Raw genomic sequence first — 165,239 nt, 5'->3', positions numbered from 1 at the left:
AAAGCCGCCTATCATATTCTCAGGGACAATACCCCTTATAAAGAACCTCAACTCAGGCAGGAGATCATTGATGAACGAAGAAAAGCGGAAATGGAGCGCCTAGAAAAAAGGCTCCAAAAACTTAAATCATTAGCGTCCAACTAGAAAAGGTCGTCTTTTTTTTGGTGGACTATACCCCGAGCATAAAACTGATATCAGACGCTAAGCACCCACAGCTGTTGCCTAAGAGCACGTAGAAAAAACTTTTCTCTAAAGAAAAAACTTAGCCAAAACTGATGTCCTGGAACAACTATGGGGTAAGCTAACCAGACTTTCAGAAAAAAAAACCGGACCTGTTGAGGCCCGGTTGGTTGTGCTAAGTAAAATCGTGGGAAGAGCTTCTACTGCCCGGTAGACTTCTTCTTCTCAAACAGCGGCCGAAGCGCTTCCAGAAGCGGCTTGGCAGCAGCGATCCCTACTTTGACGGCTTGCTTGAGTGTGTTGTAAAACGTCAGCGAGACCGTATAAGCTTCCGAACCGGCGGCGGTATAGGCGACCTTGACCCGGTTGGTGATTTGCTCCAACTCATAAAAGACAGGAGTCAGTGCACGATACGCGTCGAGATCTTTTCGCAGTTCGGGCACATCCATGAAGGGTGGGTTGAACTGGGTATTGGTCTCTGCAAAGTCCAGAGCTTTTCCTACAAAAGGCTCCCGACCATCAGCCATCTTGGGAAGTCCCTCCAGCGTGTCCTGAGAGATATCAGGCAAGTAGGGGTTGAGTTCCGCATTGATGGCTGCGATGTGCGCCCGGACGCTTGCTAGAACTGGTTCCGGGATTACGACTGAAATTAGATTACTCATAAAAATGTGGTTTAGATAAAACAGATATTTAAACAGTAAAAAACTGTAAGCAAAAGGTAGACAGTAATTTGTGAAAAAGCAATACTTAGTATTCGATTTTTAGTTTCCGTCTCGTTGGGGCAGATTTTTGCCCATCTCTTGACCGCTCTCAAGCTGACCTAGACTGACGAATACTTTTCTTCCTTGTTTTTCTCCTCGTGACAAACTATTTGTTTGGACCTGACTTTTGTCATCTTTTATAACGGATGAAATAGTGACTTTTCGTTCTGTATTCATCCATTTTTGAAGAAGGAATTACTTCAAATCGATTGAATTGATTAAGGAAGTTTTACGGAATTGTTAATCCACATCGAGTGACGCTATGATATTTTTACAGTTGGCGGTCGTACTAATCTGCATCTTCGTAGGGGCGCGAATGTCAGGCATCGGGCTGGGTGTGATGGGGATGATCGGCCTGTTGGTGATGATCTTTGCCTTTGACCTGGTGCCGTCTGACCCGCCTTTGGAAGTCATGCTGATCATCATGAGCGTGGTCACTGCGGCAGCGGCTTTGCAGGCTGCAGGCGGCATGGATTACCTGGTGAAGATTGCGGGTAACGTCCTTCGCAGCAATCCGCGGCAGATCACGATCTTGGGTCCGCTGATTACCTACGCCTTTGTGCTTTTTGCCGGTACGGCGCACATCTCCTATTCCATCATGCCGATCATCGCCGAGGTAGCGATCAAGAACCGAATCCGGCCGGAGCGCGCGATGAGCATGAGCGTGATCGGAGCCTACATGGCTATCACCGCAAGTCCCGTCTCTGCGGCGGCGGCGGCGATGCTGACGGTCTTGGCAGCGACGGGGCTGGGGCTTTTTGACATCCTGATGGTGGCCATTCCCGCGACGTTGATTGGGCTGTTTGCCGGGATTTTGTTTGTGTGGAAAAGGGGAAAAGAACTCAGCGAAGATCCCGAATTCCTGGAGCGGATGAAAGATCCCGCTTTTGTTAAAAATTTGGAAGGGAAAAAAGACGCGGCTGACGCGTTGGATGCGCCAGGAGCAGTCAAATCGGTGATTATCTTTTCGCTGGCGGTGCTTTCGGTCGTGATCTTCGGGTCATTTCCTGAGCTATTGCCGCAGTTTGCCGACAATCCCAACTTCAATCCGGGATTTGCGGTGAGTGAAGCCGGTCAGTTGCTGATGCCCTCGATGATCATGATCATCATGCTGGCAGCTACGGGCTTGATCGTCTTGTTTGCCGATACCACTGCCGGCAAAGTCACCAAGGCAAGCCTGTTCTCCTCGGCGGGGCAGGCCACCATCGCCGTGTTTGGCGTGGTGTGGATGAGCAGCACCTTTATGGATAATAATTTCGAAGCGATCCAAGGCACTTTGGGCGATCTCGTGGCGTCGTATCCCTGGTCTTTTGCGATCGCGCTGTTTGTGCTGAGCATGCTGCTCTATAGCCAGGCTTCGACTGCCAAAGCCCTGATGCCATTGGGACTTGCGCTGGGCCTGCCGCCAGCCTACCTCATCGGGATCTTCCCTGCCGTCAACGGTCACTTCTTTATCCCCGGCTATCCGACACTGTTGATGGCCATCGAGTTTGACCGGACGGGCACGACCCGGATCGGTAAATATGTACTCAACCACAGTTTTATGCTCCCAGGTCTGGTCACCACCATTGTCTCGGTGGTTGCCGGTCTACTTCTTCAGTCCTTTCTACTTTAATCCCAACCCACACTACAAAAAGCTTATTTAAAATCTGACACTTATGAAAAAGTTACTCTCAATTTTCACATTAACGGTCCTGGCTTTTCAGGTCTATGCCCAAGAACTACCTCGGGTCATCATCCTGGCAACGGGCGGAACAATCGCTGGCGCGGGCGCTTCTGCGGATCGGGCTGGGTACACGGCAGGAAAAATACCCATTGACGACCTGATTGGAGTCATTCCTTCGGTAAAAAAGATTGCCAACATCTCCGGCGAGCAGATTGCCTCTGTCGGCAGCCAGGATATGACCATCGAGATCTGGAAAAAACTCGCTATCCGAGCCAATGAGATCTTTGCCAACAACGAAGCAGACGCGATCGTGGTGACACACGGTACCGATACCCAAGAGGAGACTGCGTATTTCCTCGACTTGGTGATCCCTTCTGACAAACCGGTTGTATTGACCGGATCTATGCGTCCAGCGACAGCCATCAGTGCTGACGGACCAAAGAATCTCTACGATGCGATCACCGTGGCTATCAACCCTGAAACCAGAGGCCGGGGTGTATTGGTCAGCTTCAACGAAGGGATCTACGACGCCCGCGAAGTGATGAAGATGAGTACAACCAAGACCGATGCGTTTGGCTCTCCCAATACCGGTCCAGTCGGCGCGGCTTACGATGGCAGAGTGGAGTACTATTCTAACGCAGTGCGGGAAGTCAATCCTCCAAAGCCAATCCAATTGACGGCCGACACCAAATTGCCGCGGGTGGATATCGTCATGATGTATGCAGATGCACCCGCAGATCAGATTGACCTGCTGATCAGCAAAAAAGTGGACGGAATCGTGATCGCCGGTGTGGGCAATGGCAACTTCAACAAAGCCTACATGGATGCGGTGAAGCGGGCTGTTGCTGCCGGAATTATCGTTTGCCGTGCAAGCCGTGCGCCTTCTGGCCGCGTGGTACTTCATGACGAGATCAATGACGAGGAACTTGGAACCATCGTTTCCGATGACCTTACTCCTCAGAAAGCCCGGGTGTTGCTGATGCTGGCGCTGACTCGGTCAAAAGACAAGAAACTCCTTCAGGAGGCATTTTTCACTTATTAGTCACTGATCAAATGCCTGTTTTAAATGCGTCCAGATTCTTACTTGGGCGCATTTGATCCGGGTTTTTTTACCGCATTTCAATCCTTATCTCATGAAGATGAAAAGAATATTACCCATAAAAATATTGTCCCTGCTGATGCTGATCAGCTTCCAGTATGGACATGCCCAACAGACTCGAACAGAGCATGATCTCCTGGGAGAAAAGCAGATTCCTGCCGACGCCTACTACGGCGTACAGACGGCACGGGCTCTGGAAAACTTCCCCGTCAGCGGGATCAAAACCAGCTTTTACCCGGACTATGTCAGAGGTTATGCGATGGTAAAGTTGGCGGCGGCCCGCGCCAATGCGGTAGATGGCAGGCTGAGCAAGGAGAAGCTTGCCCTGATCGAAAAAGCCTGCCAGGCGATTATTGACGGGAAATACCACGAGCACTTCCTGGTCGACATGTATCAGGGCGGTGCCGGTACCTCAGCCAATATGAATGCAAACGAGGTCATCGCCAACATCGCTTTGGAGATGGGCGGCTATAAAAAAGGCCAATACGAGATCATCGAACCCCATGACGATCTCAACATGGGCCAGTCCACCAACGACGTCTATCCGACAGCGATCAAAGTCGGCTTGCTGCTTCACAATGACAAGTTGACGGCAGAGCTGGAGAAGCTTTCGAAGTCTTTCCATGCGAAAGGTGAGGAGTTCAAAGACGTCCTGAAGATGGGACGTACCGAAGGTCAGGATGCTGTTCCGATGACTTTGGGGCAGGAATTTCATGCCTTTGGAAATCAGCTGGACGCAGAGATCAAAGGACTCCGCGAGATGGAAAAGTACCTGTATGAGCAAAATATGGGGGCAACGGCTATTGGTACCGGGATCACCGCATCGCCGGGCTATGCGGAGCATTGCGCTACTGAATTGGCCAAGATCACCGGAAAGCCGATGTATCTCAGCAAAGACTTGATCGCCGCGACCAGCAGCCAGCAGGGATTTGTGATGTACTCTTCCGCTTTGAAAAGTACGGCCGTGACCTTGTCCAAGATCAGCAGTGACTTGATCTTCCTCGCCTCCGGCCCTCGCACGGGGATTTTTGAAATCAACCTTCCGGCCCTTCAGCCGGGTTCGTCGATTATGCCAGGCAAAGTCAATCCGGTGATGCCGGAGTTGATGAATCTGGTGACGTTCAAGGTGATGGGTAATGACCTGACCGTTACTTTGGCTGCCCACTCGGGCCTGCTTCAACTCAATGCTTACGAGCCTGTGGAGGCTGTGGCGATCATGGAGTCGCAGGGCTTGCTCTTTAAAACACTTCCACTTTTCAGAACCCAGTGTATCGACGGGATCACGGCCAATGAAGACGTGACCAAGCGATATATCGAGCGAAGTGTCGGGATCGTGACTGCTTTGAATCCGGTCCTCGGCTATGAGAAGACCACCGAGCTGGCAAAAGAAGCATTGGAATCCGGCAAAGGAATCATCGAGCTGATCCGGGAGAAGAAGCTGTTGACAGAGGACGAGATCAAGAAGCTCCTCGATCCGGCGACCTTGACAGGTCAAAAGTAGGAATGCGGTTAATCATCTGAGTTTTTCAAAAGACGGACCTTAAAATGATACTCCTATGAAATCAATAAAAATTACACAATGGATTCTTCTGTTGATGATGCTTCCTACGGCGGTATGGGCACAGAAAACAGAGCGGCAGATGGAAGACAGCACTGACTATAGGACGCTGATTCCGGAAGAAAAGCAGGGGATGCTCAAGAACATCAGCATGATTGCCAACATGAACTTTGCATTCCGCAATGAATTTGTGGACGGCGAGTACGTGCAATCGCGGTTTAGAAATGAGCAATTCCGATTGGAGATCCGTGGACAAGTTCACGAAAAAGTGTACTTCCGTTTTCGGGACCGGTACACCAGAGCTCAGACCTCTGAATCCGTGGACAACATCAGCCGATCGGTGGATTTGGCTTACATCCGGGTGGACCTCACCAACAAATGGAGCGTTTCACTTGGAAAGATGTGTGCAGACTGGGGCGCATGGGAATTTGACTGGAATCCGATCGATATCTATGAATATTCTGATATCGTGGAGTACGCGGACAACTTCCTCACCGGGGTAGGATTTACCTACACGCCAAGTACAAAGAACCAATGGACGTTTCAGGTACTGGATTCCAGAACCAAGACCTTTGAAGAGCTGTATGGCCAGCAACCCAATTTCACAGAATCCAAGGCGCCTTTGGCCTTTGTCGCAAACTGGAGAGGAAGTCTCTTAGACGGGAAGATCAAAACCATCTGGTCTTATTCCCTTTTCAACGAGGCTCAGGACATGACCGGCAATGGTGCCAACATGAACTACATCGCCTTGGGCAACGAGTTTAACTTCAACAAATTCAGGTTCATCTATGACTTCAAATGGAGCGACGAGGAGCTGGATCGGACAGGCGTCGTCAGCGAAACCATTCCAAACGACCTGTACGACTACTCTGTCGGCAACACGCTGTACATCGGTCATTGGGTAAATCTTCGCTACATGGTAAGTCCTAAAGTCCACCTGACTTTCGTCGGAATGCTGGACATCGCTAATTGGAAAAACAGCTTCAACGATCCTGAAAACGCAACAGGAGAGGAGCACATCCGCAATGCTTGGGGATTCATTCCTGCGGTAGAAGTGTATCCTTGGGATGACCTGAACCTGAAGTTTTTCGCAAACTGGGTGGGTCGAAGCTATGACTATTCTGACTATGCGCAGGAGCGGTTTGGCGCAAGCAATTATTCTACAGGAAGATTCACAGTTGGATTTATTTCACCGCTTGGCATCTTCTAAGCGCTGAACGGTCTTTTGCCCGGTGGATGAATTCCTCTTTTAATTTCCGATTAGCGTGAAACTGGTCAATCAAAGTACATTTGTAAACGTCATAAAGCCGTCAAGATCAATCCCCTTATTGGTCTTGGCGGCCTTTTTTTACTGCATTGGGACAGCCCAAGCTCAGGACACGACCACGGTCGTCATCCCGGATGGCACGATGGGAGAGTTTTTAGAGCCGATAGATACATTGGAGAAAGAGAAATTCCCCAAAAACATCAACATCTTCACCGGTCGCTGGTCGAGCTTTCGGATCGGGGTGGGATTTCTGTATGAGTATGCTGGATTTTCACAGGACGAAGACGCCCGACGCCAGATGGATTCGGCGGGAGTGGAGCTGAAGAATCAGTTCAAAGTCCGGGATTTCCGGATTTTTGCCAGCGGTCAACTGACCACTAAGCGAACCATCTCCTGGAAGGTTGGGCTGATGTATGACGGCGCCAACCGGGAATGGCTCATGCGGGAGACAGGGTTGACCATTGCTGTACCGGAGATATCAGGACATATTTTTATAGGGCGAACGAAAGAAGGCTTTTCTCAAAACAAAGTCATGAACGGATACGCAGGATGGACGCTTGAACGGCAGATGGGTTTGGACGTGATTCCGATCCTGGCAGACGGGATCAAGTGGATCGGGTTTTGGCCGGAAAAGAAGATCGTGTGGAATGTCGGGATTTACGACAATTTTTTCTCCAAAAACCAAGGCTTCTCCACCTATGATTGGCAAACGGCGGCCCGCGTGGCTTGGCTTCCAATCTTTGATCCAGAAGGGAAAAAACAATTGCATCTAGGGATGAGCTACCGCTATGGCCGTGTCCATGAAGGTGAGATGCGGGTCAGATCGCGACCTGAGGCCAATCCTGCGCCTTACTTTATAGATACGGATGTGTTCCAAAGTAAATTCTCCAACCATGTCGGTCTAGAGGTGTACTACACCAAAGGAAAGCTGATGCTCGGGTCTGAATACAACTGGCATAAGTTTGATGTGACTGCGGGCGGCAAGGCGCTTTTTCACGGCGGTGATGCCGTGATCAGCTACATCTTCACAGGAGCTTCCCGTCCTTACAGTACGGTGTCTGGAGTCTATTCTTTTGTCCCCGTGAAAAAATCTATCTTCCAAGGCGGATGGGGAGAGATTGAGGGTGTCCTTCGGGTTTCCAAACTTGATCTTGACGGCGGCGCGATCTACGGAGGCGAGTTTTGGAGACTTACCCCGATGGTCAACTGGTACCTGACCAAATATCTGAGACTTGAGGTTGCGTATGGATATGGTGTGCTGGACCGGTTTGATCTGAAAGGCGGGACGCAGTTTTTCCAAACCAGAATCCAGCTGGCCATCCTTTGAGCGCGGGGAATGCAGTGATTTGATTACGTATTTTGGATTCAAATTTGAAAAAGTGGTATTTAAACTATGGGTTGATTATGGCTTTAAAAGCGGATAGTTCGAAGATGTGGTTGGATTTGGGCTACGAATTGTTTTCCGAGGAAGGTCATGAAGGACTGCAGGTGGAGCGACTTTCCCGGATTTTGGGAAAGAACAAATCCGGCTTCTACCACTTTTTCAAGAGCAAAGAGATCTATCTGGAAAAACTGATGCAGATGCACGTTGAAAAAGAAGAAACCTTGATCCCCAAATTTACCGGGCTTCCAGAGATCAGCGGACGATTCTTGGATTTGTTGGTTGACAACAAACAGACGATCCTCTTTCAGACTCATCTCGTCAAAAACCGGGAGACGAAGCTCTTTCAAGACACTTATTTCCAAGTCAACCGAATGATCGAAATGGCTGTCCAGCCGATTTGGGTGAAGTATCTCGGGGTTTCCGATGAGGTGGCGATGAAGTACTGGAGGATCATCCGCGACACGTTTTATGCACGGGTGACTTCGAAGACCTTTAACCAGGTTTGGTTGTCGGAGTTTATGGCCGAAGCCAAATCGATCCTGAGGAATGCTCAAAACGATTCGGCTTCGGCTTAGTTGTGCTGGATCAATTCTCCAGTCCCAATCGGTTGATTTCGGAGAGCAGCTTGATCACACGCTGATCAAATTGCGTGTTGAGAGTGTTGAAGTCATCCTTTTTGATCAGTTTACCCTGCGAGGTAAAAAAGAAATTGATCTTTTGCTCGGTCGGGAAGATCAAGATCTTGGAGTTGTTGCCCAACTGAATCTGCAGGGCGTTGGCCGAAGGAGACTGTGAGGAAACGATCCGTCCGCTGAGCAGATTTTTCATGGTGCCGTTGCTAAGGTCTTCAATGCTGATGATCTCAGTCATGCCCAGAGTCAAAGGCGGCTTCTTTTTCAGACGGGCGATGATCTTCTTGAAAAACACTTTCTGGGAAGGCTCCTCGATGGAAACCGCCAGGTTTTTCTCGCGCTGAAAACCAAAGTCGTTATAGATAGTGATCAGGCTGTCAAAAAGCGTCTTGTTTTCCATCTTCGCTTTTTTGGCAGCTTGAACAAGGCGCGAAAGCAAGTAGCCCAAGCTATCGTTTTGTCCTTTGAGGATAATCTCCTGATTTTCTGAGATAAACAAGGTTTCGGAGGTGTCCGACTCCTGGAATGACTCCTGCTCCATCAAAGGAGACGGGAGGGTCGCAATCGTGGTGATCGGAGCTTCTTGTTTTGCAAAAAGCTTCTCCAAGAGATCGGTGATGAAGATGGACTTTTTGGCACTGAGTGATCCGTGGTTTTCCAGCAACAGCTTGGCAAGGATCAGGGAGGTATGATGGATGTTGAGCAGGATGAAGTTGCCGGTCATCAGTTTTCTGACACCCAGGGTAAACTTGTCCAATGTGGAGTCTACGGCTATCACGAGGTCAACGCCGGCTTTGTCAGCTTCGTCAAAGACGGGCTTGAGATGACGGAAAGTGAAGGTGTCTTCCAAGCCGCTGAGCGGTTGGGCGATTTTTTGCCAGATCACGTCCACTTCAAGGTTTGCAAGCTTGGCTTCCAGCTCGGCCCTAGGCTGATCTGAAGTGACTAATACTTTCAGTCTCTCGGTGTTGCTTGGGATTTGCTCTTGAATTTGTTCGTTCACGGCACTGCTAGTCATCTTTTGTTCGTTTTTGTTGTTTGGTAATTCAAGAATTAAACGCTCAATCGGGCATTTCTAATCCGATAGCCAATTGAGCTGGGCTTCCGGGCGTCGGCTACTTCCGCCTGGATGATTGGTACTGAAGTCCAATCTTTGGGTTCTGATTCTGGGTGAAAGTTAGGCAGATTCGATTCGTTATTCGAAGTGAAAATCTGACTTCACTGTTACTTACGGTTCAGGATTGGATCAGGTCAAAAAATCATTCAGATAAGAACCGGCTTCAGTGAATTTTGTTTCTGTCCAAAGGTAGTAAAAAAAGTCCAGACAGAATAATGTTCTGGAAAAATGCCTTAGAAGTACGTAATAGTTAGAATTGATGAGTGCATCTATTCGCTCCGCAATCGATAGCGTGGTCTTGCTAATTTTTCCAAAGCAGCCTCACAGCCCGACTTTTCGGCACCTTGTCAGTTCTTTTCCTTTTTCGCTTCTTTTCGCGCTTCCCTTTTCACTTCTTTTTTGAGGTGGTTAAACTCCCGACGGTTGTTTTTGGACATGATCATCGTCTCTTTCATGCCGTCGAGGGCTGATTTGATTATCAGATTGACGAAGCCTTTGTTCATGTCTCTTTCTGCAGTGAACGCTACCGTTCTTTCGGGAGCCGTCTCTGAAATAGGGTTTTTGGATATCAGGGCGGTGTTGGCTCCGAATGTCACGACCGAGCTTTTCCATTTGGCCTGCTCCTTGAGTTGGAGATCTATGGCGAGATCGTGGTAGAGAAATTTCATTGTCCCGGTCGCCGCGGTACGGGTAGCAATTCCTGTGAAGTTGATCTCATCGGCTACGCCGCTTTTGATTTCCGCAGGAGTATACGCCTTGATGATGGGGTTGAGGTGGGATAGCTCGAAGGGTGACAGCCGCCCATGAAAGGAAAACTGGGGTTTGCTGTAGCTGAATTTCAGGTTCAGGATCGTTTCGACTTTTCCTGCAAGATAGGCGGTGGCACTGAGCTCAAGCTCTTCCTCGGGAGCGAGATTGGTGATGTTTTTCACCTCCACTGTTCCGTTGTTGATGTGGACTTTTGCGGTCGTGCCGTCCGGCTTCCTTTCCTCGTTGATCAGGTTGACATGGGTCACTTTGACTGATTTGATGAGCAAGGGAGTTTCAATCTTGGCGACGGTCTGCCCAAGGTATTCCGGGAACTTGTTCATGTCCTTGGGCTTGGTGTTGTCCTTGTAGATGGACGCCGATACGCTGTCCAGCAATACCTCATCGATAAATATCTTTTCTCCATACATCAGGGAATCAAAATTCATCCCGAGGATGGAAAGTGAAGCGACAGTTCCCGAAAAATCGGCATGTTGATGCTGGTAATTTTTTTGAATCTCCGCGTTGGTTCGGAATGGTTTGAAACTCATGCCTTTCAGCAGGATGGACCGGTCTAAGTAGCCAAGCGTAAAGACGTCCATCTGCAGGTGAAACATGCTGTCCTTGGTATAGACGTCCAGCGAATCAATTCCCGTCTGCATGTCTCTGAACTTGAAGATCAGGGTGTCCAGGTTTTTATGGACATTGATTGAATCAAACATCAGCCTGAAATCCCGGAATTTCGCGTGCTTCATCGGTCCGTCGTTGAGATTGCCGGTGAATTTTTCCAGGGAAATATCGATGTTTTTGAGGGAGTAGATGTCCTTGCCTTCCTCTTGATCGATGAGTAGTCCGTGGAGTGAGACATTGAAATTTTCGATGGTGAAGTCTCGCTGTTTGATCGAGTTGACTACGTGAAACGACGCGTCTACCAGTTCAAATTCGTTGAGGAAATACGATTCGAGCGATCTCTTTTTGCCAGCTTCCTCCGAGGACTTAGAAGGTTTGAAGGGAAACAGGATCGGGTTGGAACCGTTGACGTCCAGTTCCAGGTTGGGCTTTTTGATCGAGATTTTGTCCAAAACGAGTTCATGAAACTCCAGCAGCCGTCGTATATCCACGTGTTCCAAGACGAGACTTTCGGTACGCATCCGGATAAAGCTGTTGATGTAGGGATAGTCTGAAGTTGCACGGGGTTCAAATGATACATTGTACACACTGATGCTGCCCTGAAGCGGATTTAGCCTCAGGTTCTCAAATTTCAATTCGTAGACCTCAGACATGAGACTCGATTCGAATGACTTGCTTAGCGCTGTGGAGAGAATTTTATTGAAATTGAAATAGATAAGCGTCCCTGCGACAACGATGATTATGCCTACGGCAGCCAGAATTTTCTTGGCAGTCGACCACTTCTTTTTCGGGGCACTCGAGGCTGAATTCATAGGTTGGTTCCCATGTTTGGGATTTCAGATCGCTGATTTTTTGTGGGGGCTATCTATCCTACGATAAATGCTGGATGGTCTTTTCCTGAGTCGAAATAGATTTACATGGATCTGCCAAATATCATGGTAATCTTTTGGGACTTACACCACTCCAAGTTAAGCTAATTATCGTGGGTAAATAGGAGTAAAATAGATTTGAAGAGTGATTTTGAAGGTGTTTTTTCAAAATTTTAGGCGACTTGTCAACTTCCGAAAAGACAGGTTTCAGCCGGAGACCTGAAGCACACGAACGGGGCCATGGCAGTTCGACCGATTTGGCTCCCCTGTAATTTGAGTCGAGTTGATTGTCCAGGCTGAGGATTCAGCTAACTTAGGACCTTACTTTGGTTTCAATCCCGATGAAAAAAATCTTACCGGCTTTCCTTGTTTTGTTTTTCCTGTCTTTCACTGCCCAAGCGCAGCTGCTGATTGTCGCGATTTTCGGAGATCAGCTTAACTCTGGAAAGATCGAATTTGGTCTTGACGGCGGTTACAACCGCACTTGGTATTTTGCCAGGGAAGACGCCAAGGGGCTGAACAATTTCAATCTGGGCTTTTTCTTTCATATCAAGATGACGGAAAACAGCACTGGATTTATCTCCACCGGAGTGCATGTCAAGTCCAATGTCGGAGCGAGCGGCATGCCTACCTATCCCATAGGTGATCCAGACTTTGACGATGTATATGCGGATGGAGAGCTGACTACCAAGGTGAATGTCTTCTACGTGCCGATCATGTGGCAGCAGCGGTTGGGAAAGATCTATGTCGAAGGGGGCATCCAGCCGGGTATGCGGGCCAAAGCCTTTGACTATTTCAAAGTGAATGACTACGGCGGGGAACTGGAATATAAGAGAGACGTCCGGGATGATTACACCAGGCTGGACTTTGGAATGGTTGGCGGCTTGGGATACAGGCTCAAAGACGCACCGGTCAGCGCCAGCATTGGAATGAACTTTTACCAAGGGGTAGTAGATGTCTACAAACCAGAGTCTTATGATTTGAAAAATTCCAGTCTTTATGTCTATGCCCGGATTCCCATCGGAGCTGGAGGCGGAGGCGACAAGTAATCGGTGCCCGAAAAGGATTTTGGATGGATTTCCCTAAAAAGAGCGTTTAAACATTCAGAGAAATGGATGCTAAAATCAGAGCGAGCCGCGCCGAGTATTGGCAAGAGATCCTTGAACTGTATCAAATGGCCGCTTCGATTCCCGGAGGACTTGCCAGGATGTCGGACGAGATCTCAAGTGGATACGTCCGAAATTTTTTGAAAAAATCCCACGAAGATGGACTCAGTCTGGTGGCCTTTGAAGGCATGAAAATAATCGGTGAAATTCATGCCTATCCCTTGGAGCCGAAAGTCTTTTCGCATGTTTTTTCAGAGTTGACCATCGTCGTCCACCCGGAGTATGTGGGCAAAGGAATCGGAAAGGCTCTTTTTTCAGCGTTTTTGGAAGAGGTCGAAACCAATCGTCCAGACATTCTTCGTGTAGAACTGATTGCCCGTGAAAGCAACCGAAAGGCCATTTCGCTCTATGAGTCGTTGGGATTTAAGCAGGAAGGAAGGCTTGAAAAGCGGATCCATTCCGGGGATGGAACCTTCGAAGCGGACATTCCGATGGGTTGGATCAATCCGAAATTTGCAAACCCGTCAAGATCCTGAATAGGAGTAGGTTTTAGGGTTGGGATCTTCAGCTTTTGATTAAAGAGGTAGGGGAGTTTTACCGCTTTTACTTTCTCTAATCCACATCAGACTAGCCTCAGTGTTATTTTTTTGTCTAAATCGATTGCGGAGAATTTGTAACAGCTTTTCAGGGTCCGGTCCGTTTTTATCCTTATTATTAAACCTATGATGGACAAGGACTTTTCAAGACGGGATTTTATCCAAAGAAGCATTGCAGCCGGATTTGGCTTGGCTGTGCTCCCTTTAATTCCCGCATTTGCCAACCCGCTGAAATCCGGGATGAAGCTGGGTTTGGTCACCTATGAGTGGGCCAAAGACTGGGATCTCGCGACACTGATCGCCAACTGTGAGAAAACCGGAGTGCTCGGGGTGGAGCTTCGCACCCAGCATGCACATGCCGTGGAGACCGATCTATCGGCTGCCCAACGTGCCGAAGTGAAGAAGCGTTTTGCCGACAGCAAGGTCACTTGCCTAGGTTATGGCAGCAACTACGAGTATCACAGCCCGGATCCCGCCAAACTCAAGGAAAACATCGACGGGACGAAAGAATACATCAAGCTCTGTCATGACATCGGAGCGACCGGGATCAAGGTCAAGCCCAATAACCTTCCAGAAGAGGTTCCCGCTGAGAAAACGATCGCTCAGATCGCTGCCTCTTTCAATGAGGTTGGGAAGTTTGCCCAAGACTACGGCCAGCTGATCCGGGTGGAAGTGCACGGACATCTGACGCAGAATATTCCCAACATGAAAGCAATCTTTGATCAAGTGACCGAGCCAAACGTCAAGGTCTGCTGGAACTCCAATCCGGAGGATCTACTTGCTCCGGGATTGGAGGAAAACTTTCACGCCCTAAGCAAATGGTTTGGAGATACGGTACACGTCAGGGAATTTAATGTGGGAGATTATCCCTATCCGGAGCTTTTTAAGCTGTTCAACGGGATCAATTACGATGGCTGGATCCTGATGGAAGCACGTACCAAACCGGATGACCGCGTGAAAGCCTTGAAGGAACAATTGGAAATTTTCAACAAGCTGGTAGCCCAATAATGCTCTTGAGTGAGTATTAAATAGTGGAATCAGCGAAGTTGGCAGCATAATCTATGCGGCCTTTTTAAAAACAGTAAACCCCGAAAACTATGAATTCAGATAACTCGAGAAGAGACTTTTTGAAAAAGTCAGCCCTCACCACGGCGGGTGTCGGTCTGGGTGCTTTGGCTTTCCCGGCCAGCAGCTACAGCAAGATCCTCGGTGCCAATGACCGTGTAAATGTCGGGATCGTCGGTTTTTCCAGCCGGGCAAAAAGTGCGTTGATTCCAGCGATGCTGAAGCATTCCAAGGAAATGAACTTTGAATTCACCGCAGTGTCCGACCTGTGGAGCAGAAGAAGAGAAGAAGCGGTAGCTTATGTCAAAGACAAAAGCGGATTGACCATTGCCACTGCCAGAAACAATGACGAACTCTACGACCGCAAAGATGTCGACGCGGTGATCGTCAGTACGGCGGATTTCCAGCACGCCTTGCATTGTAAGGAAGCGGTAGAAGCTGGCCGTGATGCTTATGTTGAGAAGCCTTTTGCCGAAACAATGGCGGACGCCCGAGCAGCCAAGGAAGCAGTACTTCGCACGGGAAAGATCGTACAAGTCGGCTCCCAGCGAAGAAGCGGAGCCAATTATCACGCGGCAAATCAATTTATCAAAGACGGTAAGTTTGGCGATATCGTCGCCGTGGAGATGACCTGGAACGTCAACCAACCCGGAAGATGGAGATTGCCAGAGTTGACCAAGCAGATCAGAAAAGAAGACACCGACTGGGATCGCTTCCAGATGAACCGCCCGAAGACAGAGTGGGATCCCCGTAAATATTTAGAGTTTCGATTGTTTTGGCCGTACTCATCCGGGATTCCCGGACAGTGGATGGCTCACCAGATCGATACGGTCCACTGGTTTACGGACATTCCTCACCCAAGAAGTGTGGCTGCCAACGGGGGAATTTACCTTTGGAAAGATGGCCGTCAGAATTTTGATACCATGACCGCAGTATTCGACTACGGGCCGTTGGATGACAAGTCCAAAGGCTTCCAGGTGATCTATTCTTCGAGATTCACCAACGGTGCCGGGGGCACCAAAGAAATCTACTATTCCAATGGAGGTGAGTTAAATCTCGACACCAACCGAATCACACCTAACGGCGGACTCAGCGAGCGAAATGCCCAATCTATGGGGATGAAAGCCAACTTGCTGCCGGACATGGCTTTGGGTGAAGTAGTCAAAACCGAAACCGGCGCCGACACGGGGGTGGACGATCTGACATCTGCCCACATGAGAAACTGGATGGATTGCATCCGTAGCCGCAAGAAGCCAAACGCCGACGTCATGGCCGGCTACAATCATTCGATTGCCAATATCATGACCACTGCCGCGCTGAGAACAGGCCAGTTTGTGACCTTCGACGAGGAGAAGCAAGAGGTCTTGGCTGGTGGTAAAGTTTTCCAATACTAAAATCAATTAATTATGATAAGTCAACTGAAGGCTGGGATTTTCGCCAGTCTATTGCTCATTCCCTTTTCTGATTGGTCAGAAGCGAATAAAATGTCAACTATCGAACCCCCAAAGAAAGCCGATGCTGTCACCTTCGTAAGAAAGGATGCCGAGAAAAAAGTGGAAGTCCATGTGAACGGGGAGCTTTTCACCGCATATCTCTATCCGACTACCATCGACAAGCCAGTCCTGTATCCGATCAAATCCGCAAAAGGGAATGACATCACCAGAGGCTATCCGCTGGCTCCCCGTCCGGGAGAGCGGGTCGATCACCCTCACCATATCGGACTTTGGTTTAACTACGGCGATGTCAATGGTCTGGACTTCTGGAACAATTCGGACGCAATCCCCGCTGATAAAAAGGATAAATACGGTTCCATTGTTCATACTGGCATTCTCAAGACCAAAGAAGGCAAAGACAAAGCTGAGCTGGAAGTTGGGATGGATTGGGTGACTTCCACAGGAGAAGTTTTGCTTAAGGAAAAGACCACCTTTGTATTCAGCGTAGAAGGAAATAAGCGGATCATTGACCGGATCACCACTCTAACAGCACAGTCAAAGGAGGTCGATATGACCGACAACAAAGAAGGCATGCTGGGTATCCGTGTCGCCCGCCAGTTGGAGCATCCGTCTGACAAGCCGGAGATCTTTACCGATGCGGCGGGAATCGCTACGGCTGTTCCGTCGCTGAACAACGAAGGCGTGACAGGAATGTACCGAAGCAGCGCGGGAATAGAGGGAGACGCAGTTTGGGGTACTAGAGGTAATTGGGTGGATCTTTCCGGAGAAATCAACGGAGAGAAGATCGACCTCGCAATCATTGACCATCCGGCAAATCCGGGATTTCCCACCTATTGGCATGCGAGAGGTTACGGCCTCTTTGCCGCAAATCCACTCGGGCAAAAAGCCTTAAGCAATGGCAAGGACGAGCTGAACTTCAAGATCGCGCCGGGCAAATCTGCTACATTCCGATACAGGATTGTCGTGGATTCTGACGGAGATGAAAGCGATGAGAAGCTGAATCAGGAATTTGAAGCCTTCAGCAAGATAAAATAAACATAAGCAGAATGGAAGGGAGGGAGTTTTTCCTCCCTTCTTTTTTGGAATCACTAAATGTTTCCCGAAGATTTTTTATGCTGTTTAACCAAATTATAGAACTCATATTGGCTGTAAGAATGGGAACTATGGCAAATAACTACACGCTCATAAAGAATGCAGATCAATACAAGGAATATTGTATTCAGCTGGACGACCTGTTTAATGGGAACATCACCGAGCAGGTGCAGGATGAAATTGACTTGCTTACCCTTTTGATTGAAAAGTATGACGAGGACCAAAATTCTGTTCAGGAAAGCGACCCTATTACCCTGCTTCGCTCTTTTATGGTTGACCACCAAATGAAAGCTCAGGATTTGACAGCAATCCTGGGTATCAGCAAAGGATATGTTTCCGATATCCTAAATTATAAAAAAGGGCTATCCAAAGACGTAATCAGGAAGCTCGCTGATTACTTCAAAGTAAGGCAGGAAGCATTTAACCGTCCGTATAATTTGCTGTAAAGATACTTGCAGTCGGTTCCTTTTCTACTCCCCATTTCCTAAATTTTTGAACCCAAAATCAATCCTTATGAAATTTTTGTCCAGCCTGATCATCATCGTCTTTTCGACCTTCTTTGTTGCAACATCCTATTCCCAAACCTATCAAGCCGATATCATCATCTACGGAGGAACTTCCGCTGCGATTACGGCAGCAGTTCAGGCGAAGAAGATGGGGAAATCGGTGTTGGTCGTCTCTCCAGATAAGCACCTCGGCGGGCTTTCGGCCGGTGGTTTGGGCTTTACCGATACCGGCAACAAGGCCGTGATTGGCGGTTTGGCTAGGGAGTTTTATCACCGATTGTATCTCCACTATCAGCAGGATTCGGCTTGGAAGTGGCAGAAGCGTGAAGAATACGGCAACAAAGGACAGGGTACACCTGCCATTGACGGTGAAAGCCGGACGATGTGGATATTCGAACCTCATGCGGCAGAGCGGGTTTTTGAGGATTTTGTGAAAGAGAATCAGTTGGAAATTCATCGAAACGAATGGCTAAACCGCGAGTCCGGAGTGAAGATGGAAAATGGAAAAATTACCTCCATCCAGACTCTTTCGGGCAAAGTCTATTCTGGAAAAATCTTCATCGACGCAACCTACGAAGGCGATCTTATGGCCGCCGCCGGGGTGGATTATCATGTTGGCAGGGAAGCAAACGCGGTATATGGTGAGAAATGGAACGGCGTGCAAGTGGGCGTCTATCAGCATGGGCACTACTTCCAGGACTCGATCTCTGCCTACAAGATACCCGGCGATCCGGCCAGCGGGCTTTTACCTGAGATTTCTCCAAATCCTCCCGGCAAAAACGGAGAAGGGGACAAGCTGCTTCAGGCTTACAATTTCCGCATGGCTTTGAGCAGAAATCCCGCTAACCGGGTTCCTTTTGCGAAGCCGGCTAACTACGATCCCGCACGCTACGAACTGTTGGCCCGGGTGTATGCAGCGGGTTGGACGGAGACTTTTGACAAATACGATCCGATTCCAAATCTCAAGACGGACACGAATAACCATGGGCCGTTTAGCACCGACTACATCGGAAAAAACTACGACTATCCGGAGGCAAACTACGCGCGCAGAAAGGAAATCATCAAGGAGCATGAAGACTACCAGAAGGGCCTCCTTTACTTCCTCGCCAATGATCCGCGGGTTCCTGAGGACGTGCGAGCTGAGATGGCCAATTACGGTCTGGCGAAGGATGAGTTCGTAGACAACGGCAACTGGCCGCATCAGATCTATGTGCGCGAGGCGAGAAGGTTGATCGGAGCCTATGTGATGACCGAGCATGATGTTTTGGGTGCCAAACAAGTTCCTCAACCAGTTGGAATGGGTTCCTACTCGTTGGATTCCCATAATACCCAGCGTTTTGTGACCCCGGGAGGTTTTGTCCAAAACGAGGGCGACATCGGGGTTCACCCCAAGCAGCCGTACTCGATTTCTTATGGAACCTTGATTCCCAAGAAGGAAGAATGTACCAACTTACTGGTGCCCGTCTGTGTGTCCAGCACCCATACCGCTTTTGGATCGATCCGGATGGAGCCGGTCTTTATGATCTTGGGACAGTCAGCGGCCGCAGCTGCTTCACTTTCGATTGATGGAAAGATCGCCGTACAGGATTTGGAGTATGAAAAGCTGAGGAAGGTTCTTTTGGAGGAAAAGCAGGTGTTGGAGAATCAATAAATCCTTTCACCCTTCCAGATACTCATTCGGAATATTGGGAGAAATGTAGTCGATCCCAAATCGATGTTTCAAGAGCTTGGAGACGACATCCGAGATAACCGCCTCTTTACGGTGCATCTGTGGCAGCAATCCCATCATGGCATAGCTGATCGGATTGACGGCCGGAATCAGCGTCTCCCAAGGATATCCTTTTCCCCAGATCAATCCCCGAACTGTAAGATCCAGATCAGCTCCATGATCCAGGCAGAACTCGAGCATCTCTCTTGACTGATTGGTGTTTTGGTTGACCGTGTGGAAGATGGGAGTTTGACCTCCAAAGCCGAACTCATCGACTCCGGCTTTGGCATTGATATCCAATCCGGCATGGATCAACACCTCAGCGCAAGCAACGTGGTTGAATTCTGCGCAAATGTGGAGCAGGGACACTTCAAAGAAAGGCGTGTAAGCGCATGGAAGTGAATGCTTGGTGTGAACGCTCTCTGGGTTTTCCAGGATCAATCTTCGTAGAAGATCGGCGTCATCCAAAAGCACTGCTTCCAGGATTGGATCTTCCAAGCCTTGGCCGTTTTCCAAGAATACCCTGATGCAATCTTTGAACCTCGGACTTCTCGTATACTCGCCGATCAAGGTCCAAATCAGTGGTTTCCCGGCCGGGTTTTGATCAACTTTTCTGGATTCTAAAATAGTCCTGATCCCAGCGATATCGTGGAGTTCAGTGGCGATATTTAGATCCGTGGTTTCCATTCTTAGTTCATCGTTTTGATGAGTGCTGCGGCATCGGCGATGCAAGTGACGGTATAGAACTGCTCGTGCTCCACTTCATGCTCGATCTGCTCATGAACCCAAGTGATATGAAATGGAATGTGGATGGCATGTCCGCCCAGCTCCAATACCGGTAAGATGTCGGACTTCAGGCTGTTTCCCATCATTAGAAACTCCGAAGGCTTCACGTCCAGATGTCTGATGAGCTTCTTAAAATCGGAAGTTCTCTTTTCGCTCATAATCTCGATGTGGTGAAAGTACTTCTCCAGCCCGGATTTTTTCAGCTTTCGTTCCTGATCCAGCAGATCCCCTTTGGTAGCGAGGACCATTCGATAGTCGCCATTGAGGGATTGGAGGACTTCTTCTACTCCAGGCAGGAGTTCGACGGGTTTTTCCAGCATTTCCCTGCCGATTTGGATCACCTTTTCTACCAAAGTCATTGGCATCTTGTGATCCGAAATCCGCATGGCCGTCTCAATCATGGAAAGCATAAAGCCTTTGATTCCATAGCCGTACAGCCCGATATTCTCGATCTCTGTCCGATACAATTCCTTCATGCTGGCATGCTGGGGCATGAAGTCCTCCAAAAGGCTGGCAAACTTTTCCTCCGCTTCCCTGAAAAAGGGTTCGTTTACCCAAAGGGTATCGTCTGCGTCGAAGGCAATTACTTTGAGGGGCATATTTTTTGGGTCAACGGTCTACGGTCAACTGACCACAGCCAGTATCGACACTTTATTTGAGTTGACTTCAAAGGTTTGGGTTTTTTAGTGAAAAAACCAGCAAGAATATGCCCTTTCTTTCCTTCGGTCAGAGAGGAAACACTATTTGGTTTACCCCCCCTGCTGTGGACTGTCGACCGTGGTCTGTTGACTAACTTACAAATCAGCCATCCATGCCAGCAGCACTTCTCTCCAGGTCTCCACAGCGCCTTTTCCCAAACCGAAAGCAAATCCATGTCCTCCGGAAGGGTAGATGTGGAGGGATGCCTTCACGCCGTTTTTGTGAAGCGCCGTGTAGTACAGCAGGGAATTCTCGATCGGAACGCCCTTGTCATCCTGTGCATGAACCAAGAAGGTTGGTGGAGTCTCTGCTGTTACATTCAACTCACCGGAAAAGTGGTCTTTCAGTTCGGCAGAAGCATCTTCACCGATCAGGTTTTTACGCGAGCCCCCATGAACTGCCCCATCCTGGAAGGTGATCACCGGATAAGCCAAGATAGAAAAGTCGGGTCGGGCCGAAAGCCCGTCAACTGCGTCTTTTGGACGCTCGACATCGTGATTGTATTGAGTACTGAGGGTTGAGGCGAGGTGCCCACCTGCGGAGAAGCCCATCACGCCGACCTTGGCAGGATCGATGTTCCACGCAGCAGCGTTTTGTCTGACGAGACGGATGGCCCGTTGCGCATCCAAAAGCGGTACTTCCTTGGGATCCGTGAGTGATTGTGAGACTGGGAGTCGGTATTTGACTACGATGCCTGCGATTCCCTGGGCGTTCAGCCATTTGGCGAAATCGGTTCCTTCCCAGTCATAGGCTAGGATGCCATAGCCTCCGCCCGGAAAGATAACCACTGCTTTACCTGTAGCGATCTGTTTGGCGGGGAGATAAACTTCGATGGTCGGAGTCTGCACGTTGGCGATGCGGATGATTCCTTCCTGCCGCACATCTTCTTTCAGATCCATCGTTTTCTGAAGCGGAGGAGTACCTTCCCAGAGCGGGAGTGTCTGGACTTGTGCATGAGCGAAGACCGCCATTAGTGCGAGGATTAAGGTTAGGATAGGTTTTTTCATGGTTTTTTGGGGAAAAATCTCAGACTTAGTCTGCTGTATATTCAAATATTTTTTCGGTCATCGCCCACCTCCAATTCGCGGGAGTGCCGGGAAGGTTGGTTTGGTATTGTCCCAAAAATGCTTCCCATTCCTGCACCTTCGGATTGGATTCGTCGAGTTTTGCCTTTTTCTCAAAGCTAAAATTCTCATCGCCAACGAGTATCATGGTCAGTCGGTTATGCCAGCGATGGATGCTCATCTGCACAATTCCGGCAATACGGATACTTTCTATAATTTCCGGTGAAACCGACTTGTGACATTCCACATAGGCCTGAATGGCTTCAGGTTCATCTTTGAGATCACAAATGAGTATAAAGGTCTGCATGGATAGAATTACAATTTTTGATTTACGATCTATGAAGTACGATTTACGAGCTCATGAGTAAGCTAGCGTACTTGACTCTAGCAAACCTTACTTTCCAACATTGCGCCTCAATTTTCCAATCTTTCAATTTTCCAATTTTTTAACTCTCACCGCAAACAAAAACACCATCAAAAAGCAAGAAAGCGGGAGAAAGAAAGAGAAATTCACCTCTGATACTCCCAATATAAGTGTGTCGGTATAGCCGGTGCCGCCCAAGTCCAGAATCATCCCCTGCAGGGTTGGCATGATGGCGCCGCCGACGATAGCCATCACCAGGAAAGCCGCTGCAAACTTCGAATCTTCTCCCAAGCCATCCAGCGCAATCCCGTAGATCGTCGGAAACATCAGCGACATGGCAAAACTGATTCCAACCAAGGAATACAATCCAGTCATTCCCTCGAGGAAGATTGCCCCCAGCGTGAAAGCCATCGCCAAGACGGCGAATGCTGCCAATAACTTGGTAGGAGCGAGGATTCGAAGCAAGAAAGTGCAAATCCATCTTCCCACCAGAAACACGCCGAGCGAAGCGTAGGCGTAGTTGACAGCGTTGTAGGTCGTGATCCCGATGGCCTCCGCGTACTGATAGATGTAGGTCCAAACCATGATCTGCGCACCTACATAGAACATCTGAGCAAAGGTTCCTTCGACAAAATTCCTGTTGGCCAAGAGGCGTTTCATGGTATTCTTAAAGTCAATTTTTCCGGCGCCTTCTTTACTTTCAGGCATCTTCATCATAGCGATCACCACAAAAATCCCAATCACCACCAGGCCGAGCATCACATAGGGATCGCGGATGACCATCAGGTCATTGGTACGGATGACAGCTTTGGCCGCTTCATCCAGACTGTCAAAGATGATCTTCCCATTCTCGTCGGTGTTGTTGGATTGGAGTGAGTTCAGGATAAATGTCTTTGCTACAAAAAGCCCTGCCAGCGCTCCCATCGGGTTGAAAGCCTGAGCCAGATTCAGACGCTGAGTGGCCGTAGCTTCTGGTCCCATGGAGAGGATGTAGGGATTGGCGGTTGTCTCCAGGAAGGCCAGACCAAACGTCAGGATATAGAGCGCAGCGAGAAAGAAGCCATAGCTTTCCCAAGCTGCTGCGGGGTAAAACAGGCAGGCTCCAAAGGCATACAGCCCAAGTCCCAATAGCACTCCGGTCTTGTAGGAGTACTTTTTGATAAAAAAAGCCGCTGGCAGAGCCATCGTGAAGTAGCCGCCATAGAATGCCAGTTGGACCCAAGAAGCCTGCGTATTGTTCAGCTCGAGTACACGTTTGAAAGCGGCCACCATCGGATTGGTAATATCATTGGCAAAGCCCCAAAGCGCAAACAGGGAGGTGATGAGAATGAAAGGAAGAACAAGGTTCTTCGGTACAAGGGCTGGTTTTTGGGTCATTAGTTTCGGGTCAAAGGGATCGGTCAAGATGGGTATAACCACCGTCGACATACAGATGCTGTCCGGTGATGTGGGAGGCTTTGTCAGAGAGTAGGAAGATGGCCATGGAGGCAATTTCCTCGGAGGTAGTCATTCTTTTGCCAAGGGGAATCCTGTTGCTGATCTCCGCCAGTTTTGCTTCGGGATTGGGAAAAGATTGGATCCAGTTGGCATACATCGGAGTGTACACTTCTGCCGGCAAGATGGCATTGACGCGGATCTGGTAGGGTAGGAGCTCCACCGCCCATTCGCGGGTCAGAGCCAGTTGCGCTCCCTTGGCGGAGATGTAGCCGGAAGTACCGCCCTGTCCAGTCACGGCAGTTTTGGAGGAAATATTTACGATGGCTCCCTGATGTTCTTTCAGTTGTGGAAGTGCGTAGTGGGCCAGATAGTAGTAATGAAAGAGATTTTTGGCGACCGAATCGGCATAGGCCTGCGGGCTGCCATTTTCCAGTCCAACTCCGTCATTTGCCCCGGCGTTGTTGACCACGCCGTCGATCCTCCCGAAGGTTTTGACTGCCAGATCGATGGCTTCTTTTGCCTGCTCTGGAGAAAAAAGCCGAACGGGAATCTGAAGCGCTTTGCCTTGAGCAAAGTCTAGGATTTCCCTTCCTTCTTTTTCCGAAGGGTCAATCATGACCGGAATGGCCCCTTCTTCGATCAGTCCACGGGAGATAGCCCCGCCGATTCCTTTGGCTCCTCCGGACACGAGGAAGACCTTATTGGTCAGGTTTAGGTTCATTGTCAGTTGGTGGTCTCAGTATTCAGTCAGCAGGGAGCCGAGAGTACTTTTGACCTTTTAGGTTTTATATCTTGTAAAATTCCACGGCAGTTTCGCCCATGATTTTCGCTTTTTCGGAGAGCGAAAGTGCGTCAGTAAATTGCTCAACGACCTCCCAATACTGCTCATATTCTCCCGCAAGCAGACAAACCGGCCAGTCGCTGCCGTACATCAGGCGATCGGGGCCGAAGAGTTCCAAGGCGATTTCCAGGTAGGGAAATAGTTGATCCGGGGTCCATTTTTTCCAGTCAGCTTCCGTGATCATCCCCGACAGCTTGCAGTGCATCAATTCCCGCTCTGCAATCGGCGTGAGCGCTTTTTTCCAATCCTTCCACTCTCCATCCTTGATATAGGGCTTGGCGAGGTGATCAATCACAAAGCGCTGATCTGGACATTTTTTCACCAGTTGCAGCGTGGCAGCCAAGTGATTTGGAAAGATTAGAATATCGTAAGGGTAGCCTCGTTTGCCGATTTTTTGGACTCCGCGAATAAACTCTTCCTGAAGCATATACTCCGGATCTTTGGCTTGGAGGACTTCTCGGAAGCCCACCAGCTTTTTGACATCGGAATACTGATCCAAGACTTCATCTAGCTGGTCGCTTTTCAAATCGGCCCAACCTACCACTCCGCGAATCCACTCGTTTTGGTGTGCCAAGTCAAGTAGAAAGTCGGTTTCCCGAAGGCTTTCCTCTGCTTGCACGGCAATGCATCCATCGATTTTTGCGTCCTGAAGCAGGGGACGAAGATCGCCCGGAAGAAAATTCCGGCGGATACGATTCATGTCCGGAGTGATCCAGTCCTGCCGCTTTGGGTCATATTCCCAAAAGTGCTGATGGGAATCCAGCCTCATGCCTCAGGGTCATTCATCGCGACCTGACGGGAAATACCCAGACCATCGATGCCCAATTCGACGATGTCGCCATTCTCCAGATACTTGGGCTCAGGCTTCAGGCCCATGCCGACACCGGCGGGCGTTCCTGTCGAGATCACGTCTCCCGGCAGCAGCGTCATGTACTGGCTGATGTGGGACACTAGCGTCGGGATATCAAAGACCAAGTCGGACGTATTGCTGTCCTGCAGGATTTTACCGTTCAGCTTCAGCCAAAGGCGGAGCTGGTGCGGATCTGGGATTTCTTCCTTGGTTGCCAAAAATGGTCCCAAAGGCGCAAAATGATCGGCACTTTTTCCTTTGACCCACTGACCACCGTGCCGAAGCTGGAAGTCCCGCTCGCTCACGTCGTTGTGGAGGCAATAGCCGGCGATGTATTCGTAGGCATTTTCGGCAGACACGTACTTGGCCCGCTTTCCGATCACGACGGCCAGTTCCACTTCCCAGTCGGTTTGTACGGAGTTTTTCGGGATAAAAATAGGGTCGTAAGGTCCGCAAAGCGAGGAAGTTGCCTTCATGAAGATGATTGGCACTTCCGGTACGGCCATCCCTGATTCCGCCGCGTGCATCCGGTAGTTGAGTCCCACACAGATGATCTTGGAAGGGCGTGTGATCGGGGAGCCGATTCTGGAGTTGACGGGAATTTCCGGAAGACTGGATTGATTGGTTTGCAGCCAGGACGAGAGTCTGCTCAGTCCATCGGTTCCCAAAAAGGATTCATTCCAGTCTTCTCCAAAAGTTGAACAGTCGAGATTTCTTCCGTTTATGTCCTGAATTCCCGGTTTTTCTTTTCCGGCTTCACCAAATCGAATGAGTTTCATGTTTATAAGTGTCTAGTAATGAGTATCGAGTATCTAGTAATTAGTAGAATAAAGAATAAAGAGCCAAGAATTTAGAATCAAGATTGTTGAGACGAAAGGTTTTAAAGAGTCAGGAACAGTTCCCTGGGAGTAATTTTACAATTTTTAAACATTTCAATCTTTCAATCCGAAAATCACATCTTCAGACCCATGAATCCGCCGTCGATGTTGAAATTGGAGCCTGTGATAAAGCTCCCGGCATCTGAACTGATGAAAAAGGCCATCTCGGCGATCTCTTCCGGAGTGCCCATCCTGCCGATTGGTTGGGAAGCTGCTAGCTTGGCAAACATTTCGGCTTCCTGTCCCGGGTAGCTTTTGGCCAGAAATCCATCAACAAATGGCGTGTGAACCCGGCCGGGCGAAAGACAATTGCATCGGATTCCGTCAGCGACATAATCCCTGGCCACACTCAAGGTCATCGACAACGCCGCTCCTTTGGTCATACTGTAGGCGAATCTGTCAGGAATGCCGATCGTGGCGGCCACGGAACACATGTTTAGGATTGACCCGCCGCCGTTTTCTTTGAGTTTGGGAAGACAGGCTTTGATGCAGTTAAACATCCCTTTGACATTCACTTGGAACAAGCGGTCAAAATCTTCTTCTGAGGTATTTTCAACTTTCCCGATATGAGAAACCCCGGCATTGTTGATCAGAGTGTCGATCTTTCCGGGGATGGAGTGGATCAGATTTTCCAACTGGGAATAGTCGGTAATACTACCCTCGAGAAAAGTGGCCTGAAGGCCTTTTTCGGAAATTTCAGCTTGGACCTTGGTTCCCTCGACGTGATTGGTGTCGATGAAGTAAACCTGGCAGCCTTCCGCGGCAAACTTTTTTACCATTGCCAGGCCGATGCCACTGGCGCCACCCGTGATCAAGACGGTCTTTGAATTCATTATTGATATGGGTCTAAGTTAATGTCAATACAAAAATCAAACTAAGGGAATTTGACAAATATAGAAAGGACTTTTGAAGCTAGTCGAGCATCTGGAAGATCTGATGGACATTTTCGAACGTGATAGGTTTTTCGAAAAAACCAGTGACAGCGGGGTGTTTTTTTGCTCTTTCTGAGTTAACCGAGCTGACGGAAGAAGTCATCAGAATGATCTTTGGACAAGCTTCTTTTGCGGTCTCCAGTTTATCTATAAACTCCCATGCGTTCATATCCCTTAGATTGATGTCGATCAGGATGGAGGCCGATTCTTTTGAACCGGGATTTTCTGAGAGATAGTCTAGGGCCTGTTTTCCTGAGATGAACGAGGAAATTTGGAGGTCTTTTCTGACGGTTCGGATCATCTTCTCAAGGACTATCAGGAGGATCTTGTCGTCATCTACTAGAATCAATTCAGTTGTCATTGTCGTCCAAATGTTCAATTATTTCTGATTTCTTGCTGATGTCTCTGATGATCTCATCCAGCTCAAACGCGGAGTCTTTGATGAAGCCCATCAAGGAGTTGATCTCTGGCTCCTTGTCGGGCATTTCGGATTCCAAAAGATTGACCAACCCGAGCAAACGAGCCAGGGGTGCCCTCACGACGTGTGACTGGATCCAGGCGATCTCGAGAAAAGTCTGATTTTGCTTTTCGACGGTCTCGATGTACTTATTTCGTTCCGTGACGTCGTTGACGAGCACAAGTACGGCCTCTTTCCCGTTGAAATTCAGTCTGTTGACCGTGGTCTCTACCGTAATCAGTTCACCTGATTTTTTCCGGTGGCGAAAGATTTTTTTAAGGTTCGATAAGTGCGCTTTTTTGGCGTCTTCAATAGATTTCTTCAGCTCGCCTATTTCTTCCGACGGACGGATGTCGGTGAGATCCATGGAAAGGAATTCTTTTTCCGAATAGCCGTAGTGATTGACGGCTGCCCGGTTGACGCTCAGAAATCGCAAGGTATCCAACTCGAAGACCCACATGGGGAGCGGACTCAACTGGAAAAGGTCGCTGTAGCGCTTTTCGGATCTTTGAATCTGCTCTGTGAACTTCTTCCGCTGAATGGAGTAGATGATGGTCTTGTAGAGGATGGTCGGTGTAAGCTCATCTTTGAGCAGGTAGTCGGACACGCCCAGCGCCATGGATTTCATGCTGAACTCCAGATCGGAAAAACCCGTGAGCGCTACGACAGGAGTACCGCCTGCAAGCTCCAATACCTCGACGATCAGCTGCTCCCCTGACAGATCCGGAAGCGAGAGGTCGAGAAATATGATGTCGAATTTAGCGGGGGAATCTGCTATGGTTTTTTTTGCGGCCTGGAATGTCTCCGTCCGCTGGAGTTGGGGAGCAAGGATGTTTTCAGCCAGATACTCCTCGATCAGGAAATAGTCTCCCAGATTATCCTCGATGATCAGAATGCTATATGGTTTCTCGTCCTTCCGCATCGGGTTCAATTTTTAGGCAGCCTGACGAGATTTAGCCAAAATTCTTCAATTTTGGCAGTGATGTTGAGAAATTCACTGACCTCCAGAGGTTTGGTAATGTAGCAGTTGGCATGCTCCTGATAGGCGCGCAGGATATCAGTTTCTGACGAAGAGGTGGTGAGGATGATGATTGGGATATGCTTCAGCTCGGGGTGGTTTTTGACGCTTTCCAATACCTCGTGCCCATTCTTTTTGGGAAGATTGATATCCAGCAAAATGAGATCCGGAAGGTCTTTGGCGCGTTGTTTTACGACGGTCATCAAAAAATACAGTGCCTCGCTTCCGTCTCTGAGGACTTGGAGCTGATTGGGGATTTTACATTCCTGCAAGGCTTCGGTAGTCAGCAAAATATCTCCTTCGTTGTCTTCGACCAGCAGGATTTTGACAGGGTTCTCACTCATGTTTCTTGATTGTAAATAAAAATTTGCTGCCTACGCCAACTGTGGATTCCGCCCATATTTTGCCTCCGTGCTGAGTCACTATTTTTCGACAAGTAGCAAGCCCCAGACCCGTGCCAGGATATTTTTCTTTGGGATGGAGTCGCTTTAATACGCCAAATATCGGCTCAAGATAATCAGCTTCGATACCTATTCCATTGTCCTCGATAGAAAATTCCCAAAATTTTTCAGACTCTCTTCCGGAGATTTCTATCCGGGGTCTGAGCTCCGGATGCCGATATTTAAGGGCGTTGCCGATCAGGTTTTGAAACAACAGTCGGATGGGCGTCGGCACGCCCTGGATGTCCGGAAGTTCAACGACGATTATCGCCGCATCAGATTCTCTGATTAGGTTGGATGTCAGCTTCAGGACCTCGCCAACCAATTCTCCCGTGTTGATTTTTTCAATAGCAGACTGTTCAAATCCGACCTTGGAGTATTCCAAAAGATCGTGGATCAGGGTGGTCAGACGCTTAGCACCGTCTATCGCGAAAGAGATATATTGGTTGGCCTTCTCGTCCAGCGTGCTTCCGTATTTTTTCTCCAGCAGGGACAGGAACGAGCTGATCATTCTCAGTGGTTCCCTCAGGTCGTGGGAAGCGAGAGCCGCAAATACCTGGAGTTCTTCGTTTGCGCTGCTCAATCTCTCATTTACCCGTAAAAGCTCCAGTTCTGCCGTTTTTTGGGCTGAGATATCCTGAAATGAGCCGATCATGCGGATGGCCTTGCCGTTCTCGTCGCGGATGATGTAGCCTTGGTCGATGATGTAGGCATAGGAATTGTCTTTTCTTTTGACTCGAAACTCCTGATTCCAGTACTGATCGTTGCCACGCAGAGTATCGTCCAGCTGTTTTTTTGCCCGTTCCCGCTCCTCGGGGTGGATAATTGACAGCCAAAAATCATTGTTGCCGGTAGTTTCGTCTTTGTCATAGCCCAGTATTTCAAAAAAGTGCTCCGAACGATACGTCTGGTTGGATAGGAGATCCCAGTCCCAAATCACGCCTGAGGTAGCCTTTACTGCAAGTTCAAACCGTTCGTTGGCATCTAGGATTTCCTTGGATTGCTCAGCGACTTTCTTCTCCAACAGGACAGGCTGCCGGGCAAAACTCCATACCAAAAATGCAAATAGCGTCGAGCCAACCAGACTTAACAGCGTCTTCCATATCAATCCGGATACTGCTGTACTTTTCTTGAGCTGAACGGAGAGATTCCAGTTGCCGGCGTCTATCAGGACACTGGATCGATGGCCGGTGTAGACTTCGTCCGGATTTTCGGAAAGGAATTTTTCGAGTACGTTCGAGTTCGGATTGAGTTTGGAAAACTGGACTGCGAAGGGGCTCTTTTCTGATTCTTGTAGCTTTGCAGCCTGAAGTAGATCTTCAAATTTGATTATGACCGCTGCGAGACCGGTCAATCGTCCACCGTCAAACAGCGGGTATCTTCCGACGATGGCGATGCCGCCTTGTTTCAGCGTAATCGGGCCCGAAAAGTAAACTTCCCTGCGTCGGATGGCTTCCTCGACTTCATTCTTGGTCTTGGGATCGCTGAGGACGTCGTAGCCAATCACTGATTCATTGCCCTGCATCGGATACACGGCGACTATTGTGCCTTCGTCCAGTAGCTGAATTGCGTCCACGAGTGGGTTGCTATCGAGGAGCTGCTGACCGATGCTTTGGAAATTTTGCACCACGTCACGCTGATTTTGCGCGATGAACCCCAAGGTCTTGCTAGCTGAGATCCCGTCGTGGAGGGCATTGATCAGGAGGTTTTCAAATTCATTGAGCTTGTCATTGACCAGTTCACGCTCAGTGGAGAGCTTGAGCTGATATCCGGCCAAGCAGAGAAACAGCGAAAGGGACAAGGAAATAAGGAATACCGCTGAACCCACAAATTTGGGATTAGAGTAAACTTGCCTAAAGATCCAGTCCTTTATCCTTTTCAAAGCCATCCGTTTATTTGGTGATGGTAAAGTGGAATGTGCTGCCTTGACCGGGATTGGACTCTACCCAGATTTTCCCTCCATGGAATTCGATGATTTTCTTACAGATCGCCAAACCGATGCCTGATCCGGAGTACTGATCTTTTTGATGAAGGCGTTGGAAGATGATGAAGATTTTCTGCCTGAATTCAGGATCTATCCCGATGCCGTTGTCCCGTACCGAAAACTGCCAATGGTGCTCCAGTTCCTTTGCCTCGATCCATATTTCCGGTCTATTTCCAGGTGCTTGGTACTTCAGGCCGTTCGAAATGAGATTTTGAAACAGCTGGATGATGGCACTGCCCTGACACAGGATGACTGGCAGCGGGCCAATGTGTATAGTCGCGTTTTTTTCCGTGATCGATTTCTTGCTGAGCAGCAGTACTTCTTCTAGGAGACTGGCAGTATTGGTGGTTTTTTTGGATTCGGAGGTGTTTCCTACCCTTGAGAACTCGAGCAAATCAAGGATGATTGTCTTCATCCGTTTTGCTCCATCGATCGCAAAATTGATATACTGGAGTCCCCGTTCATCGAGCTGCCCGGCGTAACGTTTCTCGATCAGTCCCAAGAAACTGGTGATCATCCGCAGCGGCTCCTGCAGATCGTGCGAAGCCACGTAGGCAAACTGTTCCAATTCTTTATTGGATATGGCCAGTTCACGATTCGAGGCGGCAAGGTCTGAGTTTAGTTTTTTCAGTGAGTCCTCGTACAGCTTCGTATGGGTGACGTCCCGAATAGCGCCCACCGTCCGCACGGCGAGTCCCTGCGAATCTCTCAATATCACTGTATTTTCGGCGACGAAGGCATAGCTGCCGTCGGTTTTCAAAAAGCGATATTCGGCTGTCCATCCCAGCGCTTCCTTGTTGTTTTGTGAATCGGAGACGGATTTGCGGATGCGCGGCAGATCGTCCGGGTGAACCTTTGTTTCCCAAAATCCCGGAGAAACCTGGTTCATCTCCTCTGGATAGCCAAACAGCGTGTGGTAGCCTTTGCCCCAAAAGACAAAGTTCTTGTTGATGTCCCAGTCCCAGATGGCGTCTGAGGTAGCTTGGGTCGCGAGATGAAATCGGTCGTTGCTGGTGCGCAGCGCTTGCTCAGCCCAATAGCGATCTGTATCGTCTACTACGGTTGATATCAGCAGATCCAGCTCCGGGTGAGGGATATTTTTGCCGGAGACGATCCGCTCTTCGCCGGTTTGAGTGGTGATCGCAATGTTCTTCCAATTTAGCCTGCTTGGGTCGCCGCTTTGGATACCGGCCCTGATCTGCTGCATGATCTCATTTCTAACCTCTGGATCGGGGAAGACATTATTGTAAAAATCATCCACATGCCCGAATGACGCGGGAGCCCAGCCATAGACTTGCCAAAAGGCAGGATTGATATAGGTGGCCTCACCGGTACTGATCTTGGTCACGGCAATCCCGAGTGGCAGGTTTTTGAGTGTTGACTCGATAAACAGATTCCGTTCCCGAAGTTCTTTTTCCGCCAGTTTCTCTTTGGTGACGTCCTGGACTGTTCCCTGAAACCTTTTGGCTCCCGTGCGGAGATTGACTTCAAATCTTCCCTGTTCATGGACAAACTTCACCTCTCCTGACGGTAGCAAGATTCGATGAACGGCGTCGAGTGGAGCGATTCCTGCGACGGAGTTGTTGTGATGAATCAGAAATTCAGCCTGGTCTTCTGGATGGATCGTGCCAAAGAACAGCTCGAAATTGGGCCTGAATTTCGTCTGGTCAATTCCCCAGATATTGTACACCTCGTCAGACCAAAAGATCTCTTCGGTTTGGACGTCAAATTCCCAGTAGCCGAGCTTACCGATCTTTTGGGCGACGCTTAGCCGGTGGATGAGTTCCCGGAATCGGCCTTCCTCTTCTTTCTGAAAAGTAATATCTCTCGCTACCGCAAAAACAATATTGGAAGTCTTGTCCAAGGTCGCCGACCAATTGAGATAGACGATTGATCCGTTCTTTTTGAAATAGCGATTTTGGAAGTCGGCAGAGGGAATCCCCGCCATGATTTGCTTTCTGTTGTCGACCGTGGGCTCAAAGTCCTCCGGATGGATAAGATCCCTGAACGACTTGCCGATCAGCTCGCGCTGGCTATAGCCAAGTATTTTTTCGCAGGATTTGGAGACTTTAAGGAAGTAGCCGTCTTCGTCGGCCAAAAAAATCAAATCCTGGGTGGTGTTCAGGATATTTTCGAGCTGAAGATCGGTTTTTCTGAGGATCGCTTCTTTTTGCTTTTCGTCAGAGATATCCTTGGTCACACCAAATATCCTCAACGGCTGGCCATCGGCACTGTAATTCACTACGGCTTCAGAATTGAGGTGTCGAATCTCACCGCTCGGTCGAATGATCCGATTCTCAATTTGGAAGGAAGCTCCGGATCTTTTGAATCTACGGAACATTTCGATCGCGCTTGGCCGATCTTCTGGATGTATCGCAGCCACGGCCGTCTCATATCCCGGAGTAATGTCTCCGGCGTCCAAACCCAAAATCCGATATAGGTGATCCGACCAGGTGTTTTTGCCCGTCGTCAGATCGACTTCCCAATGCCCGATATTCCCAAAAGCCTCGATTTTTCGGATCCGGCTCACCGTATCTGTCAGCAAATCGGACCTTGTGGATGCGCTCGTGTTGCTGGTAGGTTTGGGAAAATCACCCATATTAACAATTGATTAAAGGTCAAAATATAGCCGATTTGGGCCGGTGGACCTATAAAGTGCATAGTTCTGTAAACCTACAACCTCACCACTTCGCCGGTTTTGACGGATTCGTCGCAGGCGAAGGCGATCTTGAGGCTGTTGAGCGCGTCAGCCAGGTGATCGCTCAGGTCGGTATTTTCCTGGATTGCTTTTAGGAAATAGGCTTGCTCCCGGCTGCATAGTTCTTGATGATCGGGTTCGTCGGTCATGTCAATCCATTCGTCCTTTTTGGTGAATCGGTTCATATCGTCGATGTCGGCATGGTGGATGCGGATGGATTCTGTCTTGGTGTGACTGTCCACGTGATCGGATTTTCCGGCGTGGCCGGCATCCTTTGCCACGATCGAGACGGAGCCTTTTGGACCGAATACGTCTTTTACAAAAAAAGCGGTCTCGCTGATCATCGGCCCCCATCCTGCCTCGTACCAGCCGACCGATCCGTCCTCAAAGCGGATCTGGAGTTGCCCGTAGTTGTAATTGTCGGGGGCAATGTCTTCAGTCAGTCTCGCTCCGATGGCTGATACCCAAAATGGCTTGGACCGGGTCATCTGGCACATCACATCGATGTAATGCACCCCGCAATCCACGATTGGACTCAGGGATTTCATGAGGCTTCTATGCACATCCCACATGTATCCCTGACTTTGCTGGTTGAGGTTCATGCGCATCACGAGCGGCTTGCCCATTTTTTGGGATTCTTCGATGAATCTGATCCAAGAGGGATGGTGTCTCAAGATGTATCCGACGACGACTTTTTTGTCTACTTGGAGTGCTTTCTCGATGATTTTTTCACAGCCTGATATGGTGTCTGCCAAGGGTTTTTCGATGAAAATATGGCATCCAGCAACGAGTGCTTTCAGCGCAAATTCCTCGTGCGTATCAGGATAGGTGGAGATGCAGACCGCGTCCGGCTTCGTCTCATCAAGCGCTTTTTCAAAATTCTCGAACAGGGGATACGAAGCGTTGAGCACTTGATTCACGCGGACTTTGCTGTCGCCACGGGCTACCAATCCACAGATGGTAAACTCGGGCATGTGATGGTATGCGGCCGCGTGCGAAGCGCCCATATTGCCGCAACCGACGATAAGAATGCGGATAGGTTTAGTCATTTTGGGTCTTGGAGTTGGGTTCTTGAGTAGTGACTTCCACGTCAAATTCTGCCTCTAAATTATCTTCCTTGGTGGATTTGCCTACCTTCATTTCAAAGTTTTCTGCGTTTCCCGTGACTTTCACAGGAATCCCGAAGATCCCCAATGGAGGCAATCCGAGACGTATTCCGATGTTCAGATCTCCGTCCAAGCTGACCTGACCTTCGAGCCGTGGTCTAAATCCCGCGATCTTCATCTTGGTTCGGGGGATGGTGATCAGGTTGTTTTCGATGGAGCTGCTGATCTCGATGTCGTTCAGTTCCGGGTCGTTGAGCTCTGCGTTTTCGGTCTTTTCAGCCATGGTATTCATCAACTTAAATCCCTTAAGCTTGACTGATTTTAACCCGAGCGTCCCGCCGCCTTTGATGGACGGGAGTACGGGGTACATATTGGCATCCAATCTGCCGCTGAGCTTGTAGTCAAGGGAAGCTTTTCCCTCTGCGAATTCTGCAAACGACACCATCTCCTTGAAGATCGGAATTTCCTCATAGGCTCGGAGGATGTCGAAATCGCGCGCGCTGACCTGGTAGTCAAAATTGGCCGAAAAAGGAGTGGGGGCGCGATAGCTTCCGCTCGTCTCCACCTGGGCACCGACGAGCTGAAACCGCGTTTGGATGAGTTGGATCTCCCGCGGCGCTGTGCTCACTTCTCCCTTGAATTCACTGATGCGGTATTCGCCATAACGAATCGAATCAACACTGGCGGCAATCTTCAAATCCAGCTGCGATGGCGGGACAATGACGCCGGTCACTACCCCCAAGGTGTCAACTTTGACGGGATCTTCTTCGCCGAAAAACATGAAATCGTCCAAATTGATGAAATGGGAGCTAAGCGTCACGCTACCGTGGAGGATTTGGTTTTCGTCAGCGAGGTATCCCAGATAGTTGGTCAACTGGCCGGACGCAATGACTTCATTGGCCAGGTAGCTAAAATGAAAGTCAACGAACTCCACCTTGTCCTGATTGAAAGTCAAGATGCCGGCGTCGAGGTTCACGGGCTCTGGAAAGAGATCGGAGCGAACCTTGATCTTCTCCATGGTGAGGGTGCCGCTGTTGTTCAGTTGTTGGACCCTCCCAGCTGTGGCATCGCTTTGACGGCCTTTTAGGCTAAGATCTGTGAGTATTTGTCCCTCGATATCCATCCCTTCCACTCCGAAAACTTGGTATAGTTTCCCCAAATCCAGTGTTCCCTCAGATTGCAGGTCGTATTGGATGTCGTCCAGATTCGCCAAGTTGGCTTTGAGTAGGAAGGGGTTGCCTGCGAATTTGAACGAGACGGGCTGGAGGTCTAACTTGAAATCGGCAAAAGAGCTGGTCGTATTTGCCACCGACAACAGGAAGGAAATGTCCTGAATTGCTTCCGGATAATGCGGAGTCAGGACGTAGCCCTCGCTCAGTGTGAGGTTTGCATTGATGATCGGGGTGATCTTGTTCTCAGGCAGGTAATTCCCGTTTGCCAGCAAGTCCAGATGGAGTTTGCCGCTCAGTTGATAGCCGGAGTCGAGCGGATAAAACTTCGGAATGTCAGCCAGGCTGAAATCGCTCTGGAGATTGGCGTCAACCCGATGATTTTCTCTTCCCCAGTACTTGAAAAAGCCGTCTGTGACCTGATCCAATACCTGGAAATGAAGAGTTTTCAACTCAAAATTGATGTGCTGCAGTAGGCTGTCTGGCGTATCGGCGGTGAGGGAAAGCTGGATGTCTTTGATGGGCTCGGGCAGACCGGCCCACTGCACGAAGCCGTCTTTTAGATTTGCTGAAAATGAAAATGCCGGAATAGCCTGGATGATAGGTGCAGACTCCCGGAGTTCATTGGGATCTGGCATGAAGCGGTAATTTCCCTCCGAACGGAATGCCAGCTCCAACATTCCGCGGTAGTCAAGACCTGTCATGCCCAGCGCTGCATGAAGTTGCCCAAGGTCAATCTTGGCCTCCAACTCGGAATCAAGGCGCATGGGATTGAGATTTTCCAGATGAAGAGCACCTCTGAGAAATCCATCTCCAAGATTAAATCCAAGGCTGTCGATCTCCAAGCTTACCTGATTGGGGTCCAGTTCGGGAACCCGGAAATTGATCCTCGCGGTCAGATGCTCGACCCCGGGACTTGTGTCCGAATGTGCAATCATCCCGTCTTTTAAACTCAGGTTTAGGACAAGGCCGGGAAACTGGTCTTCATCAGGAAGATAAAATCCCTGAAAGGAACCTACGATGTCGCCCTTTCCCCCAAATTTGGTCTGCTCAAAGCCGGGCATAAACTCTGGCGGAACGAGCGAAAGTATGTCTTTGAGGTTGGCGTCGAACGATTCCAAGATGAAGTTCATATCGTACCCGCCTGGAATAAACTCAAATGCTCCGACGAAATTCAACGGAAGATCATTGATTTTTAGGGCGTTTCTTTCGAAAGTCAATGCGGTGGTTTCCGTGTTGATCCGCGTCAGCAGATCCGCTGAGAGTCGGTTTCTATTGAAGATCGGGAGCTCATCGTAGACCAGCTGAAACTCACCGATCTGGATGTTGCTTTGAAGGTTGAACTGCCCGTCCACCAAGTTTCCGCTGCCGCGATAGTCCACCCCATTGGCCTCGCAGATCATATCCAGCGAGGTGTCTTTGTACACAAACCTGCTTTTCTGAAAGAAAAAGCTCTCAATCTCCAGTTCAAATGAGCTGGAGTCGACAGTAACTGTGTCGGAGTCGGCCGTGGGGAAAACATCAAAATTGGAGTTGCCACGTACGTCCCGGAGGATTTTCACAGTGGCCTGATCGAGGTAGATCTCGTTGATTTTGATCCGGTCTGAAAAAAGCGAAGAGATGCCAACGCCGAACGCCATTTCCTTGGCGTAGAGTAGGGTGTCGTTTTCAAACGGCAGAGATCCTCCGAGGTACAGCTTGTCAAGCGAGAGCGTCAGAGCGGGGAAATGCCGAAAAAAGCTCAGATTGACTTTATCGAATCTCAGATCGCCCTGGACCTGTTGCTGAAGCACTTTCTCGAGTTCGACTTTTAGCTTTTCTTGGAAAAAGACCGGAAACACGGCGAGAAACAGCAGAATAAAAACAAGGATACCCAGACCGATCTTAAAATAGGTTGATCTCAAAAATGATTTCATTTCACGAGGTGAATTAGGCCTAGTCTGTTACTGAGCTCCTTTCAGAGCGGCTATTTCCTCTGCCGAGAGGTAGATAATATTGATATCCAGCGTGATCGGGGTCTCAGGTTCGTCTCTGGCATCGCGCTTCACGGCTACGATCTGGTCGACGAGCTCCATCCCCTTGATCACGTGTCCAAAGATCGTGTAGTCTCCATCTAGTCGCGGGATTCCCTGGGGATTTTGGACAATGTAAAACTGGCATCGAGCCGAAAGTTTGCCTGGATTGTCATCCCGTCCGGCGCCCACAGCGCCATAGACGTGCTTAAGTTCGGTATTAAATTCAGGCTCAAGGAGATACTCCGGATCGGTAAATCCTGCTGGAGTATCAGGACATCCACCTTGTGCTACAAAGTTGGGAATCACCCGGTTAAAAGTCAGTGAATCCCAGTAGCCGGCGTTTGCAAGCTCGATGAAACTATCCCGATGCTGCGGCGTGCGTGGATCCAGAGAGATCAGGATTTCTCCCTGTGGAGTGATGATTTGCCCGACGGGGAGTTTTTCCCGGGCGTAAAATGAACTCACTAAAAGTTGAAAGATCAGGATAAAATTCATGACAAGGTTGGGGTTAGGGAAGGGCAAGCTGGCACTTAATATACATATTTCAGGAGGTTATTTAAATTGTCATGCGCTCTTGGGCCGAATGCAAAAGGTTCTTTAATTTGGACAATCATCCAACCTCCAAAGAGCCAAATGTCAGGAGAAAACCGAACCGACAACCAACTAAGTGGCCTAGCTTTTCCCGTTCCTGAGAATGAAATGGAACGTCTGTTGGCATTGAATGAACTGGAACTTGACTATGCTGATCTGGATCAATCCTTTGCTGAGTTGACAAAACTGGCTGCAAAAATAGCAGGAACTTCGATCTCAATGGTTAATCTTATCGACACATTCACAGTATGGAGTGTGGCGCCTTTTGGGATGGAGGTGAGCCAGACCCCGCGGGAGGATTCCGTCTGTCAGTACACGATTGTCGATCAAAGCTCCGCTGGGATGGAGGTGATGGATCTTTCAGTCGATGACAGGTTTAAGGACAGAGCATATGTGACCCAAGCTCCCTATCTGAAGTACTATTTTGGGATTCCGCTCAACATTGGGGATAATTTACCCATAGGATCACTGTGCGTCATTCACGACGACTACAAAGATGTGAGCGTGGAAAAAAAGGAAATGCTGGCGATCGTCGCCGGGGAAATCGTGAACAGAATCAAGGTCTGGCATGCAATACACAAGCTGACGAACCGGATTCAGGAATGCACGACGGTCAAAAACAATCTGGCCCACGATATCCGGGGACCTCTCGGCGGGATCGTCGGACTGGCGGAGATCATCCAGATGCAGGGAAGCGAAAACAATCTCGAGGAAGTGCTCAGCTACATCTCCATGATTCAAAAAAGCGGCAGCTCTGTGCTTGATTTGACAGACGAAATATTGTCCTCCTACAAAGCGTCAAATACCCCCAAGGATCACGAATTCACCCTCGCGACTCTTGAAGATAGACTGGAGGCTTTGTTTGGTCCTCAGGCGATGTACAAGGGTGTGAGGCTGCTATTTAAGACCACAGACCAAACTGCACATCGTCCATTTCCAAAAACCAACATCCTCCAGATTTTGGGCAACCTGATTTCCAATTCGATCAAGTTCACTCCGGAGGGAGGCCAAGTGCAGGTCTTGCTGGATATGGAATTGGATGACAGACAGCGAATCCTTCACCTCAAAGTGAAGGATAGTGGTGTGGGGATGTCGCATGAAAAAATCGAACAGATATTGAAAGGGAATGCTGCTTCATCCGGAGGCACTTCCGGCGAAAAAGGATACGGGTTCGGCCTCAATCTCGTGCATCAACTGGTGGCCAAACTTAACGGTCGGATGCTGCTAAAATCTGAGCCCGGGCAGGGGGTAGAATTTGAATTGATCCTTCCGGTAGCCTAGGCTCAGGCGGAAGGATTTTGTTCGGCAGCTTTGAGACTGTTGTCTACGGGAGAGGCATACATCGACAGAAAACTTTTCACCAGAAAGGGGTTGCTGGTATCGACCTTTCCATGCAGTCTTTTTTCGAAGCTTTGCTTTTCTTCCAGGGTATAGTACTCTGCAAACCTCAAATCGCCGTTCAGCAGGTCATGTGCGATGTAGTTGCTGGGCCAAAGCCGATATCCACCCCAGATTTTCAGATCAATCACGGATGCCAGCTGAGCGAGCTTTTCGGTTTGCGAAACCTCTGTCTTTGAAATCGCCCGGATCTCCTGCTCCAAGATACCGTTGACTTGGATATGGATGCGTTTCTTGGTGCCCATGATCCCCCTGAGGAGGTTTACAAAGTCTTCATTTTCGCTCTTGACGTACTTTTCATCCTTGGATTTGGCCAGGAGTTCGGGCATTTTCAGGATGTCGGTGGGGTCGTATTCATAGGAAATAGAGATCGGCACCACATTGATTTTCTCAAAGAAGCCAAAGGGATTTTCGCCATGTTCGGCCAAGGTCAGCATCTTCAGCACGCCCCTGTGCGTAGAGTCGTTGCCGTCTTTGGTTCTCCCTTCGCGCTGTGCGGTCCACACGGAGCGATTTTCGCGAAGCAGGGACTTGCTGATAAACTCAGAAACCATCTCGGAGCTTTCGAACAGCGCCCTTCCTGTCAGGCCCCGCCGGATTGCAAAGTTGCGGTTGAGGCGCGATAGAGTATAGAGAAACGGTTTCTTGATGAGATTGTCGCCAATTGCCGAGGTAGTCATCGCCAGTCCTTTTTCATACAGACAGGCATTCAGCAGGGAGGTGTCCAGGATGATATCCCGGTGATTGGAGATGAAGAGGTAGGCGGAGTTTGGCTCCAAAACCTCAAATCCCCCTGTCGTAAGTCCGTCGGAGCTTTTCTCCAGCACTTTCATCAGTCCGGGATAGATGAAATTGACCTGAAAATCCCGCAGCGAATGGGTGTGGCGCATGAGGTCTTTCCAATGCGACGGATTGTCATTTGGAAACGTGAAATTCATCATGGCTTCCAGCATCGGATCGTCGATTATTTTACTGATCGCCGCATTGGCTTCGGAGTCGTAAAATGGTCTTATCGAATCAAATTTGGACATAGAGGGGTGAAATTGCTTATGCAAAAAGCAAAAATTAGCTGAATAATCTAAGTTAAATTACCTAATTGGACCGAAGGGTGTCTGCAATTACTCGCGCTTCAGGTACTTATCGAAGAATAGCAAATGCACCGGAAGAGCTTCTGTCCAGTAAGGCCAGGTGTGGGCACCCGGACGCTCAATGTACTCGTGTGGCGTGCCGTTTTCCAGGAGCAATGCGTGCATCTGCCGGTTGGTATCAATGAGGAAATCTTCCACCCCGCAGTCCAGGATCAGCGCCAGTCCGTTGGTCTTCATCTTGTCAATCCAACCTACCGCTGTGAACGGGCTGAAGGTCGGCGCATCGTAGTTGAGGTCGGCACCCAGCATCGCTTTCTGACCTTCCTGACGGAGTTTACTGAAATCCTCGGGTACTTTCCACATGCGGGTATCAATATTCATCACGCCGCTCATGCTTCCAGCAGCGACGAATAGTTCGGGATGCTTGGCCGAAAGGAAGATCGCTCCGTGGCCACCCATAGACAGGCCGGTGATTGCCCGGGATTCCTTCTGTGCCAAAGTACGGTAGCTGAGATCGATATGTGGAATGAGCTCTGCTGTGATGTAAGTTTCATACCGCACCGAGTCGAGCATGGGGCTGTCAAAGTAATAGCTGGCAGGGCCGACTCCCGGCGTCACGATGATCAGATCGTATTGCTCTGCCATCCGGCTCACCAGACCAGGTTCCGTGACTTTTTGGTGCCAATCACTGAACGAACCACTTCCGCCGTGCAGCAGATAGAGCACGGGATAGTGTTGATCCCCGCTCTGGTAGGAGCTGGGTGTCGTGACGGCGGCGTTGAGATTTTTGTTCATCGCCGGACTGAATACCTGAATGGTGTCAGTCTTTGCCTGGCCAAATGCCAACAATGGGAAAAAGACAAATAGGAAGATAAAGCGGGACATAGCCGGGATGATTTTGGTTTTTGATTTTTGAAAAATAGCTAAAGTTGGCTAACAACCAATCCCTGATTACGATGAGTCACTCCAGCAGATCTTATTTTGTATATTCTCGCCCATATCAAGCGAAGCGCTATGAATCGACTGCAGCCGGTGGCCAATTTCCTGATCGTACTTGTCCTCGGAGCCGTGGTGCTAAAAGAAGGGGCTTTTATCCTCGTCCCGTTGGTCTGGGGGATTTTTTTCGCTTTTGCACTGTACCCGATTTCCTCTTGGCTTGAAAAGCGCAGGATTCCAAGAGGCCTGGCGATCTCGCTCAGTATCCTGATGGTCAGCTTAGTGGCTTTAGGGATATTGTACCTACTTCTCAATCAGATGATCGGTTTGATCAAAGAAGTGCCTGAGATTGGCGAAAACCTGGAAAACAAGCTGAGTCGATACCTGGAAGAGCTGAGCTCCTTGATGGGGAATGACCTGATCGATCCGGAAAGCGGCTGGGATATCTATTCGTTGCTACCAAGCGGAAACCTCAATGAAACTCTTTTTACAACCGGGAAATCTTTGATCTTGGTCGGTATTATCCCGCTGTACACCTTTCTGTTGATGTACTACAAAGACTTTTTCGTCGAGTTCCTGATTCGCCTGTCTTCCAAAAATCAGGGGATTGTGATCAACTGGGCTCAGGAGTCGGGACGGATCATCCAGTCTTATCTGGCGGGAATGATCCGTGTCACCGGGATCGTGGCGGTCTTAGCCGGAATATTCTTCTACCTGATCGGGGTCAAATACTTTGTGCTTTTTGCGGCCTTCATAGCCATCATGAACTTAATCCCATACGTTGGGGTGTTTATTTCTTCGATTTTCGCGATCCTATATGTGTTCTTAACTACCGTTTCACTCTTCTATCCCATTGTCACATTTGGGGTGCTCTGGGGGATTCAGCTTTTGGAAAACAATATCATCACTCCGCTCGTGGTGGGTTCCAAAGTCAAGGTCAATGCCCTGGCGGTGATTATAGCCATCTTGCTGGGAGGCTGGCTTTGGGGAATCTCAGGGATGGTTCTCTTTATTCCTCTCACTGGGATTCTGAAGATCACCCTCGAACGTAGCGCCGGCCTGAAGCCTTTTGCTTACCTGCTCGGGGATGAGGTTCCGGTCAGCGAGGAGTCAGAGAATTTCTGGAAGCTGGCGACCAGGAAGTACTTCAAAAAAGAAAAACCCGGTTGAGGAATGCGCTGGAGTTGCTTCGCAAAGGGTTGCTGAAGTAGCTCCTGTCCAACAAATTGTCCAACACACAAAGAAAAACCCTCTCAGAATATCCTGAGAGGGTTTTTTGTGCGGATGAAAAGATTCGAACTTTCACACCCAAGGGCGCTGCCACCTGAAAGCAGTGCGTCTACCAATTTCGCCACATCCGCATCGTTGAATCGATTTGCAAATAAAGCAAAACTTCAGCTTCGAAACCAAGCCGCTTTTCAAGAAAATCGAATTTTCCCGAATGGCTTTAGAGATCGGTCTGAATGCCAATTACTTCCAAAGATCGGTATTTTCTATTCCGGCATCTTTCGCGATAAAAACCGGATCTTTTCCCGCCTTTCGTTGCTTTTTGTAATCTTCCCAAGCTCGGAAGGCCGGTTTTCTAAGCAATAGAATCGCAATAATATTCAGCCAGGCCATCAACCCAACGCCAATGTCGCCGAGTGTCCAGGCCATTTCCGCTGTTTTAACTGAGCCATAAAATGTCGCGCCCAAGATGGCAAGCTGCAGTCCGCGAACTGCCCATTTTGAAGATTTGTTTCTGGTCAGGTAGCTAAGGTTGGTCTCCGCGATGAAATAGTAAGCCATGATCGTAGTGAAGGCAAAAAACAGCAGCGCGATGGCGACGAATCCTTTCCCGATAGCGGGAAAGTGAGTCCCAATTGCATACTGAGTGTATTCCGGACCAAAAGGCACGCCAGGCAGATTCTCTACTATAAAGCCGCCTTCAGGATTTACCACATTGAATTGTCCTGTAAAAAGAATCATCAATGCGGTAGCTGTGCACACAAACAAGGTGTCTACATAAACGGAAAATGCCTGAACCAATCCTTGCTGGGCAGGATGAGCAACTTCAGCAGCGGCAGCGGCATGGGGTGCTGTGCCTTGGCCTGCTTCATTGGAATAGATGCCTCTCTTTACTCCCCAAGCGATTGCCATCCCAAACACTCCGCTAAAAGCAGACTCGAGATTGAAGGCCGATTTGAAGATCAGGGCAAAGACTGCAGGTACTTCCGTGATGTTCATGACGATGATAATCACAGCCATCAGGATATAGGCCAAAGCCATAAATGGAACCACCACTTCGGCCACTTTGCTGATCCGCTTCACGCCACCGATGATGATCAGTCCGAGGAAGACCGTGACAGCAATACCGGTGTAGTGGACTGGGATACCAAAGGCGTTGTTTGCACTCAGTGCAATGCTGTTGCTTTGAACCCCCGGAAGGAAGATCACCGTGCTGAGTATGGTAGCGAAAGCAAAGATCATGGCGTACCATTTCATCCCGAGGCCTTTTTCGATGTAATAGGAGGGACCGCCCCGATAGTGGCCGTCGTTTACTTCTTTGTAAATCTGTCCCAAAGTCGACTCAATAAAGGCAGAGGAGGCTCCCAAAAAGGCGATTGCCCACATCCAGAAGATAGCTCCGGGACCTCCCATGGCAATCGCAGTGGCGACACCGGCTATATTTCCCGTGCCTACCCTACCCGAAATAGCAATTGCAAAAGCCTGGAAAGAGGAAACCCCTTGGTCAGATGCCTGTCCTACGAAGAGCAACTTGAGCATTTCCTTGACATAGGTCACTTGGAGAAATTTCAAGGCAAAAGAAAAATACACTCCTGCAGCCAGGCACAGAAAAATCAATGCATTACTCCATATGATGCCATATATCGTGTCGATTATCTCTTTCATTTAAGGGGTTTTGGTTGGTGGTTGAACTTCAATTTTTAGAATTCGAGCATCGAATTAAGGAGTAAGTAGCGGAAAAATTATCAGAAACTTGATGAATGGGTGCGAAAATCATCCAATACGGACACAAGTCTGTTCAAAAAATCAAACTGTGGGGGTGAGAAAGCGAGATCGAGACCGGGCAACCGGTTTTTTTGCCGTGTGGAGATAGGCGGACACACGACAGAAGCCCGTCCTCATCCCTCCCTTTGGCTGGGATCTCTTTTTTCATACCAGCCCTGGGGGCCTATGAAAATTGATCTTTGCTCCGCAGTTTCCTTCTCCAATCGGAGCAGCCAAGCCCATCGTCGGGGAGTTTCGTCATAGGACAAAAAGGGCGGAGTAAAGCGAAATCCGCCGTACTCCTGCCGTATTTCGTCCAAAGCCTTCGATGGAACGGCTTCAAAAAATGTCGTGGTCATCAATTGGATTTCATCGGTCACGTTTGGAGTCAACACCCCATGGGACACGAGACGGCCGGTAAGGTCAAGGATGGCCAAGCCGCGCACCCGATCACTCAACAAAAACGGGATTAACCAATATTGGTGTCTTTGCTGAGCGTCGAATAGCGGGACAGGATTTCCTGGAGTTGTTTTGGAGAGCATTGGAAAGGAGTCATGTAGTCCCTGCCTAATCTCTTGTTGTACAAGCTGGAGAATATCCTCTGCTGAGTGCATCTTTTGTCGTCAAATCGTTTAATAATCAAGTTTCGTGTAGACGAAATTGGTGTGGGTGATGGAATCCCAGTCTTCCCAGTACACATCGCCTCCTGCCTTAAGGTCTGCATTCCATGGCCAGGGATCGTACACAAACAGTTTTCGGTCACTGTCGTCAGCCCCCAGTATAGAAAACATATTCCTCGAATAGCCCGCAATGGCACGCGCATGTCCGGGCACGCCTGATTTCATCGGCTGCAATTTGTTAATCTGATTGCAGGCCTCAGTCCACGATGGCGTCGTGTCATAGGTTGCGTTGAGATGATTGTTGCTCAACGACTCATACCCTGCGGAGACGTCTGCCGGGCAGCCGTTTCCTGAGGTGTATCCCAGTGAGGGCGCGATGTCGTTTTGACCGTAATAATATCGGTAATAACACAGTATCATCTGGCATGTAGCAACCGAACAGTAGTCGCTGAGCTGCTGGGCATGCAGGATGAAGCAATGGTGCGAGCCATCCTCGTCATGAGTGTAATGGGTGCAGAATTGTAGTTTCTTCTCTGCGCGGGTTTTTAAAACCAACTTTGAAAAGTCCCTCACAGCCGCGATCTCGCTGATTCTATAGATAGACTCTCCGCCATATTCTCCTTCAAAGACTCTTTTGGTCAGACTGGCGGCCTGTTCGTAGTTTTTTCTATTCGTCTCTGCCGTACGCGGGTCAAGGGAATCCAGGAAAGACCAGCTATAAACTCCTTCGGAATTTTCTCTCTCGGGTCTGGTAGGAATGAGCGAGAAATCGGAGATATCAAAGACCAGCTGAAGCCGCTCGGTATCATTTCTCAGACCGACCATAAGCCCAACTTTCGGGTAGCTATAGCAGACCAGCGTCGTGCCCACGACCTTGAACTGTGAAAACCTTCCCTGTAAAATTTCGCCGATCCTTCTTTTGGAGGCTTCCAAATCCCATTTTTGGGCGCCTAAACGAATAGAGACGACAGGCTTGCCGACGGCCCGACTTGCGGCAGCACGCACGGTCGCCACTTGGATTCGGCCCGATTGCAAGGCAAAGTCATAAAACAGGAGGTGCCCGTTGATGTCGAATAGCTCGATCGCATTGGGGTCGAGTGCAAGTGACCGGGTCTTAAGTGCCTCTGAGCTTGAGCTCAATGAGAATTTTGCTGCTTCAAGAAGCGCACTCGCATATGCTTCCTCTCTTGATACGAAATCATTGTTTGTTGTACGTCGTACTGCCATGGTAAAAAGTGTTTATGATGGATAAAACTGAAGAAACTATCGATTAAAAAACTGTCAGAAAATACTTTCCAATGAAAAATACCCACTTGGAGTTTGTCAGTTGGACGAGCGAAGGATTACAGGTTTCAGAAGGTGGTTTTCTTCTTCCCGCAACTTTTCCCAGGACAATTGTCGGAATTTACCGAATTTATATCTTCCCCGGAATGGGTTTGCAATAAATTCTTTTACGCCAGTGGCGGAATCAAACCCGGATCCACTCTCCGGTCTTCTGGCTTGATAGGGCTTGTCTAGTGCCCAGTTTTTACCGCTTGCGTGGATTCCCGAATCACTAATCTGGTGGCTAGGGTTTTTACCTCCAATACGGTTTCCGGGTTGCTTATTTTGTTCAACAGATACTTGGCTCCGGCAACTCCCATTTCAAAGGGTTGCTGATTGACGCTACTCAAAGTAGGGTTGATGTAGGTGGAAATGGGCTCGTCTGCATAGCCTATCACCGAAAGTCGCCCAGGAATCTGGATTTTCAGTTCGCTTGCGACTTTGTAGATCTCAAAAGCCAGGTAATCACTATAGGCAAATGCGCCATCCACAGGAAGATTCGAGAGACAGAACCTGATTTTTTCTACCAGATTGGTATCGCTGCTTTCCAGAATCAACTCCTCGTTGAAGGCTATTCCATGCTTTCGAAGCGCCTCCTTGTACCCCATAAATCTATTGAAGGTCGTGGATAGATTTGCCGGTCCTTTGATATGAAGGATGTGTTTGCAGCCGTTTTGACACAGGTAATCTACTGCAGAGAATGCCCCATTGAAGTCGTCTGAGATGACGTAGGGAGTCTCTATTTCCTCGGAAAACCTATCCACCAGCACCAAAGGAGTTCCGCTGTCCATCACCTCCTGCAGATGCTCAAATTTGTCATTCATCTTGGAGATCGTCGCGAGAATTCCGTCGACTCGTGCGTCTAAGAGCGTTTGCGTGGACTTGATTTCCTGTTTTTGCTTTTCGTTGGAAGTACAGATCAGCAATTGGTACCCGGCCTTGGAAGTGACGCTTTCGATCCCGGCAAGCATGCGGCTGTAGAAATGGTGGGTGAATTCCGGGATGATCAACCCGATCGTGTGAGTTCGGTTTTCCACCAAACTCTTCGCAATCGGGTTAGGCCTGTACCCCAGTTTTTTAGCCAAGGAAAGAATCTCCAGTCGCTTCTTCTCACTGACTTTTCCACCTCCATTTAGGGCTCTGGAGACCGTGGATGGCGTGACGTGGAGCGCAGTGGCGATGTCGGTGATGCTGATTCTCTTCTTTCTCATCTTGGGTATATGCGCAATCTAAAATAAACGGACGAAAGCTCAGGGGTTTATAGATAGGAGTTTGGATCGAGAGGTCAAACGTTTGACCAATATACTTTTAGTCAGATTGATGATATTGGTTTTTTGTTTTGGGAAACTGGGTTTATACCAGATAGAATTCCCTTGCCACAATTGCTTGAAGCATCTTCATATATGGAATTAGGAAAAACCGGCATATCAGTACCAGCTATGATTATTGGGACGAGTTCGCTCGGTAATCTATACGAGGCCAGGCCCTATGGGCACAAGCTCGAGTTGGTATTGGCGGCGCTGGAATGTTTTCCTGAAGGGGCAGTCTTTGACTCGGCAGGAAAGTACGGAGCCGGAATGGCCCTGGAGGTTTTGGGGCAGGCGCTTTTTGACTTGAAAGTACCAAAAAGTAAGGTGCTCATCAGTAACAAGCTGGGATGGAAGCGGGCGTCCTTGAGCGGATCCGAACCTACTTTTGAGCGTGATGTGTGGAAAGATTTGACTCATGACGCAGTTCAGGACATCAGTTATCAGGGGATCTTAGCCTGTTTCGAAGAGGGAAATGCACTGTTGAAAGGCTATGAAAGCCAGCTGGTTTCCATTCATGATCCCGACGAGTATTTGGATCTGGCGACTTCATCGGAAGATTACGAAAGGCGATTTGAAGATATCCTGGAAGGCTACGCGGCTCTGGACGAACTGAAGCAAGCCGGCAAAGTAAAAGCGATCGGTGTTGGATCGAAAGACTGGAAGGTGATCCGGAAGATTTATCAGCATTTTCCGCTCGACTGGGTGATGATAGCCAATAGCATGACGATCTACGATCATCCTGTGGAGCTGTTTGAATTTATGAGATTACTGGAAAAGGAAGGCGTGGGCATTGTCAATTCAGCGGTTTTCCATTCGGGATTCTTGGTGGGTGGGGATTACTTTGATTATCAGAAAATGAACTCAAATGACCCCGTCTTCAATGAACGGTTCCTCTGGAGAAGGAAGTTTTTTGCTCTTTGCGAAGGGCACGCCATAGATCCCGCTCATGCCTGCATCCAGTTTGCCCTTCTGCTTCCCGGAGTTAATTCCTTGGCTCTGAACTCCACCTCAATGCATAGAATCCGGGCTAACGCGGAGTTTTGCACGACGCCAATTCCCGATTCATTTTGGGACGCGTGCAAAGAGCAGGGCTTGATCGCCAAGTATTTATCAGAATTTAATTTGAACCAAACTAGATGAAAATTTTAAGCTGCACCTCGCCAGGGCAATTTGCATATCAGGACGGGGAATTGCCACAGCTTTCCGAAGGAAGGGCCATTGTCAAGATCAAGAGAATCGGTATCTGCGGCACTGACTTGCATGCGTTTGAAGGGACGCAACCCTTCTTTTCCTATCCCAGAACGCTGGGACACGAGTTGGCTGGCGAAGTGGTGGAAATCGGAGATAGCGAACTGATTTCCAAGGGTGACATGGTGACTGTGATTCCCTATTTCAGCTGTGGAATCTGCGTGGCCTGTAGAAATGGAAAGCCGAATTGCTGTCAGAAAATAAGCGTTTTTGGCGTCCATGAGGATGGCGGGATGCAGGAGTTTGTCTCCTTGCCGGTTTCTTCTTTGGTGAAAAAGGAAGGATTAAACCTGGAGCAACTTGCCTTGGCTGAGCCATTTGCGATAGGCGCCCATGGAGTCCGCAGGGCAGGAGTGAAGCCGGGGCAGTTTGTGCTGGTCATCGGTGCCGGACCGATCGGACTGGGCGTCATGGAATTTGCACGTATCGCTGGTGGTACTGTGATCGCGATGGATATAAATGAGAAGCGACTGGAGTTTTGTAAGGATGTCTGGAACATTCCTCACGTGGTGAAAGCTGGAGCAACTGCTCGAGAGGTCATCCAGGAGATCACCAAAGGAGATTTTTGCGATGCTGTGATTGATGCGACCGGAAGTTTGGCGGCAATCAATCAGGGATTTCAATACATAGCCCACGGAGGTTCTTATGTCTTGGTAGGCTTGCAAAAAGGAGAGATTGCCTTCTCGCACCCCGAGTTTCATAAGCGGGAAGCAACCTTAATGAGTAGCAGAAATGCCACCAGAGAGGACTTTGATCAGGTGCTGGATGCGATGGCCTCCGGACAATTGTCAGTGGAAAAGTACATCACGCACAAAGTGAAATTTGATCAGGTGAAGGATGATTTTCAGTCGTGGCTAAATCCGGAAACCGGAGTGATCAAGGCGTTGGTTGAGATGTAAGCGCCAATTGAATTGAAATGAAAAATATTAATATACCCAAGATGCTTAATAGTCAGTATTCTTTAAGAAGCTTATTTGTAGTGCTTTTTGTGGCTTTTTCCCTTCAGGTAAAAGCTCAGGAAAGCTCGCCCTTGACACTTTGGTACAAGCAGCCAGCTGCAGATGTATGGACGGACGCCTTGCCGATCGGCAACGGTCGGCTGGGTGCAATGATCTATGGCAACGTAGAAAATGAGCTGATTCAGCTTAACGAGCATACCGTTTGGTCCGGGGGGCCCAATCGGAATGATAACCCGGATGCCTTGGCAGCCCTGCCCGAAATCCGACGCTTGATCTTCGAAGGAAAACAAAAAGAAGCGGAGGAATTGGCAGCCAAAACTATTCAAAGCAAGAAGTCTCATGGGCAGAAGTTTCAGCCTGTGGGTGATCTGAATATCGCCTTTGAGGGACATGGTACATTTACAGATTATCGTAGAGAATTGGATATAGCAAAGGCAATTTCCAAAGTCAGCTATACTGTAGCTGGCGTGACATATACCCGGGAAGCCATCGCTTCATTTGCTGATAATGTGATCGCAGTTCACTTGACAGCCAGCAAGCCCGGCATGATCTCATTCACAGCATCTATGGCAACTCCTCAGCCGAATGCTACGATTGGCCTCAATTCAGAAAAGGAACTGACAATCTCCGGCACTACGACAGATCATGAAGGAGTGAAAGGTCAAGTAGAATTCAAAAGCATCGCTAAAGTCAAAAATCAGGGAGGAACGCTTACTTCTTCCGATTCTTCCATCACGGTAAAAAATGCCGACGAAGCGACGGTTTACATTGCCATCGCTACCAATTTCAACAACTACCTGGATCTCTCCGGAGATGAAAACGCCGGAGCAGCCGCATTTATGGCAAAAGCTGCTGCTAAATCTTTCGATGCTTTGCTCCAGACCAATGTCTCGGACTATCAAAATTATTTTAATCGGGTCAGCCTCGACTTGGGCGAGACGGAAGCTTCCAAGCTCCCGACAGATGAGCGCCTAAAGAACTTTAAGACAGGGGATGACCCTGCTTTGGCTACCCTCTATTATCAGTACGGTAGATATCTGTTGATCTCATCTTCCCAGCCCGGTGGTCAACCGGCAAACTTGCAGGGGATTTGGAACAAGGGAATGTCTCCGCCATGGGACAGCAAATACACCATCAACATCAACGCGCAGATGAACTACTGGCCGGCAGAGAAAACCAATCTTGCCGAGCTTCATGAGCCTTTCCTGAAAATGGTCTCTGAAATGGCCGAAGCTGGTGAGGAAACTGCCAGGGTGATGTATGGTGCGCGGGGTTGGATGGCGCACCACAATACGGACATCTGGAGAATCACCGGTCCAGTGGATGCGATATTCTGGGGGATCTGGAGTGGCGGCGGAGCTTGGACTAGCCAGCACCTTTGGGATCATTTCCAATACAGTGGTGACATGGAATATCTGAAGTCTATCTATCCTATACTAAAAGGGGCAGCAATGTTCTATGTGGACTTTTTGGTCAAACATCCGGATAAACCCTGGTTGGTAGTCAATCCCGGAACATCACCTGAAAATGCCCCTGCGGCACATGATGGATCTTCTTTGGATGCCGGAACTACCATGGACAATCAATTGGTTTTTGATGCTTTCAGTGCGGTGATCCAGGCTTCGGAGATGCTGGATAAGGATCAATCTTTCGCCGATTCGCTGAGAACCATGCGGGATCAACTGCCTCCGATGCATGTCGGGAAGCACGGCCAACTCCAGGAATGGCTGGACGATATTGACGATCCCAATGATCATCACCGTCATATCTCCCATTTGTACGGACTTTTCCCGTCTAACCAGATCTCTCCTTTGCGTACTCCAGAGTTGTATTCTGCTTCCAAAAATACACTGATCCAACGTGGAGATGTATCCACTGGCTGGAGCATGGGTTGGAAGGTCAACTGGTGGGCAAGGATGCTGGATGGCAACCATGCCTATAAACTCATCCAAAACCAGCTTTCTCCGGTAGGTCCCAACCGGGAAGGCGGAGGTTCTTACAACAACCTTTTTGATGCACATCCACCATTCCAAATTGACGGTAACTTCGGCTGTACTTCTGGGATCACCGAGATGCTGGTTCAAAGTGCCAACGGGGAAATTCATTTGCTTCCGGCTTTACCAGACGTCTGGCAAGACGGCAGCATTACAGGAATTAGAGCCAAAGGAGGTTTTGAAGTAGTGGAACTGAAATGGAAAGATGGGAAGATTGAAAAGGCCGTGATCAAATCTACAATCGGCGGAAATCTGCGAGTGAGGGTGCCCAATGCTTTGAGCTTAGAAGAAGGAAATGGACTTACCCAAGCAAGAGGTGATAACCCGAATCCTTTCTACCAAGTGCCAGTTACAGCCGACCCGATCGTGTCGCCAGCTGCTACGATTATTCCCGTGGATTTGAGCGATATGAAGCTGTACGATATCAAGACCTCTGAGGGAGAGGTGATTACTTTGGTAGCAGGGAAATGAGTTTTGCCAAATGCAGAAGCACTGACAGGTAATAGATTTTAAGCATGGATTGAGTAAGCAGAGAACCATAATTACTGATCGCTAATGGACCTTAAGAAAGATTTTTATTCATCAAGACTTTGGTTGAGAAGGTTCTCTCTGCTGATCGCATGCGGCTTGTGTTTCACCTTGAGCGGAAATCTTGCTGCCCAAACCAAGCCCGTTCACACGGTCTTAATCGTGGATGGATTCAGTAATCATGACTGGAAGCAAACCACTGAAGTGATCAAATGGATATTGGAAAGCAGCGGCAGGTTTAAAGTTGATGTCACTACGGTACCTCTCGACAGTATGCAGAAGCAGGGATGGAATCCGGATTTTGAATCTTATGCGGTAGTCATTCAAAACACCAATAACATCCATGATCTAACGCTAAGCTGGCCCGAACCTGCGCAGAAGAGTCTTGAAGACTACGTGCAGAATGGTGGAGGCTTGTATATCCTTCATTCCGCGAATAATGCGTTTCCAAACTGGAAGGAGTACGATAAGATGATCGGTCTGGGTTGGCGCTCAGTAGATTCAGGAATCGCGTTGGAAGTAAATGATCAAAGGCAACTCGTCAAGCATCCCAAAGGAGAAGGGAAGGGCACGAATCATGGAGACCGGTTTGACGCGCTCATACAGATACTGAATCCTCACCCCATTAACGAAGGCTATCCTGCATCCTGGAAGACTGTGAATACGGAAGTTTACAGCTACCCCCGGGGTACCGCAGAGGATTTGACTGTGCTGTCCTATGCATATGACAGTACAGGTACCAAAAAGATGTGGCCCGTGGAGTGGGTCGTAGAGTACGGGAAGGGAAATGTCTATAACTCCAGTATGGGTCATCTCTGGAGAGGAGAAACTTACCCTCCGGCTTACAGGTGTGTTGGATTTCAAACTACCGTGATCAGGGCTGCGGAATGGTTGGCGAGCGGCAAGGTGACTTATCCTGTGCCGGATGACTTTCCTACCAGTGAAAAATCCAGTCTGCGTCCAAAAGAGATGTCAGGCATTGTTGAAAATGAATAAATACGCTTTAGATCAAATGCTATGATAAACCCCATATCTACCAAAAGATCCAATCCTTGGATAAAAAGGGCATTTAACCTGCTTTCTATAGGTTTTCTAATTTGTTTCTGCACGGCAACGAGCTTCGCCCAAGATCCTAATTTTTACATTTTCCTCAGCTTTGGCCAGTCCAATATGGAAGGGAGCGCAAAGTATGAGCCTCAGGATACTGTCGCAAACGATCGGTTTCAGGTGCTTCAGGCGGTGGATTGTCCTGAGTTAAACAGAGAAATGGGACATTGGTATCCGGCTGTGCCTCCGCTCAGTCGCTGCAATACCGGACTTACTCCCGGAGATTATTTTGGAAAAACTTTGGCAGCAACGCTTCCTGACAGCATCAAAATCGGAATTATCAATGTGTCTGTGGGAGGTTGTAAGATCGAGCTGTTCGAGAAAGATAGCTATGAATCCTATGTGGAAACTGCCCCCGGGTGGATGAAAGGCATGATTGCCCAATATGACGGCAACCCTTACGGAAGATTACTTGATCTGGCAAAGATTGCGCAGAAAGACGGTGTAATCAAAGGCATCTTGCTACATCAAGGAGAGTCAAATACCGGAGACCAATCTTGGCCAAAGAAAGTGAAAGGAGTCTATGACAATCTGCTTAGTGACCTTGGTTTGACACCGGATTCTGTCCCGCTCTTGGCAGGCGAATTGGTGAGTGCGGATCAGGGAGGGAAGTGCGCAAGTATGAACCCAATCATCGCAACGCTTCCTGATGTAATTCCGAATTCCCATGTGATCTCCTCGGCTGATTGCGAGGCTATTGCCGACGGCCTTCATTTCTCTGCTGCCGGTTATCGCTTACTCGGATCCCGCTATGGTGAGCAAATGGCCCAGCTCCTGATGAACCCATAAACCCAATGTTTTTGCCAAATCACTACAACCCAAAAAAATAACCTACAAACCTATGAACCGCTCAAAAAACCTATTAATCCTATTGTTTCTATTTGTTGGGCATCTCCATGCCCAGCAGATAGAAAAGGAAGCCCCGTCGGGGTTTGACCAAGCGAGAGAGGGGATTTCCCACGGAAAGATTGATACCATCACCTATCACTCAACAACCGTGGGGAATGACCGCCGCGCCTTGGTTTATACTCCTCCGGGCTTTTCTCAAGATGAGAAATATCCAGTCCTCTACCTGCTTCACGGGATTGGAGGGGATGAAAAGGAATGGCTAAACGGAGGACATCCGGAGGTCATTCTCGATAACCTCTACGCAGACGGGAAGCTGGAACCCATGATCGTGGTCATGCCAAACGGCAGAGCAATGACGGATGACAGCGCAGGAGGGAATGTCATGGCTCCGGACAAGGTTCAGGCCTTTGCGACATTCGAACAGGACTTGCTGAAAGACCTGATTCCGTTTATCGAAAAGGAATATCCCGCAATGACCGATAGAGAGCACAGAGCCATCGCCGGACTGTCTATGGGTGGAGGCCAGTCGCTCAACTTTGGCTTGGGCAATCTGGACAAGTTTGCCTGGGTGGGTGGTTTTTCCTCGGCCCCAAACACCAAGGAACCGCAAGTCCTGGTGCCAGACCCAGACAAGGCAAGGGAAATGCTGAAGCTGCTTTGGATCTCCTGCGGGGATGCGGATCGATTGCTGAGCTTTTCTTCCCGTACCCATGAGTATTTGGTAGAAAATGAGGTGCCGCACATCTACTATCTGGAGACTGGAGGTCATGATTTCAAGGTTTGGAAAAACGGACTTTACATGTTCTCCCAACTGCTTTTCAAGCCGGTGGATCAATCCAAGTTTGACCTGTACAGCCCACTGGATATTTCATCGGGGATATAAAAAAATCTTCTATTTAAAGTTGCTAAGTAGCAGTATGTCAGTTGGATAAATAATATTTCCCAAACAATAGCAATTAACAAAACCCAATACTATCATGAACCTATTTAAACACTCGATCCTGGCGTCCTGCCTGTTGATCGCCTCCTCCGCCATGGCCCAGGATGGCACTATTTATCCCCTGGAAAGACCAGCTGAACCCAATGCTATCTTGCTCAATACAGGCGGAGTGGAAAATCAACCTGCTACCGAAACTTGGTTTAAGCAATGGGGTGATCCGATGGCGAGAAATATCACCACCGCGACAATTACTCCATTTTTACCTGAACCGGGCAAAGCCAATGGTGCAGCGGTAATTGTGGCTCCGGGTGGAGGTTTCAGATGGCTTTCTCTTGGAAATGAAGGTTGGGAGGTAGCGCAGGCACTTGCCGATCAGGGAACAGCAGCCTTTGTCCTCAAGTACCGCTTGCGCCCAACTCCCGAGTCCATGGATGGTTTTAAAGAATCTATGAACCAGACCTTATCACCACGACCCGCTGTCCAGGGAGAAGCCCCTCCGAGACCGGCATCCTTTGATCTTTCGGATCAATTGGAAGATGCCGAGGCTGCCTATGCCATGATTGTGGAGCGTGCAGAGGAATGGGGAGTGGATGTGGATAGACTGGGAATGATCGGTTTTTCGGCTGGTGCGGGATTGACCATGCACAGCACCTTGAACTCCAAGACGATGAAATTGGCCTTTATTGGCCCGATCTATGGCGGGATGGGACCTGTGGAAGTTCCCAAAGACGCCCCGCCCATGTTTAATGTAATCGCTACAGACGATTTTCTTTTTAAAGGCCAGTTCGGTGTGGTCGATTCCTGGTACAAAGCTGGCATCCCTGTCGAGTTTCATCTTTACCAAAACGGTGGACACGGTTTTGGGCTGGGTAATCCGGGCCGAACCAGCAACCGCTGGTTTGATGCTTTTATCCATTGGCTGGATGTAAATGGTTTTTTAGCCTCTAATTAATTCTCCAGCAGAAAGCTACCTGTCATTCTTTGGCTAAGAAAAATTGATCTGACCAACCTCTTTAGACTGAGGGTTTTTTATGCGGAATATTATTCTGCATAGCTATGCTTTTGTCCAATTATATGGATGTGCGTGAGCTTCAATGGAGCTTTTTTGAGATATAAATGAAAATAATTTAAAATCTTGAGGTTGTTCGACCTCGCAAACTCCTCTTTATAAGTGAAGAGTGGAGATACCTTCCTGTTCGAATGAAAAAGACCCAAAATAAATCTATCGAAACCTCTGAAGCCTCTGCTATGCTGTACATGCAGCATAGTAAAGTGCTGGTTGTATATACCGAAAAATCAGACCGGGAGGTCTGGGCTTCCTTTAAGGCTGGTGATGAAGCCGCCTTCAACTACATCTACCGCAAGCACGTCGCAGATCTATACAACTACGGCATGCAGGTCTGTCAGCGAGACGACATGGTCAGGGATTGTCTGCAAAAGATGTTTATTGACCTTCGCAAAAATCAAAGCCGACTCGGCGACGTACAGCGGATCAAGGGCTATCTGTTTACCGTGTTTCACCGGGAACTTTTTAAGCAGATCAAAAAAGAAAACAAGCACAGTAAAGTCCTGACTTCCTTTGGCTCTGCCGAAAATGACTTTCTCGTCGAAACATCCCATGAGTCCAAGCTGATCATGCAGGAGTTTGCCAGCGAGACCAAAGCCGAGATCACTAAGGCACTCAATCAACTCTCGCCAAGGCAGCGACAGGCCATCGTGATGCTATATCAGGAGGAACTATCCTATCAGGAGATCGCGGAGATCATGGATTTTAATGAAGTAAAGACAGCTAGAACACTGGTCTATCGGGCCATGGAAAAGCTAAAAGAAATATTTGAAGTTTCGCGGGTTTGACCGCGGTACCTATTCCGACCATGGATGAAAAAATGAAATATGCGGACTTCGAAGTAGTCGATTTTTTAAACGACGAATTCTTCATCCAATGGGTTAAAAATCCGGGTGAAGAAACCGATCACTTTTGGCTGAAATGGATCGAAAACAACCCCGACAGGAGGGTGACCGTCCAGAAGGCCCGCGAAATTATAGGCTTGGTGCAGTATAAGACCAGATATGAACTCTCTGATCAAGCTTATATGGATCTCTATGAAAACATCGTGGAGAAAAGTCATCAAACAAGGCCCGACGGCAGACATTTTCAGTGGAGCGGCTGGCACAAAGTAGCGGCGATCCTGCTCATGGTGTTTTCCGCCGTGTATAGCATTGACTTTTTTGGCGGTCAAAAAGACAATCCCGTGGAGAGCTCCCCCAAGAGGACATTACTCAGTGTACACAATCCCGCCGGCCAAAAGTACAAGTTCAAACTCCCGGACGGCACAGTCGTCCATCTCAACGCCGAAAGCAGCATCGAATACCCCGAGACCTTCGCTGCGGATCAGAGAGAGGTCCACATGACGGGAGAGGCCTACTTTGAGGTAACCAAGAATACAGATCGGCCTTTCGTCATCCATACGGAACGAAATCAAGTGAGGGTATTGGGTACCTCTTTTAATCTCAAGGAAGGCGAAAATTTTGAACTGGCTCTGGTTGAAGGCAAAGTGGAAGTCGAAGATCCTGATGGCGAAGTGATCACGCTCTTACCCAACCAAATGCTGATCAAAGACAAGAACGGAGCAGTATCCATGAGTGCGTTTGACCCAATGGTGGTTTTCGGCTGGAAAGATCAAAACCTGGTATTCAAAGACAATACCTATTCCGAGGTTCTCGCAAAGTTGGAGTCATGGTATGGTGTCACCATCCAAAGCAACCTGACGATAAGTGAGGACTGGTCCTACTCAGGACGCTATCGCAACAAACCCCTCGATCAAGTGCTGGACGGCATAAGCATCTCCTCTGAATTCAAATATGAAATAGTCGATAAAACAGTAATAATCTCAAACCCATAGACCAAAATAACCATGAACACCCGTCGAAAAAACACAAGCTGAAAAATGAAAATAGGCAGGAAAGCGATGCTCTCCTGCCTATAGCCCTTGGTCCAATCGTCAAATTAATCAAAGGCTAAATCTCAAGTTTTACACACTTAAAATCATAAACAAAAGTATGGAAAAATCAATACTTAGGAAAATCATTATGCTTTCCAAATATTTTGTGTGTGCGTTCGTCTTTCAGCTGTTTTGCACAGTAGTTCTACTGGCAAATACCAGCAATGCCCAATTAAAAGGACTTGAAGATGTCACTGTCACAGTCAATTGCAAAGGAAGCACACTACACAAGGTTATCGCCGAGCTTGAGACCCAAAGCGGTTTTCAGTTCACCTACAACAAGGCGAAAGTACCCGTCGACCGATTGAGAGTCGATCTGGCAAAGATCAAGGCACCGCTCTCGGAGGTGCTGTTGGAACTAGCCACTCAGGCAAATCTGAAGTTTGTTCAGCTGGATGAAAACATCCATATCACCACCGGACCCAAGAGAGAGCAACCCGCCCCGGAGATCACGCCGAGAGAAATTGAAATCAGGGGACAAGTCTTGGATCACACCGGATTGGCACTGCCGGGAGTGACGGTTCGGATCAAAAATACCAACCGCGGTACGACCACTGATCTCAACGGCGAATACATCATCGATGTTAATGAAGGCGACATCCTCGTCTTTAGTTTTATCGGTTTTGTAGAGAAAGAAATGCTGGTAACCAATGCCGCGTTTATCAATGTGATGCTGGAGGAAGATCTACAATCGCTTGAGGAAGTGATTGTGATCGGATATGCCGAGCAGAAAAAAGAAACCATCGTCGGAGCCGTGGCTCAGACCAGTGGTGAAGTCCTCAAGCGAACCGGGGGCGTATCCAACGTCGGCTCAGCACTCACCGGTAACCTACCAGGAGTGATCACGACCGCAAGCACCGGGGTTCCCGGTGGAGAAAGTCCCCAGATCGTCATTCGGGGCCAAAATAGCTGGAATGGAAACGCACCATTGATCCTTGTGGACGGTGTCGAGCGTCCTGAGTTTTTCAACACGATGGATATCGGTTCCGTGCAGAGCATCTCTGTCTTGAAAGATGCCTCAGCAACCGCGGTATTCGGTTCCCGAGGTGCCAATGGAGTAATCATTGTGACCACCAAACGGGGCCGAGAAGGGAAGGCCCAGATCACCGCCAACGTCAGCTCTACAGTCAAGTTAGTCTCTAAACTTCCTGGAAAATACGACGCTTTCAGCGCGATCGGGGTGCGAAACAGAGCGATCGAAAACGAACTCACTGCCAATCCATCCGGATGGTCCGATTACATCCCTTTTTCTATCCAAAACAAATATCTAAACCCTGCCAATCTTGAGGAGTCTGAGCGCTACCCAAACATTGACTGGCAAGAAACCCTCTTCAAAGACTACGCAATGGCCTACAATGCCAACGTGGGAATCCAGGGAGGAACCAAGTTTACCCAGTACTTTGCAAGCATCGATTTTCAAAACGAGGGTGACCTTTTTAGAGATTTTGATAACAACCGCGGATATGACCCCGGATACAACTACAACCGCCTCAACTTCCGGAGCAATCTGGATTTTCAACTGACTCCAACCACCAAGCTTCAGGTGAATCTCGGCGGATCTTATGGCACGAGAAAGACCCCCTGGGGAGGGGGTGATTCTAACAGTTTCTGGAGTGCCGCTTACGGCAACCCGCCGGATGCATTCTTACCAGTCTATGCGGATGGCGCATGGGGAGTGTATACCCCGGATGACGTAGCAGCGGAAAACTCCGTCAGAATCCTCGCCGTCAGCGGGGTGCAATACCTGACTACGACACAACTGTCCACAAACTTTGTCCTGAACCAAGACCTCGGAATGATCTTGAAAGGTCTGGATTTCCGCGGGACCTTGGCAGTGGACAATTCCTTTACCGAAAGAAACAGAGGAGTAAATGACCTGTACAACACGCCGTTTCAAAAGTGGATCGATCCTACGACGGGCGTACATCTATATGACGACGTGGTCGATGCCAACAGCCGATTTGACTTCAGGGAAGCGGTGACCTGGGGCACGTCCGCCGGAACCGTCGACGGAGCACAACGAAGGCTGTATTACCAGCTTCAGCTCAACTATGCAGGCAGTATCGCGGATCGGCACAACTATTCGGTGATGGGCTTGATGAGCCGTCAAGAAGACGCAACCGGTAACATGATCCCTTCCTACCGGGAAGACTGGGTTTTCAGGGCAACATACGATTACAAAAACAAGTACCTGCTAGACTACAGCGGAGCATACAACGGCTCTGAAAAATTCTCGCCTGAGTACCGCTTCGCCTTCTTCTCTTCCGGAGGGATCGGCTGGGTTATTTCGGAAGAAGGATTCATGAAATCACTTTCTGTGATCGACTTCCTGAAAGTGCGCGCCAGTTACGGAGAAGTCGGGGACGACAACATCGGGGGTCGTTTCCTGTTTATGGATCAGTGGAGCTATGGCAACAGTTCGCAGCTGGGTATAATCGGTGAAGGCGGCGAATACAGCCCTTACACTTGGTATAGTCAGTCCTCGGTCGGCAATCCGCAAGTTCACTGGGAGACGGTGTACAAAACCAACATTGGTCTCGAAGTCGAACTGTTCAACGGACTCATCAACGGCAACTTTGAATACTTCGAAGACGACCGCAAAGACATCCTGATGTCCGGCGACCGCTCCATCCCCAGCTACTACGGTACTACGGCTCCCGCAGCCAACCTCGGGCGAGTGAAGACGAAGGGTTTTGAACTGACAATTGGCTCCAGTTACACCTTCGAAAACCAAATCCGTGTCTGGGGCGATTTCTCCATGACACATGCTGAAAACGTCGTAATCGAACGCGACGATCCTGAACTGCAATTAGCGTATCAGAAAGACCAGGGCTATCAGCTCGGACAATACCGCAATCATATCAGCAATGGCTACTACAGCTCATGGGATGAACTCTACGCCAGTACGCCTCACAACTCAAATGACCAGATGAAACTCCCCGGCGGGATGCAAATCTTGGACTTTAACGGAGATGGAGTGATCGACTCCTTTGACTCCGCTCCCTATGGATACTCCGGTGTGCCGGAAAACACCTTCAGCACGAATCTCGGTGCGGAGTGGAAGGGTCTCAGCATCTACGTACAATTCTATGGTGTCAACAACGTCACCCGGGATGTTCCCCTGGCCAGTCTCAACAACCGTCTGAATCGAGTCTATGAAGAAGGAACCTACTGGTCTGAAGAGAACGTGGACCCGGATTCTCCGATGCCGAGATGGGGAGCACTGATGCCTGGCTACAGCAATGGACAGCGCTATCTCTACGATGGCTCTTACCTCAGACTGAAGAATGCCGAGATCGCCTACGCATTCAACCAGGAGTGGGTGAGAAATATGGGAGTAGAAACTTTCAGACTCTATCTCAATGGTAACAACCTCCTGTTATGGACGGACATGCCTGATGATCGGGAGTCCAACTTCTCTTCCGCTGGCTACGCAGGTGCATATCCTACTGTCAAAAGAATCAATCTAGGGCTAAACGTCACATTCTAAACCAGTATTCCATATGAACAACTATCTAAAGAATATCATAAAGGGAAGTTTTCTGGTAGGCCTTTTTCTATCTGTCACTTCTTGCGAAGATTACCTCGAACGGTCTCCGGAATCAATTATCTCCGAGGAGACCGCTTTTCAGAATTTTACCAACTTTCAGGGTTTTACAGAGGAGCTGTATCACTGCATCCCCAACTTCACCCTGTCCTATTGGGTTAGTGCCTGGAACTTTGGCGAAGATGAGATCGAGTCCACAGCGGGTACCTTCACCGTCTCCTACAACTTTGATCGAGGTAACTTCTGGGCCTGGCAGGCAGAGCAAGGGGGTGGTGTAGGATGGTTTGATAAAGGCAACGCTTCCACCATCAACGGACACCATGCAAAAGCCTTGTGGCCGCTAGCTTGGCGGGGCATCCGAAAAGCAAATTTGGGACTCGAAAATCTCAACCGGCTCACAGATGCTACCGCTGAAGAAAGAGATCTCATCGAAAGCCAGCTGCTTTTTTTCAGGGGGTGGTTTCATTTTCAACTGATCCAGTATTTCGGCGGCCTGCCTTACATCGACTATGTGTTGCCCAGCGACGAAAAACTTCGGCTTCCCCGGCTCACTTACAGAGAAAGCGCAGATCGAGTCGCAGAGGATCTTCGCCGGGCAGCGGACCTTCTGCCCCTCAACTGGGACAATACCTCGGCGGGCAAAAACACCATTGGCAAAAATACCATGCGTATCAACAAAGCAATGGCTTTGGGCTACCTCGGCAAAAACCTCCTATGGGCAGCCAGTCCGCTGATGAATTTCACCGATACCGGCAGCGAGTCCTACGACACCGAGTACGCCAAGAAGGCTGCAGAGGTGTTTGGCGAGCTGCTTCAATTGATCGAAAGCGGTCAGACCTTGTACTCGCTGATGCCTTTTGCACAGAAGTCCAATCTGTTCTATACCACGGGGCAAAACTGGGCAATGCCCGGAGGAACGGAGGCGATGTTTCGTGCTCCTACGACCGGTGCCAATGGGAGTAACTATCAGATTTCGAAGCAGTTCATGCCTTTGCTGATCAGTCAGGGCGATGCGACAATGTTTATGCCTACAGCCAACTATGTGCATGACAACTATGGCATGGCCAATGGATTGCCACTTCCCGAAGACATCTCTAAGCCCGACCCTGAGTCCGGCTATGATCCACATTACCCTTGGAAGGGTCGGGACCCGAGATTCTACAGCGACATCACGTTTGACGGAGTCAAAGTAATCCAGGGATCAATTCCGGACCAAAGTCAAGAAGTCAACCGGCACGCCAACCTTTTTACAGGCGGCAGCTACAGAAACCAGAGCAACGGAAGCCGCACCGGCTACATGAGCAAAAAGTTTGTTCCCCTCAAAGCCAATAAGTATGACAACGCGTACGACTGGGGGACTTCTCTTCACATCAACGTGCCTTACATGAGAGTGGCGGACATCTATCTGATGTACGCCGAAGCGGCACTGATGGGCTACAACTCACCGAATACCCCGAGTGCTACATTTGCCAAGTCCGCTGTGGATGCCGTGAACGTCATCCGAAATCGGGCGGGAATGGCTCCCGTCCACAGCAAATTCGTCGGATCAGTGGAGGTGTTTTTACCGGAGTTGAGAAGAGAGCGCGCTGTAGAGCTGGCGTTCGAGAGACATCGCTTCACCGACCTTCGTCGTTGGATGCTGTTGATCGACGAGCCCTATACTGTGAAGACCTCACTGGAAATGGATCGCGTCGGCGAATTCAACTACGATGACCCCACCCAGAATCGCGTGGCAAACATCCGGGAGGAAGTGATCCTGAAGCGTCCGTTTACGGAAAGGCACTACTGGCTGCCCCTGAAAGTATCTGATGTGTCGCTATATCCGGAGATGACGCAGAATCCCGGCTGGTAAGCAGGCGATGTTAATCTTTTCATCATCTAAATGAACTTTCGTAATGAGATATATAAAAATAGTCATGGTATGGTGTGTCCTGGCGGTAGTGTTTCCCTACCAGCTGATGGCACAAAACGGCCAAAAATTAATCCTCAATCCGGTGGTCAAGTCCAGTCTCGGTAAAACGATCCCGGGCGCTATAATCACCAGCGAAGAAGATGACTTCACGGCTGTCTCCGACAGTCTCGGAGTTGCAAGATTGGAAGTTTCCTCCAACGCTTACCTGTCCGTCGAGGCTCCCGGCTACGAGACCCGTCTGATCCAGGTCAGTCCCAATCTGGAGGGGATCACTTTGTTTGCTTTTCTGGAAGGCCAGGGAGTGAACGTGGCGTTTCAAACCAAAAATAAGGCGGATCTGATCGGGGGCGTTTCCTATGTCAACATGCCCGATGTCCTCGAGAATAACTACATCACCAATCCTCTGGACGGAATGGAAGCCTATGTCGGCGGCTATAACGGCAACCTGTGGGGTAATGCAAGTTTGCTGGTGTTGGTAGACGGGATTCCCCGTGACATACAAAGTGTGCACCCGACCGAAATCGCCCAGATTACATTTCTCAAAGGAGTCAGTGCGGTAGCACTATACGGCAGCAAAGCGGCCAAAGGGGTGATAATGGTCTCTACCAAAAGAGGTGTAGCCAATGCCCAAAACATCACCCTTCGTACCAACGCCGGGGTCAACACACCCAAAGCTTATCCGGAATATCTGGGTTCCGGCGAGTACATGTCATTGTATAACGAAGCCAGAGCCAATGATGGCCTTTCTTCCCTGTATTCTCAAAATGACATCTACAACTATTCCTCAGGAAGCAACCCCTATCGGTATCCCAATGTTGACTACTACTCGCCAGAATATCTGAGAGAGGCCCATTCCAGATACGACGGCAACCTGGAAATCTCCGGTGGCAACGAGACTGCCCGCTACTACACCAATGTCGGCTTTATGACCGAGGGCACGATCCTCAACTTTGGACAGGCAGCAGAGAGTGCCAATGAGCGCTTCAATGTCCGCGGAAACATTGACCTCAATCTAAATGACTTCATCTCTGCCAAAGTCGACGCTGCCGCTATCTTCAATAACCAAAACGGCGTCAACACCGGTGCGTATTTTCAGGGTGCGTCTATCCTGAGACCCAATCGGTTTACCCCGCTCATTCCCTTGGAATACATCGAAGAGGACGACGACGCTTCCTGGAAGATGGTCGAGACAAGTGATCATGTCATCGACGGCAAATATCTGCTGGGGGGTACGCAACTGGATCAGACTAATCCGATCGCGGATATCTTTGCCGGGGGCTCCGAAAAATTCACCAGCCGCCAGTTTCAGTTTAACGCTGGTATAGATGCGGATCTGAGAAACTTGACCGAAGGCCTGTCCTTCAGCTCCTTGTTTGGACTCAACTACGCTACTTCTTACACGCTGTCATTTGACAACCAGTATGCGGTCTACGAACCCACCTGGACCAACTACAACGGCATGGATCAGATCGAAAAGCTCACAAAGTACGGACAGGATGCGAGCTCCCGCACCCAAAATATCAATGGCAACTGGTTCCGTCAGACTGTGGCCTTGTCTGCGCAGATGAACTATAACAGGACGTTCGATCAAAAACACAACGTCTCCGCAATCTTACTTGCCAATGGCTACCAAATCGCCGAATCTGCGATTTATCACAAAGTAAGCAATGCGAATTTAGGCCTGTATTTCGGCTACAACTACGAGCAGAAATACTACGCGGAATTCTCCGGAGCACTGGTTCATACCGCCAAACTGGCCGAGGGAAACCGCAACGCGTTCTCTCCAACGGTGTCACTTGGATGGAGGGTGACCGGAGAGGAGTTCCTTGCTTCGTCCTCTGTACTGGATGATCTGAAGATCTCAGTGTCAGCGGGTATTCTCAACACAGATCTCGACATCGATAACTTCTACTTATACGAAGCAATCTACACCGACGAAGGATCATGGTATGAGTGGAAAGACGGGTTAAACAATACCGGCACAGACGTTCGCCGGGGAGAAAACCTGGACTTGACTTTCCCGAAAAGAGAAGAAATCAGCCTACAGCTGGACGCCTCACTCTTCAATAATCTCCTGTCGGTCAATGGCTCAGTCTTCACCAGCAAGATGACGGGTTTGTTTGTACAGAACAGCATCCTGTACCCAAGTCACTTCGTCACCGGATGGCCGCAGTCCTCCTGGATCCCTTTTGTCAACTATAACAACGACATCAGAAACGGAGCTGACTTCCAATTGAATCTCAATAAGCGAACCGGCCTCGTCGACTGGACGATGGGCGTATCGGGAATCTACTACAATACCAAGGCGTCCAAAAGATCAGAGAACTTTGAAGATAGCTACCAAAACAGACAAGGAATGCCCCTGGATGCGATCTGGGGATTGGAAAGCCTGGGGTTGTTTAGCGGAATCGAAGAAATTGAAAACTCTCCAACGCAGGCATTCGGCGAGGTCAAGCCGGGCGATATCAAGTACAAAGATCAAAACAGCGACGGTATCGTCAATGCGCAGGATGAAGTCTACCTCGGTAGGGGTGGCTGGTCAGGAGCACCGCTGACGATGGGTTTCAACCTCTCTGCCAAGGTCAAAAATCTCACCTTTTTCGTATTGGGAACCATGAGAAGCGGTGCCTATGCCATGAAAAACAACAGCTATTTCTGGGTTAATGCCGATGATAAATACTCAGCTGTGGTGAGGGATCGATGGACAGAAGAAACACAAGACACTGCGACCTTTCCAAGATTGACCACACTGAGCGGCGACAATAACTTCAGGAACTCAGACTATTGGCTCTACAGCACCAATCGCTTCGATCTGGCGAAAGTTCAGGTCTCTTACACGTTCCCTAAAAGCATCATCGGTGACGGCTTCGTCAAAGAATTGGGTACCTACATCAGCGGATCAAACCTGCTTACGGTAGGTCCGAATCAGGATATTCTGGAGATGAACATCGGCTTCGGCCCCCAGATGCGGTTCTACAACTTCGGTATCAGAGCCATGTTTTAACAAGACCCAAAAAACTGAAAACCATGAATAACAAAATATCAATCTTCTTTTGTGTCCTCTTAATGCTGTCCGGCTGCCAGGACTTCATAGACCCGGCCATCGAAAACATCCAAGGCCGGGAAGACATGCTCGAGAGACCCCGACTCGCTCAGGGACTTCTCATCAATGCCTACCTGAGAATCCCCACCAACGGATGGACCTTTAGCGAGATGGCAACCGACGATGCGGTAAGCAACGAGCCCTCCAACGCATTTCTCAATATGGCAACCGGCCAATGGGCATCCAACAACAATCCGGTAAATCAATGGACTGGCGCGCAATCCGCGATCCAATACCTGAATGTAATGCTGGAAGATGTGGACAGCGTTGACTTTGCAACGGACGAGATAGTCAATCGAATGTTTGTCGACCGACTGAAGGGTGAGTCCTATGGACTCAGAGCGCTGTTTATGTATTATCTGCTGCAGGCTCACGGCGGCATGTCCGACGGTCAGCTTCTGGGCGTTCCGATTCTCACCGAATCTCAAAACGTCTCCTCCGACTTTAATCTGCCGCGAAACACCTTCGAAGAGTGCATGACGCAACTTCGCTCTGATGCGGAGAGAGCACTCGAGCTGCTGCCGCTGGATCTTGGCAATATTGGTGACCCTTCGCTGATTCCGGCCAAATATGCCGGGGCCGAGACAGGCCAATATAACCGGGTGTTCGGCGACGATGCTTTGCAGCTGGTTTCCGGTAGAATCGTCCGCGCAATCATCGCGCAGGCATCACTCCTGGCCGCCAGCCCGGCGTTCAACCCTAGCGGGGATGTGGCAAAATGGCAAGAGGCCGCTGAAGATGCAGCCTTCATTCTCAACACCATCGGTGGAGTAAGCGGACTGGCCCCGAACGGAGTCACCTGGTTTAAAAACGCTTCTGAACTCAATGCAATCGGAGGGGGGATTAACCCTGCCGAAGTCCTGTGGCGCACCTCTATAGGATCGAGCAATAACCTAGAGCAAGACAACTATCCTCCGACACTGTATGGAAACGGCCTTGTCAATCCCACGCAAAACTTCGTGGATGCCTTTCCGATGGCTAACGGATTTCCGATCGACGCACAGGGAAGTGGATACAATCCCCAAAGTCCCTATGCTGGCCGAGACCCACGATTGGGCCACTTTGTGGTCGTCAACGGCAGCACAGCCGGACCCAGCAATACAACGATCACGACCGCTGCGGACGGTACGACCAACGATGGGTTGAACAAAGTGGAGACCTCTACCCGCACGGGCTATTACCTGAAAAAACTACTTCGTCAGGACGTCAACCTGAACCCCAACTCGACCAACTCGCAGGTTCACATGAAGCCGAGGATCAGGTATACCGAGATCTTCTTGATATACGCCGAAGCGGCCAATGAAGCCTACGGGCCTATGGGAAACGGCGGAGCCGGATATTCTGCCTATGACGTGATCAAAGCGATCCGCCAGCGTGCCGGTATCGGATCCAGCAATGGAGATGCCTACCTGGAATCGGTCAAAAACGACCAGACAGCCATGCGCCAACTCATTCGCAATGAACGAAGACTGGAACTGAGCTTCGAAGGATTCAGATTTTGGGACCTGAGAAGGTGGGATGCAAACCTTACCGAAACTACCCAAGGGATTATTATCCAAAACGGCAATCACGAGATCATGAATGTAGAAAACAGGGTCTACAGTGATCACATGATTTATGGGCCGGTGCCATACAGCGAAGTCCTAAAGTTTTCACAGCTAAAACAAAATACTGGATGGTAGTGTGTGCTTTTACCCAAGCTCAAGTGAACCCTATTGATTCTAAAATCACAGAAAGATGAAAAATACAGCCTATATAATGCTTGCGCTTTCTCTGGTCTTCACTTCCTGTGAAAACCAGGATTGGGATTTCCCTGACTTTGACTATCAGACGGTGTATTTCGCGTTTCAATATCCCGTCAGGACCATCACGTTAGGCGACGATATCTTTGATACCTCTCTGGACAATGAAGGGAAGTTTCGCATCCTCGCCACCACGGGCGGTGTGTACTCCTCACCGCAGGATGTCCTGGTCAACGTAACCGTGGACGACAGTATGGTGGAAGGCCTGTTGTTTGGTATTGACGGAGACGAGATTGAAGTGCTGCCATCGGAATACTACCAGCTGTCGGCCCAATCGATGGTAATCCCAAAAGGTGAAGTCACCGGTGGGATCGAAATCCAGCTCAATAGCGGTTTTTTCAACGATCCAAAGGCAATCAAGAAAAGCTATGTTCTGCCCCTCAGAATCACCGAAATAGCCAATGCCGATTCCGTACTGTCAGGCGTGGGCTTGGTAGACAATCCGAGTAGAACCAATCCCTCAGATTGGTCCGTGGCTCCAAAGGATTTTGTGCTGTATGCCTTGAAATACGTCAATCCATGGCATGGCAACTACCTGCGAAGAGGCAAAGATGTCATCAAAGGGACCGTCGGAAACACCGCCGTCGACCGAACAGTGGTCAGACATGCTGACTTTGTAGTGAATGATCAAATAAACGCGTTACACACCCGGTCACTGAATGAAGTGGAATTCCCCTTGGCATTTCCGGGAGAGGACGGTACCAATGTCACCGCAGATCTGCTGTTGACCTTTGACGACGACGGAAACTGCACCGTCTCTGCCCTCGGAGATGGCTATAGTGCTACCGGCACAGGTAAATTTGTCTCCAAAGGAGAGGTGAAGAGCTGGGGAGACAAAGACCGTGACGCGCTCTATCTACAGTATGAAATAAGCCTGCCAAAGATGCAGATTACTGCAACGGACACCCTGGTGGCACGGGATCGCGGGGTAGGAATGGAGACATTCACTCCCGTACTGAAGCTCAACGACTAAATAGCCCTAAACATGAAGAAACTATATATCAAGTGTCTTAGCCTGCTGGCGCTCGCTGTCGGTACGGGCTCCTGTGTCGACTACGTCGCTACTGACGACTATCAGGTAGAGAAGCCACTCAACGTTGCGGAACAAGAGGTTCTCAACAGCTATGACGTACTGAAGAATTACATTGACACTGTCGCTTATCCTGATTTCAAACTCGGTGGGGCTGTCACGATGTCTGAATATGCGAGCAGGGGCGTGATGTACCGATTGATCAACAGCAACTTTAATGAGATCACCACTGGCTACGGGATGAAGCACGGTGCCATCGTCAGAGCGGATGGTACAATGGATTTTAGCAGTGTAAACGCTACTCTGGAAGCCGCCTCCGCCGCGGGAACTTCGGTGTTTGGCCATACACTGGTGTGGCATGCCAATCAAAATGCAGAGTATCTGAATAGTTTGTTGCAACCTCTGGTAGTGAATTCCCCGGCGTTTACCAATGAGCTGAACTTGTCAGCGCCTCTGCAAGGCAATCTGACCGGCTGGGCCAATACAGGGGATGTCTCGATCAGCGAAGGAGAGGGGATGGGCGAGGGTACCGCTGCCTTTTCACTCAAATCCGGCTCCGGCACCGATCCCGAAAGTGTACGGCTGACTACTCCGGAGATCTCCGTCTTGCCGGGCAAAGAATACGAGGTGATCGCCTACATCAAATCTGACCAGGCAGGACAGGGTAGCATCACCTTTGAAGGCCTTTCTAACAACACTCCGGAGAAAGACTGGATGGATACCGGTGCAGCAAGCGCCTCTTTTCAAACCAGCATCTCTTGGCAGGAGATCCGTTTCAGAATCAGTGATTTTGAAGGAGAGTCTTTCAAGATAAATTTCAACATGGGCCACCTCCCTAACGTCTCCTACTTGATAGACATCAGCAATGTATACGTCTACGATCCAGCAGGCCCTCCCTTGATCAATAATCTGATCCCTGATGGCGACTTCGAAAATGGAAATGGCTGGGGAGGATGGGGCAATGGTTCTTCCCGTGGTGTCACCGCAGCAGGGATGGGTTTCGGTGGCGCAGGCAAAGCCTTTTTCGTTACCAACCCCTCAAAGACCGGTGGGTTCTGGGAAGTTCAGACGGCTTTTGAGCTTCCCAAAGCATTAAAAAACGGCGAAGAATACAAGTTGACGTTTTGGGTAAAAGGAGATGCGGAAGGCATCATCAGACCTGAGCTGCAAAGCCCCGACTATTCCTCCAACGGTTTTGGACAAATAGGTGTAACCAAGGAATGGAAGCAAATACAGTTGACGACGACTGCAACAGCGGATGACCGTCAGCGGTTTGTCATCAGCTATGGTGAGTTTGCCGGAACAGTGTACTTGGATGACGTCGTGCTGAGCAGCGCTTCGCTATCGGGTGGCAGTACCACGCTGGTGAATAAGACTGCCGACGAAAAAGTGTCGATTGTCTCCGTTGAGTTTGAGAAGTGGATAGCCGCAATGATGACTAATTCCAAAGCTCATATCAAAGCCTGGGACGTTGTAAACGAACCAATGGATGACGCCAAACCTGCCGAGTTGAAGACCGGAATCGGCAATCCCGACGTTGCTGCTGACCACTTCTACTGGCAGGACTATTTGGGCAAAGATTATGCTGTAAAAGCCTTCCAGCTCGCTGAGCAATACGGCAACACCGATGATCTGCTCTTTATCAACGACTACAATCTGGAGTACAGCCTCGAAAAATCCCAAGGCCTCATCGACTATGTCAAATACATCGAAACCAAAGGCGTGACGGTAGACGGGATTGGCACTCAGATGCACATCAGCATCGATTCTGACAAGGAAAAGATCGTCTCGATGTTTAAAATGCTTGCCGCTACAGGCAAACTGATTAAAGTGTCTGAGCTCGATGTCAGAGTCAATACCACTAATCCGACCCCTGAAATGCTGCAACTGCAGCGCGAAATGTACAAATATGTGGCAGAGATGTATATTGAGCATGTGCCAGCGCCTCAGCGGTATGGCATCACCATCTGGGGTGTGAAAGACAGCGCCGACAATGCCACATGGCTTCCGGGAGAAAAACAAGGGCTCTGGAACCTCAACCTGAACCGTAAGCCCGCTTACGCTGGATTTGCGGAGGGATTGGAAAGAATGTAATCCCACATTCTATCCAACACGCAGCTAACAAAGAAACCGATGAGTACAATTTTCAATAATCCCAATCCTATAAAATCATGAGAAATTTTTCATTGAGTCTAATCTTCCTCTGGATCTTCAGTAGTTCCATTGGCTATGCCCAGACGGGAAGCTCTGAAATCAAAGAGGATTTCAAACCTTCCTCCAAGAATCAACCCGGCAAAGAATATCCTCAGGTTAATTCGCAGGGGTATGCCAGATTTCGGGTAGAAGCTCCGCAAGCAGACAGCGTGAGGGTAAGCCTTGGCCTTGGCGGCAGAGGAGGTACAAAACTCACCAAAAACGAAGAGGGAGTCTGGACTGGCACTACGGAAGGGCCGATGGACGAGGGATTTCACTATTATCACCTCACCATCGACGGAGGTGTCTTCAATGATCCCGGCGCAATGAACTACTATGGCTCCACCCGGTGGGAAAGTGGGATTGAAATCCCCGCACACGACCAGGATTTTTATGCTTTGAAGCAAGTGCCTCACGGCAATGTCCAGCAGATCCTCTTCCCTTCACCGAGCACCAACACATCCAGAAGAGCCTTTGTCTACACACCGCCGGGGTACAGCAAAGAGTCATCCGAGCGCTACCCGGTACTGTATCTGCAGCATGGATGGGGAGAAGACGAGACAGCTTGGAGTAATCAGGGACATGCCAACCTCATCATGGACAACTTGATTGCGGAAGGAAAAATAGAGCCATTTCTCATCGTCATGACTTACGGAATGACCAATGAAATCAAATTCGGAGGATTACGGGACTTTAAAGTAGATGCTTTTCAGACTGTGTTGGTAGACGAGCTGGTGCCGTATGTGGATGCCAATTTCAGAACTAAGGCGGATCGGGAGCACCGGGCGATGGCTGGACTGTCCATGGGAGGTATGGAAACTCACTCCATCACGCTCAATAAGCCAGACGTCTTTTCGAGATATGCACTCCTGAGTGGAGGAATCTACACTCCAGAGGAGTTGAAGGCATCGTCCAAACCAGAGTTGATCTTCATCAGTGCAGGAAGCAAGGAAAATCCTGATCGGGTGAAAAATGCCGTTTCCGCATTGAAGGAAGCAGGGTTTAATGCAGTTTCTTACGTGTCTGAAGGGACCGCGCATGAATTCCAGACCTGGAGAAGAAGCCTGTATACACTTGCTCCAATCTTGTTTTCGGATAAATAGGCTGAAAACAAATTCATAAAAATTACCTTCAACCACTTGCTGGAAAGGGAAAATGCTCCTTACACGGGAACCAACCTATTAACTATCACGCCCATGATACTCAAGAAAGTCTTAACATTTGCCTCCCTAACCCTGCTGTTTTCTGCCCAAAGCCCGGACAGCGAGCGACTCAAGGATATCTTTGCAGACAGTTTTTACATTGGAGTCGCTGTGAACGCCCGGCAAGTCAACAGCTCTGATGAGAAGGTGACCTCCCTGATTGCAAACCAGTTCAACAGTCTGAGTCCCGAAAACGGTCTCAAGTGGGAGCGTGTACATCCCGAACTCGATCGGTATGATTTCAAATTTGGCGATGAGTATGTAGCGCTGGGACAGAAAATCGGCGCATTTACCATAGGTCATTGCCTGGTCTGGCATCAGCAGACTCCAAGGTGGGTTTTTCAGGATCAAAACAATGAACCCTTGGGCAAAGACGCCTTGATCTCCAGGATGGAGGACCACATCGAGTCCGTCGCTGGCAGATACAAAGGGAAGATCCACGGTTGGGATGTGGTCAATGAAGCTTTCAACGAAGACGGGACTTTTCGGGAGTCAAACTGGTACAAGATCGCCGGAAAGGACTTTATGAAAGCAGCATTCCGCAAGGCAAGTGAGGTTGACCCGGGGGCTGAGTTGTATTACAACGACTACAATGTATGGAGAGCTTCCAAGCGCAAGGGAATTCTTGATTTTGCCAAAGAAATGAAAGCTGAGGGAATCCGGGTGGACGCGATAGGTATGCAGGGCCACTACCAGCTGGATTCACCTACGCTGGAGGAGATCGAGCAGGGGATTATCGACATTCATGAAGCTGGATTCAAGGTGATGATCACTGAGCTGGACGTGGATGTTTTGCCAAGACCCAGGAGAGCAGAAGGTGCCGATCTCAACATGAATTTCGCCAATTCGGATGAGTATAATCCCTACAGGGACGGGATCACGCCGGAGGCCGAGGCCAAGCTAGCTGCACGCTACGCGGAGATCTTTGCGCTATACGAGAAACACAAAGACAAGATCACCCGGGTCACGTTCTGGGGCTTGGGTGATGGCGTGAGTTGGTTGAACAACTTTCCGGTGAGAGGCAGAACGAACTATCCCTTGCTTTTTGATAGAAACCTGGAACCCAAAACAGAGATAATAGACAAGATTGCCAGTGTGGTGAAATAACAAAAAGGTCAATCCATGTTTCGGGTTACAAGCTTATCCAGCTCTGACCTGAATGACTTCCCAATAGGCACTTTGTATTTATCAATGATTATCTCGTTTCCTTCGATGCTTTTGATGTGCTTTTTCGCGACCATAAACGAGCGATGTACCTGAACAAAGCCAGCTGTCGGCATGTGTTCCGCCAATGAAGACAACACCCCACGCAAGGTGATGACTTCTTCTTTCAGCACCACCTGAACATAGTTGCCCGAAGCCTCGACAAACAGGATGTCATCCAGTGCGACTTGGATGTGCTTGTTGGCCGTGCGCAGGAAAATCCGTTCCGACTTGCTCTCGTCCGTATCACTTTTGGCGATGGAGGGAGTCTCGGAATGGGTGGTAATTGCCTTGTTGACCGCTTTCAAAAAGCGCTCAAATGAAAAAGGCTTTAACAGGTAATCTGAGATGTTCAGTTCATAGCCTTCCAAGGCGTGTTCTTTGTACGCAGTGGTTACGATCACCTTGGGTTGGTTGGGCAAGGTTTTTAGAAACTCAAACCCATGCAATTTGGGCATGTTCAGATCGAGAAAGATCAGATCAACCGTGTTGCGGTTCAGGTATTCAATGGCTTCGATCGCATCATAGCAGTCCTGCATCAACTTCATGTTTGGCAACAGGGAGCAATACTTTTTGATGATGTCGTGGGCGATGGACTCGTCATCCACGATGATGTATCGGACGCTCATAGTGTAAGTCTTAATCGAATCTTGTAAACGTCTCCATGGGCTGGGAGTATTTCAAGTTCATGCCTTTTCAAATAAACCAAATCCAAGCGCTTTTTTAGGTTGTTCAGGCCAATCCCTCCTTTTTCGCTCATCTCCTCCGCATCAAAATTGTTTTCAATCTCAAAATCCACCTGCTGCTGGGTAGCTTTTAAGCAGATGTGCACGAAGGCATCCTTTCGCAGTTTTTCCACCCCATGCTTGAAGGCATTTTCCACCATAATGATAAACAGCAAGGGCATGATCTTCACACTCCTGTCTTCAGCGTCTATCTCAAAACGGATCGCAATCTCCTTATGGTAACGCATCCGATGCAGTTCCATGTAGTTCTCCAGATAGGTGATCTCTTCGTCTAGCGTCACCCAGTCATTTTGCCCTTCATAGATACTGTATCGCATCATGTCGGACAGTTTGAGGATCAGCTGCTGGGCCTTAGCCGGATCATTCTCTACCAATCCGTACAGGTTATTCAGGGTGTTGAAGAAGAAGTGCGGATTTACCTGGCTTTTTAGATGCATCAGTTCGGCTTGTTTCTTTTCCTTTTTCAGTCGGAGAATGGCTTTGATCTGAAGGATTATCCATCGGATCATCCAGATGGTCAAAGCGGTAAAAAACAGCAGGCTGAAAACTACGAAGCCGTCATCATCTCCAAAAACATCATTTAAAACGAAGATTAGGATGGTTGTGCCTATGAAAAAGTAAGGCACAGCCTTCAGGAGAAGCCGCTTGGTAAAGATGTTCTGAAACGCCATTGTGCGAAGTTACCCAAAATCCAGAATGCCTAAACCGCGTGTGGCAGAAGCATGTCCCGCGGTGACGAATGGATGCCTTTGTGGGATGAAGCGATTTTTCAGCACAAATGAGCAGTCCATACCGGGTGAACGGCTGTCTGTCCCACATTTTTTTCCGATGAGTTCCTGCCTGATAGTATTGCATTCAAATGAACTGACCATGGACGATCTAATCATCACCAACCTTTCCAAGACCTATCACAACGGCGTAAAAGCCCTCCAGAATGTCTCTTTGCAAATACCAAAAGGCATGTATGGCCTGCTGGGGCCCAATGGAGCCGGCAAATCAACGCTCATGCGCACCATCGCAACGCTACAGGAAGTGGATGAGGGCAGCATTCATCTCGGAAGCCTCAATATTCGGGAACAACCCAATGAGTTGAAAAAAGTACTGGGCTATCTGCCCCAGCAATTTGGGGTATATCCAATGCTCTCTTCCGAGATGCTGTTGAACCACCTCGCTGTGATGAAGGGCATTGTGGACGGTAGGGAGCGCAGAGAGATCATAGCGGCACTTCTGCACCGGGTAAATCTCTACGAAGTGCGGAAGCAAAGACTGGGGGAATTTTCCGGCGGGATGAAGCAGCGCTTTGGCATTGCACAGGCACTGCTCAACAACCCCAAACTATTGATCGTGGATGAACCTACCGCGGGACTTGATCCTGTCGAGCGGAACCGCTTTTACAACCTGCTCAGCGAGGTGGGGGAGCAGACCATCGTGATACTATCTACACACGTCGTCGACGATGTGAAGGAATTGTGCACCCGGATGGCCATCATCAACAAGGGCAAAGTGGTTGTCCAGGGAAATCCCATCGAAATCATGGAGGACCTCCAGGGGAAACTGTATGAGAAGGTGATACACAAGAGCGAACTGGATCACCACAAGATGGAATACCACGTAATCAGCGATCGGCTGTATCTGGGAAAGCAAATCATCCATGTATTGAGTGAGACCCACCCAGGGTCGGATTTCAAACCCATAGATGCAAATCTGGAAGATGTCTACATGTCCCAAATCCTTAACACCCAGCTATCCTGATTATGCTATACGAATTTTTCATATTCGAACTGAAATACCGCCTGAAGCGGCCGGAAACCTATTTTTTCTTTCTGCTGCTGTTCTTGTTCTCGATAGTGGGTGTGGAATTCATCTTTCAGGGAGTCGATATCGGCTTAGTCAAGAAGAACTCTCCCTATGTGATCGCCAAAACCATGGGAGCCATTACGGGATTGTCGATGGTCATTGCCTCGATGATCATGGGCGTGCCCGTTTTGCGCGACTTTCAATACGATGTCACCTCGCTGATCTATGTCAATCCGATCTCAAAAAGGGATTATCTATTGGGACGCTTCCTGGGATCTTTCCTCGTGTTGCTCTTGATCTTCAGCAGTTTGCTCTGGGGGATGGTGCTGGGAGAATTTATGCCTTGGAATGATGCAAAGGAATTCTTGCCGTTTCAGTTTACCCACTACCTGCAGCCATTTCTCTGGGTGGTATTGCCCACCTTGTTTTTTGGTGCCTCGGTATTTTTTGTGACGGGCGCGCTTACCAAAAAACTCATGGTCGTCTACACGCAAGGCATAGTCATCTTTGTCTTGTTCATGATCACCAAGGGAATTACCAACGAGACGGCTCAGGCGCTGCTGGATCCCTTTTCGCTCACCACCCTGACGCAGGCAAGCAAGGGCTGGACAGTAGCCGACAGAAATCTCCAACTGATCCCACTCTCGGGTATCATGCTGATGAACAAATTGTTCTGGATGTTTCTCGGACTTTCCGCGCTGGTCATCGGGTATGTACGGTTTCAGTTGGCTGTAGTCACAGAGAAGGCGGCTAGCAAACAGAAAGCACGAAAAATCACTGCCGTAGCGAATCATGTTCCTACCGATCTGCCGGCTGTCAATCCCACTTTTGGCTTCCGGTCAAAGGCTGCTCAGCTGTTTCTCAATGCATGGTTTCATAGCTTATCGATACTCAAGCTTCCCTCATTTTGGGCGATCATCGTTTGTTGTTTTATCGTCATGCTCGTCAACTCAGTGAGTCTGGGTACCTCCTATGGTGTCGACAGCTATCCCACCACCTACCTGATGATAGAGGAGTTGATGGAGATGTCCGGCTACTTCTTCATGATCATCCTGGTTTTTTATTCCGGCGAGATTGTGTGGAAGGAGAAAGACGTCAAGTTTGACCTCATCTATGATGCCACGCCCCTGAGTAGATTGGTGAATGTAGCCAGCAGATTTCTGGGATTGCTGCTCATCTATAGCATCGTCATGCTCTCACTCATTGCTGCCGGCGTTCTGTTTCAGATAGCGCACGGCTACTATCGCTACGAATTGCCCGTCTATTTCATGGGATTCTTTTTGGATTTATTGCCCTTTCTGGCTTTGTACACCTTCGTTGCCTTGTTCTTTCAGGCACTCACGGGGAATAAGTTCATGGGCATGCTCGCCATCATCGCGTTTGCTGTCATCAATGTCGCTGTAAACACGTTCGGTTTGGATCATGCTTTACTCAACTTTGGTGGACATAAGCTGCCCTCGTATTCGGATATGAACGGATATGGGCACTTCCTGAGGCCTTACTTTTGGGTGAAGCTCTACTGGGCCTTGTTTGGTGTGTTGCTCTTGATTTTTGCGGGCGTTCTCATGGGGAGAGGTACCGAAACAGGATTGAGGAAGCGATGGAAAAGCGGGAGAAAGCAGATCAAAGGAGCTTTGGGTGTGTTGACCTTGGGATGCTCGGCGCTCTTTGTCGGTGTCGGCAGCTACATTTTTTACAATACCAATGTGCTGAATGAATATTGGACAGAGGACGCCCAAGCGAGTTTCAGAGCGGATTATGAAAAAGCACTGAAACACCTGGAATATATTCCCCAACCGAAGATAATCGAGATCAATCTCCAACTTGATCTGTCTCCGTCACAACGGGCCTATACCGTCACAGGCTACTATCTGGTCACCAACACTTCGCAGGAGCCTATTCGTGAGATTCACCTGCAAAAGCTGATAGCCTCTCATGTGGAAGTCACCGACGTAGCCTTTGATCGCAGCGTGAGGACTGACAATAAGTATGAAAAATATTACTACACCATCTACGAGTTGGATCGGCCCTTGTCGCCAGGTGACACACTGAAGATGACCTTCACCCAGACATTGCGTCCGGAGGGTTTTGAGGTGGATCCTTCCGATACGCAGGTGGTCTATAACGGGACGTTCTTTGACAATGACGTCCTGCCTGGCTTTGGCTATCAGGACGACTATGAACTGCAGGATGAGGATAATCGGGAAGATTTTGGTCTGACGCCACTTTTGGCGAAAGCCAGCCGGGATGATGCGCGGGAGCTGCTGAATCCACGCGGCGGAAGTGACTCGGAGGGTGTCACCTTAGACCTGGTCATCAGTACTGAAGCTCCGCAAACAGCCCTGACCTCGGGCGATTTGGTGGCAGAATGGAATAGGGACGGGCGCAATTATTTTCACTACAAAACCAACCAGCCGATTATCCACTTTTTCCCGATTGTATCTGCACAGTACCAGGTGGTCAGAGACAGTGTCTTTCCGGCAGGAAATAACACGGGAGAACCTGTAGACTTGGAAATCTACTATCAGGATGGGCATGAGTACAATCTGGATCGCATGATGGAATCCATGAAGATGTCCCTGGACTACTACAGCACCCATTTCAGTCCCTATCCCTACAGGCAGCTTCGCATCGTGGAGTTTCCCAGGTATCGCAGCTTTGCCCAATCGCTGCCGGGAATCATTCCGTTCTCAGAGGCGCTAGGTTTCATTATGGATATTGATGATGAAGAAGACGTGGACATGGCATTCTACATTACCGCTCACGAAGTGGCCCATCAGTGGTGGGGGAATCAACTGGAAGCAGCCAATGTACAGGGGCAGAAGATGATCCTGGAGACGCTGGCCCAGTACTCCGCGATGATGGTGTTCAAAGAAAGATACAGCGAGGAAAAAATTCAGCAATTCCTGACATTCCAATTGGAGGAATACAGGGAAGCCAAACTCAAATCAACGAAGGAAGAGTTGCCCTTAGCCATGGTGGAGAACGAACAACACCTCTACTATAACAAAGGCGCGCTGACCATGTACGAACTGCAAAAGCGGATCGGCGAAGAGAATGTCAATCTTGCTTTGAAGAATTTCCTGAATGACCGGGGTACTTTCAACAATCCCCAAAAGCCAAAGCGCTATTCGACCACGGCGGATTTAATCCACTACCTTCGGGAAGCAGCACCTGATTCGGCGCAAAGCACCATTACGGATTTATTGGAGCGGGTAAACAGCATTGAGTAAAACAAACAGTTGGACAGGGGTGAAGCAGTGATAAACCCTGAGCCAAACTCACTAAATCAAAACACCATGCAAGAAATCAAGCCAATCAACGTCCTGGAGAAGTTTTCCTTATTCGATAAGCTTTGGACGCCACACATCATCGGGGAACTCAACGGGCAATATGTGAAGCTGTGCAAGCTGAAGGATGACTTTGTCTGGCATAGCCACGAAAACGAAGACGAGCTTTTTATGGTGTTTAAGGGGACTTTGCTGATGGACTTTCGGGATGGACGAACCGTTGAAGTCAAAGAAGGGGAAATTCTAATCGTCCCCAAAGGAGTCGAACACAGACCGCATACTAGCGGAGAGATTGTCTTTAACCTGCTCTTTGAACCGAAAGCAACCCTACACACCGGCAATGTGGAGAGTGAGTTGACGGTAAAGGAATTGGGGTGGATTTGAGCTTTGTTCTAACAGGGTACCGAACACGGGGTAATCCAGGTGCTTTTACGAAACTTCATTTAGGACTGTGGGTTTGTCAGCCCTGTTTTTTCTCAACCGGATTGTTGAAAATTGAACGGTCGACTTTTTTAATAGTCGGGGAAAACAGAGTAATATTACCCATTGGAGTACTTGGGATTTGGTTAAAAGCCATTTTGGGCAAAAACTGGGACCTCGCATTCTTAATTTACAATGGGATTGAAAATGAATATAAAAGTACTTTTCCTGGGGCTTGTTTTTACCTTGGGTTCCGGGATGGCAATAGGCCAGCAAAAAGATAAATCCGTCGAGCATCGGGTGGTCTTCCAGGAAGATGGAAAATACGCGGGATGGCCCGCAAACCATGGCATATGGGCTTGGGGAGATGAGATCTTAGTGGGATTTGTAGAAGCAAGCTTCAAAGAAGCGCAGCCGGGACTACATACCTATGACCCGAAAACAGCCGAAAACCAATACGCAAGAAGTCTGGACGGAGGGGAGACTTGGACCATTCAGGATGCTTATTCCCTGGGGCAAACTGCCTCGGGCAATGACAACAACATCGCCCCCGATCGCGCCGACGTGCCCACGGTGCTCAGTGAGCCGATGCCGGATTTCACGTCTGAGGATTTTCTCCTGACCTTTTTGAGACAGAACAACCACAATGGCCCGAGCCTTTTTTACTACTCCGAGGATAAAGGAGCGCATTGGAAAGGTCCGTACGTATTCCGAAACATGGGCACGCCGGGGATTGCAAACCGGACGGATTACCATGTGGAGGGTAAGCAGGCGCTGAGCGCGTTCGTCACCTCCGCAAAGACCAATTCGAAAGAAGGAAAGGTGGGTTTTGTGAGAACGACCGACGGCGGACTCACTTGGAGCCTTGTCTCTTGGGTCACCTCCGAGCACGGAGGCTTTGATATCATGCCTTCCTCTATCCGGTTGGATGAAAACACCTGGCTGACGACGATCCGAACCCGCTTGGAAAATGGAGAAAATCTGATCTCCAGCTACCTCTCAAAAGACAACGGAAGTACCTGGAGCAGACTAAGAGACCCCGCTCCTGACACGGGCAGAGGCGGATCACCTCCAGCTTTGGTCAAGCTAAAAGATGGCCGGTTAGCACTGGGCTACATTCACAGGAGTGATTTTGGATCCAGGGTTCATGTCCGTTTTAGCTCGGATGATGGCCTGTCGTGGAGCGATGAGATCCTCTTGCGCAGCGGCGACGGGGCCAACAGGGACGCGGGATATCCCCGGATGATCCAGCGAGCCGACGGGAAACTGGTGATGATCTACTACTGGAACCATGTTAATGACAAGGACGCCAAGCCCTATCGATACATCGCGGCGACCATCTTTGATCCCGGGCAGTGGAAGTAATCGCGGTCGAAAACGCCCTCCGGTTTGCATGTGTTTGACGGGGATCAGATCGAGATCGATACCCGGACTTGTCCCCAACCATAGAAGCCTTCGCCTTTTACCACGTCCCTTTTGAGCACACGTTCATACTGAATATAGATAGACCGATAGTTTAATGTGATCCCCTGAGTCAGATTGCTGTAGTCTTTGTCCAATTCATTGTTGATCAGCGTGTACGGACTTGGTCCAAAGGGGATCAGACTCCCGCTTTTGGTACCGTCATAGAACATGTAGCCCAGATTCAAGTCGGCGTAGACATAGACTTCAAAATCCCTGTTGATATAAGTCGTCCTGCGCCTCGCTTTTTCGGGATGTACCCTCTTCTTCTTTTCCCGCCACCGGACATCATCTAGGATGTAGGTGCCCTTCTTTGACCGTCGGCTGTAGAGACCGTCAAACTGATAATAGGAATTGTTGAACCACCCAAACTTGGTCGTTAACCCCACCTGAGCAAAGTTGTAGATAGTTCCGACGTGTGCTACTGCGTTCATATTTACCTCCCAGTGCCGGGCTTTGATCGGCAGCATCCTTTGCTGCCTGATCTCGTAGTCGATCATCAACCCGTTGGCGATCTGATTGCTCCAGCCCTGTGGATGTTCGCTGTCGGTCTGCTCGTGGATCCAGTTTTGGAGCGATTCACCGCCTGAGATAGGCCCCTGAACTCCCAGGAATAGCTTGCTGACTACCTTCCTTGCGACGCGAAGATTATTGGAATGACGCGTATAGGTTGCATACAGGAGTCCACAGTAGGGTCTGTCCGTGGAATCGACTTCAGCCAAATCAAGATTGGCAGGGGTAAAGATGTCCTGTCCGACAGCTAGGGAAAATCCGCTTTTGTAATCGCCCTTGTTGTTAAATAATACAGCCCGCGCCACTTTATTGTCAAAGATCGGATGGGCAACCACGATCTGCGCACCATTGGTGAAGTATTTGTCAGCGCTGAAAGAATACTGATAGAGGTCATTTTGGGAGTAGAGACCGACGAATCTCGCCTGACCGGTTTTTTGTAACTCTTCCAAAGAGATCGATTGACCTGAGAGCGCCTGACAAATAAGACAGGTGCAGGCCAGAAAAAGTAATCGCATCATACAACAAATAGATTAAAATCTTCAGTTTTTCGTAGTTCAAAGCAGGCGATAGAGTATGCAGTTGAAACGTAATCAAGAGCGGAAAAAGATGATGATGGATGTTTTTTTTGATTACAACCGCCGGAAAGTGGTTTTTTCCCGAGGAGATAATCGTTTCAAGGGGGTATTGTTGTGGCTTTTTCGGTGTTTTTGGAGCGTCTTAAGCAGCAAACTCATTATTTTCTTGACAAATGATATCCATATCCCACCAGCCAATTCGATAATTAGCGAAATATCACCAGTTATTTACTGAATGAATAGCTATAAATAACAGATAATCAGTATTTTAAAACAATGGCACCAAGCTTGGATAACAGGAAGAGAATCTTACTCTCCTTGTCATGGAAACACTTTTCAGCACCGATTTTTCTCCGAAAAACCACTTTTCAATTTTCCCCCACAGGAAGCCCATCGCAGTGCATCCTCTTGGATCTGCCTACCTTGATGTGGATGTCGGATTCAACCAGCCCAAAAGACTCCAGTGCTACGAACTCTACTGGATCAGGCGTGGGTCCGCGCCGATCAACATCGACACCGTAACCCTTGGACTGAGAGACGGATCAGTCTATTGTCTGTCTCCCGGTCAAGTGAGGCAGTTGGAGTGGGATGGAGGTCTCGAGGGATTCTATATTTCGATCTGCCCCGATTTCTTCAATCTGCTTCAAAACCGGTTTGAGGTCGCTTCGGTTTTTGACTTTGCGGGAGAGATGAGGGAGATAGAGATCAAAGAAGGGTTGGAAGGCGAACTTGAGCAGATCATCGACAAGATCAGCAGGGAGATCAGCGCTTGCTCCGCGATGCAATCTGACCTTCTGCGGGCCTGGCTTAATATCTTTATGCTGTACTTGACCCAATGTATGTCGGTCAGCCGCGCGGATTCGTCGCCCACTGGCGACCGGGATCTCCTGAAGCGCTTCCTGAACTTGCTGCCAAGCCATCATTCCCAAAAGAAGATGGTGTCTGAATACGCCGAGATTCTCTGTGTCACTCCCAATTACCTCAATTCGGTCGTCAAGAAGATCACCGGATTTCCCGCCAGCCACCACATCCAGCAGTACCTGGTGATGGAGGCAAAGCGCTATGCGATGTACTCCCAGCTACGGATGAAGGAGATCGCAAACCGCTTGGGATTTGTCGATTACGCGCATTTCAGCAAGTATTTTAAGAATTATGCAGGGGTCAATTTTTCCAATTACCTCAAAGAGATCAACACGACACTCGCTTGAAATCCTCAGCCTCCGCCGTTGAGAAAAAGGAGCTTCAAATAAGGCTTCTGATTTTCTAGAAAGTCATCACCGGTTTTTTCAGAGACCTAATTAGAATTGTAAACCGCACCACTAAAAGAAATCTAAAATTGCCGAAAGCAGTAAGGAGCTATTAGACCTCGTTAGAGCTGGAATCCAACAACCAGCCCCCTAGTTTTTCTTTTAAAACTGTCACCTGGGTGTCTTCCATGGGCTTTTCCCAAAAATCAATCACAACTCCGAATTCTTTTGATCGTTCCCGTTCAGTCCTGCTCAGCGAAGAGGTGACCATCACAACCTTGATGTCGGCATGTCTGACTTGGCTGGATAACTGAATTAAAAATTCCCATCCGTCCATCTTGGGCATGTTGATGTCCAAAAAAATCAAAATCCGGCTGTCGGGCGTATCCAATGGAAGAATAGCTTCCAAAGCCTCACCTGCATCGGGAAAAGTCATTGGCTTACTGCCAAGATTTCCTTCCTTGACTATGATCTTATGAAGAAACAGTACTCCGGGATCATCGTCAATTATCAATATCTTAGGATTGCTGTCAGTCATTACTCAAATTTTCGGATTTGGCGTGAGTCTCCTTTACTATTTCATCGAGTTGTTTCAAGGTATCCAAAAGTTCTATCTCCAGTTGCTCTTTGCTTTTTTCCACAGCGCTGTACTTTGGATATTTGATCAGCAATTGGTTGATGCCCATCGCTTTGGTCAAAGGAGCTCTGACCAGATGTGACTGCCGCCAGGTGATTTCTTTCAAGACCGTATTTTGATCCGCGATCTCCCGGACAGCATCCTTCAGCTGCTCGTTTGCGTGGCTTAGTTCCGAGGTCCTTTGGTTTACCAGAGATTCCAGGTTGTTCTTCAGTCTTGTGTTGAAATAATATTTGACAATGAAGTATATCAAAAGACAAAAAGCAACAGCTACAAGAATCTTAAAGGCCAATGTTTGTACCAAGGATGCTGAAACCACGATCGGCAAAGTCTGAATCTGTTCCAACTTCCCATGCCTGAGGACTTTCACCTCCAGGTGGTAGCTACCGGGCTTCAGACCGTTGAAGATGAGCTGTCTTTGGTCTTTGATGGGGTGCCATACGTCTGTCTTGGCATCAATTCGATAAAAGAGGGAATATTGGGAAGGGTTTTCAAAATCAACCAGACTAAACGAAATCCCGAACATCCTCACACCCTCCGGGATTTCGATTTCATCTTCAATGGGGATTTTTTGATCTCCCAGCTGAAGCTCGTCCCAGATAAAGGCGGATCGTCCATTTGCATCTTTTGAAACGGGAAAGGGGTAAATCACGCCTACACCCTCCACGGTCGGTATCCAGATATTTCCCGAAAAATCCCGGAGTGAAGCGGGGAAGATCAACCCGTTCGCTTCAGAATTTGGCATTCCATGACGGCTGTTATACAAGGTCGTTGCAATGAAAAAATCGTCATCTGTGGTCTCTTTGAATCGTTCGAGTTCCGATTTTGCGAAATATTGGACTCCAAAATTGTTGCTGATCCAGACGCCCTCCAGCCCGTCATCGGTGATGCTGTACACGCTTCGGGATTTTAAGCCGTTTCGTTTTTTCAGGATTTTGAACTTGCCATCCTTTAAGAGCACCACGCCACCGTGCGTACCAAACCAGAGGTCGGCGCTTTCGTCTTCGTAGATACAATAGATGATATCCTCTCCAGGTGTGAGGGGCAAGGTTTGGTTTTCGACAAATTCGCCATCCTCAATCCTGAATATCCCCTGATTCATCGAGCCGAGGACAATCTGCCCGTTTTTCAGTTCCAGAATACTTATAAAATTGGTGTTGGAGTAAGCCTCTGGGAGCTCGACCTTGTGAAGAACTCCGTCTTCATCAAAATAATGGACTCCTCCATACCTTGTCAGCACCCAAAGCCAATCCCTGGAGTCTTTGTATACCGCATTGACATAGTTGCTTTTGAGGCCATCCTCCTGGGTGATCTTGTCGATGACTTTGCCTGATAGGATGTCAATCACGGTAATTCCCGATGTGGTCCCGGCGTAGATTCGACCGGATGACGAGCCGATGGTCGTTACTCCGTTTTGTATCAGGCCTTCGTTTGTGGTCAGGCTGCTGATTTTTCCGTCGTTGATGCGGAAGAGTCCATCTGATTTGGTCCCAATCCAAATACTGCTGTCACTGCCTTGGAAGATCGGCTTGATGTTTTTCTCTTTCAGAGCCTCAAAATTAAGCTGATTGACTTTTGCCGGTTTTACCAAGGCAAGCCCTCTGCCCAGAGTCCCCAAGTACAGGTTTTCATCTTCCTTGATTATCTTCCGGACTGTATAGTTTTTTAATTCAGGATAGGTAAATCGGGTGATGGTCCCGTCCTCGATCAGTATCAAACCTTTCTCAAGAGATCCTGCCCAGATTCTGTCTTCTGAATCAACGGTAAGACTACTGGGATTGATGCCTTTGGCCTGCTCGTACGTGATGATCTGTTCCCTTTCATAGTTTTCCTTAAGCCGAAAAATTCCCGAGTCAGGAGAATAGACATAGATTGAACCGACAGTTCCAAAGACCTTTTGAACGGAGAAATCTTCCGGCGAAACCAGACGCGCCTGCCGGGATCTTTGGTCCAGTTCATACAGCCCCCGATTGGTCCCCACCAACAGTCTTGAATCTTCAAGCGGGAAAAAACCAAGGATCTCAAGCTGTATGTTGGGAGTCCAAAAATCAAGGAGGGTAAACGTGTTGTCCTCCCAGGAATAGATTTCTCCCTTTTGCGTACCAATCAGCAGGCCCCCGTTTCCATTTTCGGCAATGGCCCTGATCCAGGTATTTTCAGCGATCTGTCTGCAGTCGATGACTTTTTTGATGTTTTTCTCCAACAGGGCGATGCTGCGGTCACCCGTTGCCCAAATGCCTCCCGGAGTTTTGAAAAACGTGTAATACGTCTGCTCAAGCATTTCGGGATAAGAATCCTCGTCGAAGATCTTCGGAGATCCTCCGTCAAACCTGACCAGCCCTTCTTCTGTCGCAATCCACAGATACCCCGAATTGTCTTTTTCAAGTGCAAACACGGAGTTTTGCGGAAAGCCATTGGAGTTGTCCCAAATCTCCATCACATAATCCCCAGAAACCCCGGTTGAATCACGAAAGAAATTCCCTGATTGGGCTATTCCTTCCCGCACACCTGAAGACAGTACGGCAAGTTGAAATAATAGAAAAAAAGATAGTTTGAAAAAAGCCTGAGTGCGCAATGGTCCTGATTGACAGGATTGTTGTATTCTGTTCCAACAGACACTGAGCAACATTCTGTTTGGCATTGCAGTTTTTTTAACCGGAAATCACGTTGAAGCAATAAGACCTCTTGGTAATATAACTTTATTTCTATCCAGATATAGTCAATAAACTACAATCAATTTAAAAAATTTAGGGCTTCTATAGTTTGGTTTTAAACCCCGTCAAAGGACGGAAAATGCTTTCCACTTCTACCTCCCAGACAATCAGGGAGGTAATCGGTTAAATCCAAGTCAGGGGTAGTCCGCATCAGTTAATCCATCTAAACTTTGGTCACCTAGATCGGGCAAGGCTCACTATGAAGTCGCCCGTAAGCCCTCATTTCGGGGTATCGCTGCTCCTCACGGCGGCAGTGATCCAGGGACCTTCAAAATTGACAGCGCCCATAGGGAGTCAGGCCGTTTGCTGCCGATATACCCTGCGCCAGGGAACAATCCTCGGGTTCTCCCGTTAGGAAAGGGATTAAGTTTTATTGGACGGTTCAAGTCCTTCACAAAGTAAACCCCTTAGCGTATGAAATGCCCTGCATGTAACGAAACACTTTTAATGAGCGATAAAAAAGGTGTGGAGATCGATTATTGTCCCAATTGCCGTGGGATATGGTTGGACCGGGGAGAACTCGAAAAAATCATCGAGCGGTCTGCAGAACATTATTCCAACGAAGGCAATTATGGTTCTAGCCAGAAAGGCTATGACCAAACTCATCATGACAAAGACCGCTATGGTAGACATCCGCATAAGAAAAAGGAATCATTCCTAAGCGATCTGTTTGATTTTTAAGCGGAAAGGGTGCCGACAGGAAGCTGTGCAGCAATCCAAGCATTAAGAAACAGTCCGCCACGGCGGACTGTTTTAGGTTTGAGCCAGACCGTTTTCCAGTACAATGGGACTCGAGACATTCAGAGGCGAGAGGTTTTATAATTGGGGGAATTGAACAGTCTCACCCTGCAAACTTTTTAAACTCTTCATTTGAGACTGTTCAATTAACTGTGTCATGATTTAATGTTTTAAATTTTAAACTCTAATCTTCCAACCCGACAACAGGTTCGCGGACAACGTGACAACCCGACAACACCGCTGGAACTCCCCCCATTTTAAACTCTTCATTTTAAATTTTAAACTCTAATCTTCCAACTTCCAGCCCCCAGACCTCCATACTTCCCGACTTCCTACCTCCAACTTTTCAACCTGCCTACCGGAACCCGGTCATAAATTCAATTTTTTGAGGATTCGCGGAACAATTACCGGCGAAAAGCCCTTTATTTCTATGTGCTACGTTTCGTTTAGACCTGCCCGTACAGGTTCGGCACCCTGGCCACTTTCCCCCGCCAACAACGGTATGCATGGAAAGTGCCTCCAATCAAGCCTCAAATCGGCTTTTTTATCTGGCTTGGCCCTTGCGCCACCAGCAGTTTTCTTTGGCCACTAAACCTATTTAAACTCATGGAAACACTATTGGAACAAGAATACTTTGGAAACAGTCTCCAGTCCTACCTGATCGTCTTGGGCGTTATCTTGATCGGTCTGCTGCTGGTCGCAGCTTTCAAAAGGTTTATCCTCAAGCGCGTCCATGCCTGGGTCGCGTCCACGGACAATGCCTATGACGACTTTGCAGTGGAGGCGGTCAGCAAGTACCTCGTGCCCATGGTGGACTATGTCATCGTCTACGCCGCGCTGAAAACTCTCGTCTGGCCCGAGCGCTTTGCCAATATCCTGGAAGTGGTCTTTGTAGTCGTTCTGACATACTACGCGATCCGGCTGGTGTCCAGCGTGATCCTGATGCTGCTGCGCACCTACATCAGCCGACAGGAAGGCGGAGAGGAGAAAATCAAGCAGATGGGAGGGGTCATATTGATCGTTAATATCGTCATCTGGATCACGGGAATTGTCTTTCTCTTTGGTAACCTCGGCTACGATGTCACGGCCATCATCGCCGGGATGGGGATAGGGGGTATCGCCATCGCCCTGGCTGCGCAAAACATCATAGGTGACTTGTTCAATTACTTCGTGATCTTCTTTGACCGACCATTTGAGGTAGGGGATTTTTTGGTCGTGGGGGACAAAAACGGCATCGTCGAGAAGATCGGCATCAAGACCACCCGGATCGCCACCCTCTCAGGGGAGCAGCTGGTCTTTTCCAACAGTGACCTGACCGGTTCCCGCATCCACAACTACAAGAAGATGCAGCGGCGTAGGATCGTCTTTGGGGTGGGGGTCACCTACGAGACTTCCCCCGAGGATCTCAGAGCCATCCCTTCACTCCTGCGGGAGATCGTGTCGTCCCAACCGGATGTCACCTTTGATCGGGCCCACTTCAAGGCTTTTGGAGACTCCAGCCTGGACTTCGAGATCGTATATTTCGTGGAAAATGCCGAATTCAATACCTATATGGACGTCCAGCAAGAGATCAACCTGCAGATATACGAGCAGCTGGGCAATCGGGGTATCTCCATAGCTTTCCCTACGCGCACGCTTTACATCCGCAACGAAAACGGGATGAAATTTAACGTCAACCGGAGCGAGGCAACTGTCACGGAAAACGGCTCAAGCCAAAACTGAAACCTGCCCACTGAAACCTGCCTACTGAGACTGACTCGCTTTCTTTTCTGCCAATATCAAAACGGACGGAATGTCTGAAAGCCAGACACTTTTACTTTCCACGAGCTTTTTCCAGCTTTTGAAGGAAATGACCATCAAATCCTGCGTTTTCAAAAAGTCCTTGCTGAGGTAGTTTTCATGCCGCAACTGGATATGGTGCGGCGCCACGTGCTCGATGGCCCGGATCGCTTCCTTGATTTCGGGCCTGCTTTTCACCTGTCCGGCGGCATCGATCAGCGTTACCTGTGCTCCGGAATTGTTGATCCATTTTTGTGCAAACTGCACCAGAAAATCGTCCTTTTGGGAGAAGATTGGGATAAAGATCCGATCCGCCTGCTTGAATCCCTTGTCTATCCAGACGCCAACCGGGACTTGACTGGCTCGGATGATGCTTCTGGTCCGTTCGTCAAATGGGAGGTTTTCAAACAGGTTTTCCTTTCCGGTGACTTGATTGAGGATACGGTCAGGACTGATTATCTTGGTGGTGAAGCCCAGGACTTTTCCCAAAAAACTCCCCTCAAATATCGACTGCCCGACACCCATCAGGAGCAGGTCATAGTTCCCCTTGTTGGCCACTTCGATGATGTCTCCTTCGATGTCGGATGAAGCTTTGAAGAGCGTAGTCACCTTTTGCTGCAGTTGCTGGGCTTCGTGAATTACCGGGCCAAAGCTTTCGCGCTCATAGGCAGTCTGATTGAAATAGTTCAGCTCATCCACCGGACTGAGGTGCATGGCAGTGATGGACGCGTTCCCGTTCAGCTTTTGAATCATGCTGTGTGCCAGTCTCACCAGCGACCTTCCCCGCTCAGGATGTCCAAAGGAGACCAAAATCCGGTAGTTACTCTGTTGAATGATTTCCTGGGGAATCAGGGAAGGCTTGGAGCGGAAGGACCAGTTGATCAGGTCAAGTGCCGGACCGGTCATAAACGTGGTCACCAAGGCCATAATGACCATCATCGCAAAGATCTCCGGAGTCAACACGCCTAGGTCGTAGCCGATGTTGAGGACTACCAGCTCCATCAGCCCGCGGGTGTTCATCAGTGCTCCGATGGTCAGGCTGTCTTTCCAACTCTGGCCGACGAACCGGGCAGCGATGGCGCTTCCGACAAACTTGCCCACGACGGCGACCACGATGATCATCCCGGTCACTTTCCAGAGGTAAGGGTCATTCAACAGCCCAATCTCGGTCCTCAAACCGGTGTAGACAAAGAAAAGGGGAAGCAGCAACACCAGCGAGACGTCTTCCACCTTTTCGATGAAAATGTTCCGAAACTTCGTGTTTTCCGGCATGATGGCTCCGGCCATAAAAGCGCCGAAAAGTGCATGGATTCCAATCACTTCAGTGGCATAAGCTGAGATGATCAGGGTAAGGAAAAAGATGGCCACGATGGGCTTGCTGAGATTCTCACGTGAGGTGTGGAGGTCGCCAATCCGCTTGAGAAAGGGACGGATCACCTTGATCATCACAAAAACATAGCCCATTGCCAATGCGATCACATAGAGCGAACTGACAAACGAACCGGCCTTAACAATGGCAATCACAGCTGCCAAAAGACACCAGGCCGTAATATCATCCGCGGCGGCGCAGGTGATGACCACTGTCCCGAGCCGGGTTTTTTGCAGGCCCCTTTCCTGGACAATCCGCGCCAAAACCGGAAAGGCAGTGATGCTCATCGCAATGCCCAAAAACAGGCCGAAGGATAAAAACTCAACACCCTCGGGTGCAAATGAGGTGTAGATGAAATAGGCCAGTCCAATCCCAAGTGCAAACGGAATCACGATACTCGCATGGCTGATTACCACGGCATCGTTGGCTTTGTTTCGCAATACCTTCAGATCCAGCTCCATACCGATCACAAACATGAACAGGATCAGGCCGATCTGACTGAGAAACTGGAGGTTGCCAAGTGACTCTACAGGAAAAAGAGCCAGCGAGAAATCAGGGAAGATCCATCCCAACAGAGAGGGACCCAGCACGATTCCGGCGATGATCTCTCCGATCACGGTGGGTTGCCCCACTTTTTTGCTGATCCATCCAAAGATCCTCGCAACCAGGATGATGGTCACGATCTGAGCTAAAAGTATGGCAAGTGGGTGGGTAAGGTTATGGCCCATCGACTCCACAAATTCTGTCCATTGGCTGGAGTTTGATTCGGAAGGTTGAACATTCCGGCCCGCCTCAAGGCTTTGTCCTTTGACACTGATATAATACATCAGGGCAGAAAATATCCCGATCGTCGAAAGATAAAAAATAGTGTTTCGGTGCTTTCTCATTGGCCTTGTTTAATGAATTTGGTCCGGGCGATGCAGGTATCCTTTCTTATTCAAACGTATTTTCTTATCTGAACAGAAAAGATACCTGGCCTGGCTTGGATCAGGCGTTCATCCCCGGGTGTAAATGACAAGACTGCCATTCCAAATCCATACTAAGTTGGGATAAATCCATTTGAGAATCCCGTGGCTTGTCTCCATTCCCCCGTCAAATGGTGCAAGCGGGGAATTTTTTGTAACAAGTTCAGGAGTTCACCTTTCGAAGAAACTCTTCCCTGAACCGCTCGCTGAGGGTAAGGGTCAGAGCTTTGCCGGATTCCAGATTCAAGACTGTGGTGATCTGATCATGGGAAAAGAACCGGACAATGTCCAGATTGATCATCTCCTGCTTGTTGATCCGGACGAATGTGCCTTTCGGAAGGGAAAGCTGAAGCGTCTCAAAGGAGATGTTCTTGAGCAAAAGCAAGGTGCCGTCCTTCAGGTGAGCGGTCTTGTCCCTGCTCTCCATGGGAGATGTCCCGATCCATGCCAGCTGATCCACCGGGATCAGCGCCTTCCCTTTATCCGTATTACAGGAGAAAAAGCGTGATGTCTCCTGCTGGGCATCGATCTGGATCCTGGCTTTGTCGATGGCACGCTTTAGCCGGTCGAGGGAAACGGGCTTTCGGAGGTAATCCACCGCATTGAGATCAAAAGCCTCCGCGGCATATTCTTTATAGGCTGTCGCAAAGATCACAGCTTTGCCCTGAAGGAGATTTGCCACTTTCAACCCGTCAAATTGCGGCATCTCAATGTCAAGGATACAGAGATCAAACTCCAAAGCCGGAAATTCTTCCAAAAAACGGGAGGGATCATTGAAGGACTTGACGACAGTCAGTCCCGGAATCTGCTCACATAGCATCTTGAGATAAGTCAGCCCCGGCAATTCATCATCCAGAAGCAGGCATTTAAGTTCCTTTTCCATTCAGATCGATCTTGAGTTGAGCCAGGTAAACTTCCCCCTCCTTAAATCGCTCCAGGGTGTAGCGTCCCTTGTAGAGAATATCCAAGCGTTGGGTCAGTGATTCCGTACCAAGCCCGCTGTTGGCCTTAAAAAGGGAAGATTTCGAGGATGCTTTGTTGGAAACCAACATGGAAAACAATCCGTCCTTCAGTTCGATGATGATCCGGATAAAGGAATCCCCGCTCTGGAGATCCGCATGCTTGAAGGCATTTTCGATGAGATCGATGGAAATCATCGGTGCCAGGATTTTTGAAAGATACAATGGACTGTTTTCCTCGATTCTGGTTTTCACGCTCAACTCAAACAGCGGGCTGAGCTTGATCTTGTTGATCTCTATCAGATTCAGGGCAAAGTCGATCTCCTCCTTGGGGCTTACAAACTTTTGGCGGCTTTCGTAGAGGATGTAATCCAGGACATTGGCCAGTTTGTCCAGCGCAAAGTAAGTCTGATAGGCATGGGACTGGATCGAGTTCAGGATATTCTTGAAGAGGTGGGGGCTAAGTTTGGACTCCAGGGTTTCAAGCCTCAGGGAGCCTGTCTTTTGCTCCATTTGGCTCAGTAGCTCAGCAGACTTCCGGCTTTCCCGGGAGACTTGTTGCAGCTTTCTGAAAAGGAAAAAAAGCAGCACCGCCGCTCCTGTCAGGAGTGAAAGCAAGACAGCGATGAGGAGTTGTTCTGGAGTCACCTGGTGGGTTTCGGTGGGTTAAGATTCGGAAAAATAGTCAAAAGGCCTTAGATATCCGGAATTCAGCAAGAGGGGATTCGTAGCCCATGGGACTGTCCCCGAGCTTAGTGAACCTTCTGTGGCTGTCTCCCTGGGAAAAAGACTCAGGATACACCGTCTCTTTTGATCCTGCGAAACTGTCTGATCAATGGGATGGAGGTGACCACAATCAGCAACACGACGATCCATTCCAGATAGTGGATCAGGTCCGGAAAGATGATCTTTAGGAAATACCCCGCCAACACCAGACTGGAGGTCCAAACCACCGCGCCAAGGAGGTTATACACCATGAAAACCCGAAAATCGGACCTGATCAACCCCAGACAAAGCGGCAGAAAAGTCCGGATGACTGGAATAAACCGACCGATGACGATTGCCCCGTGCTGCCGCTTTTCAAAATAGGACGAAGCCATATTGAGATAGCTGGCTTTGAAGAAAAATGAATCCGGCCGGGAAAGCAGCCATCTGCCAAGTTTCAACCCGACATAGTACGATACAGCATACCCTAAGAAAGCGGCTATCGCAAGAAGGAGTACCAGCAAATGGATGCTTACGTCCAAGATCGGCAATCCACAAAGCACCCCGGCCAAAAACAACAGCGAATCTCCCGGCAGGAAGAAGCCGAAGAATACCCCGTTTTCGGTAAATATCACCGCCAGCAGCAGGAGGAGCCCACCCCGGCGGATAATCAGCTCCGGACTCAGCAACTCTAAGATGGACTGAATAAATTCGATCATGGGGATGTTGTAGCTAGGAGCAGTTGAACTTGCCGCGGAGTCTGACCGAAGGGCCGGGACAGAAAGACCGGGACAGCCCTCACAGCTCGTTGATTAATTCAGGTTCAGTGACAGGCTGAGCTATAGGATCACTGGCCTCCAGACCAAATTCCCCTTCCCATTTGGCAATAACCACTGTTGCCAGGCAGTTGCCAATCACATTGACCGAAGTCCTCGCCATATCCATCAGTTCATCGATCGCCAGGATCAGGAATATCGGAGCCATCGGCAGGTTAAAACTGGCCGCAGTTCCCATCAGGATAATCAGGGAGGCTCTTGGGATGCCTGCCACTCCTTTGCTGGTCAGCATGAGTGTCAGCACCATCAAAATCTGATCTTCTATCCCCATCTGGATCCCCGCAGCCTGGGCTACAAAGATCGACGCCAAGGCAAGGTAGAGCGTGGTGCCGTCCAAGTTGAAGCTGTAGCCGGTGGGCATCACAAAGGCCACGATCTTTCGCGGAACCCCAAACTTCTCCATCGCTTCCATCGCCTTGGGAAGCGCTGCCTCCGAACTGGTCGTCGCAAATGCAATGGAAACAGGCTCAGAGATGGCCTTCAAAAACTTGATTACCGGAATCTTGAGCAGGTAGGCGATGGGGAGCAACACCAGCACCAAGAAGCCCAACAGGGCCACATACAAGGTTGCCAACAGGTGAAACAGGTTGACCAATATCCCAAGTCCCATCTCACCCACCGTGTAGGCGATGGCCGCCCCGACACCAAACGGGGCAAAATACATGATCACGCGGGTGAAGTTAAACATGACCTCCGAGAGGCTCTCGGTGAAGGAAAGCATCACCCGCTTCTTTTCCCCGTCTTTCACCAGCGCCAGGCCGATTCCAAAGAGGATGCTGAAAAGGACAATCTGCAAGATCTCTCCCTCGTAGATGGACTTGGCAATGTTCTCCGGGAAGATATGGAGGATCACTTCCTGCCAACCCCGTGCAGTTCCCTGGAGCGGTACGTCACCTTCAGGCAGTTCGATACCGACTCCGGCTTGGGAGATGTTGATGGCCACCAGGCCGATGATCAAAGCCAGTGTGGTCACCAGCTCAAAATACAGCAGCGACTTCCAGCCCATCCTGCCAACCTGCTTCAGATTCGAATGACCCGCAATCCCCACCACCAGGGTGCCGAAGAGCAAGGGGGCAATCACGGTTTTGATCAGTTTGAGAAACACCTGGCTGACTACTTTCAGGTTCATTGCCAGCTCGGGAAAGTCAACGCCAATAACGATCCCAATAAGCATGCTCCCGAATATCCAGGTAGTGAGCGATGCCTTTTTCAGACAGTATCCGATCACGGCCAACAAGCCCAGCCACCTGCTGGCCATTAGAACGGCGTCGGAGAGGAGCTCCGGCCATAGCAGATGCAAGACACCGGTGAGCGCAGCTTGGGTGGCCAATGCCGCCGATAGATAAATGATCGTGTTTGATTTTTTAAGTGACATGGTAAGGAGGATGCGATACAGATTGATTTCAGGACCGGAGATCGGAGGTTTTTTGGGGTGTTCGAAAGAGGTCGATACGCGGGGCTTAATCGTGCATGCCGGTTTGGTTTTCATTGCCCGAACCGACCAGGGAACTGGGTTGAAGCACAGGGATGGATGGGTAGCGGTACCCTTTTCAGGGAAACACCCGGACTATCGGAGTCACGCCCCTACAGGATGAGTCACACACGGGAAAGCCCGCCGTTTTCTAAGGCAGCGTTGGATCCGGTTGGATCGCTTGCCAGGGACGGTCTAGCTGAGACGTGCCGAGGGTCGGGTTCAATCCCGGACGGTGCGTTCCCGCTCCACCAAATGGGCTTTCCAGTTGACTTGGGCGACTACTCAGAAGAACTGTTGGGCTTTCTGGGGACTAAGTGAAACAGTGGTGGGGATTCACTGTCAAAAAATCAGGCCGGCTGGAAGAGATCGCAGCTGGCAATATTTTGGTCTTGCTTCCTTTCAGAACACAGAAAGCCGAGAGTCCGGAATAGGGATTGAGGATGGATTGAGGCTCAAAAAAACACTGGAGTGTCCGGACTACCGGCCTTTGGGGAACATACCCAAATGGCAGTCCATCGCCTACTTCCAGGCTTATACTTTGCTGAAGGGAGTGGGAGGGATAGGATAGTTCCGCCGAGGTAGGCGCGTCAGGGTAGGAGGTCACGGGAATATTCCCGGACAAAATGCTCACCGCACCTATCAGATTGAGAAATAAGAACAGGATCCCAAAAATCCTCATAGGAAATATTTGCAGGTAAAGCTAGCTGAAAAAAAAGACTTGATTTTCAAAGAAGGTGTCAAATAGTTTCGGGTGATGTCAAATTCCCAACCCGGAATTCCAAACTAAGTAAAGTGTTGTCTCACTTCGATCAATATAAACCATAAAGCCTATGTAAGCCATTTTTTTCCTCTCATTCATCCCTCCCAAGAAAGAGGCTATGGATGGGGGTGGTTTGAGCGGTTCCACGTACGAGAGCGTGATCGGGGAAACTGGTGTGAGTAATGGTTTGCGTGGTGCTTGCTTGAATGCAAGCTGCCTTCAACTTGCTCACCGTTATCTCCTAGTCGGGACATCGTCCTCAAAGATTCGTATGGTTCCGATATTTGCCATTTGACCTGCGGGATCCCCCTGTTTCGAAAGCAGGATCATGCATTTTCGGATATTGGTCAAGCCATAGAGTTCTCCGTCATCGAACTCTCCGACTGCAGAAACTATCCACAATGCCCGGTAGCTGACATCGTCGTATTTGCCATTGTCTATCTTGATAAAGAGTGTAAAAGCCCCGTTATCGCCGGACGCAATCCCAGATCCCCATCCAGTATCCAGTCCGCTGGCATATTCGGGGTTTTTTTCGTTGGGGTTGGCAACGGAATAGTAGCCAAGTGAAGATTTGTAGGTATCGAATTGGTCTCTGGCGATAAAGATAGAGTCCAGATATCCTCCAAATGACGAGTCTGCGTAGGAGGGATAGTATTTGTCATAGAGACAAGAATGATCTACTGAGTAAATTTGAGGACAGGGGCCAGACTGGCAATAATCGAAGATCTCTGGAGGGTTGTCGCCTTCGTGGATGGTCATACCCTTACTTTTTATTTCATCGAGAAACGGTTCCAAACTCCCCGTTATTGCAAGAACTTCATCTGTAAAAATCTCCGAAACTACTTCTTGAGGCAGATCATACTTTCCCAGTTCGGGCGAGGGGATCCCGTCATTCAGATCACAGGCGAATAGAAAAAAGATACCCGCGAAAGGAGCGATCCTTAAGTTCAAAAATTCTAATACGGTTTCCATAGCCTCTGAATTTAAATGGATAATATGCATCCTGGGGAATCAATTCATTCAAGGTCAGCCCGGATACTTGTCTAAATTTCCTCTATTAATCTTTTTGTGGATTTTCCATATTTGGTCATCAGGATTTCTATCAGGACGGAGACCAACGCCACAAACAAGATGACCACCAAACAATAAGAAGTGATTAATTTCATCCATACCTTATTGATAGAGTCCTGAGTCCATACCTTATCCTTTTCATCCGGGGAGCCAAAACCTTCCCTCATCAGATCCTCATCAGATTGGATATAGGGGTTTTCCTTTTTAAAGTCTTTGGCTATAGGAGTGTAATCCGTCCCCTTGATGTAATAGCTCACCTGTCCTTCAAAATTCTTGTAGGGAAATGTCCCCTCCAGGAAATACCTGGTGTGCGTGTATAAGATTAGGATCAGTCCCGCAAAGAGAAAGAGGCAAACAGCCTTCAGCGAGTATTTTGTATGGGTGTTCCATTTGCCTTTTAGCAAAAAAGAAACCATCAGATTAACTACCAGCGCAATGATCGAGGCCAATGCGGTATAGTAGAAAGTCAGTTCCTCGATTTTTAGAAGGTGGGAAATAGCTCCACCAAACAGGCCAAATATCACTGCTATCAACGCTGCCCTATACTTGAGTAATGAAATCATTGGTTGATTCTCAAGGGGACTACAATCACTTTATCTTCATTATAAAATTGGGGTTTGGAAAATTCCTCCCTAAAATCAATGGTTGGATATTGGACATTCATCCGGTTCCCATTCAAATCCTCTACAACGAAATACATCTTGGCGGGTGGAAATGCAGCAACCGCATAGGTAGCCGGTGTTCTTATCGTGTGATATGCATTTTCAAAATCCTTCAAGGCAGGCGCCACATACCTGACAATAAACCTTCCCTGTACTTTCGGCCCTTCGGTGATTAATTCCCCTTCTTTTGAATACATGTAAACAGCAAATGCGAAGTTCATGGTATTGGCCATTGCCATAGTTTCAACAGGAAAGGCAGGTGGAAGACCCGAGCTGAGATCCTTTGAATCCGGAGTTGGGCCAAGGTAAGCGCTAAGGATTGGTTTCAGTTCTTGATTTGTCAAGGCCAACATCTTATCCCGTTCCTTTCCCGAAGTCAGAGTTTTTGCGGCAAGTAGTTCTGTTAGGTTGTCGGCAATCCCCTGCATCAGACCAACTTGTGCCGGATCCGCTTTTCCGACCGAGATAATTTCCTGTAGGGTCCGGTTAAAGGCAAAAACGAGATCACTGATCAACAGGCCCGTAACAGGATTTGTAATTTCATTTGGCATTCCAATGGAATTCAAATCCGTTTCAACCTCCTGAATTATAGTACGTATTTTTGCCATATTCGAATCACCGGCAAGATTTGTTTTTTGGGAATTCATTTGCTCAAAACTAGCTTTCGAACTCTCAAATTGATTCATTTGGGCTCGTAGGTCGGTAGGCAAATCCGACGCATCTTCTATCAAAAGATCCCCAGCTTGATCCTGATCAAATTCCGGGAAGCTAGGCAGGTTCAATTTTTTGTTAGTTCGTATCTCTTCGATATTGTTCAGGGATGGGTTTATTGCATACATCAATTCAAGGGCATCCGGATTGGGCATGATTTGATTGGATCGTAGATAATCCGTCAAATGGTTGGCAACTGGAATTTTTGGGCTACGGGACTTGAATAAAAGATAGGATGCAGCACCTATTACTACCCCTCCGACTATGAATACGGCAGGATTTATACTCTCATCCTCTTCTGCAATCGGCGCCGCTCCGCCGGTTGGCGGGCGCTGTGCAAAAGCCTGAAAATTTTGGCAGAGATAAAAATTCATCGCCAGGTAAATAAACAGCCATCTATTCACAAGTGGAAACATAGGTTTTTCAACAAATTGTGACTAAAAAATCTTCCTAAAAATATTAAGTAGTAAGCTGCTTCAGACGACCTGTTCTTTAGCCTATAAACCCAAAATCTCACCTATTATAAACAATAAACACCTCAAATCCAATTATTTGTGAATGTTTTGTGTGGCCTATGTTGCGATTTTAAAGAAATTATGCTTGTGAAATTAAATGGTGCCTTGCCGCATATTTTGACGATCCATGCTGTTATTTAACAGTCTTTATAGTTGGTCGTGCATCCCAATTCCGAATTGTTTTCACCCTTTTTCTCACAGTGATTTCGACATTTCCGGGAGCTATTCCCGATTGCTATTAGGGCGCAGGACTGGGTATCCAATTCCAGCATTTCGGACTTCAGTTCCGCAAAGAGAAATTTCATACAAATAACCGGTATAGTGAAGTGAAATTAACGGTGGTTCCTCTGGGAAATGGCTGGGCTGTCAAGAAAGAAGGCAGCAGCAGATTGACCATAGTTACCGACAATCAACGGGATGCAGTAAGAGTTGCCAGAGAGATTGCCAAAAGCCACAAATCAGAACTTATCGTTCACAGAAAAGATGGAAAGATAAGGGAGAAAAACAGCCAAAGCAGTAAAGATGTACAACCAAGATAAGCCTCACCAATGTTGGGGAGGCTTAACGCATGATTACTTTGAACGAAACCATATTCTAACCAACACAAATTCCAAAACGGTCAACTGTATTTAGGACAGTACAAGTTACTAACCGCCCACAGAAAACTGCCTACTTATCCCAGTCTGCAAAAAATAAAAGGATCAGACTAAAAAAGACCAATACACTGTACTTTGGATCATGGAAACAGCATATCTTGGGTGAAAATTTTATTGGGGGAAACCATACAGAGAGAAAAAATGGCAACCGCAAAAAGAAAAGTCAATCCCCAGTCCGAAATACGGTTTAGAATCGCCGAAAGTCAAAAACGACGAAATCTCACGGTTGCGTCATTTATACAGTTTTAGTGCTACCCGGAGGGCTCCACACCAATGGCTCTCTTTTTTTACGGATGGTATTTAAATGCTTCACATGAACTTCAAGCCCTTAACAACATTGCAACTTGAGATTGACATCAGAGAAATAGCTTTAATGAAGGTCGGCCACGTATTGGCTTTCATCTCACACAAGAGATAAGTAACATAGATACTCGTACCGTATTGGATATTTTTCGTAATGCCAGAACACAAAGACATGCACTATCACCTTTTACTCGCTGATGACGATTTGGACGATTGCACCTTTTTTGAAGATGCATTGGAAGAATTGCCGATCTCTGCAACCCTTTTAACCGTAAATGACGGAGTTCAGTTGATGAATTTTTTATCAGCGAAGTTCGACAGTCTTCCTGACGCTCTTTTTCTTGATTTAAACATGCCCCGTAAAAGTGGATTTGAATGCTTGTCGGAAATAAAATTGACTGATAATTTGAAAGATCTTCCCGTAATTATATTCTCAACGTCCCTTGATATGGAAGTTGTGAATTTGCTTTACCAACAAGGAGCCCATTATTATGTTCGTAAACCCGGGGAATACAATAAGTTGAAAAAAGTTATTTTAGAAGCAGTAACCCTCACTTCAAAAAATAAATTAACCCAACCGACAAGAGATCAATTTATACTTCATTCCTAAGATACTAAATATGAGCGTTAAGAATTTGCACCATTATTTTCTCCGGGGCGGCGGAGAAATGGGGGGAATGATAAGAGCAAAGGACTGGAGCAATACGTCTTTGGGTGATCCTGGAGAATGGCCGCAAAGTTTGCGCACCACACTCGGTATCCTTCTAAAGACCAAATTCCCAATGTTCTTATGGTGGGGGGATGAACTGATCTGTTTTTACAACGATGCCTATCGTCCGAGTTTGGGTAAGGATGGCAAGCATCCCGCTATCCTTGGAATGCCTGCAAAAGAAGCATGGCCGGAGATATGGGATATCATAAAACCACTGATAGATAAGGTGGTGAATGAGGAAGATTCAATTTGGTTTGAGGACATGCTGGTGCCTATCTACCGGAATGGTAAGATAGAAGACGTATACTGGACTTTTAGCTATAGCCCGGTTCCAGATGAAGATGGCAGGGTCGCGGGTGTCCTAGTGACCTGCACTGAAACGACTGAAAAAGTTAATGCGCTCCTAAAACTTGAAGAAAGCAATGCAAGATATGTTAACAACATCCAGCAGGCTCCGCTTGCCATGTGTATCTTCCGTGGAGACAATTATGTGGTTGAAATCGCAAACAAACAAATGCTTGCCATATGGGGTAAGCAGCCAGAGCAGGTTTTAAATAAACCCATCTTTGAGGGCTTGCCGGAAGCAAAAGATCAGGGTTTGGAGGTTTTGCTCAAGAACGTCTACACTACCGGCGAAAAGTTTGTAGCGAATGAGCGGCAAGTTAATCTTCCACGCAATGGCAAACTGGAAACCACTTACGTAAACTTTGTTTATGAGGCCCTAAAAGAGCCCGATGGAACTATTTCAGGCATCGTCGCAATAGCGATAGAAGTTACCTCACAGGTAGAAGCACGGTCAAAAGTAGAGGAGAGTGAACAGAAAGTTCGGGCGATTGTCGAGAATGCTCCTTTCCCTATCGCTGTGTATGTTGGAAAAGAAATGATTGTTGAGTTGGCCAACCAATCTATTATTAATATATGGGGGAAAGGCAATGATGTGATTGGTAAATCCTTTAAAGAGGTGCTGCCTGAATTGGATAATCAATTGGTGTTTCAACAGATAGAGAAAGTTTTTACTACAGGTGTATCATTTCATACAAAAAACACCCCGCTTGATCTTATCGTTGACGGCAAATCGAAAACCTATTATTTTAATTATAGCCTTACTCCGCTCTATGATCTGGCAGGTAATATTTATGCTGTGATGAACACGGGGGTCGATCTCACTGACCTGAATATTGCGAAGAAGCGAATCGAAGAGAGCAAACGACTCTACGAGGCCATCACGCAAAATACCCCAGATCTGATTTATGTATTTGATCTGAACTATCGGTTCACCTACGCAAACGAAGCATTGCTACACATGTGGGGGCGCACATGGGATAATGCTATTGGAAAAGGTATGCTGGAACTTGGGTATGAGCCGTGGCACGCTGAGAAGCATGAGATGGAGATAGATCAAATTATTGCAACGAAGACTACGGTCCGGGGCGAAGTGTCCTTCCCTCATTCCATCCTTGGCAAGCGAATCTATGACTATATTCTAGTTCCTGTCATTGACCAGGATGGCAAGGTGGAAGCCATTGCAGGTACCACCCGTGATATTACCGAGCGGGTTAAAGCCAGAAAGCAGATTGAAGAAAGCGAACAGAATATTCGCAGCATGGTCTTGCAGTCGCCAATCGGCATTTGTGTAATGGATGCTGACACGTTGGTGAGCGAGATTGTGAACGATAGTTTTGTTGAAATCGCCGGTAAGCCTTACGAAGAAATTGCCGGAAAACACTACTGGGATACCTTTGCGGAGGCAAGACCCTATTATGAATCCGCCCTTAACGAGGTTATTGAAAAAGGTGAATCTTTTTTTGCCAATGAGGTAGAAATGATGCTGATACGTCATGGCAAAGAAGAATTAGTATATGTCACATTTGTGTATGCTCCTCTGAAAAACATAGAAGGCACGGTAAAAAAAGTGGCCGTTTGGGTACTTGACAACACCTCCCAGGTAATTGCGAGGCGTAAAATTGAAGAAGCGGATAAACGATTCCGAAACACAGTGAAACAGGCTCCTGTTGGTATCACCATCTTACGCGGACCCCAATACGTTGTAGAGATGGCAAATGAGGCCTACCTGCAATTGGTGGCTAGAAAAGAAGAGGAATTTGTCGGCCTGCCATTATTTGATTCATTGCCCGAAGTGGCAGAATCCGTTCATTCGTTACTGGACGGCGTGCTCAATACAGGAGTGCCTTACCACGGATATGAAGTGCCTGTTCCGATTAACCGATATGGACAGGTAGAAACAAACTACTTCGATTTTCTCTATCACCCACTGAAAGAGGAAGATGGACAGATTACAGGTGTGATAGTGACTGTAACCGAAGTAAGCGAAAAAGTGGAAGCGAGGAGAAATATCGAGCAAAACGAAGCGCGGCTTAGCATTGTCTTGGAAGCAAGCGAACTGGGCACGTGGGAATTGGATCTCAAAACAAAGACTCCACTCTATTCCAAGCGTTATCTTCAAATTATAGGAGGGTATCAAGAGGCGGTGAATTTAACTCACGAACAGTTACTTCATCACCTGCATCCCGATGATATGCATACCCGGAATGAAGCTTTCAATGAGGCGATGGCTACAGGAAAATTGCAATACGAAGCCCGGGTGATATGGATGGATAATTCCATACACTGGATGGAGGGTAGTGGGAAAGTTTTCTATGACGCAGAACATCTGCCCGAAAAAATGATCGGTACAGTAAGGGATATCACGGCAGAGAAACAACATCAGCGGGAATTGGAAGAAAGAGAGAAACGGTTTCGTCTGATGGCCGAAAGTTTACCTCAATTAGTTTGGGAAACGGATGAAAAAGGCAATGCATTGTTTGCTTCGGGCAGATGGGAAGAGTATACAGGAATAGCTCCCGAAGGTGAAGCAGAATGGAAAGCAATCATTCATCCGGATGACCTCGAAGGAAACACCAGGGCATGGATGAACAGTTTGGCAACAGGTGAACTATACAGATGTGATGTACGCATTAAAAGTAAAGCTGGCGACTACAGGTGGCATACGGCAATCGGCGAACCTGTCTTCGGCCAGGAAGGTAAAATTGTAAAATGGGTAGGCGCATTTACAGATATTCAAACAGAAAAAACTTTTACCCAGGAACTGGAAAAACAAGTAGCGGAGCGCACCAAAGAACTTGCAGATACCAACATCGAGCTTGGAAAGATGAATAAAGAGCTGCAAACCTTTGCTTATATATCAAGCCATGATTTACAGGAGCCATTAAGAAAAATTCAGACATTCTCTACACAGATAATGGAGAAAGAAATTCAGAATTTGTCTGAGAATGGGATAGAAAAATTCCGGAGAATGCACAATGCCGCCAAGAGAATGCAGACACTCATTGATGATCTTCTCACTTACTCCCGAACCAATACAGAGGAGAGGAAATTTGCAAAAGTAAATCTTAATACAATTATTGAAGAAGTAAAAGAAGACCTAAAAGAGGAGTTTCAACATAAACATGCAACTATAGAGGTTCATGAAATGTCCGAAGTCAATATCATTCCCTTTCAGTTCAGGCAACTGCTGTTTAACCTGATAAGTAATTCGCTTAAATTTTCTAATCCCGACGAGGCTCCGCATATCAAGATTGAGAGCGAAATAGCCGAGGGGATAGTATTCGGAAATCCAAAACTCACTGCTGATATAAAATATTGCCATCTGATAGTTTCAGATAACGGTATTGGATTCGAACAGCAATACAGCGACCGGATATTTGAAGTATTTCAGCGTCTCCACGGTAAAAACGAATACAACGGAACAGGCATTGGACTCTCCATAGTTAAAAGGATTGTGGAAAACCACGGTGGAGTGATCACCGCAAACGGAGAATTAAATAAGGGGGCTACGTTTGATATTTATATTCCTGCTACCGATAACCAGCAAGGTAAATCGGTCAACGTTTTTTAGGCATTGACATCTGCCTACTGCAAACTAACCACTGCAAACTGCCCTCTCCTAAGGTTGATAGGGCCCGATCACAACCAGCTTGTCACCGGATAGATCAACCTCAAACAGATGCGGAACCCGATGGTATCTCCCATTCAGGGCCTGATGGCTGTGAATACTCATCAGCATCTTATCATCAAATGTTTTGAACAACATGCCATGACCAAAATTGGGAGGGGTGATCGGTTCTTTTTCATGAATCCATGGACCGTCCAGCGTGCCGCTTTCAGAATAGGCCACCCCTTGCACGTACTGATCATAGATCCAACTGGTCCACAACATCCCCAGGCGGCCGGTGCCCGTGCGGAACAAAAAAGGTCCATCCGTCACCTTGTTGGGAACATCATTTCCATTCTCATCTTTTTCCCTGCTCCAGGGAGAGTCACTGGCTTTGAAGAGTAACCTTCCTTCGCCCACCGAACCGCTTAGATCAGGTTTCAACTCAATCTTTTCCATGGTGCCGTCGAGGTTTTGTAGCCATTCATGACAGTAGACCATGTAGGGCTTTCCATCCACATCGATCCAGAAGGTGCCGTCTAGGGTAGGTTTGTCCGCGGGCAGATAGGTGGGATCCTCCATCGGTACGTAGGGCCCATCCGGCTTATCGCTGACCAGTACGTGACTGGCACGACGATCTATAATGTTTTCACCTACCGTATCAATCTTCACTTGGGTATTGGTGAAAGTCGCGAAGTAATAGTACTTGCCTTGGTATTCATGAAGCTCTGCAGCCCAGATCATAGGTTTCGGCCCCATCCAGGACGCAGAGTCGGTCTTTGTTACCCGATACGGTCCTTCCCACCGGTTCAGATCCTTACTTTTCCAGAGCATGCCCCCCGTGCCCGTCATATAATAAAGCTGTGTCTCCTGATCGGCTAGAATATATGGATCACTCAGACGGATAGAGTCCAGCGGGATATTTTTCCTGACCGTAAGACCTTGCTGTCCATTACAGAGCTTGGTGAAAAATATGCTTAAAATGGCAATAGCTACTGTTTTGTGAAAAGTGGAAAAATCTGATCTCATGATGTTGTTAAATTGGGATGTCGCACGGGAAAATTTAGAAGCATTACGATAGCTAGTATAGCCAAAACTCCCCTCAACTCCGAGTTTGCCGCAAAAATCCACCAGCCATATCTCTTTCGACTGTCAGCCTTCTTCCCATGGCAAGATGGCGGACACTCGTGTGATAGATTTAGTCTTTTTTCTGATATATCGGAAACCCCAATGTGTTTTAGTTGAAATATTTTACCAATCTTTCGGAAAATTAACTCCTGATGAAACCACTACTCGGATGCCTGGCTTTGGGCATTTTGTTTTTTTCCTGTGTGGAAGATGAAACTCCTGACAATCCAGTCCAACTGGACGGAAAGCTCAACATCACCGTTGCGCCAGGTTACCCTAGCGGGGCCATCGTCTACTGGGTAGTGGTGCACGACTTGGAGGGCAATCCGGTAGGTCATGGGCAAATGGAGCCGGGCGAGACGATGACTTTGGAGCTGGACGACTCCAAGCGCTATCACCTCACCACCTACAGGCGTGGTGAATACAACGGTTTTCAAATGGATCTCCTCGAGACCTACAGCGATCTGGCTGTAGCTGAAGACATGACCTTGGGCTTATTTCCATCTCTAATCCCAGATCCCGCTTTCTCCGGTACGTTCCAAGTAGACGTTCTAGAGAGCGAACAGCCCTATGCAGCTTACTTGACGAGCAGTGTAGGCGGCCAAAATTTCAGTGCCAATCAATTCGAAAACCGCCTGGAGATGACCATGAACAGGTTTGAAGGAATAGATGACTATCTGTTGGTTGTCAGAAAGCAAACAGGAGAGACTCGCTATAAGATGCTGAAGGTCACCGGGCCGGACACCAAGCTGTCCTATAGGTTTTCCGACTTGAGCGCCTTTGACAAAGTATTCAAGTTTAAGAAAAGCGACTTCAGCCAGTTCTATTTTACGTCTGTAGCGGTTCGGCAAGTTAATGGGGTGTTCAAGTCTGGTTACATCGTCAATAGCAATCGTATCGGAAATGGTTTTGATCCGCTGTTGGACCACGAACTGGGTTTTTTAAACGGTATTGAATACTACGATATTACCATCAGCGGCAAGCGTTCACTTAATTCCAAAACCAATTTTAGTTACCGACGATTCGGTCCTGTTCCGGCTTCCATCACTCTGCCTGTCGAACACACAGTTCAAGTCCAAAGCCAGACGCTGTCAGATTTCCGCTTTACAAAGCCGGCGGGCATCACCAACTGGACAGCGGTATGGGATCAGTCAGATCCGGTGACGGGCGAGCCGTTCAAATCCCTTCGCTGGGTAGTCATTGGCACTGAGGGTTCACTGAAGCTTGGTCTGCCAGATGAGTTGATAGCCCTCAACCCCAAATTGCAGGATCTGGGCAAGTTTAAGCTGCAAACCATTCATACTATCACCCACAGCCATTCCTATGATGAGCAAATGAGGGGTAAATTCGTCGAAATCCCCAAAACACAAGCCATAGAGTCTGCCACGATTACTCAAAGCTTTCTGTAGTAAGGTCAATTGAAAGTGCTAGGACAGTTTTAGGCTCTTCACCCACTGCGGAGGGATTGTCACCTTTGGGGCAAAAGAATTATCCACCGACCCGGATTTATCGTTCTTTTCTTTTTGACCAAACGGAAACAAAATTTTGATAGTCACGCCATGCCCGAAAGTTGTGAAACATTGGTGCAAAGGGTAGCGCAGTGCAGGGTTTGCGAAAAGAAGCTCCCCTTAGGGCCAAGGCCCGTATTTTCTATACATCAGGAAAGTAGAATCCTCATCGTGGGCCAAGCACCCGGCACCAAAGTCCACGCGACTGGCGTTCCCTGGAATGACCCGAGCGGGGATGAACTCAGACGCTGGTTGGGAGTGGATAAAGAGACCTTCTACAATCCCCGGATCTTTGGAATCATGCCTATGGGTTTTTGCTATCCAGGCAGGGGAAAGGGAGGAGACCTTCCGCCAATGCCGGAATGTGCACCCACCTGGCACGAGCCCTTGATGCAGCACATGCCGAATCTTCAACTTACCCTGTTGATTGGAAGCTATGCACAGGCCTATTATTTGAGACTTGGTCGTCGGGTCACCCTCACTGAGACGGTTAAGAACTATCAGGATTACTTACCCAAGTTTTTTCCCCTAGTTCATCCCTCTCCGCGAAATAGACTGTGGATGAGGAGAAATCCCTGGTTTGAAGAGACGGTGGTGCCCAGCCTGAGACGTGTCGTTTGGGATTTGATCAGAGAGTAATAAGATTAGGACGGTCGCCAACTCCATCTTGAATTGTGCCGTAACAGACTCCCGACCAAAAAGTCCCTTCGGGGCGTGCGTTCCTTGTAAAAATTCCGGCTATTGCCTTCCCGGTAAACATACCTTCCTCTTTACCCGATAGTATGTTTAAAGTCAAGTTCTGACCTATTCTATAGCAAGAAGCTGGGTTAATAAAACTTATATTAGTAAGGGTTCTGATCACACGCCTTTTTTAAAATATGAAGAGACTAATCCTAGTATCTGCACTTATCTATCTTGGTTTGGGATGTACCCCAGCCAAAGAGGAAACCAAGGTAGACCTCGACGGCATTTTTGAAAATTTTGCGCAGGAAAATTATGCCTTGAATCCACTTTTGGCCACCCAAAACAATATCCATCAATACAACGATCAACTCCCGGTGGATATCGGCAAAGATCACATCCTGAAAGTGATTGACTTGAATAATCGCTACCTCGATACCCTCAAAACGGTAAATCTGGAACTGCTCACCGATTCGGAAAGACTGAGCGTAGATCTGCTCACGTATCAGTTGAAAATAAGAAATGAGCAGCTTACCAATCAATATGGCTTCTATACTCCCGTAGATCAATTTGTATTTAGTTTCCCTCAACGATTTGCCGTTTTGGCCTCAGGGGCAGGTTCTGTTCCTTTCAAGGATGAAAAAGATTATAGAAACTTTATCAGCCGAATGGAAGCATTTCCCCAGTGGATTGATCAGGCGATTAGCAATATGCAAAGCGGACTGGAATTAAAGTTTACCAATCCCAGGGCAAGTATGGAAAAGGTACCCGCCCAACTAAGTCCCTTAGCAGAAGAAGCCGTCGAAAACCATATTTTCTACAAGCCATTGAACCAATTGCCGGAAGATATGGACAGTATAGCCAAAGCCCAGCTTATTTCGGATTATACCCAGGCAATAGAAACTCAGATTAAACCCGCCTATAAAAAGCTAAATGAATTTATAACAGACACGTATATCCCAAACACCCGGAATACCTCCGGTTTGCTGGACAGAACCAATGGAGCCGTGGAATATGCTTTTTGGTTAAGGTATTATACCACGGTGGAAATTTCAGGAAATGGAATCTTTGACCTGGGCCTTAGGGAAGTTGCCCGGATTCGTCAAGAAATGGATTCCATCAGAGTAGCTACTGGTTTTAAGGGGGACTTGGCGGCATTCTTTTCCCATATCAAAACAGATCCCAAATTTTTCCCATTTAAAACAGAGGAAGAGGTTTTAAATAAATTCAGGAGCTATGAGTCTCTGATGGAGCCACAGCTAAACCGCCTGTTTAATCTGCGTCCCAAAGCTTCCTTTGAAGTGCGGGCGACAGAAAAATTCAGGGAAGCGGGGGCCAATGCCCAATACATGGCACCATCCCGCGATGGGAAGCGGCCGGGTATCTTTTATGAAGTGATCCGCGATCCATTGACTTACAATTATTTTTCGATGGAAGGCCTATATATCCATGAGGCCATCCCAGGCCATCATTACCAGGTTGCCATCCAACAGGAGGCTGATATCCCTGAGTTTAGAAAAGGATATTTTTTGAGTGCATTTGGTGAGGGGTGGGCTTTGTATGCCGAAAGCCTGGGAACTGAGCTGGGGATGTACACAGATCCCTATCAATACATGGGAAGGCTAAATAACGAAATCGAGCGTGCCGTTCGCTTGGTGGTAGATGCGGGGATTCACCACAAAGGCTGGACTCGCGAAGAGGCGATTGCCTATGTGTTGGAGAATCAGCCGGTTTCGGAGGAAGAAGCTATTCAGCGGATAGAGCGATACATGGTCACCCCCGGACAGGCCGTAAGCTATAAGATGGGCGAATTGAAAATTATTGCACTACGGGAGAAAGCCAAACAGGAACTGGGAGAAAAATTTGATATTCGGGATTTTCACGATCAGGTGTTAAAGAATGGCTCCATGCCCATTTTTCTATTAGAAAGCCAAATAGACCAATGGATTGCAAGCAAGAAGCTCTAAGTCTTGGTAGTTCTAGATCAATTGAAGGATTGCTTTGCTGTCCATAGCCTACGGTTTAAACCGTGGTTTATGGTAGTGAAACTTATCTCAAAAAACCATTTCAATGGTTTTTCCGAGTTGTCAAACCTACAGGACGGATGACCTGCCTCAGCGTTCACAAACCACCCACGTCATAACGCTTCTAGCAGCCAAAACCAAAACAAAAAAATAAAAGTTGAGGCCTCAATCCAGCCGTGGAAGTCGTATAAAAAGCTCCATTTAATGCACTACGCGTCCGGCTAGAGTAGGGCCCTTCAGGATTTACAGTTTTTGGGTCTGCGGAAAACCGTAAAAAAACAGGTTAGCTCGCGAGTGCGGACAAACCGTTAATAAACAGCCCGGTGGGCTGTTTTAGGTTTGGGCCAGGTTGCAGGGAGGCGAGATCCACCTGTTTAACCCGTATTTTGCATTAGGTTTCGTAGTGAGGGCAGTAATTGCAATAAAATCAGGCTGTTTGGAGACTTCATCATAGCACCGCTATGATGAAGTCGAAAATAGCAACGTAGTGACTGATTTTGAAGCAATTACTGGCCGTAATAGAATTGCTAATGCATAATGCGGGTTTAGGGTTTGGAGCAGGACCAAAAATCCAATCGAAACGGAATAAAGGATGGATCAGATAACACCACCGATTGGAAGTAAAGACTGGGGCCCGAAGGGGGACCGAGCGTTAAGAAACAGTCCGGTGGACTGTTTTAGCAAGGGGCCAGCCTGCGGCGTGGAAATGAATAGGGAAATGCTCTTTCAGGGTTACTTTTTGCCCCACAAAAAGTGACAAAAAAATTGCCTTTGAGGTTCCTAAGGCCTCAATCTCGCCATGGTTCTTAATTTTGTCACTTATGCAAACCTCATTATACGATCACCAATTCCTCGCTTCTGACCAGCCTCAAACATGCCCCTCCTGTGGCTTGAGGACAGATATTCTTGCAGACTTTAGTCATACCAACAGTAGAACACAGATACATCAATGTCCCAATGAACGGTGCGGACGTCAATTCGGGGTTTCTATTGAAGAAGAACAGGAACTTTATTTCACGGAAGAACCTGATTAAGCACCCACGTCATAACGCTTCTAGCAGCCAAACCACAGCAGTGAAAATTTATCTCAAATAATTAAGATCAAGGTATCCCACCTTCCTCAGGTGCTCACTTGCCGCCAATCCATTGGGATTGCAGCCCGGCTGTCCTTCCGGGACTTCCATGCCAAGCTTTCTATAAAATTCAGCCCAATAGGTGTCGGTCTGGCCTGTCTTGGGATCTTTGAAAGTCATCGGCTCCAACTTGAAAAGCGCAGCATCCCGAAATGCCCGCTCCACAAAATCCGAGCAATAAAGCGAAGAATCATTCAGCACATAAGTCCAATTGTACGGCTTGCCCAGCAGGGTCCCGGCGGTGCGGATTGCTTCAGGAATGGAGGCTTGGGCCTCCCCGGTGAGCCGATAGACGGCGAGCTGCTTGTCTTTGGCCGTCGCCCGGTTCACGAGGCTATCCAGCGGCTCACGGACCGATCCCTTCTCAGGGCTTGCATGGAGGAGATAGATTCCGGACTCAGACACCTCCAGGATCCCAACATGGTCAAACGACGCATCCTCCTCACGCTGGGTCACCCGGTTGATCGCCCCGGAGAGCTGGTCTGCTTTGGCTCCGACAAACAATAGGTCGCCGGTCTGAAGCACAAGATGGTGATAAGACAATTTCTCCTGGGCACGTGCAGGCAAAGAGAAAAAGAAGCCGATGCAAAGGATAATCGGGACTAGTCGGAGAAGGTATTTCATAGAAAACAGTACTGACCGACAAAGGTACCAAAGATGGCACGCTTTGTTGTGGTCCCTAAGCCATATCAGACCTATAGCCAATAAAAAAAAGTACCAGGCACATTCGGCGAAAGTAGGGCCCTTCAGTATTTACGGTTTTTGGGTCTGCGGAAAACCGTAAAAAAACAGGTTAGCTCCTGAGGTTACGAAGGAGATCCACCTGTTTTTAGGTTTGGAGCAGGACCAAAAATCCAATCGAAACGGAATAAAGGATGGATCAGAAAACACCACCGATTGGAAGTAAAGACTGGGGCCCGAAGTTTTTGGTTACTTTTTGCGTCAAAAAGTGACGAAGAAAATGACCTTGGAATTTCCTAAGGCCTCACTCAAGCCTTGACCTGCTTCAAAGCTGGATAGGTATCTTCAACCCGCCTTCTCCGTTCCTCGGCATCAAGTGGCTCGTCGGAATTTGCAATTCCGAGATCCTATCATAGGATTTTTAATCCGAATAAAATACAACTCCTCCTCGGCATTGACCTCCCATTCCTCAAGATATCCCTGCGCCGAGGCGGGTCGCGGACACCTGCATTTACCTAGGGTTAAAACCCCAGGCTACAAAAATTCCGCACCTACGGCGCTTTTTCCGCACCCGACAACGCGAAGTAGGCAACATGACAACAGCTTCAGCAGACAACCCGACAACTGGAATAAGATCACTTCGTCGCAGGCTTTTTTTCGTAAAAATGATAGATGCCGTATTGCTCCTCGTGATGACGTCTCCGACAACCTGACAACGCGAAGTAGACAACGTGACAACAAACACATCGGTCATCCAGCATCGATCATCCCACATTTTAATTCTTCCCTTTAAACTCTTGTGTTGAGCGGAGTCGAAACATTACTCTCCCACGACTAGCTATTTTTTTATTGCGGAGAGGATTGTAGGTGATTCGGATGTTTTGTTGTAACTTAAAATGCTATTGAAACAAACCTTTCTGAATCTTGGGCTACATTTTTCATTTTTTGAATCTTCTTCAGGGACAGACTCAAGTCCTCGCAGCAACAAGTCCGGAACAGTCCATGGACAGCCAGATTCGAACCGCCGTACTCTTTGCCCTTTTGCCCGTCGTCTTGGCTTTCTCCTTTATCGTCTTTGTGATCTACCGGTCAAAACGCGAGACAGCTTTCAAGCAGCGGGAAACCCAGTTGAAGCTCAGTGTCGTCCAGGGGGAACTCAAAGCCCTGAAAGCTCAGATCAACCCGCACTTTATCTTCAACTGCCTCAACTCCATCCATCACTACATCCAAACCCAAGACTCTTACCTCGCCGGAACCTACCTGATTAAATTTTCCCAACTCGTCCGCTACGTCCTCGAAAGCTCCTCGAGAAAGATGGTCGACCTGCAGGAGGAGATGGAGAACTGCAAGATCTACCTGGAACTCGAGCGGATGCGGGTGAACGGCGCATTTGATTTCCACTTCACGCTGGAGGACAGCCTTTTGGGAAAGGAGATCCAAATTCCACCAATGTTTATCCAGCCCTTTTTGGAAAACGCCGTCTGGCACGGACTCGCCGAAGGAGGCCAGCTGTCCATCTCATTTGCCATCCATGACCCGGATCATCTGTGCTGTCTGATCACAGACGATGGCAAAGAAAAGACCGAGAAATCCAGCTTTGACCTGGCCCACAAGGTGAAAAAGACATCCATGGGCATCCAGCTGATGAAAGAGCGGTTTGACTTCTACAATGAACTGAATAAAACCAAAGCCGAATTTTCCATCCATAAGAACCCTGCGAATGACAGGGGAAGCGAAGTTCGCCTACTCATACCCTTTGAAGATTAATAAGATGGGATACAAGACTGTTTTGATTGAGGACGAAAAGCATGCACAGGAAAACATGATCCGGCTGCTGAATGAATATCCTGAATTCGAACTCGCGGGAATAGCAGCCTCTGCACAGGAGGCGGAGCTACTGATCGACAGTGTCAAGCCGGACTTGGCGCTCTGTGATGTCATGCTCCAGAGCGGAACCTCCTTTGAGTGGCTCGCCTCCCGAACCCGCATAGACTTCGAACTGATCTTTACCACCTCCTATGAAGAGTATGCCGTGAGGGCCTTTCGGATGGCGGCGGTGGATTACCTGGTCAAGCCCATTGATCCCGTGGAGTTTGCGGCGGCTTTGGAGCGGTTCAAATCAAAGAAAAGCACCGGATTCGCCCATCTCCAACACCTGCTGGAAAACCTGAACAAGCCCCCCGAAAAAGCAAAAGTCGCCCTTCCCAGTTTTACTGGATACATCTTCGTCGATGTGCATGACATTGTACGCTGTGAATCTGACAACACCTACACCACATTTTTCCTCAAAGACAAGCGGCAGGTCATCGTCTCACGCACGCTCAAGGATTGTGAGGAAATGCTGGAAGGCTATCGGTTTTACCGCATCCACAATTCGCATTTTATCAATCTGGATTACCTGTCCGAATACATCAAAGGCGAGGGAGGTCAGGTGAAGTTGACCGATGGGTCTTTCCTGGATGTTTCCAGAAGGAGAAAGGAGGGGTTTTTAAAGTCGATGCATTAAAGAAATGTGGAGTACTGCCAAAATCTAACCGGAGGACGCCGGATTCTTAGGGACGATAGGAATGCGGGCAGCTTGAGCCGAGTTTAGATCATGATTTTGAGCGATGATTAAGTTAGTGACATCCACATTTGCTATGAAAGGGGAGATATGGCTTTTCTTAGATGAGACCCTGATTTCCACCGGAAGTTCTGCAAAAGAACTTGACCTGAGCGAAGGTGAATGCTACTTGCTGCACTGGGTGATCAAAGGTACACCGGGCAGTGCGTACTCGATCAGCGTCTCCTCCCCCCGCGAGGCCCAGTATCTACTGACCAGCGTAATCGGGGACGGGGGGAAAGAATTTGGTGGATTTAAATTTTCAACTTAAACAATAGAGAAATAATGATAGACGAAACTCAATCAATTCTGGAAGATACCTACAAGATTTCCTTGAATGATGCAGCTAATCTTATTTTGGCGTTTCTGAAAGAGCCGGCATTAAAGGAATTGGCAATCTCTGAAGCAATTGGAGGCACTGTTTCAAGAAGTGCAATAGAAAAACATTATCTTTTATTTAAAGGATGCATGGGTTGGTACTGCCGCAATCTTACGGGAGATACGGCCTTTCCTAAGTTATTTATGGCCTTTGAGGATGGTGAATACGAAGTGGCAAAAGTGCCCAGTTCACCAAAGACGGAAAAGTTGACTTGTCCGGAAAATACGTTTGTTTATAGACGTAATCATGACTTAGAATCTATAAAAGAAATGTTGTTAGTGGATGTTCACAATCCAGTTGTAGATAAGGAAATAACTCGAAGCCAAGTGAATCAATTCACGAATCTGTTGCCTCTAGATAATGCAAAGAAGAAGTACAATGTTTTTCCCTGTAGCTTTTTTGAAAACAGGGTTAATCAAGATATGGATGCTTTTTTTGCCAACAGAAATGTCCACGGGGTGAGATATTATTTTGGGTATGACAATAGCGCGACTCACCAAGAGTCGAATAGAATTCGAGTTATATTCGTTGGTGTGGACCAAGCTGGTAGGAATATCCTATCTGCCGATGAACCTGACACAAAGAGGGCTCAGCTTTTACAAAACTCTTGGCCGCCGCCGCCGCCGCCGTATACCGAACAGATTGCTTAACAACTTTGAATATTATAGGGTGAGTATACAAGAGATTTCATCTTTTTCGATACTGGTTCCATTGGCTATTGCCGGAACAAAACTCCGAACAGGCGATTTAAAACTTCGTCTGTTTTTTCTGTTTCTTCTATTTGGAGCGGTGGTAGACGGAATCGGTTTTGCTTCCTATAAGGCAAATGAGATTTGGAAAATACACGGGTACTTGTTGGCCTTTTATCTTGTCTACGAGGCATTTTTTTTTCTTTGGATCGCCAGTTTCAATTTTGAACTTGGAATTCGAACCCGTATTAGAAATAGCATAGGAGTTGTTTTTATACTTCTCTTTCTAACCAAATTCTATTTTGATTTTTTTGAAGGGAACATCCTTTATTCTTCTATCATCCAAATGTTTATTCTCATTGTGATCTCATTCATCCTGGGGTTCTCGCTCTTGCGTATGGCGGAACAGCGCGATGATATACTGTCCTATCCCTGGTTTTGGATATTGGCTGGAATATTTCTGTACTCCTTCGGCACCTTTTTCATCGATGCGCTCCTCTATTCTCAGATTATTGACAGGATCTGGTATACGAGAAACATAATTAATATCATCCAATACGGATTTTTTGTGGTTGGATTGCTATTGTTACCGCGATCCCCGCGCGCCTAGGTCAGCCGAATTTTTAATCAATCCCCCAAAAACCTGCTGATTTCCGCCAGCTTCTGCCTGAGCCTCACCGTCTCCTTGTTTCGTCTGGTTTTCAGCGTGTTGAGTTGATAGATTTCTGATAGATAAGGCGCAGTTCCTGTTTGTTTCAAAACTCCTAAAACAACAAATTCTTATCGCCGAGAAAAAAAATTAATTCTGCATCGAGATGAAAAACGTAAGCCTATCTTCAATTGCCAAAATACTACTGCTTTTCTTTCTATCTCTTCAATATTTTGACGCTACAGCGCAAAATGAATCAGTGATATTTAATCTCACAGAGGGAAAATTCAATATTGAAAAAATACCCTATGTCCACGCCATAACGATCACAGGTATACCGACGAAGGACGGAGAAAATGTCGATGCAATACGTTTGGTGGTAAATAAGGTCACCTCTGACGAGGAGAAGGACTTGCTTGTAAAAAAAGAACAAGCGCGCAAATTGAGTGAAGATCTTGTTGCAATTAAAGCTCAGCTGGATTTTCTGAGCAATGAAGTCCTACCAAAAATCGCTGCGAACAACATCACTATCCTGAAGGATGGACTTACAAAAAACAAACTGAGCGATTTGGCAATGAAATTTGAACAGGCTGGTACTATTCCAAGTGATCTGGAACTAGATGAACTTAGAAAAGCCACAAATGATGAAATTGAAAAGCAAAATGCGTCACACGAGGAAATAGAAAACAAAAATATCTTGTTGAAGGCCGAAATCGTTGAGCTCGAGAAAACTGTAAGCGCTCTGCCATTTTTTGACGGCATGTGGATTCGTACCTCAGATGCTGATGTTGATTTCAGCTTTACACTTCCAGCGAAACTTAAAATGGGGGAAAGCTATCAGTTCGCTTTTTCTATTTACAAGCAGAATAAATTAGCTGCTCCCATCGACGAACTGCTAAACCCATTGATTAGCGAGTTTAATCAAAGGTTGGACAGTTTGGGCTATTATGAAGTCGACGAAATTGATCAACGTGTTGCAGAGACGATAAAGAAGATCGAAACCGATTTTTTTGCCAATGTTTATAGTTTGGATCCGACCAACAAAAGCCTTGCTCCAAAAAAAGGTTTTGGACTTGATGAGCAAACGATCATGATATTATCTTCCCTTATTCGGAAATATTATATTGAGAAATCAAACTTGGAAGAAAATGCTACAACGGCTAAAGCCCGACGAAATGATATCGCTGAAATAGTTGATTCAAGAAGTATTACTGACGCACACTACAATGAAATCCTTCGTCTTATCGAACTACCAGAGAAAAGCTTAGAACTGAGAAACGCCCTCATTCAGGCAGGCTACACTACTGCTGAGAATGATCTTATTGTTACGCATTACAAAACTCTAACGAGTGTTAAGGGTAGGGACATTACCATTACAACCACGAATATAAAAACATATGAAGATATCGAAGAGATATTTACCAAAATTAAAAATCTTTACACTCAGGTCGGAAATGTAACTTATAAAGTCAGTACCGGAGATACTGACATAGATGGGATTATGGTCAGTACCACCTATGGCATCGGCATAGTTCATTTGGATAAAAACACGATTGAATGGGTTCGTTTTTTTGGTATCAACATCCGTTTCGACGGGTTTGATAATCGTCTTCCCAATAAGGAAGCATACCATTCCTATTGGTCACGAATCTCTCTCATGGTTGGTATCTCGACAACATCCGACATGCAATATAAAGGCAATCAGCTTGAAAATACTCGGTTGGGACTAAAGCCCGTGATCGGTCTGAACTGGGAACCGTTCAAACATATCAACATCGGGGCTGGCATGATATCGTTTATTCAGGAGTCGACTGCCGATAGTCAAAAGGATCCTAAGATACGGCCCTACGTTTCGTTAAGTTTTGATTTTAATCTTTTCAATTATCTTATCCAAAAACAATAGCTATATGCCTCTTATTGATTTTCACATCGATCCCAATCAAGCCAGAACTAGTGAGATTCTGGTATTAAAATCGAACTTTACGGAAGACGATGGTACTGTCGTTTATGAAATTGCAGAAAGTTCCCGCATTAGGTTTGCGAAAGGTTTACGGAAAATAGAAAGTACTGTTATTGACAAGGAAAACTCTACATCAACGACTCTTGAAGGTAAAAAAGGTTTAGTTATGATAAAGGCCTACTATAAAACCAGCCCTGGGATAACCGGAACTCGCCGAGTTGAACTTTTATAAACCACACTATTTTCATGAAAAATCAAATCATATTTATCGTAGTTTTCCTTTTTTTTGGATGCGAGGTAACTGAGCTGAGGGATCCAACTTTGGTGGTTCCATCAAAGGACATGATTAGCTTATTTGCCGTTGACGCAAATTTTAATACGCTATCTGGAAAACAAACATTACTTGCTGATAGCAATTCTATATGCTTAATCAAGGTATTGCTTGAATCCAAATCTGATGGTACGGAAGAAATTGTTTTTTCAACCACATCAGGCGTTTTCACCACGGTTGGTCAAGCATTTTCCACCACATCCCAGAATACAATTACCCTGACACCAGATGATCGCGAATTAATAATCCAGCTTAACACATTAGATATCCCAAATAAAAACGTTTTGGTTTCGGCGACATCTGGGAAAATCTCAAGTGTTCTGGAGTTTACATTTGGAACTGCGTATCCGACCAATTTCCAGATAAGTCCTCAAAATACTTCTGTACTAAAAACAGAGGAAGTGGAATTCACCGTCAATGCCTTTGCCGGTGAGGGGACAATGTCGGAAAATCAATACATGGAAATCTCCACAACCTCTGACGACGGGATTCTGTTGGACCATCCACAGTTTGTGAAAATAGTCAATCAGAAAGCAACGTTTAAGGTGCTTAATAGAACACAAATTCCCGGCAAAGTAAAAGTTACAGTAGATGTGCCAATCTCCGCTGATAGTACCTTAAAAAAGGATGTATCTATTATTTATAATTAGTTTGTTAGAAATGAGTTCAGAAGTTTTTCAATAACTGTAATAAACCCAGTTATTCTGATGACGGGCTTCTGTTGCGTTAATATCGGAAATATCGCCATCAAAGCTACGAGATGTAATTAAGAGGATATTTCCAACTGGTATAATAACAGTTCAATAGTATTTGCGACAGTTCGTTTTTAAAATACTTGTCATTTTAAATATCTTGTTTATGAGATACTATGGTTTAAAAAATGATTTCGACGCGAACAAAAGGAAGGTAGTTGCCAAACAACTCATCGATCTTAAGAAGGATTTGTCAAGTAAAGTTCCTGAAAAGCAAACTAATGGTAACCTTCTTATCGCAACATGGAATATCCGAGATTTTAATTCGAATAAATATGGGCATGGCTATCGTCTCCAAGAATCATTCTACTATATAGCCGAAATAATTTCTTCATTTGACCTTGTTGCAGTGCAAGAAGTAAATAAGGATATGTCGGGTCTTAGTAAACTTATGTATATACTAGGCCAAGACTGGGACTACATATGTACTGACGTTACGGAGGGACACGGTGGAAATATGGAACGCATGGCCTTCATATATGATGTACGAAGGGTTACTTTTAAAAAAGTTGCGGGCGAAATTGTCTTGCCTCAGAATAATTCTATATTAAAGGGTACTCAGTTTGCAAGAACACCATTTATGGTTTCGTTCCAATCCGGGTGGTCAAAGTTCAGTTTGTGTACAGCCCATATTTTTTTTGGCAGTAATAGTGGTCAAGCATTAAACCGAAGAATTGATGAGATAAATAGTCTTTCCGCCTTCTTGAGAAAACGTGCCGACAATGACCTTGAAAATGTTATATTACTTGGCGACTTTAATATTATAAACAAGGAGCACGAAACTATGGAGGTCTTACTGAAAAATGGCTTCACGATTCCAAAGACTATTTACGAGATGGCTAAGGGCACGAATATGTTCCGAGATAAGTTTTATGATCAAATCGCAGTGTATTCTAAATTAAGTCAATTCTTTAAGCTTGTAGAATCAGAAAAAAGCGCAGGATGTTACGATTATTTTAAGCAAGTTTTCAGAAATGATGATTTTGATTTTTTTAAGCCTAGCCTTATAAGAACTCTTGAAAGACGAGAGATGGATGCAGAGCTTGATCTCAAAAATGAAGAGTTAAAAACTGAGAAAAACTTCGATCTTATTAAAAAACTGAAAAATACAATCTTGAGTATTCAGAATAAATTGAAAAATGATCAAACGTTAAATGATTACTATAATTGTGAATGGAAGACATTTCAAATGTCTGATCATCTTCCGCTGTGGGCCGAACTTGTCACAGACCACAGCGAATCTTACCTGTTAAGGATTATGGAAACTCAAAACTTTGAAATTTAATCATAAAATCATGGAAACTAATAAAAGAGATAACTTAGCACATGCCTTAATTGGTTTTTCAATTTCAGGAATTATTTTGATTTCTATAATTTATATTTACCTTTCTCCTAATAGAGATGAAACCGGTGAAAGGTTATTTAGTGCACTGCTCCCGCTTTTTAGTACCTGGGTCGGAACAGTTTTGGTGTTCTACTTTGGTCGGGAGAGTTTTGAATCAGCGTCAAAAAAATATGAACAGATTATAAACAAACTTTCTCCTGAAGTGTTGGCGGACCTCCCAGCCCGACAAATTATGATTGATAAATATACTATGGTAAGTCTACCCGAAACCGATCCTAGAATCGCCAAGGCTGACTGTAAGCAACTGTTGCAGTTCTTAGATACAATTAATAAGTCTAGACTTCCAATTCTCAAAGGAACCAAGGTTCAATATGTAGTGCATAAAAGTATCTTAACAGAGGAGCTGGCAAAAAACCCTACTACACCACTGACTGATTTCGCGGCATTCTTAAAGAAGTATCCGACAATAGCACAGTTTGGAACAATTTCGGAGAATGATTCCGTGGACACCGCAAGAAAGCTCATGAAAACTAATGGTTATAAGGATGTTTTTGTTGTTGGCTTAAATAGTGATCTAGTTGGATGGCTAACTGATTTCCAGATTATTCGATACATGGATGTAAAGAGCTAAAGATATAATTCAAAAGTGTTTTGACTTACTCCGTCAGATAGACCTCTAAACGTCTTTACACGTTTTTTAGGTTTGGTCAGAAGGCTTTGAGTTCCCTGCCTTTTTTTGACAAGACGACGGATGACTTACTCACTTTCACCCCAAAAAATCCCTTTTTTAGTCCCTGCCAACTTCTCTGCCACCGCTTTGCGACCCGTCTATCCACTCGATGATCCTTGCATTCCGGTTTCTTCTGATTTCTGTTCTTTTACTTGCTTCCGCTTCGGTGCAGTTGGAGAGTAAGGTTTTCGTCAACAAGACGGAGCCAAACACCACCGTATTGCCTGCTGATATGATCAGACGGGGCCTTAGTTAGAGATAAGAGGAACTGGACCGTGAAGGGGAGTAGAGAATCATCGAAATGGAAAAACCGGACTCGAATAATCAAAATAGTAATCGCCGTGAAACTCCAAGACTTATGGCGATTAGTGATCTAAAAGCGAATAGTAAACACTAGAAAATGGGTTTTGATTGACAGGTTGACTTCCATTTTATTTAAACTTCTTATTTATGAAAAAGAAATTAATCTTTAGAATGTCCTTAGCTCTAAGCTTATTAATTGTAGCTATTCATAGTTTTGGACAAAATAATCCACCACCACCATCAGAAGGAAATGGAGTTTCACAAATCCTTCCCATGAGCAGTTATGAGTTTTATTTATCGCTACTTGTTTTAGGATTTGGTATATTGGTTATTCTTTTTGAGTTCTTTTTAATTAAAATTAAAAAGATAAATGCAAGCGATACCATAAAGTTTATTATTATAACCCTTATAATAATAAGTACTTTGTTCCTAATAACGGCGGGGTATAGTAACGACCAGATTGCCCCTGCGGTAGGTTTACTAGGTACTATAGCAGGGTATCTACTAGGTCGCATACAGTCTAACGGAAATGCGCCTGCAAAAGTAAATGGACACCCACTTGAGAATTTTGATAGCCAAGTCAATAAAAATAAGCCAGCTGATGAAGAAAATAATTAAAATTGCCGTCCTTTCATTGCTATTAGTTTCATGTGCTACAGGCGAACGAATAATTGCAAATCGTGTCGGCATTTATAATAGTTCATCCAGTGTAATAAACATAGAATTAGGTGAAACTGGGAGGCCGCTGGAAAAAATTACAATTCCTAAAGGTGAAACTTGGCTAAGCCCTAACTTTCATGCAAATCCAGTTATAAAGGTTAAAACTGGAAACCAAACCGTCATTTATACTTTAAGTAAAAGTAATTATTACATGATTTATTGGAATGAATCGGACAGACGTTGGGATGTGCAAAAGACGACCGACCGTTGATATAAAAACGGCAGCTAACAACTAAGTTTTCGTTGCGTGCGTAGCAGGAACAATGAAAGCTAGGTTCCACGAAACCGGGAGAGTTCTTATGGGTATTAAGCCGGGGAATAGTAGTAGTAAAGAATGGGTAGTCCAGAAAGTACGAGTCGGATGCTCCTTCCGTTTGTTAGAAGTTATTTTTGGATCAACTTTCAGCCCTTCCAGACTTGTTTTGGAAGGGCTTTTTTGTGGCTGGCGCAGCTTCCCTGGACCTATCAAAATCAGAAATCAAAATGGGATTGGGATATATGAAAAACTTCCAACCCTTCCACTGTCCCTTCCAAAAACTCCAAAAACTCTCCAATCTCCCGACCCTCCGTAGCCGGATCATCAGTCAACTCAAACTCCTCAAAATCATGCCACTCATGATCCACGGCCGGATCATAGGGCCTGGTATGGAGTCGTGAGGGGTGAGCGTGAAGAAACAGCCCGGTGGGCTGTTTTAGCGAGCAGCCAGCCTGCAGGGTGGGACTGAAATGGAACCGATCTCTTTTTCATTGACCCGAACGGGACTCCTCCGAGATCAGCTTTCCCCGGAGTAGGGCAGTGGCCGTTTCGACGGACATTCCGGTAGGATTGGCAAACACCACACTCCCAAATTCCTTATAATTATGCGCATCCCGGTAGCGGTAGTTGAGGCGGAGGTTCTTTGTCTGATAAACCTTTTCCAAAAACTATCCAGATCAGCTTTACCCGTTGCTTCCTAAGCCTCCATCTCTTTTAATTTCTTGGCCGTTATTACCAATCCGCAACCAGACAAAGTTGTTAAAACCTCGGCTCTGGATTGAGGGGGATTTTTCAACCTCAAAACCATTTTTTCGAAACTCTGATATACCGCTTTGGGATTCTCTGCAATCAGCCGATCTATGAAATCATCTGGATGGATTACCTCAAATCTTCCAGTAGGCACCACAAAGCCCATAAAATCTTTGAGGTTTATCGTAATAATATAGTTTGCGTTTGCCTGGATGGCTATAGCCACCACGTGTCTATCATCTGGATCTTTTAGGGAAATCGCATCTATCCATTTTTGATAGTCTTCAACCATAGCATCAGGAAAAGCCTGATTCATTAATAGCGTTGTCCGTTCAAGTTTCTCCGGTTTGATGTCATGCCGCTTAATCAATAAATTTCTTTTCCACTCTTCTTGAATGGTTGCACTCCAAAGTGGCTTGAAAAAATCGTCGTCCGCTAAGGACAGTAGAAGGTCGCGAATGGGAGCAGGATAAAGAACATTGGCATCAAGTACAGCTGATATCATAGACAAAACTCAATACCCCATTCCTAGTTCTTGGGCTTCATTTGCCAGCTCTTCGAGAATTTTACTCCTGTTTTCCCTAAGGTCAAAGTCATACTTCTGCACGTCCCTCAAGGCTACTTTGCGATGCGTCCCCACTTTCTTAAAAGGGATTTTCCCAGTTTCCAGCAGCTTAATCAGGTGGGGCCGGGACACATTTAACAGATCAGCGGCTTGCTGGGTGGTTAATTCTGACTCTATCGAAGTAACTTCAACACTGTTCCCAAGAGCCATTTCTTCAAGAACCCGCTCCAGAATCAATGCCGCTTTTCGAGGCACCTCAAACGATTCCCCCTTCACCTGAAAAGTTACAATGCCCTCCGAAGTCGAAACAGCCATAAGTTGTTTTAAACTCGAAACAGATTGTTGGGCTGTTTTTTGTTCGTTAACCGTTGGTTTCTTGAGGATTGAGATCATGATGTTGGAAATGTTTGTTGATTCTGTTAAGATATCAAACGAAATAAACGAAACAAAGTTCCTTGTAAAAATTCCGGCTATGGGCCTTTAATTTAGGGAAAATAACAACTGGAGCATAGGTCCAAAAAGCAAAAGACACGCCCTGGGACGCTGTTCATGTGGGTAGCGTGGCGTGTACTGTTGATACAAAAGTAAGTGATTTACTTACAAACCGCAATTTCTTTTCTGCGATGTAAATGTGAGTTAATTGAACAGTCTCAGAGAAATACACAGTCAGGGTCCCCAAGGCCTCAATCAAATGTTTTCAAACTTCTCAGAACGCTGGAATCGACCTTTGACGACAGTTTCTTAAACCTATCCATTCAAAGCAACCCCCTCAACCTCCCATACTCCTCAGCGGATAAAACACAATAATCTCCCCAAGCTTAGAACGTGTTGAGAAACTCGGCCGGATTGGTTTCCGGATTGACTTCAAACAAAGCGAATTCAATGTCCATTTCATCCTCCAGGCTCGGTCTGATAGCGGGTGCTCTTTCCTCAATTTTTTTCAGAAGCCTTGCCGGATCTCTTGGATTTCTTCACAAGGATTATTAGTTTGTTTTGAACAAATCCTAAATTTCTCTGACATGGAATCTAAATTAGAAATACTCGTTGCAGATGATCTTGAAAGTTACCTTCAACTGAACTCAGTCTTTGAAACCGTTTTTGGAACGAATAGGAAGAAAAAACCAAATCTGGGACATGCTAGGTTTATTTTACTTGGTGAAAATTTCATTGTCATTGTTGCCAAAGTGGATGGGATGATTGTAGGGGGCTTGACCATCTTTATGATTGATCAGTATGTGATCAATCATCCATCGGCTTTTGTACATGATATTGCCATTTTGGAGGAATATCAAGGAAAAGGGATCGGCAAGAAACTCATGGAATTTACAGTCAAATACTGTCGCAAGTTTAAATTCAAGGATGTATTTGTTTTGGCAAATAAAGAGGATCAGCATTCGATTGAATTTTACCGATCCATATCGCCAAGCACGGAGGAAAAGGTGATTCAGTTTACTTACAATTGCTGAGGAGAAGTGGTTTAAAGAAAGTCTGTATCATTAAGGACAGGAAACATGGAAAAAAAGACTGGTAGCAACGTCATTGTAGTTAAAAGCAGCGTTAAAGCTAAAAAAGAGCTGCAAAACATCGGAGCATCCCTGAAAGGGAAGGAGCTTTTCAAGCAAAAAGTGGACAGAGCCAAAGAAATATTGGCAAATATAAAATCATTGCCCGTTTGACTGGATTCAGCGGAAATAAACTGTAACCAAAAGGAGCCTTGTGCTCTTTTTTTGTTTTAGGATAGGACAGCATTCTGCCAACTGGCACCTGGCTAGGCAAAATGCTGCCACATTTCGATAAATATAACCCATCTGGCGGATGACCTGCCTCAGCGTCCACAAACCACCCACTGCACAACACATCTCAGTGCCAAAGCCACAACAAAAATAAAAGCCTCTGGACCGACAGCGACCCAGTTATGTCCGGCGCGGTCGGAGACAAACCGTTAGGAAACAATCCGCCGCGGCGGACTTTTTTAGGTTTGGGACAGCTTGCAGGGCAGGCAAATCCCACCCAGTTCCAATCATAATTTGAATTCCCCCAGGTGGACTTGTTCACGATTATTTAATTTTCGAAACGAACCTTCTGTAGCGGTCTTATTGAAAAATTCGTCATAGATAAGTATCTTCCAACTTTAACTAACATCTCTATGAAAAAGCAATTTTTACTATTGAGTTTACTGGCTATGGCGCTTTTTTCCTGTGAAGGCGATGACGCACAGGATTTCGCGCTCGTGCTCGACGGCACTTATGAAGCGGTACTTCAGAGTGAGGGCCGATCCGCTGGTACCAAGATGACGTTCAAAGGAGATGGGTCTCTCTTGGTAGAGCGATTCGTGATCCTAGGCGATTCAGGAGTACGCTGTCATCAAAATTATCAACTTGGTACCTACAGTTTGGTAAATGAAGACTTTGTTTTTACCATAAATGAGTCTTATGGGCCAGATCCCTTAATAAATTATAGCATTTGTCCAAGTAAAGAGGATCTAGTCCCACAGCTGGGTTCGGAACCTTTGCCAGTAGCCGGTACCCTCGTCCTGTCGAACGCTAAGAAGAACTTCAATCTTTCTTACGAATGTCCGGAGCTACTTCCGTACATGTGTCTTGGATCAAATGAGTTTGAACTGACTACTCCATAAGCATTACTTAGCGTGCCCGAATTTCCCCAGAGTCCAATCTCCCTAAGAGGTTGGACTTTGTCTTGTCCGGGTGGCTCAGACTTTAGGGTGGGCTGCGTGGGTGAGGTAATTGAAAAATACCCAGTACAGGAGGACTGAGCGTTGAGGATTAATCCTGTTGACTAATCTAGCGAAGAGCCGGGTTTCAGGGTGGGATTTAGCGACGGGCCAGCTTGCAGGGCAAGGTTCCATCTTAATCTTTTGGTCCTTTTGGATCAACGCCTGTCCCGATTATTTCGGGTCAAGAGCTCGAAGAGAAAGTAACTTTTGAAGTCCCAAAAGACCCCTCTCAACGGTTTCTCAACTCCACTTTGTGAGTTCTTGACTTGTCAAGAGATTTTAATAAATAAAAAATAGTTTTAAATTGTTGTTTGACAAGGGCTTAGCGCCAATTGAAAGCTATGTAAAACTTATTAAAATCAACCATGGGAAAAGATAAAGAAAGAGAAGGTTGGGAGGTAAATCGGATTATTGATGAACTCACCAATTTTAAAAAGTATGGATTCAAAACCAAAAATGGGTTTCTTACTGCAGCTATACTTTCCATGCAGGAAAAACAGGATTTTCAAGCAAAAAAGGTTGGTGAAATATTAGACCAGATTGTCAACCTGATTTATGTGCTTGAGGCAGAAAGAGATGTAGTTGTCAATTATGTAATGTCTAAGGATAAAGCCGACTTGCATTTTAAACTTTTAAAAGCTGCTTCAATCCTTGCAAACACCAACATTGTTAAAAACAACCCTGCAAATTGGGTGGAACAGAACGAGGAAGTTTTAATGTCCGGAGAAGAAAAAGCCCATTCTAAAGATTTTAAACGTGGGAAAAAGTATAAATATGGATGGGCACAATTTCCCTAAATCCACATTAGCTCTTTAAGATCTCGAAACCTCCCTTTTCCTTCAATTTTTCGATTTCACCCCAAAAAATGCCTTTACAGTAGACCGAGCGTGAAATGATTCGCCGCGGCGAACCATTTTTAGCGAGAGCCTGTCCCGAGGTTATAATCCCGAATGTTAGAGCATCGGGAAGACCAGTGCATCGGTAGGCCAGCATGTGGAGTGGCACGCCTGACCAGCCTCAGCGTCGATAAACCACCCACGTCATAACGCATCTAAAAGCCAAAACCACAACAAAAAGTAAAAACCGATGGATTGGCAAAAGCCTTGTTGTGTCCGGCGCGGTGGCCGACGCAAAAGCGGGCCGGCGTCCGGCCTTGCGGGGGGAAGCTTTTTTGCGTCTTGATCTTTTGGTCCTTTTGGATCAAGCCAAAAGGACATAAAGGAAGAGAGCGAGGGATGCTGTCCACTACCATTGAGATGCTTTTAGACCTCATATCCCTTCACCACCCCTTCCAAAAATCCCTCAATCTCCCGTCCATCCGTAGCCGCCTCATCAGTCAATTCAAACTCCTCAAACTCATGCCACTCATGATCCACAGCCGGATCATAGGGCCGGGTATGGAGTCTAGGCAATCCCCAGTCCTGGGGAACAAAAAACTCCTCGGATATCAACTTTCCCCGGAGTAGAGCAGTGGCTTCCTCGACGGACATTCCGGTAGGATTGGCAAATACTACACTCCCAAATTCCTTGTAATTATGCGCATCCCGGTAGCGGTAGTTGAGGCGGAGGTTTTTCATCTTGCTTCTCCCTTAACTCTGAAATCTTTCAAAAAAGCATCCAAATCCTCTTCTGTGGTAAAGGAATACTCAGGTTCATTGCCTGATTCAAAAAACTGAAGAATTGAAATTAAGGAATCAAAAAACCGAAGATGGATTCCTTCGAAATTGTAGACATAGACCAAGCGCGAAGATCTTGAATTGACCAGGTTTATCAGTTCAATAGTTCTTGAGGGGGTGATGTATTCTGTGGACAGCAGGATGATTTGGTTCATGTTCAAAATTAGGAATCCTATCAGCCCAAGGGTGGGTCACCTAATCTCAAACTGTCAAATTCCGTCAGAGAATGAAACTTCTTAGCCAGCTGAAAGCTTAGCAGATGCTTGATAAAGAAAGGGCGGAATAGGTTCGTTTAGCTCCCAGTTGATGCTCATAGGCTTCGAACCGTAGTGATCCTGGATATTCCCTTCTCCGATAAACACATAACCCATCGTATTCTTATACTGGTTTTGTTTTTCCTCACGGACGAAGAGCAGGATTCGTTTCCCAGTCGTTTTATGGTTGACATAGCTTAACCCTTTCCCAGTGTCCGGTCGGGCCGCGTTCTGCGACTGCCAATGGAATAAGGTCTCATTCAAAGCATAATCCTCATACATGGTCGTAGGGGAGTAGTGCTCATCTGATTTGTTGAGGTCAATAAATAGAAGTTCCGTATTCAGATCACTTCTTTCCGCAACTCCCTCCCGATTTGATGACTTGGATTCAAATGTGCTGAATCCAAAAGCTGCCAATATCTGGTCTCTCGTATAGCGGCTATGCACCTTCAGCGGCTGAGTATAGGGTAGGTCGATCTCCAATTCCATAAAGCCAATCTGATCCATTCGTATTTCCAGCACCTGGATCATTTCCTTCACCAGTTCCTTATTTCTTCCAATAGCTCGGATGCTTGCCTCCAAGGAATCAAAACCACCCGCATTCTGCCAAAAATCATAGTGGAGCATCAGACACATGGCTTTTTCATTTTCTGTCAGGAAAGCAATCTCAACCTGAAAACTGCTTCTAGCTAGGCCAAGGACAAAACTGAAATAAGAATAAGACTCAGTGGACAGCCATTTCTTTCCCACACAGCTTTGCCATTCTCTTTCATTTGTTAGATCGGGCTCCGGTCCTACACCCGCTTCAAAAGTCAGTCGGCCCCAAGTGCCACGCTTGTAGATAATCTCCAATGGGAACTGGTACAGCGTGATGAAATTTTTCAGCGTCAGCGGCAACTCACTTTGATGCTGGAAGTTTTTGATCTTCTGGATAAGCTGTATTCTATTCGGACTGATCGAGGCCTTGATGTTTTTCAAGATCGTCTCCCTGGCCTGCTTTTCCAGGATAATGGAACACCCTAAGGGGACATGCTGGAAATTATGCTCCAGTTCACTGGCAATGGAGGTATTCGTCTTTCCAATCATCGCTCGAAACTTCCCCTCAAAGTCATACTCCGAGCGCGCATTTCCGACAAAGTCCAACACCGTCAGGCAGTCCTTTCCGTCAGCCAGTCGTAGCCCACGACCTAGCTGCTGCAAAAACACCGTCAAGCTCTCTGTAGGTCTTAGAAAGAGCACTGTGTCAATCTCAGGGATATCCACCCCCTCGTTGAAGATGTCCACGACAAACAGGTAATTGATCTCTTTTTTCCTCAGTCGTTTCCTGATTTCTTTCCGATTCTCATTTCTGCCACTGACCAAGTAGTCTGCCTTTAAGTTCGCCAACTGGAACTTCTCGGCCATAAACTGGGCGTGTTCTTGGGTCACACAAAATCCCAAAGCCCGGACTTCTTGAACATCTGTCACATATTTGTCCAGCGAACTGATAATATTTCTTACACGCTGATCATTGCTCGTATAGAGATTACTTAGTTCGGAAGGAATATACCGTCCTCGAGACCAAGCAACCTGCGAAAGATCTACCGTATCAGAGATTCCAAAATAGTTGAATGGGCACAGCAACTTCTGATTCAATGCTTCAGGAAGTCGGATCTCAGCAGCGATATGATCACAGAAATCGGCCAGAATATCCGCGCCATCCATTCGTTCTGGTGTCGCGGTAAGCCCCAGCAAAATCTTTGGGGTAAATCGATGGAGTATCGGGCGGTAGCTTGCTGCGGCGATGTGATGCACCTCATCTACTATGATGAAGTCAAAATAGCCCGGCGACAACTTCAAGCTTTCCAGTCGGTTATTCAGCGTCTGCACAGAGGCAAAAAGCTGACTGTACTGGCTGGGCTCCTCGCCATCTACCCAGAGCTCCCCAAAATTATGATCCTTCAATACCCCCCGGAAGGTCCCCATGGCCTGCTGAAGAATCTCCTTTCGATGGGCCACAAAGAGCAACCTTGCCGCTGGATTTTTTTGGTAAAAGCGGCGAAAATCAAAAGCAGAGATCACCGTCTTACCAGTTCCCGTGGCAGCGACAAGTAGGTTTCTAAATCGCCCGTGTATAGATCGTTCCACTTCCAGTTTCTCCAGTATCTCTTCCTGAAAGGTATAGGGCTTGAGATCAAAATATCCCAGGTTGAGTTCATTCCCTTCTCCACCACCAAATCGACCCTCTTTTAAGGCGATCCTCAGCTTTTCCGAATGATTTAGAGGATCGTAGGTTTCAAAATCCTTGCTGTTCCAATAGGTATCGAAGGTATGCTGCGCTGTCTCTAATACATGCGGGATCTCGGTATTGTTCAGCTTCACATTCCACTCCAGACCTTTGGTCAGCGCAGATTTGGATAGGTTGGACGAACCGATATATGCGGTATTAAAACCCGTATCACGATAGAATAGATACGCTTTCACATGCACCCGTTCGTTCTTGGTATTGTAGGATACCTTCACCTCGGTATTTGGCAGTTGAGAGAGGAATTCCACGCTTTTTGCATCCGTAGCTCCCACATAGGTGGTGGTGATCAGGCGCAGTCTTCCACCTCTTTTGGTAAACTCCTCAAGCTGTTGCATCAGAAGGCGGAGTCCTTCCCATTTGATAAAGGATACCAGGAAATCAATCCGGTCCGCAGAACTGATCTCCTTTTGGAGTTCCCCGTCCATCTGGAGCTTCTTCGGTCCGCCACCACCGGTGATCAGGGAACTGAAGATCAATCGGGATTCAGGCGTGATCCTTTTTAGAAAGGACTGAAAGTCCGAAACTCCTAAATCGATCTTGGAAAAAATGGCAGTCAGAAAATTAGTATTAAGCGCCAATAGATCTTGCTCAAAATCTTCCTCATCCAACTCATCTTTGATTAGGAAGATCAATTTATTGACCAGTTCTATTTGCTTCAGTAGGGCATCCTCGCCTGAGAAATAGGAGAGGGCTCTTTTGAGTACCAGGGAGAAATACTGAGAAAGCACATCCTTTGCCTCAGCCTTGTCAATGGGTTTTTGATCAATGAAAAATATGGCTTGATCCAGATCATCAAGCTTGGACTGAACAAGTTTGGATATCAGAGATTCGTAAATTCCTTCCTGCATGCGTTAATGATAATTGAAACGACTCTTTGGATAGCTTGAAATAGACTAATTCTTTCTATTTAAACAAATTGCTTTGCTTTCAATCATTCTTTAGCAACAAGGTCCTTAAGGAATAATCACAAATTCTCCTTAGTTTGCCCTTAAGGTTTTAATCGAAATGGATCTAGATAGCTTTCTAAAAGGACTCACCCAACTCAGGAGAGGCGTTACCCCCTATGGTCCAGCACCTCACAAGCCGATCTTGATCCTCACACTCCTTGACCTCATCGAGTCGGGTCACATTAGCGACGACAGGTTTTACATCAATGCAGAGCTGGTTTCCGCGTTCCATGAAAACTGGGACTTGCTCGCTCCGACGGGATTCAAAGAAGACTTCACACTGCCGTTTTATCATCTACAGAATGATAAGCTGGAGGGGTTTGCATTTTGGAACATCCAGACATTACCGGGTGCCCTCCTGGACAAGCATATCAAAAGCATCCATACCCTGGCAGAGATAGTCGAATTCGCCAGTCTGACTTTGCCGGTCTTTCATTTGCTGACCCAGCAGAAAAACAGGGACGCCGTAAGACTGTCCCTCATCCACACATACTTTCCCTTTTCGAAAGAACGATACTTTGAAGGAAGGGGAAATCGCGGGTCCTATCTCCATGCGGTCGAGGATTACGTCCTCAACGAAATCCCCAAAGTAATGCGTCTGCAGGTAGCTGAGGAAGAATGGGTCTATGTGAGAAATTGGACCTTCAAAAAGATGGTGCCCGAAATCTATCAAAACACCTGTGCAATATCCGGCATGAAGGTGAGCTCATCCCAGGGAAAGTACCTGATCGATGCATGCCATATCGTTCCTTTCAGCCGGGACCAGGATGATCAGGTGACCAATGGAATCGCGCTTTGCCCTAACCTCCATCGGGCATTCGATGCCGGACTTATCACCATTGATTCGGAGTATAGAGTAATGGTCTCCAGATCGGTGACGGAAGATAAATCCCATCCGTATGCATTAACCGCTCTGGATGGTAAGAATATCCTCCTTCCTCGGGAAAGGTACCAATGGCCAAGTCAAGAAAATTTGGAGACACATCGAACATCAAAGTTTAAGTGCTAACAAAAATGGAAAACCTCGAAGCTCACAAGCTCATAAAATCCCGGTTCCAGGAACTCGAGACGGTGGATAGCTTGGAGAAACTAGATAAATCCATCAATGACAAGGGGCTCAAAGAAAGAATCAGTTCCTTTTACGAGAAATACCCAAATTTCGACTTTAACCTCACACGAGAGGATATCGACCAACTGAAAAAATCCGAATTAATTACTGCGGACCACAAACTAGATCCTGAGAAATTTTCTAAAGATCCCCTGACCAAACTTCTCGCCGCAGTCCTTTGGAAAAACGGAGACATCCACAAGGTACAGCACCTGATCGACGGCATCACAGGCAGGGAAGGGGATAGGACATCCTATTCCTTGGTATTTAAACAATACGGGGCAAGCCTCGCAGATCACCAACAGCCCATAGTCGATCAGCACGTACTTCGGGCCTTTGAGCTTTTTAAGCTTCAAGAGTTTTCGGAAGCGGCGGTAGCCAAACTCAGAAAGAAAGAGCTCTACAAAAGCGCAGACAAAAAAGTATTGGATTCCTATCGGACATGGTTTCAAAACATGATCAAGCGAGTACCTCCTCACGAACAAACGGAATTCAGGGAAAAGCTGGATAAGGTGCTCTTTATCTTTGGGAAGGATGTCAAATTAAAAGTTTGACCGAACGCCCCATGCCCAGAATAGAGTTAAAAAACAGTGACCACTTGCACGTCTATAGTCAGGAGCGAAGTCTTTTCGCGGAACAGACGCTGACCCTTTGGCAGCCACGAGCAGTGCAGTTTAAGTACAAGATCCACCGCAGGCCGTAAAGCGATATTCGGCAGGATTTTCCGCCCATTGTCCTTTCAGCTCGTCTGGTGAAAATGCCGAACACGATTAGTCGGTCTCAGATGTTCCAAAAAAAACTGTTTTTTATCCTCAAATTTTCGACGTTTTTCTCCAAATACCCAGTACTGGGTATTTTTTCTCTCTTAATTTTTTCTTTTCTTAGCCATACCAACACTGCCACCGCATTGCCATCCTTTAACCAAATAAAATGAACCGTTATCTTCTAGACTTGAAATTCCCGGAGCTAAAAACAGCATTGTTAGGGATGTTTTTTCAAGTATACCACTGATTCAGCCGCCTCTCCTAGAGGCGAAACCCTTGTATTAGCTTTGAGTGAAGCTTGAAATCTTCATTGAGTAATTAATTGGAGTCAACCTTCTTTGCGGTTTTTAATCAATGAAGACCAGTTTCTTACACAGAAAAACAGACAAAAGTCAGTCAAGTTTTTGCGGAGATGGTAGACAAAAAGGAAACTTGTTATTCATTAGGGAATTTTCTCTTCATTTGTTCAAAAAAGGGTACTTATCGTGTAAGAGATGTTTTAATGATAATTAGATAAAATGTATTTTATATAAATGAAAAGCGGAAAACCTATTTCACTTAGGTCGGTAATTTTAGGAGAGACTGTTTCGTTCTTGGAAGCTGAAGGAATGGAATGCCTGATTACACAAAATGGCATAGTTTCTTTGGTTAATCAGCTTGTAAATTATAGAGAAGAAGGGAAAGATTTGTTTCCAAAAGTATATATAGTTGACGATATGAATTTGATTATTAAGTCACTACCCATGTCTCAGCACTGTTATATTGGCCAGGGCGATAAGACAAAAGAGACAATGTTAAGAGCGCTAAAAAAATGCGCTCCTCTGACGGAAGCAGATTGGGCTATATATATTCAAAGAAATGAAGATAATTTTAGTTTTGGAGTTTTTAGAGCCGGCACATCGTTATTGTCTGTCTCCATTGAAGACTTTTTAATAAACAACGGAACAGACGAACTTAAAGTTATTCTTCTTCATCAAATATCTGATAAATTAATAGAAATAAAGGGCGTTAAGAACGAGCCTTTAATGATAAGTTTTGGGGGAAGAGAAGAAACCAGTAGGTCACCAATTGAGAGCCAATCTGAATTTATTAAGACGATTGTGAGACACGTTGACGCTAGCATTAGAGAGCAAACTTCAAATTTTTTCAAAAAGGTGTTTAATGAGATTTTGAAAATTGGCCATGGCACTTTGGCATGTACTATCAGTGGTAGCAAAAGTTTGGTTCCTAAAAGATTGGAAGATGGTATAATTTTAAGAGAGAGGATTGATATTCCTGAAATTATAAAGGAGCTTTTAGAAAAAGATGATTTGCAGGCAAACTCAAAATTGAATGGATTTTTCACAATAATCGTTGGTATGATGGAAAGTGATGGCATAACAGTCTTCACGGATAGAGGTGAGGTTGCCGCTTATAATGTATTTGTAAAACATCCTGAATCTATTGCAAAAACGAATACATCAGGTGGTGCAAGGAGTAGAACCTTTTTAACACTTTGTAAGTTGATTGGCAAGGGTATTGAATCAGTGTACATTCAGTCTCAAGACGGAAAAATAGAAATAGAAGAAAATGAGTAGCAAAGAACTTGTTCTTTGGCAAAATGTTGATTTGCCAGCCATTCCTAAAAGCGTCTCTAAAATAGAAGACTTAGTTGACTATGGGGTTCAGCTTCACAATAAAGACAAAAAGCAAATTATTACCGCATTTAATAACGAGGCATATGATATGGTCTCCACCTATACGTGGACAAAAGCAGTAATATACCTGAAGAGCCAATTGAGTAAAATGGGAATTTCATTTATCGCAGAGATGTTAGATAGACCCGACATTAATGAACATACGAATATTCAACAAGCAATCTCTGATTTTGAAGCAATTCGTCTTGCTGAGGAATTTGGTGTTATTAGTGGAACATCTGCTTTCAGGCTAAAAAGGGCAATGGAGACTGTTACTCATTTTAACCAACCCGAACTTGATGAAGATGAAGAGAATGAAATAACGCAAGACGAGGCTATAACAATAGTTAGGACTTGTATTCAAGGTATACTGCGTTATAGTAAAATTGAAGCTCCAATAGATTTTAAAAATTTTCGACTTGAATTGGAGGGAAATATACTTGAGGATGAGAATCCTTATATCCTAAAACTAGTTCAAAGTCCATATTTTTTTCACAGGGCAGTTGTTCGTATTTTAATTTCACTGATTAAAACTTCGAATGGTGCTCAGCTTGAAAATTCCCTGGCTAACTCAAATCTTATTATACCAATGTTATGGGGCAATTTACAGCATGCTGAAAAATGGCAAATTGGGAGAACCTATTCTGAACTATTCACAAACGGTCAAACCAAAGCCGCTAGTGGACTAAAACGTGCTTTGCTAAAAGTTAGAGGATTTGATTTTGTGCCAGAAGATTTCCGATCCGCATCATTTATAAAAGTTGCAAACGAGATTTTAGCGGCACACGACGGAATGAACAATTTTTATAACGAGCCAAAACCTGTTAGTACTTTATATAGTATGGGAAGTGTCATTCCGATACCCGCTTTTCCGATTTGTGTAACAGCAATTCTTTCTGTAAAACTAGGCAATGCTTACGGAGTTTCTAATGCAGCTCAAGAGGTGGTTGACGAGATTTTAAAGGGTATATCAAAAGATAGATGGATTCATTTTTTTAAGGAATGCTTAAAGTACAATGATAGGTTATTATACAAGCTAATGGAGTTCCGTCCAGTAAATAGGTGGTTTAGCTTGTTTTCAGCTTCTCTACTCGATAAAGCTATTTTGGAAGTTCAAGATCGGGATTTAGTCCAATTGTTGAAATATACAAGGGAAAATGACCGAGATAAGCTAATGGGGATTGCAGGTCGAATGTATAAGAAAATAGGATACTCAAACTGACGAGTTCCAGTTTTTTATTGGTTTCTTGATTATGGTATGTGAATTAAACTTAATTTCTAGAATCCGATCTACATGAACAATCAGATCATCTAAAGCGGAAATATTCCTCCGGGATGATAGGTACTAAGAAAATTGCTAATTTGCGTAATCTCTAAATTAATTGAATGGAATCGCGAATTAATCGACTTAAGGCCGTTTTGGCGGAAAAAGGAAAGTCAAATAAATGGCTTGCGGAGAGTCTAGGGAAAAACATTTCTACCATCTCTACTTGGTGCACCAATAAAAGACAGCCATCTCTCGAAATGCTCTTTGAAGTAGCAGAGGTGTTAGAGGTTGATGCTAAGGATCTTATCGTTTCAAATATTAGAAAAACACAATGATCGAGAACGATTTGAAAGAAGCCTTGGAGAGTATCACCAGCCAAGAACTTAATGGTAAGAATTACAAAAGAAGTGATTTCGCCAGAAGTATTTTGAATTACCCTGCTATGATGGTTCCAGCTGTCCAGGAGCCGATTATTCATTGTCTATCCAAGCATTTGGACGAGAAAATTTCCCTAATTGATCCGTTTATGGGTGCTTCTAACACTTTGGTTACAGGAATGAAACAAGGTTGTGAGGTATTTGGTCAGGATATTAATCCCCTCTCACTTCTAGTTAGTCAAGTAAAGACCTCCTATTACTTGTCGACGGAGCTAGAAGAAGCTCGAAGGGTATTGATGTCCAAAATTAATTCCGATACGTCAGTTCGGATTGAGGTTGACTTTAAAAATATCGATAAGTGGTTTAAAGCCGAGGTGCAATTGGAGCTTTCTAAGTTACGCAGGGGAATTTTGTCGGAAGATAATTTGCTGATCAGAAAGTTTTTTTGGGTGGCGCTTGCTGAGGTGATTCGCCTTGTGAGTAATGACAGAACATCGACGTTTAAGTTACATGTCAGAACGTCAGATGACATTCAGAATCGAAGGTTATCTCCAATTGAGTTATTTACTAGCCTAGTAAAAAGAAGCACAAGGGATATCATCGAGTTTTGTCGTATTTTAGAGGAAGGGGATCATATTGAAAATGGCCAATATAAAAATAATGTAGATGTGGTTTGGGGGAATTCTCTTGGCGGACTGAACACAAAAAAGCAATTTAATCTATTGGTGACTTCACCTCCTTACGGTGACAATCAAACAACCGTAACCTACGGGCAATTTTCATATCTGCCACTTCAGTGGATTCCTATGGAAGATATTGATCCTAATATTTATATTGATTACCTTAAATCCACGATGGAAATCGACAGTAATAGTTTAGGAGGTAAAATGATTCAAAACTTTTCTGAGGTTGAGGAGAAGCTTTTTGAAAAATCAAGCGAGCTAAAAGGACTGTTTGAAAAGTTTGATTTCGAGAAAAAGAAGAAAGCAAAGAAAGTCTTGAACTTCTTTCATGATATGGATCTTTCTATTGATAATATGGTAACTAAGCTAAAACCTGGCGCCTTTATGGTTTGGACTATAGGAAATAGGAATGTTAATAAAACAGAGATTAAAAATGATAAAATCCTTTCCGAGATTCTTCAGTCCAAGGATATTGAGTTGGTAACTGATCTTGAGAGAGATATTTTAAGCAAAAGAATGCCCGGAAGAAATAATTTTTCAGATTTAATGAAAAAGGAAAAGATTTTAATTTTTAAGAACAAGTATTAAATGGCTAAACAAAAATATCATTTTGATATAACACCTCATATAGTTAAACAATTGGGGGAACAGCTGGTGCCTGATGAAGTTACAGCACTTCTAGAGTTAATTAAAAACTCTTATGATGCCGATGCATCTTATGTCTCTATTGAAATTAATACAAGTGGAGAATATACAAGAGAGAAGGTTTTTTATCCTGAACAAAGGGGATTTATTGTGGTAGAAGATGATGGTTTTGGAATGGATGAAAAGACTATTATGAAGTCTTGGTTATTGATTTCATATTCTAGTAAAAGAAACCAAAATGGTCCAAAGGAAAAAACACCAGACGGGCGAACTCCTCTTGGAGAAAAAGGTTTAGGAAGGTTGAGTACGCAACGACTTGCCAACATTTGCGAAATTTTTACAACTAAATTAAACGAGCAAGGAATTCACATTGCGTTTAACTGGAAAGATTTTGAGAAAGAAGAAGCTTTAAGTGATGTGAATGTAAAATACGACTCATTTGATAGCAAAAAGAAGAACGGTACAACACTTTTGTTAACCGACCTCAACAATTCAGAGGTTTGGCAAGGAAAAAATCTAGAGAAATTTAAGGGGCAAATTCTACAAGTAATATCCCCATACAAGGAGAACAGACCTTTTGAGGTATATCTTAAAGTAAATGGCCAATCAATTGAATTGGATAAGTTCAATGAAGGACTATCCGATTTGGCGATTTCCAATTTTACTTTCAAAATAAAAAAAAACATTCTGACTATTTCGGGAAAATCAAGGCTAGCAAAATTCTTGGGAAATGATATAGATTCGAAGGAAGCCTACCACAATTTTGTTGAAGTTGATAATGGAAAAAAGCTGTATGAATATTTGCAAAGTAAAATAAGTGATTTAAAGAAGTCTGAAAGTCCTTATTTTATAGAATTTAAAAGAGATTTTGATATAGATAAAGATGTTAAATTGGAAATATCAAACGGAGGAAAAGCAAATCCTGGCGAATTTTCTGGTAAAATAAATGAGTTCTCATATAAAGAAGAGCAATTGAAAAATGAAAATACTATAAGAGGTATTTTTGGGAAATTCGAAAGCTATAGAGATTTTGCCCAAGCCCAAATCGGAATTAAGATTTATAGAAATGGATTTGCCGTATTGCCTTATGGTATTGATGACAACAATAAAGATTGGTTAGGGCTGTCAAGTTCACAAACAAAGACTTCGTTTTATGATTTACGACCTGATAACGTAATTGGGTATGTTTCTATTGATGAAGGACGAAATTATGAATTGAAAGATAAGACAGATAGATCTGGTTTAATATCAAATCCTTATTCTAGGAATTTTTTTTCATTAATACATTTTATTAAGGAGCAAATCAATTTATATCAGAGGTCTATTAGAAGAAATTATAATGACTTTATAAGTACTTATAAAGTTGAAAATAGTGGTATAAAAACAGCTAGTCAGGCTTTTAAAGAACTTAAAGAAACTAAATCAAAAACGGAAGAGGTAAAAGATGATTTTATAAAATCTAAGGCCCTTGTTAGCAACTCAATAAGAGCTCTTGATAATACAAGTAAAATTGTAAAGAATGACCCACTTTTTACAACAGAATTAGAAAAAGAAGCTGCTCATAGAATAGATTCACTTACAGAAGAGTTAAAAGCAATTGAAAATACCCTTGAAAGGCTTGAAACTGTCATCGCTAGAACAGAGAGACTTAATGAGGTTATTGATATACTAGAACCCAAGATTCAAATTTTGGAGGAACAATTAACTAATTTTTCTGAGTTGGCAAGCTTAGGTTTGACGGCCGAATCGGTAAGCCATGAGTTTGCTTCAATAGCAGATAGATTAGCAGAAAAAGCTTCTTTTTATGCTACAAAATTGCAATCTAGAAAGTTAACTGATTCAGATGTATATGTTTTTATTGAGTACATTAATACAACTGTAAATGGTTTAAAAATTCAGTTAAAACATCTTGATCCTGCTTTAAAATATAATAGAGATAAAAAGTCATCCTTTAAGATATCCGATTTTTTTGAAAATGAAAGGGATTATTATGATAATAGATTTGAGAAGCAACTAATTGAGTTTAGTGTTATAAACGATATTGATTTTTCTGTTACAGTGAATAGAGGGAAACTTGTTCAAATTATTGATAATCTTTTAATCAATTCCGAATATTGGCTCAATGAGAGGAGCAAGAATGAACCAAAATTTGGCCCTTCCATTATCATAAAAATAGAAGCGCCGTGGATTTATATTTCAGATAATGGATATGGCGTGACACCAGCAATAGAGAATCAAATATTTGAACCATTTGTAACTACCAAACCTAAAGGAGAAGGAAGAGGCTTAGGCTTATTTATCATTCAACAATTATTAGATTCATCAGGATGTACAATCGCATTGGAACCTAACAGAAACGAACACAATAGAAAATATATTTTTGCTATTAACCTTTCCAATATTATTGTAAGCTAATGGAGAATAATGTATCAGCTAGTATTCAAGGGGAAGTCTTTGCTATCCTACTAGATCAAGATTTGCGAAATAAAGCAATACAAACAACAGTTAATTTATTAGATACAGAGAACATAGCCCACATCATATATGTAGATGATAAATTTGACATTGAAGGTCAGAGAGAAGTGTATAAAGCTCGTTTAATTGAGCTAAAAAATAATACGAATTATATTAGGAGTAATACATTCAATGGCATAGATTGGACAGGGCCTTTACCGAGATTTGAAAGTTTAATCTTGGGGCTTTGGGATGCTTCAGAAAATAAATCGGGACTATTGTATGAGGTGGTTACATATATTAGAGATGATGACAGCGCTAATATTATACCTGCGTTGGAAATTAAGAATTGTTATCAAGAAAGAATTAAATTAATGACTCCAGATGAATGGATTACAAACAAATATCAAGTTATTAGAGATCTCGAAGTAGGGAAGAGAGCATTGTGCTTGTTTGATTTTGAGTTTCAAAGTGGTAACAAACTTATACCAGGTCGAAATGGTGCTGAGCTTGCTAAATTACTTATAGATGAACGAGATTGTACAGAGCGGGTTGTATGTGGTATTTTTTCTCATAAGTTTACGGAGGAAGAAGAGGACGAGTATCGAGATAGATATTCGGTCGATTACAGTATTGAAGAAGGCCGATTTTATACTATCTCGAAACGTAGGTTTGCTTTTGACCCTCAAATAATAGGATTTGCAGAAGGAATCAAGAATCTATTGCTTTTGCCACATGTAGAGCAATTAAAGACAGAGTCTTTAGTTGTTTTTGAAAAATCCAACAAAAGAGCTGGAGAACGTATAAAGAAAATGACTCCGAAAACCTTTAATCAGATTATTCAAAAATCATCATTAAAAGAAGGTGTTTGGGAGATTAGTACTCTTTTTAGACTGTACGGTATACTATCTAAGGAGGAAAATTATAATATGATTTCGGATCCAGAAGTAAGAAAAAAGTTTAACAGCTCGATTAAGCAGATTAGGGAAATAGATTTAAAAGAAACAGGATATACATCAATAGTCCCTAATCAACAGTTGATAGAGCTTAGAACTAGCGAATTATATTTGTCTGGTGATGTTGTTAATAAATTACATTTGCCGTTAACAAATGGAGATGTTTTTAAGATTAAAGATAAAGAGTATATATTATTAGTTCAGCCCTGCAATTTGGCTCTAAGAGCAAAAGACGAACACTGTGGTAAGCGAGATTATAGCTATGATGCAGGAATGCTTATTCCTTTGAAGCATATTTTAAAGGATAAATTAAATATCACAACAGAAGAAGTTAAGGTTGCGGAAAGTTCAGATAGGTTTTATGTAGCGTACTTTCCCGGCTTTCAGATTGTATCGCTGGATATTTTGGATTTATCAGTTTTTAATGAGGAAGGCAAGGCCTCTTTAAATTTTAGTGTTGCTAACCTAGTTAACGAGCTTATTCACTTCCCTTGGTTAAAAAGGTACGAATATATTTATAAATCTTTGTTGCCTTTTGAAAAGAGACTTGTCGATTTTAGCGCAGTCAAGAAGACCGTCGAGACAAGTATAATGGCTAAGCAACAGACTTTGAAAGAAACTCAAGAGCCTCAGAAAGCTGCGATTAAAGAAGAAATTAGGATATTAAAAGAGCATTTAAGCAATACGGAGAAGATCATATCAAGTATAGAAGATTTGCGTAGGTTTAAGATTGACTGTACTAAAATTTATGATCCTAAATCGAGAGTTTTAGATACTTCCATTAAACGAGTGAGGCATTACAAATCTCCATATTCTGATGATTTGTTACAAAAATTCATGTTGTATCTGTCTAGAAATGCTTTTGAACACGATTTCACGGGTTTTTAAGGTTGTATGATTGAAGTTTTTGTTTGATTTTCTAAATATTATTCTTTAAAACAGAATATTATCCTTCTGATACTAATTAATCTATTTGTTTCGTTCTATTTTTGTTTTTAACTCATCATTTTCAATCATCAATTTTTCCACTAACTCTTTAAATCCATAGTTGTTATTATAAGTTGTAATCGGGCCACTATGCGAATTTGGCCCATGATTGTAATTTGTAACTGACAATCCTTTTAAGAAGAAAAGTGCAGGATCAACATTATAAAAAGAAGCAAGTTTTCCGGCTTGTTCAGTTGTTACCAATTGCTCACCGTTTTCCATTTTTAAATACTCCTCAACAGAGATGTCCAATTCAGCAGCAACGTGTTCCGGTGCATAGTTGTGGCTAATTCGAAAAGATCCTATAACTGTTAAGCTCATTTTGATTTTGTTAATTCTTGAATTATTGAGGTCAATTTTTCTATTTGAATTTCAAGATTTGATATGGTCTGATTTTTCTCCTGAAGCATTTTTTCATAAACAGATTTCACAAATTCTAGCTGTCCAATATTGTTGTTATAGGTTTCGAAGTTTCCGCCGTGACTATTTGGTCCTGTGTTGTAATTGATCACTGGCAATTCTTCCGACAGAAAATAATCCGGTTTCACATGGTAAAGATCTGCTAGTTGATGAATCCGTTCGACAGTCAGCTTTGATTTCCCGGACTCAAGGTTTGAGTAGGTCTTTTGCGTGATGTCAAGAACATTAGCCACATATTCCTGAGAGTAATCGTTTGATTCTCTCAGTATCCTCATGATTTTCTGTGGACGCTCCATAGGAATTGATTTTTACTGAATTAGAACTTGAAATACTAGCCTAGAACCCTTTTTACTGGTTTTGAATCAATTTAAATCCCAAAATTTGCTCGTAAGGATTCTTAGTTCAATATAGCCAAGATTCGATAAAATCGAAATATTTGATTCAAATATCCCAAGAAAAGTTCATTAGAAAATGTCCAGAAACCTCCAAGTATTGAAACTGAAGCGGTATCCAAGATTTGGATGCGCTCCGTCCAATGCTGGATTTGAATCAGATATGTGTTGTTTTCAGCCTATTAAAATCGAGTTTACGGAATTGGGGATGACGGGGGTAGACCGCCTCTTTCCCCTGAAGCCAAAGAACCCGATTTGATTTATTACTTAACACACTTTTTCTCCCGGATTGCTCCCGCACGGACTTTGTACACTCTGGCGGGACTATCACTACTAATCGGGGAGTGACGTACGTTGCGGTGGACTGTTGACTGTCGACCGTTGACCAATGATAAGCCTTCCGCTGCAGAGGAATTCGCGCTTATCCATTTCACACATTTCTTAACCTGAAGCTGGCCATTTGTAGGTCGGGTGGGAGGACTACGTCTTTGCTGTACCGTTGACCCAAGGATGAGATTTCTCCTCCTGCGTCGTCGAAATGACGTCTCCGGCATTGGGAATCGTACTCGGCTGTCGACCGCGGTCCGTGGACTGTTGACCCAGGTATGAGACTGCCGCGTCGCCCTCACGGGCTCCTCGCAGTGACGTCTCCGCGACATCGGTCATCCCGCATCCAACACCCAGCTTCCAACACTAAAAGCATATGGAAAAATTCCTACAAACATGCTTCCTGGCACTCCTATGCCTTGCCGGAAGCTCCTCATCAGCCCAGAGCAGAGTTGCTGATTCACCCACGGAGGCGCCACTTTATCCCTCGGCCCTCCACGTCTCCCCACATTCAGGAGACACCCATCGGGGAGGGGAAACCCTTCCCGATACTTTCCTCAAGTACCATTATGGGCCCAAGGAGGAGACTGCCGCGTCGCTCTTAGGAGCTCCTCGCAGTGACGTGTCCCCACTTCCGTCTCTGATTGATGAGACTGCTTCGCTCCGTGCCTCCGCTCGCAGTGACGTGTCCGGTCATCCCGCACCCAGCATCCCACATCCAACAACAAAGGGATTTAGTTTAGTTGATGACTCTACTTCCCAAGGGCAGGAGGGAGGAATCCCTTCTGCCCAAGTGGGGGAAAAACCCCTCAACCTCCGGATCGAGATAGAATCTCCTCCCGGACCTAAGCCTCAAGACTTGGGGATTACGGTAAGCTCCCAAGAGTTGGACTTCCGGTATGACTACATCCTCCAGGTTCAGGATTCGCTGTCTCTCACTCCAGGCGAAATGCTGGAAGGAACCATGGGGCTGTGGGAAGGGGAACTCCAAATCCCTATGCAGGACGGGTTTGGCAGACTTCAAGTCAGTCAGGACAGCCGAATCCTTATTCAGGATATCTGGGTTCAGCCACAGGACTCTCTCAGGCTAAGTATCGACCACAGCACCGGGAAGGTGATATTTTTGGGACCCCAACAGGATAAGTTTCGCCTCCAGCTCCAGCTTCAGGACCTGGCGGCTGCATGGATCAAATCCATCAACCCCGTCATGCTCACTTCGGGCAAAGAGCGGGTCTTGGACAGCCCCCAGAAAGTAGCCGACTACCAAAAAATAGCCGAAAATCATTCCTTCGGCTGGAACAGAAAGATGGAACTATTGATCCAAGATTCCGAACGGCTCGGTCGCGCCGAGTTTCTTCTGAACAGTGCCGGGCAGGATCATCCCGTATTCCAGGAGCTGAAGCGCTATCAGGACCAACTCGATCCTGCATTGTACGACTGGCTTTGGCTCTACTGGAGAGGGAAGCTCCGGATGCAGGCGCTGGACTTTATGGTTCTCACCAGAGCCACCTCACCCGAATGGGGACAATTGCTTCTGGAAAACCCGCTGGAGGAAGCGGAACTGGATCGTATCCGATCGATCAAGGAGTTTCCTTTGGAGTTTGTAGAGTCCCTGTATGTTGAAAACTACCTGCTGGAACTCTACTCGGGAGTTTCCTTCACCCATCTGACCGAAGCCTTACCCGTAGATCTTCAAAACCAGGTCAATGCTTTTTTTCTGGTCCGGCAGTACAAGGATCTGGCAGCCGCCGATCAGTTGATCTCCGACCTGATGGAGAAGCTTGAGTCGCCTTGGATAGCAAGTTACCTCCAGCGGATCCTGATGGCCAACCTGCAAGGCAGGGAGATTATAAACCAGCCTTTTTGGGATGAAGAAGGGCAGCCGGTCTATCCCGAATCCTGGAAGGGTAAGCTGGTCTTCCTTGACTTCTGGTTGAGCGGTTGCGGTTCCTGTCTGGCATTTGCCAGACACAAATTCCTTCCGTTGGTAGAAGAGTTTAGCCAACACCCGGACATCCTCTTTGTGACCATCACAGGCGACAGGGACCGGGAATTATGGAAATCTACCCTCGCCACAAACCAATTAACCACCGTCAATACGCTGGATCTCTATGCAGGCGGAGTCAGCCATCCGGCTTTGAAGCAATACCACATCCAGGCTTTCCCCGAGCAATTACTCTTGGATAAAGAAGGCAAAATCCTCCAGACAGGCGGATTCCCAGCCACCCTTGAGGGATGGAGACAACTTCTTCAGGCCTATTTGAACGGGGAAAACACAGCGCTCAATTCTCTAACCCACTCTCAACCCAACTGATATGGTAAAATACTGTTTATCCCAATTAGGGTGCATGGCGGTGCTGCTCATCCTTTTAGGCCGGTTGACACCGGTCAGTGCAATGCAAAGCAGTTCGGGAATCTCCGGAACTGTGCTCGAAGAGAAATCGGGAACTCCCGTCCCGGGAGCCCTGATCCTGGTAGCCGATCCCAAGATGTCGGCGATTACAGACGAGGCCGGGAGATTTTCACTTGATCTTCCAGCCGGAGAATATGAGTTGAGCATCAGTTTTATCGGATTTAAAACGATCCGTCAGACGGTAGAAATTCAATCAGGCATTCTCAGGTTGGATATTTCGCTGCAGACCGAAGAGATCGGACTGGAACAGGTCGTGGTCCTCTCGACCGGTTACCAGGAGATCCCCAAAGAAAGGGCCACGGGCTCCTTCGCATTTCTCGATCAGGAGTTGGTCGACAGACGGGTTTCCACCAGTGTATTGGACCGCTTGGAAGATGTGACCTCCGGCGTGATCTTCAACCGGGCGGGGGCTATTGACGATCAGATCAGCATCCGTGGGAGGAGCTCCCTGTTTGCCAATACCCAGCCCCTGATTGTGATCGATAATCTCCCCTATGAGGGGCCCATCGAAAACATCAATCCCAATGACGTGGCCAGTGTCACCGTATTGAAGGACGCAGCAGCGGCCTCTATCTGGGGAGCCCAGGCAGGCAATGGAGTGATTGTGATCACGACCAAGTCGGGAAGATTTCGGCAGCCGGTTCAGGTTTCGCTCCAGTCAAACGTCACCGTAGGAGAGGAGCCGGATCTGTTCTATCAGCCGCTGATGGACCTATCCGACTTTGTGGGCCAGGAGCAAAGGCTCTTTGAAGCAGGCTACTACAACGCCAGAATTACCAACGTGTCTCAGTTGCCAGTATCACCAGTGGTAGAAACCCTGCTTGCCGCCAGAGAAGGAAGGATTACTGCCCAAGAGGCAGAGAGCAGACTGCAACAGTATTCCGCCCAAGACTCCAGAAGCGAATTGAGGCAATACTATTACCGGCCAAGTATCCGCCTGCAAAACGCGGTGCAGGTCAGCGGCGGCGGGGATGATTACCGGTTTAATTTCTCTGCAGGCTACGATGCCAATCAGGAGGAGGTGGTGACCAATTCCAACGGCAGACTGACACTGAATGCCAAACAGGACTGGAAGCTGCTCAAAGACCGGCTGGATCTATCCACCGGACTGTATCTTACCCGATACAGCCGGAATGCCCGTACTGAGGTCCCCAACCTGTACCCCTATGAGGCCTTGACAGACTCTCAGGGAAATCCGATGCCTGTCGTGGCTTCGCTGAACACCAGGTTTGTGGAGAGTACGCTGGATTCCGATCTTCTGGACTGGAGGTTCATCCCGCTCAATGAACTGGGTGCAGGGGACAACCAGACCCAGGCAACAGACTGGAGGGCAAATCTTGGGATCTCGTATCAACTGGCCCGCGGGTTAAAGGCGCAGGTTCTCTATCAATATTGGAGTAACGCTACCGAACTGCGGGACATCGAGTCCATGGATCTTTTCTCGGTAAGGCACCAGATCAACAGCTTCACCCAGATCAGGGAGGACGGAGGTCTGCAATTGCCCATCCCGGCGGGAAGCCGATTCACCAATCGAACAGCACAGTCATCCAGTCACAACCTCAGGGCAAACCTGACCTACAACCTTTCAAAAAAGGACCATGAGTTGAATGCCTTAGCGGGTTGGGAGCTCAGGGACATCCAGTCCGTTTCGGATCAAATGGGCTACTATGGCTATGATGACCAGAAGGGGCTGAGCACACCGGTGGACTTCATCACCCAGTTTCGCCAGTACCAAAATCCAGGCAATCTACAGACCATCCCATATCAGGGCTCCCACACGGGAAATGTGGATCGCTTTGTTTCCTATTTCGGCAATGCCGCTTACACCTACAGGGGAAGATACACGGTGTCGGCAAGTGCGAGGAAGGACATGTCCAATCTTTTTGGAGTGGAGACCAATCAGCGGGGAGTTCCGCTTTGGAGCTCCGGTATCGGTTGGACCATCAGCGAGGAAAATTTCTATTCCTGGGAGCGGATGCCTTACCTCAAAGCAAGGCTGAGCTATGGATACAACGGGAATGTGGACAAGACCACCACGGCTTTTACTACCCTCTTGTATCAAAATTATCATCCCTACGTGTCAGGTCTGCGCAGTGCATACATCACCAATCCGCCCAATCCTTTACTCAGATGGGAGAAGATTCGGATTTTCAATGTCGGGTTGGATTTTGAAAACAGGAGTGGAAGGTTGGGAGGGACCCTAGAGTATTACTCCAAGCGGGGAAAAGACCTGATCGGAGAGTCTGAGGTTCCTGACTCCAATGGCATCTACGTCGTCCGGGGGAATTTTTCGGAAACACAGACCAGGGGATTTGACCTGATACTGAATTCGGTCAACATTCTCCAGCCGATCCGTTGGAGCAGTCAGCTCTTGCTGAGCGGGCTCAAGAATGAGGTGATCCGGTTTGAAGGAGCCAGGACCGCCAGCCAGTACATGGGAGCGGCAGGAAATGTGGTTCCCCTGGAAGGCCGACCCCTGTTTGCGGTGTATTCCTACCCTTGGGGTGGTTTGGACCCTGATACCGGGAATCCCCTTGGGTTTTTGGACGGGGAGTTGTCAGAGGATTATGCGGGGATCATCTCTGCTGCCACTCCAAACACCATCCAGTTTCATGGATCAGCAAGGCCTACGGTCTTCGGATCGCTGAGAAATACCCTGGAGTGGAAAGGATGGAATCTGTCGATGAATATTTCTTTCAGGCTGGGATATTATTACCGCCGGAGATCAGTGGATTATACCGCGCTTTCCAGAGGGGAGATCTCACATGCGGATTATGGGGATCGTTGGCTGAGCCCCGGCGACGAGCAGATAACCCAGATCCCGTCACAGCCTGCAGCATTGAATACCCTCAGGCACAACTTTTACCAATCGTCATCCCTGCTGGTAGAAAAAGGCGATCATATCCGGTTTCAGGATATCCGGTTGGGATACACCTGGAGCAAGGACAACAGCCCCAGGCTGCCCTTTCAGCGGATGGAGGTGTTTTCTTACCTGAATAATCTGGGGATTCTCTGGAAAGCCACAGGCGATACCCAAGATCCGGATTACCCCGGTATGAGACCCTTACGGACCGCCGCTTTCGGTATCCGCGTCAATTTCTAATCCTAAATCTCGAAGAAATGAAACAATACCTCATTGTGAGCATAATCGTCATTGCGCTGGCAGGCTGTGAGTCTTACTTGGATGTCAAGCCGAATAAAGCGATCGATACGCCGGAATCTTTGGAATCTGTTGAAGCTTTGCTGGACAATTCCGAAAGCTTAAATTATTTCCCAACGCTCTCTGTAGTGCAGGGTGACGATTTTTTTGCCGATGAAACAGCGATCTCATCCATGGAGCTGTTGCACCAAAACTTCTATCTGTGGAGTCCAAATCCACTCCAACCCGATGATTTGGTCTTTGACTGGAGGGACTGCTACAACCAGGTTCAGATCGCAAATATCGCCTTGGAGGGCTTGGAGTCGATCGGGGATGTAGGTTCCAAATCAAAAGAGCTGGAGGGCACGGCCCTGTTTTATCGGGCGCATGCCTATTTCAATCTCAGCACCCTGTTTCTGGAAGGCCCCAATCTGGAGGAAAGCGGACTGAATATTAGGATTCCAGTCAGAAATTCGACGGCCATGGTCCTCAAGCCGGAGCTGGCGGACCGGGAGGAAATCAGGGATCTGATCAGGAATGATCTGATCCAGGCTGCTGAATTGCTGCCTGAGCGTCCGGCTTATCTTTCGAGGCCTTCCAAGCAGGCTGCATTTGCCTTGATGGCCAGGGTGTACTTGGATTGGGAGGAATATGGACCGGCTAAAGAAGCGGCTGAGGAGACGATTCGTCTGGGAGGGGAATTAATGAATTTCAAAGAATTGAAGCCTTCCGCCACTTATCCGATTCCTTCCTTCAATTCGGAGATTATATGGCTCGCAAGAATTGGCGGAACGAGTTACTTTAGTTCTCAGTCTGCATTTCAGATGGCAGCAGAATTGTTGGATCTGTATTCAGAGGATGACCTTAGAAAGGCCCTGTTCTTTGTGACCAGACCCAGTGGCTTTGTGAATTTCAGGGGCAGCTACCTGAGTGGAAGGCCCTTATTCGGCGGATTGTCAATAAATGAGGCCTATTTGATCTATGCTGAGGCATCCGTTCGGTCGGGGCAGCTGGAGGAAGGGAGCGAAGCGATCAACTTTCTGCTTAGAAATAGAATGAAAAGTGGTTGGGAGGGAATCGACTTTGCCGATGAATTCCAGGCTTTGCAGCTCATCTTGGAAGAGCGCAGGAAGGAACTTCCCTTTAGAGGCCTCAGGTGGTCGGACTTGAGAAGGTTGAACAAAGACGAGCGGTTTCAAGTCACTTTGTCCCGTGAATTTGATGGGAACAGGTACGACTTGACCCCCGACTCCGAAAAGTATGTGCTACCGATTCCGGCGAGAGAATTATCCTTTTATTGAAAAAATGAGGGGTAAGGGAGATCCTTACCCCAAATTGCAGTCTTACAGGACTACAAACTTCCTATTGGTCGGACCGATCGGATGCTCCATGGAAGGCTGACTGTAGGTACAGGCCTCATTTCCGGGCACACAATCATAGTCCTCCTCGATCACCAAATCATCCGCTTCCACCCAGGTTATTCCGCCATTGGGTGTAGCGTAGGTAGTCGAGAAGTTTTGAGGCTGGGTAAACGCAAATGCGGCTACCGCAGCCAAGGCAAATACACCTCCGCGAAGGAGGTTTAATACTGACTTTTGCATAATTTTAATTGGTTAAATGTAACATTTGATCTCCGGTCGCTTTGGCCTGCACGCCTTCCGAGAGGGGCGGCCGGATTTAACCCGGGTTGCGCGTCCCAGGTTAGTTCCCCCTGCTGTTGTCCGGCAACCACCTGGTGGCTTCACGGACCGTGTTGTCTTTTTTTTCCGAATAAGATTACCTGCTCCCAGCACCTTGCTGGCGATGACGTTTGCAATACATTATTTTTTCTGTTGTCCTGCTTCTCCACCGATACGTATCGGTGCTGGACTCACTTCTGACAAATTTTCAACACCTCCTCGGCATCAATCGTCAGCTACCCACGATATCCCTGCGCCGAGGTTGGGATGTCTTATCCATTTTACCTGGGGTTAAAACCCCAGGCTACCCATCTGGCGTACCTACGGCACGTTCCGTCAATCAATTCATTCCGCCGCAACTCCCCCTTGAATACTCATATCCGGAAGGAACATGAATGTTTATCAAAGGGGGTGGGGGAGGACCGAGCGTTAAGAAACAGTCCGGTGGACTGTTTTAGCGAGGGGCCAGGCTGCAGGGGAGGTTTGCAGCAACCACCATCTCAGTCCCTCGGCATCAACTGCCAACTACCCACTATATCCCTTGAGCTTTTTTGTCAACCACCCGCCGGGTATTCATTTTAACTTATCATTTCCATTGCGCTGGCAATTGGCACCATTTTCTAACCGAACATTCTGGGCCATCGCTGGGAAATAGCCAGCTTTTCAAATCCCAAGGTTAAAAACCCCAGGCTATGATATCGGCCGTGCCTATGGCACTTTTCGTTGCTCTTCTACCTCACCTATAGCTATCAATGTTCGGCCCTACCCACTGCTATTCACAGTTGGACTCTCCCGAAATCACTCTGTTCATCGGGACTGTCGCTTCAGAGTCCGTTCTTCAATAGTTGTGAAGTGCTCCGACAGCACCGCGGACAACGCGACAACTTGGGAACAGCGCTGGAACTCCTCCTTTTTAAACTCTTCATTTTAAACTTTAAACTTTAATCTCCCGCACCCGTCACCGGTCATCCAGCATTCGCTCTTTCCTCTCCATCCATACCCCCACAATCGAAATTCCCAAAAACACCAGATTGAAAATCAGGTGCTGTCCCCAAGTCAGGGAAGAAATTATTCCCCCACAGGAGCAGGGTGTCCGTCCTGCCAAGCCTAGCCATACCCAAGCCACATAGGCCGTAAATGATCCCATAAGAATCACGCTGATGACAAAACCCATCCTCCGAAACCTGGGCACCAAGAGCAAGACCGCCAGCAGCAGCTCCATCACCGGAATTCCATAAAGCAACAGCTCCTGCGACCAATCCGGGATCACCTGGTTGTACATCGCCAGCCTCGTTTCCTGCCAATCGTATAGCTTGACAATCCCCGTGTAGGCAAATAGAAATGCGAGAAGTAAAGCGCACACCTCTGTGATCCCGCTTGCGACCGACTTTTTGAGTGGGGTTTCAAGGTGCTGTTCCATGTGTTTGGGAGTTAACATGTTGAAATGTAGCACAGTAGAATAAAAAGCATCCCCTCATTTAGGGGCATTTCCAGGGCGAACCGTCTTTTGCGGGATTTTCAATTCAAAAAATTCCATCGAACCGCCAATTGTCTTCTTTGCAGCTGCGAAGGAGCCCAACCATTCATGACCCTGTACGAAGTGCAGGTAGCCGTTGAATATCCTTCCTTTGAGCCCTGAAAGGGTGAAACTCCAACCTATCGCCCCTTCGTGGATCCCATTTATACTGCGATGACTTTACCCCGGCTCTACCGGGGGGTATGAATTGTTTTGACCCTTCGGATCTAAGGCCTTGACCTACCTTCCCCTAAAATAAACCAGCGGATCCCGGGCAGCTTGTCCGCTTGGAAAGTCGAGGTGAACTACCATACAATTTGGCTACCGGTAAGAAACCTGACAGACGGATTTCATGCACCGAAGCACTGCACTGTCACCCTATCAGCCCGGTAGCTAAAACATTGATTAACACGCCATTTTTTATAGTTGCATTTTTTCCTGCGGGAGAAGTTTTTCGTCCTCTTCGTTAACTAAAGACGCTTAAAAACACCTTCAAATGAAGGTTTTTTCCTAATGTCTTGGAAAATACCTACTTGAGTTTTTGTTTTTTTAAAAAACTCAAATAATTTAACATTGGGTGTTTAGTTGAACTACCCGCTATTCGATCCATAGATTCCTACTTTTTCGAGTCATTTTAATTGGAACCTATTCAAATTTTACCCTATGGAAAAACTGTACCAGAAAAAATTAATGGAGGACTACAACACCATTAAGAGAATCCCGGAAGAGGATTATCTCCCGGTTTTTCGGAAACTGATCTTTCGAAAACTACCCCGAAATCACATCTTAAAGCAGCGCGATAAGATAGACGACCGAAGCAGGTACATCTGTGAGGGATTTGTCGGTTTGTATGAGGTGGAGGATACCCGCGACAAGTTGCATCTGATCTTCGGGCCAACGGACACGGCATTTGATCCCGAGTCATTTAAGAAAGAACAGGCAAGTGGGGCAATCATCAAAACCCTATCGCCCACCTACCTCTTTGAATTCACGGAGGAATCAGAGCAACTGCTATTGACGCAAAGTCCAGGATTCATCGAGTTGGCACATGAGGTAAACATAAGGATCAGAGAGCGCCACATCCATCAGTTGAAGATTAAGAATCTAAAGTTCACCGAAGGCTATCCGAAGCTGATCGAAATATTCCCGAGAATTCAGCAGCACATCAAAAATCAGGAACTGGCTGATTTTTTCAGCATCAGTCTCAGTTCTGTAGAACGGCACAAAAGTCAAATCTTTAAAAACTTGAGTGATGAATAATCAGTTTCCTTCCGCCTTTAACCCCCATTGCCTTGCCCTCGAACCAGAGATCTTGCGCTGGGCATGGAATGCCGGGCTCTTTGAAGAAGTGGCCGAACTGGAGCGGTGCAGACTGCAGCGGATCAACAGCTTTCCCGGATTTCTTTTCCCCAGCCTTCCATCTGACAAGCTGGCACCGGTCATGAAGTTTTTTCTCTGCCTCTTCTTATTGGACGACCTGCTGGATGTAGAGCTGGACGTTGATAAGATCTCCTATCTGGAGAAACTATCCTGTCCTACAGACGCTGAGTTTGGAGAACTCACCCGGACAGAGCGGCTTGGGAAGCAGCTGTCTTCCCTTCATCAGGATATTGGAAATCGGATCATTGATACACTCGATGAATCTGAGTGGGAGGAGGCTTGGGAGGTCTATATCAGCGGATTGCAGTGGGAAGTGAAGAACAAGTCGGAAGGCAAGATTCCCAGTCTTTCGGAATACCGGATTTCCAGGCCCTATTCATCTGGCGTCTATCTGGCAATACAGTTATTGCGTCCGGCTCAGTTTGATGAATCCTGCATGACCCTCTATCTGGAGATGGATATTGCGCGGTTTATCTGCCTGTCCAATGATCTGGACTCCCTGGAAAAGGAACATGATCTGAATGACTTTCACAATGAGGTGCGCCTTCTACAGCTTACTACGGAGAAGGATGTCTTGCCCTGGGTAGCCGAAGAGCTCAATTCGCTCCGGCTTAAAATCTTTGAGTTGGCGGCGATGCTTTCCCAAAACTCGGAGAGCTGTGGCAAGTGGGTATCCAGTCTCCTTCATCTGGTTGGGGGATGCATGGCCTGGGCCTCCGGCAACCTGAGATATCAGAACAAGGTCAATGGTAAATCCAGGCTGATTCAATAGAAGGAGGGACACCATGCTCAGAAAACGATGCGTCATCTACCCCAAGGACATTCAGGTCATCACCGGAAGAAGCGAACGGTATTGTCATTCGCTGATCAAGAAAATCAGAGAATTCTACGGCAAGGCAGACCATCAGTTCATTACACAGGAGGAATTCTCGCATTTCTCGGGTATTCCGGTAGAGCAAGTTTTGCAGTATATCTACTGAGCTTCCCACCCGAATTTGAGTAGAATCAACCAGTACTTCAGCAACTATCTAATCAATTGAATCAAGTGTCGGTAAGAGTTTCTTCAGCCAGATAAGCTAGTTCTTCTCCGTATCATCTTCGACTCATCTTCGACTCAACTTCGACTCATCTTCGGGTTTTGCCGAGAGAACACACCTAGATGAGACAGCATTCAGTCGGAGTATACCTTGAATTCAAAACCTAAACCCTAAACCAATGGCTATTTCAAAAGGAAGTATCATAGACAAAGTATCAGGAAAGTTGGGCAATTTGATTGTCTATGAGCGCAATGGAAAGGTATGTGTTCGATCCAAACCTGAAAAAATTTCCGTTCCCCCTTCGGAGCGGCAAATTTATCAGCGGAAAGCCTTTGCTCAGGCCAGCTCATTTCTGGTTCCCATCAGGTCCGAACTGGAATTTGGATTTTCCGGCATTTTAGCGGAGAATTCTAAACGTTTTGGCAAGGCCCTGTCGCTGGCAGTTAAGACAGCCACCATTTCTGAAAATGGAGTTCCGATCATCTATCCTGAGCGGATCAGGACCTCAACGGGTGATCTTTTAGGTGTGGTAGATGCTACCTTGGATTGGCAGAGTCCGAGTAGTCTGCGGTTGACCTGGCGACCCAATCAGTTTGAGGGGAATGGAAAAGAAAGCGACAGGTTGTTTTATCTCGCCTTTGATCCAGTCACTAAACAAAAGTGGAGTGTCAGAGAGGGAGAATATCGAAAAAACGGATCGATGACTATTGAGTTTCCATGGTCAGGTCCGTTGGAAGGCAGATTTTATCATTTTATATCCTTTTATTCCAAGAGGAAAAAAGGGATGGAGTTTTCGGATTCGGTTTGTTTGGGGAAGGTTTAGAGCATTATTGGCTTCCACTGGTGGCGGCCATTCGACCTGTATGCCATCAGACAGGCTTTGCTTGCCAGAATGCAATGAAAAAAGATGAAAATTATTTTCTTGTTTATAATATAAAGGTTATAATTGGCAACTTAGTTTTAGGCGATGTCCTCTAAATTTCAACTTTAAATCCCGCTATTTTCAAAACACCATTAATGAAAAACTGTCATCTTTTCTTCTTTTCGATTGCTGCATTTGGACTTGCCTCATGTAATGATGAACCACCCGTGATAGTTGATCTATCGACTCCAGTGATTTCAAATTTAGAAAGCACCTCTCAAATCGAACCCTATAATGGGCAGGCAATTCCTTCGGATTGGAATAGCGTTCGGTTTTCTTTTAACACGGGTGATCCTGAAGGAATTCAAGAGGTCGAAATTAACGTGAAGCCTGTATTTGAAAACCAGCTTCAAAGTCAATATGCAGATCAATTTGAGCTGTTAAATGCCAATGAAATATTTAATGAGGATCGTGTCGACCCAAAAATAAATTTAACCTTTGGGAGAGAAGAATTGAATTTTGTCGCCTATTCAATTGAATGGACAGGTATTTACTCAGTTGCAGAATTGCCGATTTTAGCTGGGCCGTATGAAGTACAGGTCAATGCTAAGGATGTAAACGGGAATAAAACGAGCGCACTGGATAGCACCGGCTATCAAACGACCATCTTTGTTGAAAGATGGTATGCACCGTTGATTTACCGGCCAGATGGTCTTCCTTCAGTTGTTTCCGGTACATCCGGAGAGATACTTGCTCTAGAAGGAGGTATTTTAAAAACTGACGATGCGTTTTCTTCGCCATTAAAATTTGTGTGGATTAAGCTAGTAGACAAAGATGTAATTGATGACTACAAGGAAGATGTTGATCAGACTGTATTTGAAGAAAGGGTTTGGGGTGAATCCATCACGTTCGAAAAATCAGGTGAACAATTGACTTCGGAGGCAGAGCTGTCATTTAATGAGCTATTGGAATCTGATCCGATTCTACTTCCTGAAAGCCAAAACAATCTGATATTGGTAGTTTGGGCTGAAGATGAAGCCGGAAACATTTCCAGAAAAACATTTCCAATAGAAGTAAACTGATTGAATACCACATTCAAAGATCACCTGGAAATAGGTGGTCTTTTTTTTATGATAATCTGTGGCCGTGAATGTGTCCTCACAGACTGCGATGGCCTGCCTTTTCGGTGATTTGCAGGGCTGGATTTTGGAGGCAAATTTCCAAAGCATCCTGCGGCAACTCCCCCTTGTATTGCAATTCTCAAAAGGACACCAAAATCTTGTCAAAGGGGGCAGGGGGAGGACCAAGCGTTAAAAATCTTTCCTGTGGAAAGATTTAGCGAAGGGGCCAGGCTGCAGGGCCGGACTGAAATAGGAACAGATAACCGCGAGTGTTATTCTGTTGACTGCTTTTCCATTGCGCTGGCAATTGACCTTAATTTCCAAATCAATGTATCAGGCCATCGCCGGTTTTTTTTTGACGTTTTTTCCCCGGGTTGCGTCGTGCCTCCTTACCCGGGGTTATTGAAAAGTTTGACCCTTTCAGGGTCCTTTCTGTGGCCGTGGTCTGTGTCACAGTTTGCGATGGCTTGCCTTTTCGGTGATTTGCAGGGCTGGGCTTTTGCCTCCTCGACGCTTTCATTGTCTGCAATAGTACTTGCAACCCGACATCCACATTCCACTCCTTCACTTCTCTAGTATGAGGTTGAAAATTTGAAAAATAGAATGATAATTTAAGGTACAGGCATCGGTTTTTAGGTAAGGTTTTAGATATTTGAAGATGAAAAAAACCCTTTCCCTGTTAATCTTCGCGCTCATCTCTCATTTGGGATATTCCCAGACTAAAAATGGAGAAGGGTATTTCAGGTTTTTTGATCACGCCAATAATGCCAAACTATTCGAAATGGTGGCATCCTCCGCTTCATACCTGGATTATTTCCTGGAGGAAAAAAAGAATTTTAATGGCAATGACTACCATGTCAGAATAAGAAACTATGACTACCTAAATAAATTGGATACAGCCTATTTTAGAGAGGATGATTCCAATTACTACCATTTTGACCCGAGAAATAATTCAGAATCTATTGTACTTCCCAAGCAGTTGGAAATGGGACAGATTTGGTATGAATCTGACAGAAGTTGGTCCTACGAGGTTATCGGCATTGATGAAGTCCTGGATACACCTGCCAAGAAATACAAAGGTCTTATAGTAATTGATTGTGTTCAGTTGAACAATCGCGACAAAAATAAAAGCAACAATTACCAGATGTACTACGCAAAAGACTTGGGTTTGGTAGGTGGATCAGTTAATGGTATTTTGAGCAGCTACCTATCTCAGGTTGTAACCAATGCTAAAGAAGGGGAGAAGGTCACAACCAAAAAAGAAGAGAATTTGTAAGTTGGAATTTATTAATCCCTCTGCAGATCCGTTGTTTCCCTTAGCCCTGCTTCTCTCCAAACTATCGGGTCTGGACTCTATTCCCACATACCACCTTCTCCGTACCGCGGCATCGACCACTTTTTTCCAATCCTTATTCCTGCGCCGAGGTCGACGGCATTTTTCCTTTTTTGCCGTGGGTTACAGCCTTCGTGCCTCAGGCCTCACCCACGGCTATTGAAAAGTTTGACCCATTCTGGGTCGTGACTTCAAACCCCAGGCTACCCATCTGCCGTACCTACGGCACGCGTTCCGTCGCCTAGCTGGGGAATTACAATGGTGATAGAAAGCATTTTTCCGCCAGCCGCTTCACAGCATTTGAAGGTGCAAAATCGACCGCCCTCTATACAACCTGTGTTTTGCCTAAAGCCTGAAAGGATAGGCGCGTGGGCCGACGCAAAAGCGGGCCGGCGTCCGGCGTCGTGCGGCTGAAGCTTTTTTGCGTCTTGATTTTTTCGTTCTTTTTTATCAAGAAAAAAGAACATAAGGAAATCAACGATGGAGGTTCTGGAAGCCTCACCAAGCCTTGTCTTGCTTCAATACTGAACGTTTTACATCTTCACAACCACCTTCTCCGTACCTCGGCATCCACATTCATTTCCTCACCAGATTTCTGCGCCGAGGTCGACGGCATTTTTCCTTTTTTACCATGGGTTACAGCCTTCGTGCCTCAGGTCTCACCCACGGCTATTGAAAAGTTTGACCCATTCTGGGTCGCTGCTTCAAACCTATCACAAGAGTGCTTACAACACTTGGATTCGGCTAAGCAACTCCTTTCGATAAATTGGTGAATAAGCAAACTTTTGAATGCCGTTAATTCTGGCGAGCTAACATGATTTAATCCCCTTCCAAATAAGTGATGATCTCAGTATTTGGGAGCAATGCTCTTACTTTTTCAACTTCGCTAGGGGGATAATTATTTCCATTGATGGCTAGAAATTTTAGCGTATTGGCAAGATTGGCCATGGAGTCAGGAAATTTTGTAATTCTATTTCGGCCTAATACTAAGGTGTGCAATTGGGTTAGGTTGCCGATAGAGGCAGGGATTTCAGTGAGGTGATTATACACCATCATGATTTCTTTCAGTTTGCTGAGTTGGCCAATACTTTCAGGGAGTTCTTTTAGTTTACATCCGTTTGCACCGAAGCCTTCCAGATTTTTAAGGCCTCCGAAGCTTTGGGGTAAGTAATGAATTTCTCCGGACAAGATGAAGAACTTTAAGTTACTGAGGTTTCCGAAGCTTTCGGGAAGTGTGGTGAGCTTTACGGTCAAATTGAGTCTTTCGAGCTGTTTAAGGTTCCCGAAATTTTGAGGGACCTCCCTTAACCCAGAAGTATTTCCCACCGAAAAATCTTTTAAATTACTGAGGTTAGAAAAGCTCTCCGGGAGTCTCTGATAGTCTCCGGTGAGCCAGAGAGTGTGGAGTTGGGTGAGTTTGCCGAAATCCTCCGGTAAAATTGCATTAGGGCCGTTGACCCTGAAAAAGCAAAATTCCAAAGCTGACAAATCGGAAAAAGAATTGGGTATGCTTTTAGACAGGTAAGGTCCTCTGAAGGTTCTGAGATTCTTAAGATTTCCAATGTTCTCAGGAAGCTTTTCAATAGTGTTGAGATTCAAGTCAACGTAATCCAAACTGGTTAATTCACTGAAACTTTCAGGTAAATGAGTTATGCCTGCATCGACTAAATCCAAATACTTCAACTTCTTCAAGTTTCCAAAGCTTTCAGGTATTTTCCCTAGATTCGGAACAGTATTGATGACAAGCGTATCCAGTTCTTTTAGATTTCCAATGTCATCAGGAAGGTTTTGAATTTTGTTGTGTGACAAATTCAGATAGGTGAGTTTGTGATAACTTTTGGTGATTACTTCAGGAAATTTGTATAAGGGATTGCCGGGAAGAATGAGCCTTTTAAGATGCTTTAGAGCCTGTAATTCGGGAAACCTCTCTAAATCCTCAAATATCCAAGCTCTTCCAACACCTAACATAGTTATCTCTATCACGTCTCCATTTTCATTTTCCTTGTAATAATAGTGATCATCCAAAATCCCCAGTGATTCCAGTGCCTCTCGTTGTTGGTATTCTCCACTGGTAAATTCGAGCGTGTCAGATGCAGATTTGCTTCCGTACCAAGTAGTCCAAATGATTTTGATGGTGGCATTTTCTAATCCGTAAACTTTGATATTGGGATATTCGTCCTCAGGCTTGTAGGTTCCTGTACTCATTCCGACCAGATTTTTGTAATCACCCAGAATGGTCCACTTTCCCCGATCATATTCTTTCCCGTGGAGTTCAATTCTTGTTTGGTGAAAATCAGCTTTGGATTCGGTGATTTCAGTTTCTAAAGGAGTAAATGAAACTTTGACCGTATCCTCAATTTTCTTGCTGTTTTTCCAAAGTTCCCAAAGTAATAGGTACTCTTCTCCAGGCATGCCGTGGAAAAAGGTTTTTGGATCACTTTCATCAGAAAAGTAAACTTTATCTTCTATCAGTCCGCTTAATATGGTCCATTTTCCCTGCTCATTCGGTTTAAGAGAGTCCGCGGTAAGCCTTACACTAAAGTCTTCCACATCCAAGACATCTTTCCCTCCATGGCTGGGAGGTGGCAATTTGATGTCATTTGGTTTTTCTTCTATCTCCTGACATGAATAGAGTGATGCAATAAAGAGGAAGAAGATTGGTAATAGGAACGTCCTTTTCATGAGGTGGGAAAGTGAATTGTCTTGAAAGGAAATGGTTAATTCTGACTGGGAACTTCAAAAAATCCTAAAGGATCAGTTTTAATAAAGAGCAGCTTTTCGTCACAGTCGAAAAAATTCATGTTTTCTCTGCTGCCTGCAATTCGAAATCCATGATCACTATCCACCAGAATGTCTTTGGCAGACACATTCGTCATGGTTTCTCCATAGGATTTTCTCCACTGTACAGACCTGTCAGCGCCAAATTTGACAATTCCTATATGACTCTGATAAGAATAGGCATCTTCCATTCCAATTGCAACTAAACCATGCTCATGAGTCTCTTTGACTGAATGGAAAAAATGGTAAGAATCTATATGGTCCCAAAGTTTTTCACCGGTTGAACGAACTTCAAAAATTCGGGCACTGTACGATTGGGAATTACCGACACTGACTCCTCCAAAAACAATATTTCCGTTTTCAAGCTCGATAAGCGTTTCTGGAATATCGAAGTTAGAATCACCGTATGTTTTTTCCCATTTGACCTCTCCTGAAAATGAAAGTCTCAAAAGCCAAAAATCATATTGATCACAATAGCCTATATTAGATCCCTGTTGGGGACATCCAGTGGTGTCTTTTCTTCCAAGAATTACCAAATCATTTTCGCGGGAAATCACTATTCTCTTAAAGGTACTTCGCGGGTATTGGTCAAAGAATTTTTCCCATAGAATTTCTCCTTCAGGACTTAATTTCATCAATACTCCCCGATTAAGATCACCAATAAGGAAGATTTCTTCATTCTGATCTTCTACGATATCTTGAATTTCGACTCCGCCTATACCCCGATTAAACAGTTCAATAGCTTTTACCCAAATCTCATTTCCGTCGGCGTCTAGCTTGATTACATGGTGATTACTCATGATCAAAAGGCCTGTTTTAGTTAAGGTAGCCTGGATTTCCCAATAATCTCCATTCTCATAGGGATAGGATTTCATCCAAATGGGATTCCCCAATGGATCTATTTTGGCAACAAAGTTGAAATAGTTGGAGCCGTTCTCAGACGACTTTCCTATTGCCAGGTAATTTCCATCCGGTGCCTTAAAAAGTTTTTGGATGAAGCCGGAAATACACTCCTGATTCATGCTGAAATTCAGATATTTCAGGAAAGTTTGGTAATCTCTTTTTGTGGTAAACTCAAAGTCCACCGAGTACGCATTCCCCTGAGGATCTTTGGCCACCACTTTACCTTTGTAATCTGTCAATCCCTTGAGTCCATTTATGACCAGGTTTGTTTCAGCGTGGTTTTCTGCTAATGTACTATCTCCCAAAAGGATAGTATATTTATTTTTAAAGCCCTCAGGGTCTTTGGACTTTTCCCAACTTAAAAAAGCTTTGTCGTAGGAGACGCTATCCACAGAAACGGTAAATTTCTCAGGAGGCAGATTTTTTTCACTTCCATCATCTGGCAAATCCGGATTTTGACCATCTTCAGAAAGTCCTTCACAGGAAAACAAAAGTGCCAAAATGGCCAATAGTAAAAAGTTAAGCTTCATAGTTAATATCCTTTTCTTAAACCCAAAAATGAATTATTTTTATAATAATAATTTATCAGTTGATTGTTTTTAAGGGTCCTTTTGCAAAGGATTGATATCCAATTGAATTAATTTTTTTGCCCAATTATTTTTGGGGATTTGTAATCCCAAACACCAACCAGTTTCCATTGCGCTGGCATCAGATTTTCGTTTCCAAACGATGATTTCGGGCCATCGCTGGGTTTTTTTGACATTTTTTCCCCGGGTTGCGTCGTGCCTCCTTACCCGGGGTTATTGAAAAGTTTGACCCTTTAAGGGTCATTTATCCATTGTCCCGCTTCTCCACCGATACCTATCGGTGCTGGACAATTATTCAGATAGCAACCCATTCATCCCATTCCTGCTGAAAACTTCGGATCGAGTATTTTTTGAGAAAAACCGGCAATTCTCAACCAATTGGCGAAAACCGCACAGACCGCACATTCAATTGATAGTCAATTCACTAGCCTGCACCTTAGCTCCATGTTTAACCTAAACCCCATATACATATGGCAAAACAGACAGGAGTGATCACACTCAAAGGGCCGGTCGGGAGACTGTCCTTTTATAAAACCAGAAACGGCTACCTGGCCCGCGAAAAGGGCGGCGTGGACAAATCCCGGATCATGAACGATCCCCGGTATGCCCGCACCCGGGAGAATATCCGCGAGTTTACCGACAATGCCAACTCCTCCAAACTGCTGCGGGATGCGCTGCGTCCGGTGATCTCCAAGATCGGAGACCGCCGGCTGAATCTGCGCATCACCCAGAT

General features: G+C 46.7%; 133 protein-coding genes, 1 tRNA gene and 1 pseudogene. 79 read left to right on the top strand and 56 right to left on the bottom strand.

Features of this window, described 5'->3' with window-relative positions; translation table 11 throughout:
• Nucleotides 1-380 precede the first annotated feature (380 nt).
• Nucleotides 381-842, bottom strand: a complete 462-nt coding sequence (locus G459_RS28980) for a hypothetical protein (RefSeq protein WP_051315212.1) — start codon at nucleotides 840-842, stop codon at nucleotides 381-383.
• A gap of 361 nt (nucleotides 843-1,203) precedes the next feature.
• On the opposite strand from G459_RS28980, the gene G459_RS0113510 reads away from it, so the two are divergent.
• The 6 genes from G459_RS0113510 (at nucleotide 1,204) to G459_RS0113485 (ending at nucleotide 8,490) form a co-directional block, all read left to right on the top strand.
• Nucleotides 1,204-2,556, top strand: coding sequence for an anaerobic C4-dicarboxylate transporter family protein (locus tag G459_RS0113510; RefSeq protein ID WP_084454494.1), 1,353 nt, complete (start codon nucleotides 1,204-1,206; stop codon nucleotides 2,554-2,556).
• A 43-nt stretch (nucleotides 2,557-2,599) separates the two neighbouring features.
• A complete protein-coding gene (locus G459_RS0113505) occupies nucleotides 2,600-3,649 on the top strand; it encodes a type II asparaginase (protein WP_026968133.1) in 1,050 nt (349 codons plus the stop codon).
• 97 nt (nucleotides 3,650-3,746) lie between these two features.
• Nucleotides 3,747-5,207, top strand: coding sequence for an aspartate ammonia-lyase (locus tag G459_RS0113500; protein ID WP_026968132.1), 1,461 nt, complete (start codon nucleotides 3,747-3,749; stop codon nucleotides 5,205-5,207).
• A gap of 55 nt (nucleotides 5,208-5,262) precedes the next feature.
• On the top strand, nucleotides 5,263-6,474 hold the full coding sequence (locus G459_RS0113495) for a porin (RefSeq protein ID WP_026968131.1): 1,212 nt from the start codon (nucleotides 5,263-5,265) through the stop codon (nucleotides 6,472-6,474).
• 55 nt (nucleotides 6,475-6,529) lie between these two features.
• Nucleotides 6,530-7,858, top strand: coding sequence for an OprO/OprP family phosphate-selective porin (locus G459_RS27460; RefSeq protein ID WP_245588187.1), 1,329 nt, complete (start codon nucleotides 6,530-6,532; stop codon nucleotides 7,856-7,858).
• A 77-nt stretch (nucleotides 7,859-7,935) separates the two neighbouring features.
• Nucleotides 7,936-8,490: a TetR/AcrR family transcriptional regulator gene (locus tag G459_RS0113485; protein WP_026968130.1), complete on the top strand. Its 555-nt coding sequence runs from the start codon at nucleotides 7,936-7,938 to the stop codon at nucleotides 8,488-8,490.
• A gap of 10 nt (nucleotides 8,491-8,500) precedes the next feature.
• Here G459_RS0113485 and G459_RS0113480 read toward each other — a convergent pair whose 3' ends face one another.
• Both G459_RS0113480 and G459_RS0113475 read right to left on the bottom strand, forming a co-directional pair.
• The gene (locus tag G459_RS0113480) at nucleotides 8,501-9,565 is read right to left on the bottom strand and encodes a phosphohexose mutase family protein (RefSeq protein WP_026968129.1); all 1,065 of its coding nucleotides are present in this window, start codon (nucleotides 9,563-9,565) and stop codon (nucleotides 8,501-8,503) included.
• Nucleotides 9,566-10,011: 446 nt separating this feature from the next.
• Nucleotides 10,012-11,853, bottom strand: coding sequence for an AsmA family protein (locus tag G459_RS0113475; protein WP_026968128.1), 1,842 nt, complete (start codon nucleotides 11,851-11,853; stop codon nucleotides 10,012-10,014).
• Nucleotides 11,854-12,251: 398 nt separating this feature from the next.
• Here G459_RS0113475 and G459_RS0113470 point away from each other — a divergent pair, with 398 nt between their 5' ends.
• The 7 genes from G459_RS0113470 (at nucleotide 12,252) to G459_RS0113440 (ending at nucleotide 19,380) form a co-directional block, all read left to right on the top strand.
• Nucleotides 12,252-12,959: an outer membrane beta-barrel protein gene (locus G459_RS0113470; RefSeq protein ID WP_026968127.1), complete on the top strand. Its 708-nt coding sequence runs from the start codon at nucleotides 12,252-12,254 to the stop codon at nucleotides 12,957-12,959.
• 62 nt (nucleotides 12,960-13,021) lie between these two features.
• Nucleotides 13,022-13,552, top strand: a complete 531-nt coding sequence (locus G459_RS0113465) for a GNAT family N-acetyltransferase (RefSeq protein WP_051315211.1) — start codon at nucleotides 13,022-13,024, stop codon at nucleotides 13,550-13,552.
• Between the two features lie 186 nt (nucleotides 13,553-13,738).
• Complete coding sequence (locus G459_RS0113460; RefSeq protein WP_245588186.1) at nucleotides 13,739-14,620, top strand: sugar phosphate isomerase/epimerase family protein; 882 nt, start codon at nucleotides 13,739-13,741, stop codon at nucleotides 14,618-14,620.
• An 89-nt stretch (nucleotides 14,621-14,709) separates the two neighbouring features.
• Entirely contained in the window at nucleotides 14,710-16,071 is a 1,362-nt protein-coding gene (locus G459_RS0113455; protein ID WP_026968124.1) for a Gfo/Idh/MocA family oxidoreductase, read from the top strand.
• Nucleotides 16,072-16,083: 12 nt separating this feature from the next.
• Nucleotides 16,084-17,166, top strand: a complete 1,083-nt coding sequence (locus tag G459_RS27455) for a DUF6807 domain-containing protein (protein WP_245588185.1) — start codon at nucleotides 16,084-16,086, stop codon at nucleotides 17,164-17,166.
• A gap of 128 nt (nucleotides 17,167-17,294) precedes the next feature.
• Nucleotides 17,295-17,669 carry a helix-turn-helix domain-containing protein gene (locus G459_RS27450; RefSeq protein ID WP_169725031.1) on the top strand — a complete coding sequence of 125 codons (375 nt, stop codon included), beginning with the start codon at nucleotides 17,295-17,297 and terminating at the stop codon, nucleotides 17,667-17,669.
• 67 nt (nucleotides 17,670-17,736) lie between these two features.
• Nucleotides 17,737-19,380 (top strand): FAD-dependent oxidoreductase, encoded by a 1,644-nt coding sequence (locus G459_RS0113440; protein ID WP_026968123.1) that lies wholly within the window; start codon nucleotides 17,737-17,739, stop codon nucleotides 19,378-19,380.
• Between the two features lie 6 nt (nucleotides 19,381-19,386).
• Here G459_RS0113440 and G459_RS0113435 read toward each other — a convergent pair whose 3' ends face one another.
• The 17 genes from G459_RS0113435 to G459_RS0113355 all read right to left on the bottom strand — a co-directional run bounded on the left by G459_RS0113435 (nucleotide 19,387) and on the right by G459_RS0113355 (nucleotide 38,670).
• Nucleotides 19,387-20,124 (bottom strand): ankyrin repeat domain-containing protein, encoded by a 738-nt coding sequence (locus G459_RS0113435; RefSeq protein WP_026968122.1) that lies wholly within the window; start codon nucleotides 20,122-20,124, stop codon nucleotides 19,387-19,389.
• 2 nt (nucleotides 20,125-20,126) lie between these two features.
• Nucleotides 20,127-20,822: an HAD family hydrolase gene (locus G459_RS0113430; protein ID WP_026968121.1), complete on the bottom strand. Its 696-nt coding sequence runs from the start codon at nucleotides 20,820-20,822 to the stop codon at nucleotides 20,127-20,129.
• A gap of 195 nt (nucleotides 20,823-21,017) precedes the next feature.
• Nucleotides 21,018-21,929, bottom strand: coding sequence for an alpha/beta hydrolase (locus tag G459_RS0113425; protein ID WP_026968120.1), 912 nt, complete (start codon nucleotides 21,927-21,929; stop codon nucleotides 21,018-21,020).
• A gap of 25 nt (nucleotides 21,930-21,954) precedes the next feature.
• Nucleotides 21,955-22,293: an L-rhamnose mutarotase gene (locus tag G459_RS0113420; RefSeq protein WP_035455894.1), complete on the bottom strand. Its 339-nt coding sequence runs from the start codon at nucleotides 22,291-22,293 to the stop codon at nucleotides 21,955-21,957.
• A 123-nt stretch (nucleotides 22,294-22,416) separates the two neighbouring features.
• Nucleotides 22,417-23,727 carry an L-fucose:H+ symporter permease gene (gene fucP, locus G459_RS0113415; protein WP_035455891.1) on the bottom strand — a complete coding sequence of 437 codons (1,311 nt, stop codon included), beginning with the start codon at nucleotides 23,725-23,727 and terminating at the stop codon, nucleotides 22,417-22,419.
• Nucleotides 23,728-23,737: 10 nt separating this feature from the next.
• A complete protein-coding gene (locus G459_RS0113410; protein ID WP_026968117.1) occupies nucleotides 23,738-24,508 on the bottom strand; it encodes an L-fucose dehydrogenase in 771 nt (256 codons plus the stop codon).
• Between the two features lie 64 nt (nucleotides 24,509-24,572).
• Nucleotides 24,573-25,397 carry an amidohydrolase family protein gene (locus G459_RS0113405; RefSeq protein ID WP_026968116.1) on the bottom strand — a complete coding sequence of 275 codons (825 nt, stop codon included), beginning with the start codon at nucleotides 25,395-25,397 and terminating at the stop codon, nucleotides 24,573-24,575.
• Entirely contained in the window at nucleotides 25,394-26,257 is an 864-nt protein-coding gene (locus G459_RS0113400) for a fumarylacetoacetate hydrolase family protein (RefSeq protein ID WP_026968115.1), read from the bottom strand. Before G459_RS0113400 ends, G459_RS0113405 begins: the two co-directional genes overlap by 4 nt.
• 173 nt (nucleotides 26,258-26,430) lie before the next feature.
• Nucleotides 26,431-27,189 (bottom strand): SDR family NAD(P)-dependent oxidoreductase, encoded by a 759-nt coding sequence (locus G459_RS0113395; RefSeq protein WP_026968114.1) that lies wholly within the window; start codon nucleotides 27,187-27,189, stop codon nucleotides 26,431-26,433.
• A gap of 79 nt (nucleotides 27,190-27,268) precedes the next feature.
• Nucleotides 27,269-27,649, bottom strand: coding sequence for a response regulator (locus G459_RS0113390; protein WP_026968113.1), 381 nt, complete (start codon nucleotides 27,647-27,649; stop codon nucleotides 27,269-27,271).
• Nucleotides 27,639-28,667: a response regulator gene (locus G459_RS0113385; protein WP_026968112.1), complete on the bottom strand. Its 1,029-nt coding sequence runs from the start codon at nucleotides 28,665-28,667 to the stop codon at nucleotides 27,639-27,641. The genes G459_RS0113390 and G459_RS0113385 overlap by 11 nt, the downstream gene beginning before the upstream one ends.
• Before the next feature lie 5 nt (nucleotides 28,668-28,672).
• On the bottom strand, nucleotides 28,673-29,107 hold the full coding sequence (locus tag G459_RS0113380) for a response regulator (protein WP_026968111.1): 435 nt from the start codon (nucleotides 29,105-29,107) through the stop codon (nucleotides 28,673-28,675).
• Nucleotides 29,100-31,085 carry a PAS domain-containing protein gene (locus tag G459_RS0113375; RefSeq protein ID WP_169725030.1) on the bottom strand — a complete coding sequence of 662 codons (1,986 nt, stop codon included), beginning with the start codon at nucleotides 31,083-31,085 and terminating at the stop codon, nucleotides 29,100-29,102. Before G459_RS0113375 ends, G459_RS0113380 begins: the two co-directional genes overlap by 8 nt.
• A 10-nt stretch (nucleotides 31,086-31,095) precedes the next feature.
• Complete coding sequence (locus G459_RS28975; protein WP_026968109.1) at nucleotides 31,096-33,786, bottom strand: PAS domain-containing sensor histidine kinase; 2,691 nt, start codon at nucleotides 33,784-33,786, stop codon at nucleotides 31,096-31,098.
• 74 nt (nucleotides 33,787-33,860) lie between these two features.
• Nucleotides 33,861-34,934, bottom strand: a complete 1,074-nt coding sequence (locus tag G459_RS0113365; protein ID WP_026968108.1) for a Gfo/Idh/MocA family protein — start codon at nucleotides 34,932-34,934, stop codon at nucleotides 33,861-33,863.
• Nucleotides 34,927-38,076, bottom strand: coding sequence for an AsmA family protein (locus G459_RS27440; RefSeq protein WP_035455887.1), 3,150 nt, complete (start codon nucleotides 38,074-38,076; stop codon nucleotides 34,927-34,929). Before G459_RS27440 ends, G459_RS0113365 begins: the two co-directional genes overlap by 8 nt.
• A gap of 27 nt (nucleotides 38,077-38,103) precedes the next feature.
• Nucleotides 38,104-38,670 carry a peptidylprolyl isomerase gene (locus G459_RS0113355; RefSeq protein WP_035455884.1) on the bottom strand — a complete coding sequence of 189 codons (567 nt, stop codon included), beginning with the start codon at nucleotides 38,668-38,670 and terminating at the stop codon, nucleotides 38,104-38,106.
• Between the two features lie 138 nt (nucleotides 38,671-38,808).
• Here G459_RS0113355 and G459_RS0113350 point away from each other — a divergent pair, with 138 nt between their 5' ends.
• Entirely contained in the window at nucleotides 38,809-40,047 is a 1,239-nt protein-coding gene (locus tag G459_RS0113350; protein WP_026968106.1) for a GAF domain-containing sensor histidine kinase, read from the top strand.
• Between the two features lie 2 nt (nucleotides 40,048-40,049).
• Here the strand turns inward: G459_RS0113350 and G459_RS0113345 are convergent, their stop codons facing one another.
• Nucleotides 40,050-41,195, bottom strand: a complete 1,146-nt coding sequence (locus G459_RS0113345; RefSeq protein WP_026968105.1) for a 1-acyl-sn-glycerol-3-phosphate acyltransferase — start codon at nucleotides 41,193-41,195, stop codon at nucleotides 40,050-40,052.
• 87 nt (nucleotides 41,196-41,282) lie between these two features.
• A complete protein-coding gene (locus G459_RS0113340) occupies nucleotides 41,283-42,137 on the bottom strand; it encodes an alpha/beta hydrolase (protein WP_026968104.1) in 855 nt (284 codons plus the stop codon).
• A 129-nt stretch (nucleotides 42,138-42,266) separates the two neighbouring features.
• Between G459_RS0113340 and G459_RS0113335 the strand changes: the two genes are divergently transcribed.
• Nucleotides 42,267-43,358 carry an AI-2E family transporter gene (locus G459_RS0113335; RefSeq protein WP_035455881.1) on the top strand — a complete coding sequence of 364 codons (1,092 nt, stop codon included), beginning with the start codon at nucleotides 42,267-42,269 and terminating at the stop codon, nucleotides 43,356-43,358.
• Nucleotides 43,359-43,467: 109 nt separating this feature from the next.
• Here G459_RS0113335 and G459_RS0113330 read toward each other — a convergent pair.
• The 5 genes from G459_RS0113330 to G459_RS0113310 all read right to left on the bottom strand — a co-directional run bounded on the left by G459_RS0113330 (nucleotide 43,468) and on the right by G459_RS0113310 (nucleotide 48,333).
• Nucleotides 43,468-43,549: transfer RNA gene (locus G459_RS0113330), tRNA-Leu, on the bottom strand.
• 109 nt (nucleotides 43,550-43,658) lie between these two features.
• On the bottom strand, nucleotides 43,659-45,080 hold the full coding sequence (locus tag G459_RS0113325) for an alanine/glycine:cation symporter family protein (protein ID WP_026968102.1): 1,422 nt from the start codon (nucleotides 45,078-45,080) through the stop codon (nucleotides 43,659-43,661).
• Nucleotides 45,081-45,313: 233 nt separating this feature from the next.
• Nucleotides 45,314-45,721, bottom strand: a complete 408-nt coding sequence (locus tag G459_RS0113320) for a hypothetical protein (RefSeq protein ID WP_026968101.1) — start codon at nucleotides 45,719-45,721, stop codon at nucleotides 45,314-45,316.
• A gap of 90 nt (nucleotides 45,722-45,811) precedes the next feature.
• Nucleotides 45,812-47,026, bottom strand: coding sequence for a cysteine peptidase family C39 domain-containing protein (locus tag G459_RS0113315; RefSeq protein ID WP_026968100.1), 1,215 nt, complete (start codon nucleotides 47,024-47,026; stop codon nucleotides 45,812-45,814).
• 287 nt (nucleotides 47,027-47,313) lie between these two features.
• Nucleotides 47,314-48,333: a LacI family DNA-binding transcriptional regulator gene (locus G459_RS0113310; protein WP_026968099.1), complete on the bottom strand. Its 1,020-nt coding sequence runs from the start codon at nucleotides 48,331-48,333 to the stop codon at nucleotides 47,314-47,316.
• Between the two features lie 192 nt (nucleotides 48,334-48,525).
• Here G459_RS0113310 and G459_RS0113305 point away from each other — a divergent pair, with 192 nt between their 5' ends.
• From G459_RS0113305 to G459_RS0113225, 17 genes are all read left to right on the top strand, one after another.
• Complete coding sequence (locus G459_RS0113305; protein WP_026968098.1) at nucleotides 48,526-49,572, top strand: aldo/keto reductase; 1,047 nt, start codon at nucleotides 48,526-48,528, stop codon at nucleotides 49,570-49,572.
• Nucleotides 49,569-50,579: a zinc-binding alcohol dehydrogenase family protein gene (locus G459_RS0113300; RefSeq protein ID WP_026968097.1), complete on the top strand. Its 1,011-nt coding sequence runs from the start codon at nucleotides 49,569-49,571 to the stop codon at nucleotides 50,577-50,579. The genes G459_RS0113305 and G459_RS0113300 overlap by 4 nt, the downstream gene beginning before the upstream one ends.
• Nucleotides 50,580-50,596: 17 nt before the next feature.
• Nucleotides 50,597-53,104 (top strand): glycoside hydrolase family 95 protein, encoded by a 2,508-nt coding sequence (locus tag G459_RS0113295; protein ID WP_245588184.1) that lies wholly within the window; start codon nucleotides 50,597-50,599, stop codon nucleotides 53,102-53,104.
• An 84-nt stretch (nucleotides 53,105-53,188) separates the two neighbouring features.
• On the top strand, nucleotides 53,189-54,157 hold the full coding sequence (locus G459_RS27435) for a ThuA domain-containing protein (protein WP_084454492.1): 969 nt from the start codon (nucleotides 53,189-53,191) through the stop codon (nucleotides 54,155-54,157).
• Nucleotides 54,158-54,178: 21 nt separating this feature from the next.
• Nucleotides 54,179-55,057, top strand: a complete 879-nt coding sequence (locus G459_RS0113285) for a sialate O-acetylesterase (RefSeq protein ID WP_245588183.1) — start codon at nucleotides 54,179-54,181, stop codon at nucleotides 55,055-55,057.
• A 52-nt stretch (nucleotides 55,058-55,109) separates the two neighbouring features.
• The gene (locus G459_RS0113280; protein WP_026968094.1) at nucleotides 55,110-56,000 is read left to right on the top strand and encodes an alpha/beta hydrolase; all 891 of its coding nucleotides are present in this window, start codon (nucleotides 55,110-55,112) and stop codon (nucleotides 55,998-56,000) included.
• Between the two features lie 94 nt (nucleotides 56,001-56,094).
• Nucleotides 56,095-57,009 (top strand): alpha/beta hydrolase, encoded by a 915-nt coding sequence (locus G459_RS0113275; protein ID WP_026968093.1) that lies wholly within the window; start codon nucleotides 56,095-56,097, stop codon nucleotides 57,007-57,009.
• A 248-nt stretch (nucleotides 57,010-57,257) separates the two neighbouring features.
• Nucleotides 57,258-57,911, top strand: coding sequence for an RNA polymerase sigma factor (locus tag G459_RS0113270; RefSeq protein ID WP_026968092.1), 654 nt, complete (start codon nucleotides 57,258-57,260; stop codon nucleotides 57,909-57,911).
• A gap of 20 nt (nucleotides 57,912-57,931) precedes the next feature.
• Nucleotides 57,932-58,960: a FecR family protein gene (locus tag G459_RS0113265; protein WP_245588182.1), complete on the top strand. Its 1,029-nt coding sequence runs from the start codon at nucleotides 57,932-57,934 to the stop codon at nucleotides 58,958-58,960.
• Between the two features lie 157 nt (nucleotides 58,961-59,117).
• The gene (locus tag G459_RS0113260; RefSeq protein WP_026968090.1) at nucleotides 59,118-62,549 is read left to right on the top strand and encodes a SusC/RagA family TonB-linked outer membrane protein; all 3,432 of its coding nucleotides are present in this window, start codon (nucleotides 59,118-59,120) and stop codon (nucleotides 62,547-62,549) included.
• 13 nt (nucleotides 62,550-62,562) lie between these two features.
• Nucleotides 62,563-64,458 (top strand): RagB/SusD family nutrient uptake outer membrane protein, encoded by a 1,896-nt coding sequence (locus G459_RS0113255; protein WP_026968089.1) that lies wholly within the window; start codon nucleotides 62,563-62,565, stop codon nucleotides 64,456-64,458.
• A gap of 43 nt (nucleotides 64,459-64,501) precedes the next feature.
• The gene (locus G459_RS0113250; RefSeq protein WP_026968088.1) at nucleotides 64,502-67,522 is read left to right on the top strand and encodes a SusC/RagA family TonB-linked outer membrane protein; all 3,021 of its coding nucleotides are present in this window, start codon (nucleotides 64,502-64,504) and stop codon (nucleotides 67,520-67,522) included.
• Between the two features lie 23 nt (nucleotides 67,523-67,545).
• On the top strand, nucleotides 67,546-69,303 hold the full coding sequence (locus G459_RS0113245) for a RagB/SusD family nutrient uptake outer membrane protein (protein ID WP_051315209.1): 1,758 nt from the start codon (nucleotides 67,546-67,548) through the stop codon (nucleotides 69,301-69,303).
• A gap of 55 nt (nucleotides 69,304-69,358) precedes the next feature.
• A complete protein-coding gene (locus G459_RS0113240; protein WP_026968086.1) occupies nucleotides 69,359-70,396 on the top strand; it encodes a DUF5627 domain-containing protein in 1,038 nt (345 codons plus the stop codon).
• 12 nt (nucleotides 70,397-70,408) lie between these two features.
• Nucleotides 70,409-72,547 carry an endo-1,4-beta-xylanase gene (locus tag G459_RS0113235; RefSeq protein ID WP_026968085.1) on the top strand — a complete coding sequence of 713 codons (2,139 nt, stop codon included), beginning with the start codon at nucleotides 70,409-70,411 and terminating at the stop codon, nucleotides 72,545-72,547.
• Nucleotides 72,548-72,624: 77 nt separating this feature from the next.
• Nucleotides 72,625-73,749 carry an alpha/beta hydrolase-fold protein gene (locus G459_RS0113230; RefSeq protein WP_026968084.1) on the top strand — a complete coding sequence of 375 codons (1,125 nt, stop codon included), beginning with the start codon at nucleotides 72,625-72,627 and terminating at the stop codon, nucleotides 73,747-73,749.
• A 93-nt stretch (nucleotides 73,750-73,842) separates the two neighbouring features.
• Complete coding sequence (locus G459_RS0113225; RefSeq protein ID WP_035455929.1) at nucleotides 73,843-74,955, top strand: endo-1,4-beta-xylanase; 1,113 nt, start codon at nucleotides 73,843-73,845, stop codon at nucleotides 74,953-74,955.
• Nucleotides 74,956-74,963: 8 nt separating this feature from the next.
• Here the strand turns inward: G459_RS0113225 and G459_RS0113220 are convergent, their stop codons facing one another.
• Together G459_RS0113220 and G459_RS0113215 are read right to left on the bottom strand one after the other, a co-directional pair.
• A complete protein-coding gene (locus G459_RS0113220) occupies nucleotides 74,964-75,680 on the bottom strand; it encodes a LytR/AlgR family response regulator transcription factor (protein WP_035455876.1) in 717 nt (238 codons plus the stop codon).
• Nucleotides 75,677-76,468, bottom strand: coding sequence for a sensor histidine kinase (locus G459_RS0113215; protein ID WP_026968081.1), 792 nt, complete (start codon nucleotides 76,466-76,468; stop codon nucleotides 75,677-75,679). The genes G459_RS0113220 and G459_RS0113215 overlap by 4 nt, the downstream gene beginning before the upstream one ends.
• Nucleotides 76,469-76,667: 199 nt before the next feature.
• On the opposite strand from G459_RS0113215, the gene G459_RS0113210 reads away from it, so the two are divergent.
• From G459_RS0113210 to G459_RS0113195, 4 genes are all read left to right on the top strand, one after another.
• Nucleotides 76,668-77,549, top strand: coding sequence for an ABC transporter ATP-binding protein (locus G459_RS0113210; protein WP_026968080.1), 882 nt, complete (start codon nucleotides 76,668-76,670; stop codon nucleotides 77,547-77,549).
• A 2-nt stretch (nucleotides 77,550-77,551) separates the two neighbouring features.
• Nucleotides 77,552-80,827 (top strand): ABC transporter permease/M1 family aminopeptidase, encoded by a 3,276-nt coding sequence (locus G459_RS0113205; protein ID WP_035455873.1) that lies wholly within the window; start codon nucleotides 77,552-77,554, stop codon nucleotides 80,825-80,827.
• Between the two features lie 66 nt (nucleotides 80,828-80,893).
• Complete coding sequence (locus G459_RS0113200) at nucleotides 80,894-81,268, top strand: cupin domain-containing protein (RefSeq protein ID WP_035455926.1); 375 nt, start codon at nucleotides 80,894-80,896, stop codon at nucleotides 81,266-81,268.
• Nucleotides 81,269-81,511: 243 nt separating this feature from the next.
• Nucleotides 81,512-82,669, top strand: a complete 1,158-nt coding sequence (locus G459_RS0113195) for a sialidase family protein (RefSeq protein ID WP_169725029.1) — start codon at nucleotides 81,512-81,514, stop codon at nucleotides 82,667-82,669.
• A 44-nt stretch (nucleotides 82,670-82,713) separates the two neighbouring features.
• Here the strand turns inward: G459_RS0113195 and G459_RS0113190 are convergent, their stop codons facing one another.
• Complete coding sequence (locus tag G459_RS0113190; protein ID WP_026968076.1) at nucleotides 82,714-83,796, bottom strand: lipid A-modifier LpxR family protein; 1,083 nt, start codon at nucleotides 83,794-83,796, stop codon at nucleotides 82,714-82,716.
• A 380-nt stretch (nucleotides 83,797-84,176) separates the two neighbouring features.
• Between G459_RS0113190 and G459_RS27430 the strand changes: the two genes are divergently transcribed.
• The gene (locus G459_RS27430) at nucleotides 84,177-85,061 is read left to right on the top strand and encodes a helix-turn-helix domain-containing protein (RefSeq protein ID WP_051315207.1); all 885 of its coding nucleotides are present in this window, start codon (nucleotides 84,177-84,179) and stop codon (nucleotides 85,059-85,061) included.
• A 151-nt stretch (nucleotides 85,062-85,212) separates the two neighbouring features.
• Here G459_RS27430 and G459_RS27425 read toward each other — a convergent pair whose 3' ends face one another.
• The gene (locus tag G459_RS27425; RefSeq protein WP_051315206.1) at nucleotides 85,213-85,638 is read right to left on the bottom strand and encodes a response regulator; all 426 of its coding nucleotides are present in this window, start codon (nucleotides 85,636-85,638) and stop codon (nucleotides 85,213-85,215) included.
• Complete coding sequence (locus tag G459_RS0113170) at nucleotides 85,631-88,174, bottom strand: ligand-binding sensor domain-containing protein (RefSeq protein WP_169725028.1); 2,544 nt, start codon at nucleotides 88,172-88,174, stop codon at nucleotides 85,631-85,633. Before G459_RS0113170 ends, G459_RS27425 begins: the two co-directional genes overlap by 8 nt.
• Nucleotides 88,175-88,865: 691 nt before the next feature.
• On the opposite strand from G459_RS0113170, the gene G459_RS0113165 reads away from it, so the two are divergent.
• Together G459_RS0113165 and G459_RS0113160 are read left to right on the top strand one after the other, a co-directional pair.
• Nucleotides 88,866-89,132 (top strand): TFIIB-type zinc ribbon-containing protein, encoded by a 267-nt coding sequence (locus G459_RS0113165; RefSeq protein WP_026968073.1) that lies wholly within the window; start codon nucleotides 88,866-88,868, stop codon nucleotides 89,130-89,132.
• Between the two features lie 663 nt (nucleotides 89,133-89,795).
• Complete coding sequence (locus tag G459_RS0113160; RefSeq protein ID WP_026968072.1) at nucleotides 89,796-90,911, top strand: mechanosensitive ion channel family protein; 1,116 nt, start codon at nucleotides 89,796-89,798, stop codon at nucleotides 90,909-90,911.
• 21 nt (nucleotides 90,912-90,932) lie between these two features.
• Here G459_RS0113160 and G459_RS0113155 read toward each other — a convergent pair whose 3' ends face one another.
• The 9 genes from G459_RS0113155 to G459_RS0113115 all read right to left on the bottom strand — a co-directional run bounded on the left by G459_RS0113155 (nucleotide 90,933) and on the right by G459_RS0113115 (nucleotide 100,896).
• Complete coding sequence (locus G459_RS0113155; RefSeq protein WP_026968071.1) at nucleotides 90,933-93,224, bottom strand: cation:proton antiporter; 2,292 nt, start codon at nucleotides 93,222-93,224, stop codon at nucleotides 90,933-90,935.
• 241 nt (nucleotides 93,225-93,465) lie between these two features.
• Entirely contained in the window at nucleotides 93,466-94,185 is a 720-nt protein-coding gene (locus tag G459_RS0113150) for a LytR/AlgR family response regulator transcription factor (protein WP_026968070.1), read from the bottom strand.
• Complete coding sequence (locus tag G459_RS0113145; protein WP_035455868.1) at nucleotides 94,169-94,909, bottom strand: sensor histidine kinase; 741 nt, start codon at nucleotides 94,907-94,909, stop codon at nucleotides 94,169-94,171. The genes G459_RS0113150 and G459_RS0113145 overlap by 17 nt, the downstream gene beginning before the upstream one ends.
• A gap of 143 nt (nucleotides 94,910-95,052) precedes the next feature.
• Nucleotides 95,053-95,685: a DedA family protein gene (locus G459_RS0113140; protein ID WP_026968068.1), complete on the bottom strand. Its 633-nt coding sequence runs from the start codon at nucleotides 95,683-95,685 to the stop codon at nucleotides 95,053-95,055.
• A 79-nt stretch (nucleotides 95,686-95,764) separates the two neighbouring features.
• Nucleotides 95,765-97,177, bottom strand: coding sequence for a dicarboxylate/amino acid:cation symporter (locus G459_RS27420; RefSeq protein WP_035455916.1), 1,413 nt, complete (start codon nucleotides 97,175-97,177; stop codon nucleotides 95,765-95,767).
• A gap of 409 nt (nucleotides 97,178-97,586) precedes the next feature.
• Nucleotides 97,587-97,955, bottom strand: a complete 369-nt coding sequence (locus G459_RS0113130) for a hypothetical protein (protein ID WP_026968067.1) — start codon at nucleotides 97,953-97,955, stop codon at nucleotides 97,587-97,589.
• 315 nt (nucleotides 97,956-98,270) lie between these two features.
• Nucleotides 98,271-99,008 (bottom strand): hypothetical protein, encoded by a 738-nt coding sequence (locus G459_RS0113125; RefSeq protein ID WP_026968066.1) that lies wholly within the window; start codon nucleotides 99,006-99,008, stop codon nucleotides 98,271-98,273.
• A gap of 71 nt (nucleotides 99,009-99,079) precedes the next feature.
• Nucleotides 99,080-99,670 carry a hypothetical protein gene (locus tag G459_RS0113120; RefSeq protein ID WP_026968065.1) on the bottom strand — a complete coding sequence of 197 codons (591 nt, stop codon included), beginning with the start codon at nucleotides 99,668-99,670 and terminating at the stop codon, nucleotides 99,080-99,082.
• Nucleotides 99,667-100,896, bottom strand: coding sequence for a hypothetical protein (locus G459_RS0113115; protein WP_026968064.1), 1,230 nt, complete (start codon nucleotides 100,894-100,896; stop codon nucleotides 99,667-99,669). Before G459_RS0113115 ends, G459_RS0113120 begins: the two co-directional genes overlap by 4 nt.
• Before the next feature lie 425 nt (nucleotides 100,897-101,321).
• Here G459_RS0113115 and G459_RS0113105 point away from each other — a divergent pair, with 425 nt between their 5' ends.
• The 3 genes from G459_RS0113105 to G459_RS27415 all read left to right on the top strand — a co-directional run bounded on the left by G459_RS0113105 (nucleotide 101,322) and on the right by G459_RS27415 (nucleotide 106,582).
• Entirely contained in the window at nucleotides 101,322-101,534 is a 213-nt protein-coding gene (locus G459_RS0113105; RefSeq protein ID WP_026968063.1) for a DUF2188 domain-containing protein, read from the top strand.
• A gap of 592 nt (nucleotides 101,535-102,126) precedes the next feature.
• A complete protein-coding gene (locus G459_RS0113095) occupies nucleotides 102,127-102,564 on the top strand; it encodes a response regulator (protein WP_035455913.1) in 438 nt (145 codons plus the stop codon).
• 10 nt (nucleotides 102,565-102,574) lie between these two features.
• A complete protein-coding gene (locus tag G459_RS27415) occupies nucleotides 102,575-106,582 on the top strand; it encodes a PAS domain-containing protein (RefSeq protein ID WP_051315205.1) in 4,008 nt (1,335 codons plus the stop codon).
• A gap of 48 nt (nucleotides 106,583-106,630) precedes the next feature.
• Here G459_RS27415 and G459_RS0113085 read toward each other — a convergent pair whose 3' ends face one another.
• Nucleotides 106,631-107,647 carry a glycoside hydrolase family 43 protein gene (locus tag G459_RS0113085; RefSeq protein WP_084454491.1) on the bottom strand — a complete coding sequence of 339 codons (1,017 nt, stop codon included), beginning with the start codon at nucleotides 107,645-107,647 and terminating at the stop codon, nucleotides 106,631-106,633.
• Nucleotides 107,648-107,898: 251 nt separating this feature from the next.
• On the opposite strand from G459_RS0113085, the gene G459_RS0113080 reads away from it, so the two are divergent.
• From G459_RS0113080 to G459_RS0113065, 3 genes are all read left to right on the top strand, one after another.
• Nucleotides 107,899-109,155, top strand: a complete 1,257-nt coding sequence (locus tag G459_RS0113080) for a PH domain-containing protein (RefSeq protein WP_026968060.1) — start codon at nucleotides 107,899-107,901, stop codon at nucleotides 109,153-109,155.
• A gap of 150 nt (nucleotides 109,156-109,305) precedes the next feature.
• Nucleotides 109,306-109,893, top strand: coding sequence for a uracil-DNA glycosylase family protein (locus tag G459_RS0113070; RefSeq protein ID WP_035455865.1), 588 nt, complete (start codon nucleotides 109,306-109,308; stop codon nucleotides 109,891-109,893).
• 239 nt (nucleotides 109,894-110,132) lie between these two features.
• Nucleotides 110,133-111,902 (top strand): DUF885 domain-containing protein, encoded by a 1,770-nt coding sequence (locus G459_RS0113065; RefSeq protein ID WP_026968058.1) that lies wholly within the window; start codon nucleotides 110,133-110,135, stop codon nucleotides 111,900-111,902.
• Between the two features lie 1,139 nt (nucleotides 111,903-113,041).
• Here G459_RS0113065 and G459_RS0113060 read toward each other — a convergent pair.
• Nucleotides 113,042-113,716, bottom strand: coding sequence for a YiiX/YebB-like N1pC/P60 family cysteine hydrolase (locus tag G459_RS0113060; protein ID WP_026968057.1), 675 nt, complete (start codon nucleotides 113,714-113,716; stop codon nucleotides 113,042-113,044).
• A 981-nt stretch (nucleotides 113,717-114,697) separates the two neighbouring features.
• Here G459_RS0113060 and G459_RS0113055 point away from each other — a divergent pair.
• The 12 genes from G459_RS0113055 (at nucleotide 114,698) to G459_RS0112990 (ending at nucleotide 124,444) form a co-directional block, all read left to right on the top strand.
• Entirely contained in the window at nucleotides 114,698-115,540 is an 843-nt protein-coding gene (locus G459_RS0113055) for a sensor histidine kinase (RefSeq protein WP_026968056.1), read from the top strand.
• The gene (locus G459_RS0113050) at nucleotides 115,530-116,279 is read left to right on the top strand and encodes a LytR/AlgR family response regulator transcription factor (protein WP_169725027.1); all 750 of its coding nucleotides are present in this window, start codon (nucleotides 115,530-115,532) and stop codon (nucleotides 116,277-116,279) included. Before G459_RS0113055 ends, G459_RS0113050 begins: the two co-directional genes overlap by 11 nt.
• Before the next feature lie 133 nt (nucleotides 116,280-116,412).
• The gene (locus G459_RS0113045) at nucleotides 116,413-116,646 is read left to right on the top strand and encodes a hypothetical protein (RefSeq protein WP_026968054.1); all 234 of its coding nucleotides are present in this window, start codon (nucleotides 116,413-116,415) and stop codon (nucleotides 116,644-116,646) included.
• A gap of 14 nt (nucleotides 116,647-116,660) precedes the next feature.
• Nucleotides 116,661-117,404, top strand: coding sequence for a hypothetical protein (locus G459_RS0113040; RefSeq protein ID WP_026968053.1), 744 nt, complete (start codon nucleotides 116,661-116,663; stop codon nucleotides 117,402-117,404).
• Nucleotides 117,322-118,053 carry a hypothetical protein gene (locus tag G459_RS0113035; protein ID WP_157373330.1) on the top strand — a complete coding sequence of 244 codons (732 nt, stop codon included), beginning with the start codon at nucleotides 117,322-117,324 and terminating at the stop codon, nucleotides 118,051-118,053. Before G459_RS0113040 ends, G459_RS0113035 begins: the two co-directional genes overlap by 83 nt.
• Nucleotides 118,054-118,258: 205 nt before the next feature.
• Nucleotides 118,259-119,995 carry a hypothetical protein gene (locus G459_RS0113025; protein WP_026968051.1) on the top strand — a complete coding sequence of 579 codons (1,737 nt, stop codon included), beginning with the start codon at nucleotides 118,259-118,261 and terminating at the stop codon, nucleotides 119,993-119,995.
• A 4-nt stretch (nucleotides 119,996-119,999) separates the two neighbouring features.
• Entirely contained in the window at nucleotides 120,000-120,284 is a 285-nt protein-coding gene (locus G459_RS0113020; RefSeq protein WP_026968050.1) for a hypothetical protein, read from the top strand.
• A 14-nt stretch (nucleotides 120,285-120,298) separates the two neighbouring features.
• Nucleotides 120,299-121,033 carry a hypothetical protein gene (locus tag G459_RS0113015; protein ID WP_026968049.1) on the top strand — a complete coding sequence of 245 codons (735 nt, stop codon included), beginning with the start codon at nucleotides 120,299-120,301 and terminating at the stop codon, nucleotides 121,031-121,033.
• 208 nt (nucleotides 121,034-121,241) lie between these two features.
• Entirely contained in the window at nucleotides 121,242-122,420 is a 1,179-nt protein-coding gene (locus G459_RS0113010) for an endonuclease/exonuclease/phosphatase family protein (protein WP_026968048.1), read from the top strand.
• A 10-nt stretch (nucleotides 122,421-122,430) separates the two neighbouring features.
• Nucleotides 122,431-123,111, top strand: coding sequence for a CBS domain-containing protein (locus tag G459_RS0113005; protein ID WP_026968047.1), 681 nt, complete (start codon nucleotides 122,431-122,433; stop codon nucleotides 123,109-123,111).
• A 549-nt stretch (nucleotides 123,112-123,660) separates the two neighbouring features.
• Nucleotides 123,661-124,131, top strand: coding sequence for a hypothetical protein (locus tag G459_RS0112995; protein WP_026968046.1), 471 nt, complete (start codon nucleotides 123,661-123,663; stop codon nucleotides 124,129-124,131).
• The gene (locus tag G459_RS0112990) at nucleotides 124,115-124,444 is read left to right on the top strand and encodes a hypothetical protein (RefSeq protein WP_026968045.1); all 330 of its coding nucleotides are present in this window, start codon (nucleotides 124,115-124,117) and stop codon (nucleotides 124,442-124,444) included. Before G459_RS0112995 ends, G459_RS0112990 begins: the two co-directional genes overlap by 17 nt.
• 533 nt (nucleotides 124,445-124,977) lie before the next feature.
• Here the strand turns inward: G459_RS0112990 and G459_RS30410 are convergent.
• From G459_RS30410 to G459_RS0112970, 3 genes are read right to left on the bottom strand one after another with little or no spacing between them, the layout of a single operon-like run.
• Nucleotides 124,978-125,154, bottom strand: coding sequence for a hypothetical protein (locus G459_RS30410; RefSeq protein ID WP_245588180.1), 177 nt, complete (start codon nucleotides 125,152-125,154; stop codon nucleotides 124,978-124,980).
• Nucleotides 125,155-125,186: 32 nt separating this feature from the next.
• Complete coding sequence (locus tag G459_RS0112975) at nucleotides 125,187-125,744, bottom strand: PIN domain-containing protein (RefSeq protein WP_026968043.1); 558 nt, start codon at nucleotides 125,742-125,744, stop codon at nucleotides 125,187-125,189.
• A gap of 9 nt (nucleotides 125,745-125,753) precedes the next feature.
• A complete protein-coding gene (locus G459_RS0112970) occupies nucleotides 125,754-126,197 on the bottom strand; it encodes an excisionase family DNA-binding protein (RefSeq protein ID WP_026968042.1) in 444 nt (147 codons plus the stop codon).
• A 626-nt stretch (nucleotides 126,198-126,823) separates the two neighbouring features.
• Here G459_RS0112970 and G459_RS0112960 point away from each other — a divergent pair.
• The 4 genes from G459_RS0112960 to G459_RS0112945 all read left to right on the top strand — a co-directional run bounded on the left by G459_RS0112960 (nucleotide 126,824) and on the right by G459_RS0112945 (nucleotide 129,335).
• Nucleotides 126,824-127,270 (top strand): GNAT family N-acetyltransferase, encoded by a 447-nt coding sequence (locus G459_RS0112960; protein WP_035455861.1) that lies wholly within the window; start codon nucleotides 126,824-126,826, stop codon nucleotides 127,268-127,270.
• Between the two features lie 45 nt (nucleotides 127,271-127,315).
• The gene (locus G459_RS29860) at nucleotides 127,316-127,480 is read left to right on the top strand and encodes a hypothetical protein (RefSeq protein ID WP_157373329.1); all 165 of its coding nucleotides are present in this window, start codon (nucleotides 127,316-127,318) and stop codon (nucleotides 127,478-127,480) included.
• A 470-nt stretch (nucleotides 127,481-127,950) separates the two neighbouring features.
• Nucleotides 127,951-128,439, top strand: coding sequence for a hypothetical protein (locus tag G459_RS0112950; protein ID WP_035455858.1), 489 nt, complete (start codon nucleotides 127,951-127,953; stop codon nucleotides 128,437-128,439).
• A gap of 464 nt (nucleotides 128,440-128,903) precedes the next feature.
• Nucleotides 128,904-129,335, top strand: a complete 432-nt coding sequence (locus tag G459_RS0112945) for a hypothetical protein (RefSeq protein WP_026968039.1) — start codon at nucleotides 128,904-128,906, stop codon at nucleotides 129,333-129,335.
• Between the two features lie 465 nt (nucleotides 129,336-129,800).
• On the opposite strand, the gene G459_RS0112935 is transcribed toward G459_RS0112945, so the two are convergent.
• The 3 genes from G459_RS0112935 to G459_RS0112925 all read right to left on the bottom strand — a co-directional run bounded on the left by G459_RS0112935 (nucleotide 129,801) and on the right by G459_RS0112925 (nucleotide 133,603).
• Nucleotides 129,801-130,115 (bottom strand): hypothetical protein, encoded by a 315-nt coding sequence (locus G459_RS0112935; RefSeq protein ID WP_026968037.1) that lies wholly within the window; start codon nucleotides 130,113-130,115, stop codon nucleotides 129,801-129,803.
• Nucleotides 130,112-130,369, bottom strand: coding sequence for a hypothetical protein (locus tag G459_RS0112930; RefSeq protein ID WP_026968036.1), 258 nt, complete (start codon nucleotides 130,367-130,369; stop codon nucleotides 130,112-130,114). The genes G459_RS0112935 and G459_RS0112930 overlap by 4 nt, the downstream gene beginning before the upstream one ends.
• Nucleotides 130,370-130,450: 81 nt before the next feature.
• Entirely contained in the window at nucleotides 130,451-133,603 is a 3,153-nt protein-coding gene (locus G459_RS0112925) for a DUF3427 domain-containing protein (protein ID WP_026968035.1), read from the bottom strand.
• A 157-nt stretch (nucleotides 133,604-133,760) separates the two neighbouring features.
• Here G459_RS0112925 and G459_RS0112920 point away from each other — a divergent pair, with 157 nt between their 5' ends.
• From G459_RS0112920 to G459_RS0112880, 8 genes are all read left to right on the top strand, one after another.
• Complete coding sequence (locus G459_RS0112920; protein WP_026968034.1) at nucleotides 133,761-134,711, top strand: HNH endonuclease; 951 nt, start codon at nucleotides 133,761-133,763, stop codon at nucleotides 134,709-134,711.
• 5 nt (nucleotides 134,712-134,716) lie between these two features.
• Entirely contained in the window at nucleotides 134,717-135,364 is a 648-nt protein-coding gene (locus G459_RS28970; RefSeq protein WP_157373328.1) for a hypothetical protein, read from the top strand.
• Nucleotides 135,365-136,107: 743 nt separating this feature from the next.
• Entirely contained in the window at nucleotides 136,108-137,151 is a 1,044-nt protein-coding gene (locus tag G459_RS0112905) for a hypothetical protein (RefSeq protein WP_026968032.1), read from the top strand.
• Nucleotides 137,144-138,472, top strand: coding sequence for a hypothetical protein (locus G459_RS0112900; RefSeq protein WP_026968031.1), 1,329 nt, complete (start codon nucleotides 137,144-137,146; stop codon nucleotides 138,470-138,472). The genes G459_RS0112905 and G459_RS0112900 overlap by 8 nt, the downstream gene beginning before the upstream one ends.
• Nucleotides 138,473-138,636: 164 nt before the next feature.
• A complete protein-coding gene (locus tag G459_RS0112895) occupies nucleotides 138,637-138,852 on the top strand; it encodes a helix-turn-helix transcriptional regulator (protein ID WP_026968030.1) in 216 nt (71 codons plus the stop codon).
• Nucleotides 138,849-140,165: a hypothetical protein gene (locus tag G459_RS27405; RefSeq protein WP_051315204.1), complete on the top strand. Its 1,317-nt coding sequence runs from the start codon at nucleotides 138,849-138,851 to the stop codon at nucleotides 140,163-140,165. The genes G459_RS0112895 and G459_RS27405 overlap by 4 nt, the downstream gene beginning before the upstream one ends.
• Nucleotides 140,166-142,637 (top strand): sensor histidine kinase, encoded by a 2,472-nt coding sequence (locus tag G459_RS0112885; RefSeq protein ID WP_026968029.1) that lies wholly within the window; start codon nucleotides 140,166-140,168, stop codon nucleotides 142,635-142,637.
• Nucleotides 142,637-144,520, top strand: a complete 1,884-nt coding sequence (locus tag G459_RS0112880) for a hypothetical protein (RefSeq protein ID WP_026968028.1) — start codon at nucleotides 142,637-142,639, stop codon at nucleotides 144,518-144,520. Before G459_RS0112885 ends, G459_RS0112880 begins: the two co-directional genes overlap by 1 nt.
• Nucleotides 144,521-144,601: 81 nt before the next feature.
• Here G459_RS0112880 and G459_RS27400 read toward each other — a convergent pair whose 3' ends face one another.
• From G459_RS27400 to G459_RS0112860, 3 genes are all read right to left on the bottom strand, one after another.
• Nucleotides 144,602-144,940, bottom strand: coding sequence for a helix-turn-helix domain-containing protein (locus tag G459_RS27400; RefSeq protein WP_051315203.1), 339 nt, complete (start codon nucleotides 144,938-144,940; stop codon nucleotides 144,602-144,604).
• Entirely contained in the window at nucleotides 144,937-145,335 is a 399-nt protein-coding gene (locus G459_RS29425; protein ID WP_026968027.1) for a helix-turn-helix domain-containing protein, read from the bottom strand. Before G459_RS29425 ends, G459_RS27400 begins: the two co-directional genes overlap by 4 nt.
• Before the next feature lie 576 nt (nucleotides 145,336-145,911).
• Nucleotides 145,912-146,097: a hypothetical protein gene (locus tag G459_RS0112860; RefSeq protein ID WP_026968025.1), complete on the bottom strand. Its 186-nt coding sequence runs from the start codon at nucleotides 146,095-146,097 to the stop codon at nucleotides 145,912-145,914.
• 37 nt (nucleotides 146,098-146,134) lie between these two features.
• On the opposite strand from G459_RS0112860, the gene G459_RS0112855 reads away from it, so the two are divergent.
• Genes G459_RS0112855 through G459_RS0112845 form a run of 3 tightly spaced genes read left to right on the top strand, consistent with a single transcriptional unit; the run spans nucleotide 146,135 to nucleotide 152,611 of the window.
• The gene (locus G459_RS0112855) at nucleotides 146,135-148,072 is read left to right on the top strand and encodes a TlpA family protein disulfide reductase (protein ID WP_157373327.1); all 1,938 of its coding nucleotides are present in this window, start codon (nucleotides 146,135-146,137) and stop codon (nucleotides 148,070-148,072) included.
• 34 nt (nucleotides 148,073-148,106) lie between these two features.
• Nucleotides 148,107-151,274, top strand: a complete 3,168-nt coding sequence (locus G459_RS0112850) for a SusC/RagA family TonB-linked outer membrane protein (RefSeq protein WP_169725026.1) — start codon at nucleotides 148,107-148,109, stop codon at nucleotides 151,272-151,274.
• Nucleotides 151,275-151,291: 17 nt separating this feature from the next.
• A complete protein-coding gene (locus tag G459_RS0112845) occupies nucleotides 151,292-152,611 on the top strand; it encodes a RagB/SusD family nutrient uptake outer membrane protein (protein WP_026968022.1) in 1,320 nt (439 codons plus the stop codon).
• Between the two features lie 42 nt (nucleotides 152,612-152,653).
• Here G459_RS0112845 and G459_RS0112840 read toward each other — a convergent pair whose 3' ends face one another.
• Together G459_RS0112840 and G459_RS0112835 are read right to left on the bottom strand one after the other, a co-directional pair.
• Nucleotides 152,654-152,911, bottom strand: a complete 258-nt coding sequence (locus G459_RS0112840) for a hypothetical protein (protein WP_026968021.1) — start codon at nucleotides 152,909-152,911, stop codon at nucleotides 152,654-152,656.
• A 1,036-nt stretch (nucleotides 152,912-153,947) separates the two neighbouring features.
• Entirely contained in the window at nucleotides 153,948-154,409 is a 462-nt protein-coding gene (locus tag G459_RS0112835; protein ID WP_026968020.1) for a MauE/DoxX family redox-associated membrane protein, read from the bottom strand.
• Between the two features lie 759 nt (nucleotides 154,410-155,168).
• Here G459_RS0112835 and G459_RS0112830 point away from each other — a divergent pair.
• From G459_RS0112830 to G459_RS0112795, 6 genes are all read left to right on the top strand, one after another.
• Complete coding sequence (locus tag G459_RS0112830; RefSeq protein ID WP_026968019.1) at nucleotides 155,169-155,765, top strand: cyclic nucleotide-binding domain-containing protein; 597 nt, start codon at nucleotides 155,169-155,171, stop codon at nucleotides 155,763-155,765.
• A complete protein-coding gene (locus G459_RS0112825; RefSeq protein ID WP_026968018.1) occupies nucleotides 155,758-156,657 on the top strand; it encodes a terpene synthase family protein in 900 nt (299 codons plus the stop codon). Before G459_RS0112830 ends, G459_RS0112825 begins: the two co-directional genes overlap by 8 nt.
• Before the next feature lie 13 nt (nucleotides 156,658-156,670).
• Complete coding sequence (locus G459_RS0112820) at nucleotides 156,671-156,865, top strand: hypothetical protein (protein WP_026968017.1); 195 nt, start codon at nucleotides 156,671-156,673, stop codon at nucleotides 156,863-156,865.
• Between the two features lie 235 nt (nucleotides 156,866-157,100).
• A complete protein-coding gene (locus G459_RS0112815) occupies nucleotides 157,101-157,745 on the top strand; it encodes a DUF6266 family protein (RefSeq protein ID WP_026968016.1) in 645 nt (214 codons plus the stop codon).
• A gap of 194 nt (nucleotides 157,746-157,939) precedes the next feature.
• Entirely contained in the window at nucleotides 157,940-158,866 is a 927-nt protein-coding gene (locus G459_RS0112810) for a hypothetical protein (RefSeq protein WP_026968015.1), read from the top strand.
• A 697-nt stretch (nucleotides 158,867-159,563) separates the two neighbouring features.
• Entirely contained in the window at nucleotides 159,564-160,181 is a 618-nt protein-coding gene (locus G459_RS0112795; protein WP_026968013.1) for a hypothetical protein, read from the top strand.
• A gap of 876 nt (nucleotides 160,182-161,057) precedes the next feature.
• Here G459_RS0112795 and G459_RS0112785 read toward each other — a convergent pair.
• Both G459_RS0112785 and G459_RS0112780 read right to left on the bottom strand, forming a co-directional pair.
• On the bottom strand, nucleotides 161,058-162,920 hold the full coding sequence (locus tag G459_RS0112785; protein WP_026968011.1) for a leucine-rich repeat domain-containing protein: 1,863 nt from the start codon (nucleotides 162,918-162,920) through the stop codon (nucleotides 161,058-161,060).
• A gap of 35 nt (nucleotides 162,921-162,955) precedes the next feature.
• Nucleotides 162,956-164,449: a fibronectin type III domain-containing protein gene (locus G459_RS0112780; protein ID WP_026968010.1), complete on the bottom strand. Its 1,494-nt coding sequence runs from the start codon at nucleotides 164,447-164,449 to the stop codon at nucleotides 162,956-162,958.
• A 527-nt stretch (nucleotides 164,450-164,976) separates the two neighbouring features.
• Between G459_RS0112780 and G459_RS27395 the strand changes: the two are divergent.
• Nucleotides 164,977-165,239: pseudogene (locus G459_RS27395) on the top strand (hypothetical protein); the annotation flags it as partial.

Origin of the sequence: Algoriphagus terrigena DSM 22685 (assembly GCF_000429445.1) — a bacterium.
GTDB classification, from domain to species: Bacteria; Bacteroidota; Bacteroidia; order Cytophagales; family Cyclobacteriaceae; genus Algoriphagus; species Algoriphagus terrigena.
The sequence above is the reverse complement of the archived record's forward strand: the minus strand, read 5'-3'. Positions and strand labels throughout refer to the sequence as shown.

What these genes read in the sequence shown, in the direction of transcription:
- G459_RS28980 (WP_051315212.1), bottom strand. Translation starts at nt 842, where the DNA reads ATGAGTAATCTAATTTCAGTCGTAATCCCGGAACCAGTTCTAGCAAGC.
- G459_RS0113510 (WP_084454494.1), top strand. Translation starts at nt 1,204, where the DNA reads ATGATATTTTTACAGTTGGCGGTCGTACTAATCTGCATCTTCGTAGGG.
- G459_RS0113505 (WP_026968133.1), top strand. Translation starts at nt 2,600, where the DNA reads ATGAAAAAGTTACTCTCAATTTTCACATTAACGGTCCTGGCTTTTCAG.
- G459_RS0113500 (WP_026968132.1), top strand. Translation starts at nt 3,747, where the DNA reads ATGAAAAGAATATTACCCATAAAAATATTGTCCCTGCTGATGCTGATC.
- G459_RS0113495 (WP_026968131.1), top strand. Translation starts at nt 5,263, where the DNA reads ATGAAATCAATAAAAATTACACAATGGATTCTTCTGTTGATGATGCTT.
- G459_RS0113485 (WP_026968130.1), top strand. Translation starts at nt 7,936, where the DNA reads ATGGCTTTAAAAGCGGATAGTTCGAAGATGTGGTTGGATTTGGGCTAC.
- G459_RS0113480 (WP_026968129.1), bottom strand. Translation starts at nt 9,565, where the DNA reads ATGACTAGCAGTGCCGTGAACGAACAAATTCAAGAGCAAATCCCAAGC.
- G459_RS0113475 (WP_026968128.1), bottom strand. Translation starts at nt 11,853, where the DNA reads ATGAATTCAGCCTCGAGTGCCCCGAAAAAGAAGTGGTCGACTGCCAAG.
- G459_RS0113470 (WP_026968127.1), top strand. Translation starts at nt 12,252, where the DNA reads ATGAAAAAAATCTTACCGGCTTTCCTTGTTTTGTTTTTCCTGTCTTTC.
- G459_RS0113465 (WP_051315211.1), top strand. Translation starts at nt 13,022, where the DNA reads ATGGATGCTAAAATCAGAGCGAGCCGCGCCGAGTATTGGCAAGAGATC.
- G459_RS0113460 (WP_245588186.1), top strand. Translation starts at nt 13,739, where the DNA reads ATGATGGACAAGGACTTTTCAAGACGGGATTTTATCCAAAGAAGCATT.
- G459_RS0113455 (WP_026968124.1), top strand. Translation starts at nt 14,710, where the DNA reads ATGAATTCAGATAACTCGAGAAGAGACTTTTTGAAAAAGTCAGCCCTC.
- G459_RS27455 (WP_245588185.1), top strand. Translation starts at nt 16,084, where the DNA reads ATGATAAGTCAACTGAAGGCTGGGATTTTCGCCAGTCTATTGCTCATT.
- G459_RS27450 (WP_169725031.1), top strand. Translation starts at nt 17,295, where the DNA reads ATGGCAAATAACTACACGCTCATAAAGAATGCAGATCAATACAAGGAA.
- G459_RS0113440 (WP_026968123.1), top strand. Translation starts at nt 17,737, where the DNA reads ATGAAATTTTTGTCCAGCCTGATCATCATCGTCTTTTCGACCTTCTTT.
- G459_RS0113435 (WP_026968122.1), bottom strand. Translation starts at nt 20,124, where the DNA reads ATGGAAACCACGGATCTAAATATCGCCACTGAACTCCACGATATCGCT.
- G459_RS0113430 (WP_026968121.1), bottom strand. Translation starts at nt 20,822, where the DNA reads ATGCCCCTCAAAGTAATTGCCTTCGACGCAGACGATACCCTTTGGGTA.
- G459_RS0113425 (WP_026968120.1), bottom strand. Translation starts at nt 21,929, where the DNA reads ATGAAAAAACCTATCCTAACCTTAATCCTCGCACTAATGGCGGTCTTC.
- G459_RS0113420 (WP_035455894.1), bottom strand. Translation starts at nt 22,293, where the DNA reads ATGCAGACCTTTATACTCATTTGTGATCTCAAAGATGAACCTGAAGCC.
- fucP (WP_035455891.1), bottom strand. Translation starts at nt 23,727, where the DNA reads ATGACCCAAAAACCAGCCCTTGTACCGAAGAACCTTGTTCTTCCTTTC.
- G459_RS0113410 (WP_026968117.1), bottom strand. Translation starts at nt 24,508, where the DNA reads ATGAACCTAAACCTGACCAATAAGGTCTTCCTCGTGTCCGGAGGAGCC.
- G459_RS0113405 (WP_026968116.1), bottom strand. Translation starts at nt 25,397, where the DNA reads ATGAGGCTGGATTCCCATCAGCACTTTTGGGAATATGACCCAAAGCGG.
- G459_RS0113400 (WP_026968115.1), bottom strand. Translation starts at nt 26,257, where the DNA reads ATGAAACTCATTCGATTTGGTGAAGCCGGAAAAGAAAAACCGGGAATT.
- G459_RS0113395 (WP_026968114.1), bottom strand. Translation starts at nt 27,189, where the DNA reads ATGAATTCAAAGACCGTCTTGATCACGGGTGGCGCCAGTGGCATCGGC.
- G459_RS0113390 (WP_026968113.1), bottom strand. Translation starts at nt 27,649, where the DNA reads ATGACAACTGAATTGATTCTAGTAGATGACGACAAGATCCTCCTGATA.
- G459_RS0113385 (WP_026968112.1), bottom strand. Translation starts at nt 28,667, where the DNA reads ATGCGGAAGGACGAGAAACCATATAGCATTCTGATCATCGAGGATAAT.
- G459_RS0113380 (WP_026968111.1), bottom strand. Translation starts at nt 29,107, where the DNA reads ATGAGTGAGAACCCTGTCAAAATCCTGCTGGTCGAAGACAACGAAGGA.
- G459_RS28975 (WP_026968109.1), bottom strand. Translation starts at nt 33,786, where the DNA reads ATGGGTGATTTTCCCAAACCTACCAGCAACACGAGCGCATCCACAAGG.
- G459_RS0113365 (WP_026968108.1), bottom strand. Translation starts at nt 34,934, where the DNA reads ATGACTAAACCTATCCGCATTCTTATCGTCGGTTGCGGCAATATGGGC.
- G459_RS27440 (WP_035455887.1), bottom strand. Translation starts at nt 38,076, where the DNA reads ATGAAATCATTTTTGAGATCAACCTATTTTAAGATCGGTCTGGGTATC.
- G459_RS0113355 (WP_035455884.1), bottom strand. Translation starts at nt 38,670, where the DNA reads ATGAATTTTATCCTGATCTTTCAACTTTTAGTGAGTTCATTTTACGCC.
- G459_RS0113350 (WP_026968106.1), top strand. Translation starts at nt 38,809, where the DNA reads ATGTCAGGAGAAAACCGAACCGACAACCAACTAAGTGGCCTAGCTTTT.
- G459_RS0113345 (WP_026968105.1), bottom strand. Translation starts at nt 41,195, where the DNA reads ATGTCCAAATTTGATTCGATAAGACCATTTTACGACTCCGAAGCCAAT.
- G459_RS0113340 (WP_026968104.1), bottom strand. Translation starts at nt 42,137, where the DNA reads ATGTCCCGCTTTATCTTCCTATTTGTCTTTTTCCCATTGTTGGCATTT.
- G459_RS0113335 (WP_035455881.1), top strand. Translation starts at nt 42,267, where the DNA reads ATGAATCGACTGCAGCCGGTGGCCAATTTCCTGATCGTACTTGTCCTC.
- G459_RS0113325 (WP_026968102.1), bottom strand. Translation starts at nt 45,080, where the DNA reads ATGAAAGAGATAATCGACACGATATATGGCATCATATGGAGTAATGCA.
- G459_RS0113320 (WP_026968101.1), bottom strand. Translation starts at nt 45,721, where the DNA reads ATGCTCTCCAAAACAACTCCAGGAAATCCTGTCCCGCTATTCGACGCT.
- G459_RS0113315 (WP_026968100.1), bottom strand. Translation starts at nt 47,026, where the DNA reads ATGGCAGTACGACGTACAACAAACAATGATTTCGTATCAAGAGAGGAA.
- G459_RS0113310 (WP_026968099.1), bottom strand. Translation starts at nt 48,333, where the DNA reads ATGAGAAAGAAGAGAATCAGCATCACCGACATCGCCACTGCGCTCCAC.
- G459_RS0113305 (WP_026968098.1), top strand. Translation starts at nt 48,526, where the DNA reads ATGGAATTAGGAAAAACCGGCATATCAGTACCAGCTATGATTATTGGG.
- G459_RS0113300 (WP_026968097.1), top strand. Translation starts at nt 49,569, where the DNA reads ATGAAAATTTTAAGCTGCACCTCGCCAGGGCAATTTGCATATCAGGAC.
- G459_RS0113295 (WP_245588184.1), top strand. Translation starts at nt 50,597, where the DNA reads ATGAAAAATATTAATATACCCAAGATGCTTAATAGTCAGTATTCTTTA.
- G459_RS27435 (WP_084454492.1), top strand. Translation starts at nt 53,189, where the DNA reads ATGGACCTTAAGAAAGATTTTTATTCATCAAGACTTTGGTTGAGAAGG.
- G459_RS0113285 (WP_245588183.1), top strand. Translation starts at nt 54,179, where the DNA reads ATGATAAACCCCATATCTACCAAAAGATCCAATCCTTGGATAAAAAGG.
- G459_RS0113280 (WP_026968094.1), top strand. Translation starts at nt 55,110, where the DNA reads ATGAACCGCTCAAAAAACCTATTAATCCTATTGTTTCTATTTGTTGGG.
- G459_RS0113275 (WP_026968093.1), top strand. Translation starts at nt 56,095, where the DNA reads ATGAACCTATTTAAACACTCGATCCTGGCGTCCTGCCTGTTGATCGCC.
- G459_RS0113270 (WP_026968092.1), top strand. Translation starts at nt 57,258, where the DNA reads ATGAAAAAGACCCAAAATAAATCTATCGAAACCTCTGAAGCCTCTGCT.
- G459_RS0113265 (WP_245588182.1), top strand. Translation starts at nt 57,932, where the DNA reads ATGGATGAAAAAATGAAATATGCGGACTTCGAAGTAGTCGATTTTTTA.
- G459_RS0113260 (WP_026968090.1), top strand. Translation starts at nt 59,118, where the DNA reads ATGGAAAAATCAATACTTAGGAAAATCATTATGCTTTCCAAATATTTT.
- G459_RS0113255 (WP_026968089.1), top strand. Translation starts at nt 62,563, where the DNA reads ATGAACAACTATCTAAAGAATATCATAAAGGGAAGTTTTCTGGTAGGC.
- G459_RS0113250 (WP_026968088.1), top strand. Translation starts at nt 64,502, where the DNA reads ATGAGATATATAAAAATAGTCATGGTATGGTGTGTCCTGGCGGTAGTG.
- G459_RS0113245 (WP_051315209.1), top strand. Translation starts at nt 67,546, where the DNA reads ATGAATAACAAAATATCAATCTTCTTTTGTGTCCTCTTAATGCTGTCC.
- G459_RS0113240 (WP_026968086.1), top strand. Translation starts at nt 69,359, where the DNA reads ATGAAAAATACAGCCTATATAATGCTTGCGCTTTCTCTGGTCTTCACT.
- G459_RS0113235 (WP_026968085.1), top strand. Translation starts at nt 70,409, where the DNA reads ATGAAGAAACTATATATCAAGTGTCTTAGCCTGCTGGCGCTCGCTGTC.
- G459_RS0113230 (WP_026968084.1), top strand. Translation starts at nt 72,625, where the DNA reads ATGAGAAATTTTTCATTGAGTCTAATCTTCCTCTGGATCTTCAGTAGT.
- G459_RS0113225 (WP_035455929.1), top strand. Translation starts at nt 73,843, where the DNA reads ATGATACTCAAGAAAGTCTTAACATTTGCCTCCCTAACCCTGCTGTTT.
- G459_RS0113220 (WP_035455876.1), bottom strand. Translation starts at nt 75,680, where the DNA reads ATGAGCGTCCGATACATCATCGTGGATGACGAGTCCATCGCCCACGAC.
- G459_RS0113215 (WP_026968081.1), bottom strand. Translation starts at nt 76,468, where the DNA reads ATGGCGTTTCAGAACATCTTTACCAAGCGGCTTCTCCTGAAGGCTGTG.
- G459_RS0113210 (WP_026968080.1), top strand. Translation starts at nt 76,668, where the DNA reads ATGGACGATCTAATCATCACCAACCTTTCCAAGACCTATCACAACGGC.
- G459_RS0113205 (WP_035455873.1), top strand. Translation starts at nt 77,552, where the DNA reads ATGCTATACGAATTTTTCATATTCGAACTGAAATACCGCCTGAAGCGG.
- G459_RS0113200 (WP_035455926.1), top strand. Translation starts at nt 80,894, where the DNA reads ATGCAAGAAATCAAGCCAATCAACGTCCTGGAGAAGTTTTCCTTATTC.
- G459_RS0113195 (WP_169725029.1), top strand. Translation starts at nt 81,512, where the DNA reads ATGAATATAAAAGTACTTTTCCTGGGGCTTGTTTTTACCTTGGGTTCC.
- G459_RS0113190 (WP_026968076.1), bottom strand. Translation starts at nt 83,796, where the DNA reads ATGATGCGATTACTTTTTCTGGCCTGCACCTGTCTTATTTGTCAGGCG.
- G459_RS27430 (WP_051315207.1), top strand. Translation starts at nt 84,177, where the DNA reads ATGGAAACACTTTTCAGCACCGATTTTTCTCCGAAAAACCACTTTTCA.
- G459_RS27425 (WP_051315206.1), bottom strand. Translation starts at nt 85,638, where the DNA reads ATGACTGACAGCAATCCTAAGATATTGATAATTGACGATGATCCCGGA.
- G459_RS0113170 (WP_169725028.1), bottom strand. Translation starts at nt 88,174, where the DNA reads ATGGAGATTTGGGACAACTCCAATGGCTTTCCGCAAAACTCCGTGTTT.
- G459_RS0113165 (WP_026968073.1), top strand. Translation starts at nt 88,866, where the DNA reads ATGAAATGCCCTGCATGTAACGAAACACTTTTAATGAGCGATAAAAAA.
- G459_RS0113160 (WP_026968072.1), top strand. Translation starts at nt 89,796, where the DNA reads ATGGAAACACTATTGGAACAAGAATACTTTGGAAACAGTCTCCAGTCC.
- G459_RS0113155 (WP_026968071.1), bottom strand. Translation starts at nt 93,224, where the DNA reads ATGAGAAAGCACCGAAACACTATTTTTTATCTTTCGACGATCGGGATA.
- G459_RS0113150 (WP_026968070.1), bottom strand. Translation starts at nt 94,185, where the DNA reads ATGGAAAAGGAACTTAAATGCCTGCTTCTGGATGATGAATTGCCGGGG.
- G459_RS0113140 (WP_026968068.1), bottom strand. Translation starts at nt 95,685, where the DNA reads ATGATCGAATTTATTCAGTCCATCTTAGAGTTGCTGAGTCCGGAGCTG.
- G459_RS27420 (WP_035455916.1), bottom strand. Translation starts at nt 97,177, where the DNA reads ATGTCACTTAAAAAATCAAACACGATCATTTATCTATCGGCGGCATTG.
- G459_RS0113130 (WP_026968067.1), bottom strand. Translation starts at nt 97,955, where the DNA reads ATGAGGATTTTTGGGATCCTGTTCTTATTTCTCAATCTGATAGGTGCG.
- G459_RS0113125 (WP_026968066.1), bottom strand. Translation starts at nt 99,008, where the DNA reads ATGGAAACCGTATTAGAATTTTTGAACTTAAGGATCGCTCCTTTCGCG.
- G459_RS0113120 (WP_026968065.1), bottom strand. Translation starts at nt 99,670, where the DNA reads ATGATTTCATTACTCAAGTATAGGGCAGCGTTGATAGCAGTGATATTT.
- G459_RS0113115 (WP_026968064.1), bottom strand. Translation starts at nt 100,896, where the DNA reads ATGTTTCCACTTGTGAATAGATGGCTGTTTATTTACCTGGCGATGAAT.
- G459_RS0113095 (WP_035455913.1), top strand. Translation starts at nt 102,127, where the DNA reads ATGCACTATCACCTTTTACTCGCTGATGACGATTTGGACGATTGCACC.
- G459_RS27415 (WP_051315205.1), top strand. Translation starts at nt 102,575, where the DNA reads ATGAGCGTTAAGAATTTGCACCATTATTTTCTCCGGGGCGGCGGAGAA.
- G459_RS0113085 (WP_084454491.1), bottom strand. Translation starts at nt 107,647, where the DNA reads ATGAGATCAGATTTTTCCACTTTTCACAAAACAGTAGCTATTGCCATT.
- G459_RS0113080 (WP_026968060.1), top strand. Translation starts at nt 107,899, where the DNA reads ATGAAACCACTACTCGGATGCCTGGCTTTGGGCATTTTGTTTTTTTCC.
- G459_RS0113070 (WP_035455865.1), top strand. Translation starts at nt 109,306, where the DNA reads ATGCCCGAAAGTTGTGAAACATTGGTGCAAAGGGTAGCGCAGTGCAGG.
- G459_RS0113065 (WP_026968058.1), top strand. Translation starts at nt 110,133, where the DNA reads ATGAAGAGACTAATCCTAGTATCTGCACTTATCTATCTTGGTTTGGGA.
- G459_RS0113060 (WP_026968057.1), bottom strand. Translation starts at nt 113,716, where the DNA reads ATGAAATACCTTCTCCGACTAGTCCCGATTATCCTTTGCATCGGCTTC.
- G459_RS0113045 (WP_026968054.1), top strand. Translation starts at nt 116,413, where the DNA reads ATGAAAGGGGAGATATGGCTTTTCTTAGATGAGACCCTGATTTCCACC.
- G459_RS0113040 (WP_026968053.1), top strand. Translation starts at nt 116,661, where the DNA reads ATGATAGACGAAACTCAATCAATTCTGGAAGATACCTACAAGATTTCC.
- G459_RS0113035 (WP_157373330.1), top strand. Translation starts at nt 117,322, where the DNA reads ATGAACCTGACACAAAGAGGGCTCAGCTTTTACAAAACTCTTGGCCGC.
- G459_RS0113025 (WP_026968051.1), top strand. Translation starts at nt 118,259, where the DNA reads ATGAAAAACGTAAGCCTATCTTCAATTGCCAAAATACTACTGCTTTTC.
- G459_RS0113020 (WP_026968050.1), top strand. Translation starts at nt 120,000, where the DNA reads ATGCCTCTTATTGATTTTCACATCGATCCCAATCAAGCCAGAACTAGT.
- G459_RS0113015 (WP_026968049.1), top strand. Translation starts at nt 120,299, where the DNA reads ATGAAAAATCAAATCATATTTATCGTAGTTTTCCTTTTTTTTGGATGC.
- G459_RS0113010 (WP_026968048.1), top strand. Translation starts at nt 121,242, where the DNA reads ATGAGATACTATGGTTTAAAAAATGATTTCGACGCGAACAAAAGGAAG.
- G459_RS0113005 (WP_026968047.1), top strand. Translation starts at nt 122,431, where the DNA reads ATGGAAACTAATAAAAGAGATAACTTAGCACATGCCTTAATTGGTTTT.
- G459_RS0112995 (WP_026968046.1), top strand. Translation starts at nt 123,661, where the DNA reads ATGAAAAAGAAATTAATCTTTAGAATGTCCTTAGCTCTAAGCTTATTA.
- G459_RS0112990 (WP_026968045.1), top strand. Translation starts at nt 124,115, where the DNA reads ATGAAGAAAATAATTAAAATTGCCGTCCTTTCATTGCTATTAGTTTCA.
- G459_RS0112975 (WP_026968043.1), bottom strand. Translation starts at nt 125,744, where the DNA reads ATGATATCAGCTGTACTTGATGCCAATGTTCTTTATCCTGCTCCCATT.
- G459_RS0112970 (WP_026968042.1), bottom strand. Translation starts at nt 126,197, where the DNA reads ATGATCTCAATCCTCAAGAAACCAACGGTTAACGAACAAAAAACAGCC.
- G459_RS0112960 (WP_035455861.1), top strand. Translation starts at nt 126,824, where the DNA reads ATGGAATCTAAATTAGAAATACTCGTTGCAGATGATCTTGAAAGTTAC.
- G459_RS29860 (WP_157373329.1), top strand. Translation starts at nt 127,316, where the DNA reads ATGGAAAAAAAGACTGGTAGCAACGTCATTGTAGTTAAAAGCAGCGTT.
- G459_RS0112950 (WP_035455858.1), top strand. Translation starts at nt 127,951, where the DNA reads ATGAAAAAGCAATTTTTACTATTGAGTTTACTGGCTATGGCGCTTTTT.
- G459_RS0112945 (WP_026968039.1), top strand. Translation starts at nt 128,904, where the DNA reads ATGGGAAAAGATAAAGAAAGAGAAGGTTGGGAGGTAAATCGGATTATT.
- G459_RS0112935 (WP_026968037.1), bottom strand. Translation starts at nt 130,115, where the DNA reads ATGAAAAACCTCCGCCTCAACTACCGCTACCGGGATGCGCATAATTAC.
- G459_RS0112930 (WP_026968036.1), bottom strand. Translation starts at nt 130,369, where the DNA reads ATGAACCAAATCATCCTGCTGTCCACAGAATACATCACCCCCTCAAGA.
- G459_RS0112925 (WP_026968035.1), bottom strand. Translation starts at nt 133,603, where the DNA reads ATGCAGGAAGGAATTTACGAATCTCTGATATCCAAACTTGTTCAGTCC.
- G459_RS0112920 (WP_026968034.1), top strand. Translation starts at nt 133,761, where the DNA reads ATGGATCTAGATAGCTTTCTAAAAGGACTCACCCAACTCAGGAGAGGC.
- G459_RS28970 (WP_157373328.1), top strand. Translation starts at nt 134,717, where the DNA reads ATGGAAAACCTCGAAGCTCACAAGCTCATAAAATCCCGGTTCCAGGAA.
- G459_RS0112905 (WP_026968032.1), top strand. Translation starts at nt 136,108, where the DNA reads ATGAAAAGCGGAAAACCTATTTCACTTAGGTCGGTAATTTTAGGAGAG.
- G459_RS0112900 (WP_026968031.1), top strand. Translation starts at nt 137,144, where the DNA reads ATGAGTAGCAAAGAACTTGTTCTTTGGCAAAATGTTGATTTGCCAGCC.
- G459_RS0112895 (WP_026968030.1), top strand. Translation starts at nt 138,637, where the DNA reads ATGGAATCGCGAATTAATCGACTTAAGGCCGTTTTGGCGGAAAAAGGA.
- G459_RS27405 (WP_051315204.1), top strand. Translation starts at nt 138,849, where the DNA reads ATGATCGAGAACGATTTGAAAGAAGCCTTGGAGAGTATCACCAGCCAA.
- G459_RS0112885 (WP_026968029.1), top strand. Translation starts at nt 140,166, where the DNA reads ATGGCTAAACAAAAATATCATTTTGATATAACACCTCATATAGTTAAA.
- G459_RS0112880 (WP_026968028.1), top strand. Translation starts at nt 142,637, where the DNA reads ATGGAGAATAATGTATCAGCTAGTATTCAAGGGGAAGTCTTTGCTATC.
- G459_RS27400 (WP_051315203.1), bottom strand. Translation starts at nt 144,940, where the DNA reads ATGAGCTTAACAGTTATAGGATCTTTTCGAATTAGCCACAACTATGCA.
- G459_RS29425 (WP_026968027.1), bottom strand. Translation starts at nt 145,335, where the DNA reads ATGGAGCGTCCACAGAAAATCATGAGGATACTGAGAGAATCAAACGAT.
- G459_RS0112860 (WP_026968025.1), bottom strand. Translation starts at nt 146,097, where the DNA reads ATGACCGATGTCGCGGAGACGTCACTGCGAGGAGCCCGTGAGGGCGAC.
- G459_RS0112855 (WP_157373327.1), top strand. Translation starts at nt 146,135, where the DNA reads ATGGAAAAATTCCTACAAACATGCTTCCTGGCACTCCTATGCCTTGCC.
- G459_RS0112850 (WP_169725026.1), top strand. Translation starts at nt 148,107, where the DNA reads ATGGCGGTGCTGCTCATCCTTTTAGGCCGGTTGACACCGGTCAGTGCA.
- G459_RS0112845 (WP_026968022.1), top strand. Translation starts at nt 151,292, where the DNA reads ATGAAACAATACCTCATTGTGAGCATAATCGTCATTGCGCTGGCAGGC.
- G459_RS0112840 (WP_026968021.1), bottom strand. Translation starts at nt 152,911, where the DNA reads ATGCAAAAGTCAGTATTAAACCTCCTTCGCGGAGGTGTATTTGCCTTG.
- G459_RS0112835 (WP_026968020.1), bottom strand. Translation starts at nt 154,409, where the DNA reads ATGGAACAGCACCTTGAAACCCCACTCAAAAAGTCGGTCGCAAGCGGG.
- G459_RS0112830 (WP_026968019.1), top strand. Translation starts at nt 155,169, where the DNA reads ATGGAAAAACTGTACCAGAAAAAATTAATGGAGGACTACAACACCATT.
- G459_RS0112825 (WP_026968018.1), top strand. Translation starts at nt 155,758, where the DNA reads ATGAATAATCAGTTTCCTTCCGCCTTTAACCCCCATTGCCTTGCCCTC.
- G459_RS0112820 (WP_026968017.1), top strand. Translation starts at nt 156,671, where the DNA reads ATGCTCAGAAAACGATGCGTCATCTACCCCAAGGACATTCAGGTCATC.
- G459_RS0112815 (WP_026968016.1), top strand. Translation starts at nt 157,101, where the DNA reads ATGGCTATTTCAAAAGGAAGTATCATAGACAAAGTATCAGGAAAGTTG.
- G459_RS0112810 (WP_026968015.1), top strand. Translation starts at nt 157,940, where the DNA reads ATGAAAAACTGTCATCTTTTCTTCTTTTCGATTGCTGCATTTGGACTT.
- G459_RS0112795 (WP_026968013.1), top strand. Translation starts at nt 159,564, where the DNA reads ATGAAAAAAACCCTTTCCCTGTTAATCTTCGCGCTCATCTCTCATTTG.
- G459_RS0112785 (WP_026968011.1), bottom strand. Translation starts at nt 162,920, where the DNA reads ATGAAAAGGACGTTCCTATTACCAATCTTCTTCCTCTTTATTGCATCA.
- G459_RS0112780 (WP_026968010.1), bottom strand. Translation starts at nt 164,449, where the DNA reads ATGAAGCTTAACTTTTTACTATTGGCCATTTTGGCACTTTTGTTTTCC.